Raw genomic sequence first — 230,686 nt, forward strand, 5'->3', positions numbered from 1 at the left:
GTATAGGGTTTGTCGGTGTGGCATTGGCATTTGGTCTAACCGTATTGACAGGCGCTTATACATTCGGTCATATTTCAGGCGGACATTTCAATCCTGCAGTTAGTATAGGTCTTATGGTAGGCAAACGATTTCCTGCTTCTCAATTACCAGGATATATTATTGCGCAAGTATTAGGCGGTGCTCTTGGAGCGTTTATTATTTACCTTATTGCTACGGGTCAAGCGGGCTTTGCCATTGATGCGAGCAGTGCCGGTGCGTTCGCTACCAATGGCTTTGGCGACTTTTCACCAGGCGGCTACAGTATGACAGCAGCATTCATTGCTGAAATTGTACTTACTGCTGTATTCCTACTTATTATTATGGGCTCCACTCATAAGAATGCACCAGTCGGGTTTGCGCCTATTGCTATTGGTTTAGGTTTAACTTTAATTCACTTAATTAGTATTCCAATCACCAATACTTCTGTTAATCCTGCACGCTCTACTGCGGTTGCATTATTCGTAGGTGGTGATTCTATATCACAACTATGGCTATTTTGGGTAGCACCAATCATTGGTGCAGCGATAGGCGGAGCCATATATGCTTGGTTAGGACATGACCGTCCGGATATCGTTGGTGAGTGAGTTGTTTTAATAAACTAAATAGTTTTAATAAACTAAATAGTTAAAGAGACCTTATAGGTCTCTTTTTTTTGCTTATTAATAGCTATGAAAGGTTATAAAATAATTAATAAGACAACACCTTTATGATCTTGTTAACGGTTCATATCTCCTTATGAGTATATGCTAGAATCATAAGCGTAAATTTAATAAGAATTAAAACCAATAATATATAACCATTTAAAAAATTTAATGAATTTAGTCTGCTTTAATTAACCTTATCTTTTGATCTATAAGATAAAGATATTGTATTAATCAAAATAACTGCTTAGATAACTGCCATAACTTCAATAAATTACCCTAAAAAGTACGCTAATATGATATGTAGCAAAATTACATTACTTTGAATGACTTAATCTTTGATGCCTAATTACTCATCTATTGAGTACCCGTTTGATATAAACCCACTGTTTGATAGGAATACTGATATGTCAGCTTTAAGTTTAAAGAGTAATAATCGTTGTTATCATGGTGAGCAGCATTATTATACTCATCAATCTAGTACTACCCAATCAGAAATGACGTTTAGTATTTACTTACCTGATGAGGCCTTAGCGGGTAAGACTTGCCCAGCAATCCTATACTTATCTGGGTTAACGTGTAGCCCTGATAATGTGACTCATAAAGCGCACTTTCAGCAAAGATGTAGCGAGCTTGGCATGATTTTTATTGCGCCAGATACGTCGCCAAAAGGGGAAGATTTGCCAGATGATGACCGTTACTTTGTGGGTCAAGGCGCAAGTTATTATGTGGATGCCAAACTAGCGCCTTGGGCAGATAACTTTCAAATGCACAGTTATATCATTAATGAATTTTATGAGCTGGTTCGGAGTCAATTCTCTATAAGCAGTATAGGTATTACAGGTCATTCCATGGGCGGGCATGGGTCCATCATGTTTGGATTCAAATATCCAAGTAAGTTTGTCAGCGTGTCTGCCATTGCACCTGTCAGTGTTGCTAGTGAATCGGACTGGGGTAAAGCGGCATTTGAAGCTTATTTCGGTGCAGATTCCAACCAAGGGGGTTTAAGTTGGTCACAATATGATGCGGTGACTGCCATTAAAGAGGCAGGCAAAAAGTATACCTCATTATTAGTTGATCAAGGCGGAGCCGACGATTTCTATAAAGAAGGCGCACTTCGTCCTGAAGCCCTGCAAGCAGCTTGCCAAGATGTTGACCAGCCCCTAACACTTCGTTATCACGCAGGATTTGACCACAGTTATTATTTTATCCAAAGCATTATTGATGATCATGTTGAACATCACTATAACGCCGCTTTGATTCATGGATAGCTGTTATAATAACGGGGGCTAATAGGATGGCTAAAGCTCCCTAATTTAATTAACTATAGAATAACGCCTTTTTTATTATCCAAAAATTAAACCTTTATTTTGAGAAATCGTATGAGCAGTACACAATCCGCAGCTTCTAACGCTAGTCAATCAGACTTTCTTATTGCCCCCTCTATTCTTTCAGCCGACTTTGCGCGTTTAGGAGAAGAGGTAGAAGCAGTCCTTGAAGCGGGTGCCGATGTTATTCACTTTGATGTCATGGACAATCATTATGTGCCAAACTTAACGTTTGGAAGTATGATTTGTAAAGCCTTACGCGATTATGGGGTTGAGGCGCCAATTGATGTTCACTTAATGGTTTCACCTGTAGATAGTATGATTGAGCAGTTCTTAGAAGCAGGGGCTAGTTTTATAACTTTTCATCCAGAAGCGACGCATCATATCGACCGTTCATTGCAAATCATCAAAGATGGCGGCGCTGAGTGCGGGCTTGTATTTAATCCTGCCACACCGCTACATTATTTAGATTATGTCATTGATAAAGTCGATCAGATACTACTAATGAGTGTTAACCCTGGGTTCGGCGGTCAATCGTTTATTGAAGGGACGCTTGATAAGATTACCCAAGTGCGAGAACGGATTAACGCCAGTGGTCGAAACATTAGATTAGAGGTAGATGGCGGGGTTAAAGTTAACAATATACGTGCGATTGCAGAATCAGGTGCAGATATGTTTGTAGCAGGTTCAGCCATCTTTAATCAGCCTGACTATAAGCAAGCCATCGATGCAATGCGCCATGAGCTCAGCTTGGTTGGCGCCACAAAAGTTTAGTTATACCAATTCTGAAAACTATCATATCGAGTAAAACGAGTGCAAAAGCTACAATGAGTCTAAACACTACTTATTGTAGGCTCAGCGAGTTAATAAGGATAGGTTATCTTCAAAAAAGGTATTAATTTGACATATAAAGAGATGAAATGACTGACAATACAACTTTAAAAAAACAACCCGTAAATCCTCAAAAGCAACCCAGTTTAGTACCCAAAAATTTTACTATTGGTTTGTTTTTATTCTCATTGGTATTAAGCATAGCAGGTTATGTTTTTAGATTAATCTTTGGTGACCCTTTAAATGAGGTGTTACGGCATGCCGCTGTTATAGTCCCTTTATTTGTAATTGGTATCCCTTTACTGTTTTGGGTTGGGGCGCTAATTATGAATAAACTCAATAATATGAATATTCAGCGCCGAAATGCGTTGACTTTAGGCTGGTTAACCTCATGTGTCACCATGCTATGGCTAATGGGAACTTATAGTTAAATAATCGGGACCTATTTTTAAACTTTAGTTTGAGAATGGGTACATATCGTTGTATTAACCTAATTATATGAAGACTCGTTAAGGAATTCATTTGTCAATATTTGACCCGCGCTCTTTTTATTATCCTTATCCAAAAGACATTCCTAAAGGACTCATAATAGCCCTTATTATTGGATGCTTATTGTTCGGTTTATCAAGTTTACGTCAAGGTACTGACCTACAGGGCTGGCTTGCCGTGCTTGAGCAGTGGTTATTCATGTTAATCATAGTTCCTACCGCCACAGCTGTGGTAGCCTTGCCTTTTAAATACCGTGATCCAACTTTTGAGCTTAAAAATGCATACTATCTTGGTATGTTTGTTGCGCTATTATTTACCTTAGCCAAACTACGCTATTGGCGTTAGGCCATATTACGGATATATGAATGTATGTTGTAAGTTATGGCTTAAATTGAGCTTAAGCTAAATAAACCTTGAAATTTGTGTCATTAGCGTCCATTGTTTATAGACAGACTTTAATTGTAAAGCTAAGTTTAAAGCAAAACGATTAGATGCTATACGTTAAAATGCTAAGCAATATATTAAAACGCGATATGAGGTTAATAGGGAATGGTATTTGATTTTGACAACGACAGTAATATAAATATCGATATTGATACAGATACTGGAGAGCGCTCGACCAAACGTAAAGGGTTCGCACAAGAGACGGTGCTTGAGCTTATCGAAGACGTGGATGGAATGATCGTTTTACGTGATGCAGGCGATGCGGACAACCCACTATTGACAATCAATTTTTCTGATAAAGTACAAGATATGCTAGGTAGTGATGTTCAATTTGTGGGACATCAAATGGTCCACGCTGCTATTCAGGCTGTTATGAAAAAGCAAGTAGGGCAGTGGCACGCTAACGTTTATGATGAAGAGCCTGAGCATTACAGCTAATTTAATAACATCAAAAGATTTCACTAGATAAATACGTTTGAGTCTATAAATCTACAACTATAAATCTATAACTAGCGATCTATAATCAATAAAAGTAACATAACAAACTAACATTAAATATTCATCCATTAAAAAAGGAGATTATCATTTGATAATCACCTTTTTTATAGCGTTATATTGTCAAAAGACATTAGAACACTATTTGATTTTAGCTTCTTTAAAAATAACGTGTTTGCGGGCTTTAGGATCAAACTTTTTGATTTCCATTTTGCCAGGCATAGTACGTTTGTTTTTGGTAGTGGTATAGAAGTAACCTGTACCAGCAGTAGATACTAACTTAATCTTGTCTCTCATGATGCATTCCTATTAATTTGTAAAATACGATGACTAAAAGCGAGTCATCTTGCTAGTCGATTAAAAGACTAAACTTTTTCACCTTTAGCGCGTAAATCAGCAAGAACTTTATCAATACCTTGCTTATCGATAATACGCATACCTTTAGCAGAAACACGAAGACGAACAAAACGATTTTCAGATTCTACCCAAAAACGATGATTATGTAGATTTGGAAGAAAGCGACGACGGGTTCTGTTAAGCGCGTGCGAAACATTGTTACCCACCTGAGGGCGCTTTCCTGTCACTTGACATACTCGAGACATGACGGACTCCTAATATAGTTGTAAGACATAACGAAAAGCATGCTAATCATGCTTTATAAATAAGGTGTCTTACCTACTCAAAATAACAATTCGATATGCGGCTATGGACACATAAGATTGATACTTGAATAAAATGTTAACAGAAAGTTTGCGGTCATAACTTTTTAACGCCACAACGAAAAAAGTGGGTGACCTTACTAAAATTTTTAAGGGCGTATTTATACCATACAATCAGATATTTATCAAATAAATTGTTAAAAGATTATCGCACAATACCACGCATAAATTAAGTTTTAATTATAAGATAGTGTCAAATTTCGTATATACTAACTGTATTTGATCTTAATGATACTATTTTTGTTGTAAGTAACCATTAAAAACAGTAAATTATATCTTAGAACATATTGCGAAACACTATATTTATTTAGATGGTATATTTATGTAGATGGTATGTCTGCTAAAAATGTTATGACAAGTTATGGACGACTGCTTTATTTTGATCTTTATAGGTCCTTTTTAAACTTTAAATAAGCAATTTAATAAACATACTTACAAATCACTCCAAATCGGTAAGCTTAGGATATTAGGAAACAGAACATGATGGTTAGATCAGCTAGAGTATTTCAATTAACGGCGCTAACAGTCTCACTAGCATTAGCAGGGTGCGGCGGTAGTGATAACAGCGGCGGCGTTGATTCAGTTAAGCCTGGGCTACCTGAAGGAGGATCTCAAGGTAATGGGGGTGCAACAGGCAATGGCGGATCTAATCCTCAAAGTCCTATCGAGTCATTGAACGTCAGTATTATATCAATAAAGGATGTAAACGGAAATGATACTCGATTTATTAATCGTAATGGCGTTACTGCCAAAGTAACGGTAACGGATCAAGCAGGTCAACCCATCTCGGGAGCTTTAGTCACCTTTTCCGGTGAGAAAGTACAGTTCGGTAGTTCTAATAATGCAGTAATCACTAATACCAATGGTGAAGCGATTATATCTGTCATGCCTGAATCAAATACCGATACGGGAAGTTACACCATGAAAGCTACGGCCACTTATAATGGGATGACCAGTGATGCCGCTGATGCTTTTTATTCCATTCAAGCTGTGAGTGTCCGCTTGAGTAACTTGCAGACAGCCAAAACCAATTTGGAAACTGGTGGCTCAACCCTTGTTACTGTTGAAACTACCGATCAAGTAACTGGTGCGTTTGCCAACGATGTCAGCGTTAACTTTAGCGCGACATGTGGTAGCTTTGATACCGCCTCATTATCATCAACTAACCAAGGTAATGTGAGTACGACTTATAAAGCGGTTGATAGTAATGGTCAGCTTTGTGAAGGTGTACATACCATTAGTGCTACAGCACCAAGTGCCAGTACTTCTGCTTTACAAACCACAGTAAACATAGCTGCAATCGAAGCTACGTCGATTATTTATACCACAGAAGCAGGTATGACATTAGGTGCTAAAAGTAGTGGGTCTGCGAGTAGTAGTCAGATTGAATTTACCGTTTTCTCAAATGGTACGCCAGCTTCTAATCAAGAGGTGGACGTTTATTTATTACGTGCACCGAATGATTTTAGTTTTGTCAGAAATGGTAACCGTAATAGCCCTCAGACGTTAACCAGTGATGCTTCAGGTAAAATTAACGTGACGGTCTATCCTGGTGATCTTCCAGGTCCTGTAGAGCTTAAAGCTGCGTTAAAAGCTGACCCTTCTGTTTTTGCGTTGTCTAAAAACTTAGCCGTGGCAACTGGTCGACCCGCTCAATTTCGCATCACGCTTGCACCAGAACGCACGGTCATCCAAAACGACATCATATCAAGTACAGGTATCGTCGTTCGTCTTTCAGATCGTCAGGGTAACTATGTACCAGAAGGCACTGTGGTCAGCTTTGTGACCGAAGGCGGTACGGTGACACCAAGTTGTGCTACTGACGATCAAGGCGAGTGTTCAGTGACGTTAACTTCTCAAAACCCTCGTCCTGCTGACGGCCGCGTTAGTGTCTTAGCCTATGTAGAAGGGGATAAAGCCTATTTGGATGTCAATGGAGACAACATTTATACACCGGGAGTTGATACGCTGACACAGAATATAGGCACGTTATTCCGCGATGATAACGAAAATCTTCAGTATGATATTGGAGAATATCAATATAGCCGCGCTTTATTAGGTAATCCTTTATCTTGTGCGCCTTCACTGTTTACGCAGCCTAACCGTCCTAATACTTGTGATGATGCTTTAGATGCTGTGTTGCGCAAACAGATAATTTTAGGATTTGCAGCGAGTACGCCAACCATTGTCAATAAGGAATATGATCAATCAAGCAATACGATCACATTTGGTCTATACGGCAATGGTATGCTAACTCTGCCTATGCCTTCAGGAACTAATGTGTCTATCGTTACTGATGATAGAACAGATGACGGTGTAGATTGTAATGCTGAGTTGATATCTGGGTATGAAGAAGTTCCGAATTCTGTCGATTTAATGCGAGTCTACAGTCAAAATGGCACTATGACTAATGGATTTTTAAATAGTGATGTTGTCAAGTATGCCGTCGATGTGCAAAACTGTACTAGCAGTGATAAAGTTGAGCTTAACATCACATCGCCTGATGGCGGGGTAGTGAAAACTCGCCTAAATCCGTTAATTCAATAATTTTTGATTCAGTAATGCATTAACTTAATAATACATTAACTCAATAATGCTTTAACTTAACAGCGTATTTCCTTTATACGTAATAATAGACAAACCTAAGCTTAAAAGCTTAAGAAATGATTATAAATAAATGCCCTCAACATTTTGAGGGCATTTTTTTGATAGGGATTAATTTGTAGTATCCTAATATTTAGATCTTTATTGAATAAAATTATCAGCTTCTTCTAATCAGCTTCTTAAATAAGAGATGCTAACAATATAGAAAACGCTGAGAGTCTATTGAGCACTAACAGTTAAACGTTAAATCAATTACACGATCTTTAAGTCTCACTCCGTATAAATAGGTAGCTACCATCCATGTGTAAGGTATCAAAAGACGCGCCTTCAGAGCAAAACCTCTCAGCGACTAGCTCTTCACAACCATACCAGCTGTTTACAGTGCAAAGCAGCACACAACCTCCTTATTCCTTACTTGCTGTACTACTCTCCTTATACTTAGCACAAGGATTGCCCTCTGGATTTATAACGCAGGCGTTGCCGGCAATTTTAAGAGAGTACAACGTGTCGTTACAAATGATCGGCCTATCAGGACTCATACTGATCCCTTGGTCATTGAAGTTTTTATGGGCTCCACTGGTTGATAGATATTATTTCAAATCGATAGGTCGGGCGCGTAGCTGGATAATACCGATTCAATTACTATCAGCGCTATTAGTGGCTTGGGTAGGTCTATTCGATCCTTACGCACTTAGCTCACCGGCGACGTTATGGACAATTTATTTGCTCTTGTTTTTATTGAGTTTGAGTGGGGCCACGCATGATGTAGCAGCAGATGGATTGGCGACCCGGTCGCTCTCTGAGATTCGATCAATTACTAAATTACCACCCTACGCGCAATCCTCTACTAACGCCACGCATAATAACGTACTGTATAAGGATAATAAAAGCGCTTCGAATAGAAGTGAGATGAAGGTACATATTAACGACCTATCAGCATCCAACAATATATCTACCGTCACCAATGCGTCTAATATGAGTGATGCGCTGACTGTAGGTACAAAGCACTCACATAACCCCTATCGGGGAATGGGTAATGCGGTGCAAGTAATTGGGTATCGGCTCGGGCTTATATTGGGCGGTGGGGTTTTTCTATTGGTATTAAGCCAGTGGTCGTGGCGTTATAGCTTTTTTGCTATGTCAGCACTTATCTTGCTCAACACCCTCCCTATATGGCGGTATGATGAAAACAAACGTGATATACACTATGATCATAAGGTAGAAGGTGATCATAATCTAATATGTCATGATGCTAATTTGGATGTGTATCAAACGCATGGAGATAAAGAAAATGCAATAAATTCGCAATTGAATCTTAAGTTTAGCTTTGCGGATATTGGAAGATATATTAGCGAGAATTACAGCTACTTTTGGTCCAATAAGCATATGCGCGCATGGCTTTATGTACTACTCACATTCAAAGTAGTAGATGGTATATCTAGCGGCATGGTTAAGCCTATGATGGTAGATATGGGCATTGCCACACGAGATATCGGCCTATGGGCAAGCGTACTGGGGTCAATAGCGTCATTAATTGGTGCAGGCATAGCAGCTATTTTATTAAAACGGTTTAGACCTCAAAATACCTTAGTAGTGTTTTATGGTTTGCAAACTTTGACTACCGCGCTATATATGATTGTTGCCATAGGCTTTGAGCATCCTAATTGGATAGCACTTAGACAGCACGTCCCATTTTGGTGGATATATGCGGCTAATGCGATTGAGCACATGGCAGCAGCACTTGCGCTAGTTGCGATGTTAACGATGGTAATGCATTACGCACGGCATGATAAAGCAGGTAGCGACTTTACCACGCAAGTATGTATTTTAACGGTATTTAGTGGCGGGGCACATTTAATCAGTGGCTATATCGCAGATTGGTTAGGATATACGGGTCACTTTACGCTAAGTGTCGTTTTAGGCGGACTATGCCTTATACCACTTCTGTATTGGCGACGTGTATTTGGCGCTATAAACCCATAATATGAGTCAACAATCATAGAAGTTAAGCTGCTAAGTTAACAGTAGTTCTAGAACAAATTTACTGCCAATAAAACCAATAGCCAGTATGATAAAGGCCACTATCGTCATATTGGCTGCACGGCGCCCGCGCCAACCTGAGCGCCAGTGACCAATTAATAGGCCGCCAAATAATAGCCATGATATACAACTTAGTATGGTTTTATGGGCAATATGCTGAGCCATCAGATCTTCTACATAGATGAAGCCAATGGCCAGTGCCACGGTCAGAATACTAAAACCTACAAGTATCATGTCGAATAATAAAGATTCCATACTTTGTAATGAGGGCAGTTTATTGACCCAAAAGCGGTGAGCGGTTTTGTGCTTAAGCTCTCTGATTTGGAATCGCAATATAATGGCTTGTACCGCTGCCATCAGTAGGACACAGTAGGCCGCAATAGATAGAATAATATGGGCTTCTAATCCTGTGCTAATATTGGTGATAGGATCGTAAGGTGCATTAGCAAAATAGCCTAAGCAAAGCCCCCCTATGGCGACAGGCATGGCAATGACGCCAAGGCTTAATATAGAACGATAAAAACTAAATAGAATGTAAAATAATAGAAAATAAAAGCTGGTAAGACTGGCGATATTAAATACGTTAAAGTTCAGCCCATAAATAGTAAATATATTAGGGTATAGAGCGATGCCATGTGCAATGATACCGACTAACAGCATCCCCAAAGTGAACCCTTTGGCAATGGGTTTCATGCGAATCAGTGCCCATATTAAGTGGCAACTCACTATAACGTAAACAATAAGCGCGATAGTAAAAGCTAGCAACACGGTGTTTAAGTCCCCAATGCAAATCTTCAAAGAAAGTCGCTAATGAAAGTCCCTAGTTAAAATCCAGTAAACAAGTTAGACGACATAATGTTTGATATACTAGGTGCACAAAGATAACTAATTAATTCAATAATTCGTCAATTCAATAATTCATTAGCTCTATGCCTAATTTATCTTAATGTCTGAATCAGCTAAATATCTAGTTGAGCAAAGACTAACGATAATCAAATTTTTATCTGATTATATAGTGTTAATTTAGCATAGAATACGTCTTATTAGCGATTGCAGTATAGTTAAACTTGCGAATTTGTTAAAATAATAATACTCATATCGCCACATACACATTAAATATAGCCATATTATAATTCATAACTTAAACGATTGATCGAGAAGCCTTATATGTTTGATACATTAACCGAAAGACTTTCTGGCAGCCTGCGTAAGATATCAGGTTCAGGCCAGCTGACTGAAGATAATATAAAAGACACGCTTCGTGAAGTGCGCATGGCGCTGTTAGAAGCTGATGTTGCGTTACCCATCACTCGCGACTTTGTAAAGCGTGTTAAAGAAGAGGCATTAGGCCAAGAGGTGCTAAAAGAGCTTGCGCCTGGTCAAGCCTTTGTAAAGATAGTTTATGATGAACTGACTGAAATGATGGGCAGTGCCAATCAACAGTTAGAGATGACGGGCAAACCGCCTGTGGTCTACCTACTTGCAGGCCTTCAAGGTGCAGGTAAAACGACAACAGCAGGTAAGCTTGCAAAGTATTTACAAGAGCGCCATAAGAAAAAAGTTATGCTGGTGTCAGCTGACGTCTACCGTCCAGCTGCAATTAAGCAGTTAGAGCAGGTTGCTGGTCAAGTAAATGCAAAGTTTGTCAATTCTACAACGGATGAAAACCCAATCGATATTGCCAAACGTGCTATTGAAGAGGCAAAGCTTCAGTATCAAGATATTCTTATCATCGATACGGCAGGACGCTTGCATATCGATGAGAAAATGATGGATGAGATCAAGGCATTGACTGCTGCGGCCAATCCATCAGAAATGCTATTTGTTGTTGACGCTATGACCGGTCAAGACGCGGCGAATACTGCAAAAGCCTTTAATGATGCATTGCCTTTAACGGGCGTTATACTAACCAAGACAGATGGTGATGCTCGTGGTGGTGCTGCTTTGTCAGTACGCGCCATTACTGAAAAGCCGATTAAGTTTTTAGGTCGCGGTGAGAAGCTTGACGCTTTAGAAGCCTTTCATCCGGAGCGTATTGCTCAACGAATCTTGGGTATGGGTGATGTCTTAAGTTTGGTCGAAGAGGTCGAGCAGAAGATTGATCGCGACAAAGCTGAGAAGATGGCGAAAAAAATCCAAAAGGGAGGTAACTTTGACCTTGAGGATTTATTAACTCAGTTTCAGCAAATGAAAAACATGGGCGGAATGACAGGCTTTTTAGATAAGTTACCGGGTATGAGCGGTGCTGGCGTGAAAGAAGCGCTTGAAGAAGCTAAGCCTGAAGAAAAAGTAAAAGAAATGGAAGCGCTCATCAACTCTATGACGCCCTATGAGCGTAAAAACCCAGACAAAATAAACCCAAGTCGTAAACGCCGTATTGCGGCAGGCTCTGGTAAACAGATTCAAGACATTAACCGCCTTTTAAAGCAGCATAAACAAATGGCTAAAATGATGAAAATGATGTCTAAGCCTGAGGGCATGGGCAAAATGATGAAAGCCATGCAAGGATTAACTGGTATGGGCGGCGGCGGTGCTGGTGGCGGCGGGCCCTTATTTGGCGGCGGTAATACTGGTGCTAAAAGCGCAAAAGGTAATGCGGGCGGTATGCCGCCGTTTGGATTAGACCCAAGTAATATGCCGAGTAAAGAAGATATGGAGCGTCAAATGAAGGATTTAGAACAGAATTTACCTCCTGATTTTAAAAAGCGCTTTTAATATTTATTAATACAAAAAGCCAGCCTTTATTTTTAAGGGCTGGCTTTTTTTATTTAAGAATTAACGATATACATTCAATATAGTCAAAGAAGTCAAAATGTTTACAAGGCAACCGAGTGCAAATACTACTTATGTAGGCTTAGCGAGGTTAACGCCATAACTGTTTAGTAGTTCGCTGACTATACAGCTGGTATTATGACTTAGAGTCTGACAACCAGTTAGTTTTACGTAAGCTCTGTTTGGTCTTACGCCGCTGTTTCTTCCGAGCTAATTTGACATCGTCTCGTTCATGCAGACCCCCTTTTTCTATTAATGGATTTAGTGCTAAATAATTTCGCGGCTTCACAACTTGCCTTGAGGATATTATTTTATCATCTTCAAGCTGCCGCTGGATCTGCTTTGATTTCTTTAATTCATTTTTTAAACTCATACTATTCCTATCGTATTTAGGAGTGGAATATAGGGGCTGTCTAGAATTAGTATATGTCACTGAGAACGGGTCTCGAGCAAAGCACTGCTCAAGTAGGGCTGATGCTAAAAATGCTCCAGACGTTGTTGCAAAGCTTGGCAAGGTGCAATACGCTTCGGTCATTAGCGCCCGTTTGCGCCTAGTCTGAACCAATTTTAGCTATCACCAGTACTAATATACTAATTCTAGACAGCCCCTAGTGAGTGTTATCGCCTTAAGGTTAATCTAAAGGCGATCTTTAATAGTGACTCAAGCTATTTCCACGTAAATTAAAATGTGTTAATTGACAATGATTAAAATCTTGGGACATTTTTTATTCTCCTTGTACTATAAATAGTTCTTATAAATAGTGACTGTACTTTGTCTTGATTATTAAAATAGTTACTAATATTTGATACTTAGATCTAATATTTAGTTTCCAAGATAACTATTCTTTTATTAAACTATCACTGAATACTATCAGTGTTTAATGAACGTTATCCTTTAATACACATCACTTGTTTTAGGGTGTGTACCACTTCCACCAAGTCGGATTGGTTGTTCATCACCGTGTCTATGTCTTTATAAGCACCAGGGATTTCATCCATGACGCCTTTATCTTTTCGGCATTCTACATTTTTAGTCTGAGCTTTTAGCTCATCTATGCTAAAGCTGCGGATCGCTTTACCACGGCTCATCTTACGGCCAGCGCCATGTGAGCAAGAGCAAAACGATTCGCTATTGCCAAGACCACGTACAATAAAAGATTTTGCACCCATCGAGCCGGGTATAATCCCAAGCTCTCCTGCATAAGCACTAATAGCCCCTTTACGAGTCACATAGACGCTTTCACCAAAATGAACCTCTTCATTGACATAGTTATGATGACAATTAATGGCCTCTTTGGTTAGTCTAAATTTAGGCAGTTTGGCCTGTGGTGATTGCATGGACTTGATGACCAGGCGCATCATTTCTTTACGATTTTGCAAGGCATAATCTTGTGCCCATTCAACAGCTTCTACATAATCTGTAAAACTATCTGAACCCTCAGCGAAATAGGACAGGTCACGATCTAGTATATAACCAAAACGTGATTCTCGCTCTTTTTTAGCCAGTTCGATAAAGTAGCGTCCAATACAGTTACCTATACCGCGACTACCAGAGTGTAGCATCACCCAAACATCATTATTTTCATCAAGACAAAGCTCAATAAAGTGGTTGCCGCCGCCCAGTGTTCCTAGCTGCTTTGCCCATGTAAGGTTAAAGCCTTTAAGCATTTTAAGTAGGCCAGGATGTTTATCCGTAATACGCTTTAAGCGATTACCTAATGGGTCGAGGGTCGAAACCTTTGCTTGGATTTGCTTGTGCTTGTTAAAGCCGACAGGCACTTGATGTTCTATCAATTGGCGCAACTGCTTTAGATTACCGGGTAGATCATTCGCTGTAAGTGAAAGCCGTACGGCGTTCATACCGCAGCCAATATCGACACCAACCGCAGCAGGAATGATTGCAGACTTGGTTGGTATAACACTGCCTACCGTAGCGCCTTTACCCACGTGCACATCAGGCATCACGGCAATATGCGAATGTACAAACTTTAGTTGTGCCATACTCCTAAGTTGCTGAAGAGCGCCTTGCTCGATGTCAGTCGTATAAATTTTGACTGGAACACCATGTTTACCATTTTCATTTAAAATAAGTTGAATACTCATATCGCTTATATTTCCATTCTGTTTTTCAGTATTGCTATGTCAGTTGCTGCGTTAGCTGTTGTTTCTTAGCTGGTAGTTTAGTTTAGCTATTAGCTTTGTTCAGATAATGACAATATGTAGCTCATTTAAAACCTAAACGCACTTTATTGCAGACAAAGCAATACCGCCGTTCTATTCTGAAAATCAAAAATGTTTACTGCTCGTTTATATCAGCAGATAAAATCAAGATTTGAATAGAACGTTTTTATTTTTTAGTGTTGTTTTCTTATAACAAATCGAAGGGGAAAGACAGCGTAAACGTAATCTTATAATAGAGCCATTGATCAAAGCTGATTATCAAAGCCATTTATCAAATGCATTGTTATAAACTACATAGCAAAGCGACATAGCTAAATCGCAAGTTAGAATCACAATGGTGATAAACATATGATGATAATGACATACCAATAAGCTTAAAACTTAAGATAACAGGCGTGATATTATAAAGCTGGATCAGAGCGAGATTAACGCACATCCAGTAGCTAAATAAATCATTAATGTGTCAACAACGAAGAGAAGTTAGGAAAGGAAGTTGGTTTAGAAATAGGAATTTATAAAATATAAATCACATGACTTTATTCTAACCATTAACCAAACTTTTTAGAGGTTAACACTGCTGCAAACTTAACATTTACTGCTGTCTTTTTAGGTAAATAGGACACGATGATTCCTCCATAAGTTGAGTTAATAAAAATAATTAGAATGTAGTAGGACTATTGAGTATTTAAATAAAGTCAAAGAAGTCTAAAATGTTTACAAGGTAACCCAGTGCAAATACTACTTATGTAGGCTTAGGGAGGTTAACGCCGTAACAGTTAAGTAGTTCGTTGACTATATCAAACTACGGTCTAAGTGCGCTTATAATAACCCTATAAGCTTTAATGTCAAGGCATTATAGAAATTGAATATTAATAATTTATGAAAACTAGCATTTTAAAGTCGGTAGATGGTAGATTAAAAACACATAGATACTGAGTATAAATAATTGATAATATGAATAAAAGTATCGACCTAAAATTGTTAAGTATTAAAATTAGACCCAACTCATTCAAGGACGACTAAGTTGTGATGACTAAATTACTATACAGCCATTTTTTTATGCTCACTTGTCTGTGCGCACACGCTGCTCAAGCCGCCCATACTCAGCAAGATTTGTTGAATCAAAAGCAAATCGATCATCAATCAAACAATCAGATTACGCTCTTAGCACTGATGAAAGAGTCGGCACCGTACATGAGTGGTCAAACTAAAAAAACCATCAATACATATTTGGAACCACTACCAGATTCAAACGGCAAAACCATATTACAATCCAACATAGCAAGCTCAATTAAATCAAGCTCTAGTCATTATAATTACTTATTAGGTGTGGGACGGGCGGATATAACGGGCGCAATTGCTGAAACTGGTATGTTTGGTTATGCCGCGCGCCAAGAGGTGTCAGGTTTAAACGATCGATTGTATTCTCATGCTTACATCATTGATGATTCGCCTCAGCAACATTCTTCGCATTCTATAGGGCGTGTGGTGTATGTATCGGCGGACATGGGCGCAATGTTTAATTCAGTTAAAAGTGCGGTGATCAAACGTCTTAAAGCCAAGTATGGCAATATGTATCGAGATGATAATGTCATGCTGACAGCCACTCACACGCATGTGGGTAATGCTGGCTATTCGCACCAAACCCTATATCAATTTGCAAGCATGGATAGCACCCTAAATGGATATAGCTCGCAAAACTTTGAAGCCATCGTCAATGGTATTGTGGACTCTATTGTGCAAGCACATAATGGATTGGCGCCGGGTAATCTGTCATTGGCTCAAGGAAGATTGGTCGGCGCGACCATCAATCGATCACTTGAAGCTTATTATCAAAACCAAGACGCGCATCATTATGACTCAACCGTAAATGAGGTGATGACGCAGCTTCGTTTTGATAATTATCACGGTAAGCCGCTCGGTCTGATAAATTGGTTTGCTATACATCCCACAAGCTTTAGTAATCAATTTAATCACCTTAGTGCTGATAATAAAGGCTACGCGCAACTAAAAGCGGAGAACTATTTTAGCCAGACTGACCAATCCGATCATGCCAATACTATGGAGTCCCGATTATCAAATCAATTTGAAAACGAGGTTATTACGCCTGATTTTGTCGCAGCTTTTGCCAATGCGGATGAAGGGGATGTGGTGGCAAATGGGGGGAATGCCAACTCGAGCGAAGGATATGAAGGCAGTCAAGATGAATGGGCAAATGTAATCCGAGATGGCAGTCTACAATTTGAGAAATCTCTTGATCTTTGGGATAAAGGCGTGCCATTAACAGGCCCTGTTGATGCCCGTTTACGCTGGGTGGATCTAGAAGGCTACCAAGTCGATGCACAATTTACAAATGGTGCTGGCGCCAAACAGCTATGCTCGCCGGCACGCGGATTTTCATTTGCCGCAGGCGCGGAAAATGGACCATCTGACATACCTGGTATTTATGAGGGAATGACACAAGATACGTTTAGAGTTAATGACAGCATTAATCAGGTAGACACCTCTTTTAAAGGCAGCGTGGTTAGGGCTGGATTTAATGTATTGTCTGGACTGTACCAAGATGAGTGTCAAGGTCAAAAACGAACCTTGCTACCCAATGGAGCGTGGGGTTTGACTGACACACAAAACCCTTTTCAGCTGATGCGTATTGGTAATTTGGCAATCGCTGGTATACCTGGCGAGCCGACCACAATAATCGGACGACGATTGCGTAACACCATTTCTGCTCCATTACAAGATAAGGGGGTTGTTACCGTCGTCATTAATGGGCTTGCCAATCACTATAATGGCTACTTGACCACAGTTGAGGAGTATTCGCAGCAGCTTTATGAAGGCGCATCCACCGAATATGGCCCTTATCAAGCGGCAGCCTACTTACAGGAGTTCAATGTGCTTGCCCAAAGTATGCATGATGGCGTGGTTAATAACCAAAATGCGTTGGCGCAGTTGAACCTTGAGGTCGCAGCAACCGATAACAGTAGCGAGACTTTTAGAGAACGCTCATTACCCCGCTATGATGTCAAACCCGAGGATCAGGCATGGGGGCAGGTTCTCACACAGCCAGATAGTAGCTATAAAGTAGGCGAGGTCGCAACCACGATATTTAGAGGCGCACATCCCAAAAATAATTTAAAAACAGGGGGTACTTTCTTAAAAGTACAACGTCTCTATCAGAACGAATGGAGGGATAATTTAACAGATCGAGATTTTGATACTTTGTATACGTGGAGAAGAGATGGTGCATTATCCAGTCAAATCATCATACAGTGGCGAATCCCTTTCGATGCCCCACATGGTACCTACCGGTTAGTCCATCAAGGCAATTGGAAAGCCAAGTCTGACGGACGCATACGGCCGTATAGCGGCTATTCTGATTCATTTGTGGTAGTAAATAATTAACTGTGTTAGGGGCTGTATTAGAATGACGTCATATTGATGACAAATGACGCTTATCCCTACACGTTTAAACTCATTGATAAATCTACTGAACTAAGAAGCTTATGATAAACCCACTTGCGCAACTTGCAACCCTCAAAAAATTATATGACAGCAAGATTCTACCTGTCATTATAGACAAAGCGTGTAGTTTAGATAGTATCAGTAAAAAAAGACAACTTGTGGTTCCTAAGGCCAGTGGTGTGGTGCTTGAGGTGGGCGTTGGTAGTGGACACAATGCCAAGTTCTATAATAGCGAAAAGGTGACCCGTGTGATTGGCGTTGACCCTTTCATACATATCAACGCGCCGCAGCGTTTTGAAAATGCAGGTATTGAGTTTATTGTGAAGATGATGTCTGCCAAAAAGCTACCGCTTGAAGATAATAGTATCGACAGTATTGTTATGACGTTTACGCTTTGCTCTATCGATGATCCTACTAAAGCGCTAAGCGAAATGAGACGGGTACTAAAACCTTCTGGTAAGTTATATTATGCCGAACATGGTTTGGCACCGCAGCCAAAAATAATAAATAAAATCCAAAAAACCATCACCCCTGTATGGAAGCCAATAGCGGGCGGGTGTCATCTGGATAGAGATATTGAAGCGCTTATAACGCAATCAGGATTTGAAGTAGCAGGCGAGCAAGGCTATGATGATCGAGTGAGTATGGTTGCGTATTACTACTGGGGCGAGGCCGTTTAGAGGCTAAATAGGAAGGCTAAATAGGAAGGCTAAATAGGAAGGCTAAATACGAAGGCTAAATACGAAGGCTAAATACGAAGGCTAAATACGAAGGCTAAATACGAAGGCTAAATACGAAGGCTCAGGAGTAGGGGTAAGATAATACGGTATTAAACAAATGCTTTGATAAAGATAAGGCCTTATTCGTTTATACAAATAAAACCTTATGTTGCAAACTTAGCTTATAAACTATATTTTTTTGCGCTTTCATCAGAGTTGTACAACTCACCAAAAGTTTCTCTTTGCTGCAAATGCCAACCAATAATAAAGGCGCTGATACCGACTATAGAGAGATACAGCGCAGGCGCAAAGCTTATCTGACTAGTCATCTTAAACAAAAAGTAAGGTAGGACGGCACCCAATATTGCTGATATTGTGTTATAAGACACTGATACTGAAAATAGACGAATGGTAGTTGGAAAGAGTTGAACAAATATGGCGGTACATAGCCCAATCATACCAGTACAAAATCCTAATAACCCGTACATAGGAAGAATATAATCGCCCTGTCCATTCGCCAGATACGCATAAAACATCCAAATCTGAATGGATAACGCCAACGCTGCCAACATAAATGTCTTTGACATACCGATTTTATCGGCCAAAACGCCATAAAAAATACAGCCCACTATCTGCGTTACCAACGCAAATAAACTGGCATACATCACAAAATTAGGCTCTGTTTGGAACTTTAAAGCAATAAGTTTGGGCAGTAATATCATCACTACCATAATCAAGCTGGCTCTAACAAACGAAATCGCTGAAGATAATACAGCGGCGGATCTAATACCAACCACATTATCGCTTGATAACATATTGGAGTCACTATGACGATTAAGTTGGTGATTTTCAAATACCGGGGTCTCTTTTATACGGCGCCACATCAAAAGCATTAGAGCAGTCAGCACGCCACCCATAACCGCAGGAATACGCCATCCGTAGTCAACTAAAGCTTGTGGCTCTAAGACTCCGACCAGTAATTTAGCAAATACAACCGATATGACAGAACCAAATATACCGCCGGCCACCGCCAAACTACAATACGTCGCCAAACGGCTTCGTTTGGTGTGCTCTGCTATAAACACCCAACTAAGCGGGGCATGCGCGCCAAATGCGATGCCTTGTAGCATACGAATAAAGATAAACAAGATAGGCGCAAGAATACCAACTTGCGCATAGGTGGGTAAAAATGCCGCTAACAATGTGGTAATAGCCAATAAAGCGATACTAACAAAAAAAGCAGGTTTACGACCTTTTTTATCGCCATATCTACCAATTAGTATCGCCCCTAGAGGACGAGATAAAAAGCCAATACTCATTAAACCAATGATCTTTAATTGTATTAAAGCCACACTGTCTGTATTTGGGAAGAACACCTTTGCAATCACGTCGGCGATATGAAGATAGATAAGAAAGTCAAAAGCTGCCAATGCATAGCTAAAGCAAACAAATAGAATTTGATAATTGATAACCTTCTTATCTAGATAAGAAGAAATAGAAATATTTGAGCCATTATTATTGTGCGTTTTAATCATACAATTGATTTGCACCGCTTATTATTGACCTAAAATTAAATATTAATTTATATAAATTACATATTAATAACAAAACTTACGTATTGTATGAGTATACACTGTTTTTAATTACAAACCACCATTAAAAATACTAAATGCGCTATCTAGTCGTATTTATATATATAGAGTTCAACCATACTGAAACGTTATAAACTATTGATTAGCGCAGCTATTTGAAATACAAAATCTTTCACATTATCTACCACATTCTTTATATATATAAACTAAGTAAAATTAATAGTAATAGTTAGTAAAGGTAATAATTCAACCTTATTTAATATATATCAACCTATTTATAAATGAATAAATTAGGTCTAATAAAAGGAATTAATATGAGGTTGCAAATTTTAATAGATGTAGCTATAAAAATGTCAGCAGACATGAGTGTTAGAATGACAGCTAGAAGGTAAGCTTGAAAGAATCCTAAAAAGAGATCACAAATGACAGCCCAAACTAAATAAATAAATTAATAAATGAATAAATGAATAAATGAATAAATGAATAAATGAATAAATGAAATAAAAGCAGAAAAATCTATTGAAATAAACTTTACTCTATCCATGTTCGAAAAGATTTATAATCCTCCGCAACTTTTTTGACTGCCTCTATAACAGGTACATGACCAATGTCTTGCATCATAATGACTTTGGCTTGTGGAATAATGGTCTTAATATGCTCTGCGGTTTCAGGCTTAATAATGGCATCCTTATCACCCCAAGTCACTAACGTCGGAATATTATGCTCAGCGATGACTTTTGCCCGCTTCTCAACGTTATCATTAGTGATTTGCTCAAGAATTATTGTCTCAAGTGCTCTGTTTGCCTGCCTCTGATCTGCCATTACCACTTTTATAAATCGCGGCATATAAGGCGTTTTATGCATGGTTAATTTAAGCAGTTTATCGATATCTTTATAGCTACTCACCAAGAGCGGATTGTTATCAAGCGTTGCATTTTCTAATGTTGTATTCTCTACAGTGCTTTGAGGTCTTACCGTCCAAAATCCTGCGCTATCTATCAACCACACACTACCCACCTCATCTGGATACATCGCCCCATACGCCACAGCGATAGCACCGCCCATCGAATTACCACCAATATGCAAATCTGAGGTTAATCCCTTCGCGTGCATCAACTCATGCAGTCGCTTAGCTTGTGCATCGGAATGATAGTCTGCATCCATTGGCTTATCCGAGTCCCCAAAGCCTAATAAATCAGGAATAATCACATGATACTCATCAAATTTTTTGGAGATTCGGATAAAGTTAAACATACTTCCGCCAAAGCCATGTATCAGTAGCAGCGGCTCACCTTTGGGCTTGCCTGCTTTACCTAAATCGGGGCGACTTTCGGCATAAACTAAGGTGTCTCCGGATGTGAACTTAAACGACTTGAGCTCTAAATTTGCTTGATGACGCGCTAGATCCATTAGTTTATTGGTAGCGACTCTAGTGACAGCGTTAGATGATGTAGAACGCAAAGCTGACAAGCCTAACGCTACGGGAATGGCAGCAAGTGCAAATTTTTTATTAAACAAACGGTTCAATATAGCCATTTAAGATCCTTAGATAGTATATGCTAGAAATAATAGCGCGTTATAGTCAGTCTCCATACTATCATATAGCTTGAATTTGGACGCTTCGTTGATGAAAGCGCTTTAAAATTGACAAGATATGAGTCAAAAATCATCAAACCAATTATTTAGATAACTGATATAGTAAATGTTAAGATCCAAACAAAACATATTGTATATCACCCAAACCCTTCTTTTAAGAATACAGAGACAAAGTTGACAACATGATGCAAACTCTAAATACACCCTTTGGCTTTATAAATAAAATGTATCAAAAAGCCCTTATTGTACTTACTATTATACTGCTGCCAGAGGCTCAAGCTTTTATGGGTTGTCATCTTAATAAAGGTCATGAGCTTCCTGAAAACGTATCATTGACATGGTTTTGTACTTTTACGCATGAATTGGCTTCAGCAGTGCATGTACCCACAAACAAATATGGAGCGGTTAACCGTCAAGGTATTCCCGTTATACCTTTCGAATATGATTCTCCTGTCAGTTTTAGCCATGGTAGGTCGCTCGTTCAAAAAGGTGATAAATGGTTAATTATTGACACCAATAACAATGAGATAGCTACATTCGACTTTCAAGATGCTCATAATTTTAGATCCATAGGATTGGGACTGTTCAAAGAAAATGGCAAGTGGGGCGTTATTAATACTAAAGGTGAAAAGATTGTAGAGCCAAAATTCGACAGCTTCGTCAATGGTTTTGGCTATCCGAGCCTAAATGAAGAAGTCGTTGCTATATTCGAATTAGATGGTAAACAAGGTGTAATCAATAGGACGGGCATCATCATTGTAGAACCTATATTTGATGATATTCAGCCTCATGAAAACGTGATGTTGGTTTATAAAAACGAAAAAATGGGTATTTATGGTTATGATGGACAAATGATTCAACCCGTCGAGTTTGAACCTGGTATAGGATTTTATTCAGACTCTATATGGCCAGACGAAAACGGAATGATTGTTGTAAGAGACGATAAAGTAGGTGCCGTAAATCGAAAAGGTAGTATGGTTGTTCCTGTAGAGTTTGATAAGGTTGATGTCATAAGCCATGATCGATTTAAAGTTTCTAAAAATAATAAATATGGAATATACACCAAGGGCGACCTAGAAGTTCCAATGATGTTCGATTCTATCGCTCAAACCTCTAATTTTATGACTAGAGTTGAATATAATGATAAATGGGGGTATTTAGATAATTCTAATTCACTCATAACTATCGACTATAATGAGGCCTATGACTTCCACGAAGGACTTGCCTCTGTGGGTAATTCAACTTCATCACAAAGCAGTAACGATAATCTATTATGGGGCTATATTAATACGTTAGGAGAAGAAGTAATCCCTTTAGAATATGAGGAAGTTAGACCATTTAAGGAAGGGTTAGCGCCTGTCAAACTTAAAGGTAAATGGGGTGTTATAGACTTTCAAAATTATAAGGTCGCGCCCTTTAAGTATGATGGTATAAGTCAATTTGAAAATGGATACGCAATCGTTTCAAAAAGAAAGGTAGATAAGCCTATTTGTCCAACCCAAACCAATCCTTCTTTATCTTTTGTAGAAGATGTTGAAGAAGAGACGATGCTTGAAGTCGATAGTTTGATAGACACGCAGATAGACTGTGAAACCCCTCTTTATATAAACTCTTATGATAATAGAGAGCAGTCAAATATGAAATATGGATTAATAAATACCCAAGGTAAGGTGGTGCTTCCAATCAGGTTTGACAACGTTACTCAAGTTTATGAAGGGATGATAGGTATAAGAAATGAAAATAAGTGGGGGTTTATGTCTCAAAATAATGATTTAGTGATGCCCTATCAATTTGATGAAGTATCCCCACCTTTTGAGAACGGTACCCTTTATACAAACATGTGCACTGATGATGAAGACAATACTATTTCTTGTATGGCGGATGAGGTGAATAACCATACAAGGCATATTGATAAATTTGGTAATGTTATAAGAGAAATTTGGAGTAGCAGCAGATGAATTAAAATAGTAGGTTGAGTACTACTATCGGGGCGAAACCACTTTTTCGAAGTAATGTTAGCGTGTTTACACCCTAGTACCAATAATGAAAGTCGTGGGTTAACACCCACGCTACCGGAAACATCTCAAAAGTTTTAGCTACAAACTCAGATTTAATCACTTCTTCGCCACTTTTATATCCCTGTCTTTACGCGATGCATAGATCTCGAAACAGTACTTAGGACGAATTCAACAATGCTTAAACGATCAGTACGCTTAAACAATCAGAGTATAGCGTGTAGGCATCATTCAAGTGTCTGTATCTTTCCACTATCATCGATTCTATACAGTTTTGGGGTATGTGGATCGTTATAGGTTAACTCAATTTGCTGATAATCATTGGAAATAGCGAAGCCAAATTCTGAAAGATAGTCCTCTGTACCAACTCTACCAATGATCATACTGTCAATGATATGACCGTTGAAAGTAACCAGCCCATATTCCTCTACATCTGTATAATTTCTAGCTAAGATATAAACCTCAATATCATTGATATTTGGTAGTCGAAGCACTGTTTCAGGCTCATAAACTAAATCAAAATCTTCACGTAAGTTAGCTGTTACATCTTCCATATCATGAATGGGATATCTAGCGGCGCAGTAATCCTCATAACATGTAGCAAAATCTCTAAGTGTGATGGGCAGATTAGTAATCTCTAGCTGAGAAGCTCTATTCAGATCATTACATTCTTTTCGAGGCGTAAATTGATAACTCGTTTTGCTACCGTTTTTATTTTCTAAATCTAGGCATTGTCTACTCGTTTGCTTTACTAAAGTGGCTTTTTTAAGAACAGAAACGCCTAAATCAGCTGGAAACTCCTTTAACTCCCATTTTATTTGATCGGGAGCAAGCGTGAGGATTGCTTTACCTTCTAAATTGCCAAAAGAGCTGGTGAAATTGATCAGATACTGATTATTACCTAGAGCCTCTCCTCCAAAATCACTATCACAATCGATTTTTGCACCATATCTACTTATGTAACAGTATTCACCGCCGATTTTTATTTCAGATATATGGTTAATAGTAAGAGATAGGGTTGATATTAATTGATTGTCTTCGTCATACCTGTCCTTATTCCAATTCCCTAAGTATGACAAATATTTAGAGTTCCCGTTATCCATGGCAATGTGTTCGCTTTGTGCTGGATAATTCTTTGATTCATAACTGCAACTCACTTGAGTGAAGGCAATAGCAGATAGTATGAGTAAGTTTATAAGTAAAGACATATTTATATCCTAATGCCGTATAGAACAGTCGGTGCCATTATTATATATCGATTTTTAAAGCTTAACAGAAGGTTGGTTAGAGCGGTAGGACGAAAGCGCACTAATCTAAATCGTTTAATGATACAAAATATGCCCATATATAAGCGCTGTAATACCTTAGTAGACATATGCTTTTTAATTAACTTATATAAGTGAGACAGATTTTAATTTTAAAGGTAATGTGGAATAGCATTTGCAGCACATTTAAAGCAACCCATGATTTTAAGCAATAAGTTGCGCTTTAAACAAACCACTATTGGAGCAGATGATGACACGCGATGAGTTAACAGAAACGATTATCTTGGCTAAAAAAGACAAAGGGTTAAGTTGGCAAGAAATTGCCGATGCGGTAGGCATGGGCGTGGTGTGGGTAACCTCAGCGTGTTTTGGTAATAATAGTATGCTAGAGGAGCCTGCTCAAAAACTATGTGAGGTGCTGGACTTAACCGACGAGGCAAAAATAGTTTTGATGGAATATCCAACCAAAAGCTGGGGCAAAGATGTGCCACAAGACCCGCTTATTTATCGTTTGTATGAAGCGGTAGCAATATATGGTCCCAGCATTAAAGAGGTGGTACAAGAGCAATTTGGCGATGGCATCATGAGCGCGATTGATTTTTCTATCGATGTTGATAAGGAAGAAGATCCAAAAGGTGATAGAGTCGTGATTGTGTTTAATGGTAAGTTCTTACCTTATAAAACGTGGTAAAGTTGATTTATTGTTGATACCTGATAGATATTTATGATGTTTCAATAACAAAAAACGGGCACTACAACTATCACGTTAAACTAAAGATATTGATGGGTTATCAGTCCGACGACTATTAGCATCAATACACCGCAAAGTGCTTGCCAAAAGCGTAATGGATCACGCTCAATAAAGGATAAGCTTGCTTGAGGTCTGAAGTTCTGACTGGGATGATTTAACTCATAAATAAATTCAGACACTTCGCCATAACGTCGCTTGGGATCAATAGCAAGGGCTTTATTGATGGCATAAGTTATCCACTGTGGCACGTCAACAGCATACTCACTTAAAGGGCGCACCGACAATTGTTGTTGAGCTTTTTTTGTGTAGGCACTGGTTAATTTCATTCCATAAGGCAGATGACCGCTTAGCATCTGGTAAGTGATCACACCTAAACTGAAGATATCACTTTGTTCGCTACCCAGACTGCTAAGCATGTATTCAGGCGCACTATATTGCAAGCTACCAGGGATATCAAACGCAGAGTTTGCCATATTGGTGTCATTTGTTAACCCGATTAGTAACGCTTCACCAAAGTCGATAATTGTCACTGTACCTTGTTCGTCAATAAGTACATTTTTTGGGCGTAAATCACGATGAATAATCTCACTACGGTGCAATGCCTGTAGTCCGTTAGCTATTTGTTCGATTATAGCGCGAACTTGGTTAAGGCCGGGCTTCGGATGTTCGTGCATCCACTGGTCTAAGCTTTGTCCTTCAACATAGTTACTAAGGGTATAACATTTAGTTCGTGGTAGAGACACTTGTGGTGCACGCATTAAGTGGTCGTTGTCCAAACGTCTTGCTATCCATTCCTCCATCAGCATGGCATCTATGTGAGCTTGATCGTTCTGCTTTTCGACCGAGGGGGTTTTTAACACATAAATAGGTGAATCCCCATGTTTATTTGAATTGATTTCATCATCGTTATGAGTAGTTACCAAATAAGTATGACTACGTGGGGTTATACTTAAGGTTCTGATAACCCGCAGACCATCTATCACATCATCTTTACGTAAACCATCTACAGCAGGTAAGTGACGATTTTGAGTATAGAGCTCGCTTAGTAACGCTTCAGGTAGGGCATGGATATCTACTATTAACGCACTAACATCGTCGTTGGAACCAGCATCTACTGCGAGCTGACACAACTGTTGGGCACGGTTAACCTGTAGATTATCTTCGAAGTTAGTATCAGCAGAGCTTGTATTGATTGCACTGATATTAACAGTATCAACCAAAGTGTTGTCAGTAATAAACTCATGCACACCATCGGTTACCAAGCAATAAGACGCTCCCTCTACCGCTTCATAACTGATGTAATCCAAACGCAAATGGTCATCCAGTCCTAATCCTGCACTTAAATAGACCTTATCATCATCATATATTTGGCGATGCTCTTGGGTGAGCTTAGTTACCTCGTTATCTTGCACCACCACGGCGCGTACATCGCCTGTACTAAAAATATGTATAGTACGTGATTGTACAATCATGACAGTTAACGCGCACACATAGCCTTTGTCCTTATTAAAGCTGTGCCCGCCTTGACGGCTTTGGCTAACTAACCACGAATTTAATGCATAAAGTACTCGAACCCCAGCCGTTTTAACTGACCACGTTTCAGGAGTAGCAAGGTAATCGTTAATAAAGCCATTGACCGCAATTTGACTGGCTTCTTTGCCAAATACACTGCTACTAATACCATCGGCTAACGCAAATATAGCGCCGTAACTGCTAAATAAAGAAGGCTTAGCATGTGGTGGTATATAGGCAAGCAAAGCATCTTGATTCTCACTTTTATTAGTACCTGTCTGCGTATAGTGAGTTAAAGTAAGCGTTGGGGTTAAATTAGTATGGTTCGGTGTATTATTGAACGAATCTATACCGTTACTATCAAGGTCATCATTAGCAATAATCTCGTCTAATTTTGATTCAGTCATAATTTATATCCACCTAGGGCGTTTCATCAATTCGTACAATTTCATTTAATTGGGCTAAAAATAGCTAAATCTTGACATACTTCGTCAAATAATTGGTAAATATCGCGATATTTAATGCTTTATTTTCCTTGTCTGACTGCGATTTATCTTATTTTTATCTCCATTTTTAAAATGATGATACGCCCTAGCACAATCAAACTATTCTTTCTAAAAAACCTCACCTAAATATTGATCAGGTGAGGTTCATTAACTCTATTTGCAATTACCAAAGCATCTAAAGTCTGCTTATAGTTGCTTTTACACAAACTATTCGGTTATTTAACGTACTGCATTTTAAGTCATAGGATTAATATTGCGTTCTGGGCGGGTACGAACGTGAGTAAGATATAACGGTAAACCGACAAATACCAAACCGCCTACCAAGTTACCCAAAGCGGTAGGAATTTCGTTCCAGACTAAATAGTCCATAACCGTAAAGTCGCCACCCATAATCATTGAGAACGGGAATAAGAACATATTAACAATCGAGTGCTCAAAACCCATATAAAAGAACAGCATGATAGGCATATACATGGCAAGCATTTTACCCGTAGCAGAGGTAGAAATCATTGCACCCACTACGCCCATCGACACCATCCAGTTACAAAGCATGCCACGAATAAAGATAGAGAGCCAACCGCCCCAACCGTGCGACTGATACCCTAAAGTACGAGATTCACCAATCGTACCTACTTTAGCTGCAATTGCGCCGCCATCGGTTTGATAACCGTAGGTTAAAATAAACGAAGCTAAGAAGGCAACGGTGATCGCACCGCAAAAATTACCTATAAACACCAAGCCCCAGTTACGCCATAATTGACCCATCGTTGCCCCTGGTCGTTTATCGATAACTGCTAATGGTACTAAGGTAAATACGCCAGTCAACAGGTCAAACTTCATGAGATAAAGCATGATAAAGCCAACCGGGAAGAGTAGCGCGCCTAATAATGGATTGCCCGTATTGGTGGCGACGTTAATAGCAAAAAAGGCAGCCAATGCCAATACCGCACCTGCCATAAAGGCACGAACAAAGGTATCGCGGGTCGACATGGTCATCTTCGAGACGCCCGAATCGACCATTTTGGTTGCAAACTCACTCGGATCAATATAAGACACTGTCTATCTCCTAAAAAAATAACAAATATTTATTAAAAACTGATATTAATAATAATGAAGCAATATGCGTGCCAAGTGATTAGACGGGCATACGTGTATCTGGTGATTGGGTTATTTAAGTTTTGATAAGGCAAGAGAGTTGTCAGTATTAGCAGTATTGAGAAAGATTAAGCTTTGATAGGTTAAAATGTTTGATAGGGAAATAATGCGATTTGAGAATTCATCGATTATCTTATCTTAATGAAAATACGATTTGCATGTAAAAAAATCACTTGAATGCTAAGCTGTGACAATTGAGCTTTAACATTCTACATAGCTAAAGATAAAGTGGTGAACATAATTATCAGCAAACATCCCATATAAATAAACACGCATAATATTAGGACAGGTTATGACCAAGACTTAAACTAAAAACAACACCGCAAACATAGAGAGCTATCAAAGAGAAGATGGACAGGCTGACATTCGCGTCCAGTTTGAGGATGATAGCGTCGACGAACTTATGAAGAGTCACGGTGTTAACCTCGCTAAGCATACTGAAGTAGTACTCGCACTCGATTGCCTTCTGACTACTTTAAAGTTCTTTGACTATATAATCCTATTAGAGATTGACGATGCCCTTTAAAAACGCCTTAAATACCAGCCCAAATCAAACCTTAAATCAAAAAAAGAAGCATAAGATCGCTTTTAGTTCGCCATCCTTTATAACAATGGCTACGGTCGTCTTTGCCTTGTTTGCAATGCCTCATCAAGCCAATGCCCATACCGACTGTTATTGTCTTATAACCGATAATATAACGGCTGAACAGTTCTATAAACAAGGCATGTTTATTTTAAGTAGTCAAAACGGTAATGTGGATAACACAGAAGCACTAAAGTGGATACAACAAGCTGCAGATATGGGTTATCCACTCGCCCAGCAATACGTGGCTACCCATCAAATATTCCATTCAGATACAACCGCCAATGTTGATACGGGTGTAGAGATGTACACAAAGCTTGCCAATGAAGGCGATGCTGGCATGCAATTTGCGCTTGGTATGATGTACGAATCGGGCAGTGGGGTCGAGCAAGATTACGCCAAAGCGCTAAACTGGCTGAACAAAGCTGCCGATCAAGGCGATGCAGGTGCGCAACATTTTCTTGGTGTAATGTATGAAGAAGGGAAGGGCGTTCCTCAGGACTATAGTAAGGCAAGGGAGTGGTACTACAAAGCGGCTATGCAAAACGAAGGCATCTCTTTATACAACCTTGGTTTGATGTATTTAGAGGGTAAAGGGGTCGCCCAAAATTATAACCATGCCATTGACTGGTTTGAAAAATCAGACACGATAGGTTATGTCGGGGCTCAATATAAATTAGGTGAGTTATACGAGCAAGGGTTGGGTGTGCCGCAAAACTATGAGACGGCTATTCGCTATTATCAAAAAGCCGCCGATGATGAGTATCTTGAAGCGATGTATAGACTCGGTGAGATGTACGAGCAGGGTATTGGTCTACAGCAAGATTATAAGCTAGCCAAAGCGATGTATCAAAAAACGTGTGATATTCAACATTATGAAGAGGGGTGCGACAAGGTTAAGGCATTAGTTGCGAAAGGGTATTAACCCTTTATTTAATAGATTGTGAAGCCTAATACTAAAAAAAGAAATGGTGATAACTATCATGAGCAAACATTCCATTCATTCCAGTTTTAGAGAAAAGCTTATCGAGCATGTCTTTGTCAGTGAGATGCTAAAACTATCATGGCAACAAGGCGATTGCGCACTAGAGGTACTAAAGCCAGAAGTGGATAACGCAGGCTGTGATATCGTGTTAGAGAACAACAACGTGATACGCCACATTCAGCTCAAAGCCTCCAAACTTGGCGGTAGAACGTCCCGCCAAAAGATAAACACCAAGCTCGCCACCAAACCGTCAGGATGCGTGGTATGGATTGTCTTTGATGAGGACACGCTCGCGTTTACCTCGTTCTACTTTTTAGGAAGCGCGGCGGGCAAGCGGTTACTGGGGCTAGACGATGCTAAAATTGCCAAGCACGTTAAAGCAAATAGCGAGGGCGTCAAAAATGAGCGGCCTAATATTCGTACTGTGAACAAAGGGCAGTTTACCAAAGTTGATTCCATTGAGGCGTTGTATCAGATGTTGTTTTTTAGTAGTTTGTGAGGTGTGGCAAAATAAACATATAGCGGCGTAAATAAACGTATTAAAGATATAAGGATAGGAGATGACCAAGCCTCAGACTAAAAACAACATTGCAAGCAACGGTGCAAACCCAGCTTCTATATCCATACATCTTGCAACCCAACCCTTAATTCAAGACAAGACTGTTTAAGATAAAATTATGGCTCATAAGAAAAAGAACGCCCGCTTAAAAGAATGCCCTGTCTGCCAGCGTGAGTTTAGCTGGTCTAAAAAGCTTGATAAAAACTGGGACAGTATGGTGTATTGCTCAGATAAATGTCGCCGTGTGAAGAAGTACGAAGGTGTGCAAAAACCCGAATAGACGGTTAACCCTAATACGCTGGTAACGCCGCATTGCTAATTAATGCAAGCTGATTAACATCAATCGTCGCAACAAACAGGTCATCCGTCTTGCGATACACCACCGCATAAGTATTATCGCCTATATATTCAGTGTCTAAAACCTGATAAATATCCTCAATCAACTCGACATATCCCGACCCATCAGGTTTCGATAGCGCATAGGTAATGTCATCATTAAAGGTGAGCCTTTTATCGCCATTGGTATCCGCCTTGACTACCTGATAGGCATAAGCGTTAACAGCCGTTTCTGATTCGCCAACTTGTCTAAATTCCGAGGCTTGCTCAGCGCGTAACGGGTTTGACTTCATCAAATAGTGGTTTTGGTTAATCAACCAACGATGCGCCTGTGTCTGTAAATTATAAAACAGTAAATTACGTGTTGAAATGGTTTCTTTACTGCCATAAGAGCTGCCGCCTCGCTCATAAGACTGACTCGTATTAAGCGGAACTTTCATAAAGCTCGTGCCTGTTACCACGGACGGATCGCCGTAAAACAAGTCCTCATTAATCTCAATACTGTCCTCAACGTTAACCATGTTCTGTCTTGAAATACCACGCGTCATATCGCCTAAAATATCTACTGCTAACGCAATCAAGCCGATAATTACCATTAATAGTGCACCTGTACCAGCTAGGGCAATCACAACCGCATTAAAGCGCCAAAGTTTACTATAAAATGAGGGTTTTTCCATAATGGGGCTGCCTAAAGGTGAATAAACGTAGAATGAGGGCAACCAATGAGGGCAATCAATACTGGCTAAGTACCAAAAGGCTGTCTCAATGCTAAAAACTCTCGTGGTTGGTTAAAAGGCACTCATCTATTAATGCGTGTTGGCTCATAAAGATTGTCCCATAATTCTACATAATCTGTCCAATCGGGGTTAGAGATGGCATAAGTGCGCTTATCATCATCGCTTAATCAATTGCTGTTATCGGTATAAGCTTTTCTGAAGACTTCAGTTATCGCAGAATTTGCGACAACTGCCCAAGATGATAAAACCTATCAAGTCGAACATTAGAACCAAAAAGAAACACTGATTAAGCTGATTATCAATGTGTTGGCTTTAGATGAAGGGTAGGCGAGGTTTTATAAGTAGCTATTCCCGCTTGTATGTTAAAAAAGCCATAGATAAGTGTTAACCTTAGCTATGGTAGCAGGTAGAGTGAGCTAGTGATCCCGCTATAGCCAAAGAGCTCGACGCAAAGATAAAGCCCTCTACCTGTATTTCTTTAGATTGAATGGTATCAAAGTGCCTTAGAAAATAAAACTAAGAGACACTGTATTCACAAGGGAAATGCAAAGAAATGACCTATCAAGTATACGTTGGAATTGACATATCCAAAGCTAAATTTGACGCAACATGGCTAAACAAAGAAGGTAAAAAGGTTAAAAACAAAGCCCACAGCAAAACCTTTACTAATGACGAAAAAGGCTTTGCAATCTTTACCAAATGGCTAGCTAAGCAAAGCACAAACAAGAAACCGGATGAATGTCTTATCATCATGGAAGCCACAGGCATATACTATGAGAACCTAGCCTATGATCTACATAGTAAAGGCTATACAGTATCCGTTATTAATCCGGCATATGCCAAACAATTTGCAGGTGCCATCGGCAGTCATCACAAAACCGACAAACAAGACGCGTACGTACTCGCGCAATACGCCTATACAAGGCACCCTAAAGCATGGCAGCCAGAACCTGAGCACGTGAGAAAGCTCAAGTATCTGCTAGACCGTTTAGACACGCTCAAGGCTGATAAAAAGCGAGAAAGCAACCGTCTAGAAAAAGTTGAATCTAGAAAAAGCTATGACAACGATATCGCCCAATCTATAAAACAAGTGATAGACACTTATAACGAACAAATAGATATCATCCAAGCCAAAATAGATAAACACATAGGTAATCATCCTGACTTAAAGTTAGGCTATGACAACCTAGTTAGCATTCCAAGCATAGGTAAGACAGTCGCACCGAATGTATTGTCGCTACTCCTATCTAAGGACTTTAAGGATGCTTCGCAATGTGCCTCATTTGTTGGATTAACCCCTATACATATACAGTCAGGAATCTTTAAAGGAAGAAGCCGTATTAGTAAAAAAGGGGATGGCAACCTACGATCGAAGCTGTTTATGTGTGCTTTATCTGCAATTAGTTGCAATCCTGATGTTAAGCAACTATATGAGCGACTGCTGAAGAGAGGAAAATGCAAAAAAGTGGCTTTGATTGCAGGTATGAGAAAGTTATTACAGATTTGCTATGGTGTGATAAAGCACCAAAGCAAATACAAACCTCAAGTTGCTATTTGATAGTAATTTGAGTTGACATATAAGATGGTATCTTTTCGTTCCTATCTTGTCTACCCACTGTGGCGGTGACTAATAGCCAGTAGCGTTCCTGTTGTCTCGATACCGCTACTGGCTAAGTCACCGCGACACAGTGGTCAAACAAGTATATCCGCTACAATCGGGGCTAAACCGCACCTAAGGCAAAGTTAGGCTATGGTGATTTAGCTGTGTGATTTCCTCTCATAAATAGGTCAATGAAATGGTGCGCAGGGCGCACCCTACATAATCAATCTGACATCAGGCTATAATTGTTTAGCTGTGAAAGCATCGTACTAGCTTTTCGTAAGTAAAGAATTGAACGAATATGATCTCCCGTAGGGTGCGCCGTGCGCACCAATTCATACAAAACAATGGTAAAAATAATGCCGCGATATATACGCTTTAACGCTCAAGGTGGCATCTACTTTTTTACGGTAGTGGCGTATGAACGTAGAAAAATAATGTGTAATGACGATTTTCTTAACGCATTTAGACAGAGTATCAAACTCATTCAGCAACAATTCCCTTTTGAAATATTGGCATGGGCGCAAATGCCTGACCATCTCAATTGTATTTGGCAGTTGCCAATGGATGATGCGAATTTTAGTATGAGTTGGTCGCAGATTAAGCGACTTACCACACAGGCGTGTCCGCAGTATCATCTGCCCCACGATAAATTAAGTGCATCAAAAATAAAGAGAAATGAGAAAGGCATTTGGCAAAGACGGTTTTATGAACATAAGATACGCAATGAGCAAGATCTAATCGCATATATGGATTATTTGTGTAAATACCCCATCTTTAACACAACATCATCGTAGAATCGTTAAGCCACCTGTCTGTACTGGGCAGGTGTCATATCATCAAGTGAATCATGGGGTCTTTGGGTGTTATAAACCTCAATCCAATCTTCAGTCAGTTGATTGACCTCGTTTAAATTGTTGAAAAGGTAACAATCTAAAACCTCATTGCGATAACTGCGATTAAACCGTTCAATATAAGCATTCTGATAAGGACAACCAGGTTCGATATAGTCAATGTAAATACCGTGAGCCGATGCCCAATCAGTGAATACGTGTGAGGTAAACTCACTACCATTATCCACACGAATTTGCTTAGGGTAACCATGCCACTCGGCTAGCTGATCAAGGTAGCGAATCACTCGAAGTGAGGGGATGCTGGTACCAATATCAATGCCTAATACTTCACGGTTATAATCATCAATCACATTAAAGGTTCGAAAGCGAATATTGTTATGTAGCTTATTGCTCATAAAGTCCATAGACCAAGTATGCCCAAATGCACTTGGCACACTTAGCGGCTGAGGATTGCGTGCTGGCAGTCGCCTTTTAGTCTTACGGCGTAGGTTTAAGTTTAACGCTTTGTAAACACGATGTACGCGCTTGTGATTCCATGAATAGCCAAGTGCTCGCATACGCTTAAAGCACTTTGGAAAACCCCAGCGATTATGCTTGTCAGTAAGCTCATTTAAGACATCAATAATCTCACTGTCATCAGATAGTTTAGGCTTGTAGTAATAAGCAGTTCGACTCATGCAGACCACCTGACAGCTAACCACAATACTAACACCATACTGCGCCTGCAGTTCTTGTGCCCAGACTTTACGTTCAAGGACAGGCGCTATAGCTTTTTTATGATTTCTTCCTGCATTTGTGATTTGAGGCTTAAATCAGCATACATCTGTTTAAGCCTACGGTTTTCTTCTTCTAGTTCTTTTAGTCGCTTGACGTCAGAGGCTTCCATACCTCCGTATTTAGACTTCCACTTGTAGTAGGTTGAACTAGCAATACCGTATTTACGGCACAGCTCTTTGGCAGGTATTCCAGCTTCTGCTTCTTTTAAAATTGATACTATTTGGGTTTCAGTCATTCGTTTGCTCATGTTAAAACTCCTTATGGGTATTTTATAAGAAATTCTACGTTTGAGCTGTGTTATTTTAGGGGATAGTTACATTTGCATTACAACCCTGTTCAGCATGGATTGGTAGATAATGTGGCCGATTGGCCGTATTCCAGTTTTCACAGGTTGGTTAGGGAGGGCAGTTATCCTGCAGATTGGGGATGTGGTGAGGTTGAATTTTCCGAAGGTTCTGAAAAAATTTATAGTAATTTTTAGAGTATTAATAGGCTTTAGTTAGGTTGTTATTAGTGCGAGAGGGAGGCGACCTACAGAGACTATTTATAATTTATAGAGTTTTTATCTACCCATTCAATAATATAATTTTTTAAAGTAATTAATTTCTGTTTATCGATTAAGTTTCTAGGATCATTTTCATCTAAATACACACCCCATTTCCCAAACTCACCCCCAGGGTTAATATTTCTACATTTAAAGAACTCATTATATGAATAGTATTCGATTAGTAGTTTCTCAAGAGCACCAGCATAAACTGCTGGTAATTGATGGTAATGAATAAAATACTCTCCAAGCTCTCTAATTCTTTTTACTTTAGGTTGGGTATGTATTCTTTTGCGATAGTCAGTAGTTATACCAATGTAGATTTCATTTTTAAAAGTAATTGTATATATATCCCAATAGAAATCCACAGCACCTTTTGGTCGATTAATTTCATTATGTATAGACTGGTAAATATAATCACATTGTTTTGAGTGGTAATCTTTAATTAATTTAGGGATAGTAAAGTTGTAGGAAGAATCAGATATCTTAAAACTCATCGAACGTTTTACACTTTCAGCATAGTCTTTCGGTTTGCCAGCCATGTAAGTATCAATGAGTTTTAACCTCTCTGATTTAGCAATATTATCTAAACGTTTTTTTTCTGCAAATTTACGCTGACGCTCTTTTTCTTTAAGGTCACTTAAATATTTGTCCCTTCGGAAAATTGAGTTTAAAAAATCTACTAACATAAATTAAAACCTTGTTTAAAAGACTATATAGCCACTACGTATTTTTTCACGTGAATCCTTTTCTTCAGAAGATAGTGGTCTAAGATATAAGTTGGTTAAGTAAATTAATGAGTATTTTTTAGAGTGAATATTTTCTTGAATTTTATTAAATGATACACCAAGAAATACTTCAATAGCTTCTTTACAAATTAAAGGGTTATTCCAATATTCAACATCTAGCACTGTGAGAGTCATAGGTAGGTTGTCTTTAGTATATTCGCATATAGAGGCTACGACCATGTGATAAGAAGTAAGAGCAGTAATAATATAGTTTTCTTTATGGTAGTGATAATTAGTATAATCGTATTTTACTATGAAATGATCGTCTATAGCTTTGCCTTTAGATGATATAACTTTTCTAACTTCAGTTGCTTCTAGTGGGCGCATTAAATTAGCACTACCTTCGAAGGTCTTTTGTGATTGTTCCTTATCGAAATTCTTATTTGCTTTAAAACTTATAGTCTTAAGTTCTTTGGGTTCAAAATTTTTAGGATTATGTTCAAACATTAAAATCTACCTCAAAATTAATTTTTTCTTAATATGTTTCAATAACAATGATGCACACGGCGCATACTATTTTAAATCATCCCTAAGCCAAATTAGGAATTATCTACTTCTTATTTGAGTTATGATTAGCAGGTTGGGCATATTTTAAGTAGTATTATTTAATGAATTGCAATAAATTGCTCATAAAGTAAAGTCATTTCTTTTGTTATGGTTGTCGCATGTTCAGGAGAACAACTAAAACATTCATCAGCATAACATTGCTTGTTATCTGGCAGTCTAGTCCACTTGAATCTTGGTATACGATTACCTTCATCAGTTAAACGCGAATGTGTCATAGCTTCTACCGCAACAGTAGCGTGTAGTGTATTCAGAGGTGTAATACTAAAGCATTCCCAATCAGTTACATCACCATAATTCATTCTTTTTAAAGCCTTGATTCGTGCAGGTTTGTTAGAACGTCCGACTTTTACCATATTTGTTGTAACACTAAAAAGTACATAGACATGGTATTTAAGATTTTCAGGTATTTCACAAGGTTCAAAATTTATCATGATTTTTTGTTTATAGGGTGCTCTGTGCGCACCGTTAAAGTTTTGGTTAGTGTACGGGACTAGAAATTATATTATGAAATTAAGCGTTGTGCTTTTTAACATGTTCAAATATTGCTTCACATAGCATCTTAGCTGATTCGGTTAATTGCCATTCCTCATCTTGCATAAGTTCAACAATATCATGGCAAAATTCAGTCTTATTTTTTATCGTACCTTGTCCACTTTCTGAAAAGGTAAAAGGTTTATCATCTTTATTTAGCTCAGGTAAATCATTAGTTTTACGCATTTTGTCTAGAACATTATCAAGGTACTTTCCAATGCCTTTAGGAGAATCTTCGTAGCTACTACTGAATAAGTTTGAATAGATAACTTTATAAGCTAGTTTGTTCTTATTGCCTTGGCTCGCTAAACCGTTATCAGGACACCTTTTAAAAAACATTTTCATCAAAAGCTCTTTTGGTAAAGTGTTTTCAGTCTCTTTCCCTCTAGTAATAACAATTCGGTCACCTAACTGTTCGTCAATCGCTTTAAACCTCTTTTTGTTTTTAATATCACTATCAGCAACTACTAACGCATTTGATGTCACTAGCAAAGCATCCAATCCTTTAATCTGGCTACTATCAATGCGGTCTAATGAGTTTTCGCTAAAATCCCAGTGTTCGAGATTAGAACCTTGATACTCTACAAACGTATAATGATAACCATCAATAAAACGTGAATAGTCTTTCCATTTTCCTGCATCATTGTCTTTTAATTCTTCTAAGTATTTCTTTAAATATTGCACGAAGTAAAGACGGTCAGTGATACCTTCTACCCAAATAGTACAATTGGCTAAAAAGACAGATGACGGGGATACGCCAAGCGTTTGTAAGATAGTGCGGTCGCCATTACAGCGTTTAATAACGGTTTCGTTTTTGCTTTTATCGTCTTCTAAGGGTTTCTTATCAACACGATACAAAGCAATACGATTGTCTTCATTAATCATGTCTAGTAGATAATTAGAATGACTGGTTGCCATATAATAATGGTCAGTCTCGTCTAATAGAAATTTCATTAACTGCTTAACGTAGCCTGCGTGCAAGTGCATTTCTGGCTCTTCAATGAAGAAAAATGAGGTTTCTGTAGTCAGAAAAGCTTTATAGGTTAGGATAATAATTTGTTGCAGACCGTCGCCAAGTTTTGAAATAGGGAACTGGTCTTCAACACCGATTTTAATCTCTATACTGTCACTTTTTAAATGTGGAATAATAGTAATAGTTTCATTATTGAAAAAGTAATGCGATAACTTTTGTTGATATTCCTGTATACGTTGTCTTTCTTCAGGTTTGCCTAAAAGGGAGTCGGTCAAAAGTTCGAAAAAGTCTTCTCCAGAGATGATTTGATTATCTTTGAAGGAGTAGTCTTGTAAAGTACGGTTTAGTAGTGGAGAGATATTATTATTTAATTCATTATTTGAATAACAGATTTTCTTCAGACTCCTTAAAGCGTCTAAATAAAAAATATTATGACTATGAAGTCTCAGTTGATAAATATCACTCTGTAGGGATTTTAGATGTTTAATTAGTAAATTGAATTTGTCTTTAGGGAAAAAATTTAGTGTTTGTCTCGGGATTAAACTAATAATACTTGTTTCATAATCATTCGAGTATGAATTTAAAGAATTTACATTAGTGCCCTCAATTCTATTCTTTATTTCTTGAACTCTATTAATTAATATTTGATAGTTGTTTTCAATACTATGATACGTTTGCAGGTGCGTAATATTTGTACCAATATCTATCTTAGAATTTAAACTTCGAAAATAATCATCTACTTCATTTAGAATTTTTAAAACGGACTTTGGTGTTTCGTATAAGATTTTATTTTCATTAATGATGGAATATGCAAGGTTACGCATAAAGCGACTTTTACCAGCATTGTTAGCACCCACAAGTACGTTTAGACGTTTCAACTCAAACGGGTTATCTCTATTTAAACCTTCTTCTGAATCAAAGTCTGTGAAGTCTTCTTTGAACCATAGTTTTATTGATTCATCCATGGGAAAATCCGTTTGTGACATAATAAGTTAAATAGGGTGCGCCCCGTGTACCAATCGAATTATAACAATTATGCTCAATTGTTTTTCAAAAAGGTGCGCACGGAGCATCCTACAGCATAAATTTGGTTCTATAGACAAGCGTTGCACCGTAGAAGCGGTTTAGCCGTGATTTGAGAACCGTTAAAAAATTGCACTGCAATTTTAGGTTCGCAAGAGAAAATCCCTTAAAGGGGGTTTTCTGGAAGGATATACTTGGCACAGCACAGTGTTGCGGGCGCTTGGCAAGTGGCGTTATCGAGATGACAGGAACGACAGTTGCCATTAGCGCCCGCCACTGTGCAAGCCATGATTGAAGCGTAAAGCGCGAATAGCTACATATTTAGATTTAACCACTTCTCTGCAGTTAGTATGCCCTAGTCCTTGTGCGTTCAGCACAGTTAATATTATCGAAATAATTATAAAACGCCTTTAAGACAGTCTAATAAAAATTATATACTGTATTCTCATGTTATTTAATACACATAATTAAAATTCCTACTTTGGTAAACCATAAGTCTATGCAAACCCTTTATTTAGATAATCCAGTAGTAAACAAAATCTTAAAAGCGCGCTATATCCTTTCTATAATTATTTTATTCATTCCTTTACAAGTACAAGCAAGTTTTAGCTGTCAACTTGATAAAGGTTATCAGCTGCCTAAAGAGTTAAATTTAATTGCATTTTGTTCATTTAACGATGAGTTAGCTTCTGTAGAAAACCAACTATTAAATAAATATGGCGCCGTGAATCGTCAAGGCGAAATAGTCATTCCCGTAGAGTATGACACTCCCTTTAGGTTTGTAATGGGCAGAGCGCTGGTTAAAAAAGGTGAGGATTGGCTAATTATCGATACCGATAATAAACAGATAGCCAAATTTGATTTTCAAGAGGCAGGGAGTTTTGGTGCTAAAGGATTAGCAGAGGTTAAACAAAATGATAAATGGGGGTTTATTAATACCAAAGGTGAAATTATTGTAGAGCCAAAATTCGACAATATCATTTATGGTTTTGAGTACTCAAAGCTTAATGAAGAAGTGGTTGCAACGGTTGAGTTACAAGGACGGCAAGGCGCTATCAACCTAAAAGGTGAAACAGTAGTACCCGTTGTATTCGATGAGATTGATACTGAAGACCATATTATATTGGTATATCAAAATGACAAAATGGGAATATACGATTATTCAGGTCGGGTGATACTGCCAGTCGAATATGAGCCTAGTGGTTTTTATTCAGACTCTAAATGGAATGACAGAAATTGGTTACGTCTTGTCAAGGATGGCAAAGTGGGAGCCACCGATAAAAAAGGTCATATTGTTGTCCCGATCAAATATAATGAGGTTGAACTCATCAGTGAAAAGCGCTTTAAAATCTCTAAAAACGGTAAGTATGGAATATATGATATAAATAATCATCATGTTCCATTACTTTATGAATTTATTGGGGAGTCATCAGATAACTTAATTCGAGTAAAGCTTAATAGCAAGTGGGGATATCTTGATACGTTTAATGCATTTATGCCAGTTGGCTATGATCATGCTCATGACTTTGATGAAGGTCTTGCAATCGTTGGTAATAACAAAGAACGTAATCAAACGCTCAACTCGAAAGACGATCTGTTTTTATGGGGATTTATAAATACCCTAGGTGAAGAAGTTATTGCGGTAGCTTATGAAGACGTTAGACCGTTCAAAGATGGTTTAGCACCTGTCATGCTTAAGGGTAAATGGGGGGTTATAGACTCTCTAGGTAATAAAATCATTCCTTTTGAATACGATGCAATTAGTAGTTTCGAGCAGGGCTATGCAATAGTGGCTAAACACAAGGGCAATGTACCACTTTGTAAAGATTATCGTTACGTCGACTTTGAAGATGATATCCGACTTGAAGCAGAGGCAGAAGCTGAGGCAGAAAATGAGTTAATGCCTGACGTAGAGAATGCAACTAGTGATAAAATGAATTTAACCTCGGAAACTTTGACTTGTAATAGTCGATCGTTTTACATAGATGACATAAGAGATAGAGAATACTTTGGTATGACGTTTGGTATGGTCAGCAGCCAAGGAAGTGAGGTGCTTCCTGTTAAGTTTGATAATATTACTAGGGTATCGGAGGGTACGGTAGGAGTAAAACAAAATGACATATGGGGATTTATGACGGTACAGGGCGAATTCGTTCTACCTTATCAGTTTGATCAAATAATCCCTCCATTCAAAAACGGTACTATTCAGGTGGATATTTGCACTGATGATAGTGGTAATCGTATTTCATGTGATTCTGATGAAGTGAATATTTATTCAATACACATTGATAAATATGGCAATGTCATTAGAGAGGTATGGGTTAGTCATAGAATCGCAGAAGAGGCTGATGGCGTAGATGATACCATTAGTGATTGAGTTTAAATAGATTTCCATAAGACTTAGTTAATAGTACTTAACAAGTTAAATTACAAATAAACGGACTTAAAATAAAGAAGCCCGTTTATTTATTATTCAACTCACCCTAAGCCAAATTCGGATTCAACCACTTCTCAGCCGTCTGCATATCCCAGTCCTTACGCTTGGCGTAGTCCTCCAACTGGTCACGCCCAATCTTACCCACATTAAAATACACACTTTCAGGGTGTGAATAATAAAAGCCACTAACAGATGACGCTGGCCACATGGCAAAGCTCTCGGTCAAGGTCGTGCCAATGGCATTGGTAGTATCGAGCCAATCAAACAGCTTGCCTTTTTCGGTATGCTCAGGGCAAGCAGGGTAGCCGGGGGCAGGGCGGATGCCGACGTATTTCTCTTTAATTAGTTCTTCATTGGTCAGGTTCTCGTCAGGCTGATAACCCCAATACTCGGTACGAATCAAACTATGTAGATGCTCAGCAAAGGCTTCGGCTAAGCGGTCACACAGGGCTTGAACCATGATGGCATTATAGTCATCGCCTGCTTCTTTATACTTGTCCGCAAGCTCGGGCGCGCCCACGATAGACACAGTGAATCCGCCGAGATAGTCGGTAATGGTGTCCGACGGTGAGATAAAGTCGGCTAGGCTATAATTGGGCTTGCCACTGGCTTTGTCCGACTGCTGGCGTAGGTGCTCAAAGTGATGGGTGGGTTGTCCGCCATCGGTAGGCGCTTTGTCGTACACGGTTAGGGTGTCATCACCAGTGCGACGTGCCGGCATGAGTTTGAACACGCCTTTGGCAATGACCAGTTTTTCGTCTATCATTTTGCGTAGTAAGTCTTGCGCGTTACCAAATAAATCTTTGGCTTCCTCGCCAACCACATCGTCATCGAAGATTTTCGGGTATTTACCCACGAGTCCCCATGAGATAAAGAATGGCGTCCAGTCAATGTATGGCAGTAGGTTGTCGATAGGGTAGTCGTCTAAGATGACTTGCCCGAGCGTGTTGGGTACAGGTGGCGTGTAGCTGTCCCAATCAAATTGGAAGCCCTTTTCGATAGCGTCTGCATAGCTTAATTTAGCGGCTTTAGGCTTACGGTTGGCAAGGCGGGCACGTACTTTTTCGTATTCGGCACGAGTCTCTGCAATGAGCTCGACACGGTGTTCTTTTGACAGCAGTTTGGTGACCACGCCTACTGAGCGAGAGGCATCGGTGACGTAGATAACCGCATCGTTTTGATAATTGGGTTCGATTTTGACTGCGGTATGTGCTTTGGAAGTGGTCGCCCCGCCAATCATCAGCGGTAGCGTCATGCCACGCTCTTGCATTTGCTTGGCAACATATACCATTTCGTCAAGGCTTGGGGTAATCAAACCCGACAGCCCGATGATGTCGCATTTCTCTGCGATAGCGGTGTCTAAGATTTTATCGCACGGCACCATCACGCCCAAATCAACCACGTCGTAACCGTTACAGCCGAGCACCACGCCCACAATATTTTTACCAATATCGTGTACATCGCCTTTAACCGTTGCCATGAGCACTTTACCTTTGACTTCACCCTCGACCTTTTCTTCTTCGATATAGGGATTTAGCCAAGCGACCGATTGTTTCATCACACGGGCAGATTTCACCACTTGCGGTAGGAACATTTTACCGGCACCAAATAAATCACCGACCACGTTCATGCCGTCCATGAGTGGACCTTCGATAACGTGTAGCGGTTTGGGGTATTTTAGGCGTGCCTCTTCAGTGTCTTCATCGATATAGGTGGTGATGCCTTTAACTAAAGCGTGTTCGATACGTTTTTCAACCGATTGCTCACGCCATGATAAGTCCACCGTACCATCATTCTTTTTACCGCCTGCAACGTAGCTTTCCGCCACATCCATGAGACGTTCGGTGGCGTCTTGACCGCTCTCGCCTTGATTGCGATTCAGCATCACATCTTCGATGGCTTCACGGGCATCTTTTGGAATTTCGTCATATACTTCGAGCATGGCAGGGTTGACGATACCCATGGTCAGCCCCGCTTTAATGGCGTGATATAAGAACACGGCATTGATGGCTTCACGGATGGGATTGCCACGAAAACTAAACGACACGTTAGAGACACCGCCCGATACCATGGCATTGGGTAAGTTGTCGGTTATCCATTGGGTGGCATTAATAAAGTCGGCGCCGTAGTTGTTATGCTCGGGGATACCAGTGGCGACCGCAAAAATGTTGGGGTCAAAGATAATATCTTCACTGGGGAAGCCCACTTCATCGACAAGTACGTCATAACTGCGTTTACAGATTTCGATTTTACGCTCGTAGGTGTCGGCTTGACCGTCTTCATCAAATGCCATAACGATAATGGCGGCACCGTAGCGCATGCACAGCTTGGCACGTTCGACAAATTCATCATGCCCTTCTTTTAAAGAGATAGAGTTAACAATCGCTTTGCCCTGCGTGCGTTTTAAGCCTTCTTCAATAATGTCCCATTTAGACGAGTCAATCATCAGCGGTACACGGCTGATATCCGGCTCACTGGCGACAAGGTTTAAGAAATGCCCCATAGCCGCTTTGGAGTCGAGCATGCCCTCATCCATGTTGACGTCGACAATTTGTGCGCCGCCCTCAACTTGATTTAATGCCACCTCTAATGCTTCGGTAAATTCGCCTGTTTTGATGAGGCGTAGGAATTTTCTTGATCCGGTAACGTTGGTGCGCTCGCCCACATTAACAAATAAGCTGTCTTTAGTGATGTTAAACGGCTCAAGACCAGATAGTCGGCAGGCAGGGGTAATGGTAGGTATTTTGCGTGGAGGGTATTTTGCCATCATATCTGCTATGGCTTTAATGTGGCTTGGTCGCGTACCACAACAACCGCCGACGATGTTTAAGATGCCTGATTTACCGAAACCATCTAGCAGAGCGGCAGTCTCTTCGGGCGTCTCGTCATATTCACCAAATTCATTAGGCAGACCTGCATTAGGGTGTGCTGAGATATAAGTATCGGCAACGTCCGATAACGTTTGGATATGTGGTTTTAACGCATCGGCACCGAGCGCACAGTTAAAGCCAACCGATAATGGCTTGGCATGACGAATCGAGTTATAAAACGCTTCGGCGGTTTGCCCAGACAGCGTACGCCCCGACGCATCGGTAATCGTGCCTGATATCATTATCGGTAGCTCAAACCCTAACGCTTCAAACACGCCCGTGACTGCAAATATCGCCGCTTTGGCGTTTAGCGTATCAAAAATAGTTTCAATCAAAATCAGGTCAACGCCGCCTTCAATCAGCGCATACGTTGCCTCGGTATAGTTGTCGACCAACTCATCAAAGGTGACGTTACGAAACGCAGGGTCATTGACATCGGGCGATATCGAGCACGTACGCGACGTAGGACCAATCACGCCTGCCACGAAACGGGGCTTATCTGGATTTTGAGCGGTAAACTCATCGGCAGCCTCACGAGCAAGTCGTGCCGCCTCACGGTTAATCTCAGGCACCAGATATTCCATGTCATAATCTGCCATCGAAATCTGCGTACCGTTAAAGCTATTGGTCTCAATAATATCCGCACCAGCATTTAGGTGGTCAATATGAATCTCTTTAATCATTTGCGGCTGGGTCAGTACCAGCAAATCATTATTGCCCTGTACGTCTTGCTCAATATCGGCAAAACGTTCGCCTCGATAATCCGCCTCTTGTAATTTATAGGTCTGAATTTGCGTACCCATAGCGCCATCGAGCATTAAAATACGTTTATCAAGCTCGGCAACAATGCGTGCGCGAGCGGTAAGTTGCTCGTCTTTAAATGGCAACTCACTGGGCGGAATAAGGTTAAAATTATCGGGGTTGTGCTGTTTGTGTGTTTTGTCTTGAGGAGCAGCGTTGTCTAGGTTATGTTCAGGATGTGCACAGGTCGTCATAGGGCTTTCTTATAAAAATAAAATATTAGTAAAATAGCGGCTCAATAGGGGCAATAAGGTCTTATTTTATATACGCATATTAAAATTGATAAAAATAGTATTTATAAACTACTAGTTTAGCATATTAAGCGTTCCTGCCGCATTTGAGTTATATATTTGCCTATTTTGATGATGTCTTGTGATATTCAAATAGGATCAGGCTAGAGGTAAAATTATTCATGCAAATAACAAAAAGCCCAATATATTAATATTGGGCTTTAAAACGATTTGAATATTCTGATTTAAAACATGTTTAATAAATTAAGTATTATAAAACATCTTTACGCTTAGCAGCTTCCGCTTGTTTATGACGCTCTTCCCAGTAAGTGGCGTTTTTGATGCCAAACTTAGCAGGATTAAACACAAAGCGCTTAGCAGTCGTACCGCCGCCTGCTTTGAGCTGAGCTTCGTAATCCTTAAGAATGTCAAGTGCAGGGCGAGCCACAAAGAAGATAATGATAATGCCGATAATATTTAACCAAGCCATTAAGCCAACACCAACATCGCCAAGACCCCAAATGTAGCCTGAAGTATTTAGCGCACCATAGGCCACCATAAACATAATGACAATTTTAACGGCGAATAAGCCGCCCTTGGTTGCACTCTTACCACCAAATCGCGTTAAGTAAGAGATGTTAACTTCAGCAATATAGTAGTAGGCCAAAATAGTAGTAAAAGCAAAGAAGAATACAGCAACTGCAATAAAGGTATTACCAAATGTACCGTAAACAGATTCCATCGCCATTTGCGTAAATGATGGAGAGCTTATAGCTGTATCCGCAGCAACGTTTTGAACTAAAAATTCACCGTCTGGTAACTCACCTTGGATGTTATACATATTAGTCGACAAAATCATAAAGGCGGTTGCAGAACAAACCAATAAGGTGTCAACATATACTGAGAACGCTTGTACCAAACCCTGCTGAGAAGGATGATCAACAGAGGCAGCCGCCGCAGCATGTGGTCCTGTACCTTGACCAGCCTCATTTGAGTAAACGCCACGTTTAACACCCCAACCAATAGCAGCACCGAAGCCAGCTTGTGCGGTGAAGGCATCGCCAATAATCATACCGAACACTTCAGGCACCATGCTAAAGTTAGTAAACATAATAAGCAGTGCGAGTATGATATAACCTAGCGCCATAAAAGGTACGGCATATTCGGTGAATTTGGCGATACGCTGAATACCACCAAAGATGATAAAACCAAGCACGGCAAGGATAATAACAAGTGCAATAATACGGGTAGAGCCGACTTCCATACCAAACAAGTTCATGGCAGAGCCTTCACCAGCAACTTGTGCGACGGCGTTAACCACACCGTTCGCCTGAACGCCTGGTAAGAAAATACCACAAGCAATGATCGAGGCAATCGCAAACAAAATGCCATACCATTTTTGACCCAAAGCTTTTTCGAAGTAATAAGCGGGACCACCGCGGTATTCACCGGTGACAACATCACGTTCTTTATAAATCTGACCAAGCGTTGATTCTACATAAGCAGTTGAAGCGCCTAAAAAAGCTACAACCCACATCCAAAATACCGCACCTGGACCACCGAAGCCGATGGCAGCGGCAACACCTGCAATATTACCCATACCAACACGACCAGCTAATGACACCGCTAGTGCTTGGAATGAGGATATACCATCGTTATCAGGTTTACGCTTAAATAAAAGACGAATCATCTCGCCAAAAAGACGAACCTGAACAAAACGGGTTAAAATTGAATAAAATAAACCTGCGCCTAAGCACAGATAGATGAGCGCTGGGCTCCAAATAATGCCATTTAAAGCACTAACAATGCCTTCCATAGTTCTATCCTAGTGTAGAAAATTGAACGGGTCTGGAATGTTCAACTAAATTAAATCACATAGGTGTACAGCGCTTATTTAATTAATAGAATCTAAAAAACCCATCAATGCAATTAGATAAACACAAACACCACTCGAAATAAACCTGTGTCAATGTAAGAGTATTTGTTCAAATGTTACACAAATTTACCACTACGTAACTTTAATTTGCCACAAAAGAAACAAAAATGCCAGATTATTTTTAAATTAAATATGGTTATATCAGTTATTTTGTATAGATTTAAAGCTATAAAAACATCATCAAACTTAATAAACTCCTGCTTATAAGGTTCATGATGAGTAAAGTTTAGTTAATCTTACAATTTATTCAGTGGATAGGGTTTTGAGCACAATATTGATATCCAAAATTTACAGTCCCTATATTTACTATTAGTACTCATTAGCGTTAAGTTCACTTTAATATTTTTAGCTTAAGATTTGGAGAAATTTAATATGACACGTCAATCAATTTTTAAACCATTAATGCTATCTATCGCCATCGCTACTTCTGCGGTTAGCTTATCCGGCTGTGGATACAATAATCTTCAAGCTCAGGACGAGCAAGTTACTGCAGCATGGTCTGAGGTGGTTAACCAATATCAGCGCCGTGATGATTTGGTACCTAACTTAGTTAAAGTTGTGAAGCAATATGCGGATCAAGAGCAAGAGGTGTTTACCCAAGTTGCTGAAGCGCGATCACGTGCGGGTAGTATCCAGCTAACACCAGAGGTGTTAAATGATCCTGAAGCGATGGAGAACTATCAAGAAGCTCAAGCGCAGATGTCGGGCGCCCTGTCTCGCTTGATGGCAGTATCAGAGCGTTACCCAGAGCTCAAATCAGATGGATTGTTCCAAGACTTGCAAGCACAGTTAGAAGGTACTGAAAACCGTATTACCGTCGCTCGCAACCGTTATATTGAGCAGGTCCAAGGTTATAATACAACAGTACGTCAATTCCCAACTAATATTACTGCCAAAGTATTTGGTATGGACACCAAGCCTAATTTTACAGTTGAAAACGAAGCAGCGATATCGACTGCACCAGAAGTTAATTTTGGGGAATAACCTGCTTGTACAAATAAACTAATGCAAAGGTTGGTTTCAATTTAAGAGTGAAAAGAGGTAGTCTAAAAATTAGACAAATTTATAAAGTAATACGCGTTATTAGATAGAACTTGTTTGTATAACCGATATTACAAATGCATTGTACTACCTCCTTTTCACTCTATATATGATCAAGCGTCTAACCTTAAAGTTGGTCTTAACTTAAAAAAACTTTTTCATTGAGCTAATTTTAAAAGCATATTATTACTGTAGACACTCATTGAAAATGTTCACTGAGTCTTGGCTTCAAGTCAATACAGTTATTCATATACTAGTTTTATGGTAATGGCATTATAAATTTAGGTGGTAACGATTAATATGCAAAACTTAAAGCAACGCTTGTCAATCATTACATTAATAGGCGCTAGTTTGTTTGCCATGCCTTTAAGTTATGCTGACACTGCGACGGCGACTGCAAATCAGAGCGTAGATAATGTAAATACTCTAGATAACACAAATAACTCTGGCGTACAGTCAAGCCAAAGTGTCGAAGATTTGATTGCAATTACCCAAGCTGGTAGACAGAACGAAGCAATCAATGATGCTGTGCTAGGCAATGAAGCTATTAGAGACAACCTGCCTAACCTGTCCGAAATTGGAGAAGCTTCTACGGATGATGTAGATTCATCAACTGGAGTAGCAGCGGATAGTCCTGCGCCGCGTCAGTCTACGGCGCAGAGTGTCGATAATGATAAATTAATCCTTAACTCGCCTGTCGTTGATCAAGCCAATATTTTATCCCCTCAAGAAAAGCAAGTTCTCAGTCAACGATTACGCAATATTTATGATCAAGGATTAGCGCAAGCGGCGTTAGTTACCGTACCATCGACCAATGGTATGGATATATTCCAGTATAGTCTGGAGGTTGCCGAGCGCTGGGAGTTAGGGGAGGCCGCAACCGACGATGGGTTGCTCATATTGGTGGCAGTAAATGATCGAGATGTCTATATACATTCAGGGTATGGGCTTGAAGGTGTGCTGCCTGATGCTGCCCTTAATCGTATTATAGATGAGGATATCACACCCTTTTTTAAGCAGGGTGATTATGCCGGCGGTCTTATAAAAGGAATTAACCGTATTGAAGAGCGGTTAGTGGCTGATCCAGATATATTAGCCCAATCTGATGAACTCGCAAAAGAGCGCCAACGAGGTCAAGCCATGGATGCAGAGGCGCCCTCATTATTTGGCACTTTAATTATTGCGTTTATTTTTGGTATGTTTTTGACGTCAGTTTTTGGTCGTATATTAGGCTCTTTATTTGCTACAGGTGGCTTTATATTAATGTCACTGAGTAGCGGTGGCGGATTTATCACGACTCTATTCTTAGCCTTTTTCTTATGGCTTTTTCTAATTTCTCGCGGTGGCGGGAAAGGTGGTGGAAGAGGGGGCCGTGGTGGCGGTCGACGTGGCGGAGTTGTTTTCTTCCCAGGTGGCGGATTTGGCGGCGGCATGGGTGGTGGCGGTTTCGGCGGCGGTGGATTTGGTGGTGGCGGCTTCGGCGGCGGCGGCGGCGGTTTTGGTGGCGGCGGTGCTGGCGGATCGTGGTAGTGATCACAATCATATGCAAACAGCGAACATATGCTAACAGCGAATCGCTCATATGTGAACAGTTTATAGGCTAACAAGCCATGTTCGTACAACCATACCAATAAACCACATATTTATTGTTTATAAATTAATTAAACGCTAATCACATTGAAGTAGACTTTAGGCTTAAGGTAACGCGAATTATGCAACACCCATCACAGCAATCACCAAATCATCAAGATAACAACACTGATGTTCCCTTAACGCATCCTAATATTGCTGAGGGACATGACGTGTTTAATGAACCTAGCTTTTTTAGGTGGTGGCGACAAGCATTGTTTGTACCTATATTACATAATCGCTGGGTTTCAAATGAGGCTCTATCGCGATTAACTGCAAATGTCGCACAAGCTGAAAAAGGTCACCGTGGCGAAGTTTTCTTAATTATAGAGAATCATATTCCGATAAATATGGCATACCGCATTGGTAGCCGTGAGCGTGCGATAGATCTGTTTAGTTTGTACCGTGTTTGGGATACAGAAGAAAATACAGGCGTGCTCGTGTACGTTAATATCTGTGAGCATACCCTCGAAATTGTAGCTGATAGGGGTATCAACTCCCATGTAAGCCCAACGGTATGGCAAGCGATGTGTGACAAAGCCATAGCGGGTATGTCAAAAGGTAATGTCGAAAAGAGCCTATCGGACTTACTTGAAGAGATTGGTCAATTACTAAGACAGCACTATCATCTTGAGCATGATCCAGAGGGTAATGAATTATCAGATACAGTTGTATTTCTAAAGTAGTTATCAATAACGAAAAGTAGCTCTCAGAAAGCAGCTATTAAATTGTCACTATATCTACAAGCTGTTATTTATAAACAGATATCTATAATAAATAGTAATTTATAAACGAATACCTATAAGCTTTCTACCAATTTGGGCAGTACTTCGCCTGCTTTACCTTCTAGAACCACATCTATTATAGGATTTTGAGTGGGATTTAAATTAATCTCGATAAGTTTAGCACCGTTTTGTTTTGCTACTTGTGCTAATCCTGCTGCGGGATATACCAAACTTGATGTACCAATACTTATAAATACATCACAGTGATTAACTGCATGTTCAGCAAACTGCCATTCATCTTGTGGAAGCATTTCACCAAACCAAACAATATCTGGGCGAATGTTCCCGCCACATTCAGGACAACTAAAAAGTTGTTCGTTGTCGTAATCAATAGGTGCATCATAAGCTTTATGACAATTACTACACTTGTTTTTCCATAGATGGCCATGTAAATGGGTAGCTTTCGCTCCTGCTTGCTCATGCAAGTCATCAACGTTTTGGGTAACTAAATAGACAGTCTTATCATTTGTATCAGCCCAGGTCATCAAGTCCGCTATTGCGTAATGAGCGGGGTTAGGCTGCTTGTCCTTTACCAATCCGCGTCGCCACTGATACCAGGTCCAAACCATTTCAGGATCACGCTCAAAAGCCTCGATGTTGGCTAAATCCTCGGCACGATAGTTCTCCCAAAGTCCAGTTTGCTTATCACGAAACGTAGGAATGCCACTTTCAGCGGATATTCCCGCACCTGTTAATATACAAATGCGCTCTGATGTGGCTATAATGTCAGAAGCAGTATGATGATTAGATAATTTATTCATAATGTACTTAATGTCATAAAATTTGGTATAAATGAATTAAAGCAGTTGTTCATTTATTAGTTGTCTATTTAATAACTGTCTATTTAATACAGTAACAGATTTGGAGGCGTCATGAATCATGAATTTAGTGGAACCCTGTTACTGAGTATTATCTTAGTTACTTTGATTGTGTTGTTCACATTGGCATTAATTAAAAAGCCAAAACTTAACAATTTCAAGCGGTCACGTGGTTTAAAGAATACTAAGAACGCTAAGTCTGCATCATCTGCATCGCCAAAATTTAGAAGTAAAGTGGGGGAGTTTAGTAACGCTTCGAATTCCCAATTAAAAACCTTAAAAAAACGCGTAGTCAATTTATTTCCATCTTTGAATGCGACCGTCAAGAATCATCAATTGATGCTAAAAACTGGCTCAAAAAAAGTTGCGATGCTAACACTGGATAAAAACGCAGCATTGGGTCGTCGTAAGCTTGGTGATATAACAGTGATTAATTTTCATAGTATGCCAAGTAAGGATGAGCTTAAGATTGAGTTAATTGGCATGGTGAATACGCCTTAGCTTTTAAATGTACTCAAAAACTTTGGCATAAACTTACAAGCTTAAAGTTCTTTAACGCCCTAATTAATTCAGGTGTCATGTACAAATTTAATTGAATTGCACATGAAAAATAAAAAAAGCATTGAAGCCACACGTCTATGAGGTTATTCAAATTCGCAGGCTTGATAGCTTTATAACCTAGGGCGTGTCCCTATTTGCAAATGAAATAAGTTATGGTCTAAAAATGGCTATACTTTCGCCAAACTTTGTTTAATTTCTAGCTAATATGCCTATATTATCTTCGAAATTATTCGTGTTTGACAAAAACCTATCTCATTTTTAGCCACATAATCCAAATAGGGACACACTCTAATCATTTTTAAATATTAAGCTAAGCGTTTTAATGATTTGCAGAGGCCGTTAAATAAAACATGAAAGAAAACTTTAAGGTAAATATTGTTACTGTACTACATCTTTAAATACGACCCTCAAACTTACACTTCACAAGCCGCACTAGCAGCTTATGTTGATTCATAAGTGCCTTTAGCATCCAGTCCTAAATCACTCAAATCCTTTAGATATTTTTCGGTGACTTCGATTAAGGGTTGTTTCCACTCAGGATCGTTTATAGACGAAATTGCGACACTGAGTCCAAAACAAGCCTTACTTGATCCTCGCATGGCAGCATGGCGCCGCATTAGGCAATGCAACACTCCCTTAGCGGCTATTGAAGGTAATTGTCTGGGCGGTGGTATGGAGTTATTGTTCTCTTGCGATTTAGCAGTAGCACATACTGATGCAAAGTTTGGCCCATCAGAGCTCAAGTTAGGCATTATACCAGGGGCAGGGGGCACGCAAATTTTGCCTAGATTGATTGGTAAAGATAGAGCAGCGCGGATGGTTTATACAGGGGAGATAATGCCAGCATCCAAAATGTATGATTGGAGCGTAATGATAGACTTGTCTGATGACAATATGTTGGAGCAAGCGAGGACGATCGCTACCAAAATCGCTAGAAACGCCCATTTGCAATCAGTCAAGCTAAACGATCCTTGAACAATTCGGTATAAATGAGGTTAGAGACAGCCATGAATTTTGAGCGTCAAGCCTTTTCGCTGCTGTCTTCTACTGAAGACAAAGTAGAAGGCATAAGTGCATTTAAAGAAAAACGTCATGCTATATTTAAAGGCAAGTAGATGTATAAGGTTAGTGGGTTCAATAGGTTTATATCAGTGATAGGTGTTGTGTTGTGTAAATATACCCCAAAATAACTTATTACAGTCAAATGCAGGCTGATTTTTAGCCCATCAAAACTTATTTTTTAACCAAATAAGCTGAGCTAAAGCCACTGCTTAGAAAAGAGTTGAGGGAGAGGAAGGTATTTATCTATTTATTTGTGTTATCTGTCTACACCATTATCGACTAAATGTATGGCCACGTGAACAAGAGGATTTGAGCAAACAATAGAACGAAGTTAAATAAATAGGATGAGAAAATTTATAATGGTGCGCTTGGCGGGAATCGAACCCACGACCCTCGGCTTCGGAAACCGATACTCTATCCAACTGAGCTACAAGCGCATGATTTGAGCCGTGTAGTTTACCAAAACTCTGTCATAAAACCAATGTTAACCTTCGATTATACTAAATAACATAACCCGTAGGTATTGGATGCAAGCTTAACTATTTTTTGCTACATTATAAGGTTATAAAAGTTAGACTTAATAAATAGTGTTCGACTAAATAGAGTTTAGTAGAGTTTTTTATACATTTTAATAAGAAGATATTTGGCAATTTTATCTTTTGTCGAAAGAGTCACTATACAAATATGGCTTTTAAATGCTATTTACCCTTATAATATTAGGGAAAAGAGCTTATGATACTTAGTTATTAATAATTTTTGATTAATTCTTCTAATCAAACGCGACTTTCCAGGCCTATTAACTACTTTATTTGGTAGATTATCCCAGAAATGTTGCTCTAAAATGAGATTGTGACGCATGAAAAAAATCGCGATGCTAACCGCCGCTGCTATCCTTGGTCTATCCAGTTATTCTATGGTTCAAGCGGACGATCTGGTCGAACTTCCCACACAGTCTAAAGAAGTTGCTGATGTTAAAGGCACGGCAGCCATTTCTTCTAATAGTGAAACTAATGAAGCTACTGACGAGGCGGCAGTCACTGGTGATGTAGAAGCTGACCAAGAAGTTGACGCTGAAGCTACTCAAGAAGCCGAAGCTGAAGTTCCTCAGGATCCACCGCATGTTCAAAAACTAATTGCTCTATATCCTAATTTAATTGATCGTATACGCCCTTATGGCAACGTTTGTTTTGCTGGTGATAAAAACTGTGATATTACTTTAGTCTCAAGTTCAGCGGGTTCTGCGGATGATCCTCGCGATGGTGAAGCGGTTTATAATGCGGTATGTCAAACCTGTCATGCAACGGGTGTAGCCGGTGCGCCTCCTATTGGAGACAGTGGCGCTTGGGGACCTCGTATTGCTAAAGGCACAGACACGCTTTATGATCATGCTATAAATGGGTTCCAAGGTGAGAGCGGTAATATGCCGGCACGTGGAGGTGCGGACATTCCTGATGAAGAAGTTACCAATGCTGTGGACTTCATGATAGAACAGTCTAGTTAATAACTCCTTCATCTTTACCGTTGTTATACTGAACTTAAACTAAGTGATTTATTAACAACGATAAGATAGGGCATTAGTGGCTGTACCCAAGTCAATAATCAATCAAGGTACTTACTTTATGGTAAGTGCCTTTTTGTTTATTGTTTAAGTTGTTTTTATTTGGATTTTTTAGGTTCTAGTTCTTTACTCAAGTTATTCAGGTTCAAATAATACTTATTTAGATGATTTGATTTAAAGTCTGTGGCTAAAATTTTTACGTATAGCTGATTAGGGATTTAATTATTTGGCGTTGTACTAATCTTATAAACGCTAAGGTTTAATTCAGTAATTTTATCTCCATATACCTCTCAACTCGTATAACATCACTACAAACAGTTAAGACGTTATGCGGAAACAATGAGTGTCAAGCGACTTGGTTTTGAGCAAATTGTCATTGTGAACAAACATCAATTTAGAGCCATTAGCCATTTAGAGCGAATAAAAAGCTAACATTAACAAACAACTTTCTGAAATAGGGATCCCATGACTCATTCTACGCCTGCCTTAGAAGTTAAGAACCTAACCAAAGTCTATGGAAATGGTTTTGCCGCCCTTAAAGATGTCAGTCTAACGGTGCCTCAAGGCGGTTTTTTTGCTTTATTGGGACCCAATGGCGCTGGTAAATCCACCATGATAGGCATTATTAGCTCATTATTTAAGCCTACAGAAGGTAGTGTGTCTATCTTTGGTACAGACTTGTTAACACAGCCCTCTATTGCCAAACAGTATTTAGGTATCGTGCCGCAAGAGTTTAATTTCAATCAGTTTGAAAAGGTACAAGACATACTGCTTACCCAAGCAGGCTACTTTGGAATCGCCGCTAAAGACGCTAAGCCTAGAGCCAAAAAGTTATTAACTGCTTTGGGTCTTTGGGATAAACGTGATAACAAAGCACGGGAGCTTTCAGGTGGTATGAAACGCCGGTTAATGATTGCTCGTGCGCTTATTCATAAGCCAAGATTACTCATTTTAGATGAGCCTACCGCAGGTGTAGATATCGAGCTACGGCGTTCGATGTGGGACTTTATGCAGCAGATAAATGAGGAAGAAAATACAACCATCATTTTGACGACTCACTATTTAGAAGAAGCGGAGCAATTGTGCCGCCGAATTGCGATTTTAGATCATGGTGAGATTCGTATTAATACGGAAATGAAGGATTTATTAGCGCAATTGTCAGTTGAAACTTTTGTTCTTGATTTGCATAAACCCTACACTAAAACCATAGAGTTAACCGGCATAACCGCCGTCACCCAACCCGATGAGCAAACTATTGAAGTCACCCTCACCGAAGGTGAGTCATTAAATAGTGTGTTTGAACAACTTAGCCTGCAAGGGGTTGAAGTATCGAGTATGCGAAATAAAGCCAACCGTCTTGAAGAGTTGTTTATGCGTTTGGTCGAAAAAGGGGTAGAAGGTAAGGACAGTATGAAGGAGGCGGGACTATGAGTGATTTGCAACGTAATGCATTAAATGAAAATACATCAAACGTAAATACAGTAAACGAAAAGACAGCAAACGAAGATACAGTACGTAAGCCTAACGACAATGAAGGCTTGAGCTTGTCGCAAAAGTGGATTGCTTTTCGCACCATTCTTATCAAAGAAGTTCGGCGTATTTTACGGATCTGGCCTCAGACGTTGCTGCCCCCAGTGATTACCATGAGTCTTTATTTTGTAATTTTCGGCAAGATGATAGGATCACGTGTCGGTGAAATGGGCGGCGTGCCTTACATGCAGTTTATTGTCCCCGGTCTTATTATGATGTCAGTCATTACTAACAGTTACTCAAACGTGGTCTCTAGCTTTTTTAGTGCAAAATTCCACGGCAGCATCGAAGAGCTGTTGGTATCACCTGTGTCCAAGCATTCTATATTGTTAGGTTATATTAGTGGCGGTATCTTTAGAGGGTTAATGATCGCGTTGATCGTTTCTATCGTTGCTCAGTTTTTCACCCAGCTGGGTATAGAGCATTTTTTCATAATGCTATTTACAGTCATTGGCACCTCAGTGTTATTTTCATTAGGTGGGTTTATTAATGCGGTATTTGCGCGTTCATTTGATGATATCTCTATTATTCCAAGCTTTGTACTGACACCACTGACGTACTTAGGCGGTGTGTTTTATTCTTTAGAGAATTTGTCTTCATTTTGGCAAAACGTATCGTTATTAAACCCAATAGTTTATATGGTTAATTCTTTTCGCTATGGAATATTGGGTTATTCTGATGTGAATGTGTGGTATTCCATTTTTGCTATTTTTCTGTTTTGTCTTATTTTTTACGTGATCGCTTATCGTCAGTTACAAGATGGCTCACGCATTAGGTTGTAACTTTAACTGTATTTTGCACTTTGGAATTTATAGCAAATACGTTTAGGGTCTGTTGAACATTCAAATATTAGGACTGCTGATAGCTAAAATTGTTCCAGACTAGGCGTAAATCGTCGATAATGCCCGAAGCGTATTGGACCATAGCTAGGGTTACAACAACGTTTGGGACAATTTTAGCATCAGCCCTGCGGGGCGGGTATATTTTTTGCCAATATATTGCGAAATTTTTTAACTTAGAATGACTAAGCGTCAAAAATTTCCCTGCATATTGCCTAAAAAATAGCCACCGCCAGTTCCACATTTGAATGTTCAACAGACCCTAATAACATCCATATTCGATATCTATTGTAGGAATTTTTATGAGTATACATGGCGTATTAGGAGAGAGCACAAGCTACCCGACCACTTATCAGCCAGATACGCTTTATTCCATACCCCGATCTAAAGGCCGAAATGAAATTAATTGGCATTCCAATAAGCTTAAGCAAGGTGTTGATTGGTGGCATGCTTTTGAAGTGTCTTGGCTTAACAATCAAGGCGTGACGCAGGTTGCTATTGCAAGATTTACCATTCCTGCGAGTTCTACTAATATTGTAGAATCCAAATCTTTAAAGCTTTATCTCAATAGTTTAAATTTCACTAAGTTTGCGAGTTGGGAAGCTGTTGAACAAACCATTGCAAGCGATTTGTCAGCTTGCGTTGAAGACGCTGTCGATGTGGATTTGTTTCATCCTGATACGATTAGCAAAGATGATCCGCATCATTCAGGCTTCTTGATAGCCCATCCGCAGGGTGAATGCATTGATGATGCTTTAGATGACACAGATATAGAAGCCGAACTGGTTGAACATCCAGATGTTAGCTTACTTAAAAGTCAGGATGGTAACGTGGGCTCAGAAGTAATTGAGTACGAATGGTATTCAAATCTTTTACGCAGTAATTGCCCGGTGACCAATCAACCAGATTGGGGTACGTTAGGCATTAAAATGACCTCTAAAAGTACAATCGATAAAGCAAGTTTACTGGCATATATTCTAAGCTACCGTCAGCACAATGGCTTTCATGAGCAGTGCGTTGAACAAATTTTCAGCGATTTAACCCAAATATATGTTCCAGAAACTTTGATAGTACGTGCTTGGTATACACGCCGTGGTGGTATAGACATCAATCCTTGTAGAGTCAGTGATATGAATTTACTGCCATTACCGAGTCGATTGGTACGCCAGTAGGTTAGACGATTTAGCCACTCATTCGTTTTAGACCCTAGCGTCTGAGATTAGACCCTAGCGCCTGAGATCAGACTCTAGCGCCTTAAAAGAGTCAATAACGATACCGATGCGCTCAATGTTAAATAAATAAACATTTGACGCCCTATTAAATTTATTTAGTTGACAACACAATCAAAACATAACATCATGGGCTTTTTGATTAGTCAGTTATCCTGCTCTACCGAGTTAGGTAACTTAAAGTAACTACCGATGTTGGATTACCATCCCCATTATGGTGTTAACTTTTAATGTGATGATTGAATAGCACGATTTTATGTGCTAGTTCAATTCAAGGACTTATCGGTCTACAGTGGCTAAGTTGCCAGTCTGGATTTACAATAGTTTTGTATATTCGGAGTGGTGGGTATAAATAGTTATACCTTTTAACCCGTATTGTGTACCAAGCTTTACTTACGTATTGTTTAAACCGTGCATAAATCTCGTTAAATTCTTAAAACTGTCTTACGTCATCTCTATTAGATAGCACAGATTGCTTAATCTGACTATTCGTGATTATAAGATGACACGTAAGAGCTCTCTTCTAGAGTATAGTTTATTCACTGAACCTTTATCCGTATATCACATGGCTAATGCCTGATGGTATTTTTGTCATGTCTATAGAGCTAATAATTAAGCTAGATATGATTTGAGATAACCGTTTAAAATATGTTTTTTGGAAGCTTTTATGCTTTCAAAACATTAAAACATCCCGCAATAAATAAAGGTGATGACAGTGACTCAAACAACTCAAAGTCCTAATATGACAGGGCACACACAAACTGCACACGCTGCAATTAACTTTGGTAAAAAGCGTGAACTCCTAGAGCATGGCGAAGGGCCAATTATGCTGTCAGGGGGTGAAATGCTAGTTCAATCTCTTATAGATGAGGGCGTAGAATATATCTTCGGTTACCCTGGTGGTGCTGTATTGCATATCTATGATGCAATTTTTAAACAAGACACCATTGAGCATTTATTGGTACGTCATGAGCAAGCTGCTGGACATATGGCTGATGCGTACTCACGTAGAACGGGTAATACAGGCGTTGTCTTAGCCACATCAGGCCCTGGCGCTACCAATACCGTCACTGCCATTGCCACTGCCTTTATGGATTCAATTCCTATGGTAGTCATTTCTGGACAAGTACCTAAATATCTGATTGGTGATGATGCATTCCAAGAAACGGATATGGTAGGCGTATCTCGTCCTATAGTTAAGCATAGTTTTCAGGTGAGACATGCCAGCGAAATACCAGAGATTGTTAAAAAAGCATTCTATCTTGCTCAATCTGGCCGTCCGGGCCCAGTTGTTATTGATATTCCAAAGGATACAACAGCGCCGCATGAAAAGTTTGAATACAATTATCCAAAGTCAGTAAACATGCGCTCTTATCAGCCTTCTGTCAAAGGTCATACAGGCCAAATTAAAAAGGCGATTGAAACGCTTCTTGCCTCAAAGCGTCCTGTACTATATGCAGGTGGCGGCGTTATCTTGAGCAATGCACATAAAGAATTGACTGAGCTTGCGCACAAATTAAATCTACCGGTTACCAATACATTGATGGGTCTTGGAGGCTTCCCAGGCTCTGACCGTCAGTTCATTGGTATGCTAGGTATGCACGGTACTTATGAAGCGAACATGACCATGCATCATGCTGATGTGATATTAGCCGTTGGCGCACGCTTTGATGATCGAGTCACTAATAACGTTCAAAAGTTCTGTCCAAACGCTACTATCATTCATATAGATATCGATCCTGCCTCTATTTCTAAAACGATTAATGCCGATATTCCTATTGTAGGGGATGTAAAAGCGGTTCTAACTCATATGAATGATCTGTTAGAAGGTGATGACAAGCAGCTAGACCAACCTGCACTATTAGACTGGTGGTCACAGATTAATGAGTGGCGTAAACGGCATGGACTACGTTTTGATACCAGTACCGAGAACGGCATGAAGCCTCAAGCAGTGGTAGAAAAACTCTATGAGCTTACCGATGGTAAAGCAATTATCACCAGTGATGTGGGTCAGCATCAAATGTTTGCCGCCTTGTATTACAAGTATGATGAGCCGCGTCAGTGGTTGAACTCTGGTGGTCTTGGCACAATGGGCGTTGGCTTGCCTTACGCAATGGCCGCTAAGCTGGTTGCACCTGAGCGTGATGTAGTGTGTATAACGGGTGAAGGCTCTATTCAGATGAATATTCAAGAGTTATCAACCTGTTTCCAATACGGACTACCGGTTAAGATATTATGCCTAAATAACGCCCAGCTAGGTATGGTAAAACAGTGGCAAGATATGTTGTATGAAGGTCGTCACGCATCATCATATATGGAGTCTCTACCAGATTTTGTAAAACTTGCCGAAAGCTATGGTCATGTTGGTGTTAAAATTACTGATCCTGAAAAGCTTGATGAACAACTAGCAGAAGCGATGGCGATGAAAGATAAGCTGGTCTTTATTGACGTTTATGTTGATCGTAACGAGCATGTTTATCCTATGCAAGTGGCCGGACAATCTATGCGCGATATGTGGTTATCAAAAGGGGAGCGTACCTAATGCAACAACATTTAATTTCTGTACTTATGGAAAACGAAGCGGGGTCGCTTTCACGTCTAGTGGGGCTATTTTCACAACGTGGTTATAACATCGAAACCCTTAACGTCGCACCGACTGACGATGATACTATCTCTCGCTTAACCTTAACGACCAATGCCAGTACCGATAAGATTGAACAAATCACCAAGCACTTGCATAAACTTATCGAAGTCATTAAAGTTATTGATTTAACAAACAATGCCCATGTAGAGCGAGAGCTAATGCTCATTAAAGTACGAGCTACAGGCAGTGCAAGATCTGAGGTAAAACGTAGTGCTGATATCTTCCGTGCGCAAATTGTAGATGTTACCTCAAGTATTTATACGCTACAAATAGTAGGCGATGAAGCAAAACTTGATGGCTTTATAGAAGTCATTGGGCGTGAACGTATTCTAGAAGTGGTGCGTTCAGGTGTGATTGGTATCTTACGTGGCGAGCGTACGCTTAGTGTATAAATTCAAAGTCATGGGTGTATTTTAACTATCCTTATGATTTAATTTTTTTATTTGCGTATAAATGCAATTGGATTAAAAAAGCAACTGATGTATAAAAAGTAAATAATTAGGAATAGTGCTAAAAACAATTATTTTTTATAACATGACACGATAAGCACGTATAATCAGATAAATAACACTTGTATTACCCTATCATTCATTAATTTCAAATCAATTTGAAAGTTTATTAAAGGACAAATTATGAACGTTTATTACGATAAAGATTGTGATCTATCAATCATCCAAGGTAAGAAAGTAGCCATTATTGGTTATGGTTCTCAAGGTCATGCACACGCATTGAATTTACAAGATTCAGGCGTTGATGTGACAGTTGGGTTGCGTGCAAACTCTGGCTCTTGGAAGAAGGCTGAAAATGCTGGCTTAAAAGTAGCTGAAGTTGCTGACGCTGTTCAATCTGCTGAAGTAATTATGATCTTAACGCCAGATGAGTTCCAAAAATCTTTATACGAAGACGTTATTGAGCCAAATATTAAAGAAGGCGCAACCTTAGCATTCGCTCATGGCTTTGCTATTCACTATAATCAGGTTGTACCGCGTGAAGATTTAGACGTCATCATGGTAGCGCCTAAAGCACCAGGTCACACGGTTCGTTCTGAATTTACTAAAGGCGGCGGTATTCCAGATCTTATCGCTATCTATCAAGATGCTTCAGGTCAAGCTAAACAAGTGGCATTATCTTATGCAGCTGGAGTTGGCGGTGGTCGATCAGGTATTATCGAAACTACTTTCAAAGATGAAACTGAGACTGACTTATTTGGTGAGCAAGCGGTACTTTGTGGTGGCGCTGTAGAACTTGTTAAGATGGGTTTTGAGACGTTAACAGAAGCAGGTTATGCACCAGAAATGGCTTACTTTGAGTGCTTACACGAGCTTAAGCTTATCGTCGATCTTATGTACGAAGGCGGTATTGCGGATATGAACTACTCAATCAGTAACAACGCTGAGTACGGTGAATACGTAACAGGTCCAGAAGTTATTAATGAGCAGTCTCGTGAAGCCATGCGTCATGCCTTAAAGCGCATTCAGTCTGGTGAATACGCTAAGATGTTCATTACAGAGGGCGCAACAAATTATCCATCAATGACAGCGCGTCGCCGTAATAATGCTGATCATGAAATCGAAAAAACAGGGGCTAAGCTGCGTGGTATGATGCCATGGATTGGTGGTAATAAAATCATTGATAAAGATAAGAACTAGTTTCTCATTAATATCATCTTAAACAAGCAGGCTTAAAATTTAAGCTAAATGTTTATTTCTCGATTTTTATGTAATATATAATTTATACGTAAAATATAGGCCCACATGCTAAATTGTCATGTGGGTTTTTTAATGAAACGACAATATTGACGTGCCTACTCAAACACTTAATGAAAAGGATATTATTAAATAATGGAGATACGAGATATTACGCTAACTAATCTTGCACTGATTTACATCGCTTGTAGTGCTTTGGTCGCGTTGCTGATTATTATTGAAGGTAATATGCTCAAAAAAACGCAAGGCAAATTACCAAAGTCTAAGTTATTCGCCATTAGTTCGGCAATAGAGACGCTGTGGCTGCTCGTATCAATAGTGGCTATTTACTGGCTAGATTTAGAATCAATACAAAAGGCTGTGCCATTTGCTTATATTATATATACGGTTTTTGGCTGGATATATGGGTCTCGGCTCTTACGCAAAGGTGGTATGCCTGAGTCGACTGATAAGCTCATCATTCCTAAATCGTATATAGCGTTTAGCCAGTCTTTTGCTATGTGTTATGCGCTCTTATGTATGGCAGTACTCATGACATCCTTACTATCATTTAATAAGTAGATGAATCAATTAATTTAAAAGGTTACATCATTATTACGAAAAGCATATATATCGATTATATATTACCTCATATAAAACTAGGATAAGCGGTTTAAAGCTGTTATACTATCTGACAGTAAGTAAGTTACTTTTTGAATGATTAGCAATGCTAGTTGTTCAAACATGACTGCGTTTAAGTAGAAGTGTAAATAAGTAGTTATTTATTAGAGTTAGTGATTAGAACCAAGATTAGTCATATTCTAATTAAGACTACTCTAAATTACGCTTATACGGGTTATATTACTTTTGTAATTAATCTACTAAGCATCATGACTATAGTTAAATCAATTATATATTAGGAAAAGTTATGTCAGAACGTGTTCAAGGTACTGTTAAGTGGTTCAACGAAGCTAAAGGTTTTGGTTTCATCGCTCAAGACGATGGTGGTCAAGACGTTTTTGCTCATTACAGTGCTATTCAAGGTAGTGGTTTCAAAACCCTAGCTGAAGGTCAAAAAGTATCTTTCGTACTAGGCCAAGGCCAAAAAGGTCCACAAGCTGAGCAAATCGAAGCTGAATAATTTCTTTAGGTAATACCTAATGATATATACATTAATTATCTAAATAGATGATGATGTATTTAAAAGACAACCTTTAGGTTGTCTTTTTTTGCGTAATTTTTATAAATATTTAAGGCTATTCATACTGTTTAGAATAACGTCAATTTGGAAAGTTGCACCTAGGTGGCTACAAAATATTTTAATGAAAATCCTATTTAAAGCGTCATTAAGAATTTATGACCCTTTATTCACGTCGAAAGCTTGACCTATCAAAGCCTGTCACGCAATATATTGACGTTCAATAAATAATAATTATTTGTGCACCTTATTCACTATCATTTCATCTCTGCAACTGTGTGGATATATAACCTGCTCTATCTATACCACCTTAATTAATTAAATAAATGATGAATAGTATTCGGAATGTAGAAGTTAATTAAACTCTTACAAATTGAAATTTTAATTTGTAAATATTCTAGATATTATAGAGTTAGTAATGAAAGCCATATAATTTTTTTATTCTAAGATAATTCATAACATAATAAACGAGGAACGTATGAAAGCATTAGTCGCTGTTAAGCGTGTTATTGACTATAACGTAAAAGTTCGTGTTAAAGCCGATAATTCAGGTGTCGACCTGAGCAATACAAAAATGTCTATCAACCCTTTTTGTGAAATTGCGGTTGAAGAAGCAGTACGTTTGAAAGAAGCTGGCGTTATTGACGAGATTATTGTCGCATCAATCGGTCCTAAAGAAGCCCAAGAACAGATTCGTGCTGCTTTAGCGTTGGGTGCTGACCGTGGTGTGTTAGTTGAAACTGATGACAAACCTTATCCGCTTCAAGTTGCTAAGATTCTTAAAGGTATTGCTGAACAAGAAGAGACTGATATTATCTTACTTGGTAAGCAAGCTATTGATGATGATAACAACCAAACAGGTCAGATGCTTGCAGCGCTAATGGGTATCGGTCAAGGTACATTTGCTTCCGAAGTCAGCGTCGAGGGCGACACTGTAAATGTTACCCGTGAAATTGATGGTGGTTTACAAACGGTTGCGTTACCATTACCAGCTGTAATTACTACTGACCTTCGTCTTAATGAGCCACGTTATGCGAAGCTTCCTAACATTATGAAAGCTAAGAAAAAACCATTAGATCAAAAGACCCCAGCGGACTTTGGTGTCGATATGTCATCAAAGCAAGAAGTCATTAAAGTGACGCCACCACCTGAGCGTTCTGAAGGTATTAAAGTGGGTTCAGTTGATGAGTTAGTCGACAAGCTAAGAAATGAAGCTAAAGTTATTTAAGATACTGCCCTCATTCTATCGCTTAACCTCATAAACCCATATTAAATTTTGAAAGGATTATATTCTCATGGCAATTTTAGTATATGCAGAACATGATAACAAAGAGCTTAAAAAAGCCACTTTAAATACGGTAACCGCTGCCTCACAGATGGGTGATGACATTCATATTTTAGTGGCAGGTTCAGGCTGTCATCCAGTAGCTGAAGAAGCTGCAAAAGTTGCAGGTGTTTCTAAAGTATTTTGTGTAGATAGCCCAGCATACGAATATCAATTGGCTGAAAACATAGCTTTGTTAGTGAAAGATTTTGCTGATGATTATAGCCACATTATAGCGCCTGCAACTACCAATGGTAAGAACTTCATGCCACGTGTTGCTGCGCTATTGGATGTCAGTATGATTACTGATATTATGCAAGTTATTGATGCCAATACGTTTGAGCGTCCTATCTATGCCGGTAACGCTTTAGCAACTGTTAAGACTTCTGAAGATAAAGTACTTGTCACTGTACGTACAACCGCCTTTGATCCTGCTGATGCAGAGGGTGGTTCAGCTACTGTTGAACAACTCGATAACTCACATGATGCGGGTAAATCAAGTTTTGTTAAAGAAGAGCTTGCTGCATCTGATCGTCCAGAGTTAACTTCAGCTGAGATTGTAGTTTCAGGTGGTCGTGCTTTAGCAAATGGTGAAAACTTTACTAAATACATCGAGCCATTAGCTGATAAATTAGGTGCTGCTATTGGTGCTTCGCGCGCTGCTGTTGATGCTGGTTATGTACCTAACGATATGCAGGTTGGTCAAACGGGTAAAATCGTTGCACCAAACCTATATATCGCTGCTGGTATTTCAGGCGCTATTCAGCATTTAGCAGGTATGAAAGATTCTAAAGTTATTGTTGCCATTAACAATGACCCAGAATCACCGATTGCAAGCGTTGCTGATTACTTCTTAGAAGCAGACTTATTTGAAGCGCTACCTGAGCTGACAAGCAAGCTGTAATACATTAAGACACGCGCTATCTTGATCCAAAGCCTTCAACGCTATGTTGAAGGCTTTTTTTATGGCTTAACTTCATTCTGTTCTGCTTTATACTATAGTCAAAGAACTTTAATGTAGTCACAAGGCAACCGAGTGCAAGTACTACTGGAGTAGGCTTAACGAGGTTAACACCGTGACTCTTTATAAGTTCGCCGACTATAGACATTAAGCTTAAAGAATAAGCTCGTTAAATATTATATATATTAATAAGTGAAGTATGGTCTATGCAAAATTTTCCCAAACCTTCTATTTATCAGATCACTGCTAATCAAATTAAAGCGCATAAAGTTGATATGATGCTGTTGCAGCAAGTTATTGAAATAGAAAAGCTGGTTCAATTCGATAGCTGGAGCTATCAACTAATTCAAGAGCTATTGAAGTTAGACATAAATCAGTGTTGGTGTGTTCTAGCAGATGACATTCTAATTGATACTGATACTGATACTGATACTGATACTGATAAAAATACTGACCTTGCTGAAGATGTAAATTCAAATACATGCATAAAGCAAAATGCTAATAAGCAGGTAATGGCATACTGTATTATTAGTATGGTATTCGAAGTAGCCGAAGTATTACGTATTGGAACCCACCCAAGTTATCAACGTCAAGGTTTAGCGATAAAGTTGCTACAAGTGTTAATAGATAGTATGCAAAACAATAACCTTGAAAGAATACTCCTTGAAGTTCGTGCTGATAATTTTCAAGCCATAGCGCTATATAAGAAGCTGGGGTTTAAAATCATTCATACGCGTAAAAACTATTACTCAATCCCCACTGGTAACGATAAGGCGCCGAGTAGTAATACGGATGCGTTAATTATGCAATATGAACGGGAAGGGTAGAGATAAGTCTAAGGTGAAGGTTAAGGGAATATGTAAAAGGTGGAATCGATTAATGCTATTGCCACTTAATTTTAGAGTGCGTTATTGACTGAAAGATTTTTGACAGTCAATTTAAGACTCTATGGAAAGTTAAAAACTCTATATAGGTCATACATATACTTATCGCATCAAAAAGTTAACCACTGAGGTATTAAGCTGATTTAGAATGTCATCACTATCAGGCGCTTGTTCAAAGTAGTGCCATTGATCGTTAAATAGCAGCTCAATAGGAGCGTACTCAGTCTTATAACGCATTTTTTTGACACTTGGAATCCAAAACCCTAAATATAAATAGGGAAGTCCCAACTCTTGAGCTAATTGAATCTGTTGCAAAATACAATACACCCCTAAGCTTCGAGAGTTAATACTGCGATCAGAATCAAAATAAGTGTATATGCTTGACAAGCCGTTATCTATCTTATCTGTCACTGCCACCGCTATGAGTCTTCTATTGGGTTCTCTAAACTCCATAAACACACTGTCAGCAGGGCTATTCATTAAAAATTGTTCAAAAGTTTGTAGACTGGGTGGGTACATATCCCCATCGACGTGCCGAGCTGAAATATATTTTTGATATAAATTATAATGTTCTTGAGTGGCCCTATGTGCAGCGCTTATAGACAGAGTCACATGGGCATTACGATTTAAAATTTTTCGATAGCGGCGGGACAACTTAAATTCATCAACAATGACACGGCAGGAGATACATTGCATGCAGTGGGAACAATGCGGCTTATAAAACGCATTGCCACTTCGTCTAAAGCCACTGTGGCTTAATTGAGCGTAAAATACACTGTCAATGGAGTCCTCAGGCTCAATTAATATAAACGCCAATTGTGACATATGCTCAGGAATATAGCTGCATAGACTTGGCGGCGATAACTTTAATAACACCTGATTTAGATTGTTACGGCTGGTTTGCGTTTGCAGATCATTCGCATCCTGTGGCGGCGTTTTGTTTTCAGGTTCAGAACGATTCATGGCGTATCCTTTTTGGAAGTCGATAGCTTACCTTTATGCGAGTGACACAAAGGATTTAAAGTGGATACGTCGAATATATTAGAGACAAGACCCTGTACGGTATAACTCTGTGACGAAAAGTCATGCCAGTTTAGACTCGGCTGCACTACCAATTGTTCAAGAGTTTTTAAAAAAAGCGCTCTTGGCATAATGGATGCCCCTAGGCTTTTAAGATGCGGATTAGGCAATTGGCAGTCAATTAACTCAACCTGGGATTGTTTGCACAATTTATTTAAAGCCCAAAAGGCTATTTTTGAGGCATTGCTTTGTCGATGAAACATAGACTCACCGAAGTATAATTTGCCAATCTTCAAACCATACAATCCACCAACCAATTCGTTATCCTGCCAGACTTCAATGCTATGCGCATACCCAAGCTCATATAGGTGAATGTAAGCCTCGATCATCTCGTCATGAATCCAAGTATCGTCTGCGTAGCTACGGGGTAAGCTACAGGCATGAATAACTTCTTCAAATGCAGTGTTAACCCGCCAGACCCAGTCGCTCGTTTTAGCCAGACGCTTTAAAGATTTACTGGGTTTAAAATCATTTGGATTAAGAACGCACCGAGGCTCTGGACTCCACCATGCCACTGGCTCATCTTCATTAAACCATGGAAACAACCCTTGGGCGTAAGCGTCTAATAGGGTCTGTGACTCAAGATCACCGCCCATCGCAATAAGACCCAATCCATCGGGATCGGCCTCAATAGGGTCGGGGAACACATAATTGCTTTTAAACATAGTGGCTTTTGAATATAATTGCTTTTAAATAAAGTTACTTTTAGACATAGTTGTTTTTTAACATAGTTGTTTTTTTAACATAGTTGTAAGAAAAATAGTACTTATAAATATAAGGCGCTATGAGTCTAGCGCCTTAATATCTATGAATTTAATATATAGTGAAATCAATCTAAAAGAGTTACAAGCTAACCGCGTGCAAGTACTACTATAGTAAGGCGAGCGAGGTTAACACCGTAACCGTTTAGTATTTTGCTGACTATACCGCTTATTTAAGAACTTATAACTTAGATAGATATAAGTTCAAAACGCGTATACGAAAGTTACGCATCTGCGTCTTGCGTCAGTGTAGACGCATAGGTATGATCATGAGCGTCTGCTTCGCCAATCGCGTCTAAGTATTTTTCAGCATCTAGAGCTGCCATACAGCCGGTACCTGCTGAGGTAATCGCTTGACGATAAATATGATCGGCCACATCACCCGCTGCAAAAACGCCTTCAATACTGGTTTGAGTGGCATTGCCTTTAGTACCGCTATTCACGATAAGGTAGCCATCTTTCATATCTAATTGATCAACGAACATATCGGTATTTGGCTTGTGTCCAATAGCCACAAACATACCCATAACATCTAGATGCTTTGTGCTACCATCCTCAGTCGATTCGATAACAACACCATTGACGCCCATATCATCGCCGACCACTTCTTTGACTTTATGGTTCCATTCAATAGTTACATTGCCATTTTTTTGTTTTTCAAACAACTTTTGTTGTAGTATCTTCTCTGAGCGCAGACTGTCACGGCGATGAACTAAGATAACTTCTTTTGCAATATTAGATAGATATAGCGCCTCTTCGACGGCTGTATTACCGCCACCAATAACGGCTACTTTTTGATTTTTATAAAAGAAGCCATCGCAGGTTGCACAAGCAGAAACGCCTAAACCTTTAAATTTAGTTTCTGACTCAATGCCTAGATATTGCGCGGAAGCGCCTGTAGCAATAATGAGCGCATCGCAGCTATACGTGCCAGAGTTACCAACAAGTTTGAAAGGGCGTTCAGTTAAGGTAACAGAATTAATATGATCGTTTAAAATCTCAGTTCCGAAACGTTCAGCATGCGCTTTCATACGTACCATTAGATCAGGACCTGTAAGCCCGTGCGCATCGCCAGGCCAGTTGTCAACTTCGGTAGTTGTCGTAAGCTGACCGCCCAACTGCATACCTGAAATAATGACAGGTTTCAAATTGGCACGCGCCGCATAGACAGCCGCTGCATAACCAGCAGGACCAGAACCTAGTATAATGAGTTTTTCATGACGATTTGAAGAGGTGTCTTGTGTCATATCGCTTCCTTAATTTTTAAAATAGTTGGGTTTGAACAATAGCTATAAGTAACGAGGTTATCGTTATAAAAATGTATTTGCGGGTTGATGACTAAAATAGCAAATGAATTTAATTTATTATATTTATAAATGGAATAAAAATATCATCCTATGCACGAAAGTAGGGCGTAATTTGCTATTATAGAGGGTTATGGTGCTAGGGTTAAGTCCTATTGAAGAATGCCATACAAGATTTATGATAAGTAGAGTTCCATATTTTACCAGTTTAAGATGAGATAGCGTAATGATAACGGCTCAACAAATTTATACTGCCAAAAAAGCCATGTTTACTGCACTTGCCGTCATAGTATCTGCCTATGTGTTTGTTATTTTGATTACCTATAGCCCGAACGATCCTAGCTGGTCGCGTATTAGTAGCGACATGACGACAGTTAGTAATATGGGCGGCGCTGTGGGCGCGTGGGTTGCAGATCTGTTTTATACCTTTTTGGGGTGGTCGGCTTGGTGGGTCATTATATTTTTAGCTTATGAAGCTTTGAGTCTTTGGTGGGAGCGTCAACAAACATTTGGTTTGATCCGATTGATCGCCTATCTTTTTTTAATCCTTGGTAGTGCAGGTTTGGTAGCAATCATTCCTCAGCTGCTAGGTTTTGCAGATGCTAATGTGGCTCGAATTGGTGGTGTTCTCGGGTCAGAAGTAGCCGCGCGTTTGTCAGCCCTACTTACCTCGTATGGGGCAGGCTTGTTTCTATTATTATTCACGTTGATTACGATTACGTTCGCCTTTGATGTGCGCTGGAAACAGCTGTTTTCCAAATTTACAAGTTTATCTTGGCTAGGCAGCGGTATTAAAGAGCGCCGTAATGACATGCATAATGATCAAAACGACTATACTGATACTCACCGTAATGATGGTTCGAACGAGCATGCAGGTACAGATGATGCGATAGCGAGCGATGAACGAGCACTGAAAAAAGAGCACAATCTATTTGATAGCATTCGCTCAAAATCATCTGCGCATAGCAATCAGCTCAAACTCAATCTTAAAGAGCAAACGGATACGCATTCCAATACGCATAGGCTAGATGAAAACAATCAAAATGAAAATGAATTAGATAATGGCTCTGTACATACATCTCTAGAATCATCTTTAATAACGAATAGCCCAGGGGCTGACTCAAATTCAGCGCCAAATGGTCAGAGTCAAACGGTAAGGTATTCAGAATTTAACAATGTTCTGGATGAGTTTTTGGTAAATTCAGGTTTAAGTGAGAGCATACTTGCGCTTCGTGAAGAAGAAGCTGCGGCTAATCTTCAACAGCCAAAATCAGCGACAAATAAAAAACAAGAACCTAGTTTCGCTTGGAATGATCCAAAAGCCATTGACAGTTTGCTCGATGAAGATGCATTACCTGTTGCCGTCGCTGATAATACGACTTTATCCAATCAAGCGAACCAAGCTTCCTTACACGATGAACCTGCATCCACATCGCCAGAAACGAACGATGTCGCTATTCCAAACGCTGTATCAGAGACTGCACTACATTCTAAAACAGAAACCGTTTCGTTAGACCCTGATTATGATAGCGATGGATTAACTAATTCACTGGCAGCTGAACAACTAGCTTCTGATGGAACTACTCATGTCACTGGAGCAACTTATGTCACTGGAGCCATGCAAAGTCCAACTCAAAGCCATATGAATGAGACAGAAACAGGAACAGGAACAGGAACAGGAACAGATATAGAGACAGGGACTGAAACAGGTAAAGACAACCGTACTCACTCAACCCACGCATTAAATGGTTCTAAAAATAAGTACACGCATAGCGAACTTAATGCAGATACAGCCGGTAATGCTAGTCTCAACACTCAAGCTAGTGGCAGTGGCTATACAAATAATGATAATGGTACGCCTATCAATTCGGATGTCCCCAAGCAGGCATATAGTGCTCATGCTACAGATCCTGTTATAAAAGCAACTGAATCATCGTCTGCATCTACATCTGACTCACTACAACATGATGTGGTTGAAAAGAGGGTTGCGCAAGATAAGGTTAAAGAGGTTGAGTCATTTGTAGACCTAACGCCGACCAATACACCACCATCTAACCCAAAGCAGCTACCAACGCTTGTAGACGAATCAGCACTTTCAGATGAACCAAAAGTGTCCAGCAAACCGGCAGTACCTGAAATAAGATTTGCGACGCCAGACGGTGATTCGGGTAATCATATTGAAGACATGGTACCAGAACAGCGTTATAGCGAAGAACCCGTACTGCCAGACATTCACGATGATTCAGCATATGCGAGCGCCAGCCGCGCCATGCAAACTGCAAAACATCGGGAAAGCTTATCGCCCATTCCTGAGCTGTCGATTTTGGACAAGCCAGACCCTGATCGCAAACCCAGCTATACCGCTCAGGAGCTCGAACAACTCTCAGAGCTGTTAGAAATTAAACTACAAGAATTCAATGTCAAAGCTGACGTTGTGAATGCCATACCAGGCCCAGTCGTTACCCGCTTTGAAGTTGATTTAGCAGCAGGGGTGAAAGCTAGCAAGGTGACTGGCATATCTCGTGATTTGGCTCGTTCGTTGTCAATGGCATCATTACGTGTGGTAGAAGTGATACCCGGTAAGCCTTATATCGGTATTGAAGTGCCGAATAAAAAGCGTGAAATGGTGAGGCTAATAGAGCTGTTAGAAACCAAAAAGTATAAAGATCCCAATGCTCAAATCAGTATGGCGATGGGTAAAGACATTGGGGGTAACCCCATCATAACCGATCTGGCTAGAGCGCCGCATATGCTGGTAGCGGGTACGACAGGATCAGGTAAGTCCGTACTGGTAAACTCAATGCTACTTTCCATGCTACTCAAATACAAACCCTCTGAGCTTCGCTTAATTCTAATTGATCCAAAACAGCTAGAGCTTGCTAATTATAATGACATTCCGCATTTATTAACGCCTGTCGTGACTGACATGAATGAGGCGGCAAGTAGCCTCGCTTGGTGTGTAGCCGAGATGGAGCGCCGTTATCAATTAATGAGTTTATTAAAGGTTCGTAAATTAAGCGAATTTAATAAAAAAGTCATGGCAGCAGAGCAATCTGGCAAGCCCATGATTGATCCACTATGGCGCCCTAATGAGAGCGTAAGTATTGATAAAGCACCAAAGCTTAAAACGCTACCGATGATTGTAATCGTCGCCGATGAGTTCGCTGATATGATTATGCAAGTTGGAAAACAAGCAGAGGAGCTAATCACTCGCTTAGCTCAAAAATCACGAGCTGCAGGTATTCATCTTATGCTTGCAACCCAGCGTCCTTCTGTAGATGTAATTACAGGTCTTATTAAAGCCAATATTCCCGTACGTGCCGCACTGCGTGTTAACTCCAAAGTGGATTCTCGCACTATATTAGATGCAGGGGGTGCAGAGGACATGCTAGGTAATGGCGATATGCTGTTCTTAGGACCTGGTCAGATTGAGCCGGATCGTGTGCATGGTGCTTATGTGAGCGATGAAGAGGTCAACCGTGTTTGTGATGCTTGGCGTGAGCGTGGTGCCCCAGATTATATCGATAATATGGCCAGTAATTTTGAATTATCGAGTCCAAGCAATAGTGGGGCAGGCAATACTTCAGGCGAAGATGATGCTTTATACGATGAAGCCGTGGCCTTTATAATGGAGACTCGGAAAGTCTCAGCCTCTAGTATTCAGCGTAAATTCAGTATTGGCTATAACCGTGCTGCCCGTATTGTAGATTCTATGGAAGAAGCTGGATTAGTTAGCCCCATGGGCAAGGGCGGAAAACGCGAACTGCTAATGTAAACGTATATACTTAAATTAGTATGATTAAAATGATCTAAATCTAAACCAAAAAGTGGCTAAGGCCACTTTTTTTACGCGTACTATAGAATAAGATTAACCTTACTTATTAATGAGTTAAATAGAATGCAGAATTTAGGATACTTAATCATATATTAATAGTAATGGTGTTAAGTTAAGAATATCTTTATGGTATAATAGGCGTGTTAAATGGTTATAGCCATTAATTTATATTAAATAATAAGGAATAATTATGAAAACTATAATACATAGAGCAGATACTCGCGGTGATGCCAACCACGGTTGGTTAAAAAGTAAACACACCTTTAGTTTTGCTAACTACTATAATCCTGATCGTATGGGCTTTGGTGCCTTACGCGTAATTAATGATGACCATGTAGAAGGTGGTAAAGGATTTGGTACGCATCCGCACCGTGATATGGAAATTGTTTCAATTCCAACATCAGGTAAGCTTGCACACAAAGATACCATTGGTACAAATGGTATTATAGAAAGTGGTGAGATTCAGGTAATGTCAGCGGGTACTGGTATTGCGCATAGTGAAATGAATGGAGAAGCTGGCGAACCTGTTAAGTTTTTCCAAATTTGGATTACACCGAACAAACACGGTGTTGAGCCACGTTATCAGCAGCTTAAGATTGCTGATATGTTAAAGCCTAACGAGTTTAGCCAAATATTATCTCCTAATCCTGATGATGCAGGTGTATGGATTCATCAAGATGCCTGGTTCCATATGGGTAATCTGGATAAAGGTGTTACCGCGAACTATACGCTAAAAAACCCTCAAAACGGTGTCTATGCTTTTGTCATTGAAGGTAGCGTAAAAATTGGTGATGAAGTGCTTAATAGACGTGACGGTATGGGTATCTTAGATACTGAGGGTTTTGATGTTGAAGCTTTAGAAGATGCGTATGTCTTGCTGATGGAAGTACCCGTTAAATAATTTAGATAACTTATATACATTGTTATTCAATATAAATTACTTAACAATATACTATTAAGTTGAGACAATTTACGTAAGCTAAATGAACTGCAGCTTTATAGAACGCTTATGTAGCAATCCGTATATTTCTGCATCAAATATTGTAATGCCAAAAGCCAAACCTTAGGGTTTGGCTTTTTTATTGCCTTTGCTATAAGCTATAGTCAAAGATGTCTAAAATGGTTATAAGGCAACCGAGTCGTAGTAGTGCTTTTGTAGGCTTAGCGAAGTAAACACCGTAACCGTTTAATAATTCGCTGACTATAGCTATTAAATTTGTAGAATATAAAGCTAAGTAATACCTTTTTTAAAAACAACCTCTCTTTGTCAAACTTGCAAAGTCAATTACTTGTAGCGTTTGCATACGTTTTCCTCGATAGGTAAATTATCAGATTTGATATAAGACTAAGAGATAGATAGCTTTTAAACAGTTTTTAAACTACGATTTTCGAACCTTTTTTTTAAACCATATTTTTCATTACTTGCTATGTTATATACCATAAAAATAAGCGCACTACGCATAAATAGACAAGGATTTCTATGTTTAAAGAATATACACAATACGACGCCATTGGACTGGCAACACTTATAAAGTCAGGCGAAATCAGTGCCAAAGAAGCCTTAGAGGCTGCAATACATCGTGCAAACGAACTCAACCCTCAATTAAACGCCATTATTCATCGGTTTGATGAGCGAGCTTACAATGCCGCTAATCAAGGCTTGCCAGAAGGCATCTTTTGCGGTGTGCCTTATTTATTAAAAGATTTAAACTTCTTATTTGCAGGCGAGCCTATTAAGATGGGAAGCCGTAGTATTCATGTTGTGCCCAATCAAGACAATGAGTTGGTGCGGCGGATGCGAGCGACGGGTGTCAACACATTTGGCAAAACCAATACGCCTGAGTTTGGCCTTATGATTACCACTGAACCCAAATCCTTTGGGCCAACGCACAATCCTTTTAAAAAAGGCTATAGTAGTGGCGGATCCTCTGGTGGGAGTGCCGCAGCAGTGAGCGCGGGCATCGTACCTATGGCAGGCGGTGGAGATGGTGGGGGGTCGATTCGATTTCCCGCAGCGTGGTGCGGTGTGTTCGGATTAAAACCCAGCCGCGGGCGTAATCCAAGTGGTCCATTAACCTCAGAAGGATGGGAGGGGGCTGTTGCCGACCACGTCATAACCCGCAGTGTGAGAGATAGCGCCGCAATGCTCGATGCAACGTCAGGGCGTGAGATAGGCTCAGCGTTTGTGAGCACGACCTCAGGTAACGACGACTTCTTACAAGCTACTAAAACACCGCCCAAATCGCTTAATATTGCTCTTATGCCAACACCTTTATTCCCAGGTGCTACGGTAGATAAAGAAGTCGAAGACGTTCTTAAAATGACAGCCAGTCAGCTAGAAGATATGGGTCATAGCGTCGAGCAGGCCGTACCAAACATTAATAAAGATAGAATGTGGCGAGACTTTTTTACAGTAGTCTGCGCGCATACGGCCTATCATATTGAAGACATCGCCTTACGCTATGGCAAATCGCATGTTAGCAATCTTGAACCCCAAACCCTCAATATGGCCATGATAGGTCGCTCACTAAGCGTCATGGATTTACTAAAAGCCAAGCAGGGCTGGCATGACGTGCAATATCAAACAGGATTACTCCTTGAGCAGTACGACATGATTTTATGTCCTACCGTACCTACTGCCGCTGTAAAACACGGTGTCATACCACCTAGCCGTCTCGATGAGGTGCTTTTGAATATAACAGGCTTAGTTGATAAAGGGATCAATATTGGCAAATGGATTTACAATTCCAATTTGGTAGAAAAGCTCAGTGCGCCTGTCCTTAGTAAAATGGCGTTTACCACTTTGGGTAATATCACAGGTCTGCCTGCAATGTCAGTACCTTTAGGGATGAGCCAAAAAGGGTTGCCAATTGGCATGCAATTTATTGGTCAAATGAACGATGAAGCTCGCTTACTCGCGCTAGCCGCGCAGTTTGAAAAGGCTGGTTTATTTACCAAACCAGCAATATAATAAACTAAGCAGTATACCTAACCCTACAGTTAATAAAGGCGTTTAAGTCATTGATACGCTAAAGAAAGCGCCTAATCATAAACCCTAACTCTATAGCAATGCTCGTTAAACTTTTCAAATTCTATGTTAACGGGCAAAAACTGCTGAATCAGCCACGCTTGCGTCCTGCTATGATTGCTTATAAGCCGAGATGAAAACTCACCGCCACCCGACAAAGCCAAAGGTAATAGCAATTGATCGGTTAAATACTCATCCACAACTGCATCTGTTTTGTAAAGATAGCGTTTTACTAAACCAGTAAATCGCGTACCTACCTTCTCGGACGATGTGTGTTTTTCTCCCAGTAACGTAAACACTTCTTGATGTACAGGCATACTATCTTGATTAAAATGTTTTTTCACTAAATGCTTTGCTTCAACGTTTTTAGATTCAGTCTTAACGTCGTTAATAGTATGTGTCACTATGGCATAACAGCAGTTACCCTCTCCAATACCTGACTGCTTTTCTATATGCGTGGTTATCAAAGCCGTATCTAAATTTAACTTAGATAATCTATCTGTCGCAATTAGCAGCTCACGCTGACAGATATCACTATCAAGATTTAAATGACTAGCGACCAAATGAATGCCAAGCAAGTTCCCTCGTTTAGTAAGATTAAAAGGTGTCGCAGTGGCACGACGTAAGTAAGGCCTAATCTTGACCCTGATTTCACCGCCGCCGATAGGCGCGTATCCAGACTTAATCAATTCATAATCTATCTGCATGCCAAGCTTAGACAATGCTGGTACAAACCCATACTGAACAAAATCAGCAGTTGGCGCAAATGGATTGTGTGTACCGCCCTTTATCGTAATGGTTGAAGATTGGTTTGAGCGATTCGCTGATGCTGCAAACAATAGCGCTGGGAGTATGGTCTGTAGCACTAGATTGGTACTACCCGCCGAGCCTATATCAAACACATAATCGCCTGCCGTCACCTCACTGGGCTCAAACCTTAAGCTTGTGCTATTTAAATGAGCGCCAGTAACGGTTGCATTAGATATCTCTTTTGAAGCTGTAACACACATAAGGTGCTGACGCATCAAACCAGGTTTTGCACGACCAGCACGGATGTTATTCACTTCAATCGGCGTACCTGTCAGCATAGATAACGCCAGCGCTGTACGGATGATTTGTCCACCGCCTTCTCCTATGCTGCCGTCTATTTTGAGCCGTTTTTTTATTGCTGCATCCGTCATGGTGCCTACTTTTTATTTAAAGTTATTCCAGGTTATTAAGGTTATTAAGGTTATTTATGTTTATTAAGGTTATTAAGGTTATTTATGTATATTAAGGGTTATCTGAGTTTCCAGAAATAGGCGGCTATTTATAGTCAGCGAAATACTAAACGGTTACGGCGTTAACCTTGCTAAGCCTACATGAGTAATACTTGCACTCGGTTGCCTTGTCACCATTTAAGACTTCATTGACAATATCTTTTAGCCCATTTAAATATTATTGTACGAATTGAAGCCATGCCCTAATGGATAAAACCTATGGTTCGATTCTTTTTGACCACTTCACGATATGATTTGTCTGTCAAATTGACCAGTTCGGCAAGCGAAATTGGAGAATCCACCGTTAATGGCAACTCAGATTGCATCAAAGGATCTGTACCATTTAACTTATGCTCAAAATCTTGAGCTTTGGCCGCAATACGCGCGTCGTCTGATTCATTGTCTTTTTGGTCAATACTGTCTTCACCACTATCGTATAAGGTATCAGACTCGTCCGTGTCTTGATCATTAGAATTAGTATCAGTATCAGTATCTGACGCATCAGCTTTGTTTGCATAGGCTGCCAAATACGCATTGGCTTTAGCCGTTTCAAGTTCATGAAACTTATATTCAGCAATCAGGCGTCCTTTACGCATCAGAGCAGGATCAATCTGTGAAATATCTGAATTAAAAGTACAAATCAATTGACAAGCCAGCACATCAGACAGCATGCCATCTGCAATATTCAAGATGGAAGACACCATGTCGGTATTGCTATTTTCTGGAGTACGCTCCCCAATATAATTCTCACAATCCTCTAATACCAATACTGAGCCTTTATTCTCAATGAGTAGCGTAATAAACCCAGGATCTGCCAACATATGAATCATGGTACTGGGCACAAAGATAAACTTTTTATCGGTCACTTGGCTGGTCAGCCATTTAATATAATTTGATTTACCCGAGCCTGCAATACCATGTAGCAAAACAATGCCTTTATGCGTCGTAGATAGTGATTCGACAATATGCGCATGAACATCGGCGAAGTCATCGTTGTACATCAGACTTATATCAATAGGGTAGGGGATAATTTTGTGGGTATTAAGCTCAAAGCCATCATTCGTCTTAACCAATATAGACACTTTTGGCTCTTTGGGTTGATACTTATCGACAAACGCATCAAAAAAAGCATCCACATCTGCCTTAACATTGTCGCGTCCTTTGTCAAAATAGACGTTTTCTAACTTAAGCAACCCGTTTTCGAACAGCTCATTTTCATAGTCATTAGACAAATTTGTATTGAGTACAACAAAAATCTCATATTCTGGATGAAAATAGCACAGCTCTTTTTGAAAAAACGCATTCGTCTTTTTAGAATAGTCCAAATGAGTGAAATCCGTACACTGAACTAACTGATTAAGCTTATCTTGAGCGATAACCAAATCCGAACTGCCGATGTATACCCCACCAAACAAATGATCGAGCAAATCACTATAAGGCTGGTATTTTGATGCCCATAAGCGATTGTCCACCACAATACGGTTACCATCACAATGATCCGTAATTAGGTATTGCCGATCGACATAATACTTTGATTCTAAAATTTTCATAACTCACCATCGAAACGCTTTATATAAAATGCAATATCATACTGCGTTTTTGCTTAAAAATCCTTAACATTGCTAACGTCTGATGAGGCCTAGCAGGTTTAAGGATTATTTATTGTCTTAATAAAATTGAAACCGACTGTCAGTGTCTGGTAGTAAGGTCTAACAAGTGCATAGTACAGTGTGATGAGTACGAGGCATAAGGTGTAAAAGTAACGCCTGCCCACGACGCATCGGGTAGGCCACTGCAGTATATTTTCAACCCCCTGCTGTGGAAGTACGGGTCTGACACTCGCCCAGTCGGTTCCAAACTGGTAGTCTATCAAATGGATATTTGATAGAGTATTCTTTGAATATAAGTTTAATCGAGCAATTCAATCTGCCAATTATTAGCTTGAATCACAAGGTTGAGCTTACGCAATTTTATGGCGATATCATCGGCTTGTTTTTGTAAGCCAGATACCGAAACAATCACATCCCACTTGATCTCACGATAACTATAACGGTCTTCCTCGTTCCGTGTTGCCTCTATCATATCAACTAACAGCTTATGGCGCATCTCAAGCGTATCACGCTCTACAAGTAAGCTTAGCATAGACGCACCGTTATCAGTGGTCGCCGCCGCGTTGGTACGATGAATACGTTCAATTAAGCCGGACAACTCGGTGATAATTTGGCTTGCCTCAATCATCAGCTCGTTTGGTTCTTCACTTGGTGTATCGCCTTCTTGCACCTTAACGTTATTTTTGATGCGCCCTTTTAACTGCGCCAGTTTTTTTTGCATATCGCTACGGATGAGTAGGGCTTCGGCAAGTTTCATTTTTATTCTCCAGTTTATTTATTTTTAGTTCTTTTAAGGCGATACTCTCGGTAAGTAGACTTAACTATTTTTGTAGCTTAGACGCTGGTTTGGTGTTAAGGGCGCATGGTTAAGCTTAAGCAATAGCTATTTCATATAAATAGCCTAAGCGAAAATAGTAAGGACGTATCTCTATACAGCAGACGTCAAATACTCTGGCATAATCGCCGTTAGTATTATCATGGTTCAGTAATTCAACTAACCCTTGTTTGCCCTTAAAACCATTGCAACTAGACACCAAAGCCTCATAAGGTACATGAAAGTTTGCATAGGCATCCTGCCAAGCCTTATAGGTTAGCGTACTTTTATAACGTTTTAAAATGCACTACTAAAAATCTAAATATGAGTATAATAACTGCATTTATTTAACATAGCTAAAATAAGCACTATCAAATAACATAAATTCAGTCTTATCCACGTCATTAACATTCACAACCATCGACTTTACAGGAGGTTTTTGTTCATCACCATTCCAAACCGTAAAACTATCAAACTGATAGCCTTCATTCACGATATTCTTAATCACCTGAAACAAAAATTTTGTATTTAGAATATTACTATCATTTCTGTCCTCTTCAAGCCAGTCTTGCAAACCGATAAACTCATAGTCAAAAGCATTACCATCATATATTCTAAAACCGCAACTACAGTGATTGACGCCATAGGTAGCAAGGCGATAAACATTGTCGTATTCAAGATTGACTTTGTTTTTCTCAGCAACAGTTTGCTCAAAATACACATTCATTTGATTTAACTTTGCCAGATCAACGGGGTAGTCGGTACTTATAATTACCTCATAACACATAGTTTTATCCTTATTTCTCAAATGATGGCTGTGCCCAAAAAGTAACGTTAGCATCATCTATTGGATTCACATCTAATCCGCAATATTTCACTTGTGGGTTTAAATGTGGAAACTGTGCTATAAGCTGATAACCCCAAATTTTTTCTAACATCTTACCCATGAATTCTACTTGGACAGGATGCAGCTTATCTTCATAGGAGGACTGCATGAAATATGCAACCTCTCTGAAGTTAGTAAAAGACTGATAATCGATAAAATTTCCATAGTGGTGCGTTTCAATATCACCAGCCATTGTATTGCGGTTGTATTCACCTTTAAAAAATAAACCACCGTTATATTCTTCAAACTCAGGACAGAAAACAGTAGTGTAAGCTATAGTAAGTTGAGGTTTTAAATGAAAGTTTAACCAGTCTTCAATAGTAAAGTCTTCACCATTACAAGCTTTCCAATCAACAAGTTCTGGGATTAAGTCAGTATCTTTATATTCTTGGTATTTCATAGTTTGTAATCCTAAAATGAACAATTAGCTTGAGTCTATCTCCTTCACTATATAGAGAACGGCTAAGGGGGATTCTATCCCTTAACACAAACCACCTGCCGAAGCGTATGCACAACTTCTACCAAATCATTTTGCGCCGCCATGACGTCTTCAATATCCTTATACGCGGCAGGAATCTCATCAATAACGGCTGTATCCTTACGGCACTCCACGCCTTCGGTTTGAGCAATTTGATCCTCAACTGTAAACTCTTTTTTGGCTTGAGTACGTGACATAACCCGCCCAGCCCCATGCGAACAGGAGCAAAACGACTCTTCGTTACCCTTACCTCGTACGATAAACGATTTAGCCCCCATAGAGCCGGGAATGATTCCATATTCGCCCATTTTGGCACGTACCGCCCCTTTACGGGTAACAAATACTTCTTCGCCATAATGCTCTTCTTTTGCTACATAGTTATGGTGACAGTTTACCGCTTTGACGGCTGCATCGAATGGTTTAGGGATAATTTCATGCAAAGCTTTAATCGCTTTTTCCATCATGATTTCACGGTTCTTGTAAGCGAAACGCTGCGCCCAACCTACCGCAAACCAATAATCTTCAAAATGCTCGGTACCCTCAGCAAAATAAGCCAAGTCTTTATCGGGCAGATTGATGAACCATTTGCGCATATCTTCTCGCGCTAATTCAATAAAATAGCGTCCAATAGCATTACCCACACCGCGTGAACCTGAGTGCAACATAATCCAAACTTGATTGGTTTCATCCAGACAAACCTCAACAAAGTGGTTGCCTGTTCCTAGCGTTCCTAGGTGATTTAGATTGTTGGTGTTTTTAAGGCGAGGGTGCTTTTGACACAGATAATCAAAATCAGCCTGCAAATCGCTCCAACCATTTAATACTGCTTCATCAGGATTGGTCCAAGCGCCCACATCACGGCGTGATCCACGACCACGGGTCTTGCTACGACCATGAGGAATGGCCTTTTCAAGTTCAAGACGCAATCCACGCAAGTTATCGGGTAGATCGCTTGCAGTCAATGTGGTCTTAACCGCCATCATTCCGCAGCCAATATCCACCCCAACAGCAGCAGGAATAATCGCTTCTTTGGTAGGTAATACTGTACCGATAGTGGCGCCAATACCTACATGCACATCGGGCATTACCGCGAGCCATTTATAAATAAATGGCATTTGAGACGCTTTAATAAGCTGTTCGTGTGCTTTGGGGTCAACAGGCACGCCCTTTGTCCAAAGCCGAATAGGGGCTCCACCTTCTTGAAGTATATTATGAGTGGTAGGTTGCATGGTTTGCTCCTTATTAAATAGTTCGATTAATAAAAATCAATTTTAAATAGTTCAATGAATACATTGGATTAGAATTAATATTGGTTATTGCATTATTAATACTGCGAAGCGCGTGCCAACCTTTATATAAATATTTAAAATTTATATAAAGTACTGATTTTAATAGAAAAATAAATTATAAATATTTTAATTTAATATAATCGACAAGGAGTTCATTGAATCTGATATAGTTATATTTCTATATTCGTATAAAAAAATATAAATAATATCTAGTTTCAATTAGCACTAGTGGGTCATAAATGAATAAAACTGCCGTCATCGGTTTTTTAGGAACAACTTTAGACAATGGATTTAACGACAAGCGCTGGCAACGTTGGCGCCCGACGGTGAGCCTATGTTTGCACGATGAATTGCTGGTTGATGAGCTTCATATTCTTTATAGTCCTCAAAACAAGCGGCTCTTGAGTATCATTGAAGATGATTTAAAAAAAGTATCACCCAATACCGAAGTAGTGGCTCATCCCTTAACCTTAGCGCATCCTTGGGATTTTGCCGAGGTGTATGCACAGTTGTATGACTTCGTAACTGGTTTTGAATTCGCCAATAATACGGATTATTTGGTTCACCTCACCACGGGCACACACGTTGCCCAAATATGTTGGTTTTTGTTGGTTGAAGCTGGGTTTATACCGGCAGACTTAATACAAACCTCGCCCTGCCCAAAACCTGACAAAAATAACCCACAAGGGCGATTTCAAACCATTGATTTAGATGTTTCTAAATACGATGGACTGCGAGAGCGTTTTGAAGCCGAAAAAGCTCAACACTGGCAGACTTTACAAGCCAATTTAATAACCCAAAATAAAGCCTATCAAAAGCTAATTGAAGACATCGAAAAGGTAGCCACGCGTTCAACAGCGCCTATTTTATTGATGGGGGCAACAGGGGCTGGGAAGTCGCAACTAGCAAGCCAAATTTATGCCCTCAAAAAACTCAAAGCCGATACGAGTCTTACTCAAGTTAAGCTTGGCACATTTGTGGAAGTGAACTGTGCGACGCTTCGCGGTGATACCGCAATGAGTGTCTTATTTGGTCATGTTAAAGGCGCTTTTACAGGTGCTTCTTCTAATCGGGATGGATTGTTAAAATCGGCCGATGGTGGTGTTTTATTTTTAGATGAAATAGGAGAGCTTGGGCTGGATGAACAAGCGATGCTACTCACAGCCTTAGAAGAACAACGATTCTATCCTGTGGGTAGCGACCGACCAGTAACAGTGTCGTTTCAGCTCATGGCGGGTACTAATAAGGATTTGCGTCAAGCTGTTGTAGCGGGTGAATTTAGAGCAGACTTGTTCGCTAGGCTGAATACTTGGACTTTCTTTTTACCATCGCTTAAAGATCGATTGGAAGATTTGTCCGTCAATATTGATTATGAACTTGCAAGACTGGGTAGCGAAGATCAAAATCAATATCGCTTTGAAAAAGAAGCTCGCAATCTTTACGAAGACTTTGCTACTAGCGAGCAGGCTACTTGGGCAGGTAACTTTAGAGACTTATCCGCCAGTATGACGCGTCTTACCACATTAACGGACAGTAAAGTCATCAGAACCGAAGATGTAGAGGCTGAAATTGAGCGTTTGAAAAACCTTTGGTCAATTACTCACAACCAAAGCCATATGCTAAACACTGATGCGCTAAGCTCAGCGCAACACCAGTTAGAACAACTAAGTGATGGCGTATTACATGCAGAATTGAATGGCTTTGCTGATAATAATTCTATTGGTAATTCAAATAATGATACTAATAATAGTGCTAACAGCGAATTTGATGATAGTTTTATCGATAAATTAGATGCTTTTGATTTAGATCCTTTTGACAGGGTACAACTGGCCTATGTTATCTCAGTATGTCAGCAGCATAAGAGCCAAGCAGCGGCAGGACGCTATTTATTCTCAAGCTCACGTAATAACCTAAAAAATCCAAATGACAGTGATAGGCTACGTAAGTACTTAATGAAATTCGGACTTAAGTTTGATGAGTTATAGCGTAAGTATGTAATTACGAACTTTAATATGCGATTTAAAAGATTGTACAAGCATTTTCTACATGAAGTTCTAGCAAGTCCGACTCTCTACCTAATAAATATAAATGTAACGTACCATAATCATCAATAACGGCATCTTCATTAAATAATTGATGTAGTGGCTCCCTTTCTAATAAATCTCTAAGATTGTCAGTATTGTTTATATATCTATCGTCTGTTGAGAAGTCATATAGCAGCTGATTTCTGAAAGCGGGGTTTTTTAAATCTCGTGAATATATTTTTTTCTCATTCCAATCGGCATATACAATACATTTTTTTTGATTATCAACGAGTATTTCATTATCTTGAGTGACAAACATATTATCTATAGTAACATAGTACTTTAGACCACATGCGTATCCACAAGATAGATTAAAGTTATATAAATCATTATTTAATTTCTTAACCTCACTAACTCTACCTATATCAAAGTTGATAATTTCAGTTTTATTGTTATTTTGTTTACGATAAAAAGAGCAAGTTTCTGTATTACATTCTCGGACTACCGTGAATTTATAGTCTGGTTTATTTAGATTATCTTGATTATAAGATTTAATTGAACACGCTTGAATGGATAGACAAACTAAAAAAAGCATGGCGATTTTTACTAGATATTTCATGTGAACCTCAGTTTGTTCATGTATAAGACTTACTTACCCTTTTCACGAAATGAACTACCATGTGAGAAGGTACCAATATCTTAACTAAAAACGCTGAAGTTTTTTTAAAAAACCAATCCGATTTAAATTTTATTAATTTACCCATCTCCACTACCATCCATATCGAAGGGACCTTCAGGGTTAGTATTATCAAATGGAATACTTGTATTGTATTGATCCGTTAATGAGTCAATCATTTTAGGCGTAAAGTCGCTATTTCCATCGAAAAAGCTATCACCAATATCAGTTTTTATACTGTCATAATCAAATGGCTCAGAGGTTTGGAGTGCATACTGCTCCAAATGAGGTCTATCGCAGTACAACACCATTGCGTAGTAAGCATAAACACTCATTAAGCCTGCTCGATCCATACTGCTCTTTACTTGAGCAGGGGTATAATAGTTAGACTTACCATAATCTTTAGATAATACCTTAGGTAATTTCTTAATATAGGTTTGTATGGCTTTATTCTTTTGATAGTTTTCAAATATTTTCATAGTTTTAAAGTATCTTATGTTGATTCAATTGGGCTCAAATATCAAATTTTAGACCACTTCTCCGCATGCTTTGCCACTTGCCCATGCCCATTGAAAGTTATAACCTCCAAGCCAGCCGGTCACATCAAGCACCTCACCAATAAAATATAGATTGGGCATAAGCTTACTCTCAAAATTTTTGGAAGATACCTCATACGTATTTATACCGCCCCGTGTTACTTCCGCAGTACGGTATCCTTCCGTTCCTGATGGCTTTATGGTCCAGTTATTTATTCTATCGCCAATACCGTCTAATGTCTCATCTTTGATATTAGCCAGCGTCGTATCTTTAGCTTCAGACCAGTGCAATTCTTGTAACGCCAATAGCAGCTTTTTAGGAAAGTAATCCGCCAATGCACTGCGAATTAACTGTTTAGGATGTGATGACTTAGCGTTGATTAATAGTGCGGTGACATCTATATTAGGTAATAGGTTAATGTGAATGGTTTCCCCAACTTCCCAGTAGTTTGACAATTGCAGCATGGCAGGACCGGACAAACCCCGATGGGTAAATAGCATGGGCCGCGAAAAGGCTATACGGTCATTAAAAGCAACCACGTCCAAGCTAATACCAGCAAGATTTGCTATAACCTCGCCAAGTTTATCTGTAAATGTGAAAGGCACTAAACCTGCTGATGTTGGTATGATGTCATGTCCAAATTGCTGTGCGACATGATAGCCAAAGCCAGTAGCTCCCAATGTCGGGATGGACAACCCACCCGTAGCTACTACCAAAGAAGCACAGTGGAAAACACCGTCTGAGGTGACAACCTCAAATCCTTGATGAGTATCTTGATCTAAGGAGGTTGTATTTGAGGAGTTTATACCTAAGGGATAAGTACCTAAAGCAGATATGCTTATAGAAGATACGGAAGTGACGCTGGTTTTTAATTTAACTTTAGCGCCCGCTTGCGCGCATTCATCTAACAACAAATTCAATATATCTTTAGAAGAATCATCACAAAATAGTTGTCCATAATCTCGCTCATGATAGGGGATGTTATGTTTCTCAACCAGTCCAATAAACTCCCAAGGACTATAGCGTTTTAAAGCTGATTTACAAAAGTGGTTGTTATCACCAATAAAGTTCTCTGCTTCCACGACATAGTTGGTAAAGTTACAGCGTCCACCACCAGACATCAGTATTTTTTTACCCGCTTTATTAGCGTGTTCAATAACCTGCACACAACGGCCACGCTGGGCAGCGGTCATGGCACAATATAGCCCCGAAGCACCAGCACCGATGATAAGTACATCGACGTAAAGAATAGAGGCGTCTGTATTATTATCAGGCGTACTATTATTGTCAGATTTTTTTGAAGTTATGATGGGGTGGGTGGTCATAGATTCAGCTTAATGTTTAATTTTATGCGAACGATATATGGACGAAAATACATGAATGAAAAATAGGCAATAAATAAGTCATTGGATATAAACTTAACTCAAAAGTTGTTTTATTATACGTTTTTTGTAAGAAAGCTTAGTTAATAACACCTGTAAGCTATTTAGAAGTTTACAACTGTACCAAAATCTATTAAAACTATATAATCTATTAAGACTATATAATCTATCAAAACTATATAAGTATCAAAGCTATAACGCAGCCGTAACGAAAAAAGTGTTGATGCAAAAGACGGTATAATACCAACAAAACTGCCATACTTAATCATTTCATTTAATGAATAAGTTGGCTTATTATGTATCAATATCATTTAATAAATATGGCAATTAAGGTGTGAGTTTATTTGTCAGGTAGGCATTTTAACATCTAATCTAATAGACTATATTCATTATAGATGCTTTTATTATTTGATTTTAATTAGAATGTCTAAATAGTGAGCTTTAGATACAAGGCTTTAGAAATTGAAGTTTTAAATTCAAGGGTTTAAATACTACTATCTGAATAACCATTCTTAAATACTTTAATAGCCCTCAAATTTGTTATGCTAGTATAAGTAATTAAAAGCTAGTAAAGACTGTAAATAACAGGAAGTGTGAGCAGTAATGATGTGAGTTAATATATTTATGCCGTTGAGTTACTGATAGTAATTTTATTGAAATAAAAAAGGACTTTTATATGAATCAATTTCCAGCGAGTGCAGACTTTGCTGCACAATCAAACTGTAATCCCGAAAAATATACTGAGACCTATAAAGACTCAATTGGGAATAATGAGTCATTTTGGGCAGAACGGGCGAAACTGATAGATTGGATAAAAACACCTACCAAAGTCAAAAACGTTAACTACGATTTAGATAACTTCTCAATAAAATGGTTTGAAGATGGTGAGCTGAACGTATCCGTAAACTGTTTAGACCGTCATTTAGAAGTCAATCCTTATAAGCCTGCTATTATCTGGGAAGGCGACCACCCGTCACTACACAGAATTATTTCATTCAAGGAGCTGCATGCTGAGGTTTGCCGTTTGGGTAATGCCATGCGCAAGATGGGTGTCACAAAAGGTGATCGAGTTATTTTGTACCTCCCAATGGTGCCAGAAGCCATTGTATCAATGTTAGCGTGTGCACGTATTGGCGCTGTACATACGGTTGTCTTTGGTGGGTTTTCAGCTGAGAGTCTTGCCAGTCGTATCATTGATAGCCAAGCCAAATTAGTCATTACCGCTGATGAAGGTACACGTGGCGGTCGCCATACACCGCTCAAAGCCAATGTCGATAGAGCACTGGATGTAGATGGCACCGATTGTATTGAAAAAGTCATTGTGGTGCATCGTACGGGTAATTCGGTACCAATGAGTGGACGCCGTGACGTGTGGTATCACACTGTGATTGATAACGCTCAAGAAGACTGTAAACCTGAAACGATGAATGCCGAAGATCCGTTGTTTTTATTATATACCTCTGGATCTACAGGCAAACCTAAAGGAGTCGTTCATACGACTGGTGGTTATCTGACCTATGCAGTATCGACATTTAGAGATGTATTTGATGTCAAACCCGATGATGTGTTTTGGTGTACAGCGGATGTGGGCTGGATTACAGGACATAGTTATGTGACGTATGCGCCTCTAGCAAACGGTACAACGTCTGTCATGTTCGAGGGGGTACCGCAGTATCCAACATGGGCGCGTATTGGTCATATTATTGACAAGCATGATGTCAGTATTTTATACACTGCACCCACCGCCATTCGGGCGATGATGAAAGAGGGTGATGCGTATGTCAGAGAATCTGATCGTTCAAGTCTAAGGCTTTTAGGTTCAGTAGGAGAGCCCATCAATCCTGAAGCATGGAACTGGTACTACAGTGTGGTAGGTGAGAGCCGTTGCCCTATTGTTGATACATGGTGGCAAACAGAAACCGGTGGTATCTTGATGTCTCCTATTCCTAATACTGTTGATATGAAGCCAGGTTCGGCCATGAATCCGCTTTACGGTATCGAACCGGCTATTGTTGACTCAGAAGGCACTGAACTTGACGGGCCAGCAGAAGGTAATTTAATCATCAAAGGTGGCTGGCCGGGACAAATGCGCACTATCTATGGCGATCATGACCGTTTCTTAGAGACTTATTATAGTACCTATCCGGGTAGCTATTTTACAGGTGATGGCGCATTACGTGATGAAGATGGACATTACTGGATTACTGGCCGTGTCGATGATGTACTTAACGTATCAGGTCACCGTTTAGGTACTGCTGAAATTGAAAGTGCGCTGGTCTCGCATCCGGCTGCAGCAGAGTCTGCTATTGTAGGTATGCCGCATGACCTAAAAGGTCAAGGGGTTTGTGCATACGTTATTCTAAGACATGGCGAAGAGGATAGTGAGCGCTTACGTAACGAGATTAATCGACACGTTCGCACCGAGATTGGTCCTATTGCAAACTTAGATGCCATTTACATTGTGGATGCCTTACCTAAGACCCGTTCGGGTAAAATAATGCGCCGTATTCTACGCAAACTAGCAGCAGGCGAGTATGAGGGCTTAGGAGATTTATCGACGTTAGCAGATGCGGCAGTAATTGATGATTTAATAAATACAGTTAAGTCGGGTCAATAAATCGCTTAGTCGATAAATATAATTAATTTAAGACCATAAACCCTCCATTTTATTCAATAAATTTGAATTGAATGGAGGGTTTATTTATGCTGAAATAGATACGGCTTTTTTAAACTAGCAGTTCTTTAATAGCTATAGTTATAACTTCGAATACTTAATTTAAATTCTTCCTTTTATTCTATACTTTAATCAGCGTTGTTCTTATGACATCTTCAGTTAATTACAAGTCACAGTTTTTAGATAATACTCCCAGTAAGCCTTGTAGAATCGCTATTATAGGCGGAGGATTAACCGGGCTTATTACTGCCGATTTAATAGAGCAATACGCTCAACAGTCTAACGTTCCTATAGACATTAAAATCTTTGAAAAATCAGCAGGGGTTGGTCGCCTTGCTACACGCTATAAAAGCCCTGAACAGACGTCTAATCTGTCTGGCAAGTGGCAGTTTGATTTTGGTGCGCAGTTTTTTACCGCCAAGTCCGATGCGTTTCAAACTTATCTTAAACCTTGGTTAAAACAGGGCGCTATTACCCCGTGGCTTGCAAAGACTGCAACACTAAACCCAATAAATTTAGAAAATGATGCTCATACTGACGCTTCTATAAAGCCATCGGATCAATGGAGCTTGAATCATCCTAGATATATCAGTTGCCCAAAAATGACTACATTAGGACGACAAATTGCAAATAAGCTTAAGCACACGACGCTATGTTTTAAGACTCGAGTGGTACCTTTACAAGATGGTTTAGATAGTTCTAATTTAAATGAATCTACTCGCATTCAGTCTACCAGTACTCCATATACAAATGCTGAGCACGCTTGTACTGAGTCGACAACTACCCAGCTATTCGATGAGACTGGAAAGGACTTGGGAAGGTTTGATTGGGTAGTTTGTACTGCTCCACAAGCTCAGGCTTATGAACTTATTGAGCAGACCTCTTTTAAATTTAAACAGCAGGTCAAACAGCACAGCATGCTTGCAAGTTATGTATTAATGCTTGGATGGCAAGATTCTCAAGATGGTGCTCAATCAATATTTAATGACATCGAATGGGATGTACTTGAAATGAGAAATAGTCGTGAAGACTCACCAGTGTTAAGTAAAATGTTTATAGAGAACCGCAAGCCAGGACGCGAGCATATATTGCCAAGTATGACTGTTTACTCAGGTAATGAGTGGGCGCAAAAACATGTCAATGAGGATATGGACAGTATAATCGACACTCTATTGCATGAGACTCAAAAGATAATGGGCTGGACACAACATCAAAAACCAGTACATATCGACTGTCATCGTTGGCGCTATGCTGCAACTGAACTAAATATTCAAAATTCAAACCAATTGGCGTATGTTGATACAGACAAACGATGGATAGTCACGGGTGATTGGTGCGATGAAGGGCGTGTTGAAAGCTGCTACCATGCTGCTTTAGCTGCCACTAAGTCAATACTAGGAATAACATCAAATCGAATGGATTAAAACGCATCGACTTTAATAAATATCTTTAAATAAATGTTTAGCCAAATAAGCTTTAAAATTTGCTTTATTGCGACTAGAGATTTATTAATACGATTGACTGCTTAATCTCAATGGCTGTGTCTCCAGTTAATAAGATCTACAACATCTTGTTGAATACCCGCTTTAAGGGCATCCAAACCTTCATACTCACGCTCCCCATGTAAAAAATGCAGAAAACGTACATTCAAGATACTTCCGTATAGATCGCCAGAAAATTCGGGAAAGAACACTTCAAGACGCCAATCGCGCGGGCGATCGACAGAAGGTCGAATGCCAATATTCGCTGTACCAAATAAGCTGTGTGGGCGTAAGCCTTGGATGCCTTGTTGACTCGGTTTTGCAAAGGTTTCAAATGCATTGGGTACGCAGTCCCCTGATTCATTTACAACCGTGACATCCACACCGTATACGCCATGTAAAGCAGGACGAATACGATTCAGCGCTATATTTGCAGTAGGAAAATCAAGCGTACGCCCAATTTTATCGCCGCCAACCACCATTCCAGTGATGCTGTAATCGCGGTTTAGCAAATGATTGGCAGTTGTTAAATCACCTTGGTTTAACAGATCACGTATTCTTGTTGAGCTTATACGGTCGTCTTCAAGTTGAATGTTTTGACCGTCACTGTCTATCTTAGAATCTGTAATCGTATTTAGGTTCGTAACTATAAGACCATAGTCACGCAAAAATTGACTGTCGCCACTGCGGTCTTGACCAAACTTAAAGTCATCACCCAATACTAAAGCGGTGACATTTAAATTTTGCGTTAATATATTTGCGTAAGCAGTAGCCGATAATGAGCGAAACGCCTCATCAAACTTTGCAACCACAACTGTATCTATGCCAACCGCTTCCAGTAGGTGCAGCTTCTCATGTAGTGAGGTCAAACGGGCAGGTGCGGCGCTAAGATCATCTTTGAGCATCGCAAAGTATTCACGAGGCTGAGGTTCAAATATCATAACCATGGTTGCAGATTGGCTTTGCTGAGCGGTTTGTTTAAGCTTAGTTAGCATCGCCTGATGACCAAGATGGACACCATCAAAGTTGCCAATTGTCATGATATTTTTAACGGGTAGCGTATCGCTATCTATTTGGTCAAGTTTAGCCAAGTCTAAAAAAATTGTTTTCATAAAGCCTTTGCGGTTAGCGTCAGTTTAGTATCAGTTGATATTCAAAATAAGATAGTTGATGCCTATTATAATGTAAAATAAGAATGAACGAAGTTTAAAATAAAACAAAACTATGGTTATAGTCAACGAAGTCTAAAATGATCATAAAAGCAATCGTGTTCACGTACGTCTCATGCCGACTTAGTGAGGTTGATATCGTAACCATTTAGTGGTTTGCTGAATTTGAGATGGTTTAGAGTATATGATAAAGGGCTTGATATAGAATCTGTTAAAGCGCCTGATAAAGAATTTTTAAAGCGCCTGTTAAAGAGTCTATTAACTCTACAAACTCATTACTTGTGCGTGCTTAATTTAGGAGTATAACGCTTGCAAATTACCGAAATCCCGTTATTTTTGAATAATAATACCCAACCCAACGTCTTTATATCATTAGCACAGCCTGATGACCTACCCCAAGTTGTTGAAATATATAACCAAAGTATAGCTTCAAAAAAGTCAACGGCGGATTTGAAGACAATCAGTATTTTAGATAAGCAAGGGTGGTTTGATGCTCACTTAAGTAATGCAAAAAGACCGATATATGTGGTCAAAACGGCATCAAATGAGTTGGTAGCATGGGGCAGCTTTAGTGATTTAAAAAGCCGTGCTGCATATAATATCAGTAGTGAAATCAGTATTTATGTCAACAATCATTTTCAGCGCATGGGCATTGCGGATAGCTTATTAACGTGGATGATAAAACAAGCCCCAACACTTGGCATCATAAATATCGTAGCGCTCATATTTGCGCACAATACGCCGAGTATTGATTTATTTACGAAGCATGGATTTAAACGATGGGGGCTTATGCCTGATATTTGTGATATGGGTGACTTTACTGCTGACGTTATAACCCTAGGTAAAGTTGTTTAAGTATGTTTATAACGCTAAATTTGATATAAAACCGTTCTCGAATATAGCCATACAACAATAATAGACTTAAGTAAATAAGCCGTTAGCCTAACAACTTCCACACGCCGTCAACTTTTTTTAAGCTAAACTCCGCAACATCAGGTTTATCAACACCAACTAACGAGATTTTGCCAGTGACAACGGCTTGAGTTTTGTCCTCGTTAAATGTCACGTCTTCGATAACCACTTGTTGGACGGTTTTTTGAAAGAATATCTGAGTCTGTTCAAGCTCGTTGGCAAAATCTTCAATATCGGTCTCGTAATATTGAACCGCATCTTTTGCATTACCATAATATATCGTATTAAGCGCTTTTTTTAATGTAGCTTCTGGCGATCCTGCCTGAAAGTTGGACACCATGCTTATAACAATACTAGGCTTATTTAACATCAAGTCATTCATATCTAATTGATTCGCCTTAGACATAGCATCATTTGCAGCGTTAGAAGCGGTGACATCAGAATTAGAGGTTTCTAGACTGTTTGTCGTATTAGTTTCGCTCGTCGTTTCTGTAGTCATAGAGCCATCACCGGCACTATTATTGTTATTGTCAAAATTGTCTGAATCTTCACTTAATTTCGTGGGCTCAAGCGTGCTGTCTTCTGCATTAACGACATCATCAGGCTTTGAGTCATTACGGTCGCAGCCAACAACGCTAACAACGCCAACAACAGTCAGACTGCTCAAACCAATGAGTAGCGTATTAATTACCATTTTATTCATACGTTTAAGATGACGTTGTTTAGTAGAATTTAGCATACAATTTCCTTAATTAAAGACCTAAGCTTAAAAATCCTTGACGAAAACATATTTAAAACTGAGTTTCATTGGCCGTCTGATTTTCACTAGCGAATTATGTTTCACTAGCGCTAACACTTTTTGCAACTTTGCCGATACTTAAGCCTTGAACCAAAATTGAGAAGATGACGATGGCATAGGTTAAGGTTAATAAAACATCTCTTTCTGGTCCTATAGGCAGTTGTAGTACCAAAGCAACTGAAATCCCGCCGCGCAGTCCTCCCCAAGTCAAAACCTTCCAAGCCCCTTCAGGTAGATCAAGCTGTTTACTTAAGGATTTGGTGGTCATGCCTACGACAATGAATCGGGCAAGTAAAGCAATAATGATTGCAAGCCCAGCAGCTATAAATAAATTACCAGAATACGCAATTACCACGACCTCCAAACCAATGAGCACAAATAAGATCGCATTTAAAATCTCATCAATAAGTTCCCAAAACAAATCAACATAATGGCGGGTCTCATCACTCATCGCATAAGCACGGCCATGATTACCAAGCATTAAACCCATCATCACCATAGCTAAAGGGCCAGATAGATGGAAGTGGCTGGCCAATGCATAACCGCCTAAAACACCTGCTAAAGTAATAAGTACCTCTTCTTGATAGCTGTCAATACTTTGTAATAAGTAATAGATAATACTTCCTAATACAAGACCAAAAAGAATACCGCCGCCAGCTTCTACGGCCAACGCATGGGCGATATAAGATCCTGTCGGTATGTCGCCACTGGTCAAAATACCCAAAAGTAATACGAAGATAACGACGCCGATACCATCATTAAATAAAGACTCGCCAGCAATCACAGTCTCTAAGCTTTTTGGCGCACCTGCCGAGGCTAATATGCCCATTACTGCAATTGGGTCGGTGGGTGAAATGAGCGCGCCAAACAATAAGCACCATATAAACCCAAGCTCAAACCCTAAAAGTGGCATGGTCAAATAGATGGCGCTGGCAATCAAAAATGATGAAATTAATGTGCCCAATACGGCCAATAAACCAATGGGCAGTTTGTAAGCACGTAAGTCCCTAATATTAACGTGTAAAGCGCCTGCAAACAGCAACATTGAGAGCATTCCATCCAATAAAACTTCGGTAAAATCTAACTGTGACAGTAGGCTTTTTTCATAGTCAACAAGCTCATCAAAGCCTAGGAGCCCTAAAAAAATAGCAAAGATTGACACCAGTAGAGAGATAACCATCACACCTATGGTGGTAGGTAGACCGATAAAGCGCTTATTAACGTAAGCGAGAAGGGCAGAGATGCTCAAAAATATAGCACTAATATCAAGTATGCTGAGTCCAGAATTTTGCGTCATATGATTTATCTACTTTCTTTATATATTAGGGTCTGTTGATTAAATTTATTGCTTAGTGCTGAACACGAATTTTTGTATGTTTTAGCATCAACAGATGCTTTGATAGTGCTATCTGTCTGGGTTGTCATCTTCGGTAATAATGGGGGCATCTTTAGGTGAATTTAGTACACCTAGTAGCCCATGGCGTTTGCTAGACCAAACACTTGAGTGGGCATCTGATTGGACGCTATTATTGGTATTCTCTAAGCGGTTTGATTTGTCTATGTCTGTACCGTCTTTCGGTATAACCGCTTCAGTGTGAGTATTGTCCTCTACAACAGGCGCATCCGCCTCAAAGGCCTCGGGCTCATACTTAGGTTCAGAATTATTATCTTTAGATCTCGCCTGTGAAATAGCAGAGCGATAATTCTTTAAGTCTTTTTTGCTATCGGCATATTGAGAATCGGATTTCTGCTTATGGGCGGGGACTTTTTTGCGCGGTTTACTGTTTTCAAATATTTGATGTAAAGATAGATCTAATTCCTGCTTAGCACAGCGCTCAGTATTAATCAGGCGCTGGGTTAATAAGTTTATCCAAGGGTCATCACGATTAGGATCCATGGAGTCAAGCTCATCTTTAATAGGTAGTGGGTAGGGTAGAGTGCGGTAAAAATCCCAAAGGGTAATACCTTTTAAATCCTTTTTAAGAACGTAATCGCCATTTTGAGTAATGGTAATTAGGTTGCTGTCTTGCAGGTAGTTTAGATAAGTGAACCATTTAGGTAGCTCTTTGCGTCCCAATACATTTCTTAATTCTTCTTCACCTACCGACTCACCTTCTTTATAACGATCATAGGTAAGGTTTAGCATATCGAGTAAGCTTAATAAGGGATGACGCGGATACACTTCACCCGTGGCATAAATAGTTAAGGTATAACTAATCTCTACCCCAAGTAAAATGAGATTCCATGACAAATAAATCCATAGTAAAAAAATTGGTAACGCTGCAAATGCACCATAAATGGCTTCGTAACTGGTAAAGTTCGACATGACCGTACCAAAGAAATATTTGATTAATTCAAATAAAATGGCAACAATCAAACCCGCTATAGCGGCACTCTTAAACGGTACTTTCGCTTTAGGAATAAACCAATACATGCCAATAAAGCCGGCGATAGTGATCAAGTATGATACAGCTTGAACCCAAAAGGTCCAATCAATTCCATAGCCTGCAATTTGTTGATTTAAAAAATTTAAACTTTGTAGTGTGCTGGAGACAATAAAGGCAGTACCTAAAACCAGTGGGCCTAAGGTTATGATTGTCCAGTAGCGAATCACACTTTTAAAGCCACCTGAACGATTTTCTACCCGCCAAATTTGATTAAACGCGCGTTCTATCGTAGTTAATGTCATGATCGTCGTGACGAATAACACCATGGCGCCAATGGCAGTTAGATTACTCGATTTTTCTGCAAAATTATTGATATATTCACTGACTTGAATACTCGATTGAGGCAATAAATTGCTGTAGATGAGTTGAGAGATCTGCTCCCGTACTGACTCCAAAGCTGGTACAGAAGATAAGATCATTAATAGTACCGTAATAATCGGTACGATAGATAACATGGTGGTGTAAGTAAGCGACGCCGCTTTTTGTTGGCAATTATCTTCTAGATAATGACGTACCAAAAATCTAACAAAGCTAAACCAAGTATGATCATAAAATGGAAGTTTTTTTAACAAGTTAGTCATGTCAGTAATATTTCTTCATGGAAGGTGTGGGTAGTTTATCAAAAAAATCAATAAGCGTTAGTAAGTTTCTAAATTTCAGTCATGTTTGTGGCATAATAATCAAAATATATGACATATTAGGCGGTCTGAAAACGCATGCAATCGTTTCATTAATCAATATTTGATTCATCAACATTATTGTCAATTAATAGTTTCGTATAATAACAGTGTCGTTGATTAATAGATTCGTTGATAAAAGAGTAGCAGTACTATTAAGTTTTAGAATAACAAACGAATTTTATATATCTATTTCTATATACCTATTCCTATCATTCTTTAAAGGCACTACACACTATGTCCAATCAAAACACTATGTCCAATCAAAACACTATGAGCACTCAAAACACTACGACAACTCAAAACACTACAACAACTCAATCAGAACATGCAAACTCAAACCATGAAGGGAAAAGAATGAAGCAATCTAGTTATGTATTGGTATTATATTATTCTCAATATGGCACTACCAAAGAATTAGCTTACGCCATAGCGCAAGGTATCGAAGATGCGGGTATGACGGCGCGTATTCGCACGGTGCCAAAAGTGGCCACCGAAACCACAGAAATTAAACCCGCTATACCAGAAGACGGCGATTTGTACTGCACGATGGAAGATTTACGCGAGTGTTCGGGATTGGCTTTAGGTAGCCCTACGCACTTTGGTAATATGGCAGGCGCAATGAAGCATTTTTGGGACAGTACGGTGACATTATGGTTGGCTGGCAATTTACAAAATAAGCCTGCGACTGTGTTTACCAGTACAGGATCAATGCATGGCGGTCAAGAAACGACATTGTTAACCATGATGATGCCATTATTACATCACGGTATGATGGTTTTAGGATTACCATACTCAAATCCAGAGCTTGGTCGTACTAATAGAGGCGGTACCCCTTATGGTGCCAGTCACGTAAGTGGGTCACAGCATAACGAGCCTGTCACAAAAGATGAGCGTGCTCTTGCAATATCCCAAGGTAAACGTTTGGCCAATTCTAGCCGAGCGTTAATCAATGCAAGCTGGTCTTAATATGGGAACTGATGTAAATCCAGATAATGGTTCAAAAGAAATTAAATCGAGTACTACAAATGAGGTTACTAAATATCAGCGCTGGTTATTTGTTACTTGGATGACATGGCTGTTATATCGTGCCATTGGTTTGCCGCTCATGCTAAACCTACTATTAATAACGCAACCAGACTTAATAGGAGGTATTGCATGGCAACTGCTATGGTTAGTGCCTGCATTTATTCTAACTCCTTGGATAGTTAAGGGTAAGTCTGCTTATGCGCTACTCTTAGGTAGTATGTTCACCTTAGTATATTTGGGCGCAAGTGGAGTGACGACGTTTTCAAGATTTTATGATAGTGGTATTAACGTCTTATGGGTATATCTAATTGATACGGTATTGATATTGCTGATTAATATTTGGATGTTTAAATTATTAAAACGTCTTCCTTCAATGAATAAACGAACACCTAGTTAGACTTCAATGCTGTAATGACATTGTTTTGTTAATTGTTAAATTCTATTTTGGAAAATCTAAAGTAGACTTACTCATAAAAGTGTAATATTATTTAGCGATTGATACTAAATGTAATTGATATGTATATTAGTATTACAAACTTAATTGAAGTCTATATTACAGGATATTTAATATGAAACTATTAACATCGTTATCAGCGATTACTCTAAGTATGCTTATGGTGACAGGTTGCACCGAATCAGCCACTGATACAGCTGGCGCGGATGCATCTACAGCCGATACTAAGTTCATCACTATTGGTACGGGTGGTGTTACAGGTACATATTATCCTACGGGCGGCGCAATTTGCCGTATGGTAAAAGCTGCCGAAACCCCAATACGCTGCTCTGTTGAGTCAACAGGTGGTTCAGTATATAACGTAAACACTATCAAAGCCGGCGAGCTAGATTTTGGTATCGCTCAAAGTGATACAGCTTTTCAAGCTTTAAATGGTGAGGGTAAGTTCGCCGATGCACCTGTTGAAGAGCTACGCAGCGTATTAGCCATTTATCCTGAGTTACTATCATTAGTAGTACGTAAAGATTCTGGTATTAAAACATTAATGGACGTTAAAGGTAAAAAGATTAACGTTGATGTACCAGGTAGTGGTAACCGCATGACGGCTGAAGCTGTGTTTGATGCTAGTGGTATTAGTATTGATGACCTAGCTTTTGCTAATGAGCTTAAAGCCTCAGAAGGCCCAACCATGCTTAAAGATAATAAAGTTGATGGTTATTTTTACATGGTAGGTCACCCAACTGCTAACATCAAAGATGCATCAAACTCAGTAGATATCGACCTAGTGCCTATTGATGGTGAAGGTGTTGATAAGCTGGTTGCAGAAAACCCATATTACGCGAAAGGCACTATCCTTGCTGAATACTATGAAGGGGTAGAAGCGGACACACCAAGTATCGGTGTGAAAGCGGTATTGGTAACTCGCGAAGATATGGCAGACGATGCGGTCGCTACGATCACACAAGCGATACTTGACAACTTTGATGAATTCAAACAGTCGCATCCTGCTTATAAAAACATTACTAAAGAGTCGTTACTAGAAGGCTTAGCTGTACCTCAACATCCTGCAGCAGCAGCGGTATTTGAAAAAGAAGGTATTATGTCAGCTAACGCTCAGTAAGGTATCTTGTTATTATGCGTTAATTACTGAATAGGCACAGATCATTTGGTCTGTGCTTATTTTTTTGAAAATTATTCTTGGAGAATGACATGAATAATAATACCTCTGAGGCTAGCATGAATGATAACGCCTCTTTGAATAGCTTGGATGATGCTCATACAGACACTGCTGATGTGTTAGAAGGTAAGCGTGTATTACCTACCAATTCGTTTGGCTATATCTTTATTGGTGTGATTGCTTTTTTGTGGTCATTTTTTCAGCTGTATGTAGTTTTAATTCCATTTAATGATGTGTTTGTTAGATCAATCCATTTGGCGTTTGCATTGCTGATGACATTTTTGATGTATCCGATGTTTCGTACCAAAAGAACCATGTCTAGCATACCAATATGGAACTACGCGCTAGGTTTTATTGCAGCGGCAACATCACTTTACATATTTATATTTTATGATGCGTTAAATGCGCGCTCTGGTGCTTGGCTACCAATGGATGTGTGGATTGCTTTAGCGGGTACGTTATTGCTACTGATGGCTTCACGTCGTGCACTGGGCCCTGCATTGGCTATTATTGCCATAGTATTCTTAGCCTATGTTAAATTTGGTCAATTTATGCCAGATATGATTTCGCATAAAGGGGCCAGCATTAATAAAATGATGGGACAAATGTTCCTGACCACAGAAGGTATTTTCGGTGTTCCTCTAGGGGTTAGTGCAAGTTATGTGTTCTTATTTGTGTTATTTGGTGCTTTACTCGAGCGCGCAGGGGCGGGCAAGTATTTTATCGATTTAGCTTACGCGGCTTTGGGCCGCTTTGATGGTGGTCCTGCCAAAGCGTCAGTAGCAGCGTCTGGTATGATGGGTATCATATCTGGGTCTTCTATTGCCAATACAGTGACAACAGGAACCTTTACCATTCCGCTCATGAAGCGCCTGGGTTTTCCAAGTCACAAAGCTGCTTCTGTAGAGGTTGCCGCCTCAACCAATGGTCAGCTAATGCCACCAATTATGGGGGCAGCGGCATTCATTATCGCTGAGTTCTTGGGCATGGACTATGCAGGCGTTATTATGGCCGCCGCCATTCCAGCTTTTGTGAGCTATATTGCCTTGTTTTATATCGTGCATTTAGAGGCAAAAAAGTTAGGAATTAAAGGCGAGGCTAAAGATCGCTTGCCTAAAGTTTGGGGCGTGTTTGTCAGTGGTCTGCATTTCTTATTACCTGTCTTCTATCTCATGTACACGCTTGTTGTCCTGCGTATGTCACCACAGCGTGCAGCATTTAACGGCATTTTAGTATTAATGGCAATCATGGTTGTGCAGCCTTTTGTTAAATCTCTATGGGCTAAGAATGGTTTAAATCTTGTTGAGAATTTTAAAATAGTGGTTCATGACATCACTTCTGGTATGGTCAATGGCGCTAAAAACATGGTACCGATTGCGATTGCTACTGCAGTAGCGGGTATTGTTGTGGGTTCAGTGACGATTACAGGAGTCGGCCTCATATTAGCGGATGTTATTGAAGTATTGTCTGGAGGGTATATTCTAGCAGTACTCGCACTAACTGCCATTGTTTGTCTTGTACTGGGTATGGGCTTGCCAACCACTGCAAACTATATCGTAATGGCCTCTTTAACCGCGCCAGTTATCCTAGGATTAAGTAGTGATTTAGGTTATATGGTTCCGGCTATTGCCGCCCATTTATTTGTATTTTACTTCGGTATCCTTGCTGATGATACACCGCCGGTTGGGATGGCGGCTTATGCAGCTGCAGGTATCGCAAAATCTGACCCTATCAAAACAGGGATACAAGGCTTTGCTTATGATATACGCACCGCAATTTTACCGTTTATGTTCTTTTTTAACCCTAAGTTATTATTAATAGAAGGTGTTGATCCAGCTAATCCAAGAGATCCTTCAGGTTGGGAATGGATTACAAATCCCCTCGAAATTGCTCTTATCTTCGGTATGGCGGTACTGGGTATGTTGGCATTTTCTTCAGCGACTCAGCGCTGGATACGAGTCAAAACCAATTTGCTAGAAGTTATCTTATTAATAATGATCAGTTTGCTACTTATGATACCTAATGTGGTTCAAGAGGTATTAAGCTTACCTCATGAATATGTCAGCTATGCTATAGGTGTGGTCTTATATGCTGTTATATATTGGCTACAATCCCAGCGTTTTAAAAACCAACATAGCCATTTAAAAGCCGTTTAAAGCCCATTAATTAGCTGTTTTAGTATGTTGTTAAGTCTAACGTTTATATATAATTTATCAATGAGCAGTTGTCATTGATAAATGTCTGTAAATAGATGACTTTAAATTAATGGTTTTTTAATATAGTCAAAGAACTACTAAACGGTTACAGCGTTAACCTCGCTAGGCCTAAATGAATAGTACTTGCACTCGGTTGACTTGTAACCATTTTAGACTTCTTTGACTATAGATGTATTTATAAAGTCGAATATTATATTGATAAAATAGCCGGTACAAATAAAAAAAGGAACTCTATAAAGAGTTCCTTTTTTATATTTAAATAAGTGTTTGTAGTTTATAAAGTCTATAGTTTATAAAGTCAATAGTTTATAAAGTCTATAGATTTAAGTTACTTCAACCAAGTTTAGCGAACTTTAGTCAATTCCATTTCCATCTTCTTACCGTCATTAATTTGCGTAACTTTGACTGGTAAATAATCCAAACTAGGCGCTAGCCAAAAGCTGGTTGATCGAGAGTTATCATCGTGTATACGATCAACTCGAACTGTATTATATGTACCTGCAGGTACAGTCACAGTGGTATTGCCTAACTTTCTAAACGGGGTTCTCTCAACCTTGTCTTTTTTGACCATGTAATAGTTACCAGAGAAGTTACCTGATAACAAGTCTTGTCTAATTTGAGCCTCTAAGCTTAAGTCATCATAAGCTGTAGAAGGCGCTGATAAGTTGTGAGACTTACCGCGATAGGTACTGGTCACACGTTTACCCGCATTACTGAAGTTCATTTTATGGGTTCGACCTACACCAAATAGCCTATAAGATGTACTTGCACTATTTGGTATGACGTTGTTACCACTTAAGGTAAAGTTACTAGATTGATTTGCGGTAGCAACACCAGCCACTCTAGCATTTACTTTGTAATTCCATGAGTTGCCAGATTTAGTCAAGCTACGCGTTGCTGTACCTTTATATTTATTATCAACCGTAAAGTTATATTCAGCAGTAGCGGGCGCTAATGTGCCGGCAATAGCAGCAGTTGACGTTACAGCTGCAGCAGTTGCTAGACCCATACCAGCCACAAGTTTAGTAACTTTTTTATTATTTAATTTATTAAACATTTAAATGACCTCGAAATAATTATTTGAATATGTGTAAAATCAAAATTGTATCGTGTAGTTAGAGTAATTGAATCGAAATTAGTAAATATGCATAAAAATCTAACACTGTAGTCAGCGAAATACCAAACGTTTAGAGTGTTAACCTCTCTCGCCTTACTAAGGTAGTACTTGCATTCGCCTGCCTTGTCATCAAGTTAGATTTCTTTGACTATATAAACATGAGTTTGATATAAAAAAAGAATTAGATATTTATTCATGAATTATATCTCTAAACATCGATATCTACACACTTTGATTGTAGACTATACCTTATATATGGTCATACCTTGTTACATTTACAACGTCTGCATTTAGGGTATTTTGTAAGCAATCCTTACCAATTTGGTAGGTTCATTAAGTTAAGTAACTAAATATCGTTTTATAGGTATCGGCCTTACTTTAATAACCCTATAATTCCACATTTTCTAAACTTTAGATTATAAAAAAGACAGCCAAAGCTGTCTTAATTTACTAATAAGTGCAATTAGATACTAGTGTCCGCTACCATTAATTGTACGAACCATCTCTTCCACCATTTTCTTAGCATCACCAAAGATCATCATGGTTTTATCAAGATAGAATAGTGGGTTATCAAGACCTGCGTAACCTGTACTCATCGAACGCTTAATAACCATCACAGTCTGCGCTTTAGAAGCTTCAAGAATTGGCATACCGAAGATTGGTGAGTTTGGATCGTCTTTAGCAGATGGGTTTACAACATCGTTTGCACCAATTACTAATACCACATCTGTACTTGGGAAGTCTGAGTTAATCTCATCCATCTCTAAGATATCATCATAAGGCACATCAGCTTCTGCCAATAGTACGTTCATATGACCGGGCATACGACCCGCAACAGGGTGTATCGCAAAGCGTACGTTGACACCTTCTTCTTTTAATAGCTCATACAGCTCTTTAACGGCGTTTTGTGCTCTACCCTGCGCCATACCATAACCTGGAACAATAATAACGTCGCTTGCATTACTCATTAAGAATCCAGCATCTTCAGCTGAGCCTGACTTATATGTTTTGGGAGCACCGTCATCATCACCGCCAGTCACGGCAGCTGTACTGATACCACCAAACAATACATTCACTAAAGAGCGGTTCATAGCCTTACACATAATGTATGACAAAATAGCGCCAGACGACCCTACTAGTGAGCCTGCAATTATAAGCATTGAGTTGCCAAGCGTAAAACCAATACCCGCAGCTGCCCAACCAGAAAAAGAGTTCAATAGTGATACAACGACTGGCATATCGCCACCACCGATTGGGGCAATCCACATCCAGCCAAATATAACAGCTAAGACAGTCATGGCATAGAAGGCAGGCATTGATTCAGTAACAAAATAAATGCCGCCGAACGCTAGCATGGCCACAAACAAGATAAGTTGAACTGGCTTGACCCATGCACCGCTGATTGTTTTCGCCCATTTTTTAGCAGCGAGCTTACCAAACGCAAATACAGACGCTGAAAAAGTAATCGCACCGATAAAGCAGCCAATGAATAATTCAATGCGAGCAATAGTACTATGTTCTAGTGTCGTATTTAACACAGTGGCTAAAGCAATAGCAACTGCTGCAAGACCAACAAAAGAGTGCATCAACGCCACAGTCTCAGGCATTTGTGTCATCGCAACTGTTTTAGCTTTCCACATACCAACGATAGCGCCCAAAATCATAGCACCAATGATAAGCCATAGAACAGGACCTTCAGCTAAGAAAAATGTGGTTAGTACCGCAATTGCCATCGCTGCCATACCAAATCGGTTACCACGAATGGCAGTTTTTGGACTGGATAGACCCCGTAAAGTTAAAACAAAAAGTATAGCACCGATGAGATAGAACCAATCAGCGTTGGCGGCGATCCAATTCATGTGAGATAAATCCTGACTCATGCATCACCTCCCTTAGTGTCCGCTACAGGTTTAATTTTTTTAGGTTTGGGTTTAAACATAGCGAGCATACGTTCAGTGACAGCAAAACCACCAAAAATATTAATACTTGCTAAGAATACGGCGAATGCGCCAAGTATGCTGGTTATGGATAATGCACTACCACCAATATAAATGGTTTGGAGCATAGCACCAACGATAACGATACTAGACAAGGCATTAGTAACAGCCATGAGCGGGGTATGAAGCGCCGGGGTCACGCCCCAAACTACATAATAGCCCACAAATATTGCAAGTACGAAAATGGTAAATATCGCGACAAATGGGGTGCCACCAGTTATGGCTGCCCCCAATGGTGCGGTTGCTAATACCGTAGCAAGCATAGTCTTCTCCTGAAATTTTTCTAAATTTTTTACGTAAGCATACCGTGTTCTTATAAATGTAAGCGTCTTAAAAACGCGTACTTTGAGCCCTCAAGCATTTAGTAATAAAACATATGAACCAAACATTTGAACATGGCCTCAAGCTAGATAGCTATTTAGTTACCAAGTTACCAAGCTATCTATCTATTTACGCTTTAATCGCACCTCACCATTATGAGTCACTGCCAAGGCACCTTGAATTTCATCTTCAAGATTAATGGCCAATGCATTGTCATTCTCTTTATCAAAAAGGGTGGTGATAAAGTTTACTAAATTGTTTGCATACAGATCTGAAGACTGCGCAGCCAATAAGGCTGGAATATTGGCAGCACCAACGATACGTACGCCATTATCTGTCACAATAGTGTCACCGGATACCGTACCTTCAACATTACCACCTGAACTTGCCGCCATATCAATCAATACAGAGCCTGGCTTCATTTTATCCAACGTGGCTTTGTGAATAAGACGAGGCGCATTGCGGCCAGGTATCTGCGCCGTAGTAATAATGATATCGGCGTTCGATGCCGCTTTATCGACAACTGCTGCTTGATCTTTCATATATTGCTCAGACGGTGTCCATGCATACCCACCCGTAGATTTCGCTTTCTCTTTTTCTTCATCGCTCATCGGTACATCCAGCCATTTGCCGCCAAGTGACTCTACTTGTTCCTTGACAGAGGGGCGTAAGTCACTCGCTTCTACGACTGCGCCTAAACGCTTCGCAGTTGCAATGGCTTGAAGACCTGCAACGCCAACACCCAGCACAATCAATTTTGCTGGTTTAACTGTACCCGCTGATGTCATAAACATGGGGAAGGGGCGGGCGTATTCATTCGCTGCCATTAGTACTGCTTTGTACCCAGCAAGGTTGGCTTGAGAAGACAGTACATCCATATTTTGAGCACGAGATAGGGTACGAGGTAGTAATTCCATGGCAAAGGTAGTCGCACCCTGTTTTGCATACGCGTCAAGATGTTCGTTACGGTATGGATCTAACATACCAACTACTATACTTCCGCTCGATAGTTGAGAGATTTGCTCGGGTGTTAAATCTTGAACCACACACACAATATTAGCATCTTTTAAGACGTCAGACTCACTAACCACTTTAGCGCCTGCAGCTGAATATGCGCCATCATCGTAATACGCATGATGCCCAGCACCAGATTCAATAATGACATCGTGTCCAAGCTTAATAAGTTTTTTCACTGCATCGGGAGTTATGGCAACTCGGCCTTCGTGGGCCTGTTTTGCTTGGATAGTGCCTATTATCATGTTCGCTCCTAGCTAAATAATGGTTATAAATCTTTTGATCTATTAACATTCAAGTATTAAACGTTTTTATTAGTGGGTAAAAACCCTTCACTAAAAAAACTAATAATTAAAATAAACTAACGGTTAAAAAACCTCTGGTTTACGTGAGTAAAACCAAAGGTTATAAATTAAATAAATGAGTATTAAATATATATCACTGATATTTATTATAAGAACATAAACCTATAAATTTCATTCAAGAATTATGACCGGTGAGTTACATTTGATAACAATCTGCACAACTTAATTTAATAGATTTAACATTTAAATTATTTTATGAATCTACATATATTAATTTAAATACAAATTTATAGGTTCTTTTATATCCTATAATAAACTAAAAGGTATTTATTTAAAATTCAACTCAAATATGAGTTTTAACTCATATAAGCTTTATCTCTCTTTATTCAAAGCCCCCTATTAATAACCTTGTACATAACTCTCTAAATTAAGTCTTAAGTCTCTACCTGTATAGAAACACATAGTTATGATAATCTACAGACATATTTATAAAAACTATAAATCACGTTTATAACTTATTAAATTGTTTAATTAAGGACATATCTATGTACTTTGTTTTATCGCCTGCGAAGAGCTTAAATGAAAGTGATGCAGTTCCAGTAAAAGTTGGTAATTATTACAGTCAACCAGCACTGATTGAACACGCTCAATCTTTAATGAAGATTTTAAAGTCTAAAGAACCAACAGATTTGCAAGAATTGATGGGCATCTCTGATGACCTAGCACAATTGAATGCTCAAAGAAATCAAGAGTGGGTGTGGAGTAAACAAAAACCTTTTACAGATGACAATGCAAAGCCAGCAGGATTTTTGTTCGATGGAGATGTCTATACAGGTCTAGATATGTATAACATGGATAAAGACGCTGTTATTTATACCGATAAGCATTTAGGCATCTTATCCGGATTATACGGCATAATTAGACCTCTCGACTTAATCCAACCATACCGGCTAGAGATGGGTACAAAGCTTAAAAACGAACGTGGCAACAACTTATATGAGTTTTGGGGCGAGCATATTGCCATTATCATTAATCAATATATGCAAGATACGGCTAAAGATGAAGACAATGTGCTTGTTAATCTTGCCTCTAATGAATATTTTAAATCCGTTAAGAAAAAAGCATTGAATGCACCTATTATTACCCCACGTTTTGAAGATGAAAAAAATGGTAAGTTTAAAGTCATCGCTTTTTACGCCAAAAAAGCACGCGGACTAATGATGAGATATGCTGCGGAAAATAAAATCACCAAGGTAGAAGATTTAAAAGGCTTTAACTTAGATGGTTATTATTACGTGGATGAAGCGTCTAATGATAAAACGTTGATGTTTAGGCGGGATGAGCGTTAATAACATTGCAGATAACGTTGCTTATAACGCTGTCAATCAATCTATCATAGTACCCGATATAAAAACCCCAATAAGCAATTGCTTATTGGGGTCTTATTAACGCGATTAAGCGTATAAACAGCTGTGTATAATAACTACAATTTAATTTAATTCATATTGTAGCGATAAACGATTTATCGAGGTTCGCGAGCGAAGATAGTACATTAAGCTCGTTAAACAAAGAGGAATCGTTTTGCAGCAAATATGCATAACTTACATCATGCCGCCCATACCACCCATGCCGCCCATACCACCAGCACCGCCCATGCCAGCCATAGGATCAGCAGCTTCAGGCTTGTCAGTAATCATTGCTTCAGTAGTCAGCATTAAACCTGCCACAGAAGCTGCATGTTCAAGGGCAGAGCGTGCAACTTTGGCAGGGTCAAGGATACCCATATCTAACATATCGCCATATTCGCCAGTTGCCGCATTGTAACCATAGTTACCAGAACCCGCTTTAACTTCGTTAACCACAACAGATGCTTCATCACCAGCGTTAGTAACGATCTGACGTAAAGGCGATTCCATCGCACGGCGTAAGATATTGATACCAGCATTTTGGTCGTCATTATCACCGGTTAGCTCGCTAATCGCAGCCATAGCACGTACTAATGCAACACCGCCACCAGGAACCACACCTTCTTCAACCGCAGCACGAGTTGCATGAAGGGCATCGTCAACACGGTCTTTCTTCTCTTTCATTTCAGTTTCAGTTGCTGCGCCAACTTTAATAACCGCAACACCGCCAGACAATTTAGCCACACGCTCTTGAAGCTTCTCTTTGTCATAATCAGAAGTAGATTCTTCGATCTGACGGTTGATAGACTCAACACGCGCATCGATATCCGTCTTCTGACCAGCGCCATCAACGATAATGGTATTCTCTTTACCAACAGTAACTTTCTTAGCAGTACCCAGTTGCTCAATCGTTGCAGTCTCTAAGCTCAAGCCAATCTCTTCAGAGATAACCGTAGCGCCTGTTAGGGTTGCAATGTCTTCTAACATCGCTTTACGGCGATCACCAAACCCAGGTGCTTTTACCGCACAGGTCTTCAAGCCACCACGCATGTTGTTAACCACTAACGTAGCTAGCGCTTCGTTTTCAACGTCTTCGGCAATAATTAATAGCGGCTTGCTTTGCTGCATGACTTGCTCAAGTAATGGTACGATTTCACGAATGTTGCTGATTTTTTTATCGACTAATAAGATATAAGGGTTTTCAAACTCAGCGGTTAAGCTGTCTTGGTTGTTGGCAAAGTACGGGCTAATATAACCACGGTCAAATTGCATACCCTCAACCACTTCAAGCGTATCTTCAAAGCTTGACCCTTCTTCAACAGTAATAACACCTTTTTTGCCAACTTTACTCATTGCTTCAGAGATAAGCTGACCAATCTTAGGATCAGAGTTTGCAGAAATTGAACCTACTTGAGCAATCGCATTTTCATCATCGGCAGGGGTAGATAGTTCATGGATTTTTGCCACAGACTCACGTACCGCCTTATCGATACCACGTTTAAGATCCATTGGGTTCATGCCAGCAGCAACCGACTTCATACCCTCAACTAAGATAGATTGAGCCAATACCGTCGCCGTTGTTGTACCGTCACCGGCGACATCATTAGTTTTGCTTGCCACTTCACGCACAAGCTGCGCGCCCATGTTTTCAAACTTATCTTCAAGTTCAATCTCTTTGGCTACCGAAACACCATCTTTAGTGATGCTAGGCGCACCAAAAGACTTATCGATAACAACGTTACGACCTTTAGGGCCAAGGGTCACTTTAACCGCATTGGCAAGAATATTTACGCCGTCCATCATTTGATTGCGTGCGTCTAAACCGAATTTTACGTCTTTTGCCATGAGAATTATTCTCCAATTTATTATCGTTAATTAGTAAGTATTTTAGTTTTAAATATAATAAGTTTTCACAGATAGAATTAGGTATATTGAAATAATTTATCTGAGATAAATGCAATTAGCCTTCCAATACACCAAGTACATCAGATTCTTTCATAATCAACAGCTCCTCACCGTCAACTTTAACAGTTTGACCCGCATATTGACCGAATAAAACCTTATCACCAACTTTCACATCCAAAGCGCGAACGTCACCGTTATCGCGAATTTGACCATTTCCAACCGCTAAGATTTCACCTTCAGACGGTTTTTCTTGCGCAGAGCCAGGCAATAAAATACCACCTGCAGTTTTTTGTTCTTCTTCAACGCGGCGTACGACAATGCGGTCATGCAAAGGGCGAATATTCATGTGTCTCTCCATAAAAAATTTGATTACGTTAATAATTGATAAGGTACCCATACCGCCCAAATCTATTATTATTGATTAAATGTTAACTAAACAACATTAACCTTGGGATTGAGCTATGGGGCTGTATTAAAAATGGGGTTTAGTGACATAATTTTCAACCTAAAATGATTTAAATAATTGATAACTTTTTTAAAGACCTCAAATCAAAGCTGACAATTTCAAAAAGGCGGTATAGACTTAGCAGCCACCATATGACTCAAACACGTCCTCAATAAACAGTACATAACAATCAGTACACGACAAACCACAAAAGACATCAACCAAAAATGTCGTAAGGATTTTCGATCATGAACATGCTTATCCGTTTCTTTGTTTTAAAAAAATTGTTAGCGCGAGAGCTTGCAGATGCGCAGAAGCACACCGAAGTACAAGACCCATCAACTAATACACAAAGCCAGCACACGCAGAGCAACCACACAGAAACATTGGCACAAGTAACAGAATTATCTGAAGATACAAAAGCGTTGTTTGATCCATTTATAAGAAAATACAGAGTGCTACCGCACGACATGGGATTTCGTAAACACCTACCAAATTACCGATATCTTTCTTTTATAGAATTAAATATAACAGGCTGGTTAATAACGCTGGTCAATAAAGAAAGTTTGGGAGATCTTGAGTGGATAATCTCGATGCAAGAAATGGTTTATCTCAAAGAAATCAAACTGTTGAACAAAATGACTGTGACCAGCACCTTAGAAGGGTGGGATAAAAAATACATATATTTCCAGCATCATTTCTATGTCAAAAACAATCTAATGGCAGTTGGATTAACTAAATTTGTATTAAAAGAAAACGATCACGTCTTAAAGCCCGAAGACCTTGGCATGAAAGATGAGTATTTAACGGAGATTATAACCACATGGAACACCAATCAAATGGCTATAAAACATCAGTAGAATAAATTTGAGCCAATCTCGCTTTCGCTACTATCTTGACTTGCATCGTGGCGGGCGCTAATGAAACGTGTCGTTCCTGCTACTACGATACCGCCACTTTTCAAGCGCCCGTACCACGATGCTGCACCAAGTATATCCGCTACAATCGAGGCTAAACCGCACCTTCGTTGTCGCCTTGGCGCAAAACTTGAAAATGAATGCTAAAATAAAACACATAGTCAAATAGATGGTAGGGTGGGGTTATTAAAGACTACCGCACCAATTAGAAATTTAAAACTCAAATTCACAATGAATAGCTTATAAAAGGACATAACCATGAACCAAAAACTAAAATGGACAGACAGCCTAGACATCGCCATTGAACTTGTTGAGAAATTTCCAGAGACCGACCCGCAATACATCCGCTTTACTGACTTACATCGCTGGGTAACAGAATTAGAAGACTTTGACGACGACCCAAACAAGTCAAACGAAGGTATCTTAGAAGCGATTCAAATGAATTGGATCGATGAAGCAGATTAGTTTAGCTGTATAAAATCTAGGTATATAAAATAAAGTAATTATAAGCCAGTTTCTTTAAAAGAGACTGGCTTTTTTAGGCCATGCTATTATTCCTAAATATTAAGCATTGAGATTTTGATAAACATAAGGACAGTTTTTATAAGTAGACTCATCTAAACCGCCGATAGGAAGGACTAAATGCGCCGTAGGTGTTTTAACAACGTTTTTACCTATGGCTTAACTTAACTCACTCTCAATATTGCTTTTTGAATCAGTGGATAATTTGTTATAAAAGCAAACACCAACTTCAATTTTTGGTTCATGTGGTTTAGGAGTTATAAATACCATATCAGCATTATATTTCTCAATAATAGATACAATGGCAGTCGCCTCATCTTCTAATATAGAAGTGTTGTAAACCGATATAGGCTCTACTTTATTTGTATTATCTGATGAAAAATTAGAACGTTCTGCTATGGATTGACAGCTTGTTATGGTCAATATAACGCTTATCAATAGATGAGGTAAAGATTTTGAAATACCGTTCATACTAATTTTTCTTAGATTAGATTTATTGGTTGGTTTGTAACTTTTGAAGCTGATAAAGCGCACTAAAAAATAAGCCTTCCTGTTCTTCTAACTTCAATATTAACTCCAGTTAGCTGTTTTAGCTCATTTTCCATGTGCAAATGACGAGCAGGGGTTAGGGTTGGTTAATCGAAGTAGTTGACACATATTCAACTTAACCCAACAGCAACTCCTCTAACATTCGCTCATAAATCTGCGCCAATTTACCCAGATCGTCTACTTCAACTTTCTCATCGACCTGATGAATGGTGGCGTTACGCACACCAAGCTCCACTACTTGCGCACCGGTTGGGGCAATAAAACGGCCGTCAGAGGTACCGCCAGATGTTGATAGCTGGGTATCGGTACCAGTGACTTCTTTTATAGCGACTTTACACGCATCCACTAATTTACCCTCAGCAGTTAAAAAGGGATTGCCTGATAGCTTCCACTGAATGTCGTAGGTGGCGTCACTGTTATTAAAGTGCTTGTCAAAGATGGCATGTGTTTTGGCACGAAGCTCATGTTCTGTCGTCTCTGTTGAGAACCTAAAATTAAACACCACGTCAACTGTTTCTGGAATGACATTATTAGCACCTGTACCGCCATTAATGTTAGAAATTTGCATGGTCGTGGCAGGGAAGTGGTCGTTGCCCTTATCCCACACGGCATTTTCAAACTCGGTCAGTGCTGGCAAAAGGGCGTGAATGGGGTTAACTGCCAGATGCGGATAGGCGACATGACCTTGCTTACCTGTTACAGTCAAAATACCGCCCAACGAACCACGGCGACCGTTTTTAATAATATCACCAAGCGTGTCCGTACTCGATGGCTCGCCGACAAGACAATAAGTGATTTTTTCATTACGTGCTTCTAGCGCCTCCATCACCTTTACCGTACCGTTTATAGAAGGGCCTTCCTCATCTGAGGTGATTAACATCGCAATCGAGCCGTTATGGTCAGGGTGATTTTTGACAAAGTTTTCAGCGGCAATGGTAAAAGCAGCGATACCTGTTTTCATATCAGCGGCACCACGACCCCAAAGATAGCCCTCTTTAACGGTTGGTTCAAAAGGTGGTATTTTCCAGTTATCAGGGTTGCCTGTGGGCACGACGTCAGTATGACCGGCAAAACAAACCACAGGGTCCTGGTTACCACGTCTTGTCCATAGGTTTTTGACCTCGGCATTAAGACCTGTAGCTTGCTTATCACCAAAGTACATAAATTCGCTGTTAAATCCTAATGGGCTTAATCGCTCTACCAACACATCCTGAGCGCCTTTATCATCAGGGGTAACAGAGTCGCGGCGCATGAGCTCAATACTTAATGCTAAGGTTTGTTGTTGATGGGTTGATTGGTCAATAGTGTCTTTAGCGCTCATAATTTCCCTTAAAGGTATAAAATATAAATACTGATAGCAATAGGCTGTCAGAGTATAGGTTGTCGTTGTGAGTTCTTAAAGTTTAAAGGCTGTATAGAATTCATTATTAGTAGACATTAAGGTTGAAAAATAATAGCCTTATAAAGGCTCTGCAACGATTAATGCGTCATCACGGCGTAGCCAAGTGGCAATAGAGTAGCGCTGGCGATGAGCAATTTCGACTTGATGTTGCAGATCGCTATCAAAGATAACCAAACGGTTGGCTTTAGGCAACAACTGATGCTGCTGGTTGTTCGAGTCGATAATAGACAGCTGACCGCCATCCACCTCACGCCACTCATCATTTAAATAAAATACCGCAGAAATGACCCGCTCATCACGCCCAGCAGGATTATCAGCATGCCATTTATAACCAAAACCAGCAGGATAGCAAGCATAGTGTGCTTCACTGTGGCGGATACCAGCGAATAAGGTGCGATTAAACAGTTGCGCCAATTCATTGATGCTTTGTAAATAATAAAAACCGGCATAAAAGTTTTTGGTAATCCAGCGTATACGGTCACCACGGATATCTGTTTTACGTATGCCCTCAGTAAGTAACGCCTCTCGATAATCAACAAAGCCGCTTTCTGTTTGCAGCGCTAACAGGGCTTTAGTCGAGTACACTTCATCCAGCACAATAAAACCGGAACCGACAAAGCTATCTATAATGTCGTCTGTTAGACGCTGCGCCCAGTTAGCCTCAAAGTCAGATTGTGACAATGCTTGCTGGGTCAATGATAAGTCAATGACGCCCAAATCTACTACACTATCCTCAGTGGTTAGCACTTGCATAATATATTCAGCTGTTTCTCTTGAGGTGTCAACCTCCTCAGGGGTTAAAGGCGGTGGAATAGCGACAGTAATGGGGTCTTGCAATCCCTTATCAATGGGCGCTATGTTACTATCAATAAGCGTCTTACCGACTGTAGTCATGAACCGATACCCTAAAAATAATAGTATTAACTTTTAATATACTTATTTTATAACCGCTTATGCTACCATATAACGAAATTTAGATACCCAAACATTCTTTATAATACAAGCAATCTTATGAACTACCAACACGCTTATCACGCCGGCAATTTTGCCGATGTCGCAAAACATATCCTACTTATTCAACTACTTAATCAATTGAGTAAGAAAGGCAAGCCTTTTTATGCCTTAGACGCTTACGGTGGGCGAGGTCTTTATTCTTTAAGTAGTGATGAAGCACGAAAAACAGAAGAAGCTAAGTCTGGTGTCCAAAGAATTCTTGGCGCAGATTTGGCTGATGCGCCAGATGCAGTACGTCAATATATTGATGATATCCATCAAGCTCGTCAAACCTATGACAAGCATGTGTATCCAGGGTCACCTTGGTGGATAGCCCATCATGTTGAAAAAAATCCAGACCTTAAGATTAGAGCTGAAGCTTTTGAATACAAGAATTCAGAATATGATGCGCTTAATTATCAGCTTTATCAGCTGCCCATAGGTATCCACAATCGTAATGCATTTGAAGGTATACCAGCAGTAATACCGCCAGAGGAGCGTCGAGGTCTTATTTTAATAGATCCTCCCTATGAACAAGAGCATAAAGATTTCTCTCAGCTGATTGATCTATTGACCTTCTCAATGCAAAAATGGCAGCAAGGTGTGTATGCGTTATGGTTTCCGATTAAAAATATTGATGCTGTAGAACTATTTTATAAAAAAATGAAGCGTACAGATATACGTAGACAGCTTTTATGTGAATTGAATATTTATCCCAATGATGTTGCTGCTGGCCTTAACGGTACGGGTATGTTAATTATTAATCCACCTTGGCAGTTTGAAAAACATGCACGCGAGATTTTAAACTTCATTCAGCCACTGATGCGCCCTGAGGATGCACCAGAATTGCCTAAAAGCCAAGCTGTCAATGTTCGCTGGCTAGTTGGTGAGTAACGAGTAGTCGTTAGTTGAATAGACAATAGATAAATAGTAGCTGCTTACATTATTATAAATTAATTCAAAGTGAGTACTTTGGTTATTTATCAATAAAGGACTTAGTATGAAGAACCCACATCACTCACATACCGAAAGCCAAACGTCTGATTTACCATCATCTGTAAATCCGAATGATTTAATTGGTGAAGGTTTCGATGCTTTAACGTTTGAAGTTATTGAGCAAGAAGTAGCAGACGGTAATCCTGTGGTCAGCCGTGGTGTTTATTTAGCCCCAAACTTAATTACTACCTTGTCGTTGTTATCTGGATTCTTCTCTATATTATCGAGTATGCAAGGCGAGTTTTATAAAGCTTCGTTGGCTATTTTTCTATCAGGCATATTAGATGGGGCTGATGGTCGAGTCGCCCGTATGCTTAATGCACAAAGCCCTTTTGGAGAGCAGTACGATTCATTAGCGGATATGTTAGCCTTTGGTGTGGCGCCTGCAATTCTTATCTATAGTTTCGCTTTACAGCCATTAGGAAGGATAGGTATCGGATGTGCGTTTATATTTACAGCCTGTGCAGCTTTTCGTTTAGCGCGTTTTAATGTGCAAATTGGTGAAGTGGATAAAAAGTTTTTTGTTGGTTTGGCAAGTCCTTTAGCTGCAATTCTTGTTACAAGTTCAGTCATGGTGGCTATTGATCATAATAGCTGGGTAGGCATCTACGACACTCAAATTATGTATTTGTGTGCAGCTTGGGTAGCGATTTGCGGATTGTTGATGGTAAGCAATCTCAAATACTACAGTTTTAAAGAATTCGATAAAAAGAAAGTACCTTTTGTCGCGTTAATTATTGGAGTGCTAATCATGGCGATTGTGCTATCTGATATTCCTCTTGGAATTTTGGCAATTGGTATTATCTATGCATTATCTGGAATCGTGTCCACTATTAAAGCTTCGGTTAAGCATACATAATATAATAGCTACTCCATACAACGTATAGATTTGTACTGGTTGTATAAGTCAGAAAATGTATATAAGTTAATTCATATATATTAAATACTTATAAAACTCTAACTCTTAGAATGAAACGATTAAAAAGTAAAAACTAGTTGACTCAAAAAATAAAACGCCTATAATACGCAGCTCATTAGGACGCACTTAAAAAAACGAGAGTTTTTAAAGTGAAAACCCTGAGAAAATTAAAAGAAATAAAAAGTTGACACACCGAAAAATGGTGATAGAATAGTCAGCCTGCTCGGCACGAAGAGAGATGATCTCAGAGGTGTTAAGCAAGAAATACACTAGTCTTGGACGACAAGCTAGTCATTATTTAAAAGCTAGAACTAAAGAACAACTTGTGTGGATTTTTGCTGATTAAGAATGCTAAAAATGAAGTTGGGATTGTTTGTATCTATTAATAGGTATGGATAATGACTAACTATAAAAAATTATCATTTAATACAGCAGAAAAACTCGAAGTTAATTCATTATATGAAACATACGAAAAGCAATTTGCTAGTATTAAATGAGCCAAGATTAGTAATCTATCTTACTTTTAATTAAGTGAAAGGTTACAAGCAAGATTAAACTGAAGAGTTTGATCATGGCTCAGATTGAACGCTGGCGGCAGGCTTAACACATGCAAGTCGAGCGGAAACGATGATAGCTTGCTATCAGGCGTCGAGCGGCGGACGGGTGAGTAATACTTAGGAATCTGCCCAGTAGTGGGGGATAGCACGGGGAAACTCGTATTAATACCGCATACACCCTACGGGGAAAAGGGGGCGCTTGCGCTCTCGCTATTGGATGAGCCTAAGTCGGATTAGCTAGTTGGTGGGGTAAAGGCCTACCAAGGCGACGATCTGTAGCTGGTCTGAGAGGATGATCAGCCACACCGGGACTGAGACACGGCCCGGACTCCTACGGGAGGCAGCAGTGGGGAATATTGGACAATGGGGGCAACCCTGATCCAGCCATGCCGCGTGTGTGAAGAAGGCCTTTTGGTTGTAAAGCACTTTAAGCAGTGAAGAAGACCTTATGGTTAATACCCATAAGCGATGACATTAGCTGCAGAATAAGCACCGGCTAACTCTGTGCCAGCAGCCGCGGTAATACAGAGGGTGCAAGCGTTAATCGGAATTACTGGGCGTAAAGCGAGCGTAGGTGGCTTAATAAGTCAGATGTGAAATCCCCGGGCTTAACCTGGGAACTGCATCTGATACTGTTAGGCTAGAGTAGGTGAGAGGGAGGTAGAATTTCAGGTGTAGCGGTGAAATGCGTAGAGATCTGAAGGAATACCGATGGCGAAGGCAGCCTCCTGGCATCATACTGACACTGAGGTTCGAAAGCGTGGGTAGCAAACAGGATTAGATACCCTGGTAGTCCACGCCGTAAACGATGTCTACTAGTCGTTGGGGGACTTGATCCCTTAGTGACGCAGCTAACGCACTAAGTAGACCGCCTGGGGAGTACGGCCGCAAGGTTAAAACTCAAATGAATTGACGGGGGCCCGCACAAGCGGTGGAGCATGTGGTTTAATTCGATGCAACGCGAAGAACCTTACCTGGTCTTGACATATCTAGAATCTTGTAGAGATACGAGAGTGCCTTCGGGAATTAGAATACAGGTGCTGCATGGCTGTCGTCAGCTCGTGTCGTGAGATGTTGGGTTAAGTCCCGCAACGAGCGCAACCCTTTTCCTTAGTTACCAGCGGTTTGGCCGGGGACTCTAAGGATACTGCCAGTGACAAACTGGAGGAAGGCGGGGACGACGTCAAGTCATCATGGCCCTTACGACCAGGGCTACACACGTGCTACAATGGTAGGTACAGAGGGCAGCTACACAGCGATGTGATGCGAATCTCAAAAAGCCTATCGTAGTCCAGATTGGAGTCTGCAACTCGACTCCATGAAGTCGGAATCGCTAGTAATCGCGGATCAGAATGCCGCGGTGAATACGTTCCCGGGCCTTGTACACACCGCCCGTCACACCATGGGAGTTGATTGCACCAGAAGTGGGTAGCCTAACCTTTTAGGATGGCGCTCACCACGGTGTGGTCGATGACTGGGGTGAAGTCGTAACAAGGTAGCCGTAGGGGAACCTGCGGCTGGATCACCTCCTTATAAACGGCATTCGGTCAGCAAGAATTCACAACAAGTTGTTCTTTAGTTTTAGTCAAAAGCTTTAATAAGCTTTAGAAGATTGTGCGATAGCATAGCTTTTTGAAAATCCTATTTAAAGGATTTTCCTTGCGAAGCTAAAATTGCAATGCAATTTTTTAACGCTTCTCAGGGTCTGTAGCTCAGCTGGTTAGAGCACCGTGTTGATAACGCGGGGGTCATAAGTTCAAGTCTTATCAGACCCACCATATGAGATCTTGGAAAGTACAAGGCTTCTAGAAATTTCCCTTTAAGGAAATTTCTCTTGCGAAGCTAAAAAAGCGGTGCTTTTTTTACACGCTTCTCAGGGGCCATAGCTCAGTTGGTAGAGCGCCTGCCTTGCACGCAGGAGGTCAGGAGTTCGACTCTCCTTGGCTCCACCATTACGTAGTAGAGATAGTAAGAAGATAAAATAGAAGTAAGCAATCAGTAAAACGATTTCTTACTTCTGTTTTATACAGAAACAACATAACGATCTGATGAAGACGTTATTACTATTTAAAAACATAGATATGAGTTGTAATATTCGGATAGACGATGAATCATTCACTGAGCCATTGTTTATCCATATAACCGACCTTTTAACGACATCAGTTGTTATCCCAAGAGGTTGGTTATAAAAAGTAATAAGAGAACTGAATCAAGCGTAAATTATCAAGGTGATATCGTTATAATTGCTAATTCATACTTTGTAAGTTCATGATTTATGAATTGGTTAAAACACCTCGGATTACTTCGAGGTTGTCTTTAACCAATAATAGAACATAGCTTATACCTCAAGTCTACTTGGGGTTGTATGGTCAAGTAATTAAGCGCACATGGTGGATGCCTTGGCAGTCAGAGGCGAAGAAAGACGTGACAGCCTGCGATAAGCTTCGGGGAGGCGGCAATATCCTGTGATCCGGAGATTTCTGAATGGGGAAACCCACTTAGCGTAAGCTAGGTATACCAGTTTACTGGTAGGCGAACGAGGGGAAGTGAAACATCTCAGTACCCTTAGGAAAAGACATCAAAAGAGATTCCCCTAGTAGCGGCGAGCGAACGGGGAGGAGCCGACGGATTTTAGAATAGACGAACAGAGTGGGAAATCTGACCATAGTGGGTGATAGTCCCGTAGTCGAAATTCTAGATGAAGCATATTAAGTAGTGCGGGACACGAGAAATCCTGTATGAAGATGGGGGGACCATCCTCCAAGGCTAAATACTCCTGACTGACCGATAGTGAACCAGTACCGTGAGGGAAAGGCGAAAAGAACCCCTGTGAGGGGAGTGAAATAGAACCTGAAACCGTGTGCGTACAAGCAGTGGGAGCCTCCTTGTGGGGTGACCGCGTACCTTTTGTATAATGGGTCAGCGACTTATATTCTGTAGCGAGGTTAACCATTAGGGGAGCCGTAGGGAAACCGAGTCTTAATAGGGCGTTTAGTTGCGGGGTATAGACCCGAAACCGAGTGATCTATCCATGAGCAGGTTGAAAGTGCCGTAACAGGCACCGGAGGACCGAACCCACTGTCGTTGAAAAGCCAGGGGATGACTTGTGGATAGGGGTGAAAGGCTAATCAAACTCGGTGATAGCTGGTTCTCCCCGAAAGCTATTTAGGTAGCGCCTCGGACGAACACCATTGGGGGTAGAGCACTGTTTCGGCTAGGGGGTCATACCGACTTACCAAACCGATGCAAACTCCGAATACCGATGAGTGATATCCGGGAGACACACGGTGGGTGCTAACGTCCATCGTGGAGAGGGAAACAACCCAGACCGCCAGCTAAGGCCCCAAATTCCTAGTTAAGTGGGAAACGAAGTGGGAAGGCATAGACAGCTAGGAGGTTGGCTTAGAAGCAGCCATCCTTTAAAGAAAGCGTAATAGCTCACTAGTCGAGTCGGCCCGCGCGGAAGATGTAACGGGGCTCAAACTAGGAGCCGAAGCTGCGGATTTGAAAATTGTTTCAAGTGGTAGGGGAGCGTTGTGTAAGCCTGAGAAGGTGTGTTGTAAGGCATGCTGGAGGTATCACAAGAGCGAATGCTGACGTGAGTAACGATAATGGGTGTGAAAAGCATCCACGCCGGAAGATCAAGGGTTCCAGTCCAACGTTAATCGGGGCTGGGTGAGTCGACCCCTAAGGCGAGGCCGAAAGGCGTAGTCGATGGGAAATCGGTTAATATTCCGATACTTGTTTATGATGTGATGGAGGGACGGAGAAGGTTATACCGGCCTGGCGATGGTTGTCCAGGTGAAAGGATGTAGGCAGATGGCTTAGGTAAATCCGGGCTATTAATGCTGAGATCTGATAGCAAGCTGTACTTGTACAGCGAAGCGGTCTATACCATGCTTCCAGGAAAAGCTTCTAAACTTAGTCATAAACGAATCGTACCCTAAACCGACACAGGTGATCAGGTAGAGAATACCAAGGCGCTTGAGAGAACTCTGCTGAAGGAACTAGGCAAAATGGTACCGTAACTTCGGGAGAAGGTACGCTGCTGATGGTGAAGGACTTGCTCCGTAAGCTATTAGCAGTCGCAGATACCAGGCTGCTGCAACTGTTTATTAAAAACACAGCACTCTGCAAACACGAAAGTGGACGTATAGGGTGTGATGCCTGCCCGGTGCTGGAAGGTTAATTGATGGGGTAAGCCGTAAGGCGAAGCTCTTGATCGAAGCCCCAGTAAACGGCGGCCGTAACTATAACGGTCCTAAGGTAGCGAAATTCCTTGTCGGGTAAGTTCCGACCTGCACGAATGGCATAATGATGGCAGCGCTGTCTCCAGCAGAGACTCAGTGAAATCGAAATCGCAGTGAAGATGCTGTGTACCCGCGGCTAGACGGAAAGACCCCGTGAACCTTTACTACAGCTTTACATTGAACTTTGACCTGACTTGTGCAGGATAGGTGGGAGGCTTTGAAGCAGATACGCCAGTATTTGTGGAGCCAACCTTGAAATACCACCCTGGTCATGTTGAGGTTCTAACTCAGGTATAACAATACCGAGGACAATGTATGGTGGGTAGTTTGACTGGGGCGGTCTCCTCCTAAAGAGTAACGGAGGAGTACGAAGGTGCGCTCAGAACGGTCGGAAATCGTTCAAAGAGTATAAAGGCAAAAGCGCGCTTAACTGCGAGACCCACAAGTCGAGCAGGTACGAAAGTAGGTCTTAGTGATCCGGTGGTTCTGTATGGAAGGGCCATCGCTCAACGGATAAAAGGTACTCTGGGGATAACAGGCTGATACCGCCCAAGAGTTCATATCGACGGCGGTGTTTGGCACCTCGATGTCGGCTCATCTCATCCTAGGGCTGAAGCAGGTCCTAAGGGTATGGCTGTTCGCCATTTAAAGAGGTACGCGAGCTGGGTTTAGAACGTCGTGAGACAGTTCGGTCCCTATCTACCGTGGGCGTTGGAAATTTGAGAGGATCTGCTCCTAGTACGAGAGGACCAGAGTGGACGAACCGCTGGTGTTCGGGTTGTCATGCCAATGGCATTGCCCGGTAGCTACGTTCGGATTGGATAACCGCTGAAAGCATCTAAGCGGGAAGCCAACCTCAAGATTAGATTTCCCTTAAGAGTCGTTGTAGACTACAACGTTGATAGGCAGGGTGTGGAAGCGCAGTGATGTGTGTAGCTAACCTGTACTAATTGCTCGATCGGCTTGACCATACAACACCCAAGTGGTTTTAAAGTTGTACATCAGCCAATTATTTCGATATCACCTGATAATTACTTATATATTTGATTATTTATATCACTTATATACAGTGACTTGATTCAGGTTCAATACAACAACTCATATCTATACCCTCTTTGCTGACGACAATAGCACGATGGAACCACCTGATCCCTTCTCGAACTCAGAAGTGAAACATCGTTGCGCCAATGGTAGTGTGGGTCCGCCCATGTGAGAGTAGGTCATCGTCAGCTCCCTATACCCTAAAAGCCCCCTGTACTTGCGTACAGGGGGCTTTTGTTTGTATCAAATATTATTTAAATTTAACTACTGAACGAATTTAACTTCGCGATTTTGAAGAGGTTGTACAGGTCTATAGTTACCATCATAAAGTTTCTTCATCATTCTTATTTCATTTTGCGATACAGCAATAGGTTGTGAAGCTACAAACCATTTGACCTTTTCAGAGCAAGGCGGGGTAGTTAATGAACCTTGATAGCTAAAATATGAGGCATCATTTGGCAATAGAGATGATACTTGAAAACCCTGTTGCAAATATAATGTGTTTTTATCAGTGGCTGCGGCACTATTTATTAATAGTTGACCTAAAGTAGTTTCAACAGGAGAACTAGGGTTTAGCATAACGCCTAATACTGCTAACTCACCTTTAGAATTAGCATGTACAAAATGTAATTCGCCTGGGTAGTTTGATCCAGATATTTGATGTTCGCTTGGGGTATGAAAGTGGAACTGTTTTAGCGTATATTTTTCATTATCAATTACGGTAACATTCAAATTATTTTGTGGTGTATATACAACTGTATGCCCATTATTCAAAATTTCAATGTTTGATGGTACAAACCTAGACATTGGCGCTGTCATTTCAGATTTCTTGGCAGTTGTAATATTGATAGGTGATTGTTCAACACCTGCTTTACATAGCTCATTACCGTGTATATCACCCCAATAATCTGGTGCTGTACTACCTGTATAAGACCAGGCAGGATGAGCATCGTTCGTCATTGAAGTGGTATGATTTGGGGTATGTTGAACTGTACTTGTACAAGCACCGATCATAGTGATAGTTGCTAATCCTAAAGCAGCTTTTACAAATGTATTTTTGATCATAGATTTGTCTCCATTTAAATTTATTAAGTTATTATTGTTATTGTCGAACCTTTCTCATTCACTCAAACTTGTTTAAGCAAACGCTTCTATATATTACGCATTAAAATTATAGTTTAAAACCCTAATATTTAAATTTGTTTAATGTAAGTCGATGACTGTCGTCAATTAAGTTAGATTTTATCAACAGAAATACAATGCTGCTTTTTAAACGATAAAAGTAAATTTAATTCTACTAAATACAAGTAATGTGCAAAAGAGGTGGTACTAACACCATAATTAGAGGCGGTTATTAAACATTGGTTACGACTATAACCAATCCAGTTGTTTGCCTCGAGTATTAGAGATTTTGTAGGCTTTATAAAGTAATAAGAATTGGTTTGATTAAAATTTATTAAGTTATTAGATGAAACAGAGGGTTCTTTAACTTGTGAAAGGGTAGTTAATTGTTCAGATATATACATCATATCTCCTTTATAAAATGAGTGATCTTTAAGGCTTGTTTGAGCCATCACTTTGTTTAAATATATATAGTGACAGCTCACAACGAATTATTCTTTAAATTAAAAATAAGTTAGGCAATCTTGTACCAATCAATTTTACGAGTCATGATCATTACACTTGCTAGTATAACGAAGCAGAATACTGCACCCAGTAAGAGATTTAAGTCTTTGGTCGTCAATATGCCGTAGAATGCAGCATACAGACCTCCAAGTATGGCAGTGAATAGTAAGGCACGTTTTGCGCTACCTAATAGATAATAAGAATACCAACCTATTAATCCCACACATGCAGATGCAGCAGCAGTATAAGCCATCCAAAAAGCGATTTGCTCAGCTAAAGGTAGGAGTAACACATAAAAAGTGACGAGTGCGCTTCCGACTAGTAAGTATTGAATGGGATGAATTCGACTAGATTTGATGACTTCAAATAAGAAGAAAGTGCCAAAAGATACCAATATCAATAGTAATGCATACTTCATAGTACGTTCAGTTTGCAAATACACGTCGTTTGGCTCTGCGAAATTAACGCTAAACCCGCTCAAGTTAATGAGTTTGCCATCATTTTGATTAGCTGCACTTGCTTCATCCGTGTAGCGTAATTCCTCTTTATATTTAATTGAGCTTAGCGGTGCGTCAACATTTATATAACAGCTATTAATGCTCAGCTCTTCAAAACAAGCCGATAAATGTTGATTGTTGGCTATAGTTAAATATTGATTTTGCCAGTTTGCTGTAAAGCCGTTATTCGAAATCTTTTTTGTATTAGGCAAAGCTTGTCCGATAAAATTTGGGGAATGCCAGTTACTCACGACAGCAAGTTCGAAGTTTTCTCCCGTAGGTATGGTATTTAATGTACTAATACCCGCTAAAGGCAATTCAATCGAAACTTTAAAGGTCGGATTAATATTACTGTCCCTGTTGGCTAAACGGCCCGATTCCAGAGGCGTTTGTAATGAGGTAGTATTAGTAGCATCAGTATCAGTATCAGTATATGTATTCATTATGGCATCAGGAATAATGCTTAAATTACCGTTTTTAATCTTGTTTGTTATCGTTGAGGGTAGGGCCACTTCGACATAGTTAAGATTGTTTAATAAGTTGGACTGTGGGTAGGTCGCTTTTATTTTAGTATCGTCAATTGTCACTGTTGGTAATGTCGCTACACCGCGCAAATCTGACACCGGTATGATTAATTTGGCTTGATTCCAATGAATGGCTTTACTTTTAGAGGTTGAATCTTGTGGAGAGGGTAGCAAAGATGCTTTATTTGAAGTGTTTGAATCTAATGCGCTTGGAGTATTTTGGCCATAAGATTGGTTGAACTTTAAATCGCCTGTATAGCTGATGGCGTTATATATACCCCGCTTATAGGTATCTGTACTAACCTCTAGATGTTGTTTAGCGGTAGTTTGAGAGGCAAATAAAGTCACGATACTGGTATAAGGAGACTGGCATTTATAGGTAGGGGTAGTCTCGACATTACTAGTATTTTGTGCTGCGTTGATTATGGGGCCTGGGTTATTCGTATTACATAGTGGCGTTATGGTAATTGGTACTGCAATAAAAGGATTAATTACTTGTTGGGGGTTAACATGTTGTTCGGCTATTTCAGTTATAACGCTTTCTGAATAGTTCTGTCTTTCTAATATCAATGATCGGATCATGGTCAATCCGACCGCAAAGATAAGACACAATCCTGCGATAATCGATAATTTTATAAATAGTGTTTTTTGCATTGTACATTCCTCTTGCTGGTTTAATTCTGACTAATTTATTAATGCTTTCAAGCATGTTAAATCAGCTAAGAGGAAGAGATATGTGCTAACAATGAAAAGATAGTGAAGATTGTATAAACGAATGAATAATGAATAAGTAAGACAAGCTGATAAGATTCGCAATTAAGGCGACTCAGAAGTTCAGGGTATTTTTAGATAAAATGTATCAAATCAGAGTTTTCGAACACGCTTTAATTGACGATTTTGTACCCAAATGAGCAGTATGTAGGTAATGAGACCAAGCGCAACCAGATGGTATAAATAATAACTGACTTGACTTAATGACGCTCCCATCTGATTGAGTTGTACCGATGCATTCATACCTGAGGTGGAGGGAAACAGCCAGCGTATATACTGCAAAGGTTCTGGAAGCTGACTAACTGGCCAAGGGTAACCACTCAAAAAGAACATAGGCAAGGAGCTAAATATCAAAATTTGCATGCTACGTTCACGCTGTTTGAACCACATACCAAATAAGCTGCCAGCAGTAGCTACAGTTACGGTATATATACCCATAAATAATAAACTACCTAGCATATTGTGACCTCGAGGATAGTTTTGTATTGAAAACACCCAGCCATAATAAAAGCAGCCCATTATGAACGTACACATACTAAGGGCTAGTATGCGCCCAAGCCAACCCGTCGCACTGGCATTTTGGCGTCTTTTTTCATACCAAGTACCAATTAATAAAGCCGTACCGATTAATAGTGTTTGCTGCAATATTAAAATGGCTACTGCTGGAACAACGTAAGCCCCATAACCTTCTGAACGATTAAAAAGGGGATCGATACGCAGAGGCACAGCTTGGGTACTATTTTTAGCAATATCAATGTAGGCGCCTTGTGCCACATCTCGTTTTATTTTTACACCTGCAGAAACGGTTCCTACCGCTGCGGTGAATCCAGTTTGTAACTGTTTATTCAATAGAAAATAACTGTTATTTCCTATTATAGATACATAGGTCGGTTTGTTCGATAGGACATCTTTTTCAAGATTATTAGGAATGATTAAGTAGCCTGCGATATCATTATGATACATCGCATTAACCGCCGCTTGCTGAGTGCTATATGTCCGTATTGATAAATTTGGACTGGCATCACTATACCTAATGATAGTTTGGGAAAGCTCACTACGATCTTGGTCAATAATTCCAGCAGGTATCTCATTGACCACTTCGCCACGATAAGGCCAGGGATAAAAAAATCCATACAGTAGAGGGGCTATGATGAGCATCAAGAGAACCCCTTTATCTGAAAAGATCATTTTAAGCGTGCCTAAAAAGCCCTCTAAAAAGGTTTTATGATAAATATAAGTTTTATCACGTGTATGAGCTTCGGGTCTATTTTTTGGTATAATCATTAGCGCGCTCCCCATTTTTCTGGGTTTTTAAATGCACGAACACTAAGCGCCCCAGTAATAATGAGTAGTACTATCACAGCAACAACTAGTCCAATAACAGTTGGTATAGAAATCTCAATCGGTGCTAGCATTTGTAGCTGTGCAATATGTACCTTTAAATAATGTGTTAAAGGAAGAATATTTGCCCAAAGTCGCGCCCCATCACTCATTGCTAATAGTGGAAAAGTGACACCCGCAAAAGCAAACGCGGGAGCAGACACAAAAGCAGTACTCGACAACCCCATTCGTAAGGAGTAAGACGTTAAGCTAAAAATAGCACCCATCCACAGTGATATCATTACCAATGCAACATAGGCGATGAATACTGTAAAAATTGATAACCAATCTGCTGGATGCACCCATACGGCTAGGGAGATGGCTAATGCGCCCCATAGCATATAAAATAGTAGCGTCCATATAAGCTTACCATTAAGACCTACCACCAATGCTAAAATCGACACCTTGTTAGGCATACGCGGTTTGGCGCTTTTATTAAAATTTATTTCATATCGATATAAGGGAGACATCAAACTAAACCTATTGAAACCAATTGGGGTAAACGTTTGTGTTCTAAGGCTTTGATAGTCTATGGGCAACTGCCAGCTATCGTGTAGGCTTGAGTGCAAGTAAGCTAGTTTTTTATCAGGAGGTATATGTTTTAGCGTTTGAAAGTCTGGATAGGGCATCTCTGGATATACCATATTGTGATACCAAAGTGAGAAGGTTTTGTCCCTAATCTCACGCCCAATTGTCGTTGCGCCAATAATCATGGCCAATATGTGGAGCAGAGCAGGAATAACTGTAGACGCTAAAAACTGCTGGTAGTTAGCGCCAATATTAAATAAACTGACACGCTCAACAGCAATAGGCGAATGATCAATAAATGCCTGATCGGGATAGCTGCCTCGCTTTATCTTTTGCTTAATTTCAACACCCGCTGATAATGTTCCGACAACGGTTTGCATCCCTTTTTGAATAATTCCAGAATGCGTACCGTATTGGGCATTTACTTTTAGAATAATAGGCGCTGGAGCTGAATTATTTATTTGATCTGCGAAGTTCTCTGGAATAATAACGACGCCATATATTTGTTGATCTAAGATGGCTTTTTGCGCTTCTTTTGCACTGGCATAGAAACCTTCAACCTTGATATCTGGACTTGCATCTATAAAACGCGTTAACGTTCTGGAGTAGCTGCTATTACTATTATCAACGACGCCAAGCGGTAAATTCACAATATATGGGTTTGAAAAAGTCCACCACACACTCAGTATGGTAAGCAGTGGTAGCCAAAACATAATGACATAGTCCCACGAATTATGAAGGAGGAACCGACCTTCATAACCTGCGCTGCGCTTAAAAACAGACAGCAGTGATGAGCTTTTGGCATCTTTATTGCCAAAGACAAACTTTGGAGTATCACTCTTAGACTGCGACATAATCTAGCCTATTTATAGCAATCTTAGTTAACCTTATTTGGATTCTCATCCATATTATTTAGATCGACCACCACGCTCATCCCTGAACGCACTTTTGGATCAGGTTTGATAGGACGCGCTTTAACCTCAAAAGTTCTCACATCAAAGTTATCTTCGGTATTTGTAGCTCGCCATGTCGCAAAATCTGACATTGCCGCTGTATTAAATACTTTAAACCGCATTTCATAAGTGTCATCTGCAGTGGACAATGCAGGTAATTTACCAATGAACTCCGTACCGATACTAAACTGACCTAAGTTATTTTCGGTGACATTTAAGACAGCCCATTGATCTTTAGGTTCAACAAGCGTCATTATGGGTACACCTTGACCAATCACCTCACCTGGGTTGATGATTACGTCATCAACAATACCAGATACCGGGCTCTTTAGATTGGCTTCGTTTTGCGCCGCTTGTGCTTCTTGCAGCTTACCTTCAACTTGCGACAGTTGCGCCTCTACTACTTGTATGTCCTCAGAGCGGTTGCCTTCTGTTGCCAGCTCAAATTGTAGTCTAGCGGCCGCCGCTTTATCTTTACTGGCAAGATATTGAGTATAAGCTTCATCACGCTTTTGTCGTGACATAAGCCCTTCTTGATATAGGCGTTCAATACGTCTATACGTACTTTCAGCCAATTCTGCCGCCGCTTTATTGGCTTGATAATTGGCTTTGGCTTGACCGACTTCTTGAGGGCGAGCACCATTTTTAGCTTTATCAAGTTGACTTTGTGCTGCTTTACGTCCTGCTAAAGCTTGCTGAATTTTGGCGTTGATCTCTGGCGAGTCCATTTCAATCAACTGCTGACCTTGTTTGACGTAATCACCCTCAGTGACGTATATTTTTGAGATGCGTCCTGGAACTTTGGCTGCTATGTAGGTTGACTGCATCTCCATTTGACCTTGTATTGTACTTGGCTTCGCAGCGCTCGCTTTACTTTTCATCAAACCATAAACAATCGCCCCTAATACCATAAGGACGACGACAGTAATCACGATGTTTCTGATAGTGATTGAGTTGGGCTTTTTAGAGGATGTCATGAATTTATCCTAACGATAAAGTTTTAAATATGATTTATAAATTTCTAAATATGATTTATAAAGTATGCTGAATAGCCGCTATTAGACAACTTTTGTAAGCTACTAATTTTTATATAACGTTATAGTGTCTATCAATCTGTTTATAGACTCACTTACTTAAGTGCAATGAGCTTACCGTATTGTAGTAAGCAAAACGCGCTAATAATTTTAAAATACGCTGGCAAGTTTGATGTCTGCCGACGCCTGATATTCATGAAACATTTCTGGAGAGCCTATACTTTCACTTAATGCTGCTAATGCTTGAACATAATCGTAAGCAGCCGCAGTTTGCTCGGTGCGTGCTTTGAAGAATTTTGTCTGTGCGGTAGTCACATCTAGTGTGGTGTTTACCCCTTCTTGTAGACCGAGCCGTCTTAGACGCAGCAACTCTTTTGCTAAGCGCACATTGCTCTCTAAAGATTGGTAACGAATACGTGCGTTTTCTAAAGACTGCCAGTTTTTTTCTACCAATAATAATATATTGTCACTAACCTCAATTTTACTCAACAACGCTTGACGCATTGATGCTTCACCCGATGCCAATTGCGCTTCTTTATTAAGCCCGCCCCATAGCTTCCAACTTGCCGAAACTCCCGCAATCCAGCTTGGGTCACTTTTAAGCTGATGGTAACCAAATACAGAAATCGTAGGCTTATAGCCTGTGTCTGATAGGCTGTATAATGACTGCGCTTGCAAGTACTTTGCATCTACCTTTTTAAGACCTGGATGATTAGCAAGTGCCAATTCCTGAAAATGTTTTAAAGACGGCAGAGGCTTTGATAAGACAAATAAAGGAGTAGTCGGTTTTACTGGTTTTTGAGTTCTTAACAAACGTTGTAAAGCGGTTAATGCCAATTGGGCATCGTTACGCGCTTTAATAGACTCACTTTGGGCGTCAGCTAATGAAGTTTGAGCTTCCAAAAGCTCTACGCGTGCGACGAACCCTTCTTCGTACAATCGCTGTACCATATGATTGGTTTGTTCAACGGTGTCCAAAGCATCATCACGAAGATATGACACAATTAAGGCTAATTGCGCTTTAAAATACCGTTCAATCAACGTAGTTTGCAATGAGTCATTATCGAGTAGAGCATCCGCTTCACTTTCATCAGTACGGGCATCTGCTAACGAGGTGATCGCTTCGGTACGTCCCGCAGTATAAACAGGCCATAACATAGCGACGCCTGCACCTATTGTGCTAGATTCTTGTTTTAATTCATAATTATCTGGAATCGCGCTATCAACTATTAAAGGTAAGTCTATATTTGAAAGTGCTGGGCCGTTACCTAATGCACCACTTTGCGCCAATTGCGTTAAGTCAGTAGCGACCTTGGACTTAAAGCCTGTTAAGTTTACGTCTGTATCTACCCTATAGCGAGTAGCGCCGGCACGCAAAAATACCAAAGGTTTGTTCAAGTCTTTTGTGGCATCTGATCTTAGCTCACTGGCAGCAATCGCCGCATTATTACTCGCAAGCTTGGGAGACACTTGTAACAAAGTATGCCGTGCTTCTTGCAAACTAATTCGTTCTGGAACATCAACGACATACGTATTATCAATCAAAACACCTGTGATTGGATCGACAATTTTATTTAAAGGAAAAGTTTGATAAGTGCCGGCTTCAAGATTGTCCGCAACTTCGTTAACTGTCGGTATGTTATTGGTAAAATTTGAATTTGCAAAGTACGTATTCGCACCCATCGTCTCTATGGATGCGTCAGTTGGATATGGGTTTGTTATATAAGCATCTACGCTGTAAGTGTCTTCGGTAGAGTTATTCGTTGTTAAAGCTTGAGCTTGTGACGCTATGATTGATACGCCGAGTGTCATTAGCGCTTTGCTTAAACCCACTTTGGTAGGTAGGGGATATACTAGGGAATGGTCGCGTTTAATACGGTTTTTTCCAATACAGTGTTGCTGAGTAGATTCAGAACTATCAAAAGGTTTGGAAGCTTTCATAACAGGTAATAAATAGCGTTGAAAATGACATCTACTTTTTATTAAAGACAAAGCTTTATAAGGTAAGATCAGCGGAGGAAGGGTTTTAATATAAGTCAAAGGTTTAAAAGATGGCAGGTCTTTTAAATATAGTAAGGATAAATAAGGCTTTCTTATTAAAGAATTATCTCCATAAGCGTTATGATTAAGTGTATTGTTACTATTCATCTTAGATAATGACATATAGGCGACTGATTAATTGAGGAAAAAGACGTTTTATATTATACATTCGTAGCATAAATAAAGATAAGCTTTAATTATATGCATCAGCTTTTTAATCTGGCCGAAAAAATAGGGGAGTTAGATAGATCATCATAATTAAAGATAAAGACACTTTAAGGTGTGATAATTTAAGATTTTGCTAAAGATAGTAAACTTAAGCTTGTAATCATAACACGCGAATATCATGAACAAGTATATTATTAATAAATGATTAATAAACTGAATGTATGCTAAAGATTCTCTTTTATTTATTTTTTGGAATAGGTTTGGTTTAAATCGCCCTTGAAAAAATTTAAAATTTAACAAAAACAAGCCAATTCTTGACCGCTATACAGGGTTAAGATTTGGCTTGAGTTTTGAATCTAGTGGTTATGCATATTATACGATCAACTATTTAAAGTAATCATTCGGTTATTTGATAGTTTACGCCTTTTCAAGCTTAGGTCTTGCTTTATTAATAGCAGACAGTAGAGCCTGCTTAAACTGACCTTGAGTAAAGCGGACTAGATCAGAGTGAGCAGCACAGAAATTCATCGTGTCTTTCCATTCATGAGCTAAGTTTTCTGCCCAATCACAATAGGCTTTACCTGCATTTGGTTCATCTTTTAGTGCTTTTTTAGTAGTAGGGTGTAATGACAGCTCTGGCATTATGGCCTTGAGGATTTTTGCGGGTGGAGATACGAATGTATCATCAACATGTAGGGTTTTGCTGGTAGGATGGTAAGCGAGTAACGAGCCTGCATGAATATTCTGATTCGGATGAATATAATAAATACCTTCAGGTACTGAGAATTTAAGCTCTGGATAACGCTGTGTAACCGCATCACTTTCTACCAAATCATCTGCCCAAGTCACTAATGGAACTTCGGTTTTGTGTCTTTCACTACCGTAGTGAATGGCATCAGGGAAATCTTTGGCCATTTGTTCACAATGTACCGTATGAAAAGGATGCAGATTTAAGACCGCTTCCACGTCTTTACCTTGATTGGTTAAGCGCATGACGTCATCACGAACATTGCCAGTTAAAGTATAGCTGTCTAAAAATATATAATTTCCAGAATTAAGCTGTACCAATGAGCACTGTGTACCAATGTCAATGATACCACCCAGTTTAAATGAGCCACGGATATTCCAAAAACCTGAACCTAAATTAATAATTTTATCTGACATAACTCTCTCGTTGTCTATTGGTTACTTAATTTATTATAAGACTTTAACATTATTGTCGTTTACTAACTGTACCTATTTAACAGGGTTAAATATTCAGTTGTATATTAATTCTGTTGATTTAACGTGACAGTATAGAAAAGATGTCTAAATAGGTTCTAAGTCAACAGAGTGCAAGTACTACTCATGTAGGCTTAGCAAGGTTAACGCCGTAACCGTTTAGTAGTCCATTAACTATATTTGATAGATAAGCAGGCGAGTCAGCGTTAATGATTTACTACTAAGACATAAAAAAGCACCTACCACGATAAACGGTAGGTGCTTTTATGCGTTACCTGAAACTATAAGCAATAAGTAGCTATTTATAAGTAAATATCAATAAGCTTAAGTACAACAGGTAACAGTCACAAGTATGAGCTAAGTTCTCAACTCAATGATACGCTTAGCTACTGCTTGAAATATCTAGATGCTTACAACAAGCTATCTAAATGACGAGCAGGGTCAGTCTCACGGGCCGCTTTTGCATCTTCAACCGTTAGTCCAAGAGCTTTGGCAACGCCTTCAGCGTACGCTGGGTCACACATATCACAGTTACGGATATGACGATACTTAATAAAGTCTGGGGCATCGCCCATCGCACGAGCGGTATTACCATATAACGCTTCTTTTTGCTCATTAGTCATCAGATTAAATAGCGCGCGCGGCTGACTGAAATAATCGTTTGAATCTTCACGGAAATCGTAATGAGCTGCATAGCCATCAACTTTCATAGGTGGCTCAGCATATTGCGGCTGATCTTGCCACTGCTCAAAGCTATTTGGCGTGTAGTGTGGTCGACCATCATAGTTGTCATCAACCCGAACCTGACCATCTCGGTGGTTACTCGCAACAGGGCAACGCGGTTTGTTGACTGGAATCTGCTTGTGATTAACCCCAACACGATAACGCTGTGCGTCAGCGTAGCTAAACAGACGGGCTTGTAGCATGCGGTCTGGAGAGGCGCTAATACCAGGTACTAGGTTGTTTGGTGCAAATGCAGCCTGTTCTACATCCAAGAAGTAGTTTTCTGGGTTGCGGTTTAATTCAAACTCACCCACTTCAATTAGTGGATAATCACCTTTTGGCCAAACTTTACTAAGGTCAAATGGATGATAGGGTACTTTGTCAGCATCTTCTTCTGGCATGATTTGAACATACATTTTCCACTTAGGAAAATCGCCATTATCTATCGCATTTAGCAGATCTTCTTGATGGCTTTCACGGTTCGTCGCAATAATATCAGCAGCTTCTGCATCAGTTAAGTTTTTGATACCTTGCTGAGTACGGAAATGGAACTTCACCCAAAAGCGCTCATTGTCTTTGTTAATAAAGCTATACGTATGTGAGCCAAAGCCATGCATATGACGGTACGTGGCTGGAATACCACGGTCACTCATCGTAATGGTAACTTGGTGGAACGACTCAGGAAGTAGGGTCCAAAAGTCCCAGTTGTTAGTTGCTGAGCGCATATTTGTACGTGGGTCACGCTTAACCGCTTTGTTTAAATCTGGGAATTTGCGTGGGTCACGCACGAAGAATACCGGCGTGTTGTTACCCACTAAGTCCCAGATACCTTGATTGGTATAGAACTTGAGTGCAAATCCACGAATATCGCGTTCAGCATCAGCGGCACCGCGCTCGCCTGCAACGGTACTAAAGCGAGCAAACATTTCCGTCTTTTTGCCGACTTCGCTAAAGATATCAGCACGGGTATATTTGGTGATGTCATTAGTCACCGTAAATGTACCGTAAGCACCAGAACCTTTAGCGTGCATACGACGTTCTGGTATAACTTCACGGTTAAGGTCGGCAAGCTTTTCATTAAGCCATAAATCTTCCGCTAATAGAGGACCACGTCGGCCTGCTGTTTTACTATTGTCATTGTCAACAACTGGCGCACCATTACTCATGGTCAAATTGGTTGTTGAATATGGACATTTTTTATCATTCATATCGCTCATGGATGTCTCCCTAGTGATAAATTAATTTAATCATTGGTAAATAGCGATTTACCCTTATAAGTCATGTCGGCTATTAACGTCATATATACCGCATTAGCCTATATGCTTTAAGCCCTAACTAATAAGGGTACAAATAATTAAAGTTGTTATGGGTTTAATTAACCCAGTAATTTCATGTTTTTATTGCCCAAGCTTTATCAAAAGCTTATAAATTAAGATCTACCACATTAAACTAGCTTAGCATTAGTATGGTACTGATATCGCTTAGTGCCTATTAAAACCTATTGACTATGATTTTAATATTAAATTAATCATAAGCTTTTGATTGATTTAATTAAATAACACAAAAAATTTTAATTGGACGTTTAAAAATTTAGTTATCACTTTTTAATAGCTATACCGCAAGGACGGTAGATAAAATTGCTCAGCGCGTCGCAGCAAGTATTGACGAGTGCAGGTATGTTAATTTAGGAATAAAGGGTTGTTGGAGCTTATCCCGCTTGTATGTTAAAAAAGCCATAGATAAGTGTTAACCTTAGCTATGGTAGCAGGTAGAGTGAGCTAGTGATCCCGCTATAGCCAAAGAGCTCGACGCAAAGATAAAGCCCTCTACCTGTATTTCTTTAGATTGAATGGTATCAAAGTGCCTTAGAAAATAAAACTAAGAGACACTGTATTCACAAGGGAAATGCAAAGAAATGACCTATCAAGTATACGTTGGAATTGACATATCCAAAGCTAAATTTGACGCAACATGGCTAAACAAAGAAGGTAAAAAGGTTAAAAACAAAGCCCACAGCAAAACCTTTACTAATGACGAAAAAGGCTTTGCAATCTTTACCAAATGGCTAGCTAAGCAAAGCACAAACAAGAAACCGGATGAATGTCTTATCATCATGGAAGCCACAGGCATATACTATGAGAACCTAGCCTATGATCTACATAGTAAAGGCTATACAGTATCCGTTATTAATCCGGCATATGCCAAACAATTTGCAGGTGCCATCGGCAGTCATCACAAAACCGACAAACAAGACGCGTACGTACTCGCGCAATACGCCTATACAAGGCACCCTAAAGCATGGCAGCCAGAACCTGAGCACGTGAGAAAGCTCAAGTATCTGCTAGACCGTTTAGACACGCTCAAGGCTGATAAAAAGCGAGAAAGCAACCGTCTAGAAAAAGTTGAATCTAGAAAAAGCTATGACAACGATATCGCCCAATCTATAAAACAAGTGATAGACACTTATAACGAACAAATAGATATCATCCAAGCCAAAATAGATAAACACATAGGTAATCATCCTGACTTAAAGTTAGGCTATGACAACCTAGTTAGCATTCCAAGCATAGGTAAGACAGTCGCACCGAATGTATTGTCGCTACTCCTATCTAAGGACTTTAAGGATGCTTCGCAATGTGCCTCATTTGTTGGATTAACCCCTATACATATACAGTCAGGAATCTTTAAAGGAAGAAGCCGTATTAGTAAAAAAGGGGATGGCAACCTACGATCGAAGCTGTTTATGTGTGCTTTATCTGCAATTAGTTGCAATCCTGATGTTAAGCAACTATATGAGCGACTGCTGAAGAGAGGAAAATGCAAAAAAGTGGCTTTGATTGCAGGTATGAGAAAGTTATTACAGATTTGCTATGGTGTGATAAAGCACCAAAGCAAATACAAACCTCAAGTTGCTATTTGATAGTAATTTGAGTTGACATATAAGATGGTATCTTTTCGTTCCTATCTTGTCTACCCACTGTGGCGGTGACTAATAGCCAGTAGCGTTCCTGTTGTCTCGATACCGCTACTGGCTAAGTCACCGCGACACAGTGGTCAAACAAGGATATCCACTTCAATCGGGGCTAAACCGCTCTACATATTAAAGATCTGGTGAACGGTAAATTTATTTCAATCAATATATTAAACCCTTTGAGGACGGGGTATAAATTTTAAATCAAAATTTACAGTACGATTTTTTAACGCATCTTAAAATGCACTTGTGATGTGTTAAAGCATATAAATTGATTTCATAGTTGTTGAAATTTAAATTGTTAACTTTAAGTAATCTAAAGTCGATCTCTATAAATGCGGGGAACCGTAGTTTTAAATTATTGTAGAGGTTATATGTGGATTTAAATATCGATAATGCGCAATAGCTTATAATGAATATATTAATAATTAGCCATTATGGTCTATAGCGTTATATTTGCTGTGAAATTCAACTATATCAGGTCTTCGTTATGCGTGTAAAAAGTAATAATCGATCCAGAAACTACCATTTTGATAACAGCATGGTGAAGTGCAGTCAAGGTAATTTAAATATTTAATCAAATGGATGGGTATTTTAATAATCAATTCATACTACTCGCATTATTATTCGTATAAAGACAACCTCTTACAAGAATTAGTTGTTAACTAATAAAAAATAACCTGTCATATAGCAGGTTATTTATGGTTCAGTTCAATCAAAATTTTTAATTATGGCGTACCTGCATGCCCCACCTCAACTTGAACAGATAGCATGCGTCCTTTGGTTTCAGACTTGCGAGAAGCCTCATCCCAGTCTGGCGCCGCACACATAAATAATGTCTTACCGTCTTGTCCACCTAGAGTCACCGCAAAGACACCATCAGGTGCAGTATCGATAGTTTCTAAAATCTCACCACCCTCAGCTATACGTACAACTCGCTGATTCAAAGTATCCGCGATCCACACAGCACCTTCGACATCTAATGTAAGACCATCAGGTAATATGCTGGCGTTTTCAATGCGTAGACCAAGATTGGGTTCATTACCTAATTCTCCAAAATTTGCAAAGTCTCGTTTATCTCCGAGGCTACCATCTTCTTTAATATCAAATTGAGTTATTTTATTGCCAAACAGTTCATTAACTATCAATGTTTTATTATTTTCAGAGATAACCATCCCATTTGGAAATGCCAGCCCGTCAGCGACAATCTGTGAGCTTCCATCAGGTTTAACCAATACAAGCCCTGTATTTTTATGATCAGCACCACCCATCAAATCAAAACCGAAGTTGCCTACATAGGCATTGCCATTAGTGGCTACAACCATATCATTGGCATGACCATCGCAATGTTCCCAGATATCAGCATGTACGACCAAGTTACCATCATTTTCTAGTCGTAAGACTTTGCGGTCTTTCATCGATACCACAAGCATACGCCCATCAGGTAACCATCCTAAACCGGAAGGCTGTTGTTGAACATGCACAATCTTTTCCGCTATTCCTTCTTCGTTGACTCTATAGACACCTTGAGTATAGAAATCAACAAACCATAATGTATTTTGATACCAACGAGGTCCTTCTAAGTAATGAAAGCCGTCTACACAAACTTTTATTTCATTTTTCGACATGATCATTTTCCTTGAATGATAGATAAAATTATTTAAAGAGCATTTCTAATCAGGCTATTTCCTCATATATCGTACTGACTTCTTCTAAAGTCATATCTTTTGGATTGGTTGCGATAAGTCGTGAATAGGAATTGATAACTATTTCAGCTAGGGCAGGAATATCGTCCTTTGAAATATCCAGTTCACTCAAACGATATTTAAGACCACTATTTTCCAAAAACTTTTTTAGTTGATTAATAAATGAAGTCGCTGCATCTAAATCTGTCATTCCAGCTGTTTGAGTAGGCATAACAGTATGAGCGAGCTCTGCGTATAGAGGAGCAGCTTCTGATAAGTTAAATGTGAAAACACCACACATTACAAGCGCATTAGCATGTCCATGTGGAATATGGAAATTAATACTTAGGGGGTAGGATAGTCCATGGACAGCAGCCACAGAGGCATTGACGAAGGCGATACCGGCTAACGTAGAACCTAACAGCATATTAGCTCGAGCATCAATATTGTCACCATGGTTCAATACTGTTTCAAAATTATTCCATAGTAATTGTAAGCCTTTTAAGACTAGTGCATCTGAAATAGGATTCTTTTTAGTACGACTTGTATAGGCTTCAATACAATGCACCATGGCATCAAGTGCGGTTGCTGTAGTAATATGACGAGGTAGTTTAAGTGTTAGGGTTGCATCTAATATAGCGACGTCAGGTAGTATTTTAGGAGTATAAATAGCTTTTTTACTTCCATCTTTTGCTGTGATTACAGATACAAACGTGGATTCTGCACCTGTACCTGCAGTAGTCGGTATTGCAAAAAGTGGTAGTTTTTTAAAGTTGCTAATATCCTTATCCAAAATATCATTAACGAACTTAAAGTCGTTTGGGTATAAGGCAACAATTTTTGCTGTATCAATAGAGCTGCCTCCGCCTAAGCCAATGATCAAATCGCATTGATTGTTTCTTGCAAGCTCAATAGCACTTTCAACAACTTCAATAGGTGGGTCAGCAACGACATTATCGAATACAACGACACTAACGTCTGCTTTCTGTAAGGCTTGCTTTGCGATATCGACATAGCCTAACTCGGAGATTCCAGCATCTGTAATTATTATGGCTGAGGTGGCAGAGTACTGTTTTGCTAAACCCCCTAGCTTTTGGTGCATGCTATGAGCTTCGCTGACAATATGACCATTAGTATAAAATTCAATCCCTGTCATTCTGTTCTTCCTTGAGTATGTACTCACTTATTTGGGCCAATAGATAAAAAAGTAAGAGTACTTTTATATGGATTAGGCTTTTATAAGGCGTTAATGCATGTCAAAAGTACTAGGTAACAACTTGTCCTATTGACATTTTTACTTTTAAAACGTTATCAGCTCAAGCGGTATACTACAAAAAAAACGTATTAAAATTATCTGCGTACCACTATCTGAGTGCCACTAAAGTAAACAATATATTAATTTATTAGCGCACTTAATTATCCGTTTAGAATTATCACATTATCATAATAATAAGAGAGTTGTCATTAAATGATTTGACAGCTATCATTTTAGTTAATAATTTCACATAATTGTTTAAGTGTATTCTAAATATATTGACCTGCTTATATATAATTATGGCTAAGAGCATATTCAAATACCCATTTAATAATACAAATCTTGAGTTAAATGGGTGAACTTATGACTACTATCAAAAAGAAATGAAAAAATTGATAAGTGTTTTATTGAATTCATTTAGAAGATATGAATAAATTTAACCCACAAAAAAACCCCCGATACAGAATTAACTGAGAATCGGGGGTTATTTTGTTTACTAAATCTTGGTAGGCGTAACTAGATTCGAACTAGCGACCTTTACCATGTCAAGGTAGGTCCACCAAAAAAATGGGCACTAAAAAATTATAGTTTTTTGACCTTCACTCTATTCAGGTTGATCTTTGCCTTTACTGAACTTACCATAACATTCGCCATTGCCAATGCTAAATTTAGTCTATACCTAACAATCACTAATCACACAACAACAATCACGCTAACCAGTCAAACTTATAACTTAACCAACCAGCACAGACGGCGACTATACCCGTGATAAGTCCGCCCCAAGCAAAATCTACTATTGCTGCCGACGTACTATATTCTTTAAACAGGGCAAGAGCGGTAAAGTCAAATGTTCCGTACGCCATCAAACCAATCAGTGCACCCATTGCAAACAGTTGCCAAAGTGGGGCATGAGCTTTGACTTGAGGATAAATAACCAATACGCACAAGGCAAAAATATAAAACAAATAAAATACTGCCGCCGCCATCAAATTTGGTGATTCAGACAGCAAATGCCCAATACGTGGCTGATAAAACGCCTGTGTCATGGTTTTTAACCACACGCTATCAATCAATACAAACACTATAGCTGCACTGAGATAAATCCAAACATATGCTAAATTCATAAGACCCTCCTTGTCATATGACCCATTAAGTAACCTGAATCAAAGGATTAATTTATAGTCATTGATTAGTTATCATGGTTAACGATTATCAGGTTTAACTGCTTTGACTTGTACGACACCTGTGGTACGCTCTAAAAACCCTGCCTCACAGTAGCAAAAGTAAAACTGCCACAGTCTAATAAATGCATCATCGTACCCCATCCCTCTTATTTCCTCAATATGAGCCATAAAGGCTTGGCGCCAATCTTGCAGAGTACGGGCATAATCATAGCCATAATCTTTAAGAGACTTTATCACCATATCTGTATTTTGGGTAAGTTGAGTAACGATTTCTTGGTTAGAGAGTAGGCAGCCACCAGGGAAAATATGCGACTGAATGAAATCAACCGAGTTTAAATAGTCGTTGTACCCTTGGTCATTATAGGTAATCGCTTGCATTGCCATAATGCCATTGGGCTTAAGTAGCGAGTTGCATTTTGAAAAGAAAGTCGGTAGATAGTCATGCCCGACTGCCTCGACCATCTCAATGCTAATAAGCTTATCGTACTGTCCGGCCAGCTTACGGTAGTCTTCATTTAATAAGGTAATGCGATCACTTAGCCCTACATGCTCCACTCGACGTTTTGCCTCATCATATTGAGCGTCCGATATGGTTGTCGTCGTGACCCTACATCCATAGTTTTGTACGGCAAAAATAGCAAATCCACCCCAACCTGTACCAATTTCTATCACATGGTCGTCTTTCGAGAGCTGTAATAACTCGCATAAGGTCTTTAGTTTTGTTTTCTGAGCGTCATAAAGTGAAGTATTAGGCGTGGGATAAATAGCTGACGAATACATCATACTGTCATCCAAAAACGTCTGATACATCTCATTGCCAAGGTCGTAATGTGCCAAAATATTGGATTTTGAATTGCTAACCGTGTTTGAGCGAGATTGATGTTTTTTTAATTCAAATGTCTTGGTAAGCTTACTTAATATGCCATCAAGCTGGTTGCTTACTTTATGGTTGCGCGCCCCAAGTCGAATCAATGCTGTCAAGTCATCCACGTCCCAGTCACCATTGATATAACTGTCGGCAAGGGCAATATCTCCACCAGTAATCAGCTTGCGATAAAAACCTTTATTAAGTACCTGTACCGTTGCATGAAGAGGGTGATTGCCTACCGCTCCACTGCTCTTTATAGGGGTGATATGGTTTGATGGATGTCCAAAGGTGAACGTTTTACTTTCTTGACGTCGTTTGCGTTGAGTTAATTTATCACTCAAATTATTAGGTTTTTTAGCTTCGATAAGCGTAATACTACCCTGCTTTAAATTCGTTAAAGCTTTGAATAAAAAACGACGTGATGCCATATCTACGCACAGCATGATAGGATTGATGACTTGGCTTTTGGCTACTTGCTGGGCACACATTTGGGTTAATTTCTCAGTGGCATACTTTGCTTGTCTGCCCGTTGGATGTTTGGTTTGTGGTGACATGAGTCGTCCTTTATACTGTTGTGTCTTTTTTTGGCTTTGTTTACTATGACTTAGCGACTTGTTATAGCCAATGTAACGCACTTTTTTTACCGCATATAATATAAAAGCGTGCCAGTAAATGCGAGCCATCGAGCTATAGTTCATAAAGGGAGTGCTTGTGATACTGTTGACGATATGTTGAGCCGTCATCGCTTGTGGCGTCATATTAATACCTGCCTCAAACACGGTACCCCTACTGTCAGACACCTGAATGCTAATAGCAATTGGTATTAGCCCAGATTTTAGCGGGGGTTTTAGCACTGGTTCTAAGTCATCTTTTTTAACATTTATTTTCCATGTATACACTTGGTCAAGTGGATTAAATGGCGATACATGAAAGCCCTTATTGTGGCTAAATTCACTTCGATTACCGTCTAATTCAAACCCATAAAAATGACGCTTATCCCAAGGCGTATTACTTACTTCAGCAAGCAAATGGCTGGCATCACCATTATCATCAAAACCAATATAGAAATTAACCGGGCTAAAATAAACACCCAGATTACGTCCAACCACTAATCCCAAAATATCGCCTACTGGTTGGCTATTGGTAAGCCGTTCAAACTGCTCCAAAACGTTGGCACGCCAAAGTTTCGCATTTTTCTGATTGATATCTTTTAGATTATCATCGAAAGAGTATTTTGATGAGTGGTTATTATTAATCGCATCAGAAGCATTGAAGTTAAATGCCTCTAACAAACGTTGCAAATAATCGTTATTATTTGGGTTGCTCTCATCTAATTTATCAAGTTCAAGATAATCAGTAACATTAAAACTTTGCAGACTATGCCAACCTTTAAATTGAGTGCTAAAGAGTTTGAATTTATTAAAACGCTTGTTAAAGACGCTGACAAAGCGTCTACTAAATTTTAACCTTATATTGAGCAAATCATTTATGCCCAGTTCCTCAGGTAAATCACCTGCGACCAGTCTGTTTAAGCTAAATCCCCAATAGCGATAGGGATAGCTAAAACGGTGTTTAGTAGGTAAGTGACGAACATGCCATGTTGTGCCTGTTAAAATTTGATGTGGCAACATTTCATTGGACAGCACTTGATGAGAAAACCCTTCACCTTTTAAAGTATCAGCGTTATTCTTAAAATCAGACTCGTTATTAACTGGCATGGTCATATCTGATGCTTAATTTAGTAATTTTTCAATGTCAGCGGTAATAGCTTCAGGCTTAGTAGTGGGAGCATAGCGTTTAACAACGTTGCCGTTTTTATCGACCAAAAACTTTCCAAAGTTCCATTTTATAGCGTCTGTCAGTATTCCGCCTTTTTGTGCCTTTAACCACTTATAGATTGGATGTGCATCGTCCCCATTGACATCTACTTTATCCATCATTTGAAAACTGACACCATAGTTGATTTGGCAGAATTCTGTAATCTCCTCGCTACTGCCTGGTTCTTGTTTACCAAACTGATTGCTAGGAAAGCCGATAACCACAAGCCCTTTATCGTGGAACTGTTTATGCAAGGCTTCTAAGCCCTCGTATTGGGGCGTTAGCCCGCATTTACTTGCTGTATTTACAATAAGCAATACGTTGCCTTTATAATCGCTAAAGTCTTTGTTTTGCCCTGTTATTGTATTAGCACTAAACTGATAAATGGTATCTGTCATTTTGATGTCCTTAACATTTTTAATGTCGAATTTTTAAACTTAACTTTATTTAAAAAGCTTGATTAGTTCATGATTTGTACTGGCGGATATCACTTGACGCTTATTTAATAGGTTCGTATTTTTATCCGCTTTCACAGGCAAAGCGTCATAATCAAACACGGAATTAGGCTCAATCACATGACTTAAATGCGAAGGGTTAACTTTGTCCATTATGGCGATATTCACATTCAAGTTTTTGCAAACCCTTAACGCACTTCTTACCCCGTCTTCGTGAAAACCGCTAAACCAATACGCCCCGCAAAAGTGCGTATGATTATCTTGACTGGCTAGGCCTTGCCACTGCTTTTGAGCAAGTGTCATTTCAATGTTATAGATAGGATGACGGTAATCAATACGTTTGATTACCTGAGCATTATCTACATGCTTGTTGAGGGTAACGAGATAATTATGTTTTTTGGCTAAGCGTTGCAGGATGTTCATGTTGTAGGTCAGAACGGGCTTTAAAGGGTGAAAATTCGTTTGTGTAGATGGCTTTAGACTCGTGGGCTGTTGATTAGAGTTTGGTTGTAGATAGTTCCAACTTGCCCAAGCCAACGGTTTTTTGGGCAGTACGCTAGTATCTGTATGCAAAATGGCTTCATTTTCGGTAAAGCTAAACGTGCCTAATATCTGATCTTCTTGCTCGTTGATATCATCTAATAAACGTTTTGCCACATCAGCATGACAGGCGAATATCACCTCATCAAAGTCAGCAGATTTTTGATTACCGTTAACGTCTTTATAGCTGACGATGACACCTGACTTACGACGAGTGACAGATTGCACTGGGCTATTTACAAAAGCGTTACCACCGAGTCTGGCATAGCGTTTGATCAGCTTATTAACGTACTGCTTTGAGCCACCTTTTATGGTAAACCACTGTGGACGGTTTACCAAATCTAGCAGACCATGATTGTCAAAAAATTGTGCAAAAAATATTAAGGGAAAAGCTTTAGAGTCTTTTAAGCCCATTGACCAAATTGCCGACACCATGGGTAGTAGATAATTTTCTTGAAACAGTTTGCCGTATTTTTGCTTGGCTAAATAATCACCTAGGGTTTCTTCACCAAGTTGTTTAAGTTGGTTGATTTTATCGGCTAACAGCTTCTGATTTTTTTGAGCTTTGCGGTTGGCATGCTTATTCTGGCGTGTTAGTTGTTCAATGTTTAGAGTAAGCTTTTTAATGGCTAGATTGAGATATTTATAGTCTTGATGGCGCTTCTTTATATGCTTATTAAAGGTCATTATATCTTTCGCAAATCGCCAAAACTTTGGGCTAATCACGTTTTTACGTTGTGACATGAAGCTATTTAATGTATGCCCGTTGTACTCAAAGTTAATAGCAGGGTTTTTTACCGAGAAGCTCATATCTGTCTTTTGAAACGGCACCTCTAACTCATTCAATAGTCTTAAAAAATTAGGGTAAGTACGTTCGTTAAATACGATAAACCCTGTATCAATAGCAGATTCCTCAATATGGTTTTTGCCAAATCGCTTGGGTGTATTTAGTGTGACGTCAACGGTATTCACATGCCCGCCAAGATAGTCATTGGCTTCAAAAATAGTCACAGTATGGTCGCTTACTAAGTAATGGGCACACGTTAGACCCGACACGCCTGACCCAATAATGGCAATGGATTTTGATTGTGAATTATTATTTTGAGCATAGGTCATAAACTTTCTCTTGTTTTATTTGTTTTTAAAAGTTTAATATTTGATTATTATTGTTTGTTATATAGCTTATTAGAGACAAACCGCCATACCCCATTAGGTAATATCCCTAAGGTTTTAAGTGGCGTCGTGAGCTGTTTTGGAAAAGCAATGATATCCTGACCTTTATCAATGCCATATCGTATCTCGCGGCTGGCTTGTTGGGTGGTTTGTAAAAAAGGCATAGAGAAGTCATTCTGTTCTGTCATTGGCGTATCAACAAAACCTGGTATCACTAGGCTGACATTAACACCTAGTGGTTTTAGGCTGATTTGCAAGGTTTGCATCAGATAATGAATTGCCGATTTAGAGCTACCGTATCCTTCAGCACGACGAAAGGGGACTAACGCAGAGGCTGAACCGAGTGCCACCAATCTTCCTCGAGACTTTTTAAGAGCAGGTAAAACTGCCTCGATGGTATACACCACAGTGCTTAAATTGACATTGATGTTTTTCATGACGGTTGCCGCATTAAACCCAAAGTTACCGTCTTCCGCTGGGTCATTTCGAGTTGTAATATCAATATATTCACAAACTCCCGCACAGCAAATCACTATGTCTATCGAGACAATTTGACTCAATTCTTGGGTCACTTGTTCAGGGTTGGTCAGGTCAACATGTATAGGGGTTGCTCCGAGTGTCTTTAAATCGTTTAATGACTCGTCATCACGCCCTACCGCATACACCGTATCATTATTTTTTAAATAATCTAATGTGAGCTGACGCCCAATACCTGATGTTGCTCCCGTAATAAGAATACATTTAGTCATTTGAGTCTCTTTATAAGCTGTTCATTGTCAGACACAAAGTAAAATAACCGTATGGTTGACGTACTTATTGAGTATGTTTGGTATGGATAAATTCACTCAAATCGTAGCTTTGAGATTTTTCAATAGTCATATATCTATGATAATCATCATCAGACATATTAGGCGAGCGTGACAATAGCCATAACTATTAACGACTTGGTGGACCTGCTAAAGAGTAGGTATATTTTTGAATTTGTCCATTCGCATTTTGTCTTCATCTAAGGCTAATATCCAATGAATGTAGATATAAATAAGGTGCTCAGCAACCTAGCACTGCCATACCTCAATACTATCTTCGGAATTCGCATTCTATCCTCCTCTTTATGAAAAAAACAAACTGCTTAATAGAACAAAAAAAACGTTATATTAAGCAATTCATCATTAATAAAAAGCAAGGCCACTTTTAAAGACAGGAAAGATTCTACTCTAAGGTAAAAGGACTTTATCAATCACATGAATGACACCATTTGAGGCGGGCACGTCAGTTGCGACCAAATAAGCCATTCTACCTTTACCATCTTTTATCTTGCCATCAGATGTCACTGTAAGCTGACTGCCTTGAACAGTTTTTACCATACCTGGTTTTACTTGCGATGAATAAACGGTTGCTGGAATAACATGATAAGTTAACACTTGGGTAAGCAGTTCTTGATTAGCCAGTAGCTGGCTCTTACTCATACCAAGCTCAGCTAATAAGTTAGCAAATGCCTGATTGGTTGGTGCCAGCACGGTCAAATTAGGCGTAGTGGCAAGAGTGTCAACAAGACCTGCGGCAACCACGGCTTCTACTAAAATACTGAAGTCTTCATTACCTTGAGCGACTTCAACAAGGTTTGCTGTCGCCATTTTTTTACTATGGTCGCCGTTGTGTTCAGGTGATTGCTGAGAATGTGCCATGTTTGAGGGTCCACTCATACAGGCTGTTAATAAAATAGTGGATAAAGTTACCATAGATAAGCTTGTTACTTGCTTAAGTTTCATTATGAATTCCTAGATTTAGTTTTATGGGTTTGGTTGCATTGATGGTTCTAACTTCAACGAATCAATAGCTGTCATCTTTGAATAACTATGTACTACTTTACTAATAGCGATAAAAAGACAACCTGTGCTAAGTCAATTGGCTAATCTTTTACTTTTTAACTACTCTACAGGCGGCAAAATCACTTTATCAATAATATGAATGACGCCATTGGTGGCCTGTAAATCTGTTGCTGTTAAGCTTGCCATGCGGCCTCTACCATCAGTAATTTTTAAATCATCATCAAAGCTAAAAGTTGAGCCCTGTAAGGAGGTCACCTCACCTGTCGAGACTTCTGAAGAATACACTAAATCTGGCACTACATGATAGGTCAACACTTGGTTTAGTAGTGCTGTATCTGCAAGCAAATCAGCTTTACTGATATTAAGCTCAGTCAATAAATCGGCAAAGGCATCATTGGTTGGTGCGAACACGGTTAGATTAGGCGTAGTCGCCAACGTATCGGCTAAGCCAGCTGCAATGACCGCTTCCACCAAAATACTAAAGTCATCACTACTCTGAGCGACTTCCACGAGGTTCATATCTGCAGGCATAATAACCGTATCGATAATATGTACGACACCGTTAGCCGTTTGTACATCTGTCGTGACTACTTGAGATTTATTACCTTTAGCGTCTGATAGATACACATTACCATCAGCATCTTTCATAATTTTTAAGGCATTGCCGTTAACTGTTTGAATAGGTGCACCAAAACTAATATCAGCAGCTGAAACCCGATTATCTGGAATAACATGATAGGTTAGAACATTGGTCAGTAGGTTTTTGTCAGCAAGGAGTTGCTCTTTAGTCAACCCTGTTGCCGCTAAGAGGTTGGCAAAAGCTTGATTGGTAGGCGCAAACACCGTAAACGGCGCAGGACTACTTGTCGCTGATAACGTATCCGCTAAGTCCGCAGCAACGACAGCTTCTACTAGAATAGATAAATCTGGTGTTGCCTGTGCAGCAGCAACCACATTATCGTAGTCATAACCTTCTACTTGAACCATATGTTCATCGTCGTCATTACATGCGGTTAAAATGGGCAAGCTGACTAAGCCGAGGCTTACTGAAATAGCTATTTGTTTTAACATAATTATATCCTTATAAAGTGTTTTAATTTAATGCTCTCAATAGGGTAGTACATGTCATACCTAGCCTAATAACTATATCTATTCAGCCTTATCTACTAAGCACAAATAGTCTTTATTTACTCGGTATTTTTAGAATATATAGTATTAATGTAGAACATACAAGTTATTTTTATACTGTTTAGTATAAAAGTGCACTAACTAGTAATATCAAACCAACTTCGGTATACTGATAATACGATTAAGATAATTAAATAGGTGAGACAGTCGATGAGTACAACGATAGAGAATCCAAATAAAACCGTTAAAAATGTCAAAACACCCAAGCTTAGTTTTAAACAAAAGATGATGATTGAGCGCGAAAAACTTATCATAGAAACTGTAAACCAACTGCTAGCCACCAAAGGCTATGACGCTATGACGGTTGATGAGATTGCCAATACAGTGGGTATCGCTAAAGCTTCGTTGTATCGTCATTTTCCTAGTAAAGAAGCCCTTGCGGTAGGGGCATTAGTGGACACGATGCAATCAGGCTTAACTGAAATTAACGAAATAGATCAAACGAATTTGCCCGCTATTGAGAAGCTAAAGACCATCACTCAATGGGCAATGAGGCTAAAAATTAACCAGAAAATGCCTAATCTACCTAGTGAAAATTCACAGCTTCGTGAGCACCTGATGGCACACGAGTCCTATTTGGATATGTTGGTGATTATGTCAGACAGTCTTGGTGAGTGGATTGAACAAGCAAAAGCGGATGGTAAATTAAATACTGAGGTTTCCTCTCTATGCATCCTTTATACTTTATATGCGAAGGCGTGTGACCCTGTATTAGGATTTTTAAAAAGTAGTGGTATGTATGACGATGACCAAATTATCGATATGATCACTTTGACTTATTTTGAAGGGATTGGAAAAAGCGGTTAGATAAAAATAAAGAAGAGTGACGGCATTAAGTATGGCAGGCAGTAGTAGTGAACCCTGATAGGAGCGTCTTAAATGAGTGAAAGACTCGAAGATCTATACCCAGATTTATATATACAACGTCAGCACACCATGGGGTTAAAAAAAGCGCAACAAATAACAGATGACTGGATAGCGTCGGCTGCGACAGATTATCGCATGACGTGCACGCTTGATAGATCTGACAATGGTGATAAGGTTAAATTTACTCGCATAGGGGTGTCTGGTCAGTTTATCAGTGCGCCTGATAAATTTGAGCTGTATGCCAAACTTGGGTTTTTATTTAAAAGTTTTAAACATAAGATTGAAGAGCAGATTGAAGCGAATTTGGATAAGGTTTTTAATGAATAGATTGGTATAGTCGTCATTACGCTCATTGAGACTGCGCTAGACAAGTAACATTATAAAGCCTACAGGTAGTCCATCACGAGACTTACCGCCTGGTTTGGCAACTTGAACAGTGTCTATAAGCATTACCGTAGATGGTTAAAAAGCGACAGGTTCAGTAACCTATTTAATGCCTTAGATGATCAAGATTTAGAGTATGCCGTGATTGATGGCACTATCGTTAAAGTGCATCGCCATGGACAAGGCGCAAAAGGGGGGCTTGTCGTCAGGCAATTGGTAAATCCAGAGGCGGTATGACAACTAAAATCATGGCAATGGTTGATGCGTTAGGCAACCTCTGATTTTAATCTATTAAAAGTACAGCAGCATGACATGGCTGGTGTTGAACCCTTAATTAAAGACAAAGAGTTTGGTGCATTACTTGCTGATAGAGCCTTCGATACTGATTGGCTACTACTGGACTTAGAAGAGCGTGGTAGCAAAGCGGTCATACCCCTTAAACGTTCTCGTCTAAAGCAAAGAGATTTCGATAAAGAGATGTACAAATGGCGGCATTTGATTGAGAACTTCTTTTGTAAACTTAAAGATTTCAAAAAAATTGCCATGCGTGCTGAGAAAACGGATGAGTCGTTTGCTGCTAATATCTATTTAGCTGCAACTGTTATCCATTTGCGGTAATTGTCAACACGCCCTAGCTTCATCTGACTTCTGTTGACTAGCGCTTCAAAAGCGCTACCATCTTGACGAGTCATGTTAGGTACGTAGCGACTGTAAGTATTAAACAGCATCTTGGTGGTTGAATGACCCATCTGATATGCAATCCATTCAGGGCTTTCACCAGCAGCCAACCATAGCGTTGCAGCTGTATGGCGCGTCTGGTAAGCATTGCGCTTTTAAAGGCCTAATGCCTTGAGCGTAGGGTGCCAAACTCGTTTGTTGATATTGTTATAGTCAAGTGGCTCTCCCGTATGAGAGCAGAAAACATAGTCAGATTTGCCATAAGTGACCTTGTATTGCTCCTTTAACGCATCATAGACCAGTTGTGACATTTGGATTGCTCTATAAGACTCTTGAGTTTTAGGTGGAACGATTTTGCCTTTAACCAGCGCCTGATTGATTACAATCTCTCTTCGATTAAAGTCAACATTCTCCCAAGTTAAGCCGTCAATCTCGCTGGTTCGCATACCTGTAAAAAAGCGCACAAGATAGTAAGCCTTATAGTCTACTCTGACACCGTTTAAAAACTTCCAAACCTCCTCTAATGTGAAGGGCTGAATGCCAACCTTAGGCTCTTTAAGTGCTTTGATGTCTTCATAAGGATTTTCAAACTTGTAGCGTTTGGCTGCTTCTTTTAGTATCATACCCAAAGGTACCATGATAGAGTTTATGCGTGCCGCTGACAGATGTTTGTTAGTTTTTCAGTGCGTAACTTTGGCGAGTGATGAGCGGAAGGCTAATACATCTGTCTTTTTTATGCCTTCAATGGGCCTGTTTTTAAACTCAGGCAGTAAGTACATATCCAGTATTTCTCTAACTTTGCGTCTTTGGGTAGCACGCCATTCAATCTCTTTTTCTGAAAACCAGAGCTCTGCAAACTGGGTAAAAGATGGCACATTGGTTGTGATGCATTCTTTTCGCTCACTTAGATACATCATCCGTTCAGCTTTATCACTCTTAGGAAAGTACTGAGCATAGTTGAATGTATTAGTACTATCTCAGCTTCCATCCTCTCAATTATCTTTTGAAGCTTCTTACGGTTTTCAGGGGTATCAATCAAATTAGTTGTTTCGCGACAACGGATACCTAAGTACCGAAAGTTGACAAACAGTTCTTTACCTCGGCTTCTAATTCTGGCCATAATAGTCTCCTTATTGTAATGCCATGGCGTTGATACTCCCAGATACGCCGACACGCTTGTCTTTTTCAATTTCTTACCAAACATAAAGGATTTTTCTACCACCTAATGGTCTGATGTAGTGAATGCCTTCAATTAAGACACTGTCTTTGAGCTCATTTCCAATTGTACGAGGGGTGTACTTGATGCGTTCAGAAAGCTCTTGGGTTGTTAAGTAAGTATGTGACATAATACATTCCTTATATAAAGTTTAATCATCATGGTACTTTTAAATGCCATAGTTGTAATTTAGCACATATTTGTAACTATGAGAGTACTTTTTACAACTAAGATTGGAGTTTTTCCGTGGTAGTTAATCATTTACCGACTTTATTAGCGAAAAGAAGACTAAAGGTAGCGGATGCCGTACGAGCGACAGGAATTAGCAAAACAACGTTACATAAAATATATAATGACCAGTCATCAAGAATCGACTTCGATACTATTGATAAGCTGTGTGAGTTTTTAGAGGTTGGGGTCGGGGATATATTTGAGTATGTGCATAGTGAAGAAGAGCTGGATTTGAAAAATTAGAGTAGAGGTCAAATTTAAGAAAGTTATGAGTGCAAAAAATATAATAGGGCAGGCACAGCTTGGGCACAATCTGGGCACACGGTTTTTTTGCAGTTTATAAAGATAGACTGAATCGATGGATTGTGGCGAGAGTTATAATTAGTTTCAGCCCTTATATTACGGGCATAAAAAAAGCCCCAATCATAAAGATTGGGGCTTTCGAATCTGGTAGGCGTAACTAGATTCGAACTAGCGACCTCTACCATGTCAAGGTAGCGCTCTAACCAACTGAGCTATACGCCTATTGAGGTGAAGTATTTTAACAAGTTTTTCACGCTTTGCAAGCTTTTTGTTCTACACCTTGCGTATAAAATTTAAATAAGATTACCAAACCTGTTTAAAACAAAGCTACGCATCGAAAGCCTTTTGGCAGGCTTGCACCAAATAAGGGTCGACAGACTCCTGATTCAATAGCCATTTGAGATATCTAGCGCCCTCAGAGCTAGCAGCGACATCTTCAATCAATTGACCTTTATACTTACCAAAGCTCAAGTGGGTTGGGATACGTGCCATTTGGCTAAACTCGTACAAGCTAACAATGTCGTTAATATCATGTTCTCTCTCATTTGCCAAATCAATCAAACTTTGTAGAACCAATTGTGTAAAATAGATATCGTTAATAGCAGCGTGAGCATGTTTGGCTTCAGCACGGGCAACGTCGTAATGAAAATGATAAAGCAAGGCAACTAAAGTGTGGCTTTCTAGCGTTGGCAATAAATAGTTTGCCATGACTTGGGTACAAATAAGCTTGGGCGTGCGCATCACACCTGCATTTTTTAATACCTGCATATCAAAGTCAATATTGTGCCCAATAAGATACTCAACATTATCAGGCAACTTAAAGTCGGTATGTGGCGACTCGTCTATAATATCCTCTTCACATATATGCGACGTTGCCATCGAGCCTAAGCTGATCTGCTTTAAAGGGTTAAATCGTTTCGCTCTTGGCGCTTGCAAAACGATGACCTCGCTGTCTTTAATATCAACAATAGAGTAAGCGGCTTCCGTCATGTGTGGCTCAACTAAGCCTGTGGTTTCGGTATCAAATATATAAATAGTCATCAAATAGCCTTACTAAATCTGTAAGCTGTATTGTACTCGACATCTGTTATAAACTGACAGGTTTAAAGTGTTATTTATCCAGTGCTTCATTTAAACATAATGAATTGGCATAATATTAAGGATCATCCACCGTTTATATGACTCACAAATCAACAAAAACATTTCCATCGTATAGGTTAGTGGTCACTATATTTATGAGTGTTGCCGCTCTTCATTTGGTAGTAGCCGCAGTAATAATAGACAATCTTAATACGAACATCAAACCTAAAGACATCCCTAGCCCGGAGCCTATTCAAATTACAGTATTATCAGAACGCATTACGCCATCTACTGACATAGATACTAAACAAGCATCGAGAGGTGTTCGTAACCCTACGCAAGAGGCTACAAATAATAATAAACAGCAAGCTTCAGATATTACGTCTTCTAATACTAATACAACAGGGACTACAACGGAAACAGCATCTAATAATACACAAGAGACTCAGAACCATACCCGGTATAATAACAACAACAATAAGACGCAGACTACCAATGATGATGACACCCCTAATGTTGCTGCATACGGTTCAGTTGAATCTCAATCCTCTGAATCTAATAAAAACACCAAGGACGATAACCGCGATATAAATATCAATAAAAATAACAACGATAAAAGTAACAACAATAACGTGAGTACTGGCACTAATGATGGCACCCAGCAGACGGTAACGACAAACAATGCTAGCAGAAAAGATATAACGGGTGTAAGCCAAAGTGGTTTGGATAGCTCACCTGATGATATTGTTGTGTCCACACCAGCTAATAACCTCCAAGATACGCCTATCGAAATTACTATTCATGATCCAAGATGGGAGAGAAAACCAGACTTTACCTTTAGTTCTAAAACTGGCTCTGATAAAAATAAGACCTATGACGTTGTATTAAAATTAAAAGTTGATAAAAATGGTAATATCAAAATTTTAGAAGTAGAGGGTTCAGGTGATATCACATTTGATAAAGAGGTTATACAGGCGGTAAAAAAAGCCAAACTTCATCCCTTTAAAGTCAACGTTGTTGCAAATGAGGGGATTGCGACGTTACACGTTGAATTTTAAAATTTTTTTATAAATATAATTTTACTTAAGGATATCTATGGGTTTTGACGCCTATTGGCAGTATACCGATGTCATTACAAAGACATTATATTTTATTCTAATTGCCTTATCCATTTTGACTTGGGTGACGGGCATATTGCGCATTATAAAAAGTTATCGTTTGAAAAATAAAGTTGCAGATGACTTAACACATGCGCTTACTGAACAATCCAAACATTGGCACGCTTTACCATACGATCAGCGTAAGACAGCTACTGAACAAGCGTTGTTACAACATATCGGCCGCTACCGCTATCAATGCGAAAAAGGGCTCTCCATTTTGGGAACCATTGCGTCAGTCGCCCCCTTTATTGGGTTATTTGGCACCGTGTGGGGAATATTTCACGCTTTAGACAATATTGGCGCTTCAGGTAACGCCACCCTCGAGCAGGTTGCAGGGCCAGTAGGGGAGGCACTTATTATGACGGGGTTAGGTTTGGCAGTTGCAATACCCGCGGTTGTATTCTACAACGTGGCGGTACGATTAAACCGCCGAATTCAGTTCATTGCTAATGATACTGCTTACGGTATATTAGGCGACAGCACGACGACGCATCAAAAATAATCTGATTCAGTGTGGTTATAAATTATGCAGGAGCATTAACAGGAGCATTAAATTACATGGCTTTTAAACTAGGCGATGATGACATACCCAGTATCAACGAGATGAACCTTATTCCGCTCATTGATATCATGCTGGTGTTAACCATCATATTTATGATTACAGCTTCAGTAGTAAACCCCGCTATACCGCTTGAGCTTCCCAAAGCTGCTGCAACCACTCAAGAGACTGCCGCACCCATCATTCACATCAGTGTCGATGCTAAAGGCGGTTTATATTGGAACAATGAAAGCGTTACCATGCGCCAGTTAGAATCCCGATTCAATCAACTCACCCGTTTAGATGAAACTCAACCAAATCAAACTCAACCAAACCAAGTTCAATCAAGTCAAGCTCCTTCAGCTCAAAATAAGAATCAAAAGCCCAGTATTCATATCTATGCTGATAAAAACGCTCGTTATGAAAGTGTGGCTAACATACTAGCGATGGCGAATAACGCTAACCTAACCCAAATTGCATTTGTAGCAGATCCTTAAACTATATACACATAATCGATATGTAGATAAATAGCCTAAGCAATTAAAAGAATTTAAATAGTTAAGTAGTCCTAATATTTGAATGTTCAATAGACCCTAATATTAGTTAGATTCATCTTAAATTGAATAACATGATTTTTATTCACTATGATATTCGTTTATGATATCTCTATTGAATTTATAACTATTTTTACATCTATTCCGTTCGCTATGGTAGAAATGACCAAAGCCGTACGTCTTAAGTACGCCGCGTAATTTATAACGTCTCAACCAAGACAAAAAGCCCTTAACACCAACGTGTTGAGGGCTTGTCATATATTATGCGCTATGATTTATTAATTAAGGGTTATGTAGATAGTAGGGGGTTGTGGTTAATTAGAAGCCAATCCCGCTATTCGCTACTATCTGTCGTCTTAAGCGGGGCGAGTGGCTAAGATTTGGCGTGTCGCCTGCTACGCGCGCCACGCCAAATCAAGCCACCGCAGCCCACTTAAGCCGCCAGTATAGCCGCTGCTATCGGGGCTAGCGGTCAGACCATGTTCTTAACCAGCGCCGTCGTGGTTTGGGTGTGGCACACCTTGTTAACCACTCACTTTAGCAATTACGTCATCACGGCTTAACAATTGTTTTTCGCCGTCATGGCGGTCGACGTACTCGTATTTGTCGTCAGTGTGATCATCAGCTAAATTGCGTTCAGATACTACGATACGGTGCGGGATGCCAATCAGTTCTAAATCGGCAAACTTAACGCCAGGACGCTCATTACGATCATCTAAAATCACGTTTAAGCCTTTTGCTTTAAGCTCCTCATATAAGGCTACGGCCGTGTTCATGACTGTATCCGTTTTTGATTTCATCGGTACAATAGCAATGTCAAACGGCGCAATCGAATCGTTTATATTAGGGGTTTTTGTCCAGATGATACCGTTGTCGTCATGGTTTTGTTCAATAGAGGCGGCGATAATACGGCTAACCCCAATACCGTAACAGCCCATCATCAAGGTTTTAGGCTTACCATCTTCGCCCATAACCGTACAGTTAAGCGCTTTAGAATACTTATCACCCAACTGGAAGATATGACCTACTTCAATACCACGTTTGATGCTTAAGGTGCCTTTGCCATCAGGGGATGGGTCGCCCTCAACGACATTACGAATATCAACAACCTTGGTAATTTGTGCATCACGCTCCCAGTTCATGCCCGTGGTGTGCATATTATATTCATTGGCACCTGATACAAAATCTGCAAGCGCCGCCGCTGCACGATCAACATACACAGGCATATCTAAATCGACGCCGATGTAGCCCTTTTTCAAACCAGCGTCTCTCATCTCCTCCTCGCTTGCCATCGTTAAAGGCGTAGCCACTCCTGCTATTTTTTCAGCTTTGATGGCATTTAAGGTGTGGTCACCGCGTAAGATTAATGCGACTAACGGCGTTTGATTATCGGTAGTCGTCTCATTATCGGCAGTTGCCTCATCAGTAGCGCCATGTACAATCAGCGTTTTAACTGTTTGCGATAACGGAATGTCTAAATGTTTAGCAACCGCTTCGCAAGTTGGCATTTTTGGGGTGTCTACGTTTTGACGGGCTTGACTCGGCGCAGGGCGCTCATCAAAACATACTGCTTCTACCAACTCAACGTTTGCTGCGAAGTCTGACCCATTTGAAAAAGCAATCGCATCTTCACCGCTGTCTGCTAACACATGGAATTCGTGCGAGGCCGAGCCACCAATTGACCCTGTATCCGCCAACACTGCTCTAAAGTCCAAACCCAATCGACTAAAAATCCGCGTATACGCATCGTACATCTCTTGATAGGTTATCGCTAAAGACTGCTGATCTAGGTGGAACGAATAGGCGTCTTTCATGGTAAATTCGCGAGCGCGCATAATACCAAAACGGGGGCGGATCTCATCACGGAACTTATTTTGAATCTGAAAAAACGTCATGGGCAGCTGTTTGTAACTGCGCAGCTCGCCATCGGCAATACTGGTAATGACCTCTTCATGGGTCGGGCCTAATACAAAGTCTCTATGATGACGGTCTTTAAATCTTAATAATTCAGGGCCATAATCTTCGATACGCCCTGTTTGCTCCCAAAGCTCAGCAGGCTGGGTCATTGGCATTAACACTTCTTGAGCACCAATATTTTGCATCTCTTCACGCACAATTTTTTCAACTTTTTGTAGTACCCGAAGACCGATGGGCAACCACACGTATAGCCCTGACGCAAGCTTACGGATTAAACCTGCTCTGACCATCAACTGGCTCGAGGCGATATCGGCATCACTTGGCACTTCTTTTAACGTCGCTAATAAAAAATGACTGGCTCTCATAAAAGACTCAACTTTAACTATTTAATATCGAATAGGGGGGTGGCGTGTTATAAATTTTGGTTTTATTCCATTACCCTGACTATGTTAGGTAAAGTCGTGTCATGACGCAATCATTTTTTAATGTTGTAGACGCATCTGGGGCAATAAATGCAAACAGTTAGTGTAAACAGTGAATGGGAAACCTAATACAAACAACTATTAGAAACGGTTAATGCTAATAGTTATAGGAAATAAACAGCGATATTGAAATAACATTACTTTAAAGCGTATTTTTAACGACATAAAGATTGAATATACCCACTATCACCACCATTTAAAGAGTAGGTAATGCTCACCGATTTAAAATTTTTCAAAACTGCTATTTTTAACAAGGGTAGACCCCTATGACAAACAAGCGTCTTGACACCGCCAAACCCAGTCGAGTTTGGTTAAAACTAGGCATGTTGCTTATCATTATTTTACTCACCGCTTTAGTCTGGCAGATGATGACTACTGATGACACACCTGAAATCCAGACCGTCACACGAGATGGGGTGGTGTCTCGTATTCAAGAACTCAATCGTTTAGAGACGATGGCTTATAATGTAGATACGATTATTACCAGTGAACAAGAAGGCACATGGCAGCGCCTATGGCAGGACGAACAAAAGGGGTTGTTTCTAGCGCAAGGTCGTGTGGTCGCTGGGGTAGACTTAAGTCAACTTAGCTCCCAGATGGTTCAAATCACTGACCCAACGCCAGAGCAAATAGAAGCGGCTAAAGCGCAGATGGCAAGTAGCGATAAGCGCTCAACCGTGACTATTATGCCGAACATTATGATTACCTTGCCCCCAGCGCAAATTTTTACGGTCTATCTTGATGACGTTGAAGTATATGACTGGCAATCGGGTGGGTTTTTTGGCATGACTCAAGCTGAACCTGAAATATTTAAGCAAGCGCAAGCCAGTGCAAAAAATGAGATACTCGAACGCGCTTGCCAAGATGGTGTCATGCAAAAAGCAGCAGACAATGCGCAAAAAGAGATGCAGCAGTTATTTGCAATGACGGGCGCAACGGTCACAGTACATACCCAAGGTACAGGGGCATGTCGACCCATTGATTAAATGTAGTAGCTAATCACGCTTTACGCTCCTATCTTGGCTGGTAGAGCGACGGGCGCTACATCCAGTGTCGTTCCTGCTACCTCGATAACGCCACTGGCTAAGCGCCCGTAACGCTCTACTGCGCCAAGTATATCCGCTGCAATCGTGGCTAAACCTGACCACTAAATTATTGAGAGCACTTTTAAACACAAAGTGAACTCTTTTATGAATTTAGTGGTCAGGTAAAAAGCCGCCCGTAGCCACACTTGGTTTAAACGATATAGCGTTTGCTTTAGAGTTAAGAGGGTATAAGCTTATTTCTTAAACTGTTCGATCGCATATAGTCGGGCTTGTCTATGCTCGACCATAGGCTCAGGATAATCGATATGCCCAAACTCTCCATTCTTTTTTAAGACATTGCGCAGCTTGTTTTCATCGTACAAGATTTTAGCTGGAACGTCTTTTAATTCTGGTAGCCACGTTTTGATAAATACCGCATCTTTGTCGTGGGTCTTGGCTTGGCTAAACGGGTTCATAATCCGAAAATAGGGTGAGGCATCAACCCCCGTTGAGGCGCTCCACTGCCATCCACCGTTATTAGATGCAAAGTCACCATCTATCAGCTGTTGCATAAAGTAACGCTCACCGAGTCGCCAGTCAATCAGTAAATCTTTGGTTAAGAACATCGCTGTCACCATGCGTAAGCGATTGTGCATAAAGCCTGTTTGATTCAGGCAACGCATAGCGGCATCAACGAGTGGTACGCCAGTTTTGCCGTCGCACCACGCCTTAAAGTCTTCCTCATCATATGACCAATCTATCTTTTTATCGGTATCTATTTTATAGGCTTTGCCTTTAACGATATCAGGTCGGTTATGGATAACGTGACGGTAAAAATCACGCCATGCCAACTCACTTATCCAACGTTCTACATCAGTTTGCGGTATGTCATCTTTCAACAATAATTTACTGGCTTGCTGATAACAAAGGCGTGCGCTAATGCTACCGACCGTTAAATAGGCAGACATTTGGCTGGTTGCCATTAAGGCAGGTTTATCGCGAGCGGTGTTGTAAACGCTAATGTCCTCTTTGATAAAGCTCTCAAGGCGCTTGCGAGCATTGTCCTCGCCTGCGGGGTAATCTTGATGGGTGTGCTTTAAAAGTTCATTGATGGCGGATTGTTCTAGCTCATAATGAGATTTAAATTGCTCTAGTGTTTGCTGATGATAGTTTTCAATGTTTGCTAGTCGTTGCTCTAAATCATTTTTAGCACTGTCTTTACTAAAGTTGTTCTCTAAATCATCAATGGCTTTTGGCGTAGGATAAACTTGAATAGGACTGGTGTCGATAATGGATTGCCATTTTTTATAAAACGGCGTGAAGACTTTATACATGGTATCGTCATTGGTCTTGACCGTATTGGGTGGTAGGATACATTGGTCATGGTAGCGGTTAAATTCGATATTATGTTTGGCGAGTTTGGTTGTTAATGCTTTGTCACGCTCTTGTTCGTTTACTTCGTACTCGATGTTAGCGAATAAGTGCGTGATATCTTGTGCAATACAAAGCTGCTCGATATCGTCAATGCTATCGTCATAAGTGTCTGCATAAGTCACTTGTAGCAAGATTCCTAACTCATTGAATAGAGTGCTAGCAAGCTGTTTTAAGGTTCTAAAGATAAAGTCCATTTGTGCCAGCGACATATCATGCTCTAGCCATTGGCTCGGTGTTACGGTATATAACGCTGAAACTTTTGTGTTAGCAGCTTGTATGTCAGTAGATTTGCAGTCGTAGTTTAAGGTTTGGTTCACTTCATCAAATAACATGGTTAGTGCCGTATTATCATGCAGGCGTAGGTCTCGGCGAAACCACATTAGATAGTTTTTTGGGTGTGGAGAGGTATCAGAGGTCATAGTTTACCTTTGTTAAGTCATTGAGGATAAAGTTATTTAACTTATGCATAACCAGATTATATTACGACTGGTAATCATTTTTGAATCGTCTGAAGGTAGAGCCAGACAATTCCTAAATAATTACCAGTCGCTTATAACCGTTTAAAATCTTTATTTAAATAAGTTCGGTTATGTCGGTCATCATAAAATGCTTAGAGTATGCTAGGATTAAGTTTCTTTAACTATTGAATTATGTAAAACATGAATAGTGATAATGAAAAGGAAAATAAACGCCATGCAGGTTAAGTTTTGTGGACTGACACGGCAAGAGGATGTAAACAATGCCATTGAGTTGGGTGTTGATGCGCTCGGTTTTGTGTTTTATCCACCAAGCCCGAGAGCAGTGACTGCCAAACAAGCTAAAGCGTTAATCAAGCATGTACCAGCATTTGTTAGCGTGGTGGCATTGCTGGTAAATATGGGTGAGGAAGACTTAATTAAATTAGCAAATACGACGCCTTTTGATGTGATTCAGTTTCATGGTGATGAATCTGCAAAAGACTGCCAATGGCTGGCAGATCGGGTAAATAAACGCTGGATTAAAGCGTTACGGATTGATAAACAAACGCAATCGCTAGATAGTATAAAAGCACTAATAGATGAGTATGCCAAAGCGGGCGCAAGCAGTATTTTATTAGATGCGTATCATAAGGATGCGTATGGTGGTACGGGGCATCGCTTTGATTGGTCGCTTGTGCCTAAAGATGCGAGTTTACCGATTATTCTGGCTGGGGGGCTTAACCCTGATAATGTGGGTGATATCGCTAAACAGAATTTACCGATTCAAGCGGTAGATGTGAGTGGCGGGATTGAGTCGGCAAAGGGGGTTAAGGATTTGGAGAAAATGAGGGTGTTTGTAGAAGCATTAACCTAATTTTTATTTTGTTTTATAACCAAACTTACGCAAATATAATTTACCACTGTGTTAAACGACTGGTGATTATTTTTGGAGCGGCTACGCTCTACTTTTAGACGATTCAAAAATGATAGCCAGTCGTCATATCTTTTTGATATGTACAAGTTCAGTTTATAAGCATGAGAACCATTATAATTTCACTTACTCTCTACTAAATATAGTGTGATATAAGTGTCATTAATAACTAAATATGTTATTAGTGAGTGATATATTTATCATAATACCGATATTTAGCTTATGAATTACACCAATGGCGGTTGATTTGATTGGGGTAAGAACTAAACATGTCTAATAATTTATTGGAAAGTGATTTAATACATAGTCATAGACAACGAGCATCGCATATTAAGCCTAATCTTGATGGTTTGAGTCGTACTAAGGCGAGGGACAGAGTGATTAAATGCCTTGAGGATAATGCCTTATCTCAAGGCGAGGCACTAAAAATATTACGTGTGCAAATATTAGGCATCAAACAAGATGAGTTTGCACAAATGGTAAAAGTATCTCGCAAAACGTTATCAGACGTTGAAAATGATAAGGGCAATTATAGTGTTGAAACGCTAAATCAAATTTTCCGTCCTTTTAGCTTAAAGATGGGGTTGGTGCGGATTTAGATAGTATTCAATGGTCATGCGTTCAATCTGCCCATTTAAATGATGGATATGAGTGGCGGAATTGAGTTTGCTAGAGGGGTTAAGGATTTGGATAAGATAAGGAGTTTTTAGTGAGGGGATTAGATATATTTAGTCCAACCTATGCCTACTATATTATTTTTATAGGAAATAAGTCATGATTGATTCATTAGTTAAAATTAAAAAATTGGTTGTTATTGGTTTATTTTGCATACCTTGTTGCGCTGGAGCTCAATCTGTAAATAATGAGTTAACCTTTGATAATGCAAATCCATTTTACAGAGATATTAATGACATTCAAGTGAGTGACATAGACTATGACTTATTTAAAGCCAATCTAATGTTTAGAGTTATTAAATCATTTGCATACAACTGTAGAGCTAATGATCCAAATGTTAGTAATCAAATTTTAGAACGGGCTATGAGTCTGTTTTATGAAGAAAAACCAGAACTGTATGAACGTATAACTAAAACAGATACATTGTGGGAGGAAGTTAATCCTTTAACAAATGATGCAGGTAATTTAAACGCCATAGAAATTAATACTTTGCATATGGTTAAAGGACTGAACTTTCTTATACAAGGTAATGAAGTTGATGTTTCATCTACTGATTGTCAGTCTTTTTTGAGTAATATCAGCGATAATAATAGACAAAATGCATATTGGGACAATTATTTGAATCAAGCTATACCAATTATCAAAGAAGCTAATGATTTTTAAAGGCTATAGGTTGGCTTGTTAGATCATCATTTATAGAAGGATACTAGTATAGAGATGTGCTAGCTTTTTCTACTAAAAATACTGTTTACAACTGACTAACTTAGTGTAGTCATAAGCCGTTAGTTATCACTCACATTACAATACTTGTTGTTTTGAGTAAGGGTTACAGTGGAGGTGCGGTTTAGCCTCGATTGAAGCGGTTATCCTGCTAGACTAGGCGAGTTGCGGTGACTATGTTGCTTGGAAACATGTTGTTGATAATAAAGGTAGTACGGTACTTCATCTCTAGTTGTGAGATGTGTGGAAGAATGTTGGTTTACAAACTTTTGAAGAAAGAAAATTAAACTATGTCGATTTATCTGGCTTAGATGAAGATAAAGCTAATGAAGTAATATGTAGTGTTAAAGTTGAAAATAACGATGAGATTATTTTGTTTTTTGATGAGGAACATGTTATTGATATTTGCGAAGCATGGACTGGCGTAAATCCATGTAATTTTGATTCTAAACCAGTCCTAATTAACTGCTTACCAAATGACGGTATTTGTGGGTTTTTGGAGAAGCGAGCGTAGCTTAGCTATAACTAATATGCAAGATAACTTAACTATTAATGATGAAAAGCGAATTAGTGAGATACTTATAGAGTTTCGCTCCTTTTGTAAGCGTAGTAGATATTGCGATTATTCGCCAAAGTTAGAGGCATTGGTTATTAATCTGATTAGAGCTTTTCTAGATACAAAACTAGAAGAGGGCGTTGGATTTTTTGAGGCCACAGCTATTGATGATTATTATCCTAGAGATAGTGATGAATGTAGAGCAATGCGTCGCTTAGATGAGCACGATTACTGGGAGAATATTTACTTTAATAGTCATCAATCAAGAGACACTGAATGGCATAAACATTTCTACCCTATGTCTGCTATTGGTTTTATGGATGCTCAAGGGGTGAAATTTGTATTACCGTGTTGTTTATTATGGGCGTTAGAATACTATGACTACGAGGATAATGCGAAAGACATTCCTTGTGTTTCTAGGGTTGTTTTAATAACGGCGCACTTACTTAGTGCAGAACAAAAGTTAGTCGTGCTAGAGATTTTGAATATCTTAATAGATCGTGCATTTGAATGGAATGAAGATTATGAATATGATGATCTGAAGAATGCTATTCATAAATTGTCCTCGTAGTTGTTAATATTAATAGTTAATAAAATGAAATGTTTTTCAAAACGAAGTAGCTTAACGTCGAGGTGCGAGAGCCAAAGGATGAGTAAAGAATTCTGCAAGTTTAAGCTTCAAAGTCTCATTCCAGCCTACCCTTACGTTAACCAAGCTAGTAGAGTAAAGTGCAAGTAGTTACAACATCAAAGACTACAGTAACATAATTGTGCTTGAGCGCTATACACTATAAACTACACCTACTTATAAATGAAATTTAGATATAAGCTTTTATGAGCCTAATATGCCTAATAAGCTTGAGTCTATCCGTTTGAGAAGGCATCAATATGGCAATGTTAATGAAAGCTGGCAAACGTGACCGATGGCAACGTTTAACCTAAAATAATGTAAATAAATATTGAATATCATAGCTATATTAAATTTAAAGAATTAAAGTGAGCGTTTATGAAAAATTTTGATAATGTACCGCCCTGTGATGATACAAGCAGGGATGAAGTGCCTGATGATATGCCTTTAGACAATGTGACCGATTTTAATCAGTATCCTGATGCCAGTGGGCATTTTGGGATTCATGGTGGCCGCTTTGTGTCTGAAACCTTGATGGCAGCACTAGAAGAGCTTGAGACGCTGTATTATCAAGTAAAGCAAGACCCTAAGTTTTGGGAAGAGTATCATAATGATTTGGTGAATTATGTGGGTCGTCCAACGCCGTTATATCATGCGAAACGTTTGAGTGATGAGATTGGCGGGGCGCAGATTTATTTTAAGCGTGAAGATTTGAGCCACACAGGCGCACATAAGATAAATAATACGATTGGTCAGGCGCTCTTGGCAAAAATGAGCGGTAAGAAGCGTATTATTGCCGAGACGGGCGCAGGTCAACATGGTGTGGCGACGGCGACGATTGCGGCACGTTTGGGGCTTGAGTGCATTGTTTATATGGGCGCTGATGATGTAGAGCGTCAGAAGATGAACGTATATCGTATGCGCTTGCTGGGCACAAAAGTAGTACCGGTGACCTCGGGTTCACGTACTCTAAAAGATGCGATGAATGAGGCGATGCGTGATTGGGTAACCAATGTCGATACAACCTATTATATTATTGGCACGTGTGCCGGTCCGCATCCTTATCCGCTCTTGGTGCGTGATTTTCAAGCGATTATCGGTAAAGAGGCTAGATTGCAGCATTTAGAAAAGACAGGTAAGTTGCCTGACGCGCTGGTGGCATGTGTAGGCGGTGGCTCGAATGCAATTGGTCTATTTTATGACTTTTTGAATGACAGTGACGTAAAGATATATGGTGTTGAAGCGACAGGCGATGGCTTGGAGACGCTTCGTCATTCTGCACCACTGGCAAAAGGTCGGGTAGGGGTGTTACATGGCAATCGTACGTACTTGATGGCAGATGATGATGGTCAGATTCAAGAGACGCATTCTATTTCGGCAGGTTTAGATTATCCGGGTGTGGGTCCTGAGCACAGCTTTTTGAAAGATATCGAGCGGGTCGAGTACGTAGGTTGTACCGATAAACAGGCGCTTGAAGGCTTTCATGAGGTGACCCGTAAAGAAGGTATTATTCCTGCGTTAGAGTCGGCTCATGCAGTGTATTATGGATTAGAGCTTGCGAAGACGATGACTGCCGATCAGAGTATTATCGTGAATATGTCGGGTCGTGGTGATAAGGATTTGCATTCGGTTATGCAGGCTGAGGGGATTGAGTTGTAGGTTTGGATTAGTTAGAAGTTTTATTAGAAAAAGTTATGCAAACGATTACTTTAAGAGTTGATGATGAGTCGGTTGATAAGGTTTTAGAGTTGTTGTCTTGTTTGCCCAATAAGCAAGTTGAGGTAATATCAAAGCCTAACCAAGACGCTTCCGACTACGTGGATAATCAATCTGATAAACTTTCTGGTATGTTTGCTCATTATGTGACCCAGAGGGTAACAGATGAGCAGTTCAATAATGCTATTACTCAAGGTATTACTAAGCGAGCAATGGCGGGTAGAGGTCAATAATTTACGTTGTTGATACAAAGGTTATGCTTCGTTATTTATTAAATGATGAGGTGCGCCAAAGTGAAATAGCGTCTCGTTTTTTATATGATGTGTTATTAGAGTTTAAAATAGCAACGTATGTACTTAATGAAGTTATTTGGTTCTTAAGAAATACCTTAAAAGTTAAGCGTTCAGAACTGATTGATTTAATCGAAACTTTGCTATCAAAAGAAAACTTTACTTTAAAAGTTGATGAAGTAAGCGTAGGTTTAGATTTTTTAAAGTTTGGTGGTGACTTTGCCGATGGCGTCATTGCTTATCAAGTCATTCAGTATGATAATGCCAGTTTATTAGGGCGTGTGGTACATTCAAATGTGGAACTGTCAGGTGCTATTTTTTAGTCAATATGAAGTTAAATTTTCGACACCTAGTTATTCTAGGTTAGAAAATTTTGCAATATATTGGCAAAAAATAGCCCTGACCCTACGGGCTGATGCTAAAATCGCCCTAAACGTTGTTGTTAATCTAGCTAAGGTCTAGACATTATCGTCGATTAACGCCTAGTTTAGAATGATTTTAGCTATCAGCAGTCCTAATATTTGAATGTTCCACACGCCCTAACCTTTGATAAGAAGGCGCAAAAGATAGCTCGTGCGTTAGATATAGCGGTCTCTAAGACAATTTGAAGCTACACTAAATTATTTAAAATATTAATTCATAGATATTATAGAGAAAATAATGACCCGAATAGAAAAAACCTTCCAAACCCTAAAAGCCCAAAACAAAAAAGCCTTAATTCCTTATGTTATGGCAGGCGACCCTGCACCCGATACGTTTGTCGGATTAATGCATGACTTAGTGAAGCATGGCGCTGATATGATAGAGGTCGGCTTGCCTTTTTCTGACCCTATGGCAGATGGTCCTACAGTAGCAACTGCTGGCGAGCGTGCTTTGGCAGGCGGCACGAGTACCCGCCAAGCGATTGAGATGGTCAAAGCGTTTCGCAAAACGGATAGCGAGACACCAATTATTTTAATGGGGTATCTAAACCCAGTTGAGATTATCGGGTATGACAACTTTACAAAGCTGTGTGAAGAGGCTGGGGTAGATGGGTTATTGATGGTAGACCTGCCACCTGCCGAGGCAGGTACTTTTACCCAGTATCTATCTGACCATGCGATGAATGAGATATTTTTATTATCACCAACCACATTGCAACAAAGACGCAAACAGGTCATGACCCATTGTAGTGGTTATATCTATTATGTATCGCTAAAAGGGGTGACGGGTTCTGCTACCTTAGATACGGATGAAGTTGGCAAACAAGTGCAAGCGATAAAAGCAGAGACGGATTTGCCAGTATGTGTCGGCTTTGGTATTAATAGTGGCGAGTCTGCTAAAGCGGTTGGTCAACATGCTGATGGCGTGATTGTTGGTAGTGCGCTGGTAAAACAGTTTGATGGGTTGAGCGCAGACAGTGATAAATACACAATTAGCGACGCTCAAGCGAAGATGATGGCGACGATGGATGAATTGCGTAGTGCTTTGGATAGCTTATAGTTGGTTTGCTAGCTATTTTTAATGAGTTGAATAGGCAAAGTTAGAGTACTCAACCAAAACGCTATTAAACCATTAGTTTTTAAACTACTAAACCTATCTAAAATAGTTAGACTATTAGACAGATCACTCGACTTGTAATTGGCTAAATAAGACTATGACAAAAATTGTGAATGATACTGACCTACAATCAGAATTAAAATCTGTTAAAGATAAGGTGAAGCCGGCTTCTTCATCTGATGGATGGCTAGGACGTCCTGTACCTACCGTACACAAAAATAGTCTGCCCCAATTAACAGCGGTTGAAACAGAACCTTCGACCCAATGCCCGCAGTGTCATTCGATGACTACGAACACGGCACTTATATTTAATAGCTACGTTTGTCCTCACTGTGACTATCACCTTGCTATGACAGCGCGTGAGCGGTTGACTGGTTTTTTAGATCAGGTTGATAATGAACTGGGTCAAGAGTTTAGTACGGGCGATCCCTTAAGCTTCGTTGATAGTAAACCTTATCCACAACGCTTAGCATCTATGCAAGCCAAGACACATGAAACGGAAGCTCTTATTGTACTTGAAGGAAAGCTTAGAGATATGCACGTTGTCTCTTGTGCTTTTGATTTTCGCTTTATGGGGGGGTCTATGGGCTCAGTCGTAGGTGATAGGTTTGTAGCAGCTGCAGAAACTGCACTAGATAAAAAAATCCCTTTAATTTGTTTTGCTTCGTCAGGCGGCGCTCGAATGCAAGAGGGGCTTTTATCCTTAATGCAAATGGCACGAACAGCGGCGGCCATTGAGCAATTGCGTCTTGCTAGTGTGCCCTATATTGTGGTTTTGACCAATCCAGTTTATGGCGGGGTCACCGCATCATTAGCTATGCTTGGTGATATTCATATTGCAGAGCCTAAGGCAATGATAGGTTTTGCTGGTAAACGCGTTATTGAACAGACGGTAAGAGAAACGCTTGATGAGCCTTTTCAGCGTGCTGAATACTTACTAGATCACGGGGTTATCGATCAAGTTGTCCACCGTCATCAAGTTAACGATACCATTTATCGTTTACTTGCTAAGCTCACTTATTATTAATACATTACCAATTTGATTTCTTAAGCCATATTTAAACAAAATCGACGTCTTATTTATCTTACCGAGAAAATCTGTGACCATACCGCCTGTTTTTACTCCAAACCAAGCTAGTTCGTTATCGGATTGGCTTAATTATATACAGCAAATTCACGTATCTGCCATTGATATGGGGCTGTCTCGTGTCATTCCTGTTGCTGATACGTTAGGGTTAATCCAAAGCGCCAAACAAGATGCTTATGTATTTACGGTTGCTGGCACCAATGGAAAAGGATCAACGACGGCAGTGATCAGTGAGGTATGCCAACATGCAGGCTATAAAACAGCATTGTATCAATCTCCGCACATTATAGATTTTAATGAACGAGTGCGTATCAATGGTGAGCCTGTAGGTGATCAGGTCTTAGTTGATGCAATTTACGAGGTTGAAAAAGCTCGGCTTGAGTGCAATTTAACGTTATCGTTTTTTGAGATGACGACACTAGCCGCCATGCTCATTTTTGCTCAGGCCAATTGTGATGTGTGGGTGCTAGAGGTAGGCCTTGGTGGGCGCTTGGATGTGGTGAATATTATTGATCCTGATTTGGCAGTTATTACCAATATAGGTATCGATCATGTGGATTGGCTTGGGGATAATCGAGAAAAGATAGGGTACGAGAAGGCAGGCATATTACGTGACTCTATTCCTTTAATCTATGGTGAAACGGATATGCCTGATTCTGTAACCGTCAAAATAAAAGACGGTCATAATACCTGTTATCAATTTGATAAAGACTATAGTTATATCGATCTAGGTGACAAGAGCAATCATGCTGATAAAAGCAATCAAGGTGATAAAAGCAATCAAGGTGATAAAAGCATTCAAGCAGATAAAAGTAGTCAAGCCGAAAAATGGCTATTTAGCAGTGCTCACATTACCATGCTATTACCAAAACCTGTGTTATCCTTAGTCAATACTACCAATGCTATATCGGCATTATTAGCAAGCCAACTTAATATTACCCAGCAGCACATCGAGTCTGCTTTAGCAGAAGTTTCATTAGCAGGACGCTTTGACGATAGGCACATTGCCAATCGTAACTGGATGTTTGATGTGGCTCATAATGAGCGTGGCATGGAGTTTCTGTTAGACCAATTTGCTCCATTGTGGGAACAGCACAAACAAACTTACCCAGCTTCAAGCTTGCATTTAGTATTTTCGATGCTTGAGGATAAAGACATTGCGCAAGTCGTAAATCTATTGGTAAACAGTCATATAGAAATTAAACAATGGCACATCGCCCAGATTGATCATCCACGAGCGGCTTCTGTAGAATGCTTACTCAAAGTATTGAAACAATATGGTCAATCTAGTGTGATAGAGTATGAGTCACTGCCTCATGCTCGAGACTCAGTCATAAAGAATACGACAGCTGAGGATTTGATCTTAGTGTGTGGCTCATTTCATACCATTGGAGAAGTTTTAAAAGATTTCAATGAATAAATTGCACTATGATACTATTTATTTAAATTGAGTCTTTTTATTTATATCGAGTCTTTTTGTGTGTAAATTCTTCTGTAGTAGTCGGGTATTTCATCAAAATAAGTAATTAAATCATGTCATTTTTACCCTATAGTTTCGCCAAACGTCATCAAATCTTATTAGTTCCTTCTATCGATGTGACGGTTTCGCCAACACTCTTGTTTACAGAAGCCACACCCGTTAATGCAATTAATGAAGCCATTCATTTCGTCTCAAGTCAAAGTGGCGGAATGAAGCCTGACCTCGTTAGTGTCAGTGGTACTGAGCTTGAGCAAAAAATGAACACGGCATATGCCAGTAATACAGGAGAGTCGCAGCATATTGCGGCAGGGCTTGAAGATCATCCAGATTTGGTTAGTTTGGCCGAAAGTGTGCCTGAAACTGAGGATTTAATGGATAGCCAAGATGATGCTCCTATTATTCGACTGATTAACGCCCTATTATCTGAAGCCATTCGCCTAAACGCTTCAGACATACATATTGAAACGTTCGAAAAAAGATTATCAGTGCGCTTTAGAGTAGATGGAGAGCTTAAAGAAATAGTGAGTCCAAAACGTCAATTGGCGCCGCTTTTAGTGTCACGTATAAAAGTTATGGCCAAGCTCGATATTGCTGAAAAGCGCATACCACAAGATGGGCGTATTAGTTTGCGTTTAGCAGGACGAGAGGTTGATGTTAGGGTATCTACACTACCTTCAAGCTTTGGCGAGCGCGTAGTTATGCGTTTGCTTGATAAGCAGGCAGGACGCCTAAACATGACCTACCTTGGGTTAGATGACAAAGACTACGAACAGCTCAGAAAGCTCATATATAGACCTCATGGAATAATATTGGTGACGGGCCCCACAGGCTCTGGTAAAACTACTACCCTGTATGCGGCATTAACCGACTTAAATGATCAAACGCGAAATATTTTAACCGCAGAAGATCCAATCGAATTTCAACTTGATGGCATTGGTCAAACTCAGGTCAATACAAAAGTAGACATGACTTTTGCTCGAAGTTTACGCGCCATGCTACGCCAAGATCCAGATGTGGTTATGGTTGGTGAGATACGTGATTTAGAAACCGCTGAAATTGCCGTGCAGGCATCGCTAACAGGTCATCTTGTTTTATCCACCTTACATACCAATACCGCCATTGGTGCAATGACTCGCCTGCAAGATATGGGCGTTGAGCCATTCTTATTATCCTCATCATTAATCGGAGTAGTCGCTCAGCGTTTGGTACGCACATTGTGCCCGCATTGCCATACATGGAAATCAGCTGATCCAGTTCAAGCTGAATTGTTTGCTAATATTAAACATCACCAGCCTGAATTAATAAATTCACATAATATGTCAGACAATACCTTATTATTACCCATATCTGTGGGGTGCGAGTTATGCAATCATTCAGGTTATAAGGGGCGTACCGCAATATACGAAGTCGTGCCCGTTGATGACACATTACGGCGTATGATTCATAGCGGTTCCGCAGAGTTTCTATTAGAAGAATATGCTAGGAAACTAACGCCTTCAATACGTGATGATGGCTTAAAAAAGGTTCTTAAAGGAAAAACATCTTTAGAAGAGGTTTTGAGAGTGACTAAAAACTCTGAAGGGTCTAAAAATGAAGCTTTGGAATTATTATAACGTCGTACTTTAAGTCAGAGATAAATATAGATTAAATTTAGTTTAACTGGAATAATTTTTATTTAAATTTAAGATAGTATGGTAAAGATTAATAATTGAATTTATTAAAATTAGCATAACTGGTTTAATTTATCTTCTTAGTCGTTTAAACTGTTTAAAAAATATTACAAATATTTAAACCCTATTTAATTTACTTTGTATTGGTATTGGTCAACAATTTCAAAGCAATTGATGTAAAATCATATAATTAAATCATTCGTTAAGTAATACTTATAGATTCTTATCGCTAGATTATGTTCTTAAATAAGTATATTAACCTCATTATGTATTAACCTTAATTAAATAAGTTCACAGAATTATGATACTTAGATCAAAAACCGGAAATAGTCATATAACTAAGAAAATTATATTATCTTTAAGCTTTATGACAGGCGTAGCTGCAACAGCTTATGCTGATACTTCTTTAACTGATGTTACGGTTAATACATTAATTTCACAGGCGATTGAGACGCATCCCTTGGTAGGAGCTGCGCGAGCTGAACGTGACGCCACCGCAGAAGGGGTCACTGCCGCTAAGTTAAATGTGCTACCCACGCCAAGCTTTACCACTAATTATGATGACAACAATGATATTGTCTCTGAGGTTGCTCTTAGACAACCTTTATGGACGGGGGGTCAGTTAACAGCTAATGTCAATCAAGCAATATTTGATGACAAAGCGGCTATTGAGTATGTGTTTGAGCAACAGAACCAAGTTGCAAAAACTACCATTGAAGCATGGCAAACTTATATAACTGCTGTTGCCCAGCAGCGCGTTTATGTAGGCACATTAGAGCAACTATTTAACTTTGAACAAATGATGAAACGCCGTGTTAATCAAGGCGTATCTGCACGTATTGAGCTTGATTTAGTTGGTAATCGTATTCTACAAGAGCAAAATGCTTATGAAGCGGCTGTTGAGCAGCAGCGAATTGCGGCAGCACGTTTGGAACAAATTATTGGTCGTCCAATTACTAAAGGAAGTGAGTATAACGTTCCTAAACTTAAAGTATTGTCCGATAGAGCTATAGAATCGTCTTTGAATTTTGAGCAATTGGCATTTGGCGACAATAGTTTCTACAATCCGTCAGTTGTCAGAGAATTCTTTCAAATTGAAGCCGCCAAACAAGAAGTTAAAGCGCAAAATGCTGCAAAATATCCCACTGTCTTTGCTGAATATAAACACACATACGATCATGATGAAAGTGAAGATGATGGTCAGTTTTATGTGGGTTTAAACTATCAACCAGGCGCAGGGTTTTCTAACTTTGCCTTAACTCGTGCATCTCAAGCAAGAGTCAATAGTCTCATTCAGAATCAAGAAGCCGCACGCCGTGATGTCATGGAAGACATTCAAATTCAATATCAACAATTTAATAGCGCAAAAAGCCGAGAACAGGCTTTGATCGCGGCGGTAGCTGGGGCACAAATCGTTGTTAGCTCTTACCAGCGCCAATTTAAAGCAGGTCGTAAATCTTGGTTAGAGGTTTTAAACGCAGTCAGAGAACTTAGTGGCTATGAAATACAGCTCGTCCAAGTGCGTGCTGATATTTTGGCTTCTTTTTATAAACTGCAAGTCGATTTTGGACTGATGCCTTGGCAGCAGTTTGAGCGTAATCGAGAGCCGGTTAAATTGTTCAAAGTCACAGATACCGTAAAAGAATGGATAGACGTAGATCGAAGCTCGCTTAATCGCCCATTTGCTAATAGTAATAGTGAAGTCATTCAAGATGATAAGGTATATGGTTATGTAGAGCCTGAGACGGCTATTTATGTTGAATCTGATTCCGCTGTTGAACCGACTATAGATACGGATGTATCTATTGAAAGTGTGGGTGAAAGTAGCAGTGTAAATAGTAGCCAAAACGTCGGTCGAAAAGTAAATTATACAGACGTACAAATTATAAATGATGATACAATTATTTTATTTGAGGAAGAATAGCTTAAGCTTGTATTAGCTTATACAAAGTATTGTTAATACTCATTCAGATAAGAACCTTAATCAAACGCATTGTTTGAAAAATACCGATGATAAGCCTATAAGACTATTATTCGATACTCACGAGTTAGCAATTTTAATAATTATAAGTAGATATTATGAATGATAACCAAAATACATCAAATTATAATGAAGGTGATGGTTTGGAATCACAAGGGGACCTAGTCGTTAATACCCCTGAACAGTCGACAGCTCAAACACTTGCAGATGCCTTAAAACATATGCTTGGGCATCAAGGGTATCCTATCGATAACATTCGACTACAAGATGTTATACGCAAACAAGATACTGCTAGAGCCAACAAAGAAGGTAGAGGTATCAATACTCTGGGCGGTATAGTTAGAGTATTAAATGGACTTGGTATTGAAGAGGCGCCTGAAATATTAGAGCAGCCAGATCCAGCTTTTATGCCACTTTTAGCCTATCACAAACGTTATGGATGGGGTGTTTTGGATGGTCAAACGCCTCAAGGTGCCTGGAACTTACGTCAAGAAACTCAAAACCATTCTGTACAAACCTCAGATATTAATCTAATACTACGTTTACGACTCAAAGACGATCATATATTAAAACGCACGGCTTCTTTTACTGACCTATTGAAAAAAGACTTATTTAATTATAAAGGTGTGGTTATCGAAGCCGTAGTTGCTTCATTTCTCATCAACTTCCTTGCCTTGGCGGTCTCGTTATTCTCATTACAAGTCTATGACCGCGTTATTCCTACTCGTGCAGTGAGCACCTTAGTTATTTTAGCGAGTGGGGTGGCGTTATTTATATTATTCGAAGCATTCATGAAGTTTGCACGTTCTCGAATTATGGATAAGGTAGTTGTCGGCTTAGATCAATATTTATCTCGTGAAGTCTTTCAACGTCTTTTACGCGTTCGTATCGACCAGATGCCAGGATCTGTGGGATCAATGGCTGCTCAATTAAGAGGCTATGAACAAGTACGAAGTTTCTTTACGGCAAGTACCTTATTTGGTTTGGTTGATTTACCAATGACGATCATCTTCTTAGTATTGATTGCCTACATTGGTGCACCCGTAGTGGCTTTGATCCCAATTATCGCAGCCGCTATTGCGATTACAATGGGTTTAAGCGCCAGAAAGAAGATTGATACTATTGCTGCTGAAGGCGCTTCGGCGTCCTACTATAAGACGGGTTTGTTGGTAGAGACAGTAGAAGGCGTTGAAACAATAAAAGCTGGTTCTGGTAGCTGGAAGTTCTTATCACGTTGGTTAGATGTCATGAATGTCACAATCAAAAATGATTTGGATATGAAGCATGCCAATGACAACTTAAGTTATTTCTCACAAATGCTACAACAGGCCAGTTATGTAGGTATCGTCATTACGGGTGCATTTGTCGTAATGAATGGTGATATGACCATGGGTGGTTTGATTGCTTGTTCTATTTTGGGGGGGAGGGTATTAGCACCTGTGATGGCCATCCCTAATCTGCTTGTTCAGTATTCGCATGCAAAAGCTGCTAAGAGTATGATTGAGGCAATTTTTGCCTTAGAACAAGACAACCATGGGGTCAACTATCCGTTATCTCCAACTAAAATTAGAGGACATTATCAATGTGATAATTTAGTGTTCAATTATGCTGATAATGATCGTCCCGCAATTACCGTTGAAAAATTAGTGATTCAACCTGGTGAAAGAATAGCAGTGTTAGGTCCAATTGGTTCAGGCAAATCCACATTATTAAAACTCCTTTCAGGATTGTATGCGCCAACCTCTGGACGATTGTTGCTTGATGGATTAGATATTCAGCAAATTAGCCGTGAAGCACTGAGTGAGCAAGTGGGTTATTTGCAACAAGATCACCGATTGTTTCAAGGCACCTTACGTGAAAACCTGCTCATTGGTATGCCTGCACCTAAAGATGATGTGCTATATGACGCATTACAGAAAACAGGACTAATTAATTTAGTAGCCAATCATTCAAGTGGACTTGATTTGCTCATCAGTGAAGGGGGGCGCGGATTATCAGGCGGTCAGAAACAATTAGTGGCCTTTACACGCTTATTATTGACCAAACCTTCAGTGATGTTAATTGATGAGCCCACCGCTTCGATGGATAATCGACAGGAACAGCGCTGTCTTCAAGTATTACGAGAAGAGCTACAAGATGGACAAACTTTCGTTGTGTCTACACATAAAACTGCCCTGCTAGATTTGGTTGATCGCATCATTATTATGGATAATCATAAGATCGTTATGGATGGTGCAAAAGATGCCGTACTTGAACAGCTTATGCAAAAAGAGCAAGCCAAGAAAGAGGGCGCGCTTTCGAAATTAGAGAATTTAAATGCAGGTCAAAAAACTTTAGCGGATTCTCCGGCCACGCCACCCAATCCGAATGAACCGCAGACCCCTCAAAGCAAAGGTCCTAGTAATAATTCCAATCAGTCACGCGCGTCAGCAGACTCCGCTAATAGCAAAAATAGAATTAATAAAATATCTATTACTCCAGCAACTGCGAATTCTGCAAAGCAAACGACGACTAAGACTAGTAATGGTACAAATCCAGCTAAAACTGGAGTATCTGGCTCTGTTATAAAGGGTGCTGGACAAGGTAATGCTGGACAAGGTGGCGCGCGAGCCGCTACACCTAATAAATCAAAAGCAGCACCAAAACCAAAACCAAAAGTTGAGATTAAAGCAGTCTCAGAAAAGCAAGCCAATAGCGGTAGTAATATTGGTACTAATAGTCAATCGGCTGCTGAAAAAAGTAGCACATCAACAAATCACTCAATAAAAATTAATGCGACCAAAACTGATACAATTGCACATAATACTGCCACTCAAGCCAATCCAAACAGCGTTAAAAAAGATAAGCCTCGGATTTCAAAAAATATTGTTGTAAAACCTAAAATGGAAGAGAAGTAAACATGTCTGACTACCAATACAAACCAACGAAACCTAAAGTTGGCCGGGCTCGTTTAAGTATATGGATTGCCGTAGCTGGCATTATCATACTTTTGATTTGGGCTTCTTTTGCTAAGATTGATCAGGTAACACGCGCCAAAGCAACTGTTATTGCCAGTGATAGAACTCAAGAAGTTCAAGCATCTGAAGGTGGGGTTTTAACCGATATTTTAGTATCAGAGGGTGATGATGTTGAAAAAGGCCAATTGTTGGTCGTATTGGAAGATGAACGTGCTCAGGCAGCCGTGGATAACTCAGCGACCAAAATTGCCGCACTACAAGCCAAAGTAGCAAGACTACAAGCTGAAATATTTGACCGTCGTCTCGAGTTTCCTGAAGGGATGGACAAATATCCTGATTATGTGCGAAATCAGACTGAGCTTTATAACCGTAGAAGGCAAGCTATCAATGAAGAGGTTTCATCGTTAGAAAAAATGCTGGTTCTTGCCAATCAAGAACTTAAAATGAACGAGCCTTTATTGGTTCATGGAGATGTTAGCCAAGCGGATGTGATTAAATTACGTCGTCAAGTAGCTGATTTAGAAGCTCAAATAAATAACAAACAAAATAAATACTTTGAGGAAGCTCAAGCTGAAATCACCAAAGCTCAAGAAGATCTTGATGCTGAGCTTGAGCAGATGCGCGATCGGGCCCAGGTCCTTGAAGAAAAACGCTTATTATCTCCCCAAGATGGTAAGGTTAATAGCATCAATGTTACAACAATCGGTGGTGTGGTTAAACCTGGTGAAGTGATTATGGAATTACTGCCTACTAGCAGTGATCTTATCGTTCAAGCTCAAGTGAGCCCCGCTGATATTGCTTATGTTAAAGAAGGTCAAGCTGCTTCTGTCAAACTAGATGCCTACGATTTCTCAATTTTTGGTGCGATGAATGGTACTGTGATCTATATCAGTCCAGATACCCTAATTGAAAAGACTCCAAAAGGAGAGGAGCCTTACTACAGAGTATTGATTAAGATTGGTAAAGCTGAGTTTGCGGATCGTGGTGACGAGATTGTTATTAAGCCAGGTATGACGGCTAGTGTGGATATTAAGGCTATGGAGCGCACAGTATTGTCGTACTTAACTAAGCCTATTACCAAAACTTTATCAGAAGGCTTAGGAGAGCGTTAATATCAGCATTAATTGAGGGTTGTGTATTTAATTGCATATTGATCAAAGTGAATACAACACATTTAAAACCTAATTAATTTTTAAATAATGTTTGACACCAAATCTTAATTCTATATAATACACATCCACAGAGCGGGAACTTAGCTTTAATAAAGCGCAGTTTGGCTCTTGCGAACCTAAAATTGCAGTTCAATTTTTAACGGTTCTTAGGGTGATTAGCTCAGTTGGTAGAGCGTCTGCCTTACACGCAGAATGTCGGCGGTTCGAATCCGTCATCACCCACCACTTATTGCTATTTATACTAATAGCAAAGTGGCTTAATATAGTTATACGACCTAAGCAGCGGTAGTTCAGTTGGTTAGAATACCGGCCTGTCACGCCGGGGGTCGCGGGTTCGAGTCCCGTCCGCTGCGCCATATTTAAAACTAGTTTTTTAAACAAAGTTTCAACCCTAGGTATTAAGTTATCTAGGGTTTTTTTGTGGACAGTGTTATGTAATAGTTGATTGGTGTCTCTAGTAAAGATATCTATCTACTAAACAGTTAAGTTCTCAATCCCTTGAAGCTTACGCAAGTAGATGTTAAGTTCGGTTATTCTATAATTATTTTATAATTCTATGTCTATAGATTCTTACTATAGCTATTCGTTAGTACCATTGAGCTTTAATATTTCAATTAAATCTTTTTCATTTGCGACGATGTCAGCTAAAGTATAACTTAGTATCACTTGAATGAAAGCTTGGGTTGCTTCTTCAAATACATATTTAAGTTTGCATACGGGGCTAATTTCACACTGTTCAGTAGTTGATCTAATGGATAGTTTAGTTGAAGTATTAGAGCTTGGTGATGGTTTGGACGCTATTGAAGTTTTAGAAGCTATTGAAGATTTATCAGATATTAAGTTCTCTGACAAATAGCTAGGCTTATTGGTTTGATATTCAAAGCAGGGTACCACATAAAAGTCAGCCTCAGTATGACGAATCACCTCACCTAGGTTGATGTCTTTAGGGTCTTTAAATAAACGAATGCCCCCATTTTTGCCCCGTATACTCTGTATGTATCCAAGTTTGGCCAGATGATGAATAATTTTAGTGAGGTGACTTCTCGAAATACAATAACTATTCGCAATATTAGTTATAGTCGCTAACTCTCCTTGTTTTGGGACTATGGCTAAATACATTAGGGTGCTTAAAGCATAATCGCTATAGTTGGTCAAACGCATACAATGTATTCCTATCTAATACCTTTCCTAAAAAACAACCTATCTTTATCAAACTTACTGACCCTACTTTTGTTCGCGTTTGCATTCATTTTTCTCGACAGGGTAATTTAAAGATTTGATATAATATTACATCTAAAAATGTTGAAAGTTATCATAATTATATTTATAAAATTTATAAAACCACCATTGCATTTACTTACCCACAGGTTATAAAAGCATGATTAATTATGTATTGGTCGCTCATTTATTAGGCGCAGCTGTATGGACTGGTGGTCACTTAATATTGTCAATCGTAATTCTACCTAAAGCGCTTAAAAATAAAGAATTATCTAATCTAATGGCATTTGAAGCGCAGTTTGAAAAGGTTGGCATGCCAGCCATAATACTTCAAATACTAACTGGACTATGGATGGCGTATAAAATGATGCCCGAACTATCAATGTGGTTTGGTTTGAACAATGATATTAGTAAGTTGATCGTATTAAAGCTAAGCATATTGCTACTCACTATACTTGTTGCTTTTCTTGCTCGGTTTAGAGTAATTCCAACGTTATCAGTTGATAGGCTTAACTTTTTTGCCATACATATTTTAACCGTGACTTTATTATCCGTAAGTTTTGTCATAGTCGGATCGCTGTTTAGAAAAGGACTGAGTTGATTTTATAAACTATTATAAACGGTTATGAACGGTTATGAACGGTTATGAATAGTCTCATTCTAATCCGAATGTTAAAGAGCAAACTCTAATCCAGCAACCAAAATAACTAGAAGTACCAGTGTATGAATTATAAATTTAACCGAACAAACCATCTTCTCTTTGTTTAGACAGTATAGGCAAGTAACTGATACAGAATAGTACGAAACACATTATCCACAACGTTTGGGCAATCATTATCCACATGATATAATTTTCTATAAATACTAATGGCATGATGACTCTACAGACAAAGACTAGAACCATAAGTATAAAAATATAATTTAAAGTGTTAGGCGGCGTATGAATACTACGTCCAGTATGACCTAAAGACACGCGTGACATCATGGATACGGTCATCATACCCACACCAGATACAGCCAGCGCGTGAACAGCGATGCTGTGGCTAAATCTCATCCAAGGTTGAACTGCAAATAGTATAAAACTAATACACATGCCTAAAAAAGCCACAAATAATGACCAAAGCAAAGGCTTTTGCCATAGCCTATAATGGTACCAACCCATCAATCTAAATAAATTAACAATAGCCACCATACTTGCGCTAATAGTCACAAGATATGGATATGGATAAAATACGTCTGCAATGCTAAATACTAAAAATGAAACCAAACTCAGCACATCTAATACTTTGCTATTTTTAACCGTTATGTCATCATCACTATCGAAACTTAGTCCTCGCGCTATAAAGAAGGGTACCACACGGCGACCAATGGTAAGTACAATGCCCATAACAAGGTACAAGCCCAAATATACCCCAATACGTAAGTAATCTTGATCCTTACTTAAAATACCCAAGTAGCACAAAGCATTACCTATAGTTAGTAATATTAATTTGGAGATAATGCCCATTTGACGATATTGTTTTACGGCAAGTATAGCTTTAATAACCGTCCATGCGCATAAACCTATGAACAGTAAGTCAAACAGCATAGCGATGTATAGCCAGACACTTACTGAACCAATTCCTAATCCTAAAGCTGCCCAGCCAATTCGAGCAATACACCAACAGCTAAATATCGCACCCAATCGATACCCATAGGGCATCATAATGCCCGTCCATGTTTTTACAGCAGTTAATAAAAAGCCTGCAATAATAGCTAATGCGTAACCATATAGCATTTCATGCGCATGCCAATAAAATGGATTAATATGAGTCACATCAATTTGAGTCTTTCCCATAAACACAAATGTCCATAGCAACATGGATACAATAGCAAAGACTGCGCCGGCACTAAAAAATATTCTAAATGATAAGTTTAAAAGTGGGTGTGGTGATGAAGGCTGCTCGTTAGGGGATTGGATCTGAAGCATAGGACACTCTAAAGATATATTTAAAATGAATGTTTATATTAACGTCTACCTCGCTCATTTCATAAACTTTTAGGCGGTTTATTTAACAAAAAACCTTTGCAATAAACGAATATTGCAAAGGTTGAGGATTATAATAGTTATATGTTTTTATTATTGATAAAACTTAAAATTTATATTTATTTAATTTTTGCATTTGTTCAAGTCGAGAATTAAGTATAAAACAAAGTTATTTGAATGTAAACGATAATTATTATCAAATGCAATATGGTGTCATTTAAAATGTTTCATGCTCGAATATAAAACCTTAGTATAATGAGTGGTTAAGTCATGCTAAGACTATAAACTTTGACTATAAGCTTAGACAATTATAAAAATATGAGTATATAGGTTGGATAATAAAGTGAGTTTAAATAAAGACAAAGCCTGCGAGTTGGCATCCGCTTTAAGTGATGAAGAGTTACTGCGCTATTCACGCCAAGTTCTATTAGATGAGTGGGATATAGATGCACAGCAACGTCTTAAATCAAGTATCGTTATTATAATTGGGGCAGGAGGGCTGGGATGTCCTGTTTCTGAAACCTTAACCCGAGCGGGGATAGGATCGTTACATATTATAGATGATGATATGATAGAGATCAGCAATTTACAACGCCAGACCTTATTTATACATAAAGACGTTGGCAAGTATAAAGCAGAAGTAGCGTATCAATCACTACGTGAAATTAATGAATTCACGGCGGTTAGTTTTTCTATCCAACGTATTAAAGATAACAATATCAAAGATGAGCTCAACGCAAAAATTGAAACCAACCAAAATACTCTAATATTGGACTGCACAGATAATTTTGAGATTAGAGAACTATTAAATACGTATTGTGTTGCTAGTGGCATACCGCTATTATCCGCATCTGCAATAGGTATGTCAGGGCAGCTTGCCCTTTATGAGCCTTATAAAAATACAGGGTGCTATAACTGTGTCTTTGGGACAACACTTAGCGCTCAAGATGCAGAATCAGAACAAAGAAATTGCGCAAATTCAGGTGTACTGGCAAGTACAACAACGATAATGGGTAACCTACAAGCCAATGCTGCCTTACAGTACTTAGGTCTGCGCAAGAATGTTTTAAAGGGGGAGTTATTGCTATGGGATGGGCGCTCAATGACTCAAACTAAACTTAGGTACAACCAAGTTAAAAACTGCCCAATATGTACCTTTTAAACCGAAAAAATTAGAAAATTTAGTGGAGTTGGTAGTTTAATAAAATTAGTAGTTTAATAATAATTTATCCGATAAGACGCGATACGATTAACAGACTTTAATAATCAATGTATTCTTTAACTAAAGGGCTAAGGTCTATTTCTACCCCCAAGTTAACCAAATTCCAATACTGGCCAGACAGGGTTCTATCCAGCATCATCGTCGTGGCAGAGGGCTGAAATTGCTTATAATATTTAAGTCCTTTTTTTGCAAGGTCAATCGCCTCTTTATGAACCTCGCTTTTAGCAAAGTTAAAATCCCCTTCGTGATACGGGGGTATGGATAATGGTTTTAGACCGACTGCTAACCAGTCTTGATAAAATTCGCCAGGGATAGTGACATCATCTTCACGGCGTACCCCTAAAGTGACTAAGTCCTGCTCTAAAGCGGTCACATCACCCCTTAAAGCATGACGAGCAAAGCGTCTGAATAATTGAATTTCAGCATCACTGTAACTACGTATTCCGCCAAAGTCGTATGCAATGACACTACCATCTTCCCTAAATGCAAAATTACCTGGATGCGGGTCACAATGCATACGGTACAATTCAAATATTTGACCGGCGCTAAAGTGAAAGAGTTGGGTGGCTATTTTTTGCTTGATATCATTGTCCCAAGTTTGAGCCACGCTAAGTGGTTCACCCATCTCCTCCGTTAAGGTCAATATGCGTCTTGTCGAATGGCTTTTTATAACTTTAGGTATGATTAATCCTGAATCATCGGCATGAAAAGCACCAAATATCGCTAAATTATGAGCTTCTTTAATATAGTCCAATTCATCTTTTAAACTGTTTCGAATCTCATTAAATATCTGGTCTTGTAGCTCACGGCTCATATTTAATACGCCCGCCATCTTCAGTGCCAAACGGACTTGTTTTAAGTCGCTATCACAATTTTTATCCACATCGGGATATTGCACTTTAACCACAACATTTTGACCGTTAGGTAGTGTCGCTTTATGTACTTGTCCTATTGAGGCTGCCGCAAAAGGCACGGTGTCAAAGTTGCTATAAGCCTCATCAATAGGTGTGCCTAGTTCACGCTCTACTTGGGCTTTAATCAAGCCATAAGACATAGCAGGCGCATCTTTTTGTAGCTTCTCTAAAGCAGTTGCTACTTCAGGTGGAAACACGTCTTTGTATTGAGACGCTATTTGACCCACCTTCATGACGGCACCTTTCATCTCGCCTAGTGTCTCAGCGATTTGAATACCAACTTCTTGCATCATTTGAGAGCGTGCGTGAGCGCGTTTTTCCTCATCAATTGATAAGCTTTTGAAGGAGTTTTTAGCGGCTTTACCTGCAATGCTAGCTGTCATACCTGCAAGCTTCATAAAGCGTTTACTCGATGTTGCCATACTTTACTGCCTTTTAATCTTAAACCAATATACTCAATCAATCATATAATCATAATAGAGTTTAAGAATAACTATGTTGTTTTTTTATCAGTTATATTCTAAATAATGTACTTAGACCCTATAAAATAATTAAGCGCCATGTCATACCCTCGGTGTCCTAATCCACAAATTACCCCCTCAGCACGATCACTAAAATATGAATGCGTCCTAAACGGTTCGCGCGCGTGTATATTTGACAGATGCACTTCTACAAAAGGCTTGTCAATAGCTATGAGAGCATCTCGTATACCAATGGAGGTATGGGTGAAGGCCGCAGGATTAATAATAACAGCATCAATTGAATCTTTTTTATCAGCCAGTAGACCATGATATTGGATTTTATCAATTAATTCGCTTTCACTATTTGACTGAAAACATATGACTTCAACATTATGTTTAGCTGCGGTTAGATTTAGCCGAATTTCAATATCTTTAAGTGTGGTGGAGCCATATATATCTGGTTCACGCAAACCCAATAAATTTAGATTAGGACCATTTATAATCAGTATTCGTTTAGGCTCGGTAGAAAGGTTCGTATGAGGCTGAGTCGTAGACATTTATATTCCATCAAATAGCGGGTTTTAAGAGTTAAGTTAGTAATTTTCTAGAATTTTATCGAGCAAGAGAGCATGTCGCGTTTATAAGTAAATTTATTGGTACAATAAATAGTAGATTAACTTGTATGATTTGATATATAAAATACAAATAATAGAATACACATTTTAAAAGTGATTAAATAGCAAAAGTATAATGATTACAAATATATCTAGAGCAATAGGACGCGTTAGTCAATATCAAATGTGAAATAATTGTTAAAATACTTTGTGTTAGCTATAGGGCGTGATATGATTAGTTTTAGATAATAAACGTGTCTATATTGTTACAGTAATAAGTCATCTATACAAAATAGAATCAACTTATTAATTAAATTTAGGCTTGGTCGTATTATCATATGGGTTTACCATATTATCGTACTAGTCAGTTAATAGTTAGCATTTAGTCTAATTACTCCTAGTCTAATTCAATTTTTTTATTAAGTTTTTAGGATATACATTATGTCAGCTCGCGAGCAAGGTACTGTTAAGTGGTTTAATGATTCAAAAGGATTCGGGTTCATTCAGCGTGAAAGTGGCGAAGATATCTTTGTACATTTCCGTGCCATTCAAGGTGATGGTTATCGTTCACTTCAAGATGGTCAAAAGGTAGAATTTACTGTGACTGAAGGTGAAAAAGGCTTGCAAGCTGAAGAAGTTACCAAATTAGACGCTTAATCTTAAAGCGACAAAATTGTAAATTTTTTAATAGTATATTTCTGAGTAAATAGCAAATTTACTGAATTATATTTGTTAGAAATATTTTAACAATAATGACCGATGCATTTAATTCAAGTATTATCGTACTTCGGATTATAGCATCGGTTTTTTATGGTTATTATAGATGGTTATTGCAGATAGTTATTGCAAATGGTTATTAATAATGGTTATTACTAACAGCTACTGAAAATTGCAAGAATTAATAGATAGAATGTTCCACACGCACTAATATTGAGCTAACTTAATCCTAATAATTTTCAACTCATAACTCATAACTCATAACACTTAATCCTTAATTCATAACTTATAATTTATAACTCACAATTCTAACAATATATAGGAAATATAATGGATACGTTCTTAAGATTTGAAGATTTAGGAATAAGTCACAGTATTTTAGAAGCCGTGGAAGATTTAGGATTTAAGGAGCTGACTCCGATTCAAGCCAAAATATTACCTTATACTTTAGCTGGACAGGACGCGATAGGGCAAGCGCAAACAGGCACAGGTAAGACAGCCACTTTCTTGATTACCATCATAGAAACCCTATTAAAAAGACCTTTTGAAGAAAATGAAGCAAGATATCTGGGTGAACCAAGAGCATTGATATTGGCACCTACGCGTGAGCTTGCAAATCAGATTTTTGAGGACGCCCTATTATTAACGAAGCACACAGAGCTACATAGTGTCTGTCTAATGGGTGGTATTGATTATGAAAAGCAGCTATCAGAATTAAATAAAGGATATACAGATATCTTAATTGCAACACCAGGTCGACTGATTGATTTAATTCATAAAAGTCATATTTTCCTAGATAGGATAGAGGCATTTGTGCTGGATGAAGCGGACAGAATGCTAGATATGGGCTTTATTCCTGATATCAAACGTATCATCCGCTATATGCCGGACACTACAGATCGTCAAAGCTTATTATTTTCTGCAACGTTTAATCAAGATGTCATGAATTTAGCTTACAAGTGGCTACTTAATCCTGTTTTCGTTGAAATTGAACCTGAACATAAAACAAGCGATCTTGTTGAGCAGAAGTTCTATCTCACCACTGAAGCAGATAAGTTTAAAGTATTAACTACTATACTACACTCAAATGATGTGGATAAAGTTATTGTTTTCTCGAACCGTAAAGATCAAGTTAAGCGATTATTCAACCGCTTAGGCGCTGATTTTAATGTAGTGATGCTATCTGGTGATGTGGATCAGAATAAACGAGAACGTTATTTAGATAAGTTCAAAAATGGTAAGGCCAAAGTTTTGGTGGCGACCGATGTCGCAGGTCGTGGTATCCATGTTGACGATGTGAGCCATGTCATTAATTATACCCTACCGGACCAACCCGATGATTATGTCCACCGTATAGGGCGTACGGGACGGGCAGGTCAAACGGGTATTAGTATCAGTTTCGTCAGTGAAGATGATGCGTTTAATTTACCTGCCCTCGAAGCGCATTTAGATACAAAAGTTAAAGTAGAACAGTTTAGTTAATACTAGGGCATGGCCCTAGGGCTCGACATTATTAATGCGTCATGTGCTCTGAATGCAATGGTTCATCATACATAGGTTTAGAATGATTGCTGTGTTCTGAATGATTGCTGTGTTCTGAATGTTCAGGCGTCTGTTGCGTTTCTGAAAGCTGATCATTTAAATGCTGATGTTCTGAATCGGATATAGCATTGTCAGTGTTGTGGTGAGCGGCATCATGCTGCATATTGTGTACCTTAAGCTCATCAGTTGTCTGCGCTGTAACTGAATGATGATCCATAGAATGATTCATGGAATGATTCGAATTGGCATGTGCAGAATGCGCGCCATGTCCACCCATTTGCATCATTATCATTGGAATAAAGATAACGGCTAGGCCTGATAAAATCATAATCACGCCATTTAATTGACGCAATCTAAATCGTCCAATTTGCTTACGTAACCAGCCCACAGTCTCGTGCGTCGCTACCAGCATAGGGACGGTACCTAATCCAAAAACAAACATTAATAAAGCGCCTGTGACTAAGTTATTACCGACAACTGCTAATAATAAAGCACCATAAACTAAACCACATGGCAAGAACCCCCAAAGCAGGCCTGCGGATAACGCCCTAGTAAAGCTTGTAATTGGAAAGACCTTTTGACGCAGCGGTGAAAGCTTTTGCCATAACCGCATGCCTATCTTTTCAAGACTGCTAAGATATGGCAAACCTAACATGCTAAAACCAATAAAAACTAAAACAGCACCGAGTAGAATTCTAGGTAGACTATTGCCCACCATTATTGGTTGTAAAACGGCAATGCCTATTAAGCTTGCAATAATGCCTAAAGCCGAATAACTCAATAGACGACCCAGATGATAAGTTGCAATAAGTCCACGTTTTTTAGCTGGGCTAACCTCTTTCATGGATAAACCGAATGCTGTTACCAAGCCGCCGCACATGCCTAGACAATGTGGTGATCCAAAAAACCCCATGGCAAACGCCGCGACCAAAAGAGAAATAGTCATGTAGGTATCCAATATAATGAAGGTAATGAAATAATGCGTTATAAGCTGAAAAATTAGATTATGAAATGCTTTGAGAGGTGTTGACCGAGTTTAATTACCCTATAAATTCACCCAAATCGTTTTGGGTGTATATAAACTAAAATAGACTCAATAAAGTCTTAAAAACGGGTATCGCCGACATCTTTATCTTTTGACGTTTCAATCGATGCATTATCTTTAGACTGATTTGTAGAGGTAGGTTTGGCCTTAGTAACAGGTGTTTTGCTTAAAGATTGACGACGATCTTGCTTGTCGTCAAGGATTACCCGTTGTGCTGCATTGTCTAAGTCGTCGAATTGATTAGATTTAACCGCAAAGCGCACGGCCCAAATACCAACCACAAAAAGCATCAAACTAAGCGGAATTAGCAAATATATACTGACCATATCAAGCCACCTTGTTTAAGTCATGCGACATACGACATTCATAATCTTTATGAATAAAACCTAACTTTTTTCAAAATTTATAATTAAATCTTATAGGTAAGTTTTATAAACAGATAGCTATTATACCGTTTTTTTAAACACATGCGTCTTAGTTTAGACAACCCTATGGTTTAGGATAAAAGCAGTGTATTGGCTCTTGATTAAGGTTACTAAAATGTATACATGCTAAAAAGTCTTTAAGCTGTCAGGTTTTCGGCTACGTCGTAGGGTATCAAAACTAACTTCATTCGCTGTACGGCAGTTTTTTTGCGGAAAAAACACATCACGTGTATAAGCGGCTAATTCATATACGGTACGTCTGGAATGTTGTGCGTTATTGATTGGGTCAAGCCAGCCTTTATTAAATGGAAGTTTAGAAGGAATCGGTGAGGTATGGATGTGATTTAGGGCAAACTGGCGCCGAGCGCGTGGCATATGATACGCATCTGTAATTAAAAATACATCTTCCAGATTAAGTCGTTTTGCGGTAAAGCGTGCATTTTCGCAGGTATTCATACTGGCATTTTCGGTTATTGTATTGTCAATACCGTAACTTTTGAGCCAATCCTGCATCCATGCTGCCTCTACTCCTGTCAATACGATAGGCAAGGGGTTTTTATTATAGTGCCTCATTACCGTATGCATACGTATTAAGCTGTACTCGTTAAGCACGATATTGTTGGTCTGAGGATGACGCAGAGTAGAGGGTAGGGGTGAATGTTTTTGAGACTCATCCTCATTAGTAGTCATTACGTTTGACGTATTAGAGGATGAAATTGAAGATTTAATTTGGCGGGTATTTGACTTAATTTCTAGCGATGTATTATTAGTACTAGCGTCATTGCCTTTATTATTCTTATTGTTAATGGGCTCATAAATATCGTCGCGACTAGTTTCACGATTTGCTTCGGTAAGCCCGCCACCAAGTACCACATAGGCAGTTGGCTGATGATTAAATGTAAGGTCTATATCAATAGCATTACTTGTCGACGTATCAGGGGTAGGTGCGGCATCATTATTGCCAGATATGCTATTTGCGGTTGGATGTATAACAGATTTACTACGATGAGCCACATGCGGTACGGGTAGGGCGTTTAATATCCTTAAGCCTACTGCTGAGAAGATAGGCGTATAATAGCTGATCATAACGATGAGTCCTATTAATAAAGCAGTGAAGGTGAATCTCACGATCATATTAATAGTTTGTTTTAGCAGCTTACGCATTGAATAGGGTACCAATATATTAGGGACTGTATAGAATTGCTTAATTAGGACTGCTGATAGTTACCAATTAATCCAAGCTGTGTTCCAAACTAGTCGTAAACCGCCGATAATGCCCGAAGCGTATTGGACCTTATCTAGGTTTACAACAACGTTTATGGCAATTTTAGGATCAGCCTTGTGAACGGTTCTCGAGCAAAGCACTGCTTTGCCCGTTCGCAAGGCGAGAGCTATGCTCGAGGGTGCAGGGATATTTTATGCCAATATATTTGGACATTCAATAATTAAGGGTTCTAAATTAGAACGACTAAGCTGCTAAAATTTCCCTGCATATTGCCTAAAAAATAGCCTCTGCCAGTTCCATGAATCAATTCTATACAGTCCCTAATCTACAATAATCTTAAATTGGGTTAACAACTGCTCTGATTGCCTAACGTATCTACCCATACAGGCTCACGTTCCAAAGCAATATCAAATTTTTGCTGAATAGCCCGTTGAATAAATTGCTGCGTGGCTAAAATATCGGACTGGTCTGCTGGTACATTATTCTCTGTGCTGTGATTAACCAGTACCAAAGCCTGTTTGGTATGCGTTAAGATAGGTTCTATTCCTCTACCTTTTAAGCCTGCGGTGTCAATTAGCCATCCTGCAGCAACTTTTGTGCGGTCGTTATCTATAGGATAACCCACGATAGTTGGATATTTAGTCTTTAGATTTAGATAGTGAGTGTTATCAATGATAGGATTCTTAAAATAACTACCGCAATTAGGTAAAAAGCTTGGGTCAGGTAACTTAGATTGACGAATAGTGATAATAGCGTGCATAACATCAAGTGGGGTAGGCGTGGCCCGCGAATTGGTGTGGGCTAGCTCTAAAGCCAACTTGGAAACATCACCGTAGTTAGCATTGATTTTACGAGTGTCTTTATGCAACCTAATGCCGACACGAGAGATGAGCCAGTCACCAGATTCACGTTTAAATTTGCTATTGCGATAATCAAACTCACAGTCATCAGTGGAAAGCTTATACCAACGAAGGCTTGGTATATGAAACGCTTTGACTTGGGTAATACAATCTTCAAGTTGCACCCCATAGGCACCTATATTTTGAACAGGGGATGCGCCCACAAGTCCTGGGATAAGGGCTAAGTTTTCAAGTCCATACCACCCTTGATTGACAGTATGTACGATCATTTCATGCCAGTTCTCACCGCTCATTACTTCAATATCAATATAATCTTGGGTGTTGTTAACTATATGCAGACCTTTAAGATCTGGATGTATGACCACTGCATTTAACTTTGAGGGTAGTATTAAATTACTACCGCCCGAAAGTATAAAGGTGGAAGACTTTGATTGATGATAGGTTTCAAATACGGCTTCAATGTCTGATTCATCTTTTAAAGTTATCAGTTTATCTGCCAAACATGACAAGCGCATGGTATTAAATGGCATTAAATTAACATGATTCTGTGTCTTTAAAGACATAGTATAGCTCAGCAGTTGACTAGGTAAGCTTAATCGAAAGTAACGTTTTACAATAAGGTGCGAACGTTAACTATTAGATGCTTAACAAATAATAAGTATGTAAATAAATAAACGTAAAAGATTTAACCAAGAATTATTCAAATAGTTATAAAACTAATAAAGCGTTTATTTTATAACATTATGCAACGACTATACCAAGCTAATATATTTTGGGTTAGCACTGAACTAAATTCGCAACGCTCCAGGTTAGGAATGATCTAGTTTAGCTAAGTAAAGCTATGATATAAAAGTAGTTAATTTTTCCAGACATCTATCCATGCATCTACAGATGATTCTACCATCTTAATAACTTCTTCAAAACCGTCTTCACCGCCATAATAAGGATCTGGCACATCTTGATTAAGGTAGCTGATATCTTCGCCACTCATAAGCGCTAAACGACCAATACGTTTGTTTGGATTGTTTTGTACGGCCGATTCTCTAATACGCTCTAAGTCTTTAAGATTCTGTGAATCCATAGCTAATATAAGATCGAATTTATAAAAATCTTGTTCTGTAACCTGCCGAGCGACCAAGCTGCTAATGTTATAACCATGTTGCTTGGCATGCTTTTGGGCGCGTTCATCAGGATGTTTACCGATATGCCAATCACCAGTACCAGCTGAATCAATGTTGATAGACAGTCCAGCTAAAGCTGTACGCTGCCTCATAATGCCTTCAGCGGTTGGCGAACGACAGATATTACCCAAACATACGAGCAAGACAGACTTAGGTATGGCATCAGCTTGAGACATAATTAACCTTAATAATAAATGATTGAGATCTTTTAAAAACATTAGCTATTCTATCAATCTTAAAGATTAAACGGTATAAATAATAAAGACTATAAAAATATAATTTGCTGTTTATTGATTAATTGAAATAAATCTTTAGACTTATTCGCTAAACTCAATGGTTAAGCTCATTGGTTAAGCTCATTTGCTATTCAATCAAAAGGTTAGATAAAATGACATTAGCTAAATAGTTCTAATAATCACTTGTCTGAGTTATATTTAAAACGCTGTAAATGGCGGCGCTGTTTTTTATTAGGCTTCGTGTCAGGACGGGCCAGATTAGCAAGCTTTCTTTGCTCCGCATAATATTCACGTCTACTAATGCTTTCATCCGTCTCTTCGTATAACGTCTGTGCAACAGTAGCATTACCGCGCTGAACCGACAGGCCTTTGACGACCACTGTCTTCTCTGTCATCGCGGTGGCTGAGCCTTGACGAATGGTAAGCTCATCACCAATACTGATCTCTTTACTGGTTTTGACACGGCTACCATCATAATGCACCTTACCCCCTTCAATGGCTTGTTTGGCGAGGCTTCGCGTGCGATAAAACCGCGCCGCCCATAGCCATTTGTCTAGGCGAACTTTATGAGCTTCGGCAATTTGACTTATAGCTGTTTTAGATATGGTTTTTTTAGACATAGCTTTTTTAGGTTCTCACAGTTCAAAATATACTATTAATTTATACCACGCTATAGACATTGATTTATATAAAAGGATGAAAGAACGGCCCTAAATCGCTACTTTAGGAATAATTGATATCCTACATTATCAGTGACTGGTCGGCAGTCATACCCAATATCTTGTAAGGTGCCTTGTAGCTCACGAGTATTAGTATCTGACGCTTGAAGACCTACCAAAACCCGTCCATCGGCGGCGCCATGATTTCGATAATGAAATAAGGTAATATTAAAGTCTTGACCCAGTTTTTCTAAAAAGTTCAATAATGCGCCAGGTCGCTCTGGGAAAGCAACTTTAAAAAGCTGCTCATCTTCGACATTGGCATGTCCGCCAATTAAATAGCGAATATGGGTTTTTGCAATATCATCATCGGTCAAATCGTGTGCATCGTAGCCTGATCTCTCCAAAGATTGAGCGATGGCATGTCTTTCTACATCACCTTCTTTTAGAGCAATACCAACGAATATTGAGGCTGGTTGCAAAGAATCTGGCGCTTTATTGCTCCTAGCACGATAGTTGAACTCAGTAATGTTACGCCCTTTTAAGCTACGACAGAACTCAAGGAATGCACCGGTACGCTCAGGTATCGTCACTGCAAAAATAGCTTCTTTCTTTTCGCCAATTTCTGTACGTTCAGCAATATAACGTAGGCGATCAAAATTCATGTTTGCACCGCAGACAATACCGACGCAGTTTTTATTGGTCAAATTGTGCGCATTTAGAAACTTTTTCATACCTGCGATAGCTAACGCTCCAGCCGGTTCTACGATACTACGATTTTCTTCAAATACATCCTTAATCGCCGCACAAACCTCGTCATTGGTACACGTAACAACGTCAGGCTCGACAATCTTTCCTGAGCCATTACTTTTATCTAGATTAACTACTTCAAACGGCAATTCGCCAATTTGAGCTACTGCGACACCATCCACAAACAAACTTACTTGTGGCAGCTTAACACGCTCATTGGCTTCAAGTGCAGCCTTTAAACACGCTGAACCTTCAGGCTCAACAGCAATCACCTTAACATGCGGCGCAACTTCGCCCAAAAATGCAGCAACTCCTGCTATGAGCCCACCGCCGCCAACCGCAACAAATACATATTCCATATCACGCCACTGTTGTGATAATTCAAGCGCAATAGTCCCTTGCCCTGCAATCACTAATTCATCATCGTATGGCGGTATGTAGGTCAACCCTTCATCTTGAGCTTTTTTAATCGCATATTGATTGGCGCTATCAAAGCTATCCCCATATAGGTCAACATTACCGCCTAGTACTTTCACCGCTTCAACTTTAATCTCGGGCGTTGTTGTGGGCATGACAATGATATTGTTAAGGCCAAGTTTGGACGAGGAATAGGCTACCCCTTGAGCATGGTTACCAGCGGAGGCACAAATAACGCCTCTAGACTTTTGCTCATCATTAAGTTGGCTAATACGATTATAAGCGCCACGGAGTTTAAAAGAAAAAACGGGCTGCAAATCCTCTCTTTTTAAGCGAATATTATTATTGAAACGCGCAGAGAGTTTCGGTGCATAATCAAGCGGAGTATGTATCGCAGCTTCATATACCGTTGCTTGAAGAATATTACGGACCCACTTTGAAAGCATATTTGTTCCTGAACATTAACTTGAAGAAGTTGATAGTTTAAAATTATATATTATAGGAGGGGTAAGCCTATTCTGTTTTTTAAAATCGTGCAAGGTCTACACCTAAATAATTAGTCATATAATGGCATTAGAGTCTGTTGAACATCATATTAAGATATAATATGTTTAATTCTATACAGCTTTGAATCTATCAATACCTATTAAAATCTTAAAAAATTCATTATAAGGGCAGTCATGAGTCATCAACAGCAGCTAAAGCAGCAGGTCGCACAAGAAGCAATTCGTTATATTCAAGATGGCATGATTCTGGGTGTGGGGACAGGAAGTACCGTCAACTGTTTAATAGATTTATTGCCGCAAGTAAATTTAAAAGGTGCTGTAGCAAGCTCTCAAGTAACGCAAGAAAAGCTTGAAGCGTTAGGTATAGAAGTGATGGATTTAAACTTCGTAGGAGAGCTGGATTTATATATAGATGGGGCCGATGAGGTAAATCCCAATTTGCAGCTCATTAAAGGTGGGGGCGGGGCGTTAACCCGCGAAAAAATTGTCGCAGCGGCGTCAAAAGAGTTTATATGTTTGGTCGATGAGAGCAAAATGGTGACTCAATTAGGGCGAGAGTTTCCTGTACCCATAGAAGTCTTACCACAAGCGCGTTCTTATGTGGCACGAGAATTGGTTAAGCTTGGCGCAGACCCCGTGTATAGAGAAGGGTTTGTTACAGATTATGGCAATCTTATTTTAGATACTTACCAGCTTGAGATAGACACTGCAGCCAACATGGAGAGCACCTTGAATAATATCGTTGGGGTAGTTTGCAATGGTATATTTGCAGCAAATCAAGCTGATAAATTATTAGTTGCTAAAACCGCTGGCGTAGAGACGTTGACTAGGTAGTCGTTATCTTCGGTTATCCCTATAGATTTGAGTTGCTATAGTTCATTCGTAGCATCTATTAGTATAGCTGCATTATTTTCAAGAAACTCCTGATGAGTTTTTTGATTTAGTTTATTCAATGCTTCATAAGGTAAGGATACCAAAAATATGCCAAAGATAACGATCAATAACGCTAAAATTTATTATGAAGACAGTGCGCCGGAACAAAATGAGCTGCCTGCCGATCAGCGTAAGCCAGTAATGATGTTTGCTCATGGGCTGCTTTGGGGTACACATATGTATGATAAGCAAGTCGCGCATTTTAAAGAGGATTACCGCTGTATAGCTTTTGACTTTAGAGGGCAGGGTAAGTCAGAAGTGACCAAGACTGGGTACGATATGGATACCCTTACTGATGATGCTATTGCACTGCTAGAAGCGTTGGATATTCAAAAATGTCACTTTATTGGGTTATCAATGGGTGGCTATGTCGCACAGCGCGTCGCCTTAAAACGCCCAGATTTACTAGAAACACTTATGCTACTAGATACTGGCGCAGAGGCTGAAAACCCTGTTAAGAAAGTAGATTACGAAAAGTTAATTAAAGTGATTGGTCTTGTCGGTATAAGAGATTTTATTGGCAAGAAAATCATAGACATCATGTTTGGTAAAACATTTATTAATGATAAGTCTCGTAGAAAAGAGCTTAAAAAATGGAAGAAATTTCTCAAAAACAATAATAAAAAAGGCGCTGTTAAAGCAACTCGCGGTGTGATAGATCGAGAAGAGGTGTTGAGCCGATTGCCTCAAATAGATCTGCCAACGCTCATTGTTGTCGGTGATGAGGATGTGCCAACGCCATACCCAGAAGCTCAAAAAATGCATTTTGCAATTAAAGGGTCTAAGCTTGCGGTTATTAAGGGGTCTGGACATACTACGACAGTAGAAGAACCGGAGCAGCTTAATAAAGTGATTGAGACCTTCATTGAACTACAAGCGGGTTAAAGTAGACAGCCTCTAGTTTTGATAAACAAATCAGACCAAGCATAGCTTGGTCTGATTTGTTTATACAATAAAGCTCTTTGTTAAATGCTTGCTATAAATCAGTATGAAAAATAAACTATAACATCAGCTGAGTTTAATTTTGTCTTTTAACAAAAACTCCATAAGCGCTTTTTGTGCATGTAGTCGGTTTTCTGCTTCGTGCCAGACAACAGAACGAGGGTCGTCTAATAAGTCGTGAGATATCTCTTCTCCTCGGTGCGCTGGCAGGCAATGCATGAACAGAACATCAGGGTCAGCTTTGTCTAGCATAGAGGGGGTAACTTGATAATTGGCAAAGCGTCTAGCCCGAGTCGCTTGTTCGTTCTCTTGACCCATACTGGCCCAGACATCTGTCACTATAAGATGCGCATCCTTTGCAGCATCTTGAACGTCATCTACCAAACTAACACAATGTTTGAACTTCTCCATCAATATTGGGTCTGGCTCAAAGCCGTAAGGAGTGGCCACTCTTAGCTCAAATCCAAATTGGTTCGCCGCCATCATGAAGGAGGAGCACATATTATTACCATCGCCTACCCAAGTGACTATCTTATCTTTAATACTGCCTCGATGTTCATAATACGTTTGCATATCAGCTAAAAGCTGGCAGGGATGAAAATCGTCTGTTAAGGCATTAATTATAGGCACAGAAGAATACTCTGCGAACGTTTCAACCATCTCATGTTCAAAGGTACGAATCATGATGATATCAACCATACTTGAGATGACCCTCGCAGAATCCTCAATGGGCTCACCGCGTCCAAGCTGGGTGTCTTTGGGTGATAAAAATATGGCATTACCACCAAATTGCCCCATACCTGTCTCAAATGAAATACGAGTTCGGGTAGATGATTTCTCAAATATCATACCCAAAGTACGTCCAATAAAGGGTTGGTAGACTTCACCAGCGTGTTGCATCTTACGCAGTTCACTCGCACGCTTTATGAGCGCTTTAAGCTCAGTGGGAGATAGGTCTAATAAGGTTAAAAAATGGCGCACGCTCATGAAATTCTCTTCATATAAATATGATTCAATAATACAGTTTTATATAGCAAATCAAACAGTATAGCGAAATTTATAAAGATGTGAAATATTTTGACCGTTTTAATATGAGGTTAACTCGAAAGTCTAAATCACATATCTTGTAGGACGCTGGGTCAATCGGCAAAATAGCTCGTAGCTTATGGTATTCGCATAGACTGCAATGTCATCTATACTAGGCTCATGAACCTTGTTGCCCCATAAGACAACGTCGCAAGCGTACTTAGGATTTGGAACATGAGTGAGGTCAATAGCGATCATATCCATAGCCACTCGTCCAATAACCGTGCAAGCATAATGTATATCATCTTGTATGACGCTGACCCATGCAGCCGTATCCAACACTCTAGGATACCCATCCCCATACCCGATACTTACGATACCTTTCACCATAGGTTTTAGAGCTTTAAAGCAGCTACCGTAGCCTATAGGAGTGCCCTTATCAATAGGATGTATAGCCATTAACTTTGCTTCAAGTCGCATGGCTTGAATGAGTTCTAAATCAGCTGCATTTAATGACGATATGGGCGAGCTACCGTATAACATAATTCCGGGTCGTACCCAGTCATAATGACATTCTGGAAAATTAATAATACCTGCTGAATTGCATAGCGATGCTTTTATAGGTTTATTAAGCTTCGAGCGCAATTTTGTAAGCACTTGATAAAATATTTTAATCTGATCATTATTTAGAGGATAGTCTTTTACATCCGCGTTTGCAAAATGGCTAGTTAAGATAATCTCATAGCCTGCATCAGATAATTTGCTAGCTACTGTTTCAATACTGTTAGCATTAAATCCCAATCGATTCATACCCGTATTCAGCTTAAGCCAAATGGTTCGGCTCTCCGGCTTTTTAGGTAATTGATTACTAGGCGAATGCTCGATAGATAAATGTTCACTAGGTATAGACTTTAGCGCCCATTCTAGTTGATGATTATTATGGATTAAACACTGGCAGTCGGCGTCAATAGCCTGATGCCATTCGTCTTCACTAAACACGCCTTCAATAAGAATTAGAGGCTTTATCCAGCTCAATTGACGAATCTGTTGAGCTTCTTGGAAGCTTGCCACACCCAGACCATCTGCGTTAGCAAAAGCGGTTATACAGTTTTCGATGCCATGACCGTAAGCATCGGCTTTTACCATGGCTAATATTTTTGTTGTTTTAGGTATGTTGCTTCTTATTTGATTAAGATTATGTGCAAGTGCAGCGGTGTCAATTGTAATAGTAGCGGTTCGCATCAAGTATCACCAAATGAATTTTATCGGTTAATAACCTATATTTTGTAACCTATATATAGTCAAATAAGTCTAATATGGTTACTAAGCAACCGAATATAAGTACTACTCAAGTAGGCTTAACGAGGATACTATCGTAACCGTTTAGTAGTTCGCTAACTATATTTAGCGCATGAACTAACAGACCCGAATCAAAGAACTAATATTAGTAAATTCTATATAGCCTCTAGTTCACGATACGCCATAGCACGATCAATATAGCTATAAAATAAAATAGCGGGGATAGCCATCCTATAACTTGGGTGGCTATAGCAATGCTAATGCCAAAGCCTAGTAGAGCCATCCAATCCAGTCGTCTATTATTTAATATATCAGCGCGAATGCTTTGAATTTCACGCAATTGTTGGTCTTGTCTTGATCCTAATGACGCCATACTTTGTAAGCTTTGATCAACCAGTTTGGGCAATTGAGTTGTGGAAAGCATCAGTTCAGGCAACTGCTCGCGTATCTCTCGCATATTGCGGGCAGGGTCAAGTTGCTCCTTAACCCAGCCAGTTAAAATAGGCTTAGCAAGAGACCAAATATCAAGATCAGGGTACAAGTCTCTACCAAGACCTTCGACATGAACCAGTGTCTTAAGCAATAACATTAGCTGGGGAGGTATACTCATATGGTGGCGACGGGCAATATCTAGTATCTCCATTAGTACACCAGCAAAGTCAATTTCATTTATAGGTTTTAGCACCATGGGTCCAACCGTGCGGCGCATGTCACGAGTTAGGGCGTGTTTATCTGTATTAGGCGGGATCCAGCCAGCTCTGCTAACGATATCAACTAAATTAGAAAAATTATTATTCATAACCGCTAATAGCATACGTGCCACTATCATTTGGTCATCGCGGGATAATTCGCCCATTATGGCGCAGTCGAGACCTATATAGCGTGGATAATAACGATAAGGTTCGGGCGCGGTATCTGGAAGGGTCTCAACAAACACATTACCAGGATGCATATCGGCATGAAAAAAATTATCACGAAAGACTTGGGTGAAAAATATCGTTAACCCTTTCTCAGCCAATGCCGCGCGATCATAGCCTTTTTCATCAAACACATGCGTTTGAGAGATGGGTACACCGCTGATACGTTCCATAACCATGACATTTTTAGACGCCATATAAACTTCTGGGACATACATCATCGTTGAGCCAAGAAAGTTATTGCGCATCTGCGTAGTGTTGTCAGCTTCATACGTCAAATCCAGCTCATTTAGCATAATTTGACGGTAATCTTCAACAATATCGATAATATGAACTGCACGAGCTGCTTCAATGCGCGCGGATGCCCATTGCGCTAAGTCGCGCAATAATTCAAAATCTTCAATAATGCGATCACGAATATCAGGTCTAACTACTTTTACCACCACCTCTCGTCCATCATGTAGTGAGGCGGTATGTACCTGTGCAATAGAAGCGGCGGCTAATGGCTTAGTATCAAAACGTCTAAATAGCTCGTCGATGCTCTTACCTAACCCATTTTTATTACTTTCAATCTGTTCTATAGCTGTCTCTACGCCAAAAGGTTTTACCCTGTCTTGAAGTTGTACTAGCTGTTCAATAATGTCAGGCGTCACTAAGTCACGCCGTGTAGAGAGCAGTTGACCCAATTTAAGAAACAAGGTCCCCATCTCTTCGAGCGAAAGCTTCACACCATTGGGATGATGTTTTTTACCCCAAGCGCTGGGATGAGTTTTAATAAGCCTAGCAGCAGGTTGTAACTGAGGGGCATCTTCTATAGGAAGGTGCGTATCAAGGCGATATTTGGCAGCAATTTGCCACAATTCCATCAGACGTTTGCGATGAGTTAACAGCATAATAAGAGACATTCACTAAGACATATTTGATGAGCATTATCATATCATGCTCATGCGAATATAAGAATAAAGGTTAATAGGTTTTAAGCCAATAAATTAAATATAAAGCTAAAAAATTAGATAAAAAAGGGTTATCATCCGTATGGACTGATAACCTATTAATTCATTAGAGTTTCTATAAATGATTAAAGACTTAAATCGTTGACACTAGATTCTATTAAACATTAACTGAAGTTGAACGTTAGCTTAAGTAGATTGAGCATCAATCACTGTACTTATTGCTGTTCTTATCGCTGTTCTTTTTACTTTCATTATTGATGACCTTTAAGACGCTCTTGCTCGGCTTTAATCATAGCCAAACGGGCCTCTTCGCGCTCAACATCTGCTCGAAGCTTTAGCAATTGCTGTTTCAAATCATTCACTTCTTGTTCAACAACAGGGTCCTGAGGCGCGTTGCCAGCAACATTATTAGCCCAATCAGCCACGTCGTTAAAAGCATGTTTTGCAGTATGTGCTACATTCCCTTTTAAGGAACGAATAAGTAAATTTAGTTGAATCGCTAGTGGGGTACCAATCAATGGCTCAAGCTGAGATGCAATATCAGGGTTAAAACCAGATATAAGCTGCTTGACCTGCATCAAAACTTTGTAGTCGCCTTCAATAGGTAGGTTACCACTTGTATCGCGCATAAGGTTTAAGAGTTCAGCGATATTATCAATATTAATAGTACAATCTGGTTGGGTATGACCTACCTTAACGTGTTGTTGACGCGCATAACTACGTTCGCTATCCGTATCATTATCTGCATACGTGGCGGTTTCAAACACGCTATCATGAATTTGGCTCACGGGTTCCAGACGAATATGGTCCTCATTGAATAACACATCAATACTAACCTTTGGCATAGCAAGATTTAATCGCAAGACTTTACCAGACAATGGTGTTAGTCCAGATTTAGTAATATTGTCACTCAATAATGCAAAGTTAACGAGCTTTTCAATACCTGCTAAAAGCAAAACCGTTATCATATATATACCTGAATTAAAATGAATTGAATCATAGTCTTAATGTGTAAGACATAGTGTAAATCTAAGCGCATAAAGCTTTTTTCAAAAGCTACTGCTTAAAGCCGCGGTGCACAGCGACGATACCAGCCGTTAGGTTATGATAATCACAGTTTACAAACCCAGCATTTTGCATCATGTTTTTTAGGGTTTGTTGATCTGGATGCATACGAATAGATTCAGCAAGATACTGATAGCTTTCAGAATCATTTGCAACTATTTTGCCCATTAATGGCAAAGCTGTAAATGAATACAGATCATACGCTTTAGATAAAGGCTCAAACACAGGTTTTGAGAACTCTAAAATAAGTAACCGTCCACCTGGCTTAAGTACACGGTACATGGAGCGAAGCGCAGCCTGTTTGTCGGTGACATTTCGTAGTCCAAAGCTTATAGTTAATAGATCAAAACTATTGTCTTCAAAGGGCGCTAAAGTTTCAGCATTTGCTAATACAAAATCAACATTGTTACATCCCGAATTGATGAGTCTTTCACGGCCAACATCAAGCATGGCAGCATTGATGTCTGAGAGGACAACCTTACCGGTTCTACCTACTTCCTTACTAAACGCTTTGGCCAAATCTCCAGTACCGCCAGCAATATCCAATACATGCTGACCTGCACGCACACCTGATAAGCTTATCGCATAGCGTTTCCATAGGCGGTGAATACCAAAGGACATCAAATCATTCATGATGTCGTATTTCTGCGCAACGGAAGTAAACACGTCTGCCACGCGGGCTTGTTTTTCAGCTTTTTTTACTTTTTTGTACCCAAAGTGCGTTTCTTCTAAGCCATCGGTATCTGCAGTATGCGGATTATTGATATCATCTTTCTCATTGAACTTCGCATAATCAGATTGACCCGTTTCTGCACGAATAGACGCCTGCTGATTAGCTTGAGCTCTCGTGTCGTGACTGGATGTGGTTGATGTACTAGAGGTATAAGGACGTGTGGTTTGCTGACCCTGAGGAGTTCCTGCTGGTAAGTCATCTACACTGCTAAATTGGTCATTTAAGACAGTTTGATGCTCGTCTGTAGGTTGAAAAGATTGTTTCACTTTGCCGTTTAGCTCATCATTATGTTTGATGGATTCTTTAACCAATTTATCTTGAAGACTGGCAGTATTGTCATCAGAAGTATTGGTAATATTGTTTTGTTGATTCATTATGGATCCTGATTAAATATAATAAGAACGTAAGGCTAAGGTTATAAACGAATACTTAGCCATTGACCAAGCTTTGATTTGTAGGGATGTACTGTCTAAAATAGGTTATTAGATGGCATTGTATTAATACCCTATAAAAGCCTTAATAATATTTTGTTTTTATATTAATATTGACAGTGAACTGATAGATCAATGATACCTCAAATGGATGGAAGATGCTTATGGTTCTATTGGAAATTTAGCCTATAGTACTTTGAACCACAAGCCACACTGTCTTAATTATCGTTCGTTAAGTCGGCGCTCATTTAGCCATGTACTTCATTGATTATCTCAAGTTCACGCTTACAAAACGGATCGATAAAGTTTTTAACACTTTTAAGAGGTTTCATCGCATTTAGACCAGATTCAATGAAATTATATAAGGGTTGTAGATTGTGCTTGTAAGCAGATTTTTTGGTGAGCTTAAAAACTTTATGTAATATAAAAGAATTTAGATATTTGTCGCTTCGGTAGCACACCTGTCTTAAGTCTTCTATTTGTTGTTTGCGCGCACTGGATGAGTCAACTGCTCTATAGGCTTCATGCATATTGGTTTGATTCACTTCCAGATTATTCTCAAGTAACCATTTCGCCAGATCTACATCAAGTTTAGTCGAGTTGATGGCAGTGCGAATACCCAGTACGCCCGTTTCTAGAGCGGTAGCAGGGGCAATCTTTTCTACCTTTTTAGCTTTTGGTAAAATCTTTTCAAGTTGTTGGATGACTTCATTTAACGAGTCACCGCCATACAGATTGTTTAAAAAATAGTCTGCCATGAGTCTGTTTTTAGGTTGTGAGAATAACTCGCTATGGGTATTACTAATACGCTTTTTTTGCCATGTTTGAACCTCATGTAACTTAGCGTTGAGCTCAGGGTTATGATGATGGGGAAGGTTCCAATATTCTTTAATATCCTCACTTAGCTCAGTTAATGCAGTCATATACTATCTCCAAATTTAAAAGGGTTAAAATAGAGTTAGGCTAACAGTTCATATCAACTTACAGCTGATAAAATATGTTTAGCAGACCCTAAATACAAAATTTCAAATAACAAATACTAAATAACTAACGTCAAATAACAAACGACAAATAACGAACATTAAATAATTAGCATCAAAATTGTTATCACAATCACTAAAACAATTGTGAAATAGTTTAAAGCTGTTGATAAATTATCATATATTAAGTGGTGCAGAACTTATATTTCAAATAAGTAAACATATAAACATTGCCCAAATTGATTACTATTTTATATTAAATAGCATCATGCATAAATTAATAAAATAATTTAACTAGGGTCATATAGCCTCACACCTCTAAATATGATTTAGTAGGACAATATAAAAACCTATTAGTTGGCAACTGCAACTTAATGGGCATATATAAATTCTTTAATAAATTAGAGCTAAATTCTCTATGCTAAATTGTATGCAGTAAAACCAACACATTAAAGCGCTATACTTGAGAGATATTTCTTCAAAAGTATAGATAAAGATCTATTGATAGAAACTATAAATTAACTCTATCCATTAATAACTATAAATTAATAACTATAAATTAATAACTAATCAAGGAAAACATATGTCTAGTAATGACAATACTCAAATCGTTGATGCCATACTGGGAGCTGATCCTTTGAGTAAATTTCATATGGATGAAAATACGCTTCGACTGGAGCTGGTTAAAGCTCAATATGCACTGCGTGAAACACGCCAAGAGGGTCAAGAGACTGGTCTGCTAGTACTGGTAAATGGTATGGAGTTTTCAGGCAAAGGTGCTGCGGTTACTCAATTAAGAGAATGGGTTGACCCTCGGCTATTAAATGTTGAAGCAACCATTGGTACTGTACCAAGCCTTAGTGAACCTATATGGCAAGCACATGCCACAAAGCTTCCTAGGCACGGAAACATTACAGCTTATTTTGGAAATTGGTATGCAGACCTAATTGTGGGCGCTATGCAGCTTATGAAAACTGAGGCGGAAAATAAAAAAGACAATAAAGACAAAAAAGATAAAAAAGGTAAAGAGGTTAAGGGTAAAAAGGATGAGATAGATACATGGGCGGCATATATTTTAAAACAGCTGAGTGTTTTATCTGAATTTGAAGCTCAATTATCTAACAATCATACCAAGATATTGAAATGTTGGTTTCACATCGATGAAGATACTTTGAAGGATAGATTGAAAGATGCGAAAGAAGATCCGCATTGGCTATATCAAATGGACTGGAATAGTAAAAAACAAGTAAAACGCTTTAATAAAATAGCCAAAGTGATTTTGAGTCATCAATCAGATTGGGTCGTCATCGATGGTAGCGATAAAAGAAATAAACACGATAAGAAAGTTAAATATAAAGATATAGGATTTAATAAAGAGGCGAATATTCAATTTTGCCATGAGGTTTTGCAAGCGACTCAAACCGCTTTATTAAGTAGTCATCAAAGTGACAGTAAGCATCCTATTATCGATCATGTAAAACGAAATATTAATGCCGCTTTTTCATGGACCGATATACCAGACAAATTAACAGATATCGATGATCCAGATATGGATAAATCCGATTATCAAAAAGCGCTTGCTAAAAAACAGTCAAAGTTTGCTGAATTAATCAGAACAAGAAACAACAATAAGAATGACGACTCAGACCAGTCATCGCACCATGTGATATTTGCATTTGAAGGTATGGATGCAGCTGGAAAAGGAGGAGCAATTAAACGCTTAGTGTCTTCTTTAGATCCACGCGAGTACCAAATATATAATATTTCCGCACCCAATAACATTGAGCTGCAACATCCGTATCTGTGGCGTTTTTGGACCCGTTTACCAGAGACTAGCCCTTGTTTTAAAGATGAGCGATTAAGCCGGGTGGCTATTTTCGATAGAACTTGGTATGGACGTGTCTTGGTAGAGCGTATCGAGGGGTTTGCAAGCGATGCGGCGTGGCAAAGAGCGTATGATGAAATCAATAAAATGGAGAGAGACTTAGCTGATAAAGGAACCATAATTATTAAGTATTGGCTTGCCATAGACAAACACGAGCAGCTCGAACGGTTTGAAGATAGGAAAGAGACCCCACACAAACAGTTTAAATTAACCGATGATGATTGGCGTAACCGGGATAAATGGCATGATTATGTGCAAGCGGCCGCAGATATGCTGGCTCGTACCAATACTAAATATGCTCCATGGCACGTAGTAGCGACCAATGACAAACGTACTGCACGCCTAGCTGTTCTGGATCATGCTATCGCTCGACTAGAAAAAGCGCTTGGAGAATAGCGCGTAAAACAGTTGTTTCAAGTTTGATTTATCAAAGGTATAATATGTATAATTTATGTTGAGGGTTGATTGAGAACCCTATATGTTGACGGTTAATTGAGAACCTTGATCGTTAGGTAAATTCGCGTCACTCTAGTGATCGCTTTGACTGAGCAACATATTAAGCATATGAAGAATCTATAAATATTAAACTGTTTTATTTATACATTTGAATTTTCATTGGAACCCCGAAATATCGGGGTTTTTAATTATTTATCATCTGATTGGCTAAGAAATCCCATGCTTCCACAGACAACTACGCCGGGTAAGACTCAATACCACGGTTCTAAGAAGGCGAATATTCTATTCGGTCTGTTTCTATTTGCTGTCACCGCTTTTTTTATGTGGTGGGGCTTGGATTATACAAACCATAACCAAGTCATGTTGTTTATCGTTGCCACTTTATTTGGCATCTTTATGGCATTTAACATTGGCGGTAACGATGTGGCCAATTCTTTTGGTACATCAGTAGGGGCGGGCACGCTATCTATCCCCCAAGCACTTGCAGTTGCTGCTATTTTTGAAGTGTCTGGAGCGGTTATCGCAGGTGGAGAGGTGACGGACACCATCCGAAAAGGTATTGTCGATTTAGATGGCCTAATGGTAACCCCTAATCAGTTCATTTACGTGATGTTATCTGCATTAATTGCGGCAGCGTTTTGGTTATTATTTGCAACTAAAAAGGGATTGCCCGTATCTACCACGCACTCAATCATCGGTGGCGTCGTCGGCAGCTCCATAATCATGGGTATTCAAATTGGTGGTACTGATTTAGCACTAAGCACCGTTAAGTGGGATCAAGTTGGTCAAATAGCGTTGTCATGGGTCTTGTCACCTGTACTCGGTGGGGTGTTGGCTTATATATTATATAAACAGATTAAAATTAATATCTTAGGCTATAACGACCGTGTAGAGGATAGAGTTAAAGAGCTTAAGGCAGCAAAAAAATCACTTAAAAAGCGTCACAAAGAGTGGGTGAGTCAACTAGCTGAATCCCTTCAAATTTCTTATACCTCCAAAATGGTTCGTGACCAAGAGATATATAAAGATGAAGATACAGAGCGTGATGACTTAGAAACGGATTACTATCAAGAGCTTTATGATATCGAACGTGAAAGATCTAATATCGATACCTTAAAAGCTTTGCGTAATTGGATGCCCTTAGTGGCCGCTCTTGGCGGTGTGGTTATGACCGCTATGGTTGTGTTCAAAGGTCTAAAAAACATAGATATGAGTGTATCTACGTTAACTAGCGTGCTGCTCATGTTCATGATTGGCGCGCTGATCTGGCTTACTACCTTTATTTATACTAAAAGTATCAAAGGCAAGCATAAAGAAGACTTGACCCGAGCCACTTTCATCCTGTTTAGTTGGATGCAAGTGTTTACAGCTGCAGGCTTTGCCTTTAGTCATGGTGCAAATGATATTGCAAACGCGGTTGGACCGTTTGCAGCAATTATGGATGTAATTCGTAATAATGCCATATCGTCTGAAGCCGCCGTGCCTGGTCCCGTCATGATTACATTTGGTGTGGCGCTAATCGTTGGCTTATGGTTTATCGGTAAAGAGGTGATTCAAACCGTTGGTACAAATCTTGCTAAAATGCATCCTGCGTCTGGCTTCTCAGCCGAACTATCCGCAGCTGCTGTGGTAATGGCGGCATCAATGCTAGGCCTTCCTGTTTCTAGTACTCACGTTTTAGTAGGGGCTGTACTTGGCATCGGTATGGTGAATAGAAATACCAACTGGGGTCTTATGAAGCCTATTGGCCTAGCGTGGGTTATTACCTTACCTGCCGCAGCAACGATGTCTATGATTAGCTATCTTATCCTTAGTAATATTTTTTAGTCTTTGATATTAAGTTTAACTTTTAGAGCTTCACTTTTTTTGATTTAACACTTAAGGCTCTAACACAAAAAGCCCTCAATATATTGAGGGCTTATAATATGCGAATAGTGTCACTCTCTAAATATAATGAGTAGAGATTAAGTAGTCAATTATAATGCTAAAAATTAAACATTATTACCATGTTGTTTGTTCTGAATTTTCTTAGCTAATTTGTAGCACTCGTTAATATGCTGAGTGGCGATACGCTTAAAAATCATATAGCCGATAGTAGCGGCGACTAATTGACCACCTAGTGGCACAAATTTAGTCACTTGTTTAGCAACAATACGACCACCATAGCCCTGTACCGTCTTCTTAACCACACCACGAGTTGCCATCAATCCTGCAAAGTCGACAGCACGATCTTTCATTTCTTTCCAATGAATTTCACGTGCTTGTATATCAATAGCAGATTCACGATCTGAGATTAATCCAAAACGTTCGCTAATCTCTGGTAACAATTGAGTTAATAGACTCGCATCAATAGCTACATCAAGAAAAGGAACCGGTATGACTGCTGCACCAGCAGAATACTTTGCACGAGATTTAACCAGTTCAAGGCATTCTTTTCTTACTTTATCTAAATCTAAATCTGGATCAATAGTATCTGGTAGTTTTTCTGCGGCTGGTACTGTTTTCATAGATTGTCCTTATATCGTTTAATTAAAATAGTAGGGTGATAAATAAAATTTTAACTTTTCTGAAATCTACCTATCATTATCAAACTTGTTGAACCTACAACTTATAGTATTTAAATCGTTATAGCGTTTAAACTCGTTTTTATAAATATGCAAATTTCAGTCTTGGTACAACGTAAATTGAAGACATGCACTCTGAACTAAAGCAAATTGTCATTATTGCAAAATAATAAAACAATAGACATATTAAAATGCATATGAATAATATTAAATTTTAATAGAACTAGATACACTGACAAGATGAAGTTTGTATCTATCGCTCTTTGAAGGATAATTTTTTGTAAATATACTATTGTTTTCTATAAGCTTTTTAATTATAAAGTATTGTCTCAATTCAATTCAAATTTCTAACAATAGATAAGACCCCTTATGCTCAAGCTTTCAAATCGCTATACAGGCCAGTTACCCAAAGATCTACCCGACACCTTTAGAGGCCTTTACAACCAACATCCAACATTAGTACGTCTATTATTAGCCCGAGGCATCACTACGCCAATAGAGCTAGATTATTCTTTATCCAGTTTGCTGCCAGCTGATGGGTTATGCGATATTGATAACGCAGTCCAAATTTTGGATGATGCCATTGAAACGAATAAACGCATTTTAATCGTAGGCGACTTTGATTGTGATGGGGCAACGAGTACTGCATTGATGATGCGAGTACTAAGTAAGATGGGCGGCAATGTAGATTTCGTAGTACCTGATCGTTTCAAATACGGTTATGGTTTAACACCTGAAATTGTCCAGCTTGGTATTGATGATTTTGAGCCAGATGTCATTGTGACTGTTGATAACGGTATTTCAAGCCACGATGGTGTCAAAAAGGCTTTAGAGAATGACATAACTGTTATTATTACGGACCATCATCTAACGACTAAAAAAGCCCCTGACGCTCACGCTATCGTTAACCCGAATCAGTTAGACTGTAATTTTGAAAGTAAGTCCTTGGTTGGGGTGGGGGTAGCTTTTTATGTATTGGGCCGATTGTCAAAGTATCGACGGGATGCTGGGCGATCTAGTGTTCAAGTTAGTCAGTATTTGGATTTAGTGGCTTTAGGTACAGTCGCTGATGTCGGTATATTAGATTTTAATAATCGTACCCTTGTTAGTCATGGGCTGCAAGCCATTAAGATGGGTCGCTGCTCGGCGGGAATACTTGCCATACTTGAGATGGCAGGACGTGATCATAAAAAGGTAACTGTGCAAGATTTTGGCTTTGTTATTGGACCACGTATTAATGCTGCAGGTCGAATGGATAACATGCGAGTTGGTATAGAATGTTTGGTAACAGATGATATCAATATCGCTAGAAATTTAGCTTATCAGCTAGATAAGCTTAATAAAGAACGCCGAACAGTTGAAGGCGGTATGCGGCAAGAAGCAGATGCTATTTTAGAAGTATTGAAAAGCCACGATTCTAATACTAAAAGTATGCAGCCTAATTCAAATAATTTCGAAAGTGATGTAGAGTCCGAACTCAATAAGAGTACTGATTCTAAGGGTACTGGTTCTAAGAGTACTGATTCTAAGAGTACTGGTTCTAAGGGTACTGGCTCTAAGGGTACTGACTCTGGTTTAAAAGCCGAATCAACTTCAATTAGCGAATCTCAATCTAACCAAGCGTTAAGTAAGCCTGATATAGATAAAAAAGAAAATCAGTACAAAGAGTCAACACCTCGTGCGATGGTTTTATTCCAAGAAGAATGGCATCAAGGTGTCATCGGTATCGTCGCTGGACGTCTTAAAGAGCAATACTATCGGCCTACTATAATTTTTGCTCCTGCAGATACCGATAAAGTTCAAGATGAAGACCTCATTAAAGGTTCTGCGCGATCCATACCTGGTCTACATATTAGAGATGTTATTGAGGGTATAGCGGAGGCAGAGCCAGAATTAATAAGTCATTTCGGTGGGCATGCTATGGCGGCTGGTCTGACACTTCAAAAGAAAAATTTCGAATCATTTTCTAAGGCGTTTCATACCGCCATGCAGGAATTAGATGCTGAGATTTTTGAAGAAGAGAAATATACAGATGGTCAGCTTGATGCAGTGGACTTTAATCTTCAGTTTGCAGAGTTAATAAACAATCACTATATATGGGGGCATGGCTTTGTCGCCCCTCAATTTGATGGTGTGTTTGACATCTTAAACTTCCGTATTTTAAAAGACAAGCATCTTAAGTTATCTCTTAAATATCCAGGCGTTATGTATCCTATTGACGCCATATGGTTTAATTATGATGCCAAAGCGTGGGATTATAAAGCAAGTAAAGTACACATCTTATTTGAGCTGGACATTAATGAGTGGAATAGTCAAAAGAGTATTCAATTGATAGTTAAAGATCTTAACGTAGCGTCAACAACACCTTAATTGAGTAACCGCAAACAATGAATAGTCGATACAAATAATGTAAAAGCTAACTCATTCTGAATTTACCTTTCTTGCTATATATCTTGCTATATATCCTGCTATATATTTTGCTATTTAGTGCTGTAAAGCTCAATATCAGGAAACCGCCAATCGTAACGTATGGCTAATGAGCGAATGACAAAAATGGTCAACATAGTAAGAATTTCAGCAAGCCAGGTGTGTACACCAAATTTGGGCAAAATAAAGTAGAGACTGCCGCCAAGTAAGGCAGGCGTGATATATATCTCATGTTGTAGAACCAAAGGAATCTCATTACAAATCATATCGCGGATTATACCGCCGACAATTATCGTAATAACACCAAGCAGTAGAGACACTGCAATATTAGCCCCCATGCTGGAGGCGACTTTTATCCCAATGAGCGTAAATGCTGCAAGACCTATCGTATCAAAGAGCTTCAGTAGAGCATCTACATGGCGAGAATTAGGATGAAAAAATATCTGGAATGTAAGCGATGTAATGGTGATTACCACCAGATAATGCATATCCGTCATCCAAAATAAAGGATGACGGTCTAATATTACATCACGTACTGTACCACCACCTATGGCAGTCACCATAGCTACCAACAGACACCCAAATACATCAAACCTTTTATGCTTGGCAAGTATAGTGCCTGAAATACTACAGGCTACGATACCTATCATATCGAAGGTAAAAATAAGTGAGTTAGGGTCAAAGGAGGTGCTTAAGGTTTTAGTCAAGTCGCTAACATAAGTAAGCATGAATGGTTGTACCTTGTTCAACTAACACATGGCGCTTAAGAATTATCTATACCTTATCGTTCTACATAAGCTATTTGACTAAACGTATAGAGGGTAGGTGCCAATCAAAAACAATGGCCAATATTCTGACTAAAAAGATAAAGCCCAATGTTAATAGATCATTTATACCAGGGTCTAGACCAAAATGCGCCATCATAAAGTAAAAACATGAGCCTAAAACACTGGCGGTGATGTAAATCTCTTTTTGCAAGACTAAGGGTATTTCATTACAGATAATATCACGTATAAGTCCACCCACAATGGCGGTACAAACGGCCATTAATACTGCAATTACCAGATCGACTCCTTGGGATAAAGCAACTTTTAAACCAATCACACTAAATGCTGCCAGCCCAACTGCATCAAATAATTTAACAGCATTATCTATCTTATGATACAGATGAAAGAATATCTGTAAGATCAGTGAAGTTAAGGTGATGACAATTAAGTAATTTAAATCTGTCATCCAAAATAGGGGATGACGATCTAACACTATATCGCGAATAGTACCGCCACCAATGGCATTTGCCATAGAGACTAAGATACAGCCTGCAATATCAAATCCTTTATGCTGCGCCAATAATGTACCTGCTATCGCACAAGCAACAACGCCAACCATATCGAAAAGATAAATTAACATGTCAGGATTTATAAAATAATTGGGCATGTTTGGTCACATTAGCTAAGTGGTAGAACGTATCGTTTAAGCGTCGAGGTAGAGAGTATTGGTATAGAGTATTGGTATAGAGCACCGTGTTTAGATTTTAAACAAATTAAAAGGCCCCTTTATCAAGAGACCTCCTATTCTATACAGACCCTCGTAACTTATTTCAAAACACGTAAACCGGGTTTGTTTTCAGGTTTGGGTTTATTTTTTTGAGCGCTGACCGACTCTTCCGAGGTATAGTTTTCATATTCATTTGGATCAAAAGGCATAATAATATTTTGATTTTCTTTAGCGAATATCGCCATTACAGCTTGCATAGGTATCCATAACTCTCGTGAAACGCCACCAAAGCGGGCTGCAAAACTTATAAAATCATTAGTGATGTTCATATTGCCAGTCGCTCTACCTGCTATATTTAAGACAATCTGTCCATCTTGCACGTGTTCTGTCGGAATAATTAAATTATCTTGAGTAGCATCCACTAACAAATATGGCGTTAAGGCATTGTCCTCTAACCATTCGTAGAAAGCTCGAATCATATAAGGACGGGTAGGGGTAAGGTTTAATTCTTCTGACATATTAAATTCTTCTTAAGATAACGATGGGTTCTAAATTCAGTCTAAATCTAAAGTTTTAATAAAACTATCGCGTTCAAATATACGCTGCTGATAATCTATCAGTGGTCGAATTAAATGAACAGGTAATTGTATGTCCATTTCATCCAATTTGTATAGCATAACCCCAAGTAGTACATCACACCAGCCAAACTCATTCGACATGAAATAAGAATGTTGGCTAAAAACAGGAGAGAGAGTAACTAAAGCATCTGATAACTTCTGACGCGCTATATCTGCTTTGGATTCATTAATACTGTCTTTATGCGTCAACAAAATACGGCCAAGCTTTAACCAATCATTTTGAATGCGCCATGCCAATTGTCTTTGAATCGCTTTTTGTTTTGGCGTATCAGGAAGTAACTTATGACCATGATAGCGATCTTCAAGATATTCAAAAATAACATTTAGTTCATATAAACTAAAATCACGATGAGTTAAAACTGGCAAAGTATTATAAGGGTTTAGCTGTCTTAAATCTTCAGGACGTTCGCTATCAAGTAATGACAAATAGTAACTAATTTGCTTTTCAGCCAATAAAAATCGTACAACGTGGCTATTGTAGCCATCATCAGCATACAAGATAAGTTGACTATCGGGAATATCATTTGAATCGATCATATAAAACTTAACGCCATGAATAGACTAGCATCGTAACTAAACTAAACACGTTAATCAATAGGGGAATAGATACCAAGGTCTAAGAACCTTATATGATATTATTATCATTGAAAATATAGCTTGATTAATTAAATCCAAACTAAAATCTTAGTTTGATATATTAATGTCATAACTGAGACTTAAATATAGTCTGTTAACTACTTAATGGTAACATCGTGAATTAATAGTAACAGCGTGAACCTCGCTAAGCCTACACAAGTAAAACTGGCACTCGGTTGCCTTGTAAACAATTTAGACTTGTTGGACTATAATATAAATAGATTTGTTTGAGGATATTTAACTAAGCGAATTAAAACCAAAAAAGAGACGATAATCATATCGTCTCTTTTTTAATTATTTATAGAGTAAATTAAGTATAAATTACCTTATAAATTCAAGTTATTATTATTAATGACAAGATTACTTAACATCTTTCCAGAACTCTTTATTGAGTAAGTAAACTGGTATTAGCAATACCAACAAGAAAAGTATCACAAAGTATCCATAACGCTTGCGATCTTCACGTACTGGTTCTGCCATCCATGCCATAAAGTTCACTAAATCTCCAACACGATTACGGTATTCTTCTTCACCGAGTTCATTTTGCAAATTCAATAAAACATGAGGCATAGCGGCATTTTTTAAGACCAAGTTATTAGCGCCCCAAGGACGGCTAGGATCTTCATAAAAACTTAAAAGATACGTATATACCCAGTCATCACCTCTTAAACGTGTCTCTAAAGACAGATCTGGTGGTGGTGCACCAAACCAAGACGCTTGAACTTCTGGATCAATACCATTTTCAATATGATCACCGATTTGATCTGTGGTCACCATTAGGTATTTTTCAACAAGTTCGGGTGGTATTTCTAGATCTTGTGCAATACGGGAATGACGAACGTATTTCGCTGAATGGCAGCCAACACAATAGTTCATAAACATCGTGGCACCACTTTGAAGTGACCCTTTATTGTTAAAATCAATCGGAGCACTACTACAGGCTAAATGTTCGGTTTCACCCTCTGCATTGGTGAACGTTCCGCATCCACCACCGCCCGCTGCTTGCGCAGAAGTAGTCGAAGCTAGCGATAAAGCAACACCAAATCCGAAGCCGATTAATGATTTTTTTAAAGCACTCATTAGTGACCTCCAGTAACACGTTCAGGTGGCTGCTTACACGTCTCAATAGATGTATAGATAGGCATCAATAAGAAATATAAGAAGTACAGTATAGTAAAGATACGGCCTAGGATAGTATTAACTGGTGTAGCAGGGGCAACACCTAAATAACCTAGAACAATAAAGCTAACGACAAAGATACCTAAAGCGATTTTTGATAATATACCTTTGTATCTAATAGATCTAACTGGAGAACGATCTAACCAAGGCAATAAGAATAACATTGCAATAGCACCACCCATACCTATAACACCACCGAGCTTATCAGGAATAGCACGTAAGATTGCATAGAAAGGCGTGTAGTACCATACAGGTGCGATATGCTCTGGAGTTTTAAGCGCATTAGCAACTTCAAAGTTAGGTTTCTCTAAGAAGAAACCACCACCTTCAGGGAAGAAGAACACAACTGCAAAGAAGATAATGAAGAAGACCACAATACCAACCATGTCATGAACGGTATAGTATGGATGGAAAGGAACACCATCTAAAGGTACACCATTTTTATCTTTTAGCTTTTTAATATCAATACCATCTGGGTTATTAGAACCAACATGGTGAAGTGCAACTAAGTGAATAAATACTAAGCCCACCAATACAAGTGGAATTGCCACAACATGTAAAGCGAAGAATCTATTCAATGTGATTCCAGATATTAGGTAATCACCACGAACCCATTCAGCCAGGCCATCACCAATAACAGGAATGGCAGCAGGTAAGTTAAGAATAACCTGAGCACCCCAGAATGACATATTACCCCATGGTAATAGATATCCGAAGAAACCTTCAGCCATCAAGCACAGATAAATACCCATACCAATTAACCAAATTAGCTCACGTGGTTTCTTATATGAACCGTATAACATACCACGGAACATATGCAGATAAACTACCACAAAGAATGCGGATGCACCCGTGGAATGCATATAACGAATCAACCAGCCGCCTTTTACATCACGCATGATGTATTCGACAGAAGCAAAAGCACCTTCAGCACTTGGATTAAACATCATTGTAAGCCAAATACCAGTAACTAACTGGTTGACTAAAACAATCATAGATAACACGCCAAAGAAATACCAGAAGTTAAAGTTTTTTGGCGCATAGTACTTAGACATATGATATTCATATGTTTCAGTAGCGGGGAATCGGGCGTCAACCCAGCCCATGACTTTCTTTCCTATACTCATAGTTACGACTCCCCAACAGTTAAGATAGGACCACTAATACTGTAATCAGGAATAGGTAGATTGGTAGGTGCAGGAACACCGCTATAAACTCGGCCCGCGAGATCATATTTAGAACCATGGCATGGGCAGAAGAATCCCCCATACCAACTGTCTCCACCCAAATCAGCAGCACCTACTTCTGGTCGATAGTTAGGTGCGCATCCTAAGTGAGTGCATACACCTTCAACGACCAAAATCTCAGGTTCGCGTGAGCGAATTTTATTCTGCGCGTATTCAGGTTGTATAGACTCTGTAGAATCAGGATCACTTAGAAAAGGGACTACCTCATCCAAGGTATCTACCATCTCTGCAGTACGCTTAACTACAAATATAGGTTTACCACGATATTTAACCACGATCATTTGGCCATCTTCGATAGCGCTGATATCTTGAGTAATAGCAGCGCCTGCAGCTTCTGCCTTAGCACTGGGGTACCAAGATCTAACAAATGGTGTGGCCACCGAAGCAACCCCTACTGCACCGATAGCTGCAGTAGAAGCGATAAGAACTCTACGGCGTTTTATATTGACGCCTTCGGCATGGCTCATTAACAACTTCCTCCAGATAAAAGTCATGAAATAACGAATAAGATAAACATCGCTATTTCAAACTGGTATGTATCATTCAAACTTAGTGAGACTATATAACTAGATTGTCTATTATTATCTCTAATATATAGTATACATAGTCTGCTTTACTAAATACTGAATAATTTTGGCTTTGCCTAATATTACTAATTGTGTCTATTCTAAGCTATTTTAGTAATAAAATAAATTCGCTTCTGCAAAAATAAAAAAACCCTTGAGTCAACAAGGGTTTTTTATTAGATAAGCCGATAATAGCTCAAACAACAGATTAACGTTTCGAGAATTGAGGACGCTTACGTGCTTTACGTAGGCCCAATTTCTTACGTTCAACTTGACGTGAATCACGAGTAACGAAGCCAGCTTCTTTAAGGGCAGGCTTTAAGGTTTCGTCAGATTCAATCAATGCACGAGTAATACCATGACGAATAGCACCGGCTTGACCATTAATACCACCACCTTTAACCGTAGCGTAAATGTCATAGCTTTCACCTGCATCTAGTAATTCTAGAGGCTGACGAACAACCATACGTGATGTTTCACGACCAAAGTATTCATCTAGTGGTTTGCCGTTGATAACTATATTGCCCGTACCTTTTGATAAAAATACACGAGCTGTTGAGGTTTTACGACGACCTGTTCCGTAATTGCGTTCCATAATTTGCTCCTGATTATGCGATTAAATGTCTAGTTCTTGAGGCTGCTGTGCGGCATGAGGATGCTCAGTGCCCGCATATAGCTTCAACTTCTTGATAGTGGCATAACCAAGAGGACCTTTAGGCAACATGCCTTTTACAGCTTTTAAAAGAACATCTTCAGGCTTATGAGCAATCAACTTATTAAAGTTGGTCTCTTTAATGCCGCCAGGGTATCCGCTGTGACGATAATACTTTTTGTCTTGAGCTTTTTTACCAGTAACTGTTATTTTGTCTGCATTAATAACAACGATATAATCGCCAGTATCAACGTGAGGGGTAAATGAGGGCTTATGCTTACCGCGCAGACGAGCTGCGATTTGGGTAGCAAGACGGCCTAATGTTTTACCTTCAGCATCAACGATATACCAGTCGTGAGTTACTTCAGCAGGCTTTGCACTTAATGTTTTCATGATTTGACCTTGAGTTGTCGTGTGAAATAGCTTTCTATATAAATACAGGTAGGCTATCCCACCTTAGTTGAGAGTGTTGGGGGAAACGGGGCTCTCAAAAAACAGACGCACATTGTATGCATTACTGAATGAAAATGCAACCCAATACCGTTAAATACTAAGGCTTTTTGAAGATATATTTAACCGCAGTATGAAATTATATTTCTAATTGAATCAAACTTGCATATATTTGACCCACTTTGGTGGTCTTTAATACCTGATAACTTCTATCTAAGAGTGCTAATGTCTCATCTAAAGGGCGTCTATCTTCTATATATAATAATGACTCAGAATGTACGAGATTTTTTTGTAGTAATGTGGTTAACATAGGCACCCATAGGTCAAGATCGTAGGGAGGGTCTATAAACACTACATCGAATACCATGTTATGAACTGCTTGGTTAGAAACGGCTATGTTAGTAATGCCGTCACAAGTAGAGCCAGACAACCTTGGTAAAATGGATATGGCATCTCCAATCATTACCGTGAATTTATTAGTATTAATATTTAGCTTTTCTGCCGTATGCTTAATAAGGTTTGCTTGCTGTGCTTTTAGCTCAATGAAAGTGACATGACCAGCCCCTCTCGATAAAGCTTCAAGTCCTAATACACCACTTCCTGCACAGGCATCCAAAACAGTAGCCTCGTGAAGATCAAACTGTATCCAATTAAATAGGGTTTCTCTTAACCGGTCAGGACTAGGCCTTAATCCAGGGGCATTAATAAAAGGTATCCATTGTCTTTTAAACTGACCGCCGATAATGCGCACCTGACTGACGCCGCCAGACTTCTTTTTGGATTTGGACATGAGGTTCTCAAGATTATTACCATGTAAGACAAATTATATAAATACTATTTGCTTTCAATATATTAATTATTGTTTAACTATTTTTGCTCTTTAACTATATCTGTTCAACAGACCCTAATTACCAGTACTCTCTATTTGTTCACCAAGCTCACTTTGATTTTCTTCTGCTTCTCGCTGCGCTTCAAGTTTTGCTTTATCAAGTGCTTTTTGAGCTTTTATTTCGGCAAGCTCATCAGCTGTCGGTGGTAAAATAGGATTATTTTCACGCCGCAATACCCAATAATCGAATAAAGCACGCCCAATAGGTGCCGCCGTTTTACTACCGCCACCCCCATTTTCTACCAATATAGAGAGGGCGATACTTGGTTTTTCAACGGGTGCAAACCCAGTAAACCAAGCATGATCCCAGTGACGCTTATCGAGCTCATTCTTATTGTAACTTTTACCTTGAGCAATCGACTTAACTTGTGCGGTTCCTGTTTTTCCTGCAATACGATATTTGGGCGTATAAATTCGTCGACCCGTACCACGTTTAATGGTTTGTTCCATCGCGTTTTGCATTTTAAGCCAGTCTGAATTTGAGCCATTAAACTCTATGACACCCGTTGGTTTATCAATGGGATGAACCTCAGCAGCACCCTCGGATCGCTTTAGCATATGAGGCGTTAAAATTTTGCCTGAATTGGCGGTCATTGCAGTTGCATTAGCCACCTGAAGAGGAGTCGCTAAAAAATAACCTTGACCGATACTAACAGAAATAGTTTCGCCTGGAAGCCACGCTTTGCCATACGTCTCTTCTTTCCATTTAGGAGAGGGCATTATTCCAGATTTCTCATGCGGTAAATCAATGCCAGTTTTGGATCCAAAGCCAAACTTTATCATCCAATCATGAAGGCGCTGAATCCCAAGTTTATAAGATAACTTATAATAATAGGTATCGACTGACATAACGATAGACTTGGTTAAGTTGACAGTACCATGCCCCCCACGCTTCCAATCTCGAAAGCGGTGACTGTCACCAGGTAAGGTAAAATAGCCTGGATCATAAATTGTATCGTTCCAGCCCATCGCACCGTAATGTATGGCAGATAGCCCTTCAAAGGGCTTGATAGTAGAGGCAGGAGGGTACATGCCTTGGAGCGCACGATTATAAAGAGGCTGATCGGGATCATCACGCAGCGCTCCATAGTCGTCAAATGAAATTCCCGATATGAAGGGATTTGGATCAAAACTTGGGTTACTAACAAACGCTAGAACATCGCCATTTTGAGGGTCAATGGCTACAATAGCACCGCGGCGGCCATCAAGCTGTTCTTGAGCTACCTTTTGTAAACCATAGTCTAAGCTTAAATATATATCGTTACCGGGCACTGGCGGGGTGCTTTCAAGCTTGCGAATAATCTCACCATGCACATCAGTTTCGACAGCTTGATAACCTGGTCGACCTAAGAGTAATTCTTCATAATACTTTTCGATACCAATTTTACCGATCAGATCTGTACCTGCGTAAAGGTCTTTATCGATCTCTTTGGTCTCTTTATCATTGATACGCCCCACATAGCCAATAACATGCGCAAACAGCTCATCATAAGGATAATAACGAGTCAGTTTACTTTGAATATTCACACCTTTGAAAAACGGCTTACGCTCACTAAACTGCGCCATCTGAGTTTCATTTATATCAATTTTTACCGCCACTGGGTCATTTTTTTTGTTTTTACTAATACGCGCTAAAATATCCAGAATATCTTCTTGGCTAAGATCAAATATGGGGGCAAGTAGGTTTAGCGTACGCTCAGGATCTTTGACCTCATCGGGACTCAGCATTACCGTAAAAACGGGCTTGTTGTCAGCTAGTAAGTGCCCATTTCTATCATAAATGTAACCACGAGAGGGGGGGTCGGAGATTAACTTAACGCGATTATTATCTGCCTGAGTGGTATATTTCTCGTAAGAATGTACTTGCAAATACCAATAGCGAACCATTAGACCTATAAGACCTAAAGCTATAAATAAGGCAGCAAAAATGATTCGATTCAAAAATACTCGATTTTCTTGGCGAGTATCGGTTGCTATGGGTTTATTCATGAAGGTTTTTACTTTACAGACTTAGATAAGATAAAAAGGGGAGCGTTGGATTATTAGACATCAAATTTATTTGATATTAATTAAATTTTTATCAAACACATACTTTGCAGATTAAAAATAAATTATATCACATCGTCTAATCCTTATAAGAGATTCTTAATCTTATAAGAGTTTTAACTAATAATAGGTGGCTATGCAAATTTATAAGAATCTGCATAGAAGACACAGTAATTAATCTATAGAACTGATTGGCTTATATTTATTGCTTATAAATTGTTGCAGTTTAGGTCTATATAGCGCTATTATCCCTGTTTACAAGGATAAGTAATCGGTTAATCAGTTAAGCACTAATGAATGTGGTAAAATCGGCGCTTAAAATTCAAAATAAACATGGAAATAGATTTTTACTTTAGTTAAAAGTCTAAGTATTTATAAGTGATGTATCAAACATGCTATCTTCTATCTGGCAAGTTCTAAATTCTAACCCTGAATTCTTTGCAATGCTGACGATTCCTTTTGTGACAGCATTTGTGACGTGGGCGCATGTTTGGATGGCATTAAAAATGCTATTTTACCCCATCAAATTTTGGGGTATAAAAATACCAAATTTGCCTTATGGATGGCAAGGCATTGGCTGGCAAGGTATCGTACCGCGTAAGGCGGGCAAAATCTCGGGCGTTATTGTTGATCAAACCTTATCAAAACTCGGTTCATTAGATGAGTTCTTTAATGCTATGGAACCTGAGGAGATGGCCGATTTCATCGCTAAAAGTGTTGATGCAAATTTGGATCAACTCATCGATGAGATAATGATGGAGCGTTCATCAGCATTATGGAGCAATATGCCCTATGCGGTTAAAAGACGTATTTACACACACGCGCATGAGCAGTTACCCACCATAATGAAGAACCTAGTTGTTGACATGACTTATAATGTCGAAGAGCTGGTTGATATGCGCAAAATGATCGTACGCACTATGGAAAACGACCGCCGATTAATGGTCAATATGTTTTTAAAAGTGGGTCAAAAAGAAATCAATTTCATCTGGCATATCAGTGCTTTAATTGGTTTTATGTTTGGTATTGTGCAAATGTTTATTTATGTTTTGGTGCCACAGCACTGGACGGTGCCATTTTTTGCGGCGGTGTGGGGGTTTTTAACGAACTGGATTGCTATTTGGATGGTGTTTAACCCCATTGAGCCAAAGCCTGTAAAATATTTAAAACTATTTAAACGTATCAAAGGCTTCCCATATATCATGCCAGTCTTGCCTCACATAGATACCTATTATTGGCAAGGCGGTTTTATGAAGCGTCAGCCTGAAGTGTCTGAGGTGTTCGCAGAGATTGTGGTTAGAGATTTGGTGACGCTAGAAAATATCATGAATGAGATGATGTATGGCGAAAGGTCTGCTCAGACCAGAGATCTCATGAAGAGTCACTTATACGAGTTATTAGAGTCGCCAGTAGTCAACACGGCATTACGTATAGGTTTAGGACGTCGTGAGCTGGGTCAACTTAAAAATACGATTATTGATAAATCTATTGATGCAACAATGATTCCAATAAGAGACCCTGGCTTAAATGAAAGCCGTGCCAGCAAAATATATGGCATGTTCTGCGAGCGTATTAAGGCCTTATCTTCTCATGAGTTCCAAAACTTGCTGCGTCCAGCTTTCAGAGAGGATGAAACTACCTTAATCATTTTAGGCGGGGTTACAGGCTTTTTGGCAGGTTGGCTACATCTTATATTGGTCTTCTTCCCAGTAAGCGGTTAAAATATCATAAAATTTGGGGTGTCTTTGCTCATCGACTTTAAGTAAAGGCATTTTTTAATCAAAGGCACTGGTTATTCAAATCAATTTCAAGACAAAGCCATTTTACAACATTTATTTTAAGTAGATAGCGCTTCAACACATGGACTTTAAGAGTCGTTAGAAGTATTGTGTCCTGCCAAAGTAGAAATCCATTAAATATATACGTCTATATCAGTAAAGGCTTTAGTTTTAATAACTGTAATTCAAAACTATTGATAGATACACAGCGTAATTAGGGCGAGAGAATATGTTAATCACTGAGTTAGGTTATTTTGCGTTAGTTGCGGCCATGGTGCTGTCATTATTGCAAGTAGTGTTACCGACATTTGGTATCCTGCGTTATCAACCTCATTTACAGCGTTTGGCGCCAAGTTTGGCATGGGCTCAATTTGTGGCTATATTTACCTCATTTTTAACGCTCATGGCTGGATTTTACTATAATGATTTCAGCTTAGTGTATGTTGCTCAACATTCCAATTCACTTTTGCCTTGGTATTATAAACTCTCTGCCACATGGGGCGGTCATGAAGGCTCACTGCTGCTTTGGGTTACTATATTGGGTGCGTGGACAGCGTTGGTTGCATGGTTTAGTCGCGGCTTACCATTAAATATGCGCGCAAGAGTGCTCGTCATATTGGGTGCTGTTCAGATCATGATGCTGCTGATGTTAATTTTCACCTCCTCACCGTTTGATCGCACCTTACCTAATATTCCAGTAGATGGCGCTGACTTAAACCCACTGCTTCAAGATCCAGGTCTCATCTTTCATCCACCCATGCTATATATGGGCTATGTGGGTATGGCAGTACCTTTTGCTTTTTGTATGGCTGCTTTATGGGCTGGTCGTTTAGATGCGGTTTGGACACGCTGGTCTCGCCCTTGGGCATTGGCTGCTTGGGGGTTTTTGACTTTAGGTATCGCGCTAGGCTCTTGGTGGGCCTATTATGAACTTGGCTGGGGCGGTTGGTGGTTTTGGGACCCTGTGGAAAACGCGTCATTGATGCCTTGGCTTGCTTGTACTGCTTTAATTCATTCGCTAGCCGTTACTGAAAAACGCGGTGTCTTTAAAGCATGGACCATCATGTTGGCTATTTTTGCTTTTGCTCTAAGCTTATTGGGAACTTTCTTGGTACGTTCAGGGGTGATTACTTCTGTCCACTCTTTTGCCGCTGATCCGACGCGTGGTCTAGCTATTTTGGCTATTTTAGGTATTGTCATCGGCGCAGGACTAATCGCATTTGCGGTACGTGGATGGAAGCTGACTGTCGAAAGCCATTACGAGTTGTTGTCGCGTGAGACCCTATTAGTTATTAATAATATTATTATTCTAGTTGCAACTTTAGTGGTGTTACTTGGGACGCTCTATCCAATTATTGCTGATTCATTTAATCTCGGTCAGGTATCAGTTGGGCCTCCTTACTTTAATGCGTTATTTGTACCTTTGACATGGCTTTTATTATTAGCCATGGGTATGGGGTCAAATATACGCTGGAAGCGTGAAAAACGCCCTTTAATGGGTATTGGTTTAACGATATTAGTGAGTAGTGCGCTTTTGGCAGGCATACTAACTTATCTATTTACGCACAGCTTAAATCTGCAAATTTTAATAACGGCGCTATTGTGTATCTGGGTTTTAGGTTGGTCTTTAAATGATATTAAAGACAAAACTCGTAATGCGTCTTCATTTTTGAATGGTTTAAAACGTTTGAAACTAAGCTATTGGGGAATGCAGGTCGCTCATATTGGGGTTTTGATTCTGGCACTAGGCATTGGAGTCACCAGTGCGATGAGCGTTGAAAGAGATGTTGCTATGACCGTGGGTGATCAAGAGGAGGTTAGCAACTATAGTTTCTCACTTGTTAATTTTGAAAACGTTCGAGCCAAAAATTATGATGCTACTCAAGCTGAAATTAGAGTTGAAAAAGACAATAAATATGTGACTACTTTATATCCACAAAAGCGTAATTACGTCGTTAGCCGTATGCCGATGACAGAAGCGGGTATTAACACTACTTTATTAAGAGATTTATATGTGGCATTAGGTGAACCAATAAATCCGAAAGATCCCAATAGCAAATGGGCCGTACGTATTTATGTTAAGCCAATGGTGTCGTGGTTATGGTTAGGCGCCTTAGTAATGGCTTTAGGTAGCGTGCTAAGTATGCTAGATCGACGTTATCGTCTTAAGAGAAGGTCTTAAAAGTTAAAGATCCAAAGTCATCTTAAGTTAAAATGCAAGTGAAGTTATAGATTTGGAAGACTTAATAAAAAGACTTGATAGTTCGGATGGCTTAAGGTTGATATTAACATAATTTTTTATAATCGTTTTGCCAATAAAGCATTATATCCTGCTTATTATGATATTAATTTCATATGCTTAATGTTCTTTATTAAACCATTTAGACGATCTTTCACCATTAAAATGAGCATTTAGAGAGTTTAAAATGTCAGATCCAGTCATGAAAAAGTCACAGATGAAAGTTTGGTTCTTAATCCCTTTTATCGTATTTGTCGGATTAATCGTTATGCTGTTTGCCAAGCTAGGTAAGCCTACTGATGTTGTCATCGATAATGCAATAAATAGACCAGTACCAGAATTTAACTTACCGTTATTATCAGATCCATCAACTATGGTGACGAACAGTGATTTGCCCCAATCACCTTATCTTATAAACGTGTGGGGATCATGGTGCCCAACTTGTATTGTAGAACATCCTTTTTTGATGGAACTGCGTAATCGTCAAGTACCTATGGTCGGTGTTAATTACAAAGATGAATTAGAAGATGCTCGAGGTTACATCAGCCGTGGCGGAGACCCTTTTCTATTTAGCTTTAGAGATTATTCTGGAAGTTTTGCGATAGATTTAGGTCTAACAGGTGCGCCTGAAAGCTTTATCGTTGATACTCAAGGAAATATACGTCAGCACATTGTTGGGGAAATTCATGAGCAAAATTGGCAAGCGCGTATAAAGCCATGTATGGAATTGTTGAGTGAATTAGGTAATGAAAATCTTGATTTAAGTACGCCAGAGGTTACGGCACAGATTGCTGAGGTGTGTAAATGAGTATACAAACCAACGATTTTGTTACTAAATTTCGAATGAATGCCTTTAAACTAATCAGTGTGATTGTTATTACTATCAGTATGTTCGGCTGGAGTAGTTTTGCTAGTGCTGCCATTGAAGTCTATGAGTTTGACAGTCCGCGTCAAGAAGCGCAATACAAAGCATTGATAGAAGAGTTTCGTTGTCCAAAGTGTCAAAATCAAAATCTAGCGGGCTCAGATTCACAGATATCTCAAGATTTAAAGCGAAAAACCTATGAGATGGTTATGGCGGGTCAAACGGATGCGCAAATACGTGAGTATATGTATGAGCGTTATGGGGATTTTATTAGTTACAAGCCGCCTGTAAGACCTTCAACGTGGATCTTATGGTATTTTCCGCCCATATTTTTAGTGTTGATCGTGTTTTGGTGGTTTTGGCGCACAAGAAAGACGCATAATAGCAGCAGACAAATGGCTAGAATGGCTAGGGAGTCGAATTTAAATGCAGAATCGTCCGATACGCTTGAGTCTAATTTGTCAGAAGATGAAGCGTCTAGATTAAATGAGCTATTAAAAAAGCATAACGAGCCGCATAGTAAATCTTCATATACTGTAGATAGTTCAGATGATTCAAATTCCTGATAAATTCTATTAAATATTGTTATATAAATCATTTATTAATATCTGTTTCAACTTTAAGGAGTAAAACATGCCAACGTTAGTGATTTTTATCGCGCTGGCAATCATACTAGCAATCTTATTAGCCGTAATAGTATTGATTCCATGGTTGAGAGCAGATAAATCTGTACAGAACGATAAGCTTATTACGCTCAATGTTGAAGTCTTTAAAGAGCGCTTAAAAGAATTAAAATCGGATTACGATGCTGGTGGCATGAGCGCAGAAGAGTTTAAGGTACAAAAAACAGAACTTGAACGCCAACTTATTTTAGCCAGCGATGACCAGATTTCAAAACCAACGAGTGGTGATGAGGCTAAAGAGGTCATCACAGAAGCTGATAAGCAGACGCGCAAAAGCGTTGTCTCTCAACAGGAACGTACCTTTACTAAAAGCCCTAAGGCACGTTTAACAATATTACTATGTATACCTTTATTAATGATTCTCGCTTATATAGTCTCTTCGAATAGAACGCCAGTTATGGAACTGTGGAGTGCGCAAGATAAGTTAGGCCAAGTTGCTGATGACCTATTAACGGGTATAATTGATAGTCCACCCGAATGGGCCGTTGATGATAATGTAGGTTTATTCGGTGCAATACAAACCAATGTCCATCATCATGCTCATGATGCTATGCGCTGGTTACGTTTGTCAGATGTTTATTTAGCTTTTGAGGCTGAAGAACAAGCGATGGAAGCCCTTGCTCGAGCCTATCGGTTAAGCCCTGAAGATGAAGACATCGCAGTGAGATTTGCTCAGACACAGTTTTTTACGAGCGGTGGTATGCTAGGTCCAGACGGCCGCAAAGCACTTGATAGCGTTTTAAGAACCAATCCATATCATCAAGGCGCTCAAATGCTCATAGCTATGGCCGAAGCTCGTGAAGGCAACTTTGATCAAGCTCAGCAATGGATTGATAAGTTACGTATTGGCATCGAAGCAAGAGAGGGCGATCATAGCGATGCGCTGCAAAGCTTAGATAAATTAAGTAATAGTATTGCCGCTCAGAAGCGAGCAAGTATTAATGCAGAGTCATCTTCTGACCCTATACATTCAAATGCTTTAAATCAGCAAGCTCAGTCTAATTCGCAAGCTCCAACAGATGCGCAAGCTAGCGGAGTTGATATCACTGTATTATTAAACCCAAGCTTGTATCCGCTAGTAGAGCCTAATGACGTGCTATATGTTACGATTAGAGAAGCCAGCGGCGGTGCACCTATTGCGGTCAAACGGTTACCAGCGGCAGATATTACACGAGCCGAAGATGGCTATATATTACAATTGTCTGATAGTGATGCAATGATGCCCTCACGCACGTTATCTGCAGCAATTGACCAGAACGCAGACCTAGTAGTGACAGCTCGTATAAGTAAATCAGGACAGGCAATTACAGAAGCGGGCGATTTAGCGGCTGATAATATTCCGTTAGCATATGATGGTTCAAATACACTACCTAAAGTAGCAATCGAGATAAATCAGCAAGTACCTTAAGCTGATTAAGAGAGTTGGACTGCTAAATTTACCTAGTTTAATTAGAAAGGTATAATTGAACAGATATGCAACGAAATATTTGACCACTAAGTGTCAGTTATATTGCATTAAATGAATTAAATAGCTTGAGCTTTATTAAAGTGCAGGGTATGGTATTTGTTCATTATATTTAGCGGCTCTTAATACAGTCAAAGGAATCTAAAATGGTGACAAGGCTACCGAGTGCAAGTACTACTATATTAGGCTTAACAAGGTTAACCCCGTAACCATTTAGTATTTTTCTGACTATACAATAAGAAGCCAGTATTTAGCGTTTTATTAAAATAAAAGATGGTGAAATAATAGGCTACGTAGCTTAAAACAACAAAAGTTCAAGACAACTAAGTTTAGTACTCAAAATTTCAAGACCATCTAGCGCTAAGCCATAAAGTACTAGAC

186 protein-coding genes, 6 tRNA genes, 3 rRNA genes and 1 pseudogene (1 of these 196 running past the window's edge) are annotated in these 230,686 nt (G+C 39.5%); 98 read left to right on the forward strand and 98 right to left on the reverse strand.

Going from position 1 to position 230,686, the window contains the following annotated elements; all coding sequences use genetic code 11:
* The 6 genes from aqpZ to AC21OH_RS01410 all read left to right on the forward strand — a co-directional run.
* Nucleotides 1-623, forward strand: the 3' portion of a protein-coding gene (aqpZ, locus tag AC21OH_RS01385; protein WP_486536600.1) for an aquaporin Z. Its footprint begins 115 nt before the window's first position; 623 of the gene's 738 nt are visible here — the last part of the coding sequence; the start codon falls outside the window, past its left edge; its stop codon occupies nt 621-623.
* A 464-nt stretch (nt 624-1,087) separates the two neighbouring features.
* A complete protein-coding gene (gene fghA, locus AC21OH_RS01390) occupies nt 1,088-1,951 on the forward strand; it encodes an S-formylglutathione hydrolase (protein ID WP_486536601.1) in 864 nt (287 codons plus the stop codon).
* 111 nt (nt 1,952-2,062) lie between these two features.
* Entirely contained in the window at nt 2,063-2,782 is a 720-nt protein-coding gene (rpe, locus tag AC21OH_RS01395; protein WP_487370461.1) for a ribulose-phosphate 3-epimerase, read from the forward strand.
* A 146-nt stretch (nt 2,783-2,928) separates the two neighbouring features.
* The gene (locus AC21OH_RS01400) at nt 2,929-3,270 is read left to right on the forward strand and encodes a hypothetical protein (protein ID WP_487370460.1); all 342 of its coding nucleotides are present in this window, start codon (nt 2,929-2,931) and stop codon (nt 3,268-3,270) included.
* A gap of 91 nt (nt 3,271-3,361) precedes the next feature.
* Complete coding sequence (locus AC21OH_RS01405) at nt 3,362-3,673, forward strand: hypothetical protein (protein WP_486536604.1); 312 nt, start codon at nt 3,362-3,364, stop codon at nt 3,671-3,673.
* 204 nt (nt 3,674-3,877) lie between these two features.
* Complete coding sequence (locus tag AC21OH_RS01410) at nt 3,878-4,210, forward strand: hypothetical protein (RefSeq protein WP_486536605.1); 333 nt, start codon at nt 3,878-3,880, stop codon at nt 4,208-4,210.
* Nucleotides 4,211-4,408: 198 nt separating this feature from the next.
* On the opposite strand, the gene rpmG is transcribed toward AC21OH_RS01410, so the two are convergent.
* Both rpmG and rpmB read right to left on the reverse strand, forming a co-directional pair.
* On the reverse strand, nt 4,409-4,564 hold the full coding sequence (rpmG, locus tag AC21OH_RS01415; protein WP_486536606.1) for a 50S ribosomal protein L33: 156 nt from the start codon (nt 4,562-4,564) through the stop codon (nt 4,409-4,411).
* 68 nt (nt 4,565-4,632) lie between these two features.
* Entirely contained in the window at nt 4,633-4,869 is a 237-nt protein-coding gene (gene rpmB, locus AC21OH_RS01420; RefSeq protein ID WP_486536607.1) for a 50S ribosomal protein L28, read from the reverse strand.
* A gap of 597 nt (nt 4,870-5,466) precedes the next feature.
* Here rpmB and AC21OH_RS01425 point away from each other — a divergent pair.
* Nucleotides 5,467-7,533 (forward strand): hypothetical protein, encoded by a 2,067-nt coding sequence (locus tag AC21OH_RS01425; protein WP_487370459.1) that lies wholly within the window; start codon nt 5,467-5,469, stop codon nt 7,531-7,533.
* A gap of 357 nt (nt 7,534-7,890) precedes the next feature.
* Nucleotides 7,891-9,573, forward strand: coding sequence for an MFS transporter (locus AC21OH_RS01430; RefSeq protein WP_487370458.1), 1,683 nt, complete (start codon nt 7,891-7,893; stop codon nt 9,571-9,573).
* Between the two features lie 30 nt (nt 9,574-9,603).
* Here the strand turns inward: AC21OH_RS01430 and AC21OH_RS01435 are convergent, their stop codons facing one another.
* Nucleotides 9,604-10,398 carry a cytochrome C assembly family protein gene (locus AC21OH_RS01435; protein WP_486536610.1) on the reverse strand — a complete coding sequence of 265 codons (795 nt, stop codon included), beginning with the start codon at nt 10,396-10,398 and terminating at the stop codon, nt 9,604-9,606.
* Between the two features lie 399 nt (nt 10,399-10,797).
* Here AC21OH_RS01435 and ffh point away from each other — a divergent pair, with 399 nt between their 5' ends.
* Entirely contained in the window at nt 10,798-12,345 is a 1,548-nt protein-coding gene (gene ffh / locus AC21OH_RS01440; protein ID WP_487370457.1) for a signal recognition particle protein, read from the forward strand.
* 193 nt (nt 12,346-12,538) lie between these two features.
* Here ffh and AC21OH_RS01445 read toward each other — a convergent pair whose 3' ends face one another.
* Both AC21OH_RS01445 and AC21OH_RS01450 read right to left on the reverse strand, forming a co-directional pair.
* The gene (locus AC21OH_RS01445) at nt 12,539-12,937 is read right to left on the reverse strand and encodes a hypothetical protein (protein ID WP_487370456.1); all 399 of its coding nucleotides are present in this window, start codon (nt 12,935-12,937) and stop codon (nt 12,539-12,541) included.
* Nucleotides 12,938-13,290: 353 nt separating this feature from the next.
* Nucleotides 13,291-14,505, reverse strand: coding sequence for an RtcB family protein (locus AC21OH_RS01450; RefSeq protein ID WP_487370455.1), 1,215 nt, complete (start codon nt 14,503-14,505; stop codon nt 13,291-13,293).
* A 1,107-nt stretch (nt 14,506-15,612) separates the two neighbouring features.
* Here AC21OH_RS01450 and AC21OH_RS01455 point away from each other — a divergent pair.
* The gene (locus tag AC21OH_RS01455) at nt 15,613-17,985 is read left to right on the forward strand and encodes a neutral/alkaline non-lysosomal ceramidase N-terminal domain-containing protein (protein WP_487370454.1); all 2,373 of its coding nucleotides are present in this window, start codon (nt 15,613-15,615) and stop codon (nt 17,983-17,985) included.
* A gap of 101 nt (nt 17,986-18,086) precedes the next feature.
* Nucleotides 18,087-18,725: a class I SAM-dependent methyltransferase gene (locus AC21OH_RS01460; RefSeq protein WP_486536614.1), complete on the forward strand. Its 639-nt coding sequence runs from the start codon at nt 18,087-18,089 to the stop codon at nt 18,723-18,725.
* A gap of 221 nt (nt 18,726-18,946) precedes the next feature.
* On the opposite strand, the gene AC21OH_RS01465 is transcribed toward AC21OH_RS01460, so the two are convergent.
* Nucleotides 18,947-20,299 carry an MFS transporter gene (locus tag AC21OH_RS01465; RefSeq protein ID WP_487370453.1) on the reverse strand — a complete coding sequence of 451 codons (1,353 nt, stop codon included), beginning with the start codon at nt 20,297-20,299 and terminating at the stop codon, nt 18,947-18,949.
* Between the two features lie 588 nt (nt 20,300-20,887).
* A complete protein-coding gene (locus AC21OH_RS01470) occupies nt 20,888-21,892 on the reverse strand; it encodes an alpha/beta fold hydrolase (RefSeq protein ID WP_487370452.1) in 1,005 nt (334 codons plus the stop codon).
* Nucleotides 21,893-22,134: 242 nt separating this feature from the next.
* On the opposite strand from AC21OH_RS01470, the gene AC21OH_RS01475 reads away from it, so the two are divergent.
* Nucleotides 22,135-23,910 (forward strand): WG repeat-containing protein, encoded by a 1,776-nt coding sequence (locus tag AC21OH_RS01475; RefSeq protein ID WP_487370451.1) that lies wholly within the window; start codon nt 22,135-22,137, stop codon nt 23,908-23,910.
* A 284-nt stretch (nt 23,911-24,194) separates the two neighbouring features.
* Here AC21OH_RS01475 and AC21OH_RS01480 read toward each other — a convergent pair whose 3' ends face one another.
* On the reverse strand, nt 24,195-25,175 hold the full coding sequence (locus AC21OH_RS01480) for a hypothetical protein (protein ID WP_487370450.1): 981 nt from the start codon (nt 25,173-25,175) through the stop codon (nt 24,195-24,197).
* A gap of 304 nt (nt 25,176-25,479) precedes the next feature.
* Between AC21OH_RS01480 and cynS the strand changes: the two genes are divergently transcribed.
* On the forward strand, nt 25,480-25,923 hold the full coding sequence (cynS, locus tag AC21OH_RS01485; protein WP_487370449.1) for a cyanase: 444 nt from the start codon (nt 25,480-25,482) through the stop codon (nt 25,921-25,923).
* 80 nt (nt 25,924-26,003) lie between these two features.
* Here the strand turns inward: cynS and AC21OH_RS01490 are convergent, their stop codons facing one another.
* Together AC21OH_RS01490 and AC21OH_RS01495 are read right to left on the reverse strand one after the other, a co-directional pair.
* Nucleotides 26,004-27,902, reverse strand: a complete 1,899-nt coding sequence (locus AC21OH_RS01490) for a bifunctional protein-serine/threonine kinase/phosphatase (protein ID WP_487370448.1) — start codon at nt 27,900-27,902, stop codon at nt 26,004-26,006.
* A gap of 333 nt (nt 27,903-28,235) precedes the next feature.
* Entirely contained in the window at nt 28,236-29,057 is an 822-nt protein-coding gene (locus tag AC21OH_RS01495) for a formate/nitrite transporter family protein (protein WP_486536811.1), read from the reverse strand.
* A gap of 614 nt (nt 29,058-29,671) precedes the next feature.
* Between AC21OH_RS01495 and AC21OH_RS01500 the strand changes: the two genes are divergently transcribed.
* The 3 genes from AC21OH_RS01500 to AC21OH_RS01510 all read left to right on the forward strand — a co-directional run bounded on the left by AC21OH_RS01500 (nt 29,672) and on the right by AC21OH_RS01510 (nt 31,563).
* Nucleotides 29,672-30,664: a tetratricopeptide repeat protein gene (locus tag AC21OH_RS01500; protein WP_487370447.1), complete on the forward strand. Its 993-nt coding sequence runs from the start codon at nt 29,672-29,674 to the stop codon at nt 30,662-30,664.
* 58 nt (nt 30,665-30,722) lie between these two features.
* Nucleotides 30,723-31,223 (forward strand): hypothetical protein, encoded by a 501-nt coding sequence (locus AC21OH_RS01505; RefSeq protein ID WP_487370446.1) that lies wholly within the window; start codon nt 30,723-30,725, stop codon nt 31,221-31,223.
* Nucleotides 31,224-31,401: 178 nt separating this feature from the next.
* Complete coding sequence (locus AC21OH_RS01510) at nt 31,402-31,563, forward strand: DUF2256 domain-containing protein (RefSeq protein ID WP_486536840.1); 162 nt, start codon at nt 31,402-31,404, stop codon at nt 31,561-31,563.
* Between the two features lie 10 nt (nt 31,564-31,573).
* Here AC21OH_RS01510 and AC21OH_RS01515 read toward each other — a convergent pair whose 3' ends face one another.
* The gene (locus tag AC21OH_RS01515; protein ID WP_487370445.1) at nt 31,574-32,296 is read right to left on the reverse strand and encodes a hypothetical protein; all 723 of its coding nucleotides are present in this window, start codon (nt 32,294-32,296) and stop codon (nt 31,574-31,576) included.
* 613 nt (nt 32,297-32,909) lie between these two features.
* On the opposite strand from AC21OH_RS01515, the gene AC21OH_RS01520 reads away from it, so the two are divergent.
* Both AC21OH_RS01520 and AC21OH_RS01525 read left to right on the forward strand, forming a co-directional pair.
* A complete protein-coding gene (locus AC21OH_RS01520; RefSeq protein WP_487371723.1) occupies nt 32,910-33,914 on the forward strand; it encodes an IS110 family RNA-guided transposase in 1,005 nt (334 codons plus the stop codon).
* A 401-nt stretch (nt 33,915-34,315) separates the two neighbouring features.
* Nucleotides 34,316-34,753 (forward strand): REP-associated tyrosine transposase, encoded by a 438-nt coding sequence (locus AC21OH_RS01525; RefSeq protein WP_491139927.1) that lies wholly within the window; start codon nt 34,316-34,318, stop codon nt 34,751-34,753.
* A 5-nt stretch (nt 34,754-34,758) separates the two neighbouring features.
* Here the strand turns inward: AC21OH_RS01525 and AC21OH_RS01530 are convergent.
* From AC21OH_RS01530 to AC21OH_RS01550, 5 genes are all read right to left on the reverse strand, one after another.
* Nucleotides 34,759-35,834 (reverse strand): IS3 family transposase gene (locus AC21OH_RS01530; protein WP_491139564.1). Its coding sequence is split into 2 segments (ribosomal slippage): nt 34,759-35,579 and nt 35,579-35,834, totalling 1,077 coding nucleotides; the frame shifts between segments, so codons are not numbered across the junction.
* Nucleotides 35,835-36,127: 293 nt separating this feature from the next.
* Nucleotides 36,128-36,820, reverse strand: a complete 693-nt coding sequence (locus AC21OH_RS01535) for a hypothetical protein (protein ID WP_487370910.1) — start codon at nt 36,818-36,820, stop codon at nt 36,128-36,130.
* 15 nt (nt 36,821-36,835) lie between these two features.
* A complete protein-coding gene (locus AC21OH_RS01540; RefSeq protein WP_487370909.1) occupies nt 36,836-37,366 on the reverse strand; it encodes a hypothetical protein in 531 nt (176 codons plus the stop codon).
* A gap of 158 nt (nt 37,367-37,524) precedes the next feature.
* Nucleotides 37,525-37,917 carry a hypothetical protein gene (locus tag AC21OH_RS01545; RefSeq protein ID WP_487370908.1) on the reverse strand — a complete coding sequence of 131 codons (393 nt, stop codon included), beginning with the start codon at nt 37,915-37,917 and terminating at the stop codon, nt 37,525-37,527.
* A 79-nt stretch (nt 37,918-37,996) separates the two neighbouring features.
* Entirely contained in the window at nt 37,997-39,955 is a 1,959-nt protein-coding gene (locus AC21OH_RS01550) for an AAA family ATPase (RefSeq protein ID WP_487370907.1), read from the reverse strand.
* Between the two features lie 557 nt (nt 39,956-40,512).
* Here AC21OH_RS01550 and AC21OH_RS01555 point away from each other — a divergent pair.
* Nucleotides 40,513-42,390 (forward strand): WG repeat-containing protein, encoded by a 1,878-nt coding sequence (locus AC21OH_RS01555; protein WP_487370906.1) that lies wholly within the window; start codon nt 40,513-40,515, stop codon nt 42,388-42,390.
* A gap of 106 nt (nt 42,391-42,496) precedes the next feature.
* Here the strand turns inward: AC21OH_RS01555 and metH are convergent, their stop codons facing one another.
* Nucleotides 42,497-46,315: a methionine synthase gene (gene metH, locus AC21OH_RS01560; RefSeq protein WP_487370905.1), complete on the reverse strand. Its 3,819-nt coding sequence runs from the start codon at nt 46,313-46,315 to the stop codon at nt 42,497-42,499.
* 307 nt (nt 46,316-46,622) lie between these two features.
* Nucleotides 46,623-48,167 (reverse strand): alanine/glycine:cation symporter family protein, encoded by a 1,545-nt coding sequence (locus tag AC21OH_RS01565; RefSeq protein WP_487370904.1) that lies wholly within the window; start codon nt 48,165-48,167, stop codon nt 46,623-46,625.
* A gap of 492 nt (nt 48,168-48,659) precedes the next feature.
* On the opposite strand from AC21OH_RS01565, the gene AC21OH_RS01570 reads away from it, so the two are divergent.
* From AC21OH_RS01570 to AC21OH_RS01580, 3 genes are all read left to right on the forward strand, one after another.
* Entirely contained in the window at nt 48,660-49,271 is a 612-nt protein-coding gene (locus AC21OH_RS01570) for a LemA family protein (RefSeq protein ID WP_487370903.1), read from the forward strand.
* Nucleotides 49,272-49,628: 357 nt separating this feature from the next.
* Nucleotides 49,629-50,858 carry a TPM domain-containing protein gene (locus AC21OH_RS01575; RefSeq protein ID WP_487370902.1) on the forward strand — a complete coding sequence of 410 codons (1,230 nt, stop codon included), beginning with the start codon at nt 49,629-49,631 and terminating at the stop codon, nt 50,856-50,858.
* Between the two features lie 182 nt (nt 50,859-51,040).
* The gene (locus AC21OH_RS01580) at nt 51,041-51,643 is read left to right on the forward strand and encodes a TPM domain-containing protein (RefSeq protein ID WP_487370901.1); all 603 of its coding nucleotides are present in this window, start codon (nt 51,041-51,043) and stop codon (nt 51,641-51,643) included.
* A gap of 113 nt (nt 51,644-51,756) precedes the next feature.
* On the opposite strand, the gene AC21OH_RS01585 is transcribed toward AC21OH_RS01580, so the two are convergent.
* The gene (locus AC21OH_RS01585; protein WP_487370900.1) at nt 51,757-52,503 is read right to left on the reverse strand and encodes an NAD-dependent deacylase; all 747 of its coding nucleotides are present in this window, start codon (nt 52,501-52,503) and stop codon (nt 51,757-51,759) included.
* 111 nt (nt 52,504-52,614) lie between these two features.
* Here AC21OH_RS01585 and AC21OH_RS01590 point away from each other — a divergent pair, with 111 nt between their 5' ends.
* The gene (locus AC21OH_RS01590) at nt 52,615-53,061 is read left to right on the forward strand and encodes a hypothetical protein (RefSeq protein ID WP_487370899.1); all 447 of its coding nucleotides are present in this window, start codon (nt 52,615-52,617) and stop codon (nt 53,059-53,061) included.
* A 567-nt stretch (nt 53,062-53,628) separates the two neighbouring features.
* A complete protein-coding gene (locus tag AC21OH_RS01595; RefSeq protein ID WP_487370898.1) occupies nt 53,629-54,096 on the forward strand; it encodes an enoyl-CoA hydratase/isomerase family protein in 468 nt (155 codons plus the stop codon).
* A 447-nt stretch (nt 54,097-54,543) separates the two neighbouring features.
* Here AC21OH_RS01595 and AC21OH_RS01600 read toward each other — a convergent pair.
* Nucleotides 54,544-54,620: transfer RNA gene (locus AC21OH_RS01600), tRNA-Arg, on the reverse strand.
* A gap of 419 nt (nt 54,621-55,039) precedes the next feature.
* Here AC21OH_RS01600 and AC21OH_RS01605 point away from each other — a divergent pair.
* The 12 genes from AC21OH_RS01605 to rimI all read left to right on the forward strand — a co-directional run bounded on the left by AC21OH_RS01605 (nt 55,040) and on the right by rimI (nt 67,978).
* A complete protein-coding gene (locus tag AC21OH_RS01605; protein WP_487370897.1) occupies nt 55,040-55,684 on the forward strand; it encodes a c-type cytochrome in 645 nt (214 codons plus the stop codon).
* Nucleotides 55,685-56,206: 522 nt separating this feature from the next.
* The gene (locus AC21OH_RS01610; protein ID WP_487370896.1) at nt 56,207-57,172 is read left to right on the forward strand and encodes an ABC transporter ATP-binding protein; all 966 of its coding nucleotides are present in this window, start codon (nt 56,207-56,209) and stop codon (nt 57,170-57,172) included.
* Nucleotides 57,173-57,279: 107 nt separating this feature from the next.
* A complete protein-coding gene (locus AC21OH_RS01615; RefSeq protein ID WP_487370913.1) occupies nt 57,280-58,053 on the forward strand; it encodes an ABC transporter permease in 774 nt (257 codons plus the stop codon).
* A 359-nt stretch (nt 58,054-58,412) separates the two neighbouring features.
* Nucleotides 58,413-59,282, forward strand: coding sequence for an NADPH-dependent 7-cyano-7-deazaguanine reductase QueF (queF, locus tag AC21OH_RS01620; protein ID WP_487370895.1), 870 nt, complete (start codon nt 58,413-58,415; stop codon nt 59,280-59,282).
* An 883-nt stretch (nt 59,283-60,165) separates the two neighbouring features.
* Nucleotides 60,166-61,881 carry an acetolactate synthase 3 large subunit gene (locus tag AC21OH_RS01625; RefSeq protein WP_487370912.1) on the forward strand — a complete coding sequence of 572 codons (1,716 nt, stop codon included), beginning with the start codon at nt 60,166-60,168 and terminating at the stop codon, nt 61,879-61,881.
* On the forward strand, nt 61,881-62,375 hold the full coding sequence (ilvN, locus tag AC21OH_RS01630; protein ID WP_487370894.1) for an acetolactate synthase small subunit: 495 nt from the start codon (nt 61,881-61,883) through the stop codon (nt 62,373-62,375). The genes AC21OH_RS01625 and ilvN overlap by 1 nt, the downstream gene beginning before the upstream one ends.
* Before the next feature lie 240 nt (nt 62,376-62,615).
* Entirely contained in the window at nt 62,616-63,632 is a 1,017-nt protein-coding gene (gene ilvC / locus AC21OH_RS01635) for a ketol-acid reductoisomerase (protein WP_487370893.1), read from the forward strand.
* 192 nt (nt 63,633-63,824) lie between these two features.
* Nucleotides 63,825-64,250 (forward strand): hypothetical protein, encoded by a 426-nt coding sequence (locus AC21OH_RS01640; RefSeq protein WP_487370892.1) that lies wholly within the window; start codon nt 63,825-63,827, stop codon nt 64,248-64,250.
* A gap of 346 nt (nt 64,251-64,596) precedes the next feature.
* Nucleotides 64,597-64,809: a cold-shock protein gene (locus AC21OH_RS01645; protein WP_486536411.1), complete on the forward strand. Its 213-nt coding sequence runs from the start codon at nt 64,597-64,599 to the stop codon at nt 64,807-64,809.
* 535 nt (nt 64,810-65,344) lie between these two features.
* A complete protein-coding gene (locus tag AC21OH_RS01650; RefSeq protein WP_486536410.1) occupies nt 65,345-66,094 on the forward strand; it encodes an electron transfer flavoprotein subunit beta/FixA family protein in 750 nt (249 codons plus the stop codon).
* A 67-nt stretch (nt 66,095-66,161) separates the two neighbouring features.
* Entirely contained in the window at nt 66,162-67,094 is a 933-nt protein-coding gene (locus tag AC21OH_RS01655) for an electron transfer flavoprotein subunit alpha/FixB family protein (protein ID WP_487370891.1), read from the forward strand.
* Nucleotides 67,095-67,357: 263 nt separating this feature from the next.
* Nucleotides 67,358-67,978: a ribosomal protein S18-alanine N-acetyltransferase gene (gene rimI, locus AC21OH_RS01660; RefSeq protein WP_487370890.1), complete on the forward strand. Its 621-nt coding sequence runs from the start codon at nt 67,358-67,360 to the stop codon at nt 67,976-67,978.
* A gap of 159 nt (nt 67,979-68,137) precedes the next feature.
* Here the strand turns inward: rimI and AC21OH_RS01665 are convergent, their stop codons facing one another.
* From AC21OH_RS01665 to trxB, 3 genes are all read right to left on the reverse strand, one after another.
* Nucleotides 68,138-68,998, reverse strand: coding sequence for an arginyltransferase (locus AC21OH_RS01665; RefSeq protein ID WP_487370889.1), 861 nt, complete (start codon nt 68,996-68,998; stop codon nt 68,138-68,140).
* The gene (gene aat / locus AC21OH_RS01670; protein ID WP_487370888.1) at nt 68,995-69,780 is read right to left on the reverse strand and encodes a leucyl/phenylalanyl-tRNA--protein transferase; all 786 of its coding nucleotides are present in this window, start codon (nt 69,778-69,780) and stop codon (nt 68,995-68,997) included. The genes AC21OH_RS01665 and aat overlap by 4 nt, the downstream gene beginning before the upstream one ends.
* A gap of 320 nt (nt 69,781-70,100) precedes the next feature.
* Nucleotides 70,101-71,123, reverse strand: a complete 1,023-nt coding sequence (trxB, locus tag AC21OH_RS01675; protein ID WP_487370887.1) for a thioredoxin-disulfide reductase — start codon at nt 71,121-71,123, stop codon at nt 70,101-70,103.
* A 283-nt stretch (nt 71,124-71,406) separates the two neighbouring features.
* Between trxB and AC21OH_RS01680 the strand changes: the two genes are divergently transcribed.
* From AC21OH_RS01680 to AC21OH_RS01690, 3 genes are all read left to right on the forward strand, one after another.
* Entirely contained in the window at nt 71,407-74,955 is a 3,549-nt protein-coding gene (locus tag AC21OH_RS01680; RefSeq protein WP_487370886.1) for a DNA translocase FtsK, read from the forward strand.
* Between the two features lie 250 nt (nt 74,956-75,205).
* On the forward strand, nt 75,206-75,916 hold the full coding sequence (locus AC21OH_RS01685; RefSeq protein ID WP_487370885.1) for a pirin family protein: 711 nt from the start codon (nt 75,206-75,208) through the stop codon (nt 75,914-75,916).
* Between the two features lie 579 nt (nt 75,917-76,495).
* Complete coding sequence (locus AC21OH_RS01690) at nt 76,496-77,986, forward strand: amidase (RefSeq protein ID WP_487370884.1); 1,491 nt, start codon at nt 76,496-76,498, stop codon at nt 77,984-77,986.
* A gap of 71 nt (nt 77,987-78,057) precedes the next feature.
* On the opposite strand, the gene rtcA is transcribed toward AC21OH_RS01690, so the two are convergent.
* The 6 genes from rtcA to AC21OH_RS01720 form a co-directional block, all read right to left on the reverse strand.
* Entirely contained in the window at nt 78,058-79,224 is a 1,167-nt protein-coding gene (rtcA, locus tag AC21OH_RS01695; protein ID WP_487370883.1) for an RNA 3'-terminal phosphate cyclase, read from the reverse strand.
* 281 nt (nt 79,225-79,505) lie between these two features.
* The gene (locus AC21OH_RS01700; RefSeq protein WP_487370882.1) at nt 79,506-80,852 is read right to left on the reverse strand and encodes an AAA family ATPase; all 1,347 of its coding nucleotides are present in this window, start codon (nt 80,850-80,852) and stop codon (nt 79,506-79,508) included.
* A gap of 358 nt (nt 80,853-81,210) precedes the next feature.
* A complete protein-coding gene (locus AC21OH_RS01705; protein WP_487370881.1) occupies nt 81,211-81,669 on the reverse strand; it encodes a DIP1984 family protein in 459 nt (152 codons plus the stop codon).
* Between the two features lie 400 nt (nt 81,670-82,069).
* Entirely contained in the window at nt 82,070-82,513 is a 444-nt protein-coding gene (locus AC21OH_RS01710; protein WP_487370880.1) for a PDDEXK family nuclease, read from the reverse strand.
* A gap of 10 nt (nt 82,514-82,523) precedes the next feature.
* Complete coding sequence (locus AC21OH_RS01715; RefSeq protein ID WP_487370879.1) at nt 82,524-83,012, reverse strand: hypothetical protein; 489 nt, start codon at nt 83,010-83,012, stop codon at nt 82,524-82,526.
* A gap of 74 nt (nt 83,013-83,086) precedes the next feature.
* Nucleotides 83,087-84,319, reverse strand: a complete 1,233-nt coding sequence (locus AC21OH_RS01720; protein WP_487370878.1) for an RtcB family protein — start codon at nt 84,317-84,319, stop codon at nt 83,087-83,089.
* Between the two features lie 299 nt (nt 84,320-84,618).
* On the opposite strand from AC21OH_RS01720, the gene rtcR reads away from it, so the two are divergent.
* Nucleotides 84,619-86,364, forward strand: a complete 1,746-nt coding sequence (gene rtcR / locus AC21OH_RS01725; RefSeq protein ID WP_487371249.1) for an RNA repair transcriptional activator RtcR — start codon at nt 84,619-84,621, stop codon at nt 86,362-86,364.
* Nucleotides 86,365-86,398: 34 nt separating this feature from the next.
* Here rtcR and AC21OH_RS01730 read toward each other — a convergent pair whose 3' ends face one another.
* The 3 genes from AC21OH_RS01730 to AC21OH_RS01740 all read right to left on the reverse strand — a co-directional run bounded on the left by AC21OH_RS01730 (nt 86,399) and on the right by AC21OH_RS01740 (nt 88,809).
* Nucleotides 86,399-87,022: a hypothetical protein gene (locus AC21OH_RS01730; RefSeq protein ID WP_487371250.1), complete on the reverse strand. Its 624-nt coding sequence runs from the start codon at nt 87,020-87,022 to the stop codon at nt 86,399-86,401.
* Nucleotides 87,023-87,159: 137 nt separating this feature from the next.
* Complete coding sequence (locus AC21OH_RS01735) at nt 87,160-87,558, reverse strand: DUF6559 family protein (RefSeq protein ID WP_486536391.1); 399 nt, start codon at nt 87,556-87,558, stop codon at nt 87,160-87,162.
* A gap of 48 nt (nt 87,559-87,606) precedes the next feature.
* Nucleotides 87,607-88,809, reverse strand: coding sequence for a BaiN/RdsA family NAD(P)/FAD-dependent oxidoreductase (locus AC21OH_RS01740; RefSeq protein ID WP_487371261.1), 1,203 nt, complete (start codon nt 88,807-88,809; stop codon nt 87,607-87,609).
* Between the two features lie 865 nt (nt 88,810-89,674).
* Here AC21OH_RS01740 and acs point away from each other — a divergent pair.
* Both acs and AC21OH_RS01750 read left to right on the forward strand, forming a co-directional pair.
* A complete protein-coding gene (gene acs / locus AC21OH_RS01745; RefSeq protein WP_487371251.1) occupies nt 89,675-91,615 on the forward strand; it encodes an acetate--CoA ligase in 1,941 nt (646 codons plus the stop codon).
* Nucleotides 91,616-91,818: 203 nt separating this feature from the next.
* Nucleotides 91,819-93,096, forward strand: coding sequence for an NAD(P)/FAD-dependent oxidoreductase (locus AC21OH_RS01750; protein ID WP_487371252.1), 1,278 nt, complete (start codon nt 91,819-91,821; stop codon nt 93,094-93,096).
* Nucleotides 93,097-93,203: 107 nt separating this feature from the next.
* Here AC21OH_RS01750 and ribF read toward each other — a convergent pair whose 3' ends face one another.
* Nucleotides 93,204-94,265 (reverse strand): riboflavin biosynthesis protein RibF, encoded by a 1,062-nt coding sequence (gene ribF / locus AC21OH_RS01755; RefSeq protein ID WP_487371253.1) that lies wholly within the window; start codon nt 94,263-94,265, stop codon nt 93,204-93,206.
* 366 nt (nt 94,266-94,631) lie between these two features.
* On the opposite strand from ribF, the gene AC21OH_RS01760 reads away from it, so the two are divergent.
* Entirely contained in the window at nt 94,632-95,177 is a 546-nt protein-coding gene (locus tag AC21OH_RS01760; RefSeq protein ID WP_487371254.1) for a GNAT family N-acetyltransferase, read from the forward strand.
* Nucleotides 95,178-95,259: 82 nt separating this feature from the next.
* Here the strand turns inward: AC21OH_RS01760 and AC21OH_RS01765 are convergent, their stop codons facing one another.
* The 3 genes from AC21OH_RS01765 to AC21OH_RS01775 form a co-directional block, all read right to left on the reverse strand.
* The gene (locus AC21OH_RS01765) at nt 95,260-95,973 is read right to left on the reverse strand and encodes a hypothetical protein (protein ID WP_487371255.1); all 714 of its coding nucleotides are present in this window, start codon (nt 95,971-95,973) and stop codon (nt 95,260-95,262) included.
* A 94-nt stretch (nt 95,974-96,067) separates the two neighbouring features.
* Complete coding sequence (locus AC21OH_RS01770) at nt 96,068-97,330, reverse strand: cation:proton antiporter (protein WP_487371256.1); 1,263 nt, start codon at nt 97,328-97,330, stop codon at nt 96,068-96,070.
* Between the two features lie 108 nt (nt 97,331-97,438).
* Entirely contained in the window at nt 97,439-99,061 is a 1,623-nt protein-coding gene (locus AC21OH_RS01775; RefSeq protein ID WP_487371257.1) for a YihY/virulence factor BrkB family protein, read from the reverse strand.
* A 453-nt stretch (nt 99,062-99,514) separates the two neighbouring features.
* Between AC21OH_RS01775 and wrbA the strand changes: the two genes are divergently transcribed.
* From wrbA to AC21OH_RS01795, 4 genes are all read left to right on the forward strand, one after another.
* Complete coding sequence (wrbA, locus tag AC21OH_RS01780; protein ID WP_487371262.1) at nt 99,515-100,126, forward strand: NAD(P)H:quinone oxidoreductase; 612 nt, start codon at nt 99,515-99,517, stop codon at nt 100,124-100,126.
* Nucleotide 100,127: 1 nt separating this feature from the next.
* Nucleotides 100,128-100,583: a hypothetical protein gene (locus AC21OH_RS01785; RefSeq protein ID WP_487371258.1), complete on the forward strand. Its 456-nt coding sequence runs from the start codon at nt 100,128-100,130 to the stop codon at nt 100,581-100,583.
* A 172-nt stretch (nt 100,584-100,755) separates the two neighbouring features.
* Entirely contained in the window at nt 100,756-101,760 is a 1,005-nt protein-coding gene (locus tag AC21OH_RS01790) for a TAXI family TRAP transporter solute-binding subunit (protein ID WP_487371259.1), read from the forward strand.
* A gap of 89 nt (nt 101,761-101,849) precedes the next feature.
* Nucleotides 101,850-103,973, forward strand: coding sequence for a TRAP transporter permease (locus AC21OH_RS01795; RefSeq protein ID WP_487371260.1), 2,124 nt, complete (start codon nt 101,850-101,852; stop codon nt 103,971-103,973).
* A 403-nt stretch (nt 103,974-104,376) separates the two neighbouring features.
* On the opposite strand, the gene AC21OH_RS01800 is transcribed toward AC21OH_RS01795, so the two are convergent.
* The 4 genes from AC21OH_RS01800 to AC21OH_RS01815 all read right to left on the reverse strand — a co-directional run bounded on the left by AC21OH_RS01800 (nt 104,377) and on the right by AC21OH_RS01815 (nt 108,727).
* The gene (locus AC21OH_RS01800; RefSeq protein ID WP_486536378.1) at nt 104,377-105,090 is read right to left on the reverse strand and encodes a DUF3108 domain-containing protein; all 714 of its coding nucleotides are present in this window, start codon (nt 105,088-105,090) and stop codon (nt 104,377-104,379) included.
* Nucleotides 105,091-105,620: 530 nt separating this feature from the next.
* Nucleotides 105,621-107,009: an NAD(P)(+) transhydrogenase (Re/Si-specific) subunit beta gene (locus tag AC21OH_RS01805; protein ID WP_486536430.1), complete on the reverse strand. Its 1,389-nt coding sequence runs from the start codon at nt 107,007-107,009 to the stop codon at nt 105,621-105,623.
* Nucleotides 107,010-107,026: 17 nt separating this feature from the next.
* Nucleotides 107,027-107,368 (reverse strand): proton-translocating transhydrogenase family protein, encoded by a 342-nt coding sequence (locus AC21OH_RS01810; protein ID WP_486536428.1) that lies wholly within the window; start codon nt 107,366-107,368, stop codon nt 107,027-107,029.
* Between the two features lie 225 nt (nt 107,369-107,593).
* The gene (locus tag AC21OH_RS01815; RefSeq protein WP_486536377.1) at nt 107,594-108,727 is read right to left on the reverse strand and encodes a Re/Si-specific NAD(P)(+) transhydrogenase subunit alpha; all 1,134 of its coding nucleotides are present in this window, start codon (nt 108,725-108,727) and stop codon (nt 107,594-107,596) included.
* Nucleotides 108,728-109,332: 605 nt separating this feature from the next.
* Between AC21OH_RS01815 and yaaA the strand changes: the two genes are divergently transcribed.
* Nucleotides 109,333-110,136, forward strand: coding sequence for a peroxide stress protein YaaA (gene yaaA / locus AC21OH_RS01820; RefSeq protein WP_487371515.1), 804 nt, complete (start codon nt 109,333-109,335; stop codon nt 110,134-110,136).
* 252 nt (nt 110,137-110,388) lie between these two features.
* Here yaaA and groL read toward each other — a convergent pair whose 3' ends face one another.
* Nucleotides 110,389-112,038, reverse strand: coding sequence for a chaperonin GroEL (gene groL, locus AC21OH_RS01825; RefSeq protein WP_487371514.1), 1,650 nt, complete (start codon nt 112,036-112,038; stop codon nt 110,389-110,391).
* A gap of 115 nt (nt 112,039-112,153) precedes the next feature.
* On the reverse strand, nt 112,154-112,444 hold the full coding sequence (locus AC21OH_RS01830) for a co-chaperone GroES (RefSeq protein ID WP_486536374.1): 291 nt from the start codon (nt 112,442-112,444) through the stop codon (nt 112,154-112,156).
* A gap of 347 nt (nt 112,445-112,791) precedes the next feature.
* Here AC21OH_RS01830 and AC21OH_RS01835 point away from each other — a divergent pair, with 347 nt between their 5' ends.
* Nucleotides 112,792-113,403: an acyl-CoA thioesterase gene (locus AC21OH_RS01835; RefSeq protein ID WP_487371513.1), complete on the forward strand. Its 612-nt coding sequence runs from the start codon at nt 112,792-112,794 to the stop codon at nt 113,401-113,403.
* A gap of 315 nt (nt 113,404-113,718) precedes the next feature.
* On the forward strand, nt 113,719-113,925 hold the full coding sequence (iscX, locus tag AC21OH_RS01840) for a Fe-S cluster assembly protein IscX (RefSeq protein ID WP_487371512.1): 207 nt from the start codon (nt 113,719-113,721) through the stop codon (nt 113,923-113,925).
* 216 nt (nt 113,926-114,141) lie between these two features.
* Here the strand turns inward: iscX and AC21OH_RS01845 are convergent, their stop codons facing one another.
* From AC21OH_RS01845 to AC21OH_RS01855, 3 genes are all read right to left on the reverse strand, one after another.
* On the reverse strand, nt 114,142-114,453 hold the full coding sequence (locus tag AC21OH_RS01845; protein ID WP_487371511.1) for a hypothetical protein: 312 nt from the start codon (nt 114,451-114,453) through the stop codon (nt 114,142-114,144).
* 193 nt (nt 114,454-114,646) lie between these two features.
* Complete coding sequence (gene dapE / locus AC21OH_RS01850; RefSeq protein ID WP_487371510.1) at nt 114,647-115,852, reverse strand: succinyl-diaminopimelate desuccinylase; 1,206 nt, start codon at nt 115,850-115,852, stop codon at nt 114,647-114,649.
* 138 nt (nt 115,853-115,990) lie between these two features.
* Nucleotides 115,991-116,827 carry a 2OG-Fe(II) oxygenase gene (locus AC21OH_RS01855; RefSeq protein WP_487371509.1) on the reverse strand — a complete coding sequence of 279 codons (837 nt, stop codon included), beginning with the start codon at nt 116,825-116,827 and terminating at the stop codon, nt 115,991-115,993.
* A gap of 117 nt (nt 116,828-116,944) precedes the next feature.
* On the opposite strand from AC21OH_RS01855, the gene AC21OH_RS01860 reads away from it, so the two are divergent.
* The 7 genes from AC21OH_RS01860 to rrf all read left to right on the forward strand — a co-directional run bounded on the left by AC21OH_RS01860 (nt 116,945) and on the right by rrf (nt 124,880).
* Complete coding sequence (locus AC21OH_RS01860) at nt 116,945-117,820, forward strand: 23S rRNA (adenine(2030)-N(6))-methyltransferase RlmJ (RefSeq protein WP_487371508.1); 876 nt, start codon at nt 116,945-116,947, stop codon at nt 117,818-117,820.
* A 106-nt stretch (nt 117,821-117,926) separates the two neighbouring features.
* A complete protein-coding gene (gene pssA / locus AC21OH_RS01865; RefSeq protein WP_487371507.1) occupies nt 117,927-118,781 on the forward strand; it encodes a CDP-diacylglycerol--serine O-phosphatidyltransferase in 855 nt (284 codons plus the stop codon).
* A 613-nt stretch (nt 118,782-119,394) separates the two neighbouring features.
* A 16S ribosomal RNA gene (locus AC21OH_RS01870) occupies nt 119,395-120,931 on the forward strand.
* Between the two features lie 168 nt (nt 120,932-121,099).
* Nucleotides 121,100-121,176, forward strand: a tRNA-Ile gene (locus AC21OH_RS01875).
* A 98-nt stretch (nt 121,177-121,274) separates the two neighbouring features.
* A tRNA-Ala gene (locus tag AC21OH_RS01880) sits at nt 121,275-121,350 on the forward strand.
* Between the two features lie 415 nt (nt 121,351-121,765).
* A 23S ribosomal RNA gene (locus tag AC21OH_RS01885) occupies nt 121,766-124,619 on the forward strand.
* Nucleotides 124,620-124,765: 146 nt separating this feature from the next.
* A 5S ribosomal RNA gene (gene rrf, locus AC21OH_RS01890) occupies nt 124,766-124,880 on the forward strand.
* Together the 16S, 23S and 5S rRNA genes with 2 tRNA genes alongside form the textbook arrangement of a ribosomal RNA operon.
* Nucleotides 124,881-124,953: 73 nt before the next feature.
* Here the strand turns inward: rrf and AC21OH_RS01895 are convergent.
* The 8 genes from AC21OH_RS01895 to AC21OH_RS01930 form a co-directional block, all read right to left on the reverse strand.
* Nucleotides 124,954-125,754 carry a carbonic anhydrase gene (locus tag AC21OH_RS01895; RefSeq protein ID WP_487371435.1) on the reverse strand — a complete coding sequence of 267 codons (801 nt, stop codon included), beginning with the start codon at nt 125,752-125,754 and terminating at the stop codon, nt 124,954-124,956.
* 571 nt (nt 125,755-126,325) lie between these two features.
* Nucleotides 126,326-127,990, reverse strand: coding sequence for a cell envelope integrity protein CreD (creD, locus tag AC21OH_RS01900; protein ID WP_487371434.1), 1,665 nt, complete (start codon nt 127,988-127,990; stop codon nt 126,326-126,328).
* 210 nt (nt 127,991-128,200) lie between these two features.
* Entirely contained in the window at nt 128,201-129,391 is a 1,191-nt protein-coding gene (locus AC21OH_RS01905; RefSeq protein WP_487371433.1) for an ABC transporter permease, read from the reverse strand.
* On the reverse strand, nt 129,391-130,869 hold the full coding sequence (locus tag AC21OH_RS01910; RefSeq protein WP_487371432.1) for an ABC transporter permease: 1,479 nt from the start codon (nt 130,867-130,869) through the stop codon (nt 129,391-129,393). The genes AC21OH_RS01905 and AC21OH_RS01910 overlap by 1 nt, the downstream gene beginning before the upstream one ends.
* Before the next feature lie 23 nt (nt 130,870-130,892).
* Nucleotides 130,893-131,945 (reverse strand): HlyD family secretion protein, encoded by a 1,053-nt coding sequence (locus AC21OH_RS01915; RefSeq protein ID WP_487371431.1) that lies wholly within the window; start codon nt 131,943-131,945, stop codon nt 130,893-130,895.
* A gap of 207 nt (nt 131,946-132,152) precedes the next feature.
* Nucleotides 132,153-133,943 carry a TolC family protein gene (locus tag AC21OH_RS01920; protein ID WP_487371430.1) on the reverse strand — a complete coding sequence of 597 codons (1,791 nt, stop codon included), beginning with the start codon at nt 133,941-133,943 and terminating at the stop codon, nt 132,153-132,155.
* A gap of 684 nt (nt 133,944-134,627) precedes the next feature.
* Complete coding sequence (locus tag AC21OH_RS01925) at nt 134,628-135,374, reverse strand: hypothetical protein (protein ID WP_487371429.1); 747 nt, start codon at nt 135,372-135,374, stop codon at nt 134,628-134,630.
* 467 nt (nt 135,375-135,841) lie between these two features.
* On the reverse strand, nt 135,842-137,362 hold the full coding sequence (locus AC21OH_RS01930) for a catalase (protein WP_487371436.1): 1,521 nt from the start codon (nt 137,360-137,362) through the stop codon (nt 135,842-135,844).
* Between the two features lie 707 nt (nt 137,363-138,069).
* On the opposite strand from AC21OH_RS01930, the gene AC21OH_RS01935 reads away from it, so the two are divergent.
* Nucleotides 138,070-139,074 carry an IS110 family RNA-guided transposase gene (locus AC21OH_RS01935; RefSeq protein WP_487371723.1) on the forward strand — a complete coding sequence of 335 codons (1,005 nt, stop codon included), beginning with the start codon at nt 138,070-138,072 and terminating at the stop codon, nt 139,072-139,074.
* Between the two features lie 779 nt (nt 139,075-139,853).
* Here the strand turns inward: AC21OH_RS01935 and AC21OH_RS01940 are convergent.
* The 10 genes from AC21OH_RS01940 to AC21OH_RS01985 all read right to left on the reverse strand — a co-directional run bounded on the left by AC21OH_RS01940 (nt 139,854) and on the right by AC21OH_RS01985 (nt 151,003).
* On the reverse strand, nt 139,854-140,753 hold the full coding sequence (locus AC21OH_RS01940; protein WP_487371024.1) for an SMP-30/gluconolactonase/LRE family protein: 900 nt from the start codon (nt 140,751-140,753) through the stop codon (nt 139,854-139,856).
* A gap of 49 nt (nt 140,754-140,802) precedes the next feature.
* On the reverse strand, nt 140,803-141,966 hold the full coding sequence (locus AC21OH_RS01945; protein WP_487371023.1) for an iron-containing alcohol dehydrogenase: 1,164 nt from the start codon (nt 141,964-141,966) through the stop codon (nt 140,803-140,805).
* 806 nt (nt 141,967-142,772) lie between these two features.
* Entirely contained in the window at nt 142,773-143,189 is a 417-nt protein-coding gene (locus AC21OH_RS01950; protein WP_487371022.1) for a DUF2177 family protein, read from the reverse strand.
* A gap of 78 nt (nt 143,190-143,267) precedes the next feature.
* The gene (locus AC21OH_RS01955; protein WP_487371021.1) at nt 143,268-145,841 is read right to left on the reverse strand and encodes a DUF1365 family protein; all 2,574 of its coding nucleotides are present in this window, start codon (nt 145,839-145,841) and stop codon (nt 143,268-143,270) included.
* 9 nt (nt 145,842-145,850) lie between these two features.
* Entirely contained in the window at nt 145,851-146,333 is a 483-nt protein-coding gene (locus AC21OH_RS01960; protein WP_487371020.1) for a glutathione peroxidase, read from the reverse strand.
* A gap of 45 nt (nt 146,334-146,378) precedes the next feature.
* Nucleotides 146,379-148,046: an NAD(P)/FAD-dependent oxidoreductase gene (locus AC21OH_RS01965; RefSeq protein ID WP_487371019.1), complete on the reverse strand. Its 1,668-nt coding sequence runs from the start codon at nt 148,044-148,046 to the stop codon at nt 146,379-146,381.
* A 47-nt stretch (nt 148,047-148,093) separates the two neighbouring features.
* The gene (locus tag AC21OH_RS01970; protein WP_487371018.1) at nt 148,094-148,852 is read right to left on the reverse strand and encodes an SDR family NAD(P)-dependent oxidoreductase; all 759 of its coding nucleotides are present in this window, start codon (nt 148,850-148,852) and stop codon (nt 148,094-148,096) included.
* A 64-nt stretch (nt 148,853-148,916) separates the two neighbouring features.
* Nucleotides 148,917-149,009 (reverse strand): hypothetical protein, encoded by a 93-nt coding sequence (locus AC21OH_RS01975; RefSeq protein WP_491139951.1) that lies wholly within the window; start codon nt 149,007-149,009, stop codon nt 148,917-148,919.
* 308 nt (nt 149,010-149,317) lie between these two features.
* The gene (locus AC21OH_RS01980) at nt 149,318-149,872 is read right to left on the reverse strand and encodes a fasciclin domain-containing protein (RefSeq protein ID WP_487371016.1); all 555 of its coding nucleotides are present in this window, start codon (nt 149,870-149,872) and stop codon (nt 149,318-149,320) included.
* 159 nt (nt 149,873-150,031) lie between these two features.
* Nucleotides 150,032-151,003 carry a fasciclin domain-containing protein gene (locus AC21OH_RS01985; protein WP_487371015.1) on the reverse strand — a complete coding sequence of 324 codons (972 nt, stop codon included), beginning with the start codon at nt 151,001-151,003 and terminating at the stop codon, nt 150,032-150,034.
* A 267-nt stretch (nt 151,004-151,270) separates the two neighbouring features.
* Here AC21OH_RS01985 and AC21OH_RS01990 point away from each other — a divergent pair, with 267 nt between their 5' ends.
* From AC21OH_RS01990 to AC21OH_RS02005, 4 genes are all read left to right on the forward strand, one after another.
* Nucleotides 151,271-151,927, forward strand: coding sequence for a TetR/AcrR family transcriptional regulator (locus AC21OH_RS01990; RefSeq protein ID WP_487371014.1), 657 nt, complete (start codon nt 151,271-151,273; stop codon nt 151,925-151,927).
* A 72-nt stretch (nt 151,928-151,999) separates the two neighbouring features.
* Nucleotides 152,000-152,314: a polyhydroxyalkanoic acid system family protein gene (locus AC21OH_RS01995; protein WP_487371013.1), complete on the forward strand. Its 315-nt coding sequence runs from the start codon at nt 152,000-152,002 to the stop codon at nt 152,312-152,314.
* A gap of 102 nt (nt 152,315-152,416) precedes the next feature.
* Nucleotides 152,417-152,608, forward strand: coding sequence for a hypothetical protein (locus AC21OH_RS02000; protein ID WP_487371012.1), 192 nt, complete (start codon nt 152,417-152,419; stop codon nt 152,606-152,608).
* Nucleotides 152,609-152,683: 75 nt separating this feature from the next.
* Entirely contained in the window at nt 152,684-152,989 is a 306-nt protein-coding gene (locus AC21OH_RS02005) for a transposase (protein WP_487371011.1), read from the forward strand.
* Here AC21OH_RS02005 and AC21OH_RS02010 read toward each other — a convergent pair.
* Nucleotides 152,956-154,169 (reverse strand): annotated as a pseudogene (locus AC21OH_RS02010) (tyrosine-type recombinase/integrase). The gene AC21OH_RS02005 and the pseudogene AC21OH_RS02010 sit on opposite strands and share 34 nt — an antisense overlap.
* A gap of 73 nt (nt 154,170-154,242) precedes the next feature.
* Nucleotides 154,243-154,395 (reverse strand): hypothetical protein, encoded by a 153-nt coding sequence (locus AC21OH_RS02015; RefSeq protein ID WP_487371027.1) that lies wholly within the window; start codon nt 154,393-154,395, stop codon nt 154,243-154,245.
* A 116-nt stretch (nt 154,396-154,511) separates the two neighbouring features.
* Here AC21OH_RS02015 and AC21OH_RS02020 point away from each other — a divergent pair, with 116 nt between their 5' ends.
* Nucleotides 154,512-154,739, forward strand: a complete 228-nt coding sequence (locus tag AC21OH_RS02020) for a helix-turn-helix domain-containing protein (RefSeq protein ID WP_487371010.1) — start codon at nt 154,512-154,514, stop codon at nt 154,737-154,739.
* Nucleotides 154,740-154,944: 205 nt separating this feature from the next.
* Here AC21OH_RS02020 and AC21OH_RS02025 read toward each other — a convergent pair.
* A tRNA-Val gene (locus tag AC21OH_RS02025) sits at nt 154,945-155,021 on the reverse strand.
* 105 nt (nt 155,022-155,126) lie between these two features.
* The gene (locus AC21OH_RS02030; RefSeq protein ID WP_487371009.1) at nt 155,127-155,840 is read right to left on the reverse strand and encodes a 3'-5' exonuclease; all 714 of its coding nucleotides are present in this window, start codon (nt 155,838-155,840) and stop codon (nt 155,127-155,129) included.
* Nucleotides 155,841-156,034: 194 nt separating this feature from the next.
* On the opposite strand from AC21OH_RS02030, the gene AC21OH_RS02035 reads away from it, so the two are divergent.
* Genes AC21OH_RS02035 through AC21OH_RS02045 form a run of 3 tightly spaced genes read left to right on the forward strand, consistent with a single transcriptional unit; the run spans nt 156,035 to nt 158,074 of the window.
* Entirely contained in the window at nt 156,035-156,937 is a 903-nt protein-coding gene (locus AC21OH_RS02035) for an energy transducer TonB (RefSeq protein WP_491139956.1), read from the forward strand.
* 37 nt (nt 156,938-156,974) lie between these two features.
* Entirely contained in the window at nt 156,975-157,541 is a 567-nt protein-coding gene (locus tag AC21OH_RS02040) for a MotA/TolQ/ExbB proton channel family protein (RefSeq protein WP_487371007.1), read from the forward strand.
* 56 nt (nt 157,542-157,597) lie between these two features.
* A complete protein-coding gene (locus AC21OH_RS02045; RefSeq protein ID WP_486536668.1) occupies nt 157,598-158,074 on the forward strand; it encodes an ExbD/TolR family protein in 477 nt (158 codons plus the stop codon).
* Nucleotides 158,075-158,655: 581 nt separating this feature from the next.
* Here the strand turns inward: AC21OH_RS02045 and AC21OH_RS02050 are convergent.
* Nucleotides 158,656-160,413 carry a proline--tRNA ligase gene (locus AC21OH_RS02050; protein ID WP_487371006.1) on the reverse strand — a complete coding sequence of 586 codons (1,758 nt, stop codon included), beginning with the start codon at nt 160,411-160,413 and terminating at the stop codon, nt 158,656-158,658.
* Nucleotides 160,414-160,796: 383 nt separating this feature from the next.
* Between AC21OH_RS02050 and AC21OH_RS02055 the strand changes: the two genes are divergently transcribed.
* Complete coding sequence (locus tag AC21OH_RS02055; RefSeq protein ID WP_487371005.1) at nt 160,797-161,516, forward strand: DUF4230 domain-containing protein; 720 nt, start codon at nt 160,797-160,799, stop codon at nt 161,514-161,516.
* A gap of 293 nt (nt 161,517-161,809) precedes the next feature.
* Here AC21OH_RS02055 and AC21OH_RS02060 read toward each other — a convergent pair whose 3' ends face one another.
* Complete coding sequence (locus tag AC21OH_RS02060; RefSeq protein ID WP_487371003.1) at nt 161,810-163,408, reverse strand: cryptochrome/photolyase family protein; 1,599 nt, start codon at nt 163,406-163,408, stop codon at nt 161,810-161,812.
* 274 nt (nt 163,409-163,682) lie between these two features.
* Here AC21OH_RS02060 and AC21OH_RS02065 point away from each other — a divergent pair, with 274 nt between their 5' ends.
* The 17 genes from AC21OH_RS02065 to AC21OH_RS02145 all read left to right on the forward strand — a co-directional run bounded on the left by AC21OH_RS02065 (nt 163,683) and on the right by AC21OH_RS02145 (nt 181,205).
* The gene (locus tag AC21OH_RS02065) at nt 163,683-164,321 is read left to right on the forward strand and encodes a phosphoribosylanthranilate isomerase (RefSeq protein WP_487371026.1); all 639 of its coding nucleotides are present in this window, start codon (nt 163,683-163,685) and stop codon (nt 164,319-164,321) included.
* Nucleotides 164,322-164,647: 326 nt separating this feature from the next.
* Entirely contained in the window at nt 164,648-164,977 is a 330-nt protein-coding gene (locus tag AC21OH_RS02070; RefSeq protein WP_487371002.1) for a helix-turn-helix transcriptional regulator, read from the forward strand.
* 175 nt (nt 164,978-165,152) lie between these two features.
* Nucleotides 165,153-165,716, forward strand: coding sequence for a hypothetical protein (locus AC21OH_RS02075; protein WP_487371001.1), 564 nt, complete (start codon nt 165,153-165,155; stop codon nt 165,714-165,716).
* Between the two features lie 298 nt (nt 165,717-166,014).
* Complete coding sequence (locus AC21OH_RS02080) at nt 166,015-166,287, forward strand: hypothetical protein (protein WP_487371000.1); 273 nt, start codon at nt 166,015-166,017, stop codon at nt 166,285-166,287.
* 16 nt (nt 166,288-166,303) lie between these two features.
* Nucleotides 166,304-166,900: a DUF6714 family protein gene (locus AC21OH_RS02085; protein ID WP_487370999.1), complete on the forward strand. Its 597-nt coding sequence runs from the start codon at nt 166,304-166,306 to the stop codon at nt 166,898-166,900.
* Nucleotides 166,901-167,398: 498 nt separating this feature from the next.
* Nucleotides 167,399-168,616, forward strand: coding sequence for a tryptophan synthase subunit beta (gene trpB / locus AC21OH_RS02090; RefSeq protein WP_487371025.1), 1,218 nt, complete (start codon nt 167,399-167,401; stop codon nt 168,614-168,616).
* A 35-nt stretch (nt 168,617-168,651) separates the two neighbouring features.
* Entirely contained in the window at nt 168,652-168,906 is a 255-nt protein-coding gene (locus AC21OH_RS02095; RefSeq protein ID WP_487370998.1) for a hypothetical protein, read from the forward strand.
* A gap of 23 nt (nt 168,907-168,929) precedes the next feature.
* Nucleotides 168,930-169,286, forward strand: coding sequence for a PIN domain-containing protein (locus AC21OH_RS02100; protein WP_487370997.1), 357 nt, complete (start codon nt 168,930-168,932; stop codon nt 169,284-169,286).
* A gap of 337 nt (nt 169,287-169,623) precedes the next feature.
* Nucleotides 169,624-170,445 (forward strand): tryptophan synthase subunit alpha, encoded by an 822-nt coding sequence (trpA, locus tag AC21OH_RS02105; protein ID WP_487370996.1) that lies wholly within the window; start codon nt 169,624-169,626, stop codon nt 170,443-170,445.
* Nucleotides 170,446-170,599: 154 nt separating this feature from the next.
* On the forward strand, nt 170,600-171,529 hold the full coding sequence (gene accD, locus AC21OH_RS02110; RefSeq protein WP_487370995.1) for an acetyl-CoA carboxylase, carboxyltransferase subunit beta: 930 nt from the start codon (nt 170,600-170,602) through the stop codon (nt 171,527-171,529).
* A gap of 73 nt (nt 171,530-171,602) precedes the next feature.
* Nucleotides 171,603-173,009, forward strand: coding sequence for a bifunctional folylpolyglutamate synthase/dihydrofolate synthase (locus tag AC21OH_RS02115; protein ID WP_487370994.1), 1,407 nt, complete (start codon nt 171,603-171,605; stop codon nt 173,007-173,009).
* Nucleotides 173,010-173,122: 113 nt separating this feature from the next.
* On the forward strand, nt 173,123-174,682 hold the full coding sequence (gene gspE, locus AC21OH_RS02120) for a type II secretion system ATPase GspE (RefSeq protein ID WP_487370993.1): 1,560 nt from the start codon (nt 173,123-173,125) through the stop codon (nt 174,680-174,682).
* A 358-nt stretch (nt 174,683-175,040) separates the two neighbouring features.
* Nucleotides 175,041-176,663: a TolC family protein gene (locus AC21OH_RS02125; RefSeq protein WP_487371521.1), complete on the forward strand. Its 1,623-nt coding sequence runs from the start codon at nt 175,041-175,043 to the stop codon at nt 176,661-176,663.
* A 155-nt stretch (nt 176,664-176,818) separates the two neighbouring features.
* The gene (locus tag AC21OH_RS02130) at nt 176,819-179,617 is read left to right on the forward strand and encodes a type I secretion system permease/ATPase (protein ID WP_487371522.1); all 2,799 of its coding nucleotides are present in this window, start codon (nt 176,819-176,821) and stop codon (nt 179,615-179,617) included.
* A gap of 2 nt (nt 179,618-179,619) precedes the next feature.
* The gene (locus tag AC21OH_RS02135; RefSeq protein WP_486535948.1) at nt 179,620-180,789 is read left to right on the forward strand and encodes a beta-barrel domain-containing protein; all 1,170 of its coding nucleotides are present in this window, start codon (nt 179,620-179,622) and stop codon (nt 180,787-180,789) included.
* Between the two features lie 209 nt (nt 180,790-180,998).
* A tRNA-Val gene (locus AC21OH_RS02140) sits at nt 180,999-181,074 on the forward strand.
* A gap of 54 nt (nt 181,075-181,128) precedes the next feature.
* Nucleotides 181,129-181,205 (forward strand) — tRNA-Asp (locus AC21OH_RS02145).
* A 223-nt stretch (nt 181,206-181,428) separates the two neighbouring features.
* On the opposite strand, the gene AC21OH_RS02150 is transcribed toward AC21OH_RS02145, so the two are convergent.
* Complete coding sequence (locus AC21OH_RS02150) at nt 181,429-182,010, reverse strand: Rrf2 family transcriptional regulator (protein WP_487371523.1); 582 nt, start codon at nt 182,008-182,010, stop codon at nt 181,429-181,431.
* 217 nt (nt 182,011-182,227) lie between these two features.
* Between AC21OH_RS02150 and AC21OH_RS02155 the strand changes: the two genes are divergently transcribed.
* Nucleotides 182,228-182,668: a CopD family protein gene (locus AC21OH_RS02155; RefSeq protein WP_487371524.1), complete on the forward strand. Its 441-nt coding sequence runs from the start codon at nt 182,228-182,230 to the stop codon at nt 182,666-182,668.
* A gap of 135 nt (nt 182,669-182,803) precedes the next feature.
* Here AC21OH_RS02155 and AC21OH_RS02160 read toward each other — a convergent pair whose 3' ends face one another.
* Nucleotides 182,804-184,036, reverse strand: coding sequence for an NnrS family protein (locus AC21OH_RS02160; RefSeq protein WP_487371525.1), 1,233 nt, complete (start codon nt 184,034-184,036; stop codon nt 182,804-182,806).
* A gap of 400 nt (nt 184,037-184,436) precedes the next feature.
* Between AC21OH_RS02160 and AC21OH_RS02165 the strand changes: the two genes are divergently transcribed.
* Nucleotides 184,437-185,255 (forward strand): HesA/MoeB/ThiF family protein, encoded by an 819-nt coding sequence (locus AC21OH_RS02165; RefSeq protein WP_487370629.1) that lies wholly within the window; start codon nt 184,437-184,439, stop codon nt 185,253-185,255.
* Nucleotides 185,256-185,352: 97 nt separating this feature from the next.
* Here the strand turns inward: AC21OH_RS02165 and AC21OH_RS02170 are convergent, their stop codons facing one another.
* Both AC21OH_RS02170 and aroQ read right to left on the reverse strand, forming a co-directional pair.
* The gene (locus AC21OH_RS02170) at nt 185,353-186,651 is read right to left on the reverse strand and encodes an ABC1 kinase family protein (RefSeq protein ID WP_487370628.1); all 1,299 of its coding nucleotides are present in this window, start codon (nt 186,649-186,651) and stop codon (nt 185,353-185,355) included.
* 98 nt (nt 186,652-186,749) lie between these two features.
* Nucleotides 186,750-187,247, reverse strand: a complete 498-nt coding sequence (aroQ, locus tag AC21OH_RS02175) for a type II 3-dehydroquinate dehydratase (protein WP_486535942.1) — start codon at nt 187,245-187,247, stop codon at nt 186,750-186,752.
* Nucleotides 187,248-187,745: 498 nt separating this feature from the next.
* Between aroQ and AC21OH_RS02180 the strand changes: the two genes are divergently transcribed.
* A complete protein-coding gene (locus AC21OH_RS02180) occupies nt 187,746-187,961 on the forward strand; it encodes a cold-shock protein (RefSeq protein WP_486535941.1) in 216 nt (71 codons plus the stop codon).
* 390 nt (nt 187,962-188,351) lie between these two features.
* Nucleotides 188,352-189,503: a DEAD/DEAH box helicase gene (locus AC21OH_RS02185; RefSeq protein ID WP_487370627.1), complete on the forward strand. Its 1,152-nt coding sequence runs from the start codon at nt 188,352-188,354 to the stop codon at nt 189,501-189,503.
* A gap of 31 nt (nt 189,504-189,534) precedes the next feature.
* On the opposite strand, the gene AC21OH_RS02190 is transcribed toward AC21OH_RS02185, so the two are convergent.
* The 7 genes from AC21OH_RS02190 to ilvA form a co-directional block, all read right to left on the reverse strand.
* Complete coding sequence (locus AC21OH_RS02190; RefSeq protein WP_487370626.1) at nt 189,535-190,509, reverse strand: sulfite exporter TauE/SafE family protein; 975 nt, start codon at nt 190,507-190,509, stop codon at nt 189,535-189,537.
* 158 nt (nt 190,510-190,667) lie between these two features.
* A complete protein-coding gene (gene ccoS, locus AC21OH_RS02195; RefSeq protein WP_486535938.1) occupies nt 190,668-190,934 on the reverse strand; it encodes a cbb3-type cytochrome oxidase assembly protein CcoS in 267 nt (88 codons plus the stop codon).
* 225 nt (nt 190,935-191,159) lie between these two features.
* On the reverse strand, nt 191,160-192,119 hold the full coding sequence (locus tag AC21OH_RS02200) for a YdcF family protein (RefSeq protein WP_487370625.1): 960 nt from the start codon (nt 192,117-192,119) through the stop codon (nt 191,160-191,162).
* A gap of 485 nt (nt 192,120-192,604) precedes the next feature.
* Nucleotides 192,605-193,681 (reverse strand): UDP-N-acetylmuramate dehydrogenase, encoded by a 1,077-nt coding sequence (murB, locus tag AC21OH_RS02205; RefSeq protein WP_487370624.1) that lies wholly within the window; start codon nt 193,679-193,681, stop codon nt 192,605-192,607.
* 293 nt (nt 193,682-193,974) lie between these two features.
* Nucleotides 193,975-194,475 carry a low molecular weight protein-tyrosine-phosphatase gene (locus AC21OH_RS02210; RefSeq protein ID WP_487370623.1) on the reverse strand — a complete coding sequence of 167 codons (501 nt, stop codon included), beginning with the start codon at nt 194,473-194,475 and terminating at the stop codon, nt 193,975-193,977.
* 239 nt (nt 194,476-194,714) lie between these two features.
* Complete coding sequence (locus AC21OH_RS02215; RefSeq protein ID WP_487370622.1) at nt 194,715-195,155, reverse strand: RNA-binding S4 domain-containing protein; 441 nt, start codon at nt 195,153-195,155, stop codon at nt 194,715-194,717.
* A 98-nt stretch (nt 195,156-195,253) separates the two neighbouring features.
* Nucleotides 195,254-196,807 (reverse strand): threonine ammonia-lyase, biosynthetic, encoded by a 1,554-nt coding sequence (ilvA, locus tag AC21OH_RS02220; protein WP_487370621.1) that lies wholly within the window; start codon nt 196,805-196,807, stop codon nt 195,254-195,256.
* Between the two features lie 234 nt (nt 196,808-197,041).
* Between ilvA and rpiA the strand changes: the two genes are divergently transcribed.
* Nucleotides 197,042-197,701: a ribose-5-phosphate isomerase RpiA gene (gene rpiA, locus AC21OH_RS02225; RefSeq protein ID WP_487370620.1), complete on the forward strand. Its 660-nt coding sequence runs from the start codon at nt 197,042-197,044 to the stop codon at nt 197,699-197,701.
* A gap of 147 nt (nt 197,702-197,848) precedes the next feature.
* The gene (locus AC21OH_RS02230) at nt 197,849-198,685 is read left to right on the forward strand and encodes an alpha/beta fold hydrolase (protein ID WP_487370619.1); all 837 of its coding nucleotides are present in this window, start codon (nt 197,849-197,851) and stop codon (nt 198,683-198,685) included.
* A 123-nt stretch (nt 198,686-198,808) separates the two neighbouring features.
* Here AC21OH_RS02230 and argF read toward each other — a convergent pair whose 3' ends face one another.
* The 6 genes from argF to AC21OH_RS02260 form a co-directional block, all read right to left on the reverse strand.
* Complete coding sequence (gene argF, locus AC21OH_RS02235; RefSeq protein ID WP_486535930.1) at nt 198,809-199,729, reverse strand: ornithine carbamoyltransferase; 921 nt, start codon at nt 199,727-199,729, stop codon at nt 198,809-198,811.
* 123 nt (nt 199,730-199,852) lie between these two features.
* Nucleotides 199,853-201,010, reverse strand: a complete 1,158-nt coding sequence (alr, locus tag AC21OH_RS02240) for an alanine racemase (RefSeq protein ID WP_487370618.1) — start codon at nt 201,008-201,010, stop codon at nt 199,853-199,855.
* 223 nt (nt 201,011-201,233) lie between these two features.
* Complete coding sequence (locus tag AC21OH_RS02245) at nt 201,234-202,877, reverse strand: ABC1 kinase family protein (protein WP_487370617.1); 1,644 nt, start codon at nt 202,875-202,877, stop codon at nt 201,234-201,236.
* Between the two features lie 311 nt (nt 202,878-203,188).
* Nucleotides 203,189-203,905, reverse strand: coding sequence for a ubiquinone biosynthesis accessory factor UbiJ (locus AC21OH_RS02250; RefSeq protein ID WP_487370616.1), 717 nt, complete (start codon nt 203,903-203,905; stop codon nt 203,189-203,191).
* A gap of 88 nt (nt 203,906-203,993) precedes the next feature.
* Nucleotides 203,994-205,109 (reverse strand): bifunctional demethylmenaquinone methyltransferase/2-methoxy-6-polyprenyl-1,4-benzoquinol methylase UbiE, encoded by a 1,116-nt coding sequence (gene ubiE / locus AC21OH_RS02255; protein ID WP_487370615.1) that lies wholly within the window; start codon nt 205,107-205,109, stop codon nt 203,994-203,996.
* A 305-nt stretch (nt 205,110-205,414) separates the two neighbouring features.
* The gene (locus tag AC21OH_RS02260) at nt 205,415-206,089 is read right to left on the reverse strand and encodes an FFLEELY motif protein (RefSeq protein WP_487370614.1); all 675 of its coding nucleotides are present in this window, start codon (nt 206,087-206,089) and stop codon (nt 205,415-205,417) included.
* A gap of 640 nt (nt 206,090-206,729) precedes the next feature.
* Here AC21OH_RS02260 and AC21OH_RS02265 point away from each other — a divergent pair.
* Both AC21OH_RS02265 and AC21OH_RS02270 read left to right on the forward strand, forming a co-directional pair.
* A complete protein-coding gene (locus AC21OH_RS02265) occupies nt 206,730-208,427 on the forward strand; it encodes an ATPase (RefSeq protein ID WP_487370613.1) in 1,698 nt (565 codons plus the stop codon).
* 279 nt (nt 208,428-208,706) lie between these two features.
* Nucleotides 208,707-210,314 carry an inorganic phosphate transporter gene (locus tag AC21OH_RS02270; protein WP_487370612.1) on the forward strand — a complete coding sequence of 536 codons (1,608 nt, stop codon included), beginning with the start codon at nt 208,707-208,709 and terminating at the stop codon, nt 210,312-210,314.
* Between the two features lie 164 nt (nt 210,315-210,478).
* On the opposite strand, the gene AC21OH_RS02275 is transcribed toward AC21OH_RS02270, so the two are convergent.
* On the reverse strand, nt 210,479-210,994 hold the full coding sequence (locus AC21OH_RS02275) for a hypothetical protein (RefSeq protein ID WP_486535922.1): 516 nt from the start codon (nt 210,992-210,994) through the stop codon (nt 210,479-210,481).
* Between the two features lie 426 nt (nt 210,995-211,420).
* Here AC21OH_RS02275 and AC21OH_RS02280 point away from each other — a divergent pair, with 426 nt between their 5' ends.
* Nucleotides 211,421-213,421, forward strand: coding sequence for a DHH family phosphoesterase (locus AC21OH_RS02280; RefSeq protein WP_487370611.1), 2,001 nt, complete (start codon nt 211,421-211,423; stop codon nt 213,419-213,421).
* 110 nt (nt 213,422-213,531) lie between these two features.
* Here the strand turns inward: AC21OH_RS02280 and AC21OH_RS02285 are convergent, their stop codons facing one another.
* From AC21OH_RS02285 to mrdA, 11 genes are all read right to left on the reverse strand, one after another.
* Nucleotides 213,532-214,206 carry a trimeric intracellular cation channel family protein gene (locus AC21OH_RS02285; RefSeq protein WP_487370610.1) on the reverse strand — a complete coding sequence of 225 codons (675 nt, stop codon included), beginning with the start codon at nt 214,204-214,206 and terminating at the stop codon, nt 213,532-213,534.
* A 70-nt stretch (nt 214,207-214,276) separates the two neighbouring features.
* Nucleotides 214,277-214,912 carry a trimeric intracellular cation channel family protein gene (locus tag AC21OH_RS02290; RefSeq protein WP_486535919.1) on the reverse strand — a complete coding sequence of 212 codons (636 nt, stop codon included), beginning with the start codon at nt 214,910-214,912 and terminating at the stop codon, nt 214,277-214,279.
* Nucleotides 214,913-215,070: 158 nt separating this feature from the next.
* The gene (locus tag AC21OH_RS02295; protein WP_487370609.1) at nt 215,071-215,490 is read right to left on the reverse strand and encodes a ClpXP protease specificity-enhancing factor; all 420 of its coding nucleotides are present in this window, start codon (nt 215,488-215,490) and stop codon (nt 215,071-215,073) included.
* Between the two features lie 36 nt (nt 215,491-215,526).
* Entirely contained in the window at nt 215,527-216,147 is a 621-nt protein-coding gene (locus AC21OH_RS02300; RefSeq protein WP_487370608.1) for a glutathione S-transferase N-terminal domain-containing protein, read from the reverse strand.
* A 459-nt stretch (nt 216,148-216,606) separates the two neighbouring features.
* Nucleotides 216,607-217,326: a cytochrome c1 gene (locus AC21OH_RS02305; protein WP_487370607.1), complete on the reverse strand. Its 720-nt coding sequence runs from the start codon at nt 217,324-217,326 to the stop codon at nt 216,607-216,609.
* Nucleotides 217,326-218,531, reverse strand: coding sequence for a cytochrome b (locus AC21OH_RS02310; protein WP_486535967.1), 1,206 nt, complete (start codon nt 218,529-218,531; stop codon nt 217,326-217,328). The genes AC21OH_RS02305 and AC21OH_RS02310 overlap by 1 nt, the downstream gene beginning before the upstream one ends.
* A 23-nt stretch (nt 218,532-218,554) precedes the next feature.
* Complete coding sequence (gene petA / locus AC21OH_RS02315; protein WP_487370606.1) at nt 218,555-219,139, reverse strand: ubiquinol-cytochrome c reductase iron-sulfur subunit; 585 nt, start codon at nt 219,137-219,139, stop codon at nt 218,555-218,557.
* A gap of 307 nt (nt 219,140-219,446) precedes the next feature.
* A complete protein-coding gene (rpsI, locus tag AC21OH_RS02320) occupies nt 219,447-219,833 on the reverse strand; it encodes a 30S ribosomal protein S9 (RefSeq protein ID WP_486535914.1) in 387 nt (128 codons plus the stop codon).
* 21 nt (nt 219,834-219,854) lie between these two features.
* Nucleotides 219,855-220,283: a 50S ribosomal protein L13 gene (gene rplM, locus AC21OH_RS02325; protein WP_486535913.1), complete on the reverse strand. Its 429-nt coding sequence runs from the start codon at nt 220,281-220,283 to the stop codon at nt 219,855-219,857.
* 196 nt (nt 220,284-220,479) lie between these two features.
* Nucleotides 220,480-221,130 carry a 16S rRNA (guanine(966)-N(2))-methyltransferase RsmD gene (gene rsmD, locus AC21OH_RS02330; protein WP_487370605.1) on the reverse strand — a complete coding sequence of 217 codons (651 nt, stop codon included), beginning with the start codon at nt 221,128-221,130 and terminating at the stop codon, nt 220,480-220,482.
* A 114-nt stretch (nt 221,131-221,244) separates the two neighbouring features.
* Nucleotides 221,245-223,218 carry a penicillin-binding protein 2 gene (mrdA, locus tag AC21OH_RS02335; protein WP_487370604.1) on the reverse strand — a complete coding sequence of 658 codons (1,974 nt, stop codon included), beginning with the start codon at nt 223,216-223,218 and terminating at the stop codon, nt 221,245-221,247.
* Nucleotides 223,219-223,667: 449 nt separating this feature from the next.
* Between mrdA and AC21OH_RS02340 the strand changes: the two genes are divergently transcribed.
* The 5 genes from AC21OH_RS02340 to ccmI all read left to right on the forward strand — a co-directional run bounded on the left by AC21OH_RS02340 (nt 223,668) and on the right by ccmI (nt 230,248).
* Nucleotides 223,668-224,996: a DUF445 domain-containing protein gene (locus AC21OH_RS02340; protein WP_487370603.1), complete on the forward strand. Its 1,329-nt coding sequence runs from the start codon at nt 223,668-223,670 to the stop codon at nt 224,994-224,996.
* A gap of 286 nt (nt 224,997-225,282) precedes the next feature.
* Entirely contained in the window at nt 225,283-227,235 is a 1,953-nt protein-coding gene (locus AC21OH_RS02345; RefSeq protein ID WP_487370602.1) for a heme lyase CcmF/NrfE family subunit, read from the forward strand.
* 244 nt (nt 227,236-227,479) lie between these two features.
* Nucleotides 227,480-228,100 (forward strand): DsbE family thiol:disulfide interchange protein, encoded by a 621-nt coding sequence (locus tag AC21OH_RS02350; RefSeq protein ID WP_487370601.1) that lies wholly within the window; start codon nt 227,480-227,482, stop codon nt 228,098-228,100.
* Nucleotides 228,101-228,135: 35 nt separating this feature from the next.
* Nucleotides 228,136-228,723: a cytochrome c-type biogenesis protein gene (locus AC21OH_RS02355; RefSeq protein WP_487370635.1), complete on the forward strand. Its 588-nt coding sequence runs from the start codon at nt 228,136-228,138 to the stop codon at nt 228,721-228,723.
* A gap of 67 nt (nt 228,724-228,790) precedes the next feature.
* Nucleotides 228,791-230,248: a c-type cytochrome biogenesis protein CcmI gene (ccmI, locus tag AC21OH_RS02360; RefSeq protein ID WP_487370600.1), complete on the forward strand. Its 1,458-nt coding sequence runs from the start codon at nt 228,791-228,793 to the stop codon at nt 230,246-230,248.
* The last annotated feature ends 438 nt before the right edge of the window (nt 230,249-230,686 follow it).

Source organism: Psychrobacter sp. CX10 (assembly GCF_057621575.2).

Excerpts from the sequence above, each read along its gene's own strand:
- fghA (WP_486536601.1), top strand. The coding sequence starts at position 1,088 with ATGTCAGCTTTAAGTTTAAAGAGTAATAATCGTTGTTATCATGGTGAG.
- rpe (WP_487370461.1), top strand. The coding sequence starts at position 2,063 with ATGAGCAGTACACAATCCGCAGCTTCTAACGCTAGTCAATCAGACTTT.
- AC21OH_RS01400 (WP_487370460.1), top strand. The coding sequence starts at position 2,929 with ATGACTGACAATACAACTTTAAAAAAACAACCCGTAAATCCTCAAAAG.
- AC21OH_RS01410 (WP_486536605.1), top strand. The coding sequence starts at position 3,878 with ATGGTATTTGATTTTGACAACGACAGTAATATAAATATCGATATTGAT.
- rpmG (WP_486536606.1), bottom strand. The coding sequence starts at position 4,564 with ATGAGAGACAAGATTAAGTTAGTATCTACTGCTGGTACAGGTTACTTC.
- rpmB (WP_486536607.1), bottom strand. The coding sequence starts at position 4,869 with ATGTCTCGAGTATGTCAAGTGACAGGAAAGCGCCCTCAGGTGGGTAAC.
- AC21OH_RS01425 (WP_487370459.1), top strand. The coding sequence starts at position 5,467 with ATGATGGTTAGATCAGCTAGAGTATTTCAATTAACGGCGCTAACAGTC.
- AC21OH_RS01430 (WP_487370458.1), top strand. The coding sequence starts at position 7,891 with ATGTGTAAGGTATCAAAAGACGCGCCTTCAGAGCAAAACCTCTCAGCG.
- ffh (WP_487370457.1), top strand. The coding sequence starts at position 10,798 with ATGTTTGATACATTAACCGAAAGACTTTCTGGCAGCCTGCGTAAGATA.
- AC21OH_RS01445 (WP_487370456.1), bottom strand. The coding sequence starts at position 12,937 with ATGACCGAAGCGTATTGCACCTTGCCAAGCTTTGCAACAACGTCTGGA.
- AC21OH_RS01450 (WP_487370455.1), bottom strand. The coding sequence starts at position 14,505 with ATGAGTATTCAACTTATTTTAAATGAAAATGGTAAACATGGTGTTCCA.
- AC21OH_RS01455 (WP_487370454.1), top strand. The coding sequence starts at position 15,613 with ATGACTAAATTACTATACAGCCATTTTTTTATGCTCACTTGTCTGTGC.
- AC21OH_RS01460 (WP_486536614.1), top strand. The coding sequence starts at position 18,087 with ATGATAAACCCACTTGCGCAACTTGCAACCCTCAAAAAATTATATGAC.
- AC21OH_RS01465 (WP_487370453.1), bottom strand. The coding sequence starts at position 20,299 with ATGATTAAAACGCACAATAATAATGGCTCAAATATTTCTATTTCTTCT.
- AC21OH_RS01470 (WP_487370452.1), bottom strand. The coding sequence starts at position 21,892 with ATGGCTATATTGAACCGTTTGTTTAATAAAAAATTTGCACTTGCTGCC.
- AC21OH_RS01475 (WP_487370451.1), top strand. The coding sequence starts at position 22,135 with ATGATGCAAACTCTAAATACACCCTTTGGCTTTATAAATAAAATGTAT.
- AC21OH_RS01480 (WP_487370450.1), bottom strand. The coding sequence starts at position 25,175 with ATGTCTTTACTTATAAACTTACTCATACTATCTGCTATTGCCTTCACT.
- cynS (WP_487370449.1), top strand. The coding sequence starts at position 25,480 with ATGATGACACGCGATGAGTTAACAGAAACGATTATCTTGGCTAAAAAA.
- AC21OH_RS01490 (WP_487370448.1), bottom strand. The coding sequence starts at position 27,902 with ATGACTGAATCAAAATTAGACGAGATTATTGCTAATGATGACCTTGAT.
- AC21OH_RS01500 (WP_487370447.1), top strand. The coding sequence starts at position 29,672 with ATGCCCTTTAAAAACGCCTTAAATACCAGCCCAAATCAAACCTTAAAT.
- AC21OH_RS01505 (WP_487370446.1), top strand. The coding sequence starts at position 30,723 with ATGAGCAAACATTCCATTCATTCCAGTTTTAGAGAAAAGCTTATCGAG.
- AC21OH_RS01510 (WP_486536840.1), top strand. The coding sequence starts at position 31,402 with ATGGCTCATAAGAAAAAGAACGCCCGCTTAAAAGAATGCCCTGTCTGC.
- AC21OH_RS01515 (WP_487370445.1), bottom strand. The coding sequence starts at position 32,296 with ATGGAAAAACCCTCATTTTATAGTAAACTTTGGCGCTTTAATGCGGTT.
- AC21OH_RS01520 (WP_487371723.1), top strand. The coding sequence starts at position 32,910 with ATGACCTATCAAGTATACGTTGGAATTGACATATCCAAAGCTAAATTT.
- AC21OH_RS01525 (WP_491139927.1), top strand. The coding sequence starts at position 34,316 with ATGCCGCGATATATACGCTTTAACGCTCAAGGTGGCATCTACTTTTTT.
- AC21OH_RS01535 (WP_487370910.1), bottom strand. The coding sequence starts at position 36,820 with ATGTTAGTAGATTTTTTAAACTCAATTTTCCGAAGGGACAAATATTTA.
- AC21OH_RS01540 (WP_487370909.1), bottom strand. The coding sequence starts at position 37,366 with ATGTTTGAACATAATCCTAAAAATTTTGAACCCAAAGAACTTAAGACT.
- AC21OH_RS01545 (WP_487370908.1), bottom strand. The coding sequence starts at position 37,917 with ATGATAAATTTTGAACCTTGTGAAATACCTGAAAATCTTAAATACCAT.
- AC21OH_RS01550 (WP_487370907.1), bottom strand. The coding sequence starts at position 39,955 with ATGGATGAATCAATAAAACTATGGTTCAAAGAAGACTTCACAGACTTT.
- AC21OH_RS01555 (WP_487370906.1), top strand. The coding sequence starts at position 40,513 with ATGCAAACCCTTTATTTAGATAATCCAGTAGTAAACAAAATCTTAAAA.
- metH (WP_487370905.1), bottom strand. The coding sequence starts at position 46,315 with ATGACGACCTGTGCACATCCTGAACATAACCTAGACAACGCTGCTCCT.
- AC21OH_RS01565 (WP_487370904.1), bottom strand. The coding sequence starts at position 48,167 with ATGGAAGGCATTGTTAGTGCTTTAAATGGCATTATTTGGAGCCCAGCG.
- AC21OH_RS01570 (WP_487370903.1), top strand. The coding sequence starts at position 48,660 with ATGACACGTCAATCAATTTTTAAACCATTAATGCTATCTATCGCCATC.
- AC21OH_RS01575 (WP_487370902.1), top strand. The coding sequence starts at position 49,629 with ATGCAAAACTTAAAGCAACGCTTGTCAATCATTACATTAATAGGCGCT.
- AC21OH_RS01580 (WP_487370901.1), top strand. The coding sequence starts at position 51,041 with ATGCAACACCCATCACAGCAATCACCAAATCATCAAGATAACAACACT.
- AC21OH_RS01585 (WP_487370900.1), bottom strand. The coding sequence starts at position 52,503 with ATGAATAAATTATCTAATCATCATACTGCTTCTGACATTATAGCCACA.
- AC21OH_RS01590 (WP_487370899.1), top strand. The coding sequence starts at position 52,615 with ATGAATCATGAATTTAGTGGAACCCTGTTACTGAGTATTATCTTAGTT.
- AC21OH_RS01605 (WP_487370897.1), top strand. The coding sequence starts at position 55,040 with ATGAAAAAAATCGCGATGCTAACCGCCGCTGCTATCCTTGGTCTATCC.
- AC21OH_RS01610 (WP_487370896.1), top strand. The coding sequence starts at position 56,207 with ATGACTCATTCTACGCCTGCCTTAGAAGTTAAGAACCTAACCAAAGTC.
- queF (WP_487370895.1), top strand. The coding sequence starts at position 58,413 with ATGAGTATACATGGCGTATTAGGAGAGAGCACAAGCTACCCGACCACT.
- AC21OH_RS01625 (WP_487370912.1), top strand. The coding sequence starts at position 60,166 with ATGCTGTCAGGGGGTGAAATGCTAGTTCAATCTCTTATAGATGAGGGC.
- ilvN (WP_487370894.1), top strand. The coding sequence starts at position 61,881 with ATGCAACAACATTTAATTTCTGTACTTATGGAAAACGAAGCGGGGTCG.
- ilvC (WP_487370893.1), top strand. The coding sequence starts at position 62,616 with ATGAACGTTTATTACGATAAAGATTGTGATCTATCAATCATCCAAGGT.
- AC21OH_RS01640 (WP_487370892.1), top strand. The coding sequence starts at position 63,825 with ATGGAGATACGAGATATTACGCTAACTAATCTTGCACTGATTTACATC.
- AC21OH_RS01645 (WP_486536411.1), top strand. The coding sequence starts at position 64,597 with ATGTCAGAACGTGTTCAAGGTACTGTTAAGTGGTTCAACGAAGCTAAA.
- AC21OH_RS01650 (WP_486536410.1), top strand. The coding sequence starts at position 65,345 with ATGAAAGCATTAGTCGCTGTTAAGCGTGTTATTGACTATAACGTAAAA.
- AC21OH_RS01655 (WP_487370891.1), top strand. The coding sequence starts at position 66,162 with ATGGCAATTTTAGTATATGCAGAACATGATAACAAAGAGCTTAAAAAA.
- rimI (WP_487370890.1), top strand. The coding sequence starts at position 67,358 with ATGCAAAATTTTCCCAAACCTTCTATTTATCAGATCACTGCTAATCAA.
- AC21OH_RS01665 (WP_487370889.1), bottom strand. The coding sequence starts at position 68,998 with ATGAATCGTTCTGAACCTGAAAACAAAACGCCGCCACAGGATGCGAAT.
- aat (WP_487370888.1), bottom strand. The coding sequence starts at position 69,780 with ATGTTTAAAAGCAATTATGTGTTCCCCGACCCTATTGAGGCCGATCCC.
- trxB (WP_487370887.1), bottom strand. The coding sequence starts at position 71,123 with ATGACACAAGACACCTCTTCAAATCGTCATGAAAAACTCATTATACTA.
- AC21OH_RS01680 (WP_487370886.1), top strand. The coding sequence starts at position 71,407 with ATGATAACGGCTCAACAAATTTATACTGCCAAAAAAGCCATGTTTACT.
- AC21OH_RS01685 (WP_487370885.1), top strand. The coding sequence starts at position 75,206 with ATGAAAACTATAATACATAGAGCAGATACTCGCGGTGATGCCAACCAC.
- AC21OH_RS01690 (WP_487370884.1), top strand. The coding sequence starts at position 76,496 with ATGTTTAAAGAATATACACAATACGACGCCATTGGACTGGCAACACTT.
- rtcA (WP_487370883.1), bottom strand. The coding sequence starts at position 79,224 with ATGACGGATGCAGCAATAAAAAAACGGCTCAAAATAGACGGCAGCATA.
- AC21OH_RS01700 (WP_487370882.1), bottom strand. The coding sequence starts at position 80,852 with ATGAAAATTTTAGAATCAAAGTATTATGTCGATCGGCAATACCTAATT.
- AC21OH_RS01705 (WP_487370881.1), bottom strand. The coding sequence starts at position 81,669 with ATGAAACTTGCCGAAGCCCTACTCATCCGTAGCGATATGCAAAAAAAA.
- AC21OH_RS01710 (WP_487370880.1), bottom strand. The coding sequence starts at position 82,513 with ATGTGTTATGAGGTAATTATAAGTACCGACTACCCCGTTGATCTGGCA.
- AC21OH_RS01715 (WP_487370879.1), bottom strand. The coding sequence starts at position 83,012 with ATGAAATACCAAGAATATAAAGATACTGACTTAATCCCAGAACTTGTT.
- AC21OH_RS01720 (WP_487370878.1), bottom strand. The coding sequence starts at position 84,319 with ATGCAACCTACCACTCATAATATACTTCAAGAAGGTGGAGCCCCTATT.
- rtcR (WP_487371249.1), top strand. The coding sequence starts at position 84,619 with ATGAATAAAACTGCCGTCATCGGTTTTTTAGGAACAACTTTAGACAAT.
- AC21OH_RS01730 (WP_487371250.1), bottom strand. The coding sequence starts at position 87,022 with ATGAAATATCTAGTAAAAATCGCCATGCTTTTTTTAGTTTGTCTATCC.
- AC21OH_RS01735 (WP_486536391.1), bottom strand. The coding sequence starts at position 87,558 with ATGAAAATATTTGAAAACTATCAAAAGAATAAAGCCATACAAACCTAT.
- AC21OH_RS01740 (WP_487371261.1), bottom strand. The coding sequence starts at position 88,809 with ATGACCGCTGCCCAGCGTGGCCGTTGTGTGCAGGTTATTGAACACGCT.
- acs (WP_487371251.1), top strand. The coding sequence starts at position 89,675 with ATGAATCAATTTCCAGCGAGTGCAGACTTTGCTGCACAATCAAACTGT.
- AC21OH_RS01750 (WP_487371252.1), top strand. The coding sequence starts at position 91,819 with ATGACATCTTCAGTTAATTACAAGTCACAGTTTTTAGATAATACTCCC.
- ribF (WP_487371253.1), bottom strand. The coding sequence starts at position 94,265 with ATGAAAACAATTTTTTTAGACTTGGCTAAACTTGACCAAATAGATAGC.
- AC21OH_RS01765 (WP_487371255.1), bottom strand. The coding sequence starts at position 95,973 with ATGCTAAATTCTACTAAACAACGTCATCTTAAACGTATGAATAAAATG.
- AC21OH_RS01770 (WP_487371256.1), bottom strand. The coding sequence starts at position 97,330 with ATGACGCAAAATTCTGGACTCAGCATACTTGATATTAGTGCTATATTT.
- AC21OH_RS01775 (WP_487371257.1), bottom strand. The coding sequence starts at position 99,061 with ATGACTAACTTGTTAAAAAAACTTCCATTTTATGATCATACTTGGTTT.
- wrbA (WP_487371262.1), top strand. The coding sequence starts at position 99,515 with ATGAAGCAATCTAGTTATGTATTGGTATTATATTATTCTCAATATGGC.
- AC21OH_RS01785 (WP_487371258.1), top strand. The coding sequence starts at position 100,128 with ATGGGAACTGATGTAAATCCAGATAATGGTTCAAAAGAAATTAAATCG.
- AC21OH_RS01790 (WP_487371259.1), top strand. The coding sequence starts at position 100,756 with ATGAAACTATTAACATCGTTATCAGCGATTACTCTAAGTATGCTTATG.
- AC21OH_RS01795 (WP_487371260.1), top strand. The coding sequence starts at position 101,850 with ATGAATAATAATACCTCTGAGGCTAGCATGAATGATAACGCCTCTTTG.
- AC21OH_RS01800 (WP_486536378.1), bottom strand. The coding sequence starts at position 105,090 with ATGTTTAATAAATTAAATAATAAAAAAGTTACTAAACTTGTGGCTGGT.
- AC21OH_RS01805 (WP_486536430.1), bottom strand. The coding sequence starts at position 107,009 with ATGAATTGGATCGCCGCCAACGCTGATTGGTTCTATCTCATCGGTGCT.
- AC21OH_RS01815 (WP_486536377.1), bottom strand. The coding sequence starts at position 108,727 with ATGATAATAGGCACTATCCAAGCAAAACAGGCCCACGAAGGCCGAGTT.
- yaaA (WP_487371515.1), top strand. The coding sequence starts at position 109,333 with ATGTACTTTGTTTTATCGCCTGCGAAGAGCTTAAATGAAAGTGATGCA.
- groL (WP_487371514.1), bottom strand. The coding sequence starts at position 112,038 with ATGGCAAAAGACGTAAAATTCGGTTTAGACGCACGCAATCAAATGATG.
- AC21OH_RS01830 (WP_486536374.1), bottom strand. The coding sequence starts at position 112,444 with ATGAATATTCGCCCTTTGCATGACCGCATTGTCGTACGCCGCGTTGAA.
- AC21OH_RS01835 (WP_487371513.1), top strand. The coding sequence starts at position 112,792 with ATGAACATGCTTATCCGTTTCTTTGTTTTAAAAAAATTGTTAGCGCGA.
- iscX (WP_487371512.1), top strand. The coding sequence starts at position 113,719 with ATGAACCAAAAACTAAAATGGACAGACAGCCTAGACATCGCCATTGAA.
- AC21OH_RS01845 (WP_487371511.1), bottom strand. The coding sequence starts at position 114,453 with ATGAACGGTATTTCAAAATCTTTACCTCATCTATTGATAAGCGTTATA.
- dapE (WP_487371510.1), bottom strand. The coding sequence starts at position 115,852 with ATGAGCGCTAAAGACACTATTGACCAATCAACCCATCAACAACAAACC.
- AC21OH_RS01855 (WP_487371509.1), bottom strand. The coding sequence starts at position 116,827 with ATGACTACAGTCGGTAAGACGCTTATTGATAGTAACATAGCGCCCATT.
- AC21OH_RS01860 (WP_487371508.1), top strand. The coding sequence starts at position 116,945 with ATGAACTACCAACACGCTTATCACGCCGGCAATTTTGCCGATGTCGCA.
- pssA (WP_487371507.1), top strand. The coding sequence starts at position 117,927 with ATGAAGAACCCACATCACTCACATACCGAAAGCCAAACGTCTGATTTA.
- AC21OH_RS01895 (WP_487371435.1), bottom strand. The coding sequence starts at position 125,754 with ATGATCAAAAATACATTTGTAAAAGCTGCTTTAGGATTAGCAACTATC.
- creD (WP_487371434.1), bottom strand. The coding sequence starts at position 127,990 with ATGCAAAAAACACTATTTATAAAATTATCGATTATCGCAGGATTGTGT.
- AC21OH_RS01905 (WP_487371433.1), bottom strand. The coding sequence starts at position 129,391 with ATGATTATACCAAAAAATAGACCCGAAGCTCATACACGTGATAAAACT.
- AC21OH_RS01910 (WP_487371432.1), bottom strand. The coding sequence starts at position 130,869 with ATGTCGCAGTCTAAGAGTGATACTCCAAAGTTTGTCTTTGGCAATAAA.
- AC21OH_RS01915 (WP_487371431.1), bottom strand. The coding sequence starts at position 131,945 with ATGACATCCTCTAAAAAGCCCAACTCAATCACTATCAGAAACATCGTG.
- AC21OH_RS01920 (WP_487371430.1), bottom strand. The coding sequence starts at position 133,943 with ATGAAAGCTTCCAAACCTTTTGATAGTTCTGAATCTACTCAGCAACAC.
- AC21OH_RS01925 (WP_487371429.1), bottom strand. The coding sequence starts at position 135,374 with ATGTCAGATAAAATTATTAATTTAGGTTCAGGTTTTTGGAATATCCGT.
- AC21OH_RS01930 (WP_487371436.1), bottom strand. The coding sequence starts at position 137,362 with ATGAATGATAAAAAATGTCCATATTCAACAACCAATTTGACCATGAGT.
- AC21OH_RS01935 (WP_487371723.1), top strand. The coding sequence starts at position 138,070 with ATGACCTATCAAGTATACGTTGGAATTGACATATCCAAAGCTAAATTT.
- AC21OH_RS01940 (WP_487371024.1), bottom strand. The coding sequence starts at position 140,753 with ATGTCGAAAAATGAAATAAAAGTTTGTGTAGACGGCTTTCATTACTTA.
- AC21OH_RS01945 (WP_487371023.1), bottom strand. The coding sequence starts at position 141,966 with ATGACAGGGATTGAATTTTATACTAATGGTCATATTGTCAGCGAAGCT.
- AC21OH_RS01950 (WP_487371022.1), bottom strand. The coding sequence starts at position 143,189 with ATGAATTTAGCATATGTTTGGATTTATCTCAGTGCAGCTATAGTGTTT.
- AC21OH_RS01955 (WP_487371021.1), bottom strand. The coding sequence starts at position 145,841 with ATGACCATGCCAGTTAATAACGAGTCTGATTTTAAGAATAACGCTGAT.
- AC21OH_RS01960 (WP_487371020.1), bottom strand. The coding sequence starts at position 146,333 with ATGACAGATACCATTTATCAGTTTAGTGCTAATACAATAACAGGGCAA.
- AC21OH_RS01965 (WP_487371019.1), bottom strand. The coding sequence starts at position 148,046 with ATGACCTATGCTCAAAATAATAATTCACAATCAAAATCCATTGCCATT.
- AC21OH_RS01970 (WP_487371018.1), bottom strand. The coding sequence starts at position 148,852 with ATGACTAAATGTATTCTTATTACGGGAGCAACATCAGGTATTGGGCGT.
- AC21OH_RS01975 (WP_491139951.1), bottom strand. The coding sequence starts at position 149,009 with ATGTCTGATGATGATTATCATAGATATATGACTATTGAAAAATCTCAA.
- AC21OH_RS01980 (WP_487371016.1), bottom strand. The coding sequence starts at position 149,872 with ATGAAACTTAAGCAAGTAACAAGCTTATCTATGGTAACTTTATCCACT.
- AC21OH_RS01985 (WP_487371015.1), bottom strand. The coding sequence starts at position 151,003 with ATGTTAAAACAAATAGCTATTTCAGTAAGCCTCGGCTTAGTCAGCTTG.
- AC21OH_RS01990 (WP_487371014.1), top strand. The coding sequence starts at position 151,271 with ATGAGTACAACGATAGAGAATCCAAATAAAACCGTTAAAAATGTCAAA.
- AC21OH_RS01995 (WP_487371013.1), top strand. The coding sequence starts at position 152,000 with ATGAGTGAAAGACTCGAAGATCTATACCCAGATTTATATATACAACGT.
- AC21OH_RS02005 (WP_487371011.1), top strand. The coding sequence starts at position 152,684 with ATGGCTGGTGTTGAACCCTTAATTAAAGACAAAGAGTTTGGTGCATTA.
- AC21OH_RS02015 (WP_487371027.1), bottom strand. The coding sequence starts at position 154,395 with ATGTCACATACTTACTTAACAACCCAAGAGCTTTCTGAACGCATCAAG.
- AC21OH_RS02030 (WP_487371009.1), bottom strand. The coding sequence starts at position 155,840 with ATGACTATTTATATATTTGATACCGAAACCACAGGCTTAGTTGAGCCA.
- AC21OH_RS02035 (WP_491139956.1), top strand. The coding sequence starts at position 156,035 with ATGAGTGTTGCCGCTCTTCATTTGGTAGTAGCCGCAGTAATAATAGAC.
- AC21OH_RS02040 (WP_487371007.1), top strand. The coding sequence starts at position 156,975 with ATGGGTTTTGACGCCTATTGGCAGTATACCGATGTCATTACAAAGACA.
- AC21OH_RS02045 (WP_486536668.1), top strand. The coding sequence starts at position 157,598 with ATGGCTTTTAAACTAGGCGATGATGACATACCCAGTATCAACGAGATG.
- AC21OH_RS02050 (WP_487371006.1), bottom strand. The coding sequence starts at position 160,413 with ATGAGAGCCAGTCATTTTTTATTAGCGACGTTAAAAGAAGTGCCAAGT.
- AC21OH_RS02055 (WP_487371005.1), top strand. The coding sequence starts at position 160,797 with ATGACAAACAAGCGTCTTGACACCGCCAAACCCAGTCGAGTTTGGTTA.
- AC21OH_RS02060 (WP_487371003.1), bottom strand. The coding sequence starts at position 163,408 with ATGACCTCTGATACCTCTCCACACCCAAAAAACTATCTAATGTGGTTT.
- AC21OH_RS02065 (WP_487371026.1), top strand. The coding sequence starts at position 163,683 with ATGCAGGTTAAGTTTTGTGGACTGACACGGCAAGAGGATGTAAACAAT.
- AC21OH_RS02070 (WP_487371002.1), top strand. The coding sequence starts at position 164,648 with ATGTCTAATAATTTATTGGAAAGTGATTTAATACATAGTCATAGACAA.
- AC21OH_RS02075 (WP_487371001.1), top strand. The coding sequence starts at position 165,153 with ATGATTGATTCATTAGTTAAAATTAAAAAATTGGTTGTTATTGGTTTA.
- AC21OH_RS02085 (WP_487370999.1), top strand. The coding sequence starts at position 166,304 with ATGCAAGATAACTTAACTATTAATGATGAAAAGCGAATTAGTGAGATA.
- trpB (WP_487371025.1), top strand. The coding sequence starts at position 167,399 with ATGCCTTTAGACAATGTGACCGATTTTAATCAGTATCCTGATGCCAGT.
- AC21OH_RS02095 (WP_487370998.1), top strand. The coding sequence starts at position 168,652 with ATGCAAACGATTACTTTAAGAGTTGATGATGAGTCGGTTGATAAGGTT.
- AC21OH_RS02100 (WP_487370997.1), top strand. The coding sequence starts at position 168,930 with ATGCTTCGTTATTTATTAAATGATGAGGTGCGCCAAAGTGAAATAGCG.
- trpA (WP_487370996.1), top strand. The coding sequence starts at position 169,624 with ATGACCCGAATAGAAAAAACCTTCCAAACCCTAAAAGCCCAAAACAAA.
- accD (WP_487370995.1), top strand. The coding sequence starts at position 170,600 with ATGACAAAAATTGTGAATGATACTGACCTACAATCAGAATTAAAATCT.
- gspE (WP_487370993.1), top strand. The coding sequence starts at position 173,123 with ATGTCATTTTTACCCTATAGTTTCGCCAAACGTCATCAAATCTTATTA.
- AC21OH_RS02125 (WP_487371521.1), top strand. The coding sequence starts at position 175,041 with ATGATACTTAGATCAAAAACCGGAAATAGTCATATAACTAAGAAAATT.
- AC21OH_RS02130 (WP_487371522.1), top strand. The coding sequence starts at position 176,819 with ATGAATGATAACCAAAATACATCAAATTATAATGAAGGTGATGGTTTG.
- AC21OH_RS02135 (WP_486535948.1), top strand. The coding sequence starts at position 179,620 with ATGTCTGACTACCAATACAAACCAACGAAACCTAAAGTTGGCCGGGCT.
- AC21OH_RS02150 (WP_487371523.1), bottom strand. The coding sequence starts at position 182,010 with ATGCGTTTGACCAACTATAGCGATTATGCTTTAAGCACCCTAATGTAT.
- AC21OH_RS02155 (WP_487371524.1), top strand. The coding sequence starts at position 182,228 with ATGATTAATTATGTATTGGTCGCTCATTTATTAGGCGCAGCTGTATGG.
- AC21OH_RS02160 (WP_487371525.1), bottom strand. The coding sequence starts at position 184,036 with ATGCTTCAGATCCAATCCCCTAACGAGCAGCCTTCATCACCACACCCA.
- AC21OH_RS02170 (WP_487370628.1), bottom strand. The coding sequence starts at position 186,651 with ATGGCAACATCGAGTAAACGCTTTATGAAGCTTGCAGGTATGACAGCT.
- aroQ (WP_486535942.1), bottom strand. The coding sequence starts at position 187,247 with ATGTCTACGACTCAGCCTCATACGAACCTTTCTACCGAGCCTAAACGA.
- AC21OH_RS02180 (WP_486535941.1), top strand. The coding sequence starts at position 187,746 with ATGTCAGCTCGCGAGCAAGGTACTGTTAAGTGGTTTAATGATTCAAAA.
- AC21OH_RS02185 (WP_487370627.1), top strand. The coding sequence starts at position 188,352 with ATGGATACGTTCTTAAGATTTGAAGATTTAGGAATAAGTCACAGTATT.
- AC21OH_RS02190 (WP_487370626.1), bottom strand. The coding sequence starts at position 190,509 with ATGACTATTTCTCTTTTGGTCGCGGCGTTTGCCATGGGGTTTTTTGGA.
- ccoS (WP_486535938.1), bottom strand. The coding sequence starts at position 190,934 with ATGGTCAGTATATATTTGCTAATTCCGCTTAGTTTGATGCTTTTTGTG.
- AC21OH_RS02200 (WP_487370625.1), bottom strand. The coding sequence starts at position 192,119 with ATGATCAGCTATTATACGCCTATCTTCTCAGCAGTAGGCTTAAGGATA.
- murB (WP_487370624.1), bottom strand. The coding sequence starts at position 193,681 with ATGTCTTTAAAGACACAGAATCATGTTAATTTAATGCCATTTAATACC.
- AC21OH_RS02210 (WP_487370623.1), bottom strand. The coding sequence starts at position 194,475 with ATGTCTCAAGCTGATGCCATACCTAAGTCTGTCTTGCTCGTATGTTTG.
- AC21OH_RS02215 (WP_487370622.1), bottom strand. The coding sequence starts at position 195,155 with ATGTCTAAAAAAACCATATCTAAAACAGCTATAAGTCAAATTGCCGAA.
- ilvA (WP_487370621.1), bottom strand. The coding sequence starts at position 196,807 with ATGCTTTCAAAGTGGGTCCGTAATATTCTTCAAGCAACGGTATATGAA.
- rpiA (WP_487370620.1), top strand. The coding sequence starts at position 197,042 with ATGAGTCATCAACAGCAGCTAAAGCAGCAGGTCGCACAAGAAGCAATT.
- AC21OH_RS02230 (WP_487370619.1), top strand. The coding sequence starts at position 197,849 with ATGCCAAAGATAACGATCAATAACGCTAAAATTTATTATGAAGACAGT.
- argF (WP_486535930.1), bottom strand. The coding sequence starts at position 199,729 with ATGAGCGTGCGCCATTTTTTAACCTTATTAGACCTATCTCCCACTGAG.
- alr (WP_487370618.1), bottom strand. The coding sequence starts at position 201,010 with ATGCGAACCGCTACTATTACAATTGACACCGCTGCACTTGCACATAAT.
- AC21OH_RS02245 (WP_487370617.1), bottom strand. The coding sequence starts at position 202,877 with ATGCTGTTAACTCATCGCAAACGTCTGATGGAATTGTGGCAAATTGCT.
- AC21OH_RS02250 (WP_487370616.1), bottom strand. The coding sequence starts at position 203,905 with ATGATAACGGTTTTGCTTTTAGCAGGTATTGAAAAGCTCGTTAACTTT.
- ubiE (WP_487370615.1), bottom strand. The coding sequence starts at position 205,109 with ATGAATCAACAAAACAATATTACCAATACTTCTGATGACAATACTGCC.
- AC21OH_RS02260 (WP_487370614.1), bottom strand. The coding sequence starts at position 206,089 with ATGACTGCATTAACTGAGCTAAGTGAGGATATTAAAGAATATTGGAAC.
- AC21OH_RS02265 (WP_487370613.1), top strand. The coding sequence starts at position 206,730 with ATGTCTAGTAATGACAATACTCAAATCGTTGATGCCATACTGGGAGCT.
- AC21OH_RS02270 (WP_487370612.1), top strand. The coding sequence starts at position 208,707 with ATGCTTCCACAGACAACTACGCCGGGTAAGACTCAATACCACGGTTCT.
- AC21OH_RS02275 (WP_486535922.1), bottom strand. The coding sequence starts at position 210,994 with ATGAAAACAGTACCAGCCGCAGAAAAACTACCAGATACTATTGATCCA.
- AC21OH_RS02280 (WP_487370611.1), top strand. The coding sequence starts at position 211,421 with ATGCTCAAGCTTTCAAATCGCTATACAGGCCAGTTACCCAAAGATCTA.
- AC21OH_RS02285 (WP_487370610.1), bottom strand. The coding sequence starts at position 214,206 with ATGCTTACTTATGTTAGCGACTTGACTAAAACCTTAAGCACCTCCTTT.
- AC21OH_RS02290 (WP_486535919.1), bottom strand. The coding sequence starts at position 214,912 with ATGCCCAATTATTTTATAAATCCTGACATGTTAATTTATCTTTTCGAT.
- AC21OH_RS02295 (WP_487370609.1), bottom strand. The coding sequence starts at position 215,490 with ATGTCAGAAGAATTAAACCTTACCCCTACCCGTCCTTATATGATTCGA.
- AC21OH_RS02300 (WP_487370608.1), bottom strand. The coding sequence starts at position 216,147 with ATGATCGATTCAAATGATATTCCCGATAGTCAACTTATCTTGTATGCT.
- AC21OH_RS02305 (WP_487370607.1), bottom strand. The coding sequence starts at position 217,326 with ATGAGTGCTTTAAAAAAATCATTAATCGGCTTCGGATTTGGTGTTGCT.
- AC21OH_RS02310 (WP_486535967.1), bottom strand. The coding sequence starts at position 218,531 with ATGGGCTGGGTTGACGCCCGATTCCCCGCTACTGAAACATATGAATAT.
- petA (WP_487370606.1), bottom strand. The coding sequence starts at position 219,139 with ATGAGCCATGCCGAAGGCGTCAATATAAAACGCCGTAGAGTTCTTATC.
- rpsI (WP_486535914.1), bottom strand. The coding sequence starts at position 219,833 with ATGGAACGCAATTACGGAACAGGTCGTCGTAAAACCTCAACAGCTCGT.
- rplM (WP_486535913.1), bottom strand. The coding sequence starts at position 220,283 with ATGAAAACATTAAGTGCAAAGCCTGCTGAAGTAACTCACGACTGGTAT.
- rsmD (WP_487370605.1), bottom strand. The coding sequence starts at position 221,130 with ATGTCCAAATCCAAAAAGAAGTCTGGCGGCGTCAGTCAGGTGCGCATT.
- mrdA (WP_487370604.1), bottom strand. The coding sequence starts at position 223,218 with ATGAATAAACCCATAGCAACCGATACTCGCCAAGAAAATCGAGTATTT.
- AC21OH_RS02340 (WP_487370603.1), top strand. The coding sequence starts at position 223,668 with ATGCTATCTTCTATCTGGCAAGTTCTAAATTCTAACCCTGAATTCTTT.
- AC21OH_RS02345 (WP_487370602.1), top strand. The coding sequence starts at position 225,283 with ATGTTAATCACTGAGTTAGGTTATTTTGCGTTAGTTGCGGCCATGGTG.
- AC21OH_RS02350 (WP_487370601.1), top strand. The coding sequence starts at position 227,480 with ATGTCAGATCCAGTCATGAAAAAGTCACAGATGAAAGTTTGGTTCTTA.
- AC21OH_RS02355 (WP_487370635.1), top strand. The coding sequence starts at position 228,136 with ATGAATGCCTTTAAACTAATCAGTGTGATTGTTATTACTATCAGTATG.
- ccmI (WP_487370600.1), top strand. The coding sequence starts at position 228,791 with ATGCCAACGTTAGTGATTTTTATCGCGCTGGCAATCATACTAGCAATC.